This window comes from Priestia sp. 53B2 (genome assembly GCF_056099005.1).
On sequence record NZ_JBLZXA010000009.1, the window covers coordinates 171,363 to 372,892 of the forward strand.

Annotated in this window: 188 protein-coding genes, 4 tRNA genes, 1 rRNA gene and 2 pseudogenes (1 of these 195 only partly in view); 52 read left to right on the forward strand and 143 right to left on the reverse strand. The window is 38.2% G+C overall.

The features are described 5' to 3' along the window. The 3 genes from fliS (ACN6NE_RS10085) to ACN6NE_RS10095 form a co-directional block, all read right to left on the reverse strand. Positions 1-16 carry the 5' end (the start) of a flagellar export chaperone FliS gene (gene fliS, locus ACN6NE_RS10085; RefSeq protein ID WP_057239915.1) on the reverse strand. It extends 386 nt beyond the left edge of the window, so the window shows 16 of its 402 coding nt (coding positions 1-16); its start codon is at positions 14-16; its stop codon lies beyond the left edge, outside the window. 16 nt (positions 17-32) lie between these two features. Next, positions 33-1,823 (reverse strand): flagellar filament capping protein FliD, encoded by a 1,791-nt coding sequence (gene fliD, locus ACN6NE_RS10090; protein ID WP_474325286.1) that lies wholly within the window; start codon positions 1,821-1,823, stop codon positions 33-35. Between the two features lie 201 nt (positions 1,824-2,024). Further along, positions 2,025-2,705, reverse strand: a complete 681-nt coding sequence (locus tag ACN6NE_RS10095) for a hypothetical protein (protein ID WP_129705401.1) — start codon at positions 2,703-2,705, stop codon at positions 2,025-2,027. Positions 2,706-3,036: 331 nt separating this feature from the next. Between ACN6NE_RS10095 and ACN6NE_RS10100 the strand changes: the two genes are divergently transcribed. Beyond that, on the forward strand, positions 3,037-4,434 hold the full coding sequence (locus tag ACN6NE_RS10100) for an amino acid permease (protein ID WP_013059755.1): 1,398 nt from the start codon (positions 3,037-3,039) through the stop codon (positions 4,432-4,434). A 37-nt stretch (positions 4,435-4,471) separates the two neighbouring features. Here ACN6NE_RS10100 and ACN6NE_RS10105 read toward each other — a convergent pair whose 3' ends face one another. Then, a complete protein-coding gene (locus ACN6NE_RS10105; protein ID WP_474325287.1) occupies positions 4,472-6,184 on the reverse strand; it encodes a high affinity choline transporter 1 in 1,713 nt (570 codons plus the stop codon). Between the two features lie 629 nt (positions 6,185-6,813). On the opposite strand from ACN6NE_RS10105, the gene betB reads away from it, so the two are divergent. After that, positions 6,814-8,304, forward strand: coding sequence for a betaine-aldehyde dehydrogenase (gene betB, locus ACN6NE_RS10110; protein ID WP_474325288.1), 1,491 nt, complete (start codon positions 6,814-6,816; stop codon positions 8,302-8,304). A 21-nt stretch (positions 8,305-8,325) separates the two neighbouring features. Further along, positions 8,326-9,528 carry an iron-containing alcohol dehydrogenase gene (locus ACN6NE_RS10115; protein WP_129705407.1) on the forward strand — a complete coding sequence of 401 codons (1,203 nt, stop codon included), beginning with the start codon at positions 8,326-8,328 and terminating at the stop codon, positions 9,526-9,528. A 42-nt stretch (positions 9,529-9,570) separates the two neighbouring features. On the opposite strand, the gene cudC is transcribed toward ACN6NE_RS10115, so the two are convergent. The 15 genes from cudC to ACN6NE_RS10190 all read right to left on the reverse strand — a co-directional run bounded on the left by cudC (position 9,571) and on the right by ACN6NE_RS10190 (position 21,459). Continuing rightward, on the reverse strand, positions 9,571-10,125 hold the full coding sequence (gene cudC / locus ACN6NE_RS10120) for a choline uptake/conversion transcriptional regulator CudC (RefSeq protein WP_129705409.1): 555 nt from the start codon (positions 10,123-10,125) through the stop codon (positions 9,571-9,573). 228 nt (positions 10,126-10,353) lie between these two features. Then, a complete protein-coding gene (gene csrA, locus ACN6NE_RS10125) occupies positions 10,354-10,584 on the reverse strand; it encodes a carbon storage regulator CsrA (protein ID WP_129705411.1) in 231 nt (76 codons plus the stop codon). A gap of 24 nt (positions 10,585-10,608) precedes the next feature. Next, positions 10,609-11,031, reverse strand: a complete 423-nt coding sequence (gene fliW, locus ACN6NE_RS10130) for a flagellar assembly protein FliW (protein ID WP_045293745.1) — start codon at positions 11,029-11,031, stop codon at positions 10,609-10,611. 81 nt (positions 11,032-11,112) lie between these two features. Next, on the reverse strand, positions 11,113-11,994 hold the full coding sequence (gene flgL / locus ACN6NE_RS10135; RefSeq protein ID WP_129705413.1) for a flagellar hook-associated protein FlgL: 882 nt from the start codon (positions 11,992-11,994) through the stop codon (positions 11,113-11,115). A 2-nt stretch (positions 11,995-11,996) separates the two neighbouring features. Further along, positions 11,997-13,520: a flagellar hook-associated protein FlgK gene (gene flgK, locus ACN6NE_RS10140; RefSeq protein WP_474325289.1), complete on the reverse strand. Its 1,524-nt coding sequence runs from the start codon at positions 13,518-13,520 to the stop codon at positions 11,997-11,999. 18 nt (positions 13,521-13,538) lie between these two features. Continuing rightward, positions 13,539-14,006, reverse strand: a complete 468-nt coding sequence (locus tag ACN6NE_RS10145) for a flagellar protein FlgN (protein WP_129705417.1) — start codon at positions 14,004-14,006, stop codon at positions 13,539-13,541. A 15-nt stretch (positions 14,007-14,021) separates the two neighbouring features. After that, positions 14,022-14,276, reverse strand: coding sequence for a flagellar biosynthesis anti-sigma factor FlgM (gene flgM, locus ACN6NE_RS10150; protein ID WP_014457790.1), 255 nt, complete (start codon positions 14,274-14,276; stop codon positions 14,022-14,024). A 159-nt stretch (positions 14,277-14,435) separates the two neighbouring features. Beyond that, positions 14,436-14,849: a TIGR03826 family flagellar region protein gene (locus tag ACN6NE_RS10155; RefSeq protein WP_129705419.1), complete on the reverse strand. Its 414-nt coding sequence runs from the start codon at positions 14,847-14,849 to the stop codon at positions 14,436-14,438. A gap of 61 nt (positions 14,850-14,910) precedes the next feature. Continuing rightward, a complete protein-coding gene (locus ACN6NE_RS10160) occupies positions 14,911-15,408 on the reverse strand; it encodes a ComF family protein (protein ID WP_129705421.1) in 498 nt (165 codons plus the stop codon). Positions 15,409-15,599: 191 nt separating this feature from the next. Further along, positions 15,600-17,108, reverse strand: coding sequence for an ATP-dependent helicase ComFA (locus ACN6NE_RS10165; protein WP_129705423.1), 1,509 nt, complete (start codon positions 17,106-17,108; stop codon positions 15,600-15,602). 78 nt (positions 17,109-17,186) lie between these two features. Continuing rightward, complete coding sequence (locus ACN6NE_RS10170; RefSeq protein ID WP_129705425.1) at positions 17,187-18,032, reverse strand: DegV family protein; 846 nt, start codon at positions 18,030-18,032, stop codon at positions 17,187-17,189. Positions 18,033-18,138: 106 nt separating this feature from the next. Then, entirely contained in the window at positions 18,139-18,576 is a 438-nt protein-coding gene (locus ACN6NE_RS10175; protein WP_474325290.1) for a YaaR family protein, read from the reverse strand. A gap of 119 nt (positions 18,577-18,695) precedes the next feature. Continuing rightward, entirely contained in the window at positions 18,696-19,127 is a 432-nt protein-coding gene (gene fliS, locus ACN6NE_RS10180) for a flagellar export chaperone FliS (protein WP_129705598.1), read from the reverse strand. Positions 19,128-19,549: 422 nt separating this feature from the next. After that, positions 19,550-20,233, reverse strand: a complete 684-nt coding sequence (locus tag ACN6NE_RS10185) for a response regulator (protein ID WP_013059772.1) — start codon at positions 20,231-20,233, stop codon at positions 19,550-19,552. A 77-nt stretch (positions 20,234-20,310) separates the two neighbouring features. After that, complete coding sequence (locus tag ACN6NE_RS10190; protein WP_474325291.1) at positions 20,311-21,459, reverse strand: sensor histidine kinase; 1,149 nt, start codon at positions 21,457-21,459, stop codon at positions 20,311-20,313. 439 nt (positions 21,460-21,898) lie between these two features. Between ACN6NE_RS10190 and ACN6NE_RS10195 the strand changes: the two genes are divergently transcribed. Continuing rightward, a complete protein-coding gene (locus ACN6NE_RS10195) occupies positions 21,899-22,534 on the forward strand; it encodes a YigZ family protein (RefSeq protein ID WP_129705429.1) in 636 nt (211 codons plus the stop codon). A gap of 195 nt (positions 22,535-22,729) precedes the next feature. Further along, entirely contained in the window at positions 22,730-23,728 is a 999-nt protein-coding gene (locus ACN6NE_RS10200) for an LCP family protein (RefSeq protein WP_129705430.1), read from the forward strand. Positions 23,729-23,766: 38 nt separating this feature from the next. Here ACN6NE_RS10200 and ACN6NE_RS10205 read toward each other — a convergent pair whose 3' ends face one another. Continuing rightward, the gene (locus ACN6NE_RS10205; RefSeq protein ID WP_013059776.1) at positions 23,767-24,819 is read right to left on the reverse strand and encodes a glycosyltransferase family 4 protein; all 1,053 of its coding nucleotides are present in this window, start codon (positions 24,817-24,819) and stop codon (positions 23,767-23,769) included. Positions 24,820-25,448: 629 nt separating this feature from the next. On the opposite strand from ACN6NE_RS10205, the gene ACN6NE_RS10210 reads away from it, so the two are divergent. Together ACN6NE_RS10210 and ACN6NE_RS10215 are read left to right on the forward strand one after the other, a co-directional pair. Beyond that, entirely contained in the window at positions 25,449-25,982 is a 534-nt protein-coding gene (locus ACN6NE_RS10210) for an NfeD family membrane protein (RefSeq protein ID WP_129705432.1), read from the forward strand. A gap of 20 nt (positions 25,983-26,002) precedes the next feature. Continuing rightward, positions 26,003-27,532, forward strand: a complete 1,530-nt coding sequence (locus ACN6NE_RS10215; RefSeq protein ID WP_057244806.1) for a flotillin family protein — start codon at positions 26,003-26,005, stop codon at positions 27,530-27,532. Positions 27,533-27,568: 36 nt separating this feature from the next. Here the strand turns inward: ACN6NE_RS10215 and ACN6NE_RS10220 are convergent, their stop codons facing one another. From ACN6NE_RS10220 to galU, 3 genes are all read right to left on the reverse strand, one after another. Continuing rightward, the gene (locus ACN6NE_RS10220; RefSeq protein WP_129705434.1) at positions 27,569-28,276 is read right to left on the reverse strand and encodes a WecB/TagA/CpsF family glycosyltransferase; all 708 of its coding nucleotides are present in this window, start codon (positions 28,274-28,276) and stop codon (positions 27,569-27,571) included. Between the two features lie 66 nt (positions 28,277-28,342). Next, positions 28,343-29,626, reverse strand: coding sequence for a nucleotide sugar dehydrogenase (locus tag ACN6NE_RS10225; RefSeq protein WP_474325292.1), 1,284 nt, complete (start codon positions 29,624-29,626; stop codon positions 28,343-28,345). Between the two features lie 245 nt (positions 29,627-29,871). Further along, positions 29,872-30,756, reverse strand: coding sequence for a UTP--glucose-1-phosphate uridylyltransferase GalU (galU, locus tag ACN6NE_RS10230; RefSeq protein ID WP_129705437.1), 885 nt, complete (start codon positions 30,754-30,756; stop codon positions 29,872-29,874). Between the two features lie 241 nt (positions 30,757-30,997). Between galU and ACN6NE_RS10235 the strand changes: the two genes are divergently transcribed. The 3 genes from ACN6NE_RS10235 (at position 30,998) to ACN6NE_RS10245 (ending at position 36,527) form a co-directional block, all read left to right on the forward strand. Continuing rightward, entirely contained in the window at positions 30,998-32,560 is a 1,563-nt protein-coding gene (locus ACN6NE_RS10235) for a replication initiation protein (protein ID WP_474325293.1), read from the forward strand. Continuing rightward, positions 32,553-35,183, forward strand: a complete 2,631-nt coding sequence (locus ACN6NE_RS10240) for a DEAD/DEAH box helicase (RefSeq protein WP_474325294.1) — start codon at positions 32,553-32,555, stop codon at positions 35,181-35,183. Before ACN6NE_RS10235 ends, ACN6NE_RS10240 begins: the two co-directional genes overlap by 8 nt. Positions 35,184-35,480: 297 nt before the next feature. Continuing rightward, entirely contained in the window at positions 35,481-36,527 is a 1,047-nt protein-coding gene (locus ACN6NE_RS10245; RefSeq protein WP_129705443.1) for a C40 family peptidase, read from the forward strand. Positions 36,528-37,063: 536 nt separating this feature from the next. Here the strand turns inward: ACN6NE_RS10245 and ssb (ACN6NE_RS10250) are convergent. Continuing rightward, the gene (gene ssb, locus ACN6NE_RS10250) at positions 37,064-37,426 is read right to left on the reverse strand and encodes a single-stranded DNA-binding protein (RefSeq protein ID WP_129705445.1); all 363 of its coding nucleotides are present in this window, start codon (positions 37,424-37,426) and stop codon (positions 37,064-37,066) included. 96 nt (positions 37,427-37,522) lie between these two features. Here ssb (ACN6NE_RS10250) and ACN6NE_RS10255 point away from each other — a divergent pair, with 96 nt between their 5' ends. After that, complete coding sequence (locus ACN6NE_RS10255) at positions 37,523-37,960, forward strand: YwpF-like family protein (RefSeq protein ID WP_014457773.1); 438 nt, start codon at positions 37,523-37,525, stop codon at positions 37,958-37,960. Between the two features lie 26 nt (positions 37,961-37,986). Here ACN6NE_RS10255 and ACN6NE_RS10260 read toward each other — a convergent pair whose 3' ends face one another. Next, the gene (locus ACN6NE_RS10260; protein ID WP_029715128.1) at positions 37,987-38,166 is read right to left on the reverse strand and encodes a hypothetical protein; all 180 of its coding nucleotides are present in this window, start codon (positions 38,164-38,166) and stop codon (positions 37,987-37,989) included. A gap of 317 nt (positions 38,167-38,483) precedes the next feature. Here ACN6NE_RS10260 and ACN6NE_RS10265 point away from each other — a divergent pair, with 317 nt between their 5' ends. Then, positions 38,484-38,906 (forward strand): helix-turn-helix domain-containing protein, encoded by a 423-nt coding sequence (locus ACN6NE_RS10265; RefSeq protein ID WP_474325295.1) that lies wholly within the window; start codon positions 38,484-38,486, stop codon positions 38,904-38,906. Positions 38,907-38,934: 28 nt separating this feature from the next. Here the strand turns inward: ACN6NE_RS10265 and fabZ are convergent, their stop codons facing one another. The 40 genes from fabZ to ACN6NE_RS10465 form a co-directional block, all read right to left on the reverse strand. Continuing rightward, complete coding sequence (gene fabZ / locus ACN6NE_RS10270; protein WP_013059788.1) at positions 38,935-39,369, reverse strand: 3-hydroxyacyl-ACP dehydratase FabZ; 435 nt, start codon at positions 39,367-39,369, stop codon at positions 38,935-38,937. 83 nt (positions 39,370-39,452) lie between these two features. Next, the gene (locus tag ACN6NE_RS10275) at positions 39,453-40,274 is read right to left on the reverse strand and encodes a flagellar hook-basal body protein (protein ID WP_474325296.1); all 822 of its coding nucleotides are present in this window, start codon (positions 40,272-40,274) and stop codon (positions 39,453-39,455) included. 23 nt (positions 40,275-40,297) lie between these two features. Next, positions 40,298-41,122: a flagellar hook-basal body protein gene (locus tag ACN6NE_RS10280; protein WP_129705449.1), complete on the reverse strand. Its 825-nt coding sequence runs from the start codon at positions 41,120-41,122 to the stop codon at positions 40,298-40,300. Positions 41,123-41,236: 114 nt separating this feature from the next. Beyond that, positions 41,237-42,238 carry a rod shape-determining protein gene (gene mreB / locus ACN6NE_RS10285; protein WP_013059791.1) on the reverse strand — a complete coding sequence of 334 codons (1,002 nt, stop codon included), beginning with the start codon at positions 42,236-42,238 and terminating at the stop codon, positions 41,237-41,239. Between the two features lie 186 nt (positions 42,239-42,424). Next, complete coding sequence (gene spoIIID / locus ACN6NE_RS10290) at positions 42,425-42,688, reverse strand: sporulation transcriptional regulator SpoIIID (RefSeq protein WP_013059792.1); 264 nt, start codon at positions 42,686-42,688, stop codon at positions 42,425-42,427. 275 nt (positions 42,689-42,963) lie between these two features. Then, positions 42,964-43,794 (reverse strand): M23 family metallopeptidase, encoded by an 831-nt coding sequence (locus ACN6NE_RS10295; protein ID WP_129705451.1) that lies wholly within the window; start codon positions 43,792-43,794, stop codon positions 42,964-42,966. 162 nt (positions 43,795-43,956) lie between these two features. Next, a complete protein-coding gene (gene spoIID / locus ACN6NE_RS10300; RefSeq protein ID WP_129705453.1) occupies positions 43,957-44,979 on the reverse strand; it encodes a stage II sporulation protein D in 1,023 nt (340 codons plus the stop codon). 162 nt (positions 44,980-45,141) lie between these two features. Next, positions 45,142-46,446: a UDP-N-acetylglucosamine 1-carboxyvinyltransferase gene (gene murA, locus ACN6NE_RS10305; protein WP_013059795.1), complete on the reverse strand. Its 1,305-nt coding sequence runs from the start codon at positions 46,444-46,446 to the stop codon at positions 45,142-45,144. A 31-nt stretch (positions 46,447-46,477) separates the two neighbouring features. Continuing rightward, positions 46,478-47,218 (reverse strand): YwmB family TATA-box binding protein, encoded by a 741-nt coding sequence (locus ACN6NE_RS10310; protein WP_013059796.1) that lies wholly within the window; start codon positions 47,216-47,218, stop codon positions 46,478-46,480. Positions 47,219-47,378: 160 nt separating this feature from the next. After that, the gene (locus tag ACN6NE_RS10315; protein ID WP_013059797.1) at positions 47,379-47,615 is read right to left on the reverse strand and encodes a DUF1146 family protein; all 237 of its coding nucleotides are present in this window, start codon (positions 47,613-47,615) and stop codon (positions 47,379-47,381) included. 281 nt (positions 47,616-47,896) lie between these two features. Continuing rightward, positions 47,897-48,301: a F0F1 ATP synthase subunit epsilon gene (locus tag ACN6NE_RS10320; protein WP_028411988.1), complete on the reverse strand. Its 405-nt coding sequence runs from the start codon at positions 48,299-48,301 to the stop codon at positions 47,897-47,899. 26 nt (positions 48,302-48,327) lie between these two features. Beyond that, positions 48,328-49,749 (reverse strand): F0F1 ATP synthase subunit beta, encoded by a 1,422-nt coding sequence (gene atpD / locus ACN6NE_RS10325; RefSeq protein ID WP_013059799.1) that lies wholly within the window; start codon positions 49,747-49,749, stop codon positions 48,328-48,330. Positions 49,750-49,785: 36 nt separating this feature from the next. Beyond that, on the reverse strand, positions 49,786-50,643 hold the full coding sequence (locus tag ACN6NE_RS10330) for a F0F1 ATP synthase subunit gamma (protein ID WP_474325297.1): 858 nt from the start codon (positions 50,641-50,643) through the stop codon (positions 49,786-49,788). A gap of 105 nt (positions 50,644-50,748) precedes the next feature. Next, on the reverse strand, positions 50,749-52,257 hold the full coding sequence (gene atpA / locus ACN6NE_RS10335; protein WP_013085461.1) for a F0F1 ATP synthase subunit alpha: 1,509 nt from the start codon (positions 52,255-52,257) through the stop codon (positions 50,749-50,751). Between the two features lie 15 nt (positions 52,258-52,272). Next, positions 52,273-52,818 (reverse strand): F0F1 ATP synthase subunit delta, encoded by a 546-nt coding sequence (locus ACN6NE_RS10340; RefSeq protein WP_013085462.1) that lies wholly within the window; start codon positions 52,816-52,818, stop codon positions 52,273-52,275. Beyond that, positions 52,815-53,333, reverse strand: coding sequence for a F0F1 ATP synthase subunit B (locus ACN6NE_RS10345; RefSeq protein WP_013085463.1), 519 nt, complete (start codon positions 53,331-53,333; stop codon positions 52,815-52,817). The genes ACN6NE_RS10340 and ACN6NE_RS10345 overlap by 4 nt, the downstream gene beginning before the upstream one ends. A gap of 102 nt (positions 53,334-53,435) precedes the next feature. Then, positions 53,436-53,648 (reverse strand): F0F1 ATP synthase subunit C, encoded by a 213-nt coding sequence (gene atpE / locus ACN6NE_RS10350; RefSeq protein WP_013059804.1) that lies wholly within the window; start codon positions 53,646-53,648, stop codon positions 53,436-53,438. Between the two features lie 90 nt (positions 53,649-53,738). Next, positions 53,739-54,449 (reverse strand): F0F1 ATP synthase subunit A, encoded by a 711-nt coding sequence (gene atpB, locus ACN6NE_RS10355; protein WP_013059805.1) that lies wholly within the window; start codon positions 54,447-54,449, stop codon positions 53,739-53,741. 18 nt (positions 54,450-54,467) lie between these two features. Next, a complete protein-coding gene (locus ACN6NE_RS10360) occupies positions 54,468-54,839 on the reverse strand; it encodes an ATP synthase subunit I (protein WP_013059806.1) in 372 nt (123 codons plus the stop codon). 6 nt (positions 54,840-54,845) lie between these two features. Further along, positions 54,846-55,067, reverse strand: coding sequence for an AtpZ/AtpI family protein (locus ACN6NE_RS10365; protein ID WP_013085464.1), 222 nt, complete (start codon positions 55,065-55,067; stop codon positions 54,846-54,848). 297 nt (positions 55,068-55,364) lie between these two features. Continuing rightward, a complete protein-coding gene (locus ACN6NE_RS10370; protein ID WP_129705455.1) occupies positions 55,365-57,557 on the reverse strand; it encodes a S8 family serine peptidase in 2,193 nt (730 codons plus the stop codon). Positions 57,558-57,625: 68 nt separating this feature from the next. Further along, positions 57,626-58,777 (reverse strand): non-hydrolyzing UDP-N-acetylglucosamine 2-epimerase, encoded by a 1,152-nt coding sequence (wecB, locus tag ACN6NE_RS10375; RefSeq protein WP_474325298.1) that lies wholly within the window; start codon positions 58,775-58,777, stop codon positions 57,626-57,628. Between the two features lie 22 nt (positions 58,778-58,799). Beyond that, positions 58,800-59,429: a uracil phosphoribosyltransferase gene (gene upp / locus ACN6NE_RS10380; RefSeq protein ID WP_013059810.1), complete on the reverse strand. Its 630-nt coding sequence runs from the start codon at positions 59,427-59,429 to the stop codon at positions 58,800-58,802. A gap of 213 nt (positions 59,430-59,642) precedes the next feature. Beyond that, positions 59,643-60,887 carry a serine hydroxymethyltransferase gene (locus ACN6NE_RS10385; protein WP_129705459.1) on the reverse strand — a complete coding sequence of 415 codons (1,245 nt, stop codon included), beginning with the start codon at positions 60,885-60,887 and terminating at the stop codon, positions 59,643-59,645. 117 nt (positions 60,888-61,004) lie between these two features. After that, positions 61,005-61,556 (reverse strand): TIGR01440 family protein, encoded by a 552-nt coding sequence (locus ACN6NE_RS10390; RefSeq protein WP_438616516.1) that lies wholly within the window; start codon positions 61,554-61,556, stop codon positions 61,005-61,007. A 35-nt stretch (positions 61,557-61,591) separates the two neighbouring features. Beyond that, positions 61,592-62,053, reverse strand: a complete 462-nt coding sequence (gene rpiB / locus ACN6NE_RS10395; protein ID WP_025601414.1) for a ribose 5-phosphate isomerase B — start codon at positions 62,051-62,053, stop codon at positions 61,592-61,594. Positions 62,054-62,133: 80 nt separating this feature from the next. Then, positions 62,134-62,562, reverse strand: coding sequence for a low molecular weight protein arginine phosphatase (locus tag ACN6NE_RS10400; RefSeq protein WP_129705465.1), 429 nt, complete (start codon positions 62,560-62,562; stop codon positions 62,134-62,136). Positions 62,563-62,790: 228 nt separating this feature from the next. Next, on the reverse strand, positions 62,791-63,351 hold the full coding sequence (locus ACN6NE_RS10405) for a manganese efflux pump MntP (RefSeq protein WP_013059815.1): 561 nt from the start codon (positions 63,349-63,351) through the stop codon (positions 62,791-62,793). A gap of 67 nt (positions 63,352-63,418) precedes the next feature. Beyond that, positions 63,419-64,459, reverse strand: coding sequence for an L-threonylcarbamoyladenylate synthase (locus ACN6NE_RS10410; protein ID WP_474325299.1), 1,041 nt, complete (start codon positions 64,457-64,459; stop codon positions 63,419-63,421). Positions 64,460-64,651: 192 nt separating this feature from the next. Further along, positions 64,652-65,098 (reverse strand): GNAT family N-acetyltransferase, encoded by a 447-nt coding sequence (locus ACN6NE_RS10415; RefSeq protein ID WP_013059817.1) that lies wholly within the window; start codon positions 65,096-65,098, stop codon positions 64,652-64,654. A gap of 85 nt (positions 65,099-65,183) precedes the next feature. Continuing rightward, the gene (gene spoIIR, locus ACN6NE_RS10420) at positions 65,184-66,074 is read right to left on the reverse strand and encodes a stage II sporulation protein R (RefSeq protein ID WP_129705473.1); all 891 of its coding nucleotides are present in this window, start codon (positions 66,072-66,074) and stop codon (positions 65,184-65,186) included. 120 nt (positions 66,075-66,194) lie between these two features. Further along, positions 66,195-67,046 carry a peptide chain release factor N(5)-glutamine methyltransferase gene (gene prmC, locus ACN6NE_RS10425; protein WP_129705476.1) on the reverse strand — a complete coding sequence of 284 codons (852 nt, stop codon included), beginning with the start codon at positions 67,044-67,046 and terminating at the stop codon, positions 66,195-66,197. Further along, positions 67,046-68,113, reverse strand: coding sequence for a peptide chain release factor 1 (gene prfA / locus ACN6NE_RS10430; RefSeq protein ID WP_013059820.1), 1,068 nt, complete (start codon positions 68,111-68,113; stop codon positions 67,046-67,048). Before prfA ends, prmC begins: the two co-directional genes overlap by 1 nt. A 138-nt stretch (positions 68,114-68,251) precedes the next feature. Continuing rightward, a complete protein-coding gene (locus ACN6NE_RS10435; protein ID WP_153252841.1) occupies positions 68,252-68,866 on the reverse strand; it encodes a thymidine kinase in 615 nt (204 codons plus the stop codon). Between the two features lie 204 nt (positions 68,867-69,070). After that, positions 69,071-69,271 carry a 50S ribosomal protein L31 gene (gene rpmE, locus ACN6NE_RS10440; RefSeq protein WP_013085477.1) on the reverse strand — a complete coding sequence of 67 codons (201 nt, stop codon included), beginning with the start codon at positions 69,269-69,271 and terminating at the stop codon, positions 69,071-69,073. Positions 69,272-69,425: 154 nt separating this feature from the next. Then, a complete protein-coding gene (rho, locus tag ACN6NE_RS10445; protein ID WP_013059823.1) occupies positions 69,426-70,700 on the reverse strand; it encodes a transcription termination factor Rho in 1,275 nt (424 codons plus the stop codon). Between the two features lie 525 nt (positions 70,701-71,225). Further along, positions 71,226-72,512 carry a UDP-N-acetylglucosamine 1-carboxyvinyltransferase gene (locus tag ACN6NE_RS10450; protein ID WP_129705478.1) on the reverse strand — a complete coding sequence of 429 codons (1,287 nt, stop codon included), beginning with the start codon at positions 72,510-72,512 and terminating at the stop codon, positions 71,226-71,228. Positions 72,513-72,719: 207 nt separating this feature from the next. Continuing rightward, positions 72,720-73,364, reverse strand: a complete 645-nt coding sequence (gene fsa / locus ACN6NE_RS10455; protein ID WP_013059825.1) for a fructose-6-phosphate aldolase — start codon at positions 73,362-73,364, stop codon at positions 72,720-72,722. A gap of 137 nt (positions 73,365-73,501) precedes the next feature. Continuing rightward, positions 73,502-74,359, reverse strand: a complete 858-nt coding sequence (locus ACN6NE_RS10460) for a class II fructose-bisphosphate aldolase (protein WP_129705480.1) — start codon at positions 74,357-74,359, stop codon at positions 73,502-73,504. A 224-nt stretch (positions 74,360-74,583) separates the two neighbouring features. Then, positions 74,584-74,958: a response regulator gene (locus ACN6NE_RS10465; protein WP_087944205.1), complete on the reverse strand. Its 375-nt coding sequence runs from the start codon at positions 74,956-74,958 to the stop codon at positions 74,584-74,586. Positions 74,959-75,195: 237 nt separating this feature from the next. On the opposite strand from ACN6NE_RS10465, the gene ACN6NE_RS10470 reads away from it, so the two are divergent. Next, positions 75,196-75,726, forward strand: a complete 531-nt coding sequence (locus ACN6NE_RS10470) for a DUF2529 family protein (RefSeq protein WP_474325300.1) — start codon at positions 75,196-75,198, stop codon at positions 75,724-75,726. A 39-nt stretch (positions 75,727-75,765) separates the two neighbouring features. Here the strand turns inward: ACN6NE_RS10470 and ACN6NE_RS10475 are convergent, their stop codons facing one another. The 9 genes from ACN6NE_RS10475 to ACN6NE_RS10515 form a co-directional block, all read right to left on the reverse strand. Then, positions 75,766-77,373: a CTP synthase gene (locus ACN6NE_RS10475; protein WP_013059829.1), complete on the reverse strand. Its 1,608-nt coding sequence runs from the start codon at positions 77,371-77,373 to the stop codon at positions 75,766-75,768. A 320-nt stretch (positions 77,374-77,693) separates the two neighbouring features. Continuing rightward, on the reverse strand, positions 77,694-78,230 hold the full coding sequence (rpoE, locus tag ACN6NE_RS10480; protein WP_129705484.1) for a DNA-directed RNA polymerase subunit delta: 537 nt from the start codon (positions 78,228-78,230) through the stop codon (positions 77,694-77,696). A 350-nt stretch (positions 78,231-78,580) separates the two neighbouring features. Continuing rightward, the gene (gene icmF / locus ACN6NE_RS10485) at positions 78,581-81,823 is read right to left on the reverse strand and encodes a fused isobutyryl-CoA mutase/GTPase IcmF (protein WP_129705486.1); all 3,243 of its coding nucleotides are present in this window, start codon (positions 81,821-81,823) and stop codon (positions 78,581-78,583) included. Beyond that, entirely contained in the window at positions 81,820-82,464 is a 645-nt protein-coding gene (locus ACN6NE_RS10490; protein ID WP_014457745.1) for a TetR/AcrR family transcriptional regulator, read from the reverse strand. Before ACN6NE_RS10490 ends, icmF begins: the two co-directional genes overlap by 4 nt. 27 nt (positions 82,465-82,491) lie before the next feature. After that, positions 82,492-83,625, reverse strand: a complete 1,134-nt coding sequence (locus ACN6NE_RS10495; RefSeq protein WP_129705488.1) for an acyl-CoA dehydrogenase — start codon at positions 83,623-83,625, stop codon at positions 82,492-82,494. A gap of 11 nt (positions 83,626-83,636) precedes the next feature. Further along, a complete protein-coding gene (locus ACN6NE_RS10500; RefSeq protein ID WP_129705490.1) occupies positions 83,637-84,764 on the reverse strand; it encodes an acyl-CoA dehydrogenase in 1,128 nt (375 codons plus the stop codon). Positions 84,765-84,776: 12 nt separating this feature from the next. Further along, on the reverse strand, positions 84,777-85,631 hold the full coding sequence (locus tag ACN6NE_RS10505) for a 3-hydroxybutyryl-CoA dehydrogenase (RefSeq protein WP_129705492.1): 855 nt from the start codon (positions 85,629-85,631) through the stop codon (positions 84,777-84,779). A gap of 15 nt (positions 85,632-85,646) precedes the next feature. Beyond that, entirely contained in the window at positions 85,647-86,810 is a 1,164-nt protein-coding gene (locus ACN6NE_RS10510; protein WP_474325301.1) for an acetyl-CoA C-acetyltransferase, read from the reverse strand. 104 nt (positions 86,811-86,914) lie between these two features. Then, on the reverse strand, positions 86,915-89,026 hold the full coding sequence (locus ACN6NE_RS10515) for a (Fe-S)-binding protein (RefSeq protein ID WP_129705496.1): 2,112 nt from the start codon (positions 89,024-89,026) through the stop codon (positions 86,915-86,917). 195 nt (positions 89,027-89,221) lie between these two features. Between ACN6NE_RS10515 and cls the strand changes: the two genes are divergently transcribed. Both cls and uvsE read left to right on the forward strand, forming a co-directional pair. Further along, positions 89,222-90,418 carry a cardiolipin synthase gene (gene cls, locus ACN6NE_RS10520; protein ID WP_474325302.1) on the forward strand — a complete coding sequence of 399 codons (1,197 nt, stop codon included), beginning with the start codon at positions 89,222-89,224 and terminating at the stop codon, positions 90,416-90,418. Between the two features lie 24 nt (positions 90,419-90,442). Further along, the gene (gene uvsE, locus ACN6NE_RS10525) at positions 90,443-91,396 is read left to right on the forward strand and encodes a UV DNA damage repair endonuclease UvsE (protein ID WP_474325303.1); all 954 of its coding nucleotides are present in this window, start codon (positions 90,443-90,445) and stop codon (positions 91,394-91,396) included. 32 nt (positions 91,397-91,428) lie between these two features. On the opposite strand, the gene argS is transcribed toward uvsE, so the two are convergent. The 4 genes from argS to speE all read right to left on the reverse strand — a co-directional run bounded on the left by argS (position 91,429) and on the right by speE (position 95,505). Then, the gene (gene argS, locus ACN6NE_RS10530; RefSeq protein ID WP_014457737.1) at positions 91,429-93,099 is read right to left on the reverse strand and encodes an arginine--tRNA ligase; all 1,671 of its coding nucleotides are present in this window, start codon (positions 93,097-93,099) and stop codon (positions 91,429-91,431) included. Continuing rightward, complete coding sequence (locus ACN6NE_RS10535) at positions 93,096-93,536, reverse strand: YwiB family protein (protein WP_014457736.1); 441 nt, start codon at positions 93,534-93,536, stop codon at positions 93,096-93,098. The genes argS and ACN6NE_RS10535 overlap by 4 nt, the downstream gene beginning before the upstream one ends. A gap of 187 nt (positions 93,537-93,723) precedes the next feature. After that, complete coding sequence (speB, locus tag ACN6NE_RS10540) at positions 93,724-94,602, reverse strand: agmatinase (protein ID WP_129705502.1); 879 nt, start codon at positions 94,600-94,602, stop codon at positions 93,724-93,726. 75 nt (positions 94,603-94,677) lie between these two features. Beyond that, positions 94,678-95,505 carry a spermidine synthase gene (gene speE / locus ACN6NE_RS10545; RefSeq protein WP_013059843.1) on the reverse strand — a complete coding sequence of 276 codons (828 nt, stop codon included), beginning with the start codon at positions 95,503-95,505 and terminating at the stop codon, positions 94,678-94,680. Between the two features lie 266 nt (positions 95,506-95,771). Between speE and ACN6NE_RS10550 the strand changes: the two genes are divergently transcribed. After that, a complete protein-coding gene (locus ACN6NE_RS10550; RefSeq protein WP_474325304.1) occupies positions 95,772-97,838 on the forward strand; it encodes a transglycosylase domain-containing protein in 2,067 nt (688 codons plus the stop codon). 37 nt (positions 97,839-97,875) lie between these two features. On the opposite strand, the gene ACN6NE_RS10555 is transcribed toward ACN6NE_RS10550, so the two are convergent. Continuing rightward, entirely contained in the window at positions 97,876-98,388 is a 513-nt protein-coding gene (locus ACN6NE_RS10555) for a YwhD family protein (protein ID WP_129705505.1), read from the reverse strand. A gap of 19 nt (positions 98,389-98,407) precedes the next feature. Next, on the reverse strand, positions 98,408-99,052 hold the full coding sequence (locus tag ACN6NE_RS10560) for a site-2 protease family protein (protein ID WP_129705507.1): 645 nt from the start codon (positions 99,050-99,052) through the stop codon (positions 98,408-98,410). A 272-nt stretch (positions 99,053-99,324) separates the two neighbouring features. On the opposite strand from ACN6NE_RS10560, the gene ACN6NE_RS10565 reads away from it, so the two are divergent. Beyond that, positions 99,325-99,510 (forward strand): 2-hydroxymuconate tautomerase, encoded by a 186-nt coding sequence (locus ACN6NE_RS10565; protein ID WP_013059847.1) that lies wholly within the window; start codon positions 99,325-99,327, stop codon positions 99,508-99,510. Positions 99,511-99,556: 46 nt separating this feature from the next. Here ACN6NE_RS10565 and ACN6NE_RS10570 read toward each other — a convergent pair whose 3' ends face one another. From ACN6NE_RS10570 to ACN6NE_RS10580, 3 genes are all read right to left on the reverse strand, one after another. Next, the gene (locus ACN6NE_RS10570) at positions 99,557-100,066 is read right to left on the reverse strand and encodes a YwgA family protein (protein ID WP_013059848.1); all 510 of its coding nucleotides are present in this window, start codon (positions 100,064-100,066) and stop codon (positions 99,557-99,559) included. 23 nt (positions 100,067-100,089) lie between these two features. Continuing rightward, complete coding sequence (locus ACN6NE_RS10575) at positions 100,090-101,397, reverse strand: HD domain-containing protein (RefSeq protein WP_013059849.1); 1,308 nt, start codon at positions 101,395-101,397, stop codon at positions 100,090-100,092. 193 nt (positions 101,398-101,590) lie between these two features. Continuing rightward, entirely contained in the window at positions 101,591-101,815 is a 225-nt protein-coding gene (locus ACN6NE_RS10580; RefSeq protein ID WP_013059850.1) for a YuzB family protein, read from the reverse strand. A gap of 201 nt (positions 101,816-102,016) precedes the next feature. Between ACN6NE_RS10580 and ACN6NE_RS10585 the strand changes: the two genes are divergently transcribed. Together ACN6NE_RS10585 and lipL are read left to right on the forward strand one after the other, a co-directional pair. Beyond that, a complete protein-coding gene (locus ACN6NE_RS10585; RefSeq protein WP_129705510.1) occupies positions 102,017-102,691 on the forward strand; it encodes an RsfA family transcriptional regulator in 675 nt (224 codons plus the stop codon). Between the two features lie 128 nt (positions 102,692-102,819). Then, positions 102,820-103,671: an octanoyl-[GcvH]:protein N-octanoyltransferase gene (lipL, locus tag ACN6NE_RS10590; RefSeq protein WP_129705512.1), complete on the forward strand. Its 852-nt coding sequence runs from the start codon at positions 102,820-102,822 to the stop codon at positions 103,669-103,671. A gap of 31 nt (positions 103,672-103,702) precedes the next feature. Here lipL and pta read toward each other — a convergent pair whose 3' ends face one another. Continuing rightward, on the reverse strand, positions 103,703-104,674 hold the full coding sequence (gene pta / locus ACN6NE_RS10595; RefSeq protein ID WP_013059853.1) for a phosphate acetyltransferase: 972 nt from the start codon (positions 104,672-104,674) through the stop codon (positions 103,703-103,705). Positions 104,675-104,950: 276 nt separating this feature from the next. Between pta and hemQ the strand changes: the two genes are divergently transcribed. The 3 genes from hemQ to gerQ all read left to right on the forward strand — a co-directional run bounded on the left by hemQ (position 104,951) and on the right by gerQ (position 106,800). Then, complete coding sequence (gene hemQ / locus ACN6NE_RS10600; protein ID WP_071270019.1) at positions 104,951-105,694, forward strand: hydrogen peroxide-dependent heme synthase; 744 nt, start codon at positions 104,951-104,953, stop codon at positions 105,692-105,694. A gap of 177 nt (positions 105,695-105,871) precedes the next feature. Continuing rightward, positions 105,872-106,294, forward strand: coding sequence for a cell wall hydrolase (locus ACN6NE_RS10605; RefSeq protein WP_474325305.1), 423 nt, complete (start codon positions 105,872-105,874; stop codon positions 106,292-106,294). 26 nt (positions 106,295-106,320) lie between these two features. Further along, the gene (gene gerQ, locus ACN6NE_RS10610) at positions 106,321-106,800 is read left to right on the forward strand and encodes a spore coat protein GerQ (RefSeq protein ID WP_043977525.1); all 480 of its coding nucleotides are present in this window, start codon (positions 106,321-106,323) and stop codon (positions 106,798-106,800) included. Positions 106,801-106,824: 24 nt separating this feature from the next. Here the strand turns inward: gerQ and ACN6NE_RS10615 are convergent, their stop codons facing one another. The 3 genes from ACN6NE_RS10615 to ACN6NE_RS10625 all read right to left on the reverse strand — a co-directional run bounded on the left by ACN6NE_RS10615 (position 106,825) and on the right by ACN6NE_RS10625 (position 108,307). Then, the gene (locus tag ACN6NE_RS10615) at positions 106,825-107,196 is read right to left on the reverse strand and encodes a DUF423 domain-containing protein (protein WP_129705514.1); all 372 of its coding nucleotides are present in this window, start codon (positions 107,194-107,196) and stop codon (positions 106,825-106,827) included. A gap of 15 nt (positions 107,197-107,211) precedes the next feature. Beyond that, positions 107,212-107,517, reverse strand: a complete 306-nt coding sequence (locus ACN6NE_RS10620; RefSeq protein WP_474325306.1) for a YwdI family protein — start codon at positions 107,515-107,517, stop codon at positions 107,212-107,214. Between the two features lie 115 nt (positions 107,518-107,632). Then, entirely contained in the window at positions 107,633-108,307 is a 675-nt protein-coding gene (locus tag ACN6NE_RS10625) for a uracil-DNA glycosylase (RefSeq protein WP_129705518.1), read from the reverse strand. 177 nt (positions 108,308-108,484) lie between these two features. On the opposite strand from ACN6NE_RS10625, the gene ACN6NE_RS10630 reads away from it, so the two are divergent. After that, complete coding sequence (locus ACN6NE_RS10630) at positions 108,485-108,931, forward strand: staygreen family protein (RefSeq protein ID WP_025752460.1); 447 nt, start codon at positions 108,485-108,487, stop codon at positions 108,929-108,931. 305 nt (positions 108,932-109,236) lie between these two features. Next, positions 109,237-110,739 (forward strand): glucose-6-phosphate dehydrogenase, encoded by a 1,503-nt coding sequence (gene zwf / locus ACN6NE_RS10635; RefSeq protein WP_013059860.1) that lies wholly within the window; start codon positions 109,237-109,239, stop codon positions 110,737-110,739. Positions 110,740-110,781: 42 nt separating this feature from the next. On the opposite strand, the gene gndA is transcribed toward zwf, so the two are convergent. Continuing rightward, entirely contained in the window at positions 110,782-112,194 is a 1,413-nt protein-coding gene (gene gndA, locus ACN6NE_RS10640) for an NADP-dependent phosphogluconate dehydrogenase (RefSeq protein WP_013059861.1), read from the reverse strand. 396 nt (positions 112,195-112,590) lie between these two features. Between gndA and ACN6NE_RS10645 the strand changes: the two genes are divergently transcribed. Both ACN6NE_RS10645 and ald read left to right on the forward strand, forming a co-directional pair. Then, complete coding sequence (locus ACN6NE_RS10645) at positions 112,591-113,826, forward strand: PucR family transcriptional regulator (protein WP_028409727.1); 1,236 nt, start codon at positions 112,591-112,593, stop codon at positions 113,824-113,826. A gap of 251 nt (positions 113,827-114,077) precedes the next feature. Continuing rightward, positions 114,078-115,211 carry an alanine dehydrogenase gene (ald, locus tag ACN6NE_RS10650; protein ID WP_013059863.1) on the forward strand — a complete coding sequence of 378 codons (1,134 nt, stop codon included), beginning with the start codon at positions 114,078-114,080 and terminating at the stop codon, positions 115,209-115,211. 62 nt (positions 115,212-115,273) lie between these two features. On the opposite strand, the gene ACN6NE_RS10655 is transcribed toward ald, so the two are convergent. Further along, positions 115,274-115,963: a hypothetical protein gene (locus ACN6NE_RS10655; protein ID WP_240702564.1), complete on the reverse strand. Its 690-nt coding sequence runs from the start codon at positions 115,961-115,963 to the stop codon at positions 115,274-115,276. Between the two features lie 357 nt (positions 115,964-116,320). Between ACN6NE_RS10655 and pdxK the strand changes: the two genes are divergently transcribed. Continuing rightward, entirely contained in the window at positions 116,321-117,145 is an 825-nt protein-coding gene (gene pdxK, locus ACN6NE_RS10660) for a pyridoxine/pyridoxal/pyridoxamine kinase (RefSeq protein ID WP_474325307.1), read from the forward strand. A 33-nt stretch (positions 117,146-117,178) separates the two neighbouring features. Here the strand turns inward: pdxK and ACN6NE_RS10665 are convergent, their stop codons facing one another. Then, positions 117,179-118,048 (reverse strand): Cof-type HAD-IIB family hydrolase, encoded by an 870-nt coding sequence (locus ACN6NE_RS10665; protein ID WP_075421467.1) that lies wholly within the window; start codon positions 118,046-118,048, stop codon positions 117,179-117,181. Between the two features lie 88 nt (positions 118,049-118,136). After that, positions 118,137-118,844, reverse strand: coding sequence for a beta-phosphoglucomutase (gene pgmB / locus ACN6NE_RS10670; protein WP_129705526.1), 708 nt, complete (start codon positions 118,842-118,844; stop codon positions 118,137-118,139). 275 nt (positions 118,845-119,119) lie between these two features. Here pgmB and ACN6NE_RS10675 point away from each other — a divergent pair, with 275 nt between their 5' ends. The 9 genes from ACN6NE_RS10675 (at position 119,120) to ACN6NE_RS10715 (ending at position 129,190) form a co-directional block, all read left to right on the forward strand. Next, complete coding sequence (locus ACN6NE_RS10675; RefSeq protein WP_474325308.1) at positions 119,120-120,757, forward strand: PTS transporter subunit IIBC; 1,638 nt, start codon at positions 119,120-119,122, stop codon at positions 120,755-120,757. Positions 120,758-120,761: 4 nt separating this feature from the next. Next, complete coding sequence (locus ACN6NE_RS10680) at positions 120,762-121,547, forward strand: endonuclease/exonuclease/phosphatase family protein (protein WP_129705530.1); 786 nt, start codon at positions 120,762-120,764, stop codon at positions 121,545-121,547. A 291-nt stretch (positions 121,548-121,838) separates the two neighbouring features. Then, on the forward strand, positions 121,839-122,939 hold the full coding sequence (locus ACN6NE_RS10685) for a glycosyltransferase family 4 protein (protein ID WP_129705532.1): 1,101 nt from the start codon (positions 121,839-121,841) through the stop codon (positions 122,937-122,939). After that, entirely contained in the window at positions 122,936-123,874 is a 939-nt protein-coding gene (locus ACN6NE_RS10690; RefSeq protein ID WP_013059871.1) for a glycosyltransferase family 2 protein, read from the forward strand. Before ACN6NE_RS10685 ends, ACN6NE_RS10690 begins: the two co-directional genes overlap by 4 nt. A gap of 2 nt (positions 123,875-123,876) precedes the next feature. Further along, a complete protein-coding gene (locus ACN6NE_RS10695; protein ID WP_474325309.1) occupies positions 123,877-125,595 on the forward strand; it encodes a DUF6020 family protein in 1,719 nt (572 codons plus the stop codon). Next, positions 125,595-125,930: a DMT family transporter gene (locus tag ACN6NE_RS10700; RefSeq protein WP_252284511.1), complete on the forward strand. Its 336-nt coding sequence runs from the start codon at positions 125,595-125,597 to the stop codon at positions 125,928-125,930. The genes ACN6NE_RS10695 and ACN6NE_RS10700 overlap by 1 nt, the downstream gene beginning before the upstream one ends. Then, complete coding sequence (locus tag ACN6NE_RS10705; protein WP_016765961.1) at positions 125,923-126,255, forward strand: EamA family transporter; 333 nt, start codon at positions 125,923-125,925, stop codon at positions 126,253-126,255. The genes ACN6NE_RS10700 and ACN6NE_RS10705 overlap by 8 nt, the downstream gene beginning before the upstream one ends. A gap of 30 nt (positions 126,256-126,285) precedes the next feature. Then, the gene (murJ, locus tag ACN6NE_RS10710; RefSeq protein ID WP_057240054.1) at positions 126,286-127,788 is read left to right on the forward strand and encodes a murein biosynthesis integral membrane protein MurJ; all 1,503 of its coding nucleotides are present in this window, start codon (positions 126,286-126,288) and stop codon (positions 127,786-127,788) included. Positions 127,789-127,813: 25 nt separating this feature from the next. Then, entirely contained in the window at positions 127,814-129,190 is a 1,377-nt protein-coding gene (locus ACN6NE_RS10715; protein WP_474325310.1) for an O-antigen ligase family protein, read from the forward strand. Positions 129,191-129,218: 28 nt separating this feature from the next. On the opposite strand, the gene ACN6NE_RS10720 is transcribed toward ACN6NE_RS10715, so the two are convergent. The 9 genes from ACN6NE_RS10720 to ACN6NE_RS10760 form a co-directional block, all read right to left on the reverse strand. Continuing rightward, on the reverse strand, positions 129,219-131,018 hold the full coding sequence (locus ACN6NE_RS10720; RefSeq protein ID WP_474325311.1) for a cation:proton antiporter: 1,800 nt from the start codon (positions 131,016-131,018) through the stop codon (positions 129,219-129,221). Positions 131,019-131,244: 226 nt separating this feature from the next. After that, positions 131,245-132,993 carry a thiol reductant ABC exporter subunit CydC gene (gene cydC / locus ACN6NE_RS10725; protein ID WP_474325312.1) on the reverse strand — a complete coding sequence of 583 codons (1,749 nt, stop codon included), beginning with the start codon at positions 132,991-132,993 and terminating at the stop codon, positions 131,245-131,247. Continuing rightward, a complete protein-coding gene (gene cydD, locus ACN6NE_RS10730) occupies positions 132,990-134,702 on the reverse strand; it encodes a thiol reductant ABC exporter subunit CydD (protein WP_474325313.1) in 1,713 nt (570 codons plus the stop codon). The genes cydC and cydD overlap by 4 nt, the downstream gene beginning before the upstream one ends. Next, the gene (gene cydB, locus ACN6NE_RS10735; RefSeq protein ID WP_474325314.1) at positions 134,702-135,718 is read right to left on the reverse strand and encodes a cytochrome d ubiquinol oxidase subunit II; all 1,017 of its coding nucleotides are present in this window, start codon (positions 135,716-135,718) and stop codon (positions 134,702-134,704) included. Before cydB ends, cydD begins: the two co-directional genes overlap by 1 nt. Beyond that, complete coding sequence (locus ACN6NE_RS10740) at positions 135,705-137,111, reverse strand: cytochrome ubiquinol oxidase subunit I (protein ID WP_129705545.1); 1,407 nt, start codon at positions 137,109-137,111, stop codon at positions 135,705-135,707. Before ACN6NE_RS10740 ends, cydB begins: the two co-directional genes overlap by 14 nt. A 300-nt stretch (positions 137,112-137,411) precedes the next feature. Then, a complete protein-coding gene (locus tag ACN6NE_RS10745) occupies positions 137,412-137,867 on the reverse strand; it encodes a threonine/serine exporter family protein (protein WP_013059882.1) in 456 nt (151 codons plus the stop codon). A 14-nt stretch (positions 137,868-137,881) separates the two neighbouring features. Beyond that, positions 137,882-138,643, reverse strand: a complete 762-nt coding sequence (locus ACN6NE_RS10750; RefSeq protein WP_016765969.1) for a threonine/serine exporter family protein — start codon at positions 138,641-138,643, stop codon at positions 137,882-137,884. Positions 138,644-138,787: 144 nt separating this feature from the next. Beyond that, positions 138,788-139,798 (reverse strand): LacI family DNA-binding transcriptional regulator, encoded by a 1,011-nt coding sequence (locus tag ACN6NE_RS10755; protein WP_474325315.1) that lies wholly within the window; start codon positions 139,796-139,798, stop codon positions 138,788-138,790. A 95-nt stretch (positions 139,799-139,893) separates the two neighbouring features. Further along, entirely contained in the window at positions 139,894-140,670 is a 777-nt protein-coding gene (locus ACN6NE_RS10760) for an alpha/beta hydrolase (protein WP_474325316.1), read from the reverse strand. A gap of 189 nt (positions 140,671-140,859) precedes the next feature. Here ACN6NE_RS10760 and ACN6NE_RS10765 point away from each other — a divergent pair, with 189 nt between their 5' ends. After that, positions 140,860-142,245, forward strand: a complete 1,386-nt coding sequence (locus ACN6NE_RS10765) for a sugar porter family MFS transporter (protein WP_340442462.1) — start codon at positions 140,860-140,862, stop codon at positions 142,243-142,245. Between the two features lie 72 nt (positions 142,246-142,317). Here ACN6NE_RS10765 and ACN6NE_RS10770 read toward each other — a convergent pair whose 3' ends face one another. From ACN6NE_RS10770 to proB, 3 genes are all read right to left on the reverse strand, one after another. Further along, the gene (locus ACN6NE_RS10770) at positions 142,318-142,455 is read right to left on the reverse strand and encodes a hypothetical protein (RefSeq protein ID WP_216888842.1); all 138 of its coding nucleotides are present in this window, start codon (positions 142,453-142,455) and stop codon (positions 142,318-142,320) included. A gap of 129 nt (positions 142,456-142,584) precedes the next feature. Next, the gene (locus ACN6NE_RS10775) at positions 142,585-143,829 is read right to left on the reverse strand and encodes a glutamate-5-semialdehyde dehydrogenase (protein ID WP_474325317.1); all 1,245 of its coding nucleotides are present in this window, start codon (positions 143,827-143,829) and stop codon (positions 142,585-142,587) included. Then, a complete protein-coding gene (proB, locus tag ACN6NE_RS10780; protein ID WP_205654873.1) occupies positions 143,826-144,659 on the reverse strand; it encodes a glutamate 5-kinase in 834 nt (277 codons plus the stop codon). The genes ACN6NE_RS10775 and proB overlap by 4 nt, the downstream gene beginning before the upstream one ends. A 244-nt stretch (positions 144,660-144,903) precedes the next feature. Between proB and cstA the strand changes: the two genes are divergently transcribed. Both cstA and katA read left to right on the forward strand, forming a co-directional pair. Then, positions 144,904-146,712 (forward strand): carbon starvation protein CstA, encoded by a 1,809-nt coding sequence (cstA, locus tag ACN6NE_RS10785; protein WP_129705560.1) that lies wholly within the window; start codon positions 144,904-144,906, stop codon positions 146,710-146,712. A gap of 275 nt (positions 146,713-146,987) precedes the next feature. Beyond that, positions 146,988-148,448: a catalase KatA gene (gene katA / locus ACN6NE_RS10790; RefSeq protein WP_129705562.1), complete on the forward strand. Its 1,461-nt coding sequence runs from the start codon at positions 146,988-146,990 to the stop codon at positions 148,446-148,448. A gap of 326 nt (positions 148,449-148,774) precedes the next feature. On the opposite strand, the pseudogene ACN6NE_RS10795 reads toward katA, so the two are convergent. After that, positions 148,775-148,933: pseudogene (locus ACN6NE_RS10795) on the reverse strand (ATP-binding protein); the annotation flags it as partial. A 280-nt stretch (positions 148,934-149,213) separates the two neighbouring features. Here ACN6NE_RS10795 and ACN6NE_RS10800 point away from each other — a divergent pair. Beyond that, positions 149,214-150,665: an alpha-amylase gene (locus tag ACN6NE_RS10800; protein ID WP_129705564.1), complete on the forward strand. Its 1,452-nt coding sequence runs from the start codon at positions 149,214-149,216 to the stop codon at positions 150,663-150,665. 29 nt (positions 150,666-150,694) lie between these two features. Here ACN6NE_RS10800 and ACN6NE_RS10805 read toward each other — a convergent pair whose 3' ends face one another. From ACN6NE_RS10805 to ACN6NE_RS10815, 3 genes are all read right to left on the reverse strand, one after another. Beyond that, positions 150,695-152,128 (reverse strand): anion permease, encoded by a 1,434-nt coding sequence (locus ACN6NE_RS10805; protein ID WP_129705565.1) that lies wholly within the window; start codon positions 152,126-152,128, stop codon positions 150,695-150,697. 279 nt (positions 152,129-152,407) lie between these two features. After that, a complete protein-coding gene (locus tag ACN6NE_RS10810) occupies positions 152,408-153,607 on the reverse strand; it encodes a class I SAM-dependent rRNA methyltransferase (RefSeq protein ID WP_474325318.1) in 1,200 nt (399 codons plus the stop codon). Positions 153,608-153,799: 192 nt separating this feature from the next. Beyond that, the gene (locus ACN6NE_RS10815) at positions 153,800-154,837 is read right to left on the reverse strand and encodes a PepSY domain-containing protein (RefSeq protein WP_474325319.1); all 1,038 of its coding nucleotides are present in this window, start codon (positions 154,835-154,837) and stop codon (positions 153,800-153,802) included. A 233-nt stretch (positions 154,838-155,070) separates the two neighbouring features. Between ACN6NE_RS10815 and ACN6NE_RS10820 the strand changes: the two genes are divergently transcribed. Both ACN6NE_RS10820 and ACN6NE_RS10825 read left to right on the forward strand, forming a co-directional pair. Beyond that, complete coding sequence (locus ACN6NE_RS10820; RefSeq protein WP_057244909.1) at positions 155,071-155,754, forward strand: response regulator transcription factor; 684 nt, start codon at positions 155,071-155,073, stop codon at positions 155,752-155,754. Then, positions 155,751-157,196, forward strand: a complete 1,446-nt coding sequence (locus ACN6NE_RS10825) for a sensor histidine kinase (protein ID WP_129705568.1) — start codon at positions 155,751-155,753, stop codon at positions 157,194-157,196. Before ACN6NE_RS10820 ends, ACN6NE_RS10825 begins: the two co-directional genes overlap by 4 nt. A gap of 41 nt (positions 157,197-157,237) precedes the next feature. On the opposite strand, the gene ACN6NE_RS10830 is transcribed toward ACN6NE_RS10825, so the two are convergent. After that, a complete protein-coding gene (locus ACN6NE_RS10830; protein WP_474325320.1) occupies positions 157,238-158,080 on the reverse strand; it encodes a PepSY domain-containing protein in 843 nt (280 codons plus the stop codon). A 1,037-nt stretch (positions 158,081-159,117) separates the two neighbouring features. On the opposite strand from ACN6NE_RS10830, the pseudogene ACN6NE_RS10835 reads away from it, so the two are divergent. Next, a pseudogene (locus tag ACN6NE_RS10835) lies at positions 159,118-159,681 on the forward strand (alkaline phosphatase PhoX); the annotation flags it as partial. On the opposite strand, the gene ACN6NE_RS10840 reads toward ACN6NE_RS10835, so the two are convergent. Next, on the reverse strand, positions 159,569-160,372 hold the full coding sequence (locus ACN6NE_RS10840; protein WP_240702567.1) for a phospholipase D-like domain-containing protein: 804 nt from the start codon (positions 160,370-160,372) through the stop codon (positions 159,569-159,571). The pseudogene ACN6NE_RS10835 and the gene ACN6NE_RS10840 sit on opposite strands and share 113 nt — an antisense overlap. A gap of 297 nt (positions 160,373-160,669) precedes the next feature. On the opposite strand from ACN6NE_RS10840, the gene ACN6NE_RS10845 reads away from it, so the two are divergent. After that, positions 160,670-161,668 carry a tRNA dihydrouridine synthase gene (locus tag ACN6NE_RS10845; RefSeq protein WP_014457691.1) on the forward strand — a complete coding sequence of 333 codons (999 nt, stop codon included), beginning with the start codon at positions 160,670-160,672 and terminating at the stop codon, positions 161,666-161,668. A gap of 169 nt (positions 161,669-161,837) precedes the next feature. On the opposite strand, the gene rlmH is transcribed toward ACN6NE_RS10845, so the two are convergent. From rlmH to ACN6NE_RS10965, 24 genes are all read right to left on the reverse strand, one after another. Beyond that, positions 161,838-162,317 (reverse strand): 23S rRNA (pseudouridine(1915)-N(3))-methyltransferase RlmH, encoded by a 480-nt coding sequence (gene rlmH / locus ACN6NE_RS10850; RefSeq protein WP_129705572.1) that lies wholly within the window; start codon positions 162,315-162,317, stop codon positions 161,838-161,840. An 83-nt stretch (positions 162,318-162,400) separates the two neighbouring features. After that, a complete protein-coding gene (locus ACN6NE_RS10855; protein WP_129705574.1) occupies positions 162,401-162,559 on the reverse strand; it encodes a CxxH/CxxC protein in 159 nt (52 codons plus the stop codon). Between the two features lie 73 nt (positions 162,560-162,632). Continuing rightward, positions 162,633-163,865 carry a S1C family serine protease gene (locus ACN6NE_RS10860; RefSeq protein WP_129705576.1) on the reverse strand — a complete coding sequence of 411 codons (1,233 nt, stop codon included), beginning with the start codon at positions 163,863-163,865 and terminating at the stop codon, positions 162,633-162,635. A 57-nt stretch (positions 163,866-163,922) separates the two neighbouring features. Beyond that, positions 163,923-164,717: an MBL fold metallo-hydrolase gene (locus tag ACN6NE_RS10865; protein ID WP_014457688.1), complete on the reverse strand. Its 795-nt coding sequence runs from the start codon at positions 164,715-164,717 to the stop codon at positions 163,923-163,925. A gap of 18 nt (positions 164,718-164,735) precedes the next feature. Continuing rightward, on the reverse strand, positions 164,736-165,515 hold the full coding sequence (locus ACN6NE_RS10870; RefSeq protein ID WP_116074943.1) for a two-component system regulatory protein YycI: 780 nt from the start codon (positions 165,513-165,515) through the stop codon (positions 164,736-164,738). Next, positions 165,502-166,869 carry a YycH family regulatory protein gene (locus ACN6NE_RS10875; RefSeq protein WP_028409756.1) on the reverse strand — a complete coding sequence of 456 codons (1,368 nt, stop codon included), beginning with the start codon at positions 166,867-166,869 and terminating at the stop codon, positions 165,502-165,504. Before ACN6NE_RS10875 ends, ACN6NE_RS10870 begins: the two co-directional genes overlap by 14 nt. After that, positions 166,860-168,767 carry a cell wall metabolism sensor histidine kinase WalK gene (gene walK / locus ACN6NE_RS10880; protein ID WP_129705578.1) on the reverse strand — a complete coding sequence of 636 codons (1,908 nt, stop codon included), beginning with the start codon at positions 168,765-168,767 and terminating at the stop codon, positions 166,860-166,862. Before walK ends, ACN6NE_RS10875 begins: the two co-directional genes overlap by 10 nt. 6 nt (positions 168,768-168,773) lie before the next feature. Next, positions 168,774-169,481, reverse strand: a complete 708-nt coding sequence (gene yycF, locus ACN6NE_RS10885; protein ID WP_013085552.1) for a response regulator YycF — start codon at positions 169,479-169,481, stop codon at positions 168,774-168,776. A gap of 262 nt (positions 169,482-169,743) precedes the next feature. Further along, positions 169,744-169,816, reverse strand: a tRNA-Phe gene (locus ACN6NE_RS10890). Positions 169,817-169,820: 4 nt separating this feature from the next. Further along, positions 169,821-169,896 (reverse strand) — tRNA-Asp (locus ACN6NE_RS10895). A gap of 35 nt (positions 169,897-169,931) precedes the next feature. After that, a tRNA-Glu gene (locus tag ACN6NE_RS10900) sits at positions 169,932-170,003 on the reverse strand. A gap of 15 nt (positions 170,004-170,018) precedes the next feature. Further along, positions 170,019-170,091 (reverse strand) — tRNA-Lys (locus tag ACN6NE_RS10905). Between the two features lie 167 nt (positions 170,092-170,258). Further along, positions 170,259-171,545 carry an adenylosuccinate synthase gene (locus tag ACN6NE_RS10910; protein ID WP_129705580.1) on the reverse strand — a complete coding sequence of 429 codons (1,287 nt, stop codon included), beginning with the start codon at positions 171,543-171,545 and terminating at the stop codon, positions 170,259-170,261. Positions 171,546-171,732: 187 nt separating this feature from the next. Further along, positions 171,733-173,097 carry a replicative DNA helicase gene (gene dnaB, locus ACN6NE_RS10915; RefSeq protein WP_013059909.1) on the reverse strand — a complete coding sequence of 455 codons (1,365 nt, stop codon included), beginning with the start codon at positions 173,095-173,097 and terminating at the stop codon, positions 171,733-171,735. A 116-nt stretch (positions 173,098-173,213) separates the two neighbouring features. Continuing rightward, positions 173,214-173,663 carry a 50S ribosomal protein L9 gene (rplI, locus tag ACN6NE_RS10920; RefSeq protein ID WP_013059910.1) on the reverse strand — a complete coding sequence of 150 codons (450 nt, stop codon included), beginning with the start codon at positions 173,661-173,663 and terminating at the stop codon, positions 173,214-173,216. Then, entirely contained in the window at positions 173,660-175,633 is a 1,974-nt protein-coding gene (locus ACN6NE_RS10925) for a DHH family phosphoesterase (RefSeq protein ID WP_025752414.1), read from the reverse strand. The genes rplI and ACN6NE_RS10925 overlap by 4 nt, the downstream gene beginning before the upstream one ends. Positions 175,634-175,669: 36 nt before the next feature. Then, positions 175,670-176,614 carry a YybS family protein gene (locus tag ACN6NE_RS10930; RefSeq protein ID WP_129705582.1) on the reverse strand — a complete coding sequence of 315 codons (945 nt, stop codon included), beginning with the start codon at positions 176,612-176,614 and terminating at the stop codon, positions 175,670-175,672. Positions 176,615-176,752: 138 nt separating this feature from the next. Then, a complete protein-coding gene (gene rpsR, locus ACN6NE_RS10935) occupies positions 176,753-176,992 on the reverse strand; it encodes a 30S ribosomal protein S18 (protein ID WP_013059913.1) in 240 nt (79 codons plus the stop codon). Positions 176,993-177,058: 66 nt separating this feature from the next. Next, positions 177,059-177,559, reverse strand: coding sequence for a single-stranded DNA-binding protein (gene ssb, locus ACN6NE_RS10940; protein WP_013059914.1), 501 nt, complete (start codon positions 177,557-177,559; stop codon positions 177,059-177,061). A gap of 48 nt (positions 177,560-177,607) precedes the next feature. Further along, positions 177,608-177,895 carry a 30S ribosomal protein S6 gene (gene rpsF, locus ACN6NE_RS10945; RefSeq protein ID WP_013059915.1) on the reverse strand — a complete coding sequence of 96 codons (288 nt, stop codon included), beginning with the start codon at positions 177,893-177,895 and terminating at the stop codon, positions 177,608-177,610. A gap of 189 nt (positions 177,896-178,084) precedes the next feature. Further along, positions 178,085-179,185: a redox-regulated ATPase YchF gene (gene ychF / locus ACN6NE_RS10950; RefSeq protein ID WP_013059916.1), complete on the reverse strand. Its 1,101-nt coding sequence runs from the start codon at positions 179,183-179,185 to the stop codon at positions 178,085-178,087. Between the two features lie 170 nt (positions 179,186-179,355). After that, positions 179,356-179,553 (reverse strand): DUF951 domain-containing protein, encoded by a 198-nt coding sequence (locus ACN6NE_RS10955; protein ID WP_013059917.1) that lies wholly within the window; start codon positions 179,551-179,553, stop codon positions 179,356-179,358. Positions 179,554-179,567: 14 nt separating this feature from the next. Beyond that, the gene (locus tag ACN6NE_RS10960) at positions 179,568-180,461 is read right to left on the reverse strand and encodes a mechanosensitive ion channel family protein (RefSeq protein ID WP_057240096.1); all 894 of its coding nucleotides are present in this window, start codon (positions 180,459-180,461) and stop codon (positions 179,568-179,570) included. Between the two features lie 67 nt (positions 180,462-180,528). Next, on the reverse strand, positions 180,529-181,542 hold the full coding sequence (locus tag ACN6NE_RS10965; protein WP_129705584.1) for a YkvI family membrane protein: 1,014 nt from the start codon (positions 181,540-181,542) through the stop codon (positions 180,529-180,531). An 86-nt stretch (positions 181,543-181,628) separates the two neighbouring features. Here ACN6NE_RS10965 and yyaC point away from each other — a divergent pair, with 86 nt between their 5' ends. Then, positions 181,629-182,249, forward strand: a complete 621-nt coding sequence (gene yyaC, locus ACN6NE_RS10970; RefSeq protein WP_013059920.1) for a spore protease YyaC — start codon at positions 181,629-181,631, stop codon at positions 182,247-182,249. Positions 182,250-182,281: 32 nt separating this feature from the next. Here the strand turns inward: yyaC and ACN6NE_RS10975 are convergent, their stop codons facing one another. The 10 genes from ACN6NE_RS10975 to rpmH all read right to left on the reverse strand — a co-directional run bounded on the left by ACN6NE_RS10975 (position 182,282) and on the right by rpmH (position 191,494). Beyond that, positions 182,282-183,151 carry a ParB/RepB/Spo0J family partition protein gene (locus ACN6NE_RS10975; RefSeq protein ID WP_013059921.1) on the reverse strand — a complete coding sequence of 290 codons (870 nt, stop codon included), beginning with the start codon at positions 183,149-183,151 and terminating at the stop codon, positions 182,282-182,284. Beyond that, positions 183,123-183,905: a ParA family protein gene (locus tag ACN6NE_RS10980; protein ID WP_028409764.1), complete on the reverse strand. Its 783-nt coding sequence runs from the start codon at positions 183,903-183,905 to the stop codon at positions 183,123-183,125. Before ACN6NE_RS10980 ends, ACN6NE_RS10975 begins: the two co-directional genes overlap by 29 nt. Before the next feature lie 117 nt (positions 183,906-184,022). Next, the gene (gene noc, locus ACN6NE_RS10985; protein WP_013059923.1) at positions 184,023-184,898 is read right to left on the reverse strand and encodes a nucleoid occlusion protein; all 876 of its coding nucleotides are present in this window, start codon (positions 184,896-184,898) and stop codon (positions 184,023-184,025) included. A gap of 135 nt (positions 184,899-185,033) precedes the next feature. Beyond that, a complete protein-coding gene (gene rsmG, locus ACN6NE_RS10990; protein WP_129705586.1) occupies positions 185,034-185,750 on the reverse strand; it encodes a 16S rRNA (guanine(527)-N(7))-methyltransferase RsmG in 717 nt (238 codons plus the stop codon). A 30-nt stretch (positions 185,751-185,780) separates the two neighbouring features. Next, positions 185,781-187,670: a tRNA uridine-5-carboxymethylaminomethyl(34) synthesis enzyme MnmG gene (gene mnmG / locus ACN6NE_RS10995; RefSeq protein ID WP_129705588.1), complete on the reverse strand. Its 1,890-nt coding sequence runs from the start codon at positions 187,668-187,670 to the stop codon at positions 185,781-185,783. 22 nt (positions 187,671-187,692) lie between these two features. Continuing rightward, entirely contained in the window at positions 187,693-189,081 is a 1,389-nt protein-coding gene (mnmE, locus tag ACN6NE_RS11000; RefSeq protein WP_129705590.1) for a tRNA uridine-5-carboxymethylaminomethyl(34) synthesis GTPase MnmE, read from the reverse strand. Positions 189,082-189,389: 308 nt separating this feature from the next. After that, entirely contained in the window at positions 189,390-190,019 is a 630-nt protein-coding gene (jag, locus tag ACN6NE_RS11005) for an RNA-binding cell elongation regulator Jag/EloR (RefSeq protein ID WP_074681904.1), read from the reverse strand. Continuing rightward, positions 190,016-190,780: a YidC family membrane integrase SpoIIIJ gene (gene spoIIIJ / locus ACN6NE_RS11010; protein WP_013059928.1), complete on the reverse strand. Its 765-nt coding sequence runs from the start codon at positions 190,778-190,780 to the stop codon at positions 190,016-190,018. The genes jag and spoIIIJ overlap by 4 nt, the downstream gene beginning before the upstream one ends. A 115-nt stretch (positions 190,781-190,895) precedes the next feature. Further along, positions 190,896-191,249: a ribonuclease P protein component gene (gene rnpA, locus ACN6NE_RS11015; RefSeq protein WP_013059929.1), complete on the reverse strand. Its 354-nt coding sequence runs from the start codon at positions 191,247-191,249 to the stop codon at positions 190,896-190,898. A 110-nt stretch (positions 191,250-191,359) separates the two neighbouring features. Continuing rightward, a complete protein-coding gene (rpmH, locus tag ACN6NE_RS11020; RefSeq protein WP_013059930.1) occupies positions 191,360-191,494 on the reverse strand; it encodes a 50S ribosomal protein L34 in 135 nt (44 codons plus the stop codon). Between the two features lie 754 nt (positions 191,495-192,248). On the opposite strand from rpmH, the gene dnaA reads away from it, so the two are divergent. The 7 genes from dnaA to ACN6NE_RS11055 all read left to right on the forward strand — a co-directional run. Further along, on the forward strand, positions 192,249-193,592 hold the full coding sequence (gene dnaA / locus ACN6NE_RS11025) for a chromosomal replication initiator protein DnaA (RefSeq protein WP_014462075.1): 1,344 nt from the start codon (positions 192,249-192,251) through the stop codon (positions 193,590-193,592). Between the two features lie 186 nt (positions 193,593-193,778). Further along, on the forward strand, positions 193,779-194,915 hold the full coding sequence (dnaN, locus tag ACN6NE_RS11030) for a DNA polymerase III subunit beta (RefSeq protein ID WP_013054821.1): 1,137 nt from the start codon (positions 193,779-193,781) through the stop codon (positions 194,913-194,915). A gap of 100 nt (positions 194,916-195,015) precedes the next feature. Next, entirely contained in the window at positions 195,016-195,231 is a 216-nt protein-coding gene (yaaA, locus tag ACN6NE_RS11035) for a S4 domain-containing protein YaaA (protein ID WP_013054822.1), read from the forward strand. 14 nt (positions 195,232-195,245) lie between these two features. Further along, on the forward strand, positions 195,246-196,364 hold the full coding sequence (recF, locus tag ACN6NE_RS11040) for a DNA replication/repair protein RecF (protein WP_474325321.1): 1,119 nt from the start codon (positions 195,246-195,248) through the stop codon (positions 196,362-196,364). A 240-nt stretch (positions 196,365-196,604) separates the two neighbouring features. Continuing rightward, entirely contained in the window at positions 196,605-198,521 is a 1,917-nt protein-coding gene (gene gyrB, locus ACN6NE_RS11045) for a DNA topoisomerase (ATP-hydrolyzing) subunit B (RefSeq protein WP_074681908.1), read from the forward strand. 126 nt (positions 198,522-198,647) lie between these two features. Then, positions 198,648-201,158, forward strand: coding sequence for a DNA gyrase subunit A (gyrA, locus tag ACN6NE_RS11050; RefSeq protein ID WP_129705594.1), 2,511 nt, complete (start codon positions 198,648-198,650; stop codon positions 201,156-201,158). A gap of 263 nt (positions 201,159-201,421) precedes the next feature. Continuing rightward, positions 201,422-201,530 (forward strand): 16S ribosomal RNA (locus ACN6NE_RS11055); the annotation flags it as partial.

The following is a 201,530-nucleotide window of genomic DNA, read 5'->3' on the forward strand; positions in this document are numbered from 1 at the left end:
GATTATTTGCTGCCATAAACGTTCACTCCTTCTTAACTAAAATATTGCGATAACTGCACGCTTTGAGCATTTGCATTTTGAATGGCTTTTTCCATTGCTGTAAACTGACGATAATACCGGTCCTCTACTTGTGTGAGCCTGCTTTCAAAACTAGTGATTTGGCTATTTACGCTTTTTAAATTCCGCCCAAGCAAAAATTGTTCACTTGTCCATGTTGAACGGCCAGCGCGCTGCTCAATTTTGGATACGGTTTGAGTAATCGTATCTCGTAAACGTCGTACAATCCCTTTTTCACTTGTTGTACTTCCACTTTTCATAAATAAATCCATCACAGACTGCGGATCTTTTTCAATTGCTTCTTTTAATTTAGTTCCGTCGCCTTCTATGACTAGCTTGCCTCGATCGCTATAGTTTGCGCTAGTTGAAATACCAATGTCGGTTAGCTGCGAAAATGCTCCGCTCACTCCTGATACAGAGGCATACCAGTTAGAACGCATTTGGTTTAGCCCGCTTGATAAAATTGAGTCTCCTTTTAACAAACCGCTTTTCGCCTTTTCATCCCACTGCTCAGCTTGTTTATCCGTTAGTTTTTCTCTTTCTTCATCAGTCAAAGGCTGATAGTTCCGGTCTCTTTCTTCCGTAATCTTTCCATTAATTTTCTCAATCAGTTCATTGTATTTGGTCACAAAATCTTTAATGGTATCAAATACTTTCTGCGTATTATTGCTTACGTTAACGCGCACATCTCCTGTGAAATTATTTTGAGAGGTATAGGTAACGCCTCCCGTTGTAAATGTATTGGACTTACGAGTTGTTTCTAGACCGTTTAGCGTAAATTTTGCGTCTGTTCCTTTGGCATCACCGGCGAGTTGCAAAAAGTCCGTCAAAAATCCTCCTGAAAAAACCATATTTGAACCATCCGCACTATCAGCAGAAGATAAATTCCCCGTATCTTTACGAGTCATAACAACTTTATTCGTTCCTTCATCAAAAAAAGCTGAAATACCTGCTTTTGAATTGCTGATTTGTGTAAGAATGGTATTTAATGAGGTGGAACCGTCAAATTCAAATACGGTGCTGCCGTTTGGACCATCTCCTGTGGCTTTTCCATTGCTGTCGTAAGTTGTAATAGAAAAGTTCAGCACATTTTGCTGGTACGAGAACGCTTCAATTGTGCTGCCGCTTGTTAACGTGGTACCAAATGTCATTTCACCTGTGTCTGCGTTAATAAATACTTCATTAGAATCTATTGTTCCCGCCTCAGTTCCTATTCTCACGCTATAACTGTTAGTCACACCTCTGGTGGTAACAGAGATAGACTGCAGAGTATTCCCCTCAGAAAGAGATCCTTTGGCTAGTTTTACTGTACTAGTATCAGCACTTAACGCTATAGCAGCTTGATCAATTGTTTTGTTAGCCCACACTTCTGTTCCCATCGAATCCCGTTGAGACCATAAGCTTTTCGTCGGATCAATCTTAGAAGCAATACTGTTAGCGCTAATACTCTGCGCAGCAGTCGCCATTGTCACGTTTGAAAGTGTATAAGACGCGTTACCTGCTGAGGAAGTAGCTGCCGCTTTTACTTTCGTTTCATCTGCTGAAGATACCGTTTTAGACGAATAAGAAGACTGCAAGGTCATATTAAAAGCGAGATTATTAAATTCTGATAACAGCAAGTTCATAGAGCGATAATCATCTCGCTGCCACTCTAACGTTTGCTTTTGTTTTTTCATTTTATCAATAGGCATACGTTCAGCCTTCATTAAATCACTGACAATTTGATCAATATCCATTCCGCTTGCTAACCCACTTACTCTTACCACTTACCATCACCACCGTTTTTTATTCATCTATTCATCAACTGTTAGCCATAAAATATGAGTGTATTTTTTCGAATCTTCTTATTCGTTCATAGGTTCAACACTTCTCTATTTTGTATCGGTAAAACAAACATTTTTTTCATAGGTCAAATGGTGCAAGATAGAAAAAGCTCACTTATTTTTCTACAATAAGTGAGCTTTTTATTATTGGCCAAACAAGTTCAGTTTCTGGGATAAATTTCTTTGAATATCCTTAGGAATAAGATATGGTGCTAGATTTATAATATCTCGTAACGAATCAATGGTTACAGAGGCAGATAAATTTATATATTCATCCGTTGTATCTGCTTGCTCAAATGAAATGGAATCTGGCAAATTATTGAGCAGAGTAATTTCATTCATTTCTTTATCGACCGTGACATCAGCAGCCTTATCAATATTTAAGCGATCCCATACAAGAGACATCGGAATCGGCATTCTTCCTAAATGCACGCTATTCACCTTTAAAACAAGCTTTCCATTTTCGGCATTTGGTGTTACGTCAACTACAAACTGTGATTCCATAAAAGATACCACATGTTTATTAATATAAAATTTTATATGTTCCGGAAGCAACTCGGCTTCTGCTCCGTCAACCGTTTCATCATTTTCGTAAAGGTAGCTGCGCAAATAATCATTAACATCGCTCTCGCTTAATCGGTATCCTAAAATAGGAGAGCCTCCGTTCAGTTCTAGCGACGTCGCATGAGCGGACTTTTCTTGTGCCAGTAAAGATAATGAAGCAGTCTGATCAAGTTTTTCAATATTTCTGACTGGACTAACGAAAAAATACAACCCAACTAAAAGGATAATAAATAGAAAAATAACAGCTATAAATTTTCTCAAACACACGCACCCTCTCAAACATCATTCTTGGAATATAATACCGATTTTTCTTTTATCATACAAGATATATAAGATAGTTGTCGAAAACTTGTATAAAATGTACGTATATACCAGACATCCCAAATGGCGAATAAGTCTACGATGAATAAATCGAGTCTTTTTTGACTTAAAATGCGTCAATTTTAGTAACTTAAAGTCGATTTTTATAGGAATTTGATAATTGGCACACTTCTTGCTTATTATAAAGGTAAGGGGAGGAATTTCTATTTATATTTTCAGAATTTACTTTATTTTCTAATAGTCTTTCGATAATTTTAAAGGAGTGAATACGATGGGAAACAAAACAGAATCACACGGAAAGTTAAAGCAACGTCACGTTTCCATGATTTCCATTGCAGGTATTATCGGAGCCGGCTTGTTTGTAGGAAGCGGATCCGTTATTAACGCAACAGGCCCAGCAGCAGTAGTTTCATATGCAGCAGCCGGACTGCTAGTCGTTCTATTGATGCGTATGCTCGGTGAAATGGCTATGGTAAACCCAGATAAAGGCTCATTCGCAACATATGCTCAGCAAGGAATTGGCGCGTGGGCAGGTTATGCTGTTGGATGGCTTTACTGGTTTTTCTGGCTAATTGTAATTGCGATTGAAGCCACTGCAGGAGGAGCAATTGTTCATGAATGGCTCCCTTCCGTACCAATTTGGCTTTTAAGCTTAATCTTAACCTTTGCATTAACTTTAACAAACTTGTTCTCTGTCAAATCATTTGGAGAATTTGAATATTGGTTTGCTATGATTAAAATTGTGGCAATCGTTGCTTTTATGGGAATCGGTTTAGCTATTATTTTCGGATTGATCCCAGGTACATCTTCACCTGGTCTAGCTAATTTAACGGGCCACGGAGGCTTTATGCCAAAAGGTACGAACTCTATCTTTTTAGGAGTTATTACCGTTATTTTCTCTTATTTTGGAGCTGAAATTGCGGCTATTGCAGCTAGTGAATCAGAAAATCCAGCAAAAGCTATCACAACTGCTATTCGCAGTGTCGTATGGCGAATTTTAATTTTCTATATTGGTTCAGTTGCTATTTTAGTAACTCTTTTACCTTGGAACTCAGCTGATTTACTAAAAAGTCCATATGTAACAATGTTAGAAATGGTCAATATTCCAGCAGCTGCACAAATTATGAATTTAGTCGTATTAGTATCCGTTTTGTCTTGCTTGAACTCTGCTTTGTATACGAACTCACGAATGATTTTATCATTAGCTCAAAAAGGACAAGCTCCTCGCGCTTTAGCAAAAGTAAGCAAATCAGGCGTGCCGGCAAGAGCTGTATGGATTAGCACAGCTGCCGCATATGTATGTGCTATCTTTAGCTTCGTTTCGCCGGATAAACTCTTTTTATTCTTAGTTAATGCATCAGGAGCCATTGCTCTTATTGTGTACTTAGCTATCGCTATTTCTCATTTACGCCTGCGTAAGAAAATGAATCGAGCCAACCAGCCAATTAAAGGGATGAAAATGTGGTTGTTCCCGTATTTAACATACGTAACAATTGCTGTTATTACCGTGATCTTCTTATCAATGGCATTTATTGATTCGATGCGCTCACAGTTTTTCTTAACTCTTGGATTAACCGCTGTGGTTCTTCTTTCATACTCGTTCATCAAAAAAACAAACAACAAGCGACCTGACGATCAATTTTCCGAGTCAGAAAATATTGCAAAATAAAAAAGCCGCAGATGCGGCTTTTTTATTTTGCTTTTGATTATTTCTCAACCGATATGTCACGATGAAGATTTCGAAGCGGCTGAGGAGGGCAAATACGTCGCGTCGCGTAAGAAACGATAAAAATAGTTAACAACCCGCCTACCATCGCAAATGTACGAAACGGAAACATGACCACTCCGTCTTCAATCATCGGATACGGAAGCAGCGCTTTTAAATGAAGCAGCGGTTCTCCTCCACCTATTCGAAGAACAAGAGACACAATAAACCCAGCCGAAGATCCGTACCAGTTAGCTCCTTTAAAGAATAAAGCACAAACCAACTGCGGAAAAAGTATACAATACACTAGGTCCCCTGATAAATACCATAAAGAGTAGACACTCTCAGAGTTTAAAGCAATTAGAGTTGCTCCCGTTCCAATGATAATGATAGAACGTTTAATAACTTTATCTAACTGTGCCTGTGTCGCATTTGGTTTTATAATTGGACGATACACGTTCCAGGCTGCCATCCCCGAAGCTGAAAGCAACGAAGCCGCTACTGCAGCCATGACGGCAGCAGCTAGTCCTCCAAGCGCAATCGCTCCTACTAAATCAGGCGTTAGGTATTTAAATACATACGTTAAAATCATGGACGCGCTCTCAGGGCTTGACGCTCCAAATGAAGACCAGTCTGCACTATAACCTATCATTCCTATTAAAGTTGGAGGCAAGGCCGCTAATGCGCAAAAGATGCCGGCTGTAATAGATAGCCACATTGCTGCTTTTTCATTTTTAGCAGATAACACGCGCTGAAAATAGATTTGCCATGGAATACCACCAAAAATAAGTAAAAATGTGCTATCCCACCATTGCCAATATGTATTTCCCCATTTCGGATCTTCCCAGCCTTTTAATGGAGGAAATAAATGAAGAGAACCAGTCATGCCTTCTGAATACGTAGAAAAAACGGCTCCCACCCCTCCCGTATTCGAAAATGCAAAGGGAAGCACCAGAAATAGTCCTAAAAACATAATAGAAAGCTGTAAGATATCGGTATGTGCTACTGCCCACAGGCCGCCAATCACGGTGTATGCAATGGCAATAAGTGCGGAAAGAATGATGGAAATTGAAAAACTGAGGCCTAAAATCACACCGAATGTTGTTCCTAAAGCAGTTAAGATAGCTGCGCTCCAAAACAGCTCTCCCAGTATAGCTGGAAAATAAAGAACCGTAGCCATTTTCTTACCGAAACGAGATTCTAGAGGATCGAGCATTGTCATAAACTCAAACCTTCTCATCTTTCTAGCAAAAAAGATACCGCCTAAAATCAAGCTGATTGAATAACACCATGGCGCTTGAGTCCATGTCAGCCCTGAGGAATAAACGGTTTCGGCTGTTCCAGCAATATATCCTCCACCTACCCAAGTGGCGGTCATTGTGAACATTGAAATCCATAGAGGCATAGATCTTCCTGCAACAAGCATATCATCTGATTTTCCTTTTTTACTTGCAGCGGATCGAGCACCAATAAAATAAATAACACCATACATAATGAACATTAAAATGAGGCCTGGCCAATAGAGATCTGGATTATAGAGAGAATAGATAAATGCGACAACCATAAAGATGGAAAATCCTGTAATAGTTGTCCATAAGGGGGTTAGTAGACGGTTGTTCCTGTTTGATTTCCCTGAAAAGTCAGAAGTCTCATTCGACTTTTCAGGCCTGGCTTGTTGTGTGTCTGAACGAAATGGCTTTTTAGCATTTTGCATCGTCTCACATCCTTTAAATTGATAAAGAAATCTAAAGACATAATTGTCCTCTATTCCTTTTTCCTACCAGCATACAATTGAACCTAAAAATAGATTTTTTAGAATAAAATATAAATAGCTGGATTATAAATACCAATGCGAAGGGGAGAAATTACGTTTATATAATTATATTAAAATAATTTAAATCGACTTTTTTTATTATTTTGCTAAGAACTCATAATTATTTTCATCTTCCATCTAAACTCCTTTCTTAATTTCCACATTCAAAATCCTTTGTTTTTTAAGGTTTGTATGCAAGCAGATATAGTACTATGGTTAATATATCTGAATGTTTAGGATATTGTCAAAAAAGTTTGAGTGTTTTCATATAAAAAAAAGAATAATATTCTCATAGCTCGTACATAAAAAAACCTTTTGTATCAAGGGACATAGCAATCAGTGATTTTTTATCACTTTTTGTTAAATTTTTTCTTAATATCCGAATGATTAGTCTTTTACAGAGAAGATAATCTAATAAATTCAGAACATTTACATTTTTGGGATTTGACTAAATTAAATAACCGATGCTATAATTTGAATTGTTAAGAATGTTAAATATAAATTTAACAAATTCTATTATTTGGAGGTCGATGCTATTGGAACAAACACTTACGCTTGAAAAAATGCACATAAACGGCGAATGGGTTGAAGCACGCAGCGGCGAGAAAAGAGAGATTATAAATCCTTTTAATCAAGAGGTTATCGCTGTCGTTACAGAAGGAAATCGTGCTGATACTGTAGAAGCTATTGAAGCAGCTAGAAAAGCTTTTGATGCAGGTGAATGGTCTAAATTTACAGCGGCCCAAAGAGGTTCTTTACTATTTAAAGTAGCGGAAGAAATTCGTAATAATCGTGAAGAACTCGCTAAACTTGAAACCTTGAATACTGGAAAAACCCTCGTTGAAAGCCTGGCAGACATGGATGGGATTGCTGATGTCTTTCAATACTATGCTGGATTAGCAGATAAAGATGGTGGACAGATGATTGAGTCACCTAATCCCTATTCTGTTAGCCGCGTTGTCCGCGAACCTGTAGGTGTATGCAGCCAAATTACTCCTTGGAATTACCCTTTATTGCAAGCCTCTTGGAAATTGGCTCCGGCACTTGCTGCTGGGAATACAATTATTATTAAACCAAGCGAAATCACCCCTTTAACAACTATTCATATGATGAAAATTTTTGAAAGAGTTGGCTTTCCAGCAGGCGTCATTAACATTGTACTCGGCCCGGGTGCGACCGTTGGACAAGAAATGGCAGAAAGTCACTTAGTAGATTTAGTTTCCTTTACAGGTGGCGGTGTATCTGGACGTAAAGTCATGCAGGCTGCCGCAGGCAACTTTAAAAAAATCGCTCTTGAACTCGGCGGGAAAAATCCGAATATCGTCTTTGCTGACGCTGACTTTGACACTGCGGTTGACTATGCATTAAATGCGGTCTTCTTTCATGCCGGTCAAGTTTGTTCAGCTGGTGCGAGATTACTCGTTCAAGATGATATTCACGATAAATTTGTTTCAGCAGTTATTGAACAAGCCAAAAAAATTAAGCTAGGAGACGGCATGGATGAAGCCACTCAAATGGGACCCGTCATCTCAAAAGAACACCTAGCTAAAGTGGAACATTACATTGAGCTTGGCAAACAAGAAGGTGCTTCCCTTGTTTTAGGAGGCAAACGTCCAACTCAAGAGTCTTTACAGAAAGGTTTATTCATTGAACCAACTATTTTTACAGACTGTCATGGAGATATGAAAGTTGTCCAAGAAGAGTCATTTGGTCCAATTATGACCATTGAGCGCTTCAGCACCGAAGAAGAAGCGGTGGCACTTGCTAACGATACAATCTATGGATTAGCTGGAGCCGTTTGGACAAGTGATATGAATCGAGCTGAACGTGTAGTGAAAGCACTCCGTATGGGAACAACTTGGATTAACGATTATCATCCCTACTTCCCGCAGGCTCCTTGGGGAGGATATAAGCAATCTGGGATTGGAAGAGAGCTTAGCCACATTGGGCTAGAAGAATATACGGAAATTAAACATATTTATACGAATACAAATCCACAGCCAATGCGCTGGTTTCAATAAAATTCAAGGGGGAATGTAAAGATGTTTATGCGATTTGAAAGAATGGAACGTTTAAAAAGTTTTGAGATGCCAACGGTTGTAAAACATGGAATTGGTGCTGTTAAGCATACTGGAGAAGAAGTAAAAAACCTAGGTGTATCTAAGGTTTTATTAGTAACAGATCCTGGTGTAAAAAAAGTAGGCTTAGCAGACCCTGTAATCGCTAGTTTAAAAGAAGCGGACGTAGACGTTGTTCTATTTGACCAAGTAGAAGCCAACCCTTCTATTCACGTGGTAGCAGACGGCACAAAAATGTACAAAGAAAATGGATGCAACGGACTAGTAGCTGTTGGAGGCGGAAGCTCAATGGATACGGCAAAAGCTATTGGTGTAGAAGTAGCTCATAATGCTCCCGTCTTAGATTATGAAGCAGCTGAAGGAAAAAAACCTTTAACAAAACGTATCCCTTCTTTAACAACCATTCCTACAACTGCGGGTACAGGAAGTGAAGTCACACAATGGGCTGTCATTACGGATCCTGTTCGTGAGTTTAAGTTTAATACAGGCGGACCTTTAATTGCTGCCCACTTAACAATTATTGATCCAGAACTGCACGTATCTATGCCTTCACACATTACGGCCGGTACAGGAATTGATGCATTAGCTCATGCAATTGAATGTTATACATGTCATTTTGCACAACCAATGACAGACTCTGTTGCTTTGTTGGCTATTGAGTACGTTGGAAAATACTTACGCCGTGCAGTTGCAAATGGACAGGATATCGAAGCACGCTATGGAATGGCGCATGCAGCTATGCTTGCTGGCCTTTCATATGGAAGTGAATCTGCAGGAGCAGCTCACGCGATGGCTCAAACATTAGGAGGCATTTATCCAATTGCCCATGGCCCTTGCGTAGCAGCAATGCTAGGTCCTGTAATGGAATATAACTGGATGGGTGAGCCTGAAAAATTTGCGCGCATAGCTCAAGCTTTAGGAGTTAATACACACGAATTAACTCTTGAAGAAGCAGCTCAAGCAGCTGTTCGTGAAGTATATCAACTAGTTAAAGATGTACAAATCCCTTCTTTAGAAGAACAAGGTGTTCCAAAAGAAGCAGTTTCTCGCTTAGCTCAAGAAGCATTTAATGATCCACAAACGGTTGGTAACCCTCGTGATTTAACTGTAAAAAGTTACGAATGGATTTATAATCGCTGTTTTGAAGCTACACCATTAACCGTATAAAAATGATAAAAAGGCTGTTGATTTTTCAACAGCCTTTTTTATTTACTCTTTCGCTAATTCTTCATTTAAAATATCGATGATTCTTCGGTCGTCAAAAACTTTCACTACTTTTTTCAAGAAATGATAATAATGTTTGGACTCTATAATCTGCGCTAAATTACGCTTTGCTTTTAATGCGATCTCCTCAGGTACATCTTCATCATTTAAGAGAATCTGCAGCTTGTTTTCCGCTTCTTCGATTGCCTCTAAATTAACTGAAATTTCTCTTTGCCACTTCTTACAGAAAAATGAAAAAAAGGACTTAGAAAAATCTTTTTCTGCTTCATATAAGTCTTTTCGAACACCTTTTTTCCACACTTTGTGGACCATATCAATATTTTGCAGTGAACGAATGGATGTACTCATCGTTGGTTTACTCATACCCAATTCTTCACTCATTTGATCTAATGTAACAGGCTCATCCATAAAATAAAGCATGCCATACAGCCTTCCTACTGAAGGTGTGACCCCATATAAATCCATCGTATCAGCTAAAGCGCTGACAACCACATCTTCTGCTTCTTTTAATAAATCATGATACTCTTGAACATCACTCATTTACTCTTCTCCTCTTTTGTTAAATTTATTTGAATTATACTTAATAAATTTAATGATACACGATAAAAAGGAAAAAAACAGAAATTCAGTTTAATTTTTTTGATAAAAAAGAAGCCTTTCTCTTGAAGAGAAAGGCTTAAGACATAGTGGGGAATACTATATGTTTATCTTTCCCGATTTAGATATTATTTATACCGTATATTTTTGATGATTTTCAAACTGATCGTTTTATTTCTTTTTCGGTAATTGTTTCAGCATATCAATAGCATGTAATGTAATTTGAGAAGCACTTTTATTTTCATTACGTATTTCTTCATAAATCTCTTGTCTATGAATATCTAGAGACTTTGGAGCTTGAATTCCTAACTTTACTTGATCACCATTAACTGCAAGGACGGTCACTTCAATTTCATCACCTATTTTGATTGTTTCATTTAACTTTCGTGTTAAAACAAGCATGGACTCACTCCTTATCTATTCCTCTTACTCAAATAACCTGTGCTTCGTTTCGTAAGCTGTATTCATTAAAATCACTTGCTTAGCAAGCTGTTGCTTTGTATTAATAATAACAGGAGCCTGCAAATTAGCCGTTATCTTTTCCACAGAATCTGACATCGTAAGCAATACGTAAACAGCTGCATCTTCCGCTTGTTGTAATTGAAGCTTTTCGATTTCCTGAGGTTCTAGTTGAAAATCATAATCTAAAAAAAACTGAAATGGATCCGTGATAATAAAAGCTAATTCTTTGGTTTGAATAGACTGCAGAACTTGGAAAGCTTCGGCTTCTGGAAGTGGTAAAATAACAAATTCAGTTTCTTCCAAAAAACCTGGAATCCCTTGATTGAATGTCAGTGTTTGCTGATTATCTATTTCTATATCTCCATGATAGCTTGTTGAAATTTTCATTTCATCACACCTTTGCTAATTGATTTTTTCTTGTTATCTTTTTTCATTATAAAAAAGCTCCTTCTGTTTAGAAGGAACTTTTTAACGCAAGAAATCTAGCAGCGTAGGCTGAATAATTTGAGCCCCTACTCCCAAAGCAGCACGATGCACGCTTTCTTGTACGGTTAAATCCGTAATGACTTTTTCAATATCTGCATCTTCATTATTTGAAAGCATCTTAGTAGCCGTAATTTCCTGTGAATCAAGGCGGTTTTCGATCAGCTCAAGCCGATTGCTTCTTGCTCCCAATTCAGATCGCTCCGCTAATAGCGTAGACAGCTGCGTGTCTACCTGTGTAGAGAGATCTTTTAGTGAGTTTACATCGTTTTGTTCAAAAGCTGTTTGAACATTGTTCATTAAGTCGAATGCACCTTGTCCAAAAATGTTTTCAGGGTGAATATTGACTCTCAGCTGGATACCTTTTGAGACTTCAACTGAAAAAGGATCCAGGTTAATATTCGATTCTATCATACCGCTTGCATTCTCACTTATAGGCGCTGCTCCTACATTTACACCGTTAAAGATATAGTTTCCTGCCACCTGCGTATTGCCTACTTGCATATAATCCAGCTTTAACTGTTCAATTTCACGTGCAATTGCTTGGCGGTCATCACTTTCATTCGTACCGTTTAACCCTTGCACGACCAGCTCTTTAGTGCGCTGAAGAATGGAGTTGACTTGTTCAAGTCCGGATTCTGAACTATCAAACCAAGACTGAGCTTCTGTTAAATTACGTTTATATTGATTTACTTCAGAAAGATTAGAATGATAAGCCATTCCTTTAGTAGCCACTACCGGGTCATCTGAAGGACGAGTAATTTTCTTTCCCGTTGATAATTGGTTTTGAAGTGTTTCCAGCTTATTATAGCTATTGCTAATCTGTTTTAACGAATTAGCCGCTAACATTCCTTGTGTGACGCGCATCTTTACCTTCCTCCAGTTCCAAGACCGTTTACAATTTTATCAAGCATTTCATCAATCATAGTCACCATACGGGCACTAGCGTTATATGCATGCTGAAACTGAATCATATTGGTCATCTCTTCATCTAATGAAACTGCACTGGTAGACTGGCGCCTTTGCTCTACAGCTCCCTGAAGAGTTTCTGAATTACTTTTTAAGCGGTTGGCTTGTTGAGCATCTACTGACATTTGGCCAATAACAGATTGATAAAAGCCATCTAGGGAAACAGCTTGATTCCCGGAATTAATAAGCACCTGTTGACGAAATTGAGACAATAGCTGAGCATTTTGTCCATCTCCTTTGCGGCCAGTTCCATCATCCCCAGAGGAGGCCGAAGAAGCAGCAGCAATATTGTTTGTGTTTTGTCTAATTTTATCAGTAATAACAATTCCAGTTGCAGCTCCTTCTTTCTGAAAAATCTTATTAAAAAAGGACATACCAGTATCACCATCTAGCGTGACACCTTGTTGGTGCTTATCATTAAACCAATTTACAAATTCATATGCCATTTCATCTAAAACATCAATCATTGAAGCGTAAACACCTGTTTTATTACCACTATTATCTATATATCCAGAAGCCTCAATTAACCCTTTAAGTTTTCCTTGAGGAAATGACTCAGGGTTCCGTATCTCATCCCCTATATGAATTTCCGTCACATAGGAATCTTGATTTGTTTTCAAACTGATGGCATTTACTTGATGAGTTTTCCCATCTAAAAGAGTAATAGGCCCTTGAGACGTTTGAAGCTGAACCGTTACCACTCCTTCTGACGTTGCAGAAGCGTTCCCGCTGCTTTTTGTATACTCTAAAGAAACCGGCATAAATTTAGAAATCTCATCTAGCAGCCGATCTCTTTCATCATACAAATCATTAGGCAAATAGCCATTCGGTTCTACGTTTTGTATTTGTTGGTTCACATTACTTATTTGCTCTAACAAAGAATTCACTTGTGTTACCGCTACGTCACGCTCGTTTTGTAAATCACCTTGAACCGTTTTTAAAGAAGTAGATAAATAAGAGAAAGTATCGCCTACTGCTTCAGCTCGTTCAATCATAACAGACCTGGCTCCTGCTTCTGAAGGGTGTGAAGCTACATCTTGAATGGACTCAAAGAATTGATTAAAAACAGCTGAAAGTCCATCTTCAGTAGGTTCATTCATAATTTCCTCCATTTTTTCAAGAGCACCAGCGCGCGCATCCCAATACCCCACTTTAATGGTTTCATCTCGATACTGGGTATCTAAAAATGTATCACGTATTCTCTCTACCTTGCTGGCTTCTACTCCCATTCCTATTTGGCCCGCAGTTCCAGTCTGATTCATCCCTGGGGCTGGATAAGCTGGGAACGTTTCTAAACTTATTCGCTGACGCGTATAGCCCGGCGTATTTGCATTAGATACGTTATGGCCAATCGTGTAAAGAGCCGCTTGTTGGGCATCCATTCCTCGTTTAGCCACCTGCAAACCATGAAATGTTGAACTCATTCTGCTTTCCTCCGTTCTTTATGCCTTTGAATTAAAAATAGAGTTGGACTGAAACGATCTATTATTTGTTTTTGTGTAATTGAACGAATCCTCTCGTTTCGATGGAACAAGAAGGTCTAGTTCGGTATGAATCAGCTGCAAAGACTGTGTGAGCAGCTGATTGTTTAAGTCATTTGCATACTTTATATCTTGAATTATATCTATTAGCTGTTTTTGAAAGGATATCAAGATGGAGTACTCAGAGAATGAGCCTGCTATTTCTTCAATGGAGTGAGCAGCATGTCCGCTTTTTTCCATCGCTTCTATACGCTTTGTTTCCAGTGCAGAAATAGCAGCTATATGAGATTGCTCTTTTTGCAAAGAAGCCGTCAATGCCTTTACATCTTGTTTAATAATAAAATTCGTTTTCTCTTTAACAATAACAGACAAACTTTTGTGAAGCGTTACTTGTTTTTCTAGTATCGTTTGAATTTCTTGCCCATTCAATCAATGTCAGTCCTTTTATTTTTTATAGAAATCTACAATACTTTTAGCAATTTCTTTTCCGTTAATTTCGTATGTTCCGCTGTTAATTTGCTGTTTTAGTTTCTCCAATTTTTCAAGTCTTTCTGGAGATGGTTCATTTCCCTGAAGTTTCTTTGCCTCAGATGAAATATGAATCTGATCTTGTGGATTCTTTTTAGAGACCTGTTCTGTTTTTTCTGATTGTTTTTTGTACGGATTTATTCCAAATAAGTTCGATGGGTTAATCTTCATCTCTCTCACCTCTTTTTATATTTGTATCCGTTATCTCTATTCATTATATCGGAATTTCCACCTAAACCTTTAGCATCGGCAAAGAAGTTGAGACCATTTTCACAGTCCTCCTTAAACATAGGTCTATAGATAGAGAACCTGCAAACACTCAGCACAATTTTACTCTTTTTTCCTTTCGTTAGAACGATAGGTAGGACGCGTCGGCTCTTCATTTGAACGAATCATCTCACGATTATGCTTTTCTAACCCATGTTTAATTTCTTGAGAGCATGAATAGCAAAGTTTACCTTCTCGAATCTGAGCGTTGCATTGCATGCATGAATAGCTTATATTTGGAAAATTAGTTAGCACTAAACGACCTTGTCGAATAAATTGATGAATTAACGAATCTGAAACGCCCGTTTCTTTCATCACTTCGTAAGTCGTTGCTGTACGATTTGCTCTTTTCTTCAAGAATGAAGAAACACGTTGAAACAGAGCTTCTTCTTTGTCAAAACACGATTTACATATGTTTATTGATCCAATTTTTACAAATAAATGACCGCATTCCCTGCAATTATCTAACGTTCCCATATTCGAAACTCCTCATTTGTTTTTTATTTTACTATCGGTCAAAGTTTTAAATTATACATCTTCATGCACGAATTAGAGTGAGCGAATGAACTGAACGTGCACCAGCTTCCTGCAAGCAATTTGCCGCTTGGCGCACGGTTGCTCCTGTTGTATAAATGTCATCAATCAAGAGAAATTCTTGATTCGTAACCATTGAGGAATCGACTACTTTAAATTCCAGCCTTTCTGTCAGCCGACTTCGCCTATTTTTCTTTGATTGCTTTGTTCCTGAACAGCGAACAAGAGGCATTTCTATGTTGTCACTGATCAGTTCAGCTAGCGCTAAAGATTGGTTAAACCCTCTCTCGTATAATCTCTCGTCCGTTAAAGGTATAGGAACTAATATAGCTTTTGGATTACATTCTTTTTTATAGAACTTATACCACTGCTCCTTGAATGCTTGGATAATTTCATAATCTCCTTGAAATTTAAAACGTTCTATTATGCTTTGCATAAAATCATTGTACGTATAAAGAGAACGGTTAAAAAAAGAAGCATCATTCCATTTCTGACAGTCCATACATGTGTCTAGCTCATAATGAGAAGGAGCCAGGTCTGCAAGAGAACGGCCGCATCCCCTGCAAATGCTACTGGTGATGATGGGACATCTTTGCAAGCAAACAGTGCAAATCCTGTCCGTTGAAGAAGGTTTTAACAATGACCTCCAATCGAAAGAAGAGACAAGAGGTTCAAAACAAATCAGACATATTGTCATCGATCAACCAGCCCTTCCTTATAAGCTAGAGCATTCATATATTCAATATGCTCTTTTGCTTTTCGCATAGACAGAGACTGCCCATAATGAAAAAAGACCACGTCTCCCGTTGGAAATTGAGCACTCCTCCCTACTCTTCCTGAAATCTGAACAAGAGCACTTTCAGTAAAAATCGTTTCTTCTGCTCCCAATACTGCAACATCTATGTTGGGAACCGTTACGCCTCGCTCTAATATTGTTGTCGTTACTAAAATAACTAGCTGTCCTTCTCTAAATTTCATTACTTTTTCTTTTCGCTGGGAATCTTCGGCATGGACACCATCTACCTTTTCGGTTAGCTTTCGAATCATGTCTGTGATCGGAGCAATCCACTTAATTTGCGGGACGAAGATAAAGCATTGTTTCCCTTTATTTATTCTTTTTTTCAGCCATTTCTCAACATTAGCAGGCAAGGTATCTGTTTTCATTTTTTTCTTCCAATTGCCACACCATTCAAACCGAGGAACAGGAATAAGCATTCGGTGATAGCGGGCTGGAATTTTAACTACTTGTTTTTTCCCTTGCTCAACGTCTTTTTTTAATGATTCATTTGGAGTCGCTGTTAAATAAATCTTTGATGCAGCGTGTTTAGCTGCTTTTGCAACAGCATAGTGCAGCATAGGCTCCGTCGAATACGGGAATGCATCTACTTCGTCAATAATCAGCACATCGAATGCTTGATAATAATGCAGAAGTTGATGAGTGGTGGAAATAATAAGAGAGGATTCATGAAAACGGTCTTCGCTGCCTCCATACATAGCCAGCACAGACATATTCGGAAATGCCGATTGAATTCTTGGCTTTAACTCAATAACTACATCTGTTCTTGGAGTAGCAATACAGACTTTCTTTCCACTGTTCAACGCTGCTTCAATACCTTTAAATAAAATTTCCGTTTTTCCTGCTCCGCAAACAGCCCAAATTAACAGCTCTTCATCCTTTTTTATAGCTTGAATGAGTTCATTTGAAGCACGTTCTTGAGCTTTAGACAGCATTCCTTTCCAATTCATCACGCTGCTTTTTGGCAGGACACTACTTGCTGGTCCTTCCCAGTTTATAAAAGGTGTGCACTCACTTACTTTGCCCATTACAATACATGCTCGGCAATAGTAGCACTCCTGGTGACATCTACTGCATGGAAATGAAGCAAAATAAAAGGGGCTATCACTTCCACACCGGTTGCATTTATATCCGTTTTCTTTCTGGGTAAGTGCTTTTTGATAGGAAATATATCCGTTTAGATAATGTTCATGAATGAGAGATAAAGGATAGGGAGTCTGAGTTAGTAGAAGCTGCTTTCCGCTTAGAGAGCGCTGAAGATCTAAAGAGTAGGGGTATGAAGGATTTAAAGGTGGAGTTCTCCACGTATCGATTTTTGAGAGAGGAAAAGCAGCTGGGCTAGGTACTTGAACGGGATTTAGCAATTCTTGTTTAACAGTAAAAAGCATATCTTCATTCCTTTCCATGTTTATCGTACACATCTATATACGCAAAAAAAGGTGTTTTTTCCTGCAAAAAACCAAATCAAATGATTTGGTTTTCGATTACTTTTTATACCAGCCTATACCGATGGCACCTTCACCTAAATGCGTGCCGATGACAGCGCCAAAATAAGAAAGACTCCATTCAATATGAGGATATTCTTGTTCTAAGTCTCGTTGAATTTCTTTTGCTTCATTTTCACGATTAGAATGAATAACTACAGCTTTCATAGGTACATTTTCTTTTGCATCCTCATCAAGAAGCTCCGTGATTCGTTTTAACGCTCGCTTACGCGTACGAATTTTTTCAAACGGAACAATTTTTTTAGATTCAAAATGTAGCACTGGCTTTACTTGAAGCAGACTTCCGATAATAGCCTGAGCAGCATTTAGGCGACCTCCACGCTGCAAGTGAGATAAATCATCTACCATAAAATACGCACGCATTGATAGTTTCATCTCTTCAAAACGCGCAATGATTTCGTCAGGATGTTTATTTAATTTGACCATCTCGGCTCCTTCAATCGCATAAAAGCCTTGAACCATACAGCTGATTTCTGAATCAAATACGTGCACGTCAAAGTCTTCTACCATGCTACCTGCCGTCAAAGCACCCTGATACGTTCCACTAATTCCACTAGATAACGTAATAACGATAGCAGCATCGAATTGATCTCGTTTTAACTGTTCAAACAACTCTACAAATTCTCCGATAGCAGGCTGAGAAGTGGTTGGAAGATTTTTTGCTTCTTTAATTTTTTCAAAATATTGATCTGCAGTCATATCTACTTCTTCACGATATGTTTCTTCACCAAAAATAACGCTTAGCGGTACCATATGTATATGATAGTTTGATCGAATTTCCTCTGATATATAGGCGGTACTATCTGTAATAATTGCTGTTTTCATAAGATAGGGATCCATCCTTTGTTATATAAAATAATTTCACTCTATTCTACAACATTTAGGATTAAAATGCATGTAACGAGAGGTTTACCTATTAGTAAAAGCTCCCTCACGTATACATATTAATTAACAAACCTTGAATTTCTCCAACCCGCTTGAGTAAATTTAAACTGTCTTTTTCTTTTTGAAGGATATCATTTGTCAAGTCAACTAGTTTCGTATCCACTTCTTTCACTAACTTATATACTTTAGTCGTTCCTCTATGATTAAATCCTCTTTCTTCATGAAGTTCAAAACCATTTTTAACGACTTCGTTCATAAACTGCTTCACAAGCGTCTTGTATTTCCGCAAAGAATCAATAGTTTGACTTTTCACTAACTGCTCTCCCTGTTCTTCAATTTTATTTATCACTTGAGTTAAATGTTCATAGGTTAGTTCTTTTTGTTTCTTGGCCATTACTCCTGTAAATGAAACCGAACCACTTACTTCTTTTTCTCTAATGAGATTCATGGAAGAAGAAAGACTGTTAATTCGCTGTACCTCCACTATGTATCTCTCCTTTCTCTGTTAGTATACACTCCATTCAATTTAGACTTTTAGATGTGCTAGCTTGATTAGCTGAAAGTTTCGAGAGGCATCTGATGCGTGGATATGATGATTATCCTTTAGCTAACAGTGATACTTATGTGCTGTTCATAAGAAGACAGCTTGTTTTTTCGGAGCGAAGAGGTAACTTTAGGCGTCGCTTTTAACACTTCATTCCAAGCGTTAGAAAGCTTCTTCATCATTTGTTGAACTTCACATAAAATAAACGTATCTTTTTTAAAATTAGCCATAATTAATCGCTCAGACATATAGTTGTATAGGGTATCTAACTGCTCTGCAATGATACCTGCTTGATATGTTAAGCCAATTCCTAGCCGATATAAAATATCGTTGCACTGTTTAATTTTTTCATTCGCTATAAAATAATCACTGCGTTGTATTGCTATAACAGCGTCATCAATATTTTGAATAAATTTTTCATACATCATAGCTGTTAGCTCTTGCGGAGATTTATGATAGATTAATTCTTCCGTTATAAAATTCAGCTTCATCACCTTCTTGTCTTCTTTAAATCAGTTTTCTATTTATTTCACTAAAAGCTAACTTTTAAATTTTTAAAGGATACCAGTTGAGGTTTGAATAAATTCTTCTACGATCTCATATGTATCTGAGTATATTGAAGACTTTCCTTTACCAGAGTTTGCATCAACTTGATAGACATTGTTTTGAGGTATGGATGCTTTCGTCGAAAGTTGTAGGATCCTTAAGATTTCCTTTATGCTTAAGCAAAGTTGAAGGATGAGTAAATGCGCAAAGGTATCATCCTTTGCCTTCCTAAAAGATATTTTCTCCCCTTAACTTATCGGTTGTTTTCCTCTCTTATTAAATATGACTTTTTACCTACAATTTCAAAAAAAAGTTATAAAAAGAAAAAAAAGTCCGATATACCTAGTAGTATATCAGACTTTTGAACTTATCTTACTTCTACCCAACCGTTTTTGATTGCCACAACAACAGCTTGAGTACGATCATTTACATTCATTTTTTGCAAAATATTACTCACATGGTTTTTAACGGTTTTTTCACTAATATATAATGCTTCTCCGATTCCTCGGTTACTTTTACCATCAGCTAACAGTTGTAGCACTTCGCACTCACGACGTGTTAACAAATGTAGTGGACGGCGAATCTCAATTGGTTCGTGCGGATAAGAAGACGATTGTCCTTGAGCTGCTAGTCGACGGTACTCTTTTACTAAACTATGCGTTACCTTAGGGTGTAAATATGAACCACCTTCTGCAACTACTTTCACCGCCTCAATTAACGCATCCGCATCCATTTCTTTTAGCAGATAGCCTCGCGCACCTGTTTGTAAGGCATGAGTTACATATGTCTCATCATCATGGATAGATAAGATAATAACTTTAGCGTCCGGATTTACTTCTACAAGCTTTTTCGTAGCCTCTACACCATTTACAGCCGGCATGTTAATATCCATGATTACAACATCAGGCTGATGTTCTTCTACAAGGTCAATAACTTCGCTACCGTCGTCACCTTCTGCAACTACTTCAAAATCTTTTTCGAAATCTAAAATTCTTTTTACTCCTTCACGGAATAATTGGTGATCGTCGATTATGATAATTCTTGTCTGCATGTTTGATTCCTCCCCAAATCGAACAACAAATGTTTTACTCTATATTGACCCCTATTTATATACATATCTCTGCCTTTTTAAGCGGCTATAATCGGTACTTTAATCATAACAAGCGTGCCTTGGTTAATTTTCGAATGAACAGAAATAGTGCCATCTAACAAATCAACACGCTCTTTCATTCCTATTAAGCCGAACGAATTCTCTTTTTTCTCTTCTTGATTAAAACCGCAGCCGTCATCTTTGACAAGCAAAATAGCGTGTTCATTGTTGAACTCTATCTTCACTTGGATTTCCGTCGCGTCTGCATGTTTTAATGCGTTCGTTACAGCTTCTTGCACTAGACGAAACAGTGCTACTTCTAATTTTGAAGCAGTTCGCTTCTCTTGTCCAATGGAAATAAACGTAATCCGAGGCTTGCCTTCGTTATAATCTTCGATTGTATCAAGATATTTACGCAGCGTCGGCATTAGACCTAAGTCGTCAAGTGCCATCGGTCTTAAATCATATATAATTCGACGCACTTCGTATAGGGCAGAACGAACCATTTTTCGTAAATCTCGAATTTCTTCCATTGCTTCTTTTGCACTACGTTCCCGGTAAATTCGGTCAATTAATTCCGATCTCATCATAACATTTGCAAGCATTTGAGCTGGGCCGTCATGAATCTCTCTTGACAAACGTTTCCGTTCCTCTTCCTGAGCTTCAATAATCCGAAAGCCAAAATACTCTTTTTGAATAGCATCTTCTACTATTTCCCCTACTTGTTTTAAATCACTTGTTAAATAATTTAACACAACGGAAATTTGACCTACTAGGTGATCTGCACGTTTAATCGTTTCTTCCAATGTAAGCAAGCGTCTTTCTAGTTCATCTCGACGATTACGCAGCTGATATTCGCTTTGCTGATTCATCAGCAGCTTGGTTTGTAATTCGTGTGCTTTTTCATAAGCGTCTTTTACTTCAGGCTCTGAATAAATTTGAAAATGTCGGCTCACATCAGACAAACGCTTTCGAGCCAACCTTGCCTGAGTTTCCAATTTATCGCCTTGCTCTATCGTCTCAAGAACTTTTCCTTTTAACACTTCTAACTCTTCTTTAATTTGCTGATATTCTTGTCTGGCATCTTCAGAAAGGCGATAGACTTCATTTTTACTATCTCCCACTGTGCCAATAATCTTCTCGAAAATTTCATCAAGTGCCTTGCTTGTTAATTTATGTTTCGACATTTACTCACCCCAAACTATACTCACATTCGGAGAAATGTCTATACGTTCATGCTATATATAGTATTCGTATGACCTATCTGAATTGTGAGGATAAGATCCATATTTTCTCCCTATCTGACTTTTTATATCCAAAAAGTAACGGTTGTTTTTAGTACCCTCAAACTCGACATCAATCGACGCTTGACTCGCGTTATTTGAATAGATTACCATTTACGCTCACTCTTCAACAGTGACTAACTGCCTGTTTAAACCATTTCATTATTTAGCTATACAAGCCTGCACACTCTTTTATTATAACGTATATTCTTTATAGCTTGTTCAAGTGATGTTGAATTTGATTAATTGATGTCTTTTCATAAACATTTTATACTAATAGCAAGTAAACAGTACGTAAATACCCGTTTTTCTTCTATTTATAACGCTAAGGAGGATTTTTTGATTGTTATCACAATATTATACCGTAAAACAAGAAGGTTCACATGAAATCACTATTCAAAAATCTAGATTCATTTGTCATATGAAACGTGTAACAACTGAGGAAGAAGCTCAGCAATTTATCCAAGACATTAAAAAACAGCACTGGAATGCTACTCATAACTGTTCAGCTTACCTAATTGGAGAACGAGATCAATTTCAAAAAGCAAACGATGATGGAGAACCAAGTGGAACAGCAGGCGTACCAATGTTAGAAGTGCTTAAAAAAAGAGGCTTAAAAGATACGGTGGTCGTCGTTACGCGCTATTTCGGAGGCATTAAATTGGGCGCAGGTGGCTTGGTGCGCGCGTATGGAAAATCCGTTTCCGAAGCGTTAAATGAATTAGGTACAGTCAAACGAACTCTCATGGCGGTTATGCATACAACCGTCGACTATACATGGCTTGGAAAATTAGAAAATGAGCTTCGCAGTTCCATTTATCTATTAAAAGAAATCCACTACGCAGATATGGTAGAAATTGAAACATTTGTAGAGGAAGCTCAAACAGAAGCATTTACTGAATGGATGACCGAGCTAACAAACGGCCAAGCAGATATTCGAGCAGGTGAGACGACCTATTTAGAAGAAGATGTAGAATGAATTATTTACTCTTATTAAAAAACATTGTACAATTGATAGATAGCGCAACTATTCTGATGGTTGCGCTACTTGTCAATGAGTAAAAACCTCGTACAGATGCATAGCTTTGACGAGTTTGATTCATACATTCCAATTTATAACACATACTAAGTGTCACAATAAGTGTTCGAATATACGAATAAAAGGAGAAACCGTATGGCTCAATATAGACGTTTTCAAAAAAGAGTAAACAAACGGAAAAGAAAACGAAGGCTTTTTACATTTTTTCTGTTACCTATCCTTATTTTAGGGCTTTCTGCAACCGCTTATGGCTCTTATTTATTTGTTAAAGCTAAAACAGTAGCTTCTGATTCTTATGAAGGGCTCGGAGATCGCGATAATTCTCCTATGCGTGATCGTAAAATCGATCCCAAAAAAGATGATATATCCATTTTATTTATGGGCGTAGATGATAGTGAAACCAGGAAATTCGGAAAATCAGCCCGTACAGATGCTTTAATTTTGGCCACCTTTAACGAAACAAATAAAACCGTAAAGCTTGTAAGCATACCTCGAGATTCGCGGGTTTATATACCTGAAGTGAACAAAAAAGATAAAATTACTCATGCGCATGCTTACGGAGGTCCAAAAGCAACTGTAGAAACGGTAGAACAGCTGTTTAATGTCCCTGTTGATTACTATGTTAAAGTGAATTTTAAAGCTTTCACAGACATTGTAGACTCACTTGGGGGAATCGATTTTGATGTACCTTATGCGATGAGTGAAAAGGACTCAAAAGATCGTCATAATGCTATTGTCTTAAAACCAGGAAATCAACATTTAAATGGCGAAGAAGCGTTAGCAGTTGCTCGAACACGAAAACAAGACAACGATATTGAGCGAGGAAAAAGACAACAGCAGTTGATTGAAGCCATGATTAAAAAGGCTGCTTCCATTGGATCACTAAATAAATATGGCAATCTTATCGAAGCTGTTGGCGATAATATGAAAACGAATTTAATGTTCGGTGAAATGCTTTCGTTTTATGATTATGCTTCGAAAAAAGTAGACATCGAAACCATTAACTTAGACGGCAGCGATGAAAAAATTAACGGCGTTTACTACTTCAAATTAGATAATAATTCAGTAGAAAAAGTAAGTGAAAAGCTCCGCAAGCATTTAGGCATTGAATCAACTTCAGATACAACAGAATAATTAAAAAGACCTCTTGGATATCCAAGAGGTCTTTTTAATTAATTTTTCAAACGAAGCCCACGAACCATGTTGAGAATTGGCCTATATGTCTTATCAACTAGCCCTATCTTTTCAACGATAATTTCAATCGCTACAAGGAGGATAGCTAGTACAAGAAAAGACCCCCACATTGTTTGTACCTTTGAGAAGATAACTGCCGCTAAACCAAATATCGCACTCATTCCATAAATAATTAAAACCGTTTGTCTATGGCTGTACCCTAAGCGCAACAAGCAATGATGCAAATGAGATTTGTCAGGAGCCGATAGCGGTTGATTTTTTACGATTCGGCGAATAATAGCAAAGAACGTATCTGAAATTGGTACTCCTAAAATAATAACTGGAACAATGAAAGAAATAACCGCTACATTTTTAAATCCTAACAGAGACAATACAGAAATCATATAGCCTAAAAATAGTGCTCCTGTATCGCCCATGAAAATCTTAGCGGGGTGAAAGTTGTAAAACAAAAATCCGAGCGTACTTCCCAATACGATGAAACCCATGCTTGTCACAAACACATTGCCCATCATAATAGCCATACCCGAGATGGTAATCAATACAATAGAGGAAACGCCGGCAGCTAATCCATCCAATCCATCAATTAAATTAATAGCATTGGTAATTCCTACAATCCATAATACCGTAATTGGAATACTTAACATTCCGAATTCTAATTTTCCGCCAAACGGCAAGTTAATGAAGTCAATTTGGACTCCACCGTATACAACAACAATTAATGTCGCTACTAGCTGACCGCCTAATTTGATTTTAGCGGATAGCTCAATCATATCATCTAAGACACCGGTAATGATGATAATGATGCTTCCGATTAAAATCGGCAGCGCATATTTACTGTCAGGCTGTAAAACGAGGTATCCAATAAGAAAACTAAAAAATATCGCCAAACCTCCAAGGCGAGGCATAATTTTTTGATGAACTTTTCGTTGATTTGGTTTATCCGTTGCACCTATTTTAAACGCCAGCTTCTTAACCAGCGGAGTGATCAGAATAGATGTAATAAAACAAATAAACAAGGTCAAATATAGCATGGAGACCCTCCTCAGGTTTATGTTAACCAAAACCATAAAAAATGTATCCAACTTTATATAATTGGATAGTATTTCAAATTGTGTATAACAATAATTACTTACTTATCCCAAAATGGATTATATCACAATGATTCTACTACTTAAATAGAAATTTATTCTCAAAAATTAGCACATTTACAAACTATCAGTAGAAAAGAACTGTATTTTTTGGTGTATAAACAGCTGATTTACTTTATTCTTATGTGGTTATTTTATGTAGAACATTTTCTTTACTATACTTTATTAAAATATAAGCGAACTCCCCCCTTTTCGTCTAATTTATTCGTCATCTCTAACTCTTTTTCCTTTTTATTAAGCATATTTAAACCTTTATTTTTATTTCACATGGCCCCACTCATTATATGAACAAACTTTTGACCTATGCATGTCCACTACCTCAAACCACATTCACTGAATCGTTGTCCTTATCTTATATCAGTTAAAAGTTAAAATATAGTGAAATGGATAGAGATAAAATTAAACAAAAAAAGGAATTTTATCAAAAAAAATGAAACTTATTTCGATACGGTTCGTAATAAATAGTAGAAACAGCATCAATCATCTTACATAAAGGGGGTGTTGAATGAACTATGTTCGGTCTATCTGTTCAAACAGTGTATTTATATGGATTAATTATCTGCGGAAGTCTCACCTTCTTATACATTTTATTTAGCGATTTGTTAGATGGATTATCTGAAGCGATACCTTTTTTTAACCCCACTCTTCTTTTTTCTTTTTTAACATTCTTTAGTGCCAGTGGATATTTGTTCACCTATACGTCATTGCAAAATTATTGGATTATTTCGATTTCCGCTCTTATTGCCCTTCTACTTCTTATTTTGCTCAACGTTTTTGTATTGATTCCTTTATCATCGGCTGAAGAGTCTCTTGCTTTTACTGAAGATTCGTTAAAAGGAAGACTTGGTACCATTATTACTTCCGTTCCTGCAGATGGTTATGGAGAAGTATTTATCGAGGGGGTTAGCGGCACTATCTCCAAACCCGCTGCCAGCTTTAAAAACACTGCTATACCTTTAGGCAGCAAAGTTCTTGTTGTAGATATACAAAGGGGCAACGCACTCGTTGTGATTTATGAAGAAGTTATGACCAATCACTCATTATAAATAGTATTAGGGGGAGTTTTATGTTTTCAACACCTATATTAGTTGTCATTGGAATTGTTGTTTTTTTATTAATTGCGCTGATTGCCGTATTTATTACAAAATACCGTACCGCAGGTCCAGATGAAGCGTTAATTGTAACAGGAAGCTATTTGGGAAATAAAAACGTGCACGTCGATGAATCCGGAAACCGCATTAAAATTGTTCGCGGCGGTGGTACGTTTGTGCTGCCAGTTTTTCAGCAGGCTGAGCCTCTGAGCTTGCTGTCAAGCAAACTGGAAGTATCTACACCTGAAGTATATACAGAACAAGGTGTTCCTGTTATGGCTGATGGGGTATCAATCATTAAAATTGGAGGTTCTATTTCAGAAATTGCAACGGCCGCTGAGCAGTTTTTAGGCAAAGCAAAAGAAGATCGTGAAACCGAAGCTAGAGAAGTCTTAGAAGGTCACCTTCGCTCGATTCTTGGTTCTATGACGGTAGAAGAAATTTATAAAAACCGTGAAAAATTCTCTCAAGAAGTACAGCGCGTAGCTTCACAAGATCTGGCTAAAATGGGTTTAATTATTGTATCGTTTACAATTAAAGACGTTCGGGATAAGAACGGCTATCTAGAATCTCTAGGGAAACCTCGTATTGCTCAAGTGAAGCGAGATGCTGACATTGCAACAGCTGAAGCTGAAAAAGAAACAAGAATCAAGCGTGCTGAGGCTCATAAAGATGCCCAAAAAGCGGAGCTTGAGCGAAATACAGAAATCGCGGAAGCTGAAAAGATGAATCAGTTAAAAACCGCTGAATATCGTCGCGAACAAGATATTGCCAAAGCTCGTGCTGACCAAGCATATGATCTAGAAACGGCTCGCGCAAAACAAGATGTAACAGAACAAGAAATGCAAATCCGCATTATTGAACGTCAGAAACAAATTGAATTAGAAGAAAAAGAAATTCTTCGTCGTGAACGTCAATACGATTCTGAAGTAAAGAAGAAAGCAGATGCAGATCGTTACTCTGTTGAGCAATCCGCAGAAGCTGAAAAAGCAAAACAGCTTGCTGAAGCAGACGCCAACAAATATCGAATTGAAGCAATGGCTAAAGCTGAAGCTGAACGCGTTCGAATTGATGGTTTAGCAAAGGCTGAAGCTCAGCGTGCCCAAGGTGAATCTGAAGCTGAGATTATCCGCTTAAAAGGTTTAGCTGAAGCAGAAGCTAAACAAAAAGTAGCTGAAGCATTCGAGCAGTTCGGTCAAGCGGCTATTTTAGATATGATTATCAAGATGCTTCCTGAATATGCAAAACAAGTTGCAAGTCCTTTAGCAAATATCGACAAAATTACGGTTGTGGATACAGGAAGCAACGGTGAAAACAGCGGAGCTAATAAAGTGACTGGCTATGCAACAAATTTAATGTCTTCTCTTCAAGAATCGCTGAAAGCATCCTCAGGTATAGATGTGAAGGAATTGATTGAAAACTTTTCTGGAAAAGGAAATGTGCGACAAAGCTTGCACGAACTAACGGATGAAATCAAGCAACAAAACAAGAAAGAAGATATCTAAAAATAAAAAGCATGCGGATATAATCCGCATGCTTTTTTAACCTCTTAACACTCGAAGAAGAAACCTAGGTAATTCTAACTGACGCTTCCATCTCCATGGTTCTTTTAACAGTCGATAAAGCCACTCTAAACCAAACTTTTGAAAAACAGCAGGTGCTCGGTTCAATCGTCCTGAAATAACATCGAACGAGCCCCCTACGCCTTGATAAACAGAAGGATTAAGTTTCTCTTTATGAGCAATAATCCAATTTTCTTGGGCTGGACTGCCTAAAGCCACAAAAACAATTTCTGCTCCTGAATCATTAATCTTACGTTCAATGACTTCTTCATTTTTTTCGTAGCCATTTAATGTTCCAACAATTAAAATCCCTGGAAACATCTCTTCCAACTTAGCTTTGGCTTCATCTGCAATTCCAGGCTTGGCTCCGTATAAAAAAATTCTTTTACCGTTATTCGTTGCTTCTTTACACAGCTTCAGCATCATATCAATACCCGTTACACGCTCACGAATACGGCCCTTTTTGAGCTTTGAAGCTAAAATCACACCGATTCCATCTGGAATTTGATAAGTCGCTTGATTTAATAGTGACTTTAATTCCTGATCTTCTTGTGCTTTCATAATTTTTTCAGGGTTGATTGCTACAATAAATGATTTTCGGCCTTTATCTATATCCTGAAGTAACTTTGCCGCTAGCTCATCGTACGTGTCGCTACAAACGTCTATTCCTAAGATGTTTTCCTTCATTAAATCACCCGTATGTTGATTTTTTAGTTTTTTACAAACGAAAGACAGGCTGTTCAGCCCGTCTTTTTATAAAGTAGAAACTTTTGAATCACCAAGTAACACTACGTCAAAGCCTGCTGCTTTCCATTGATCACGCTGAATGCAGTTTTTCGTATCAAAAATAACTTTTGTACGCATGTGATTTTCAACAGCTGATGGAAGAAGCTCTTTGAACTCATTATGATCTGTTAAAATAAGAATCACATCCGCATGTGCAACAGCTTCATCCAAACTTTGCGTCTGACGTTCGATTTTATTCTCTTTGATATGAGGATCAAAGGCTGTGTAATCAACGCCCAGCTTTTCTAAATGATGAAGTACATCTGTTGATGGACTTTCACGCATATCGTCAATATTTCCTTTAAAAGCTAAACCTAAAACAGCTACACGTCCATGTTGAATGCCCTTTTCATCTAGTAGGCTTTTCGTTTTCAACGCTGTATATTCAGGCATTGAATCATTTGTATGACGAGAAAGAGAAATGATTTTTGCCAGTTCTGGCTGAAGCTCCGTTAAGAACCAAGGGTCAACAGCAATACAGTGGCCGCCTACACCAGGACCTGGTAAATGAATGTTTACACGTGGATGATAGTTCGCTAACTTAATCGCTTCCCACGCATTTACACCAATTTTTTCACTAATTTTTGCCAGCTCATTTGCAAACGCAATGTTTACATCACGATATGTGTTTTCGATTACTTTCACCATTTCAGCTGTTGTAGCATCCGTTACGTGAATATTTCCTTTTACAAATGTTTTATAAAGCTCAACAGTCAAACGACTAGACTCTTCGTTAATACCACCAACAATACGGTCATTATTTACTAGTTCCTCAAATACCTTTCCTGGAATAACGCGTTCAGGTGAATGAGAAACAAATAACTCACTGCCTAATTCTAAATCAGTTTCTTTTAGCACAGGTAGCATAACGTCTTCTACTGTACGCGGAGGAACTGTGGATTCTAAAATTACTAAATTTCCTTTACGAACGTAAGGAACAATCGATTTTGTCGCTTCCCGAACATAGTTCAAGTTTGCCGTTTTATCTTCATTAATTGGTGATGGTACAGCAATAATAAAAATATCCGCCTCTTCAGCTGTTGTGCCTACCGTGAAGTGTCCTTTGTCAACTGCTGATTCTAAACGTTCTTGTAAGCCGTTTTCTTCTATATGAAGTTGCTTATTTTTAATTAATTCTACTGCTTTTTCATTTACGTCGACACCATGTACATATAAGCCGTGATTGGCAAACATAACAGCTGTCGGTAAACCTATATATCCTAAACCAACTACACACAATTTCTTTGTCATTGCAGAAAATCTCCTTTATATGACATGCTTAATAAATAAAACCTATCTGATATTATATCGAAAAATGTCATTTCATGATAGCATTTATATAAAAACATGAAATAATTTCTTTTACTTATTATTATGTAACATTTTATGAGAATTCATCAATAAACGATATAACCATCTTTTGTGCAACGAGCTCTAACCCAAAAGAACTATTGAAAATCTCCTTGATTCCCAATAGTTCCCCTAGTAAATATATTTTACATATGCCCTTCTTTTTCGACAATTTCTCTAAAATAGCTCACTAACTCTTCTCGCAGCGGTTCTCTTTGCAGAGCTAAATCAATTGTTGCTTTAATAAATCCAAATTTATCTCCAACATCATAACGTTTTCCTTCGAAATAATAAGCAAGAACACGTTGGAATTCATTCAGACGTAAAATAGCATCTGTTAATTGAATTTCTCCTCCTGCGCCAATCTCTTCTCTGCTTAAGATATCAAAAATTTCCGGTGTTAAAATATAGCGCCCCATAATTGCATAGCCTGAAGGGGCCTCTTCTGGATTCGGTTTTTCAATGAGCGTTTCTACGTCTAATAATCCTTTTTCAAGAGGCTCTCCTTTAGGACCTACAATTCCGTACTTTGAAGTTTCTTTTCTAGGCACCTCCTGTACACCAACTACAGCGCATTCATATTTTTCGTATACGTCCATTAACTGTTTCAAACAAGGTGTTTCTGATTGAACTACATCATCGCCTAGCATAACAGCAAAAGGTTCATCTCCGATAAAACTTCTTGCACAGTGAATGGCATGACCTAATCCTTTAGGTTCCTTTTGACGAATGTAGTGAACATTAGCCAAATTCGAAATCCCCTGCACTTCTTCAAGCATGTCCCACTTTTCTTTTGCGGCCAATGTTTCTTCTAACTCATATGATTTATCAAAATGGTCTTCGATTGCTCTTTTTCCGCGACCGCTTACAATTAAAATATCTTCAATACCTGATGCTACTGCTTCTTCCACAATGTATTGAATCGTTGGTTTATCTACAATTGGCAGCATTTCTTTAGGCTGTGCTTTTGTAGCCGGCAAAAAGCGTGTCCCTAATCCAGCTGCTGGAATAATAGCTTTACGAATTTTCACTTACTTTTCCTCCTGTCAATGTCAATCGTGCTTATTGGTTATAGTATAGTAAGTCTGCGATTGAGTATGTACACAAAGTCATGTTGAGTCCATTTCTTTTTATAAAGAGTCATGTTGGATTCTGCTTTATCATAACAAAAGATTTTGTATAATTCTATTTTTATCCTTTATAATGAAAAGAAAATTAATCACTTATAAATATAATTTTATGCTCCACTTATGTATAGAAAGGAATGGGATTATGAGTTCGTTTTCAGATCACTTACAGCACCAATTTATACATCATTTCCCGTACAGTGATGCACGCTATCGTACGAATGCCCAAGCAGGACTAGACCTTTACCGTACCCATTCATTCTTCATTTTGCACAATGATGAACAGATATTAAACGTTAAAATCGATTCGTTTTATGTTGAACTAAACAAGCAGCTGCTCCCTGAAAGTACCTGTTCTTGTCAGCATAACGGATTTTGTGAACACTGCTTTGCAGCGTTTTTTTATATGTATTCATTAATAGAACCGCTTGCGCCCCTATTCAAAAAATGGCGAAACCATGAAAAAGCAGCTTTGACTATGCTATCTGCCAAACAAGTGTTAAAAAAGCCGAAGGCAACTTTTCAAGAGTGGAGACAAACTTTTGAGGAGCAGTATACGCTTTTTATGCAGGGGCGGAACGAAAATGACCGTTCCATTTATCATGAATATTATCAGTACTATTACCGTTCTTTAGTGAAAAAGGCTCCTGACCATCCATTGCTTTATGCTTTATTTTGTATGTATGGAGCGGTCCATACATTCTATAAACTATCAGCTCAATTACAGGCACATCAGCTTTCTACTAACATCGAGGAATCATTTGTATATAGTCACGTCTACAAAATAACAAATGAAATTTATACTACCGCTGATTCATTAAAGCAAACGAAATACGATGGAGATGCATTATCTATTATAAAGGACAGCATTCCATACATCCGAGAATTATTACATAAAGATATGCCTTTACAATATGAACGTATTGAGATTTATCGCGTTATTTGGCAAAAAGTCTTCACGTTAGAAAAGTGGCGAAAAACTGAGGAACGCGAATTAAAAGCCAAGCACGGTTCTTTTATAAACAATACAGCTCTTTCCTATCTTTTATTCCTTCAAGAAAAAGATGGCGAAGCAAAAGAACGTTTGAGCGATGAAACACTACAAATGATTCCCTATCTTATTCCTTGGTTAAATGATTTATTGCACGAAAAAGAAACTGACCGCTTTGCTCAGTGGGGCTCTTATATAATGGCCTATATAGGAGATTACGTACGCACCGTTCCGACTACTTATCAAGGAAGCCGAAACATGGTCTCCATGATTGTAAATTTATTTCAGCACTATAAAGACTTAACGAACGATCAAACTTTGTATACTGAAGCATTGCAAACATTACTTCCCTATAGTTTTATTGAATACAGTGATTTTCTATATGCTTCTGACCAATTGAAAAATTGGGTTGAATTACAGGTGCTTCTTCAATATGACAGCATCAAATATGACGAGCAAACGATAGAAGCCTTAAAACAAAAAGATGAAAAGCTGGTTATTCCTCTTTATCATCAAATGATTTCAAAGCTGATTTATGAAAAAAAGAAAAGCAGTTATCAAGAAGCCTATATCTACTTACAAGAATTAAAGAGACTTTATCTACAAATGAATCGCTCTCTACTATGGGAACATTATATAGAAGAATTAGCGATAAAAACGAAGAAACAGCGCGCGTTTCAACAACTATTAGAAAAAGGAGATTTACTGAATGTTTGATTTGTTTCATTTAACACTTGAAGTCGAACCTGTACACGGTGACTTTTTTCTCTACTGTGTATCACCTAGCGGCCAAATTTTGCTCCCTGATACATGGAAAGATGCGCTGTTTTTATGGCATGAACAGACCTATTACGGAAGCGAAGCTACACAGGTTGAGATTAATGGAAAAAAAGGAATTCTTCTTTCTGCATGGCAAATGTTCACTTTCATACAATTACCTATTCAACAGCATGTGTTGAAACCGGCTTTGTCCGCTTCAGCGGAAGCTTATCAGCAAATTGCAGTCGATATGACAAAGAGGATTATCCAAGGGAAATTTCATTCTCTTCCTTTTAAAAAACAAATGACTGGATCGCTTTCACAAGCTGATGAGCAAGAGTGGCGAGCACAAATTAAAGAGAGCCTATTAAAAAAAGAAGGAAAGGACTTTTTAATAAGCATAGAAGGCGAGAGCTATAATCCTCCCTTTGACCTTTCATTGCGTATTGTAGAGCCAACGACCGATGGAGATGTATGGACGGCTGAAACATTCGTGATTCCCCACGATGAAGCCAAAGAACCTTTTATACTGGGAAGAACGCTTCCTAAAGAGTGGAATCACTACGAATCATATATCGCTTACGAACACAAACGATGGAAAGCATTGGCTCCTACTTTATACCAAAAAGGAGCGTTTATTCAGTCTGTCCTAACAGATGAGGAAGTATGGGAATTTCTAACTCAAGATAGTGTAGCATTGATTAAACAAGGTGTCTCTATCCATTTGCCAAGCTGGTGGGAATCATTAAAAAAAGCCACCATAAAAGTATCTGGCGCTATAGAAAATACTTCATCTGCATTGTTTGGTAAACAAGCTATCAGCAGCTTCCGCTGGTCATTTTCTATTGGCGATCAAACTTTCTCAGAAGAAGAGTTTCGGAAATTAGTCGAACAAAAACGCCGATTATTATCTATTAACGGACAGTGGATTCAACTGGATTCTAGATTAATTAAACAAGCGCAGAAAATTGTTAAAGAAGCTAGTAAAAAAGGCGTCTCAATTCATGAAATTTTAAAAACGAAGCTAACCTACATGGCAGACAGTAAAACCGATGAAGAAGAGGTAAAAGTTGAGTTCCAACTCCCCGCTTCCTTTCAATCATTTATTACATCCTTAACGGATTTAGAACGGCTGCCGGAAGTGCTGCCTCCCTCTGAATTTAAAGGTGCATTAAGACCTTATCAGCAACAAGGTTTGAATTGGCTCATGTTTTTGAGAAAGTTTTACTTAGGAGGATGTCTAGCAGATGACATGGGGCTAGGTAAAACCATTCAATTAATTAGTTATTTAACAAATATTCATCAGTTACATAGCTCTCCTTCTCTTATCATTTGTCCAACTTCTTTAATTGGAAACTGGGAAAAAGAATTACAGAAATTTGCCCCTTCTCTTCGTGTTCATGTTCATTACGGGCCGAAAAGAACCAACGGAGACGCATTTGAGAAGATATGTGAAAGTATTGATGTTGTGATCACGACTTATCAAGTTGCTCTTTTGGATGTCGAATTGTTGAAAGGGTTTATGTGGAACAGCATTTCCTTAGACGAAGCACAACATGTTAAAAACCCGCAGACTAAACAGGCGAGAGCCATCCGTCAGCTGCAAGGAAGACACAAAATTGCACTTACTGGAACTCCAATTGAAAACCGTCTGCTGGAACTATGGTCATTATTTGAATTCATCAATCCTGGTTACTTAGGAACAATCAATTCATTTAAAAACCGATTTGTAGCAGGCATTGAAAAAGGCGAGAAACCTAAACGAACTGTTGAGCTTAAAGCACTCATTCAGCCTTTCTTATTGAGAAGAACAAAACAAGATAAAAACATCGCCCGCTCACTGCCTGATAAACAAGAACAAAAAGAATATATCCCGCTGACAGCGGAACAAGCTTCACTTTACCAGGAGCTAGTTCAAGGAATGCTTCAAGAAACAGAGGAAAAAACAGGATTTGAACGAAAAGGCATGATTTTGCAAACACTAAATAAGCTAAAATTATTATGCAATCATCCAGCTTTGTACTTAAAGGAAAGTGCAGCTAAACAAACGGTACGGCGATCTCATAAAAGTGAAAAAATTATTGAACTCGTAGAGAGCATTCGCACACAGCAAGAAAGCTGTTTAATCTTTACTCAGTATATTGAAACAGGACTCATGCTGCAAAGAACCTTAGAAAAAGAAATCAACGAGCCGGTTTTATTCCTTCACGGAAGTTTGTCAAAAGAACAAAGAGATGCAATGGTTGCTCAATTTCAAGCAAGAAAAAAAGCCATCTTTATCCTTTCTCTTCGCGCAGGTGGAACTGGATTGAATTTAACAGCTGCAAATCACGTTATTCATTTTGACCGATGGTGGAACCCAGCCGTTGAAAACCAAGCAACCGATCGCGCCCATCGAATTGGGCAGAATAAATTTGTTCATGTTCACAAGTTTATTACAAGAGGAACGATTGAAGAGAAAATTGATGAAGTGATCAATCAAAAACAACATCTAAACAATGAACTCATCCAAGGAGATCAATGGGTAACAGAACTTTCTAATAAAGAACTACAAGAGCTTCTTGCATACAGAAATGAATAAGGAAAATTATAAAATGTGTTACAACGTTACTAAAAAGAGGACTTTTTTACTTGTCCTCTTTTTTTATTAGATCATTCGACACAAAAAAATAAGTGCAAATCACTCTCCAGCTACTGATAAAGATACAAAAAGCGCAATAAATAGCGTTTTTTGAATAAAAAGGTATTTTTATAGCGAAAAAGCCCCTTTACTTTCTCTTTAAATTCCAGCATATTTATACATATAATATTTTTGTAATTTAATAGACATATTGGAAAAATAAATACGAAACATTTACATAATTAGGGGGATTTATTAATGAAAAAAAGGCAGCTCGCTTTATCTCTAGGCGCCATTGTTGGCGGGACATTCTTATATCAAGCTTCAGCTGAAGCATCTGCTTCAACTGTTCAAGTGAAAGCTGGAGATACACTTTGGTCATTATCTACCAAATACCATACAACAGTAGAAGCTTTAAAAAGCGTAAATAAGTTATCTTCAAATACAATTCACATAGGACAAACGTTATCGATTCCTTCTGCTTCAACCTCTCAACCATCTAATAAAGAAGAAAAGCCTTCAGCTCCTGCTACTGGTTCAACCTATAAAGTTCAAAGCGGCGATACCCTTTGGAAAGTTGCTACTCGTTTTAATATGAGCGTAGAAGAATTAAAACGTTTGAACGTTCTTTCTTCTAACATTATTTATATTAATCAAACGTTAAAAGTAAATGGAAGCAATAGCGCATCGACTCCAACTACGAGTAAACCAGCAGAAACTCCTTCTAAGGATGCAAACGGAACTTACAAAGTTCAGCGTGGAGATAGCCTATCTAAAATAGCTTCGACATTTCACATGAGCGTCAGTGAGCTAAAACAAATAAACGGATTAACGTCTAATACGATTTATGTAAATCAACAATTAAAGGTATCAAAAAGCAGCCAAACAACTACGCCAACAACAAAACCAAGTACATCCACACCTTCAACTTCTAACGGCACATTAAATGTATCGCAAATGATTTCAGATGCAAAACGTTATATAGGTGTTCCTTACAAATGGGGTGGCACAACTCCTTCTGGTTTTGACTGCAGCGGATTCATTTATTACATAACGAAACAACAAATTTCTACAACTCGCTATACGACGGCTGGTTATTGGAGTGTATCAACACCCGTCAGTAATCCACAGCCTGGAGACTTAGTGTTTTTTAATACATATTCTAGCGGTCCTACACATATGGGCATTTACCTTGGTAATCGTCAATTTATTCATGCTGGATCTTCTACGGGTGTAACCATTGCAAGCTTAGATAACAGCTACTGGAGCAAGCGCTACTTAGGTGCAAAAAGATTTTCTAAATAATTAATAGAAGCTGAAACAAAAGTATTTTAGTTGAAGGAAGATCCGAACGAGTTTGATTCTTGATGGAGAATCAAACTCGTTCGGATCTTTTCATTGGTAGGGTGGACGTAGGTTTCATATATGTAGGTGCTTCTAGCTGTTGAGTGGAGGGCAAAGCGAAGACTCCTGCGAGAAAAGAAGAATAGATGAGACCGCGCGCAAGTGACGAGGAGGCTCATCGGCCGTCCGCGGAAAGCGAAGCCTTGTACGGAAATCAACAGTGGTGTAACAAGTGATCCATACTAGCTCACCCCATTTGTTTGTCTTTAGATTGCATTAATTCAGTTATGTCTCAACCTCTTATATACAGAAAAAAACCGTTAAATGATTTAACGGCTGAAATAGAGGAATAGTTCGGGGATAGTGAATACTTTAATTTTCTCTCTTGAGAATATAGAAAGAGCCTTGCTCTTAAAGAGGATCTATCTTCTATTATGATAGATAAGAGGAATTAAAACCTTAGCTCAACTAATCACCCCCTTTCATACTAGATAACTTTATTCTTCTTGCTGATTTGAATCAAATGAAGAAGAACCGGATGGTTTTCCACTTAAAAACTTAACAGCATCAGCCACAACGTCGGTCATATATACTCGTTGCTGAAGGTTATTTTCAAATATGCGCGTTTGTATACGCCCTACCACACCTACAACCGCTCCTTTATCACAGTAAGCAGCCGTATTTTCTGCATTTTTTCTCCACAGAGTAATGTTGACAAAATCAGCATCATATTCACCCTCAACATTTCGAAACGTTCGATTAATTGCTAAAGTAATAGTAGATACTGCAATCCCTTCATGGGTATATCGAAGCTCAGGTTTTTTTATCAGTCTTCCTACAAGAACAATATGGTTAATCATAGTCTACCACTCCAACTGATTGAATAATGGGAATCTTTAAGCTCATTCATGTTATAATATGGATAACCTATTATTTACGTAAAGGAGGAAACATCAATGAAAACATTTAAACTTGTGTCATTTCAATTGGTTGATGATCAAGAAAAGCGTCAGTCTGTCTCACTAACTAATGGCCTTATTATTAATAAAGAAGACGGCGAAAATAACTGGATTTTAGAAGCAGTTATCGATAAGAAATGGTACGATGAATTTCATGTTTTGTTGAAAGATAAACAAAAAATGACGGTAGAAGCTAAAATTACGAAAGAAACAAATGATCCGGCTACCTTTATAGCTACCGTGGCTTCCATTACTTCAATTGGTGAAAATCGTATTAGTTTGTTGATGAAAGGTGTTTTAAAAGAACGGAGACTTCATTATGCTGAAATGCTCTTAGAGGATTTAATTAACCAAGGGTTATCAGGTCAAGATTTACTTCAACAGTTCAAACTGCAGCTTCGAAACAGACCGATAAAAAGTACATCTAAAAAATAAGTCAAGTCATCTCAAGGTGTCTGGATTTAAAAGAGAGGATTATTATTTGCGGTCTTTTTCGTTGGTCCATGAGAAGGGTAAAGAAAAGAGAACTCACTGGAGAGGTACCTTTCTTTTTTTCCTAAAAATAAATGAGCACAACTAGAACGTTTGAAGCGATTATCTCTTATGCGAGCGCCTTGCCTTTTTAAATAAAAATTTGTCATTTTTTCACTCCTTTTTCTTTGTAATTCGTATATTAATGCATTTTTCCCCGTTATTCAACCATTTTTTTCAATATACCGAACAAAAAATAGGATTTTTTTACTATAAAAACCTCTATTTTTGTTCTTTTTTTTATATCCATGCAGAAAAATGAATCTTTTTAGAGAAAAAAAAGAAATAAAAACAGGTTTTATTCCCTTTATTGCAGAAGGTAAAGTGTATATGTTTCATATTGTGCGAATTCAGCATGTTACAAAGAACATGAACTACATTCGAACAATAAGACATATACTTATCTTTACGAAATCAGGTGATGCATATGAAGGATTTTGGAGAAACAATTAAACATTTCAGACTAAAAGGAGGATTTTCACAAGAAGAATTAGCAAATCAGTTGAATGTTTCTCGTACAACTATTTCAAAATGGGAATGTTCGAAACAAACGCCTTCCATTTTTGATTTTCTATCTCTATGTAATTGTTTTCAAATTACGCTGGACCAACTTATTGAGCCTTCCTCTTATAAACAAGATCATTTACATGACTTCCAACTTCTTTACTTAACAAGAAAATGTGAATCGGATTCACACGACGAGACCATTTTAACCCTCATAGATAAACAGCCCTTATTGAAACATGTGCTCTTACAATTTTCATCTCTGTCGCCAACACTTCAAAAAGAGTTGCTAACGGATATTATACCTTTATTAAAGAAACTTTTTTCTGCTTTGCAGCGCCAATAAAAAAAGCTGCATCAGCAGCTCTTATGTACTATTCTTTTTTATCGCCTAAAGCAAACATAATATCTGTTTCGCAGACTAACTCTCCATCTACCGTTGCGATACCTTTTCCTTTGCCAATAGATCCACGCGCACGTACAATTTCAACCTCTAAACGCAGTTGATCACCAGGTCTTACTTGCTTTTTAAAACGGCAGTTGTCAATGCCTGCAAAAAATGCTAAACGTCCTTGATTTTCTTCTTTTTTTAGCATAGCTACTGCTCCTACCTGAGCCAAAGCTTCTACAATTAAAACCCCTGGCATCACAGGATAGTCAGGGAAATGCCCGTTAAAAAATTCTTCATTGGCAGATACGTTTTTTAAACCAACTGCTTTTTTTCCCTCTTCCACTTCTAAAATACGATCGACCAATAAAAATGGATATCGGTGTGGAATAATTTCTTTAATTTGTTCAATATCAAGCATAAATAAGTCTCCTTTCAAACCGCATGTAACATACGATACTATTATCAATATACAGAATGCTCAATTGAGAAGCAACTACTTGCTTAAGCTCTGATTCCATTAACCAAGCCCATCATTTGATCTGCAATTGAAATAGAGCGGGAATTAAATTGATACGCACGTTGAGCAATGGACATATCAGTGAGTTCTTTGCTCAAATCTACATTGGACTGTTCCAATTTCCCTTGCTCTACGCCTGCTGTTTCTCGAGCTTTTCCAGTCAAATCTGTAAACATATTCGGTTGGTTCATCCCTGCTGGAAAGGCAAATAGATTTTCTCCTTTAGCTTCTAGCACTTGCGGCTTTTGGACATTTGTTAACCCAAGTGTAAACTGGTTAACGCCCGTATTCGTAGTAACCGTTATCGTTCCACTTCCATCAATTTGTATATCTTTGAACGTGTTACTGAAAATAATAGCTTGACCATTTTCCCCCAGCACATCCTGACCAAAACCGTTTACTAATTTAACACTGTTCGGGCCTTCAGGGCTAAGATGAAAAGAACCATCTCGCGTATATTGTACAGGCTGTTGGGAATCGTTTACGGCAACTTGAAAATAAACGTTTGGATTTGATGCAGCTACATCTAATAGTTTATCTGTATTCTGAAAAGCACCCTGCGTCATATTCAAGCTCGTTTGATCTAAATAAGCGCCTGTGCCTTGCCGAATTCCGGCTGGCGTAAGTCGCTTTTCTGTTCCCTTATCTTCTTGATTGTTTACTTGTTGATACAGCATATCATTAAATGAAGCATCTCTCGCTTTATATCCTGTCGTATTTGTATTAGATAGATTATGACCAATGACATCAAGCTGCAGCTGCAGCTGTCCCATCGTATTGGCCGCTGTTATCATTGTACGGTTCATCCTTCTCATCTCCCCTGTTGCTTTTAGCGCACACGCCCAATTTCATTTGCCGCTTTATCCATGCTTCTATCGTAAGCTTGCATTATTTTTTGATTTGCCTCAAAAGCTCTGTAAGCCGTTAGTAAATCAGTCATACTTTGAGCAGCATCTACATTGGAACGTTCAACAAATCCTTGCTTTAACTGATAAGAAATGCCTGGGTTATTCCTTGCTGAAGGCAAGGGCTGATTGTTCAGCGTTTCATACAATCCATTCCCTGCCTTTTTAATCGTTTGTAAGTCACTAGCATAAGCAATATTGATTTGTGCAACCTGCTGATTATTTTCCGTTACGTTACCTTGTGAATCAACTGTAAAGTTTTCACTTTTTAGTTGAATTGGTTGATTATTTGTATTTAATATATAAGCTCCGGTAGACGTAGTTAAAAACCCTTCCTGATCTAATGTAAAATTACTGTTTCTTGTATATTGAGGCGTATTATCAGGGCTTTGTACCACAAAAAATAGTCCGCCCTCTTTTGTAGGCATATTTTGCTCCATCAATGCAATATCAGTTGATTGAGACGTTTGCTGAAGATCACCTTGTGTAAAATTTGGAACTGTTTCTTGCATATACACGCCCGTATTAATCGCACCTATGTCTTTTTTGTTCTGAACAGAGATGCTACGGTCAGTGGGTAAATCTTCAGATTCCATTCGCTGCAGCAACATATCAGGAAATGCCTTTAACGTACCTTGATCTGCTTTAAATCCTGGCGTATTAGCATTTGCTATGTTATTCGTTAATAAGTCAGTTTGACGCTGTTGAGACAGCATACCCGCTGCTGCCGTGTAAAACCCTTTAAACATACTTCATCCTCCTTACAAGTAAACGTTGTTCGTTATAGCCAGCTCACAGAGTATGATAGATAAAAGAAGAGACTCCTCTGTATGAAACGAGCCAATAGAGGAGTCTTCATTTATTTAAACAATATTGCGACGAGATAGTTTATCAATATTATCGAGCATAATACCTGTTCCAACAGCTACACAACCCATTGGATTTTCTGCAATTAGCACAGGCACCTTTAATTCTTCCGCTAACAGCTGATCCATACCGTGAAGCAATGCTCCACCGCCAGTTAAAATAACGCCTCTGTCTATAATATCGGCAGAAAGTTCGGGAGGTGTACGCTCTAATACACTTTTCGAAGCTTGTACAATGACGCTGACAGACTCTCTAAGTGCCTCCTCTACTTCTTCAGAATAAACAGTAACCGTACGAGGTAGGCCTGAAACCATGTCTCGCCCTCGAATGTCCAGCTCTTCATTACGAGCTTTAGGAAACACCGTACCAATTTTCACTTTAATTTCTTCTGCTGTACGCTCTCCAATTAAGAGCTTATATTTTTGCTTAATGTACTGCAAAATTTCGGCATCAAAACGATCACCAGCCATCTTAATAGAAGCTGCTGTTACGATATCGCCCATTGAAAGGACAGCCACATCGGTTGTACCTCCACCAATATCTACGACCATATTTCCGCTCGGCTGAAAGATATCCATTCCAGCGCCAATAGCCGCAACTTTTGGTTCTTCTTCCAAATAAATAGTTTTTCCACCGCTCTTTTCAGCAGCTTCGCGAATTGCTTTTTGTTCAACAGAGGTAATATTTGTTGGACAACAAATTAAAATGCGAGGCTTGGATAAAAAACCTTTTACATTTAATTTGTTAATAAAGTGTTTGAGCATAGACTCTGTAATTTCGAAGTCAGCGATAACACCATCTTTTAAGGGACGAATGGCAATAATATTACTGGGCGTTCTTCCTACCATACGCCTCGCTTCTTCCCCTACTGCTAGCACTCTATTTGTATTTTTATCAATCGCCACAACAGACGGTTCATTTAACACAATTCCTTTGCCTTTAACGTGAATTAAGACGTTAGCTGTACCTAAATCGATACCAATGTCTTTTGCTAACATACCTTAAATCCTCCTTCTATTTACATATCTTTGCATGATAACCATTCTTTTTTCCTAATTTACTATTTTATCACAATTTGTATATGTATGTTGTTATTAGCAAAAATATTTATTATATACCTATTTTATCCAAAAAATAAAATGCCCTATACTACCTCTATAAAAAAGGCAATATCGGGCATTTTGTCATTTTACAGTTTCTTCTTCCTTTTTGTACTTTAATTTTGTTGCTTCTCCTCCACGCAAATGCCGAATAGATTTATGATAATCAAGAATTTCTTTTACTTCATTTGCTAACTCAGGATTTATTTCCGGTAGACGCTCTGTTAAATCTTTATGGACAGTACTTTTCGAAACGCCAAATTCTTTCGCAATTACACGAACCGTTTTCTTTGTTTCTACAATATACTTTCCAATCTTGATAGTTCTCTCTTTGATGTAATCGTGCACACTACTCGCCCTCCCCAAATTGGATATGAGAAGTATCCAAGGGAATGTATATATTATCCCTTTTCTAACATTCTCTTTATAGGTTTGTAACAGTTTATTAGCTTGTGTGCAGATATATGCTAGAAAAGTCAGTAAGGACAAGTGATTTCTTATATTTTTTTGAAAATTTAGTGTTTTTTATTTACTTTTTTAACATAATGCATCTCATTTTAGAAAAATTCATAAAAAAAGAAGCTCGGTTTTATCCGGCTTCTTTTCGTATTTATGGTCTTGCATTATGCATTTGGTTTAGAAGTATCTGTTGAAGGTTGTTTTGAATCTTTATCTTCTTTAGTCTTTTCATCAGATGATTTTTCGCTATCCTTTGATTCTTCAGAAGAAGAGTCGTCTTTTGGTTCTGTCACTTCAGCTGCTTTGACTTCTTTGATAGAACTAACAGATTTTCCAAAATAACTGCTTGGATTAATTGCTACACCATCTTTACGAACTTCAAAGTGCACATGTGTTTTTGCTTCTTGGTTATATAAGCTTTTTCCAGCTTTTGCGATCGTTTGGCCTTGTTTAACAATATCTCCTACTTCTACATCAGCTTTCTCAAGAGATTGATACTGTGTTACTAAACCATCTTTGTGATCAATTTCTACTACATAACCTAGTAAAGGATCTTTTGTTGATTTTGTTACTGTGCCGCTAGCTGCTGCTACAACATCAAATGATTTATCTCCCTTAACAGCTAAGTCAACACCTGTGTTTGGATGATACGTATTGTTGTAGAAAACTAGTGCTTCTTCTTGTTGTTTTTCAGATGCTTGATCGTCGTAGAAAGGCTTTTTCACGATAGCTGATGCTTCACTAGCAACTGGCATTTTTAAATTTTCAAGCGAAGCATTTACCTCTACAGCGTCGTCTCGATAAGCCGTACCGTCTTGGCTATAGCCGCTTTTGTCTTCTTTGCTAATATCGTTTCCATTAGCTTGAAACCAAAGGACTGCTGTAAGAATAATTGCTGCACTCGCTAAATAGATAGCCGGGAACACCCAACGCTTTCTAACTAATTTTTGAACTTTCGATTTTGGAGAAGTACGTTTCTTTTCTTCCTCTCTCATATATCATCACCTCAGCAATCAGTCTGAACACAATTGAATGAATATATACACAGCGATAAAAAATTTTTTTCGATTATTTTTCAACAGATGAATCTAAAATATACATTTTATTTAAAAAAAGTGAAAACCATAAAAAAAGACCCTGCTATAAGGGTCTTTGAATTAGCGTTTAGCTGTCAATTGTGCAACAAACTGATCGTTAGGGGTAATCGCAACACCTGTATAATAATGAGTAACAATATCTTTATACGTTTTTCCTTCCAGTGCCATACCATTTGCTCCGTACTGACTCATCCCAATACCATGTCCATATCCTTTTGTGTTGATGATAATTTCATTACCTTTTTTTGTCCAATGAAAGTCGGCTGACGATAAACCCAGTTTTTCCCGAACATCTTTTCCCGACAGTTCTTTACCGTTTATCTTTACGTAATCTACGCGCTGCCCCGGCGTTCTAGAGACGATTTCACCTACTGATCCACTGTTTGTTAATTTCACTCCAAGCCTCTGTTCAAAGCTAGCAACAGACATTACTTTCTGATTTGTAAATTCAGGGGACTTTTTATCCCATGGACTAGCTACACTTTTTAGATAAGGAATAGAATTTTTCCAATACGCTTCTGAATTTTCAGTGTAACCATTGCTGGTAGAAAAGAACGTAGCATTAATTGGCTTATTTTTATACGTAAGAATTTGACCTTGGGTTTCCTTCACTGCTTCTTGAATTTTTTTGATTTTCCAATCATAGTCTTTGTTCCATCTGCTTCTTAGCTCATCTTTATTTAAATATACTTGGTACTCTACGGTATCAGTCACATCCGCTCCTTCGGGAAGATGACTACTTCCATTCATCATAGTTTGCACAATATAGGTTCTGGCTGCCAAACTTTGAGCCTTAAGTGCTTCAAGTTCAAAAGTAGCAGGCATTTCAGCTGCTACTACCCCTACAAGATAGTCTTCGAGCGGCAGTTTTTCTACTTTTTTCGTTTCCGTACGATAAACACTGACGTCAAGAGGAGACGCTGTCACTTTTTGTAGTTTTTCGGTTTTTGGGGTCTGTTTGACATTTTCATGTAGCTTTCCATCTGTCTTTTCAGTAAAAGGAACTACGAGAAGTGTTGGGATGAGTAACACAACGAAAAAAAAGATGACTCCTAGTACGACGATTGGCTTTGCTTGTTTCATGAACGCCTAGCCTCCATATCTATTATTTTGACAAGGAACACCTATATCCTTATATTCCATATGTATGGAGGTGGACAACCTTTTATGACAGCAAACCGGCCATAAGAGTCGTCCAACGACAAAAAAAGCATCTCGCTATGAGATGCTTTTTTTATGACATATTTACTTGACGTCTGAAGCCTGTTGAGTTTGTTCTACTTGCTTTGTTTCGTCATTTACACGTTCAATATCAGCGCCTAAAGCGGCTAATTTATTGTGGAAATTTACATAACCACGATCAAGGTGTTTTAATTCCGTTACACGCGTATAGCCGTCTGCTACAAGTCCTGCTAATGTTAACGCTGCTGCGGCACGAAGATCTGTTGCTGCTACTTCAGCGCCTTGTAGTTGAGAAGGTCCGTTAATAATAACAGAGCGCCCTTCAATTTTAATATCAGCGTTCATGCGGCGAAACTCTTCTACGTGCATAAAGCGGTTCTCAAAAACTGTTTCTGTAATCATACTTGTGCCTTCTGCTGCTAATAATAATGCCATCATTTGAGATTGCATATCCGTAGGGAACCCTGGATGAGGCATTGTTTTAATATCTACTGATTTTAGCTTTTCAGGTCCTACAACACGTAAGCCGTCGCCTTCTTCAGTAATTTCAACACCCATTTCTTCCATTTTAGCAACAAGTGAACTGATGTGCTCTGCTACTGCACCGCGTACAAGTACGTTTCCACCTGTAATAGCTGCTGCTACCATGAATGTTCCAGCTTCGATACGATCTGGAATAATTGCATGTTCTGCACCATATAATTTATTAACACCTTCAATACGGATCGTACCAGTTCCTGCACCGCGAACTTTAGCGCCCATTGCGTTTAAGAAGTTTGCTAAGTCGACAATCTCAGGTTCTTTTGCTACGTTTTCCATAATTGTAGTGCCTTCCGCTAATGCTGCTGCCATCATAATATTTTCTGTGGCGCCTACACTTGGGAAGTCTAAATAAATTTTAGCACCTTTTAGTCTTCCTTCAACTTTTGCATCAATAAAACCATTTCCTACTTGAACTTTAGCACCCATTGCTTCAAAGCCTTTAAGATGCTGATCAATCGGTCTTGATCCAATCGCACATCCGCCAGGTAAAGCTACACGAGCCTCACCTGTACGCGCCAATAAAGGACCCATTACAAGTACTGAAGCGCGCATTTTTCTTACATATTCAAAAGGTGCATCTGTTTTTAACTCTCTTGATGCATCTACAACTACACGATTCGTTTCAAAATCCACTTCTGCATTCAGATGTCTTAAAACTTCGCCAATCGTAAATACATCGGAGAGAGCTGGTACATCATTTAGAATTGTTTTTCCTTCACTAGCTAATAAGGTTGCAGTGATAATAGGTAAAACGGCGTTTTTTGCTCCTTCAACTTTAACTGTACCGCTTAATCTATTTCCACCGCGGACGATGATTTTTTCCAAGGTATTCCCCTCCGCGTCCATTTTCTCTATATTAATATTCAGACGTAATGATAGGTGTGCCAACAACTATGGTTGTTTGACCGCCCATTCTTGTCTTGCGTAATGCAATTTGTAAGTTCATTTCCTGCTTTTTCGTTTGAAGAGCTTCTTTCCACAGTCCAGTATATGCTGAAACAGAGGTAAATGACTCTTCCACTAGAGATTCCACTGGTTTAGCATTGAAAGCTCGTAATAGGTCTTGAATTTCAACAGACAAAACACTTTCCATCTTATCATTGATTTCCCCTGTTGCACAAGAGAAAATTATGGGTTCTGATAGGAAAATTTTTTCATAATTTGTCTGAAATACATTTTGAAAATGGGTCATATTTTTTTCTTTTAAACCTTGTCCCGTTACATGATACGATATGTACGCATTGCTGTGTTCATCGATCGCATAAGTTAACAGAATGACTTCGTTCACATCTTCACTTTTGCGTGTACCTATTGCTTTCCATAGGTCTCTTTCCCTCTTCACTTCCCATTTAAAACCTCTAAAATTACTTTTAATACTTTTAGCTTGTGAATAAAAGGTTTTTTGGTCAGTAACAGCTTTTACTTCTTCTCTTGCATACAACGATACTTCAGTTAACGAAACATGCTGCTTATTTAAGGTGTGAACAATCTTCTCAATAGTAGTTTCATTGTTTTGGGCATTGCTCACATAACTTCCATGATATACGAATAAACCAGTAATGAAAATAGCCAAAAAGACACTAATTTTTTTAAACATTTCGCCACTCCCTCTCCGTACTCATCAGTCTTTCCAGAAGGCGATGATACATACATGAAAAGGGTCGTCATATTTAGACATAGCGACATACATTAGCGTATAAATTCGTATATCTTCAATGAATGAACGTCTATTTTATCATAGACTCATAGCTTGCCAATCATTGAAAAAATGAGGGAATGCGCTGTGACCAAAATAAATAATCCAAAAAGAAATTACTTACTGTTGATGAAATCGTAATGGTCAATAAAATAAGCATTAATTTTGCTTGAAACACATGATTAGGTTTCATCAGCTTTTCAATTTGAAAGCCTTGCAAAGCATACCAAGTAATCACAATAAAAATCAAATGTGAAATCATGGTTAGTAACGTTTGCTGTTCAATTCCTCCAAACAATAAAAGCACTCCTTTTAAACACCATATGAAAAGAAGAGACGATCATCGTCTCTTCTTTTCATATTAAAGCACACTTATGCAAATTCGTAAACGGTAACATGAAAAACATTTATTTTATTCCCTATTTTAGGATTGTTTTCCATTATTGATCAAAATAAAGAAGATGGATGCGCTTAGTTAAATGGAATATGGAATATATAATCATAGATGAATGCTATTTGCTCTTCTCCTTTTGTATAATATAGCAAAAAAGCCCTCTCATTCGTTTGAGAGGGCTTTTTTTAGAACTTACGTTGACTAATATCTAAACGATTGACTGCCCGTTTTAAGGCGATTTCAGCACGTTTAACATCAACGTCGTCTTGTTTGCTATCAAGGCGCATTTCAGCGCGCTTTTTCGCTTCTTCTGCACGAGCTACGTCAATCGCTTCAGCTGTTTCAGCAGCCTGTGCAAGAATTGTTACTTTGTCAGGTCTTACTTCAAGAAATCCTCCGCTAACAGCCACAAGTTCTGTACTGCTTGCTTTCTTCAAGCGGACGGCTCCAATTTGTAAAGGAGCAACCATCGGAATATGTCCATGTAAAATACCAAGCTCACCGCTCTGTGCTCGGGTACTTACCATTTCCACTTCTGATTCGTAAACTGGGCCATCAGGAGTCACTACACTGACATGGATTGTCTTCATTTAAAAAACCTCCTATGTCCCTTAAATTAAACTTCTACTCCCATACGTTTCGCATTTTCGATAACTTCTTCAATGCGGCCAACTAAACGGAACGCATCTTCAGGTAAATGATCGTATTTACCTTCCAAGATCTCTTTAAATCCTTTAACAGTTTCTTTTACAGGAACATAAGAACCTTTTTGACCTGTAAATTGTTCTGCTACGTGGAAGTTTTGAGACAAGAAGAATTGAACGCGACGAGCACGTTGTACAACAAGTTTATCTTCATCAGATAACTCATCCATACCTAGGATTGCAATGATATCTTGTAACTCTTTATAACGCTGTAACGTTTGTTGAACTTGACGCGCAATTGCATAGTGCTCTTCTCCAACAATTTCAGGAGATAAAGCGCGAGATGTAGATGCTAATGGATCTACCGCAGGGTAAATACCCATCTCTGATAATTTACGCTCTAAGTTTGTTGTTGCATCTAAGTGAGCAAATGTTGTCGCTGGAGCTGGATCCGTATAGTCATCAGCTGGTACGTAAATCGCTTGAATCGATGTTACAGAACCTACGCTTGTTGACGTGATACGCTCTTGAAGCTGACCCATTTCTGTCGCTAACGTTGGCTGATAACCTACTGCTGATGGCATACGGCCAAGTAATGCTGATACTTCTGAACCCGCTTGTGTGAAACGGAAGATATTATCGATAAAGAATAATACGTCTTGACCTTGTTCGTCACGGAAGTATTCTGCCATTGTTAATCCTGTTAATGCAACACGTTGACGTGCACCAGGTGGCTCATTCATTTGTCCAAATACCATAGCCGTCTTCTTAATAACACCAGAATCTGTCATTTCATGGTATAAGTCATTACCTTCACGCGTACGCTCACCTACACCAGCGAATACCGAAATACCGCCGTGCTCTTGAGCAATGTTATTGATTAACTCTTGAATTAATACTGTTTTACCTACACCGGCACCACCGAATAGACCGATTTTTCCACCTTTAATGTAAGGAGCTAATAAGTCTACTACTTTAATACCTGTTTCAAGAATTTCAGCTTGTGTAGATAGATTTTCGAACTTTGGTGCTTGACGGTGGATTGGATCACGACGTGCACCTGCATCGATCGGGGCATCTAAGTCGATTTTTTCACCTAATACGTTAAATACACGACCTAACGTAACGTCACCAACTGGTACTGAGATTGCTGCACCTGTATCTTCTACTTCTAATCCACGAACTAAGCCGTCAGTGGATGACATTGCTACTGTACGAACTGTGTTATCACCTAAGTGAATCGCAACTTCTAATGTTAATTCGATTGCAACTTCACTTGCACTGCTCGGTTTATGTGAAATTTTAAGGGCGTTATAAATTGCCGGAAGGTGTCCGTTGTCAAACTTTACGTCTACAACTGGACCCATGATTTGAGTAACGCGTCCTTTTGTCATCGTGTTCCCTCCTAACTTGCTTTTCCATTAAACTTTCTATTCTAACGCTGCTGCTCCGCCAACAATTTCCGTAATTTCCTGGGTAATTGCCGCTTGACGTGCACGGTTATATGACAATGTAAGATTATTGATAAGATCTTTTGCGTTGTCTGTTGCACTTTTCATCGCTGTCATACGAGCAGCATGCTCACTTGCTTTTCCATCAAGCAGGCCGCCGTAAATTAAACTCTCTGCATACTGAGGAAGTAACACTTCTAAAATCTCTTCTTGTGATGGTTCAAATTCATAACCAACCAGTTTACCAGAAGGTTGAAAATCTGTTAGAGGCAATAGCTTCTTCTCCGTCACTTCTTGTGAAATCGTATTGATAAAGTGATTGTAGTATAAGTAAAGTTCATCAAACGTACCGTCTGCAAACATTTGAACTGTTTGTGAAGCGATTCCTTGAATGTCAGCAAAAGCTGGCTGATCTGCTAAGCCTGTGATTTCAAGCAAAACCGGAATACCGCGTTTTACGAAGAAATCTCTCCCTACTCGTCCAATTGCAATCACACCGTATTCATCAGGTGATTGATGGCGTTCTTCAATAGCTTGAGATACTTTTCGCAAAATATTACTGTTATATGCTCCTGCTAGACCGCGATCTGAAGTGATTACGATGTAACCAGTCTTCTTCACGCTGCGCGCAGTTAACATTGGATGTGAAGCGCCTCTGCTGCCTAGGGCTACGCTTGAGACTACCTCTTGAATTTTTTCCATGTATGGAACAAACGATTTTGCATTTTGTTCCGCTCTATTCAGCTTTGCAGCTGAAACCATTTCCATTGCTTTCGTAATCTGGCTCGTTTTTTTCGTCGATGTGATTCGAGTTTGTATATCACGTAATGATGCCAAAGGTTTCACCACCTTGTTTTAGAAGATCACGTGGTATGAAAGGTGAACAAATGTTCACCTTCACCTTATTGAAAGATTGTCTTAACATACCATGCTGACAATATATTATTCAGATGCAATAAATGTTTTCTTGAATTCTTCAAGTGCTGATTCGAATACGCCAGCTTCAGGAAGCCCACCAGTTGTACGGATTGATTCGAGTACTTCTTTACGGTTTGATTCTAACCATGTTAAGTACTCGTCTTCAAAGCGTGTAATATCTGATACTGGAACATCATCTAAGAAGCCTTTTGTTAATGCGTAAAGCACAGCTACTTGTTTTTCTACGCGAAGCGGTTTGTGTAAACCTTGTTTTAAGATTTCAACTGTACGCGCTCCTCGATTTAATTTTGCTTGAGTTGCTTGGTCAAGATCAGAACCGAACTGAGCAAACGATTCAAGCTCACGATAAGATGCAAGGTCTAGACGCAGTGTACCTGCTACCTTTTTCATCGCTTTAATTTGTGCAGATCCCCCTACACGTGATACAGAAAGACCAGCATTAATCGCAGGACGTACGCCTGAGAAGAATAGATCTGACTGTAAGAAAATTTGTCCGTCTGTAATCGAAATTACGTTCGTTGGGATATAAGCAGATACGTCTCCTGCTTGCGTTTCAATAAATGGAAGAGCTGTTAATGAACCTCCACCTTTTGCGTCCGATAACTTTGCCGCACGCTCTAATAAACGAGAGTGCAGGTAGAATACATCCCCTGGATACGCTTCACGACCTGGAGGACGGCGTAATAGTAATGAAAGTTCACGATAAGCTGATGCTTGTTTTGTTAAGTCATCATAAATAACAAGTACGTGCTTACCGTTATACATAAACTCTTCACCCATTGTTACCCCAGCGTATGGCGCTAAGAATAATAGTGGAGCTGGTTGTGAAGCTGATGCTGTTACAACGATTGTGTAATCTAGAGCACCGTGTTTACGTAATGTCTCTACTACGTTACGAACTGTTGATTCTTTTTGGCCAATCGCTACATAGATACATACCATATCTTGATCTTTTTGGTTTAAGATTGTATCGATTGCTACCGATGTTTTACCCGTTTGACGGTCGCCGATAATTAACTCACGCTGTCCACGACCGATCGGCACAAGTGCGTCAATCGCCTTGATACCTGTTTGAAGCGGCTCATGTACTGATTTACGATCCATAACGCCAGGTGCAGCACCTTCAATTGGACGTGTTTTTGTTGTTTCTACTGGGCCTAAGCCGTCTACTGGCTGACCTAATGAGTTAACAACACGACCGATTAACTGCTCCCCTACTGGAACTTCCATGATGCGTCCTGTACGGCGAACTTCGTCACCTTCACGAATTTCCGTATATGGTCCTAAAATAATGATACCTACATTGTTTTCTTCTAAGTTTTGTGCCATTCCCATGACACCATTTGAAAATTCAACCAGTTCTCCAGCCATGACATTGTCGAGGCCATGAGCACGTGCGATACCGTCCCCAACTTGGATAACAGTACCTACATCACTCACTTTAATCTCAGACTGATAGTTTTCAATTTGCTGCTTGATCAGCGCACTAATTTCTTCAGCTTTGATGCTCATGAATTTCACCCCTATCTACGATCTGTGTGCAAGAAGTCCTCGGTGGATCGTTTCTAATTTGCTGCTAATGCTGCCATCATAGATACGATTACCAATGCGAAGCTTCACGCCGCCGATTAGGCTTTTATCTACTATATTTGAAATATTTAACGTATGTTTTCCAACTTTAGAAGCAAATGATTGCGAGATTGCTCTTTTCTCATCTGCACTTAAAGGTTTGACAGAATAAACAGTTGCATCTGCCACGCCACGTACTTCGTTCGCTAGGAAACGATACTCTTGTACCATTTGGCTAACAATTTGAATGCGGTGACGCTCTAATAATAGAAGAACCGTATGTTGAACAGTTGGTGAAAGTTCAGCAAATGCCTCACTTACAAACTGTTTTTTTCGCTCAATTGTAATTTTTGGATGAGTTAATACATCCATTAATTCAGGTGTTTTAGCAAACACCTCTTCAACGATTTGTAGCTGGTCTTGCATTTCATCGATCATCTGTTTTTCTGTTGCTAATTGAAAAAGAGCTAGTGCATAGCGCTTGGCTACAGCTGGTTGACTCATCGTACATCCCCTACTTCTTGGATATATTCATGAATTAACTTCTCTTGATCTTGTTCAGAAAGTTCTTTTTCAATAACTTTCGACGCAATTAAAACAGATAATGAAGCAACTTGCTCACGTAACGCAGCAACTGCTTGATCTTTTTGCTGTTCGATTTCTTGTTTTGCTGCAGCTTTTAGACGCTCAGACTCTTCGCGTGCTGCCGCAATGATTTCTTCTTTTTTATCTTCTGCAGACTTTCTAGCGTTTTCCATCATTACTTGCACTTCTTGACGAGATTGCTTTAAGATTTCACGCTGCTCTTCAACAAGCTTCTTCGCTTCCTCATTTTGCTTTTCTGCTTCATCAATCTCACCGGCAATATGCTCTTCACGTTTTTTCATGATTCCCATTACAGGACCAAACGCGAATTTTTGAAGTAACGCAAGTAGGATAAGGAACATCACTAATTGGAAAAGAATATCTCCACCATTAATGCCTGCTGCTCCTAACACAAACATGTTCGACACGGCCATGTTCACTCCCTTCAGAGACTCCACATATATAATTTACTTATTAAAGACATAAAGTAATGGCGAAGGTTCTTTTGAATGATCTTCGCCACATGTAACACATTATTATTTACCTTGTACCATGAATGCAATAACTACGGCGATAATTGGAAGCGCCTCAACTAAGGCAACCCCAACGAACATCATTGAAGTTAATGTACCACGTGCTTCTGGTTGGCGAGCTGTGCCTTCAATCGTCTTAGAAACGATAAGACCGTTACCAATACCAGCACCTAGTGCCGCTAAACCAATCGCAATTGCAGATGCTATTAAACCCATTTTATAAAGTCCTCCCTTAATATATATGATTTTGTTTAACTAAGTTTTGTTTTGTCCAAATTGGGTATTACTTGAACAAAGCTTTATAAATTAATGGTCGCTACTCACTTTGTGAGATAAATAAACCATCGTTAACATTGTGAAAATGAAGGCCTGAATTGCGCCTACAAAAATACTGAATCCTTGCCATAAAAGCATTGGAATAGCAGCTCCAATTGTACCTAGGAAGCCTGTTGTTGCTAAACCAGCTAGTAAGCTTAACAAAATTTCCCCAGCATAAATATTACCGTAAAGACGAAGGCCAAGCGTTAACGTATTGGCAAACTCCTCGATAATCTTAAGCGGGAATAAAAATGCCATTGGCTTGAAGTAATCTTTCGTGTATGCAGAGAAACCACGCATTTTAATACCATAATAATGTGATAGTACAACTACCATAACGGCTAACGTCAGCGTAATTGCTGGATCAGCGGTTGGCGATTTCCACCATAAGTTATGGTCAATCACGATGGCAAATGGAAGACCCAACATATTTGACACAAAAATGTACATAAGTAAAGTTACACCTAGCGTCAAAAAGCGGCCACCTGTTTTCCAATCCATATTGCTATTAACGAGTCCTTTAACAAAATCTAAGACCCATTCAATAAAGTTTTGTGCACCGCTTGGCTTCATAGCAAGAGTACGAGTACATAAAACTGCAATTAAGAATACAATAACAGAAGCTACGGTAACCATAAGCAAGTTACTTTGACTAAAAGTAAGGCCTAGAAACTCTATAGTTGGTGATTCATGACCCAACTGTGTTCACCTCTCTTTCTATCTTCTACGCATATTTTGAACAACTAAATCTATGATAATGACAACATAATACGTCATTAATCCCACAACTACACTAATAATATGAAAGGTTTTTGGATAAGAGATGGTAATCACAACTGCGAGAGCAGCTGTTGCAAATCTTACAACAGTCCCAATTGAACGGGGCTTTTTCCCCTCATCCAACGCCTGTCCAAACTGCTCAAACTTTCTTACTAAGTTCCACAAATTATACAAACTCAGGGCGGTTCCTAAAATTAAACCTGCAAAAACAGCCTTATAACTTGTAAATCCCCAGCCGAGAACGTATAATGCTAACAAATACAATATGTATGAACGAAGTCTTGGAAAAACGTGCTGCAAATCCTGCATGAATTATTAATCTCCTGAAAAAAAATGGTGGACTGTCCGCAGCATCATAAAAACACCTGCTGCTAGCCCTGAAAGAAGGCCTAAAATCAAAAATAGTGGTTCGGTGTCAAGCCATTGATCAGCCCATCTTCCAGAGAATAAGCCAATTAAGACTGAACCTGCTAACTGTGATAGAATGATTGACACTAATGCCATCGCTTGCAAAGGATGACGGTTGCGATCTTTCATAAGCTCATACCCCTTTTGCAAAATTTTCTTTTTTCCGAATTCTCTATCGTTTTTATAGCTCAATATATGATAGAAAGGCAAAAAAAATTGCTAAAAAAGGTAAAAACAGCTAATAAAATACGCAGAAATATCAACGGTTTTCACAGGTTGAAAACCTTATCATTTATATTCCCTGTAAGCATACAATAGCGTATATTTAATGTCAATGTGTTTAAGCTAAAAACTTCACAATCTCTTCTTATTGTTCACATTTCTGCCACACATAAAACCTCTTCAAATGAAAACATTTAAAGAGGTTCATTCAATCGTTATTGTACTGTGTACAACCTGCTCTTGTCTATGCTTTTTCACAAATGCAAATATTTGGTACGACCCCGGTACAAGCGATTCATCAATCGTTATTTTTCGTTTTCTCATGCCTCTTTCTACATCAACGTCAACATCTAAATACGATATAAACTGTAAAGATTGCTTATCAAAAAGAGCAACGCCTAACTCATCTGCTCCTTCAGGCAAAAACAGTTCATAGCTATACGTATTTTTCTCTTTTTCCGCTGCTACTTGCAATCCCATGGCACGAGGATAATCTGGAATGCTAACCATGTACATATAAGGAAGCGAAAATGTTTCACGTGAATCATTTATTTCCAAATATCCGTCATATATACCTTTATTTTTAAAACGGGGCTGCACCGATAAAGTGACAGCTATTTCTTTTGTCTGGTGGGGCTGCACCGTGACGGGTAATGGAACATCCCAGTTTACGCCTTCATCCCTTTTCGGAACGTTTAAACGATACGTTTTTTCTTTATCAGACTGGTTATCAATTTTAAATGATAAGACTTTCTTTGATGGGCGCGTAAAAATACCGAAAGATAAAGAAGATGGATAAAATAAAGAGTCTGCTGTGACAGCTTTTGCTATTTGAATTCTTCCGGCTCCTTGTTCATATACGCGATACGTTTGACCATTTAGCTGCTGCATTACTTTACTTGTGTTCATCAATGAAGCTTTGACTTGTTCAGGAGACCAGTTCGGGTGAGCTTGTAAAATAAGAGCGCACGCTCCAGCTACATGGGGCGCAGCCATACTTGTTCCATGCATGCGTTCATATCCCCCAGGAACTGTACTATTAATGAAGTAACCAGGTGCGACGACGTCCGGCTTGATTCCCCAAGTAGTCGTTACAGGTCCTCTTGAACTGAAAGATGTGAGCAAGTCTTGCACCACTTGCTTGCCAGTGCGTAAGTATGGCTGTTGAGATTGAATGTGTTGATTAATGGTATCACCGCTTTTTTTACTTACCCATATCACTGGAATATTTACTGACTCTTGTAGTTTACCGATTATGCTTTTTTCAGTCGGGCTATATAAAATAACAGCTTTTGCTCCTGCCTGTTCAGCTTGTTTAATCTTTTTTTCAACCGCATTTCCTTCTGCTTTTAGCAAAATGACGTTACCCAACGCAGGCTTTTGCTCTTTGGAGTATTCTTCATTTATTACACGCAGCGTTTGATTAAACGTCCATGGCCGAGACCCTTCTACTGGCGCCATCATAATTTTTTCTTTGTTAAATCCGATTGTTAGAAATTGAACTGTTGTCGGGGAAACAGAAGCGCCAACGGAAATAGCTTTTCCCGCTGTACCTGGAGAGCCCACGGTCCATAAACCTGGACCTGAATTGCCGCTAGATGTGACCGTTACAATTCCTTTTTCAACAGCTCGATCTAACGCTAAGCTTGTTGGTAAATCAGGACCATTCACATCATTTCCTAATGACAAATTAATAATATCTACATCATCTTGAATTGCTTTTTCGATAGCTAGAATAACACTTTCAGATGTTCCAGCTCCACCAGGTCCAAGAGCTCGGTATGCGTAGATCTCCGCTTGAGGTGCTACACCTTTAATATTTCCATTTGCTGCAATAATACCAGCTACATGAGTGCCATGCAGAGTAGGCTCTCCTTGCTCCCGAATGGTTTCCATCGGCTCATAATCTTTATCTATTACATCATACCCTCCCCTGTAGGTTTGTTTTAAATCGGGATGAGAATAATCAACCCCCGTATCGATAACGCCTACTTTGATCCCTTTTCCTGTTAAGCGCTGATTATAAGTATCAAATAATCCTCTTACCTGTTCTGAGCCAATGAAGGTTACGCTATTTTCTTCTGCAACCTGGTAGTTTTTAATAGAATGTGAACTAATAATAGAAGGATTATGAGATAGTTTTTCCAAATCCGAGATGGAGCCGTTTAACGAAAGTCCTGTAAACACCGTGTGAAATTCGCTCTTAATCTTTATATTAGGATAACTTTTTTGTAGCTGACTTTTAAATTTTGCGAATTTTTCTTTTTCAATCATGACAATTATTGATTTTTCCTGATGATTCATTTCTTGTTTTATAGAAGGAAATGTGGGATTGAGCGACATTTGCCCTCCCCCGCTTCCCAATATAAAGCTAATCATTAACCATTTAATCCACATAAAAAAAACACCTCTCACACTATCGTGTCTCAAAGAGACACTTTTCATGTGAAAGGTGTTTAGAAATCTTACGAAAGCGGATTAAAAGCTTCCGGTCTGTTTTCACGACGGTTGAAATAGTAGCTAATAGCATCACAAATGCGTTTAGAAGCTAAGCCGTCTCCGTAAGGATTCGATGCTTGTGACATTTGCTTATATATGTCTTCATCTATTAACAGCTCTTTTGCTAGCGCATAAATCGTTTCTTCTTCCGTTCCTGCTAGTTTGAGCGTCCCTGCTTCAATTCCTTCAGGTCGCTCTGTTGTATCACGAAGTACCAATACAGGTACGCCTAATGAAGGAGCTTCTTCTTGAACACCGCCCGAATCTGTCAAAATAATATGAGCGCGCTCAGCGAAGTTATGGAAGTCAATTACATCTAACGGTTCAATTAAATGAATGCGTGGGTCATTTCCTAAGATATCGTTTGCTGTTTCTCTAACTACCGGATTCAAATGAACAGGATACACCACTTGCACATCTTCATGTTCATCCACAATACGTTTAACAGCACGGAACATGTTTTTCATTGGTTCGCCTAAATTTTCGCGGCGATGCGCCGTTAATAAAATAAGACGATCATCTCCCAATTTCGTTAACACTTCATGCTCATATGTCTCTTTTACTGTCGTTTTTAACGCATCGATAGCTGTGTTTCCAGTCACAAAGATTCGCTCTTCTTTTTTATTCTCCGCTTGCAAATTAGCTGCAGACTTATCGGTTGGAGCAAAGTGCAAATCAGCGAGAACGCCTGTAAGCTGTCGGTTCATTTCTTCCGGATATGGAGAATATTTATTCCATGTGCGCAAACCTGCTTCAACATGTCCCACCTGAATTTGATTATAAAAAGCTGCTAGTCCGGCAATAAACGTCGTAGTTGTATCGCCGTGTACAAGTACGATGTCCGGCTTTACTTTTTTCATTACGTCGTCCAAACCTTCTAATCCTCTGGTCGTTACGTCCATAAGGGTTTGGCGATCTTTCATAATGTTAAGATCATAGTCAGGCTGAATGTCAAAAATGCTCAATACTTGGTCTAACATTTCACGGTGCTGAGCCGTTACTGTAACAATTGCTTCGAACTCCTCCGGTCGCTTTTTAAGCTCTAGCACTAGAGGGGCCATTTTAATTGCTTCTGGTCTTGTCCCGAATATCGTCATTACTTTAATTGGCTGCTTCATGTTCATCACCCGAATCTACAAATTATTTTGTACCGAATAAACGATCCCCTGCATCACCTAAACCTGGAACAATATATCCATGGTCATTTAATTTTTCATCTAATGCCGCAATGTAAATATCTACGTCAGGGTGTGCTTCTTTTACGATTTCCACGCCTTCAGGAGCAGCAATTAAACACATAAATTTAATGTTTTTAGCGCCTCTTTTTTTAAGAGAGTTGATTGCTTCTACAGCTGACCCTCCTGTTGCAAGCATAGGATCTACTACAATAAAGTCACGCTCTTCTACATCATTAGGCAGCTTTACATAATATTCAACAGGCTGTAATGTTTCTGGATCACGATATAAGCCAACGTGTCCAACTTTAGCAGCTGGCATTAGTTTTAAAAATCCATCTACCATGCCGATACCAGCACGAAGAATTGGAACGATACCAAGCTTTTTCCCTGCAATAACTTTTGACTTTGTTTTGCAAACCGGTGTTTCAATTTCAACGTCTTCTAGCGGTAAATCACGTGTCGCTTCAAAAGCCATTAAGCTTGCCACTTCATCAACTAATTCACGAAACTCTTTCGTTCCCGTTTTTACATCGCGTATGTAAGTTAATTTATGTTGAATAAGCGGGTGATCAAATACGTATACTTTGCCCATTGATATCTCTCCTTATATATAAAGATGTACACATTAAAATACCATTCAACGAATTGAATGGTACGTACTAGTAAAAACATATCTCTTGCTAATTAAATTTATACATTGCATTCATTTTACAGAAAAAAGTTTTTGAGTTCAAGCATTATTCAAAAAATGATTGAATTGCTACCAATTTATCCATAAAAAAACAGGCACAAAGGCCTGTCTCTCTTAAAGTGATTTATACATTTCAAACTTGCTTGTTAAAGCTTCCACGCGTGTTTTAGCTTCAGCTAGCTTTTCTTCATCTTCAATATTTTTAAGCGTTAATCCGATGATAGAAGCAATTTCATCCATCTCTTCTAAGCCAAATCCGCGAGTTGTAACCGCAGCTGTACCAATACGGATACCGCTTGTTACAAATGGGCTTTGCTCATCGTAAGGAATTGTATTTTTGTTTGTTGTAATACCTACATCATCAAGTGCTTTTTCAGCTACTTTACCTGTTAAATTCATTGAGCTTACGTCGATTAACACAAGGTGATTGTCTGTTCCTTCAGATACAAGAGCAAATCCTTCTTTCTTTAATCCTTCTGCTAAACGATTAGCATTGTCGATGATATTTTGAGCATAGTGCTTAAATTCATCTTGTAATGCTTCACCAAATGCTACTGCTTTTGCAGCAATAACGTGCATCAATGGACCACCTTGAATACCAGGGAAGATTGACTTATCAATCTTTTTCGCAAATTCTTCTTTACATAAAATCATACCGCCGCGTGGTCCGCGCAGTGTTTTATGTGTTGTAGTTGTAACGAAATGAGCATGTGGCACAGGATTTTGATGAAGTCCTGCAGCTACTAGACCAGCAATGTGAGCCATGTCTACCATTAAATAAGCGCCTACTTCATCAGCGATTTCACGGAAACGCTTGAAGTCGATTGCGCGTGGATATGCGCTTGCACCAGCCACAATTAATTTTGGTTTATGTGTACGAGCTTTTTCTAATACATCATCGTAGTTAATAAGATGTGTTTCACGATCTACGCCATATTCGATGAAATTGTACTGAACACCACTAAAGTTAACAGGACTTCCGTGTGTTAAGTGACCGCCGTGCGATAAATTCATACCAAGTACTGTGTCTCCAGCCTCTAAAACAGTGAAGTATACAGCCATGTTTGCTTGTGCACCTGAGTGAGGTTGAACATTCACGTGCTCTGCTCCGAAAATTTCTTTTGCACGATCACGAGCTAAGTCTTCTACTACGTCTACGTGTTCACAACCGCCGTAGTAACGTTTAGCTGGATAGCCTTCAGCATATTTATTTGTTAAAACTGAACCTTGTGCTTCCATTACCGCTGTTGTTACAAAGTTTTCTGAAGCAATTAGCTCAATCTTAGTACGTTGTCTTTGTAATTCATCCTTGATCGCATTATAAACTGCTGGATCTTGTTGCATTAGTTGTTTCTCCATCAAAATCCTCTCCTCATTTCGTATTCACAATGTTCGTTATTTGTTGATTCAACTACATTGTAACATGATTTATTTAGAATAAAAAAGAAAAAATGTGTATTATTTTAATATATTTAATTACGAAAGTTCGTAAAACGCTCTCATTCCACCAATTAGTTTTGGACGCGTCTTTGCTAAAGTAACATGAGCGTGTCCAACTGCATTTAACGTACAACGAACGGGTACTGCGACATGCTTTAAATGCATACCAATGAATGTATCTCCAATATCAATACCGGCATCAGCTTTAATAAACTCTACCAAAACGGGATCTTTAAGCTGGCCATAGGCCTGTGTAGCCATCGCTCCGCCTGCTTTATGAATAGGCACAACACTAACGATTTCTAAACGCTCTTTGCGAGCTAATTCTCTTTCTACTACCAGTGCTCGATTGAGATGTTCACAGCATTGAAATGCTAAGTGGACACCCGTTTTTTTTCGAAAATCTGCTAGTGTATCAAAAATCATTTCTGCGACTTCCATTGCGCCTGCGGTTCCTATTTTTTCACCAATTACCTCGCTCGTACTGCATCCAATGACAAGTGTATGTTCTGAAGACAACTGCACTTGTGCTAAAAAATCAGATAAAACTGTTTCCAACTGCTCTTTCCATTTCGTAAGTTCAGACACGTTTTTCTTCCTTTCTTTCATTGAATACGTTCATATTATACAGTTACTGTTGCATCGCTTTGCTGCTCATACTGTTTAATTTTATTCACGCGATTTTCATGTCGGCCGCCTTCAAATTCTGTCATTAACCAAATTTTCGCAATTTCACGTGCAAGTCCCGGCCCAATGACACGTTCACCCATTGCCAAAATGTTGCTATCATTATGTTCTCTTGTCGCTTTTGCACTGAACGTATCATGCACTAGAGCGCAGCGAATTCCTTTTACTTTATTAGCTGCTATACTCATACCGATGCCTGTTCCACAAATAAGAATGCCTCGACTTACTTCTTGGCTCGCCACTTTTTGAGCAACGGGAAGTGCATAATCCGGATAGTCTACAGACGCTGTGCATTCACACCCTAAATCCACATATTCAATATTTAATTCTTCCATTAAAGAGATAATTTCCTGTCGCAAATTTATACCGCCGTGGTCAGATGCAATAGCTACTTTCATCTTTGTTTCCTCCTCATACATACCTTTGTCTTATATTAAATTTCTGTTCATTTTAAGCCAGCAAAAATTTATGGGACCTTTTATAATTTGTCGACTATTTTGTTAATCATACGCTCTAACTCTTCTAAAGTCTGTTCGTACGTCTGTAATGATCCGCCAAACGGATCAGATACTTCACCGTGCTCGTCGGCAAATTCTTTTAGCGTAAATAATTTATCACTTACGTACGGAGCTTGGTTCAAAATCAGCATTTTATGTTGCTCCGTCATCGTAAAAATATAAGTAGCCCACATCAATTGTTCTTCCGTTAATACTGCCGAAGCATGAGAACAAGCTATGCCTTTCTGGTGAAGGGCAACTTGTGCATGAACAGAAGCTTCACTTCCATTTGAAGCGAATACGCCTGCAGACTTCACGTTTATTCCATCTATCTCTTTAGCTTTGAGCAATGCTTCTGCCATAGGGCTGCGGCACGTGTTTCCTGTACATACAAATAAGATGTTTTTCAAGATACATCCTCCCTTGCTTTCACTATGTTCGACTATGTTGATATTCCACCCTATTGTATCTCTATTGCTTGCATAAATCCAGTTAGCTTTTCCGGGTATTTTTTATCCATTATCGCTTCATCCATCTCGAAAAAACGACTTCGCTTTCCTTCTTTTATCGCTACAATCCAAAAGAAGCAAAAAAAGACCATAACCTACATGGTCATGATCCTTTACCTATTTATATAGTTAAAAAGGTAGTAACAATTTGATTCCAAAAGCTAATAAAATGCTCCCGCCCAGTGCCTCACTATATGAACCAAGCCAGCCTTGTACTCTTCTGCCTAGCAGCAGTCCTAACCAAGTTAATAGCATACTCACTACGCCAAAAACAATAATGGTCAAAAACGTTCTTGCTCCAAAAATACCTAAGCTAAGTCCAACAGAAAAACTATCTAGACTCACGCTGAGCGCAAAAAATAACAGTCCAAAGCCAACTGGTTTGATAAACGGTGTATCGTCATGCTTAAAGGAGGAATAAATCATCTGCGCCCCAAGAATCAGCAATAAAATTCCACCGCCATAGGTAGCAAACATTCCAAGTTTATCAGACAAAAGTCTTCCAATAAACATGCCTAACAGCGGCATCCAAATATGAAATACACCGATAACAACACCAATGTAGAAAATTTGGCGAAAGCGTAAACGAATTAATCCCATTCCCAAACCAACTGAGAAAGCATCCATTCCTAAGGCAAACGCCATAATGACTAACGTGATCATTTCACTAATTAACTGAGATACATTCATCTTTACCCTCCTCGGACGTGCTCCTATTTCAAAATATGCACATTCGAAAAGGTTTAGAAGATGAATTTTATTGCTTAATCACGTGATGTCCTGCAGCTTTCATTAATCGGTTCATAACGGCATGACCGACTCCTTCTTCAGAAAAACTTTCACTAACGATAATATCTACGTCACACTCATTAAATGAACGAAGCGACTCGTATAAATGGCTAGCAACCGTCTCTAAATTTGAACGAGATCCACATGTGATAACCGCATCCGCTTTATACGCATCTTCATGTTCAGATGTCGTTAATATCCCCACTCGCTTACCCTGATCTTTATAGCGATCAATAATAGACTGGAGAAAATCTGAACTGCCGTCAACAATGACAAGCGGTGCATCAGGTGCGTAATGCGTGTATTTCATACCTGGAGATTTTGGCGCTTCTTTATCACTTAGTAACGCTCTATCTACTTTTACGGGACCAATGATATTTTCCAACTCTTTCTGAGTAATGCCGCCCGGCCGTAAAATGATAGGAATCTCTTCGGTACAGTCAAGGACAGTTGACTCTACTCCTACCCCTGTTGCTCCTCCATCTACAACTCCGCTAATACGCCCTTCTAAATCATTCATCACATGATGAGCTAGAGTGGGACTTGGCTTGCCGGAAAGGTTTGCACTAGGAGCTGCGATAGGCAAAGCCACTTTTTTTAATAATGCGAGGGCTACTGGATGTGAGGGCATTCTCACTGCAATGCTGTTTAAACCAGCCGTAACCTTATCTGAAACTCGATCTTTTTTGGGTACTATTACTGTAAGAGGACCCGGCCAAAAAGCATCGATCACTTTCTCTGCTTTTGAAGGAATTGACTCTACAAATGTATGAAGCTGCTCTTTATCTCCAATATGAACAATAAGAGGGTTATCACTAGGACGTCCTTTCGCTGCAAAAATTTTATCCACAGCTTTATCCGATGTTGCGTCTCCTCCTAATCCATACACCGTCTCTGTAGGAAAAGCAACCACTTCGTGATTGCGCAGCAAATCTGCTGCTTCTTCTATCTGTGGATAAATATCTTTTTCGTTCGTAAAATTATCCACAACCCATAACTTAGTTTCCATCTTCTTCAACTCCTTTTTCTTTCTATATCTAGTTTTTTTTTACTTTAAAAGTACAATATGTATCAAAGATAGTAAAATACATGCATTCATTATATCAACAAACAAGCTTTATCCACAAAATGTGGATAAAGCTTATGTTTTTGTGAATAACATTGTGGATACACCATTAAAATGATTTATCCACATTTTCTTTTAACTAGCTGCGTAAAACATCACATAGACATCCTGAGGGTTTGGTAACTTTTTTAAATAAGAATGTTCTTTTAACAACTCAGGCAGTGCACTGTAAGATGTTTGCTGAAAATTCATCATTTGAAAAAAATGTAGAGAAGATGCCTTATTTGTTAGTAAATATAGTTGCTTCACGCCATGCTTTTGAGCCAGCTGGACGATGCTTTTAAATAGCAGCAGAATATCAGATTGCATTAAAGAAGGAGACACGACAAGGGAGCGGAGAATTCCATCCACACCTTCTTTTTCAAACCCAACTGTTGCTAGCAGCTCGCCTTCTTCATTTTCCATTATGACAAATTGATGAATATGCTCTTCCACACCTGCTGTGCTGATGCCCGCTTTTTGTAAAAACTGCTGAATTCGAATATAATCATTTTCACTGGCAATTTTTAATTGTTCTCTCATTTTAATCACCTCAACTTGTTTTCTAGTAACAAATCTATGAGATGATTAAAAAAAGTAGAACTGAATTTTATTTTTAATGATTCTATTAATTAAATACTGACGATACCCATTCTACTACAAAAAACTTAACTTCTACAGAATCTTCTTTTGATTTAGAATCAGCTTTTTTCTTAGATGAAACAGACTTTTCAGCTTCTTTACTTTCCTTTTTTTCAGCCTTAGCACTTGTTTCTTCCTTTACTGTGCTTGTATCTTTTGCAATTGCTTCTTTAGAAGATACTGTTGGTTGAGAAGATTCCTCAGCTTTCTGCTCAATAGAATCCGATGTAATAGTTGCAGATTGAATTTCTGTTTTCACTGCGGGCTCTTTACTTTCAGCCGATTTGTCATCTGTTTTGTCTGCAGATTTTGATTCAGAAGCTGCTGGTTTCTCTTTTTCTTCCTTTGGCTCTTCTTCAGATGGCTCCGGCGCTTTTACCGCTTCACCGTTTGAGAAATCTAAGAAGCATAAAGGAGGAAATAGTACACACCACCAGTTTGCTCCCTCTCCTTTGCCAAGAGTAATAAGCACGGCTTCATACTCACCTGCTGGATATAAAAACTGACCGTACAACTTAGTAGGAAACTCTACTTTTCCGAATTTAACATGAACAGATTCATTTACGCCTTCTTCTTTTAGCACTTCTTTCGCAATTGTTTCAAGCGCCGGCAAATTTTCTTTAATTGTTTTTCGAGCTACAGTTACAGATGTTAAATCTTTTACCCATTCTGTGATTTGTTCGTTCACGCGGTCACGAATCAGACGTTTTACGTACTGGTCTTTTTCACCGTCGCTGTTTGCTAAAATGCGCAGTCGAATTGCCTCGTCTGGAATGACTGCAGGCTGATCTGCCTGCACTTGGTTATGTGTATATATAAGTTGAGCATTTGCTCCAATAATTAATAAAATAAAATAAATGATAGCATATTTCTTCATTTCGGCCACCGCCCTTTCATAGGAACAGTATGGCCGAAAGCAAGATATCTTAAACTAGTAATTTAGTAAAAAAATGCATGATTTTCAAAAATCAAAGGGAAAATCATTCCCTCTGATTTTTTAGTTCTCGCGAAGTTGTGCAAAAACCATTCGATCTTTTCCATTAATATCATATACACATTCTACAAAAGCTGGTGGAAACGTTTTTTGCAGCATCTCAGCTACATCTTTTGTCTGTCCGGCCCCGACTTCAAATCCAATAATACTATTTGACTTCGTCACATATGGCAACTCTTCCATGAAACGCCGATAAAAATCCAGGCCATCTTTTCCACCAAAAAGAGCTCGGTTTGGCTCATGATCTTTTACCACTGTGGACAACTCATCATCTGCTGGAATATAAGGCGGATTAGACACAATTACATCAAATTTCTGATTCGATAATAGAAATGGTTGTAATAGATCTCCCTGTATAAACGTGACAGCAGCGTCCAGGTTTTGAGCATTTTCTTTGGCTACGCTTAAAGATTCTATAGCTATATCTGTTGCTGTAACTTCCACTCTGTCAAGCTCCAAAGCTAAAGTGATAGCAATTGCCCCACTTCCCGTTCCAATATCTACAAGCTCAATAGGCTGGTGTTGAAATTCTTTTTTTATTCGAGAAATCATTCCGTATACCAGCTCTTCCGTTTCGGGTCTTGGAATTAATACATGTTCGTTTACAATAAATGAACGCCCGTAAAATTCTTCTGTCCCGATTAGATATTGTACAGGCATACCTGCTTTATGAGCATGGACATCTTGTTCAAATCTTTTTAGAATTTCTTCTTCTAGTTCTTCCTGCAGAGAACCTAGCAAATGAGTTCTCGTCATCTGTAAGTGATGGCGAAGCAAGAGTTCTCCCGCGTTTTCATCTCGCTTTGCCTCTTTCAAAAAAGAAGAAGCCCACTTAAGGGCTTCAAATACTTTCATTAGTTCGAATCTTCCATTCGGCGCGCTTGGTCTTCCATGACTAATGCATCGATAATTTCATCAAGCTTGCCTTCTAAGATTTGATCTAGCTTTTGAATCGTCAGACCAATACGGTGGTCCGTTACGCGATTTTGCGGGAAGTTATACGTACGGATACGCTCGGAGCGATCTCCTGATCCAACTGCTTGTTTGCGCGTTGCATCGTACTCTGCTTGTGCTTCTCGCTGGAACTTATCGTACACGCGAGCACGCAATACTTTCATTGCTTTTTCTTTATTTTTAATCTGAGACTTTTCATCTTGACATGATACCACTGTATTTGTTGGTAAATGCGTTAAACGAACGGCTGACATCGTCGTATTAACACTTTGGCCACCAGGTCCACTTGAAGCAAATGTATCTACACGGATGTCTTTTTCATGAATGTCCACTTCGACTTCTTCCGCTTCAGGAAGACATGCTACCGTTGCTGTAGATGTATGAATGCGACCGCCTGATTCTGTTTCAGGAACTCGTTGAACACGGTGTGCACCGTTTTCAAATTTCATCTTTGAGTACGCACCTTTACCGTTAATCATAAAGATAATTTCTTTATAACCGCCTACTCCAGTAGTCGTTGCTTCCATTACTTCTGTTTTCCAGCCTTGCGATTCAGCAAAGCGCGAATACATGCGGTACAAATTAGCTGCGAATAATGCTGCTTCATCTCCACCAGCCGCTCCACGAACCTCCATGATTACGTTTTTATCATCGTTTGGATCTTTTGGAATTAATAAAATACGTAGCTTTTCAACTAGCTCTTCTTGCTGCGTTTCTAACTCGGCAATTTCTTCTTTTACCATGTCACGCATATCTGCATCAAGCTTATCTTCAAGCATCGTTTTCGCTTCTGATAACTGCTCTTTTACATCCTTGTATTCCTGATAAGCGGCTACCGTTTGTTGTATATCTGATTGTTCCTTCGAATATTCTCTCAACTTAGAGGGGTTGTTTACGATCTCAGGGTCACTCAGAAGTTCGTTTAACTTCTCATAGCGCGCCTCTACCGCTTCTAAACGATCAAACACGTCATTCACCTCATTCTTTATCCATAACATTGTAATTATAGTATAGCTTTAAAATAGAGTCAAAACCTTGTTAATACACGTATATGAACAAAAAAACAGAACTGCGCGTTCTGTTTTTATCATCATAAAATTCTTGCTTTATTTTTCGACCATTTCGCTTGAGTCCACAGACACAGCTTGTCCTTTAGACTTTTGCACAACGTGGCAATGACGACATCTTGGTTCGTACGATTCAGACGCACCGACTAAAATAATAGGGTCGTCATAAGAAGCAGGCTCACCGTTAATCAAACGCTGCGTACGGCTCGCAGGAGAGCCACATGAAGCGCACACGGCCTGTAGCTTTGTTACCGACTCTGCAATAGCCATTAACTGCGGCATTTGTCCAAAAGGTTCACCTTTGAAGTCTTGATCTAACCCCGCTACAATCACACGAAAGCCTTGATCTGCTAAAGATTGAACAATTTCTAAAATATCTGTGTCAAAAAACTGTACTTCGTCTATCGCTACTACGTCTGTCTCTTCATTTACTCGCTTTAAAATATCGCGCGATGCCGAGATTGAATAAGCCATAACAGATGTACCATTATGTGAAACGACAGCTTCTTCGCTATATCGATTATCAATTGCAGGCTTGAATACTTGTGCTTTTTGTTTAGCAAACTGCGTACGGCGCACACGTCGAATCAACTCTTCTGATTTCCCTGAAAACATACTGCCACAAATTACTTCTATCCAACCGCTTTGTTTCATTACGTACACCACTGCGGGACTCTCCCTTCTTCTCGTTCCGTTTCTGAGCGAACCGCTACTAACTTAATCTACGTCTTCTATGTAGATCTTATTCCTATGATAAAGTACCCACTTTTTTATCAAGCAGACACTGTTTTTCTACTTTTATAAGCAAAAAAACAGGCAAGAAGTTAAGCTACTTGCCTGTTTGTTTCGACAATGTGATTATTTAAGACCGTATTTTTTGTTGAAGCGATCAACACGGCCACCAGCTTCAGCGAATTTTTGACGACCAGTGTAGAATGGGTGACATTCAGAACAAGTCTCAACGCGGATCTCTTCTTTTACAGAACCACTTTCAAATTCGTTTCCGCAAGTACATTTAACCATAACTGTTTTATAGTTTGGATGAATTCCTGTTTTCATTCGTTTCATCTCCTTCCGCCCTGAATCATTCTGAAACAGAGTTTATTGATAAAGATAGTGATGAAATAATAACTATTTCACTGTGTACTTTATCAACACACATGATGAAATTATAACAAGGGTTGTATGCTTTTGCAACCACATGTTTTATAACTTATCGTTTATTTGCTAGAAGCGTTTTTTTCTCTTCCGTTAACATCGAGAAGAACTCTTCATTTGTCTTTGTTTGACGTAAACGTTTTAAGAATTTTTCTGCAAAATCAGGAGCATCTGCCATTGATTTACGAATTGCCCACAAGTGGTCTAAATGCTCTTTTGGAATTAACAGCTCTTCTTTACGTGTGCCTGAGCGACGAATGTCAATCGCAGGGAAGATACGTTTTTCAGCTAGTGAACGATCTAGATGCAGTTCCATGTTACCTGTACCTTTAAATTCTTCATAAATAACATCATCCATACGGGAGCCTGTATCAATTAAGGCTGTTGCTAGAATGGTTAAGCTGCCTCCATCTTCAATGTTACGAGCAGCTCCAAAGAATCGTTTTGGACGGTGAAAAGCAGCCGGGTCAATACCCCCTGATAGTGTACGACCGCTCGGTGGAATAACTAAGTTATAAGCACGAGCAAGTCTTGTGATGCTATCCATCAAAATGACAACATCTTTTTTGTGTTCAACTAATCTCATCGCACGTTCAAGGACAAGTTCTGCTACTTTAATGTGGTTTTCTGGCACTTCGTCAAATGTAGAACTGACAACATCACCGTCAACCGAACGCTCAATGTCCGTCACTTCCTCAGGACGCTCATCGATAAGAAGGACAATCAATTCTGCATCAGGATGATTTGTTGTAATGCTATTGGCAATTTCTTTTAACAGCATCGTTTTACCTGCTTTTGGCGGAGCGACAATTAGTCCCCTTTGTCCAAATCCAATTGGTGAAATCAAGTCAATAATACGCGTAGAGAAACTTCTTGGCTGAGTTTCCAGCAGCATTTGCTCATTTGGATAAATTGGCGTTAGCGCTGGAAAATGCACGCGATCTTTTGACGTTTCCGGATCTTCTCCGTTTACTGCTTCTACGTGTAATAATCCGTAGTAGCGCTCATTTTCTTTTGGAGGACGAACTTTCCCCGATACCTTGTCTCCATTACGCAGATCGAAGCGACGAATTTGTGAAGCTGAGATATAAATATCTTCTGAACTCGGTGAATAGTTAATTGGTCGTAAGAAACCGAATCCTTCTGACTGAATAATTTCAAGAACGCCTTCCATAAATAAAAGCCCATCTTGTTCAGCTTGAGCCTTTAAAATAGCAAAGACAAGTTCTTTTTTCGTTAATTTACTATAGTACGAAACTTTATACTCACGAGCATGTTCATATAGCTCTTTTAATTTCATATTTTCTAAACTGGATAATGTTAAGTTCATTAGGACACCACGCTTTATAATGAATAATTTTTAACCGTTCCTCCCATATTAAATTCAAATATAAAATTGAGAGATGATATGGATGGAATAAATCTGTGAAAATGGAGAATATAACCTTTGAAGTATAATAAGTAGAATCAATTGATTAACTATACACTTTTAGAAGAATAATTCCGACATAAAACCATTTATATTATCTTGATAAATTTAACGTAGCAATTTATATTCTAACCTTTTTCTATCTTTTTAATCAATCTTTTTTTACTTTAGAAGATGAATAAAAAAAAGGAAATTTAATAGCTTACGAGAAGCGAGGAAAACCTTTTCATAATTTCACATTAAAGGAAATAAACTGGCCGTTAAAATAAGAAGTGAAATTTATCTTTTAGCTTCCCTTTTTATCTATTTACCCTATTCATAAATATATAAGCTACACAGACATAGAAGAACGTTCCTACGCCTGTGTAGCTTATTAAAAAGCTCATTTCTAGACTTTGGTTTCATGACTGTGGCACTGATTTGCCTCTATGAATTTTGAAATTGCTCAATTTCCTCTTGAGTCATCTCTTCACGCCAAATCATTGCCCCTAAATCCGATAGCTTGTCTACTAAATGACTGTAACCTCGGTCAATGTGCTCTAAACCCGTTACCTCTGTAATCCCTTTGGCCATTAAGCCAGCGGTTACGAGAGCTGCTCCTGCTCGTAAGTCCGACGCTTTCACACGCGCACCTTGTAAATGAATGGGACCATTGATAATAGCAGAACGTCCTTCTACCTTAACAGATGCATTCATTCGTCTCAGCTCATCAATATGCTTAAACCTTGCACCGTAAATTGTATCCGTCACAACGCTTGTACCAGACGCTCTTGTTAGAAGCGTCGTAAATGGCTGCTGTAGATCAGTTGGAAAACCTGGATATACTAGCGTCTTAATATCTACGGGCTTCAATAGCTGACGAGTCGCTACAAGAATCTGATCTGAGCTTGTTTCGATATGAATACCCATCTCACGCATTTTAGCCGTTAATGACTCCAAATGCTGAGGGATAACGTTGTCAACAACAACTTCTTTTCCCATACTCGCTCCCATGATCATATACGTGCCTGCTTCAATTCGGTCTGGAATGATGGAATGACGGCATCCTTTTAAGTGATCTACTCCATCAATTCGAATAACATCCGTACCTGCACCTTTAATACGGGCACCCATACTTGCCAGTAACGTAGCTACATCAATAATTTCAGGCTCTTTAGCAGCATTCTCAATAACGGTACGCCCTTTTGCTCTTACAGCAGCGAGCATAATATTGATTGTTGCTCCTACGCTGACAACGTCTAAATAAATTCGAGCCCCAATCAGTTCCTCAGCTCGAATGTAAATAGCTCCTTGCTCATTTGTTACTTTAGCGCCAAGAGCTTCAAAGCCTTTAATGTGCTGATCGATTGGTCTAGGACCAAGGTAACAGCCTCCTGGAAGCCCAACTACCGCTTTTTTAAAGCGTCCCAACATCGCCCCCATTAAATAATAAGAAGCGCGTAATTTTTTTACTTTTCCGTTCGGTAAAGGCATTGCAACCATTCCGGATGGATCTACTGTTAATTCGTCGTTATCAATGGTTACTTTCCCACCAATTTCTTCAACTAAATCCCCTAATAACTGCACGTCTGAAATATCGGGCAGACCTTCAATTGTAACAGGTGACTCGGCTAAAATTGTTGCTGGAATAAGCGCAACGGCACTATTTTTAGCACCACTGACGCGGACGGATCCACTTAAGGTAAAGCCACCTTGTATTTTTAACTTTTCCATTTATAGCTCCCTTCTAGTGAAAGAAAGTTTCTCACCTAGTAATTGAGGAAAATTTTGGTACAAAGAATACCTAAAAGAATGGTTATTTTTCCTATTACCTACTAGTGTACACGAAAATGAAAAAATCATGTATAGTTTCGACAAGATAAAAGAAAAATATGGCATTCACCTGTCAGGATGGTAAATGCCACACAAATTTATACATGTTTAGACATTTCGTTTTTCCCAATCTGCTAAAAATTGGTCGATTCCTGCATTTGTTAACGGATGTTTGAACAATTGCATTAAAACTTTGTAAGGAATTGTCGCAATATGTGCTCCATTTTTTGCAGCTTCTGTTACGTGCATCGGATGACGAATAGATGCTGCAATAATTTCTGATGGAATGTCATGAATCGCAAAAATATCTGCGATATCTGAGATTAAATCGAGGCCATTAAAACCAATATCATCTAATCTTCCTAAGAAAGGCGATACGTAAGTAGCACCTGCTCTTGCTGCCATTAACGCTTGGTTAGCTGAGAAAATAAGCGTAACGTTTGTCTTAATACCTAAACTAGTAAATTCTTTTACTGCTTTTAAGCCATCTGGAGTCATCGGTACCTTGATTGTAATATTCGGCGCAATCGCAGCAAGCTCTTTTCCTTCGCGAATCATGCCTTCTGCATCAAGCGCAATCACTTCTGCACTTACAGATCCTTCAACGAACTCTGTAATTTCACGAAGACGATCTTCAAACGTGATGTTCTCTTTAGCTACTAAACTAGGATTTGTTGTAACTCCCGCTAACAAACCTAATGAATGCGCTTCCTTAATTTCGTCTAAATTAGCCGTATCAATAAAAAACTTCATGAATGCCATCCCCCTGTGTTATGTATTCAGAATGATAAGAAAATTATAGTAAAAATAAAACCGCCTTACAATAAAAATAAGACGGTTTTATTTTTCAGACTCAACTAACTGCAAACAGGCAATCCGAAGATTTCAAATTATGCTTTGTTAGAAGAACCGAATTCACGCATTTTACCTTGAACCGTTTCTTTGATTGCTTCGCGAGCAGGTCCTAAGTATTTACGTGGATCATATTGTTCAGGTTGCGCAGCTAATACTTCACGAACAGCTTTAGCTGAAGCAATTTGGTTTTCAGTGTTTACGTTGATTTTAGCAGTACCTAAAGAAACTGATTTTTGGATATCTTTTGTTGGAATACCAGTTCCACCGTGTAAAACTAATGGTAAGCCTGTACGATCTCCGATTTCTTTCATTTCAGCAAAACCTAGGTTTGGTTCACCTTTGTATGGTCCGTGAACTGATCCTAATGCTGGAGCTAAGCAATCGATACCTGTACGTTTAACAAGTTCTTCACACTCGTTAGCATCTGCATAGATAACGCCCTCAGCAATAACGTCGTCTTCTTGTCCACCAACAGTTCCTAGTTCTGCTTCTACAGATACTCCGTGGAAGTGAGCTAGTTCAACTACTTTAGAAGTAATTGCAATGTTTTCTTCAAATGGATGGTGAGAAGCATCGATCATTACAGAAGTGAATCCAGCATGGATTGCTTTTGCACATGATTCAAAGCTTGAACCGTGGTCTAAGTGAATTGCAACTGGTACTTGAACGTCGTAATCTTCGATTAGAGCTTCAACCATTGCTACAACAGTTTTGAAACCGCCCATGTAGCGTGCTGCACCTTCAGATACACCAAGAATAACCGGAGAGTTTTCTTCTTTTGCTGCTTGAAGAATAGCTTGAGTAAACTCTAAGTTATTCAAGTTAAATTGACCTACTGCATAGCCTTGTTCTTTTGCTGTAATAAGCATTTCTTTCATTGATACTAAAGGCATATTGAAATCCTCCTTAAAATCAACCTTAGATTAGATGCTAACCAAAAGGCACACTCAAATAGTATGCTCTTGAATTGAGTGTTTCATGTAGAAACAACGCGCATCTTTACATAATAGATTGTCGAATTATGAATACAGTAATTAGGATACCAACTAACAATGAAAACAGCAACATTTTTAGGCTGATATTCAAAATTTGTTAGGATGAAAACCCTACCAAAACCTTAATTCGACTTTACTGGTATATATTCCCTAACAACTTTTCGGATTTCATCAATATCAAACGGTTTTGCAAAGTGTGTTAATGCTCCTAAATCTTTTGCTTCTTGAATCATATCCAATTCACCATAAGCGGTCATAATGATGACTTTAATCGTTTCATCGTGCTGCTTTAACCTTTTTAAAATTTCAATTCCATCCATTCCTGGAATTTTCATATCTAATAAGACAAGATCCGGTGCTTGCTCTTTTGTAATATCAATCGCCTGGAAGCCGTTCGCCGCTTGAAATGTCGTATAGCCTTCTTTTTGCAGCACTTCCGTTAATAAAATACGTATACCATACTGATCATCAACAATTAAAATTTTCTCTGCCAATATAATCCCACCTTTTATATTCCTCTTCTACAGACAAAACTAACATATGTATTTCGCCTTTAAAACAAAAATCCCTGCTAATTAGAGAAATTGTTACAAAACATAGCTTTTTTTGTCATCCATCCAACTTCATTGCACTTTACTTTCATTGTAGCTCATTTCAAGATAGAATACAGATAGCTTTTTTCGTTATAATGTGTAGATAGACGGCTTTAGCCGCTTAAATCGAAGGGAGATTCTATGCTTAAAATTTTCACAACTCAACTTTCAGGTTTTTTTAAACGAATTGAAGAACAAGAAGAATTCCAATTTGAAGATACCGCGCGTATTTTAGCACAGGCCTCTGTCGGAGAAGGATTTATCTATATTTATGGCGTAGAAGAAATGCACGCCATTACGCTTGAAGCACTAAGCAGTGCAGAACCTTTAAGTCAGGCAAAAGCTTTGCCTTTACATGAATTAGATCAGCTGACTAGCGTTGATCGCGTACTGCTTGTCTCTCGATTTTCAACAGATAATAAAGCAGTGGAAATAGCTGAACGTTTAAAGAAACAGGATATTCCATTTGTTAGCATTGCTGCTGTTCCTAAAGAGATAGCCGAACCTTCTTTAACATCACTCGCAGATGCTCATATTGATACAAAATTGTTAAAGCCGCTTATTCCTGGAGAAGACGGCTCAAGATTTGGTTTTCCAGCAATGATGGTCGCTTTATACGCGTACTACGGTTTAACTTTCACATTAAAAGAAATCGTAGAAGAATATGAATAAAAAACACGCTGTCTAAAGACAGCGTGTTTTTTATTTCACTTATTTGTTTTGGCTTGACTCCATTGATGCGCGAATAAATTCTCTGAACAATGGTTGCGGTCTTGTTGGACGAGAAGTAAACTCTGGGTGGAATTGTGAAGCCAAGAACCATGGGTGGTCTTTTAGCTCTACAATTTCAATTAAACGGCCGTCTGGGCTTGTACCAGAGAAGATAAAGCCTTTCTCTTCCATTTGTTGACGGTATTCGTTATTAAATTCATAACGGTGACGATGACGCTCATATACCACTTCATCTTGATATGCTTCATATGCAAGCGTATCTTCAGACAATTTACAAGGGTATAGTCCTAAACGCAGTGTACCGCCTAGGTCCTCTACGTCTTTTTGTTCTGGTAATAAGTCGATAATTGGATAATTTGTTTCAGGTGCAATTTCCGCTGAATGTGCGCCTTCTAAGCCTAATACATTACGCGCAAACTCAACTGATGCCAGCTGCATACCTAAGCAAATACCTAAGAATGGAACCTTTTGCTCACGTGCATATTGTGTTGCTACAATTTTACCTTCAATTCCACGATCACCAAATCCACCTGGAACTAAGATACCATCTACATCACCAAGTAAATCTTGAACATTTTCTTTTGTTACAAATTCAGAATTTACCCACTTGATGTTTACATCTGCATCGAATGCATATCCAGCATGTTTCATTGCTTCTACGACAGAAATATAAGCATCTTGAAGCTCTACATACTTACCAACCAATGCAATTTTTGTCGTATTTGAAAGTCCTTTTACTTTCTCAACCAGTGCTTTCCACTCAGTCATTTCTGCTTCTTTGCAATCTAATTTCAAGTGATCGCATGTGATTTGATCTAGGTGCTGCTCTTGTAGAGATAGTGGAATTTCATATAATGTTTCAGCATCTGCACACTCAATAACCGCTTTTGGATCAATGTCGCAGAATAAAGCTAGCTTGTCTTTCATATCTTCAGAAATTGGCATTTCCGTACGAACAACAATAACATTTGGCTGAATACCTAAGCTACGTAATTCTTTTACACTATGCTGTGTTGGTTTTGTTTTCATTTCACCAGCAGCTTTTAAATATGGCACAAGTGTACAGTGGATATACATAACGTTGTCACGGCCAATATCGCTTTTGATTTGACGAATAGCTTCTAGGAAAGGAAGTGATTCAATATCTCCTACCGTTCCGCCGATTTCAGTAATAACAACGTCCGCATTTGTTTCTTTACCTGCACGGAAAACGCGTTCTTTAATTTCATTTGTGATGTGCGGAATAACCTGAACTGTTCCGCCTAAATAATCACCGCGACGCTCTTTTTTCAATACTGTTGAATATACTTTACCTGTTGTTACGTTGCTGTAGCGATTTAAGTTGATATCGATAAAACGCTCATAGTGACCTAAGTCTAAGTCTGTTTCCGCGCCGTCATCCGTTACGAATACCTCACCGTGTTGGTATGGACTCATTGTTCCTGGGTCTACATTAATGTATGGATCAAACTTTTGAATCGTTACGTTCAACCCACGGTTTTTTAATAAACGGCCTAAAGAAGCTGCTGTAATCCCTTTTCCTAGAGATGATACAACACCGCCTGTTACGAAAATATACTTTGTCATCTATACTTCCCCCTCTAAATAATTTGAACTGTACAATATTAAAAGTTTTCACATAAACAATCACAATTCATTCATTGTGCATGCGAAATTATAAGAAACCTTATGAATGTGAAACGTTCAAGAACCAAAAGAAAGTTTCTATCAAGGATTTATAAGAACATATCGGGGTGTAAAACATGGATAGATAAAATAAAAAAATTGCTCCCAATACCAAAACTGGATTGGGAGCAATAGTCTATTTTAAATAAAAACTTTTTAAATGCTTGTTTAAAGAGCCCAAAAAAGATTCTACCTACTTCGCTTGAAAAAGTCAAGAAGGATTATTTTTCTTTTTCGTCCTCATAATCTTCTTCTTCGTCTTCATCATCATCGTCTAGATCATCTTCTAAATCATCAAAATCGTCTTCTGCAAGATCATCTTCATCTTCTTCTAGCTCGTCAATGTCTTCAAAATCTTCTTCTTCGTCTAGATCATCAACATCTTCATAATCCAAATCTTCTTCTAAATCATCAAAATCTTCAACTTCTTCAACAACAGCTTTTTTCGCTTTTTTCTTTTTAGGTTTTGCAACCGGAATAACTTCTTCTTCAGCTTGGTCAAAAGGATACCATCCACGAAGACCCCAGTGGTTGTCCCCTACTGTTAAAAAGCGACCATCAATATTAATATCTGTATAAAACTGAGCTAATCTCGTTTTTAATTCTTTATCTGACATTTCAGCTGCTGCTTTAATTTCAGCAATAATTTCTTGGAATGACATTGCTTGACGATCTGTTTTTTCTTCTAGAAGCGCATAAGCAATCTCAATCATCGACATTTCTTTTAAATCCGTTTTTGAGTACTGTGCTAAACTCAAATCTGGCACATCCTTTCTATGGCTATGTATATCGAAAATCTATTAAATCAATTCATCATATGTGTAAATGATGGAAACGAATAAATACATACCATTCATTATAAACAAATTCAATACATTTATGCTAGCCTCGTTTCTAAAATTCTCGAGAATTTCGCATAAAACAACGAAAAAATAGACATTTTATCACTATAATACATTCTACTTAATACGCCAACAGCATCCTTTAATCAAAAGGAATTCACCATCAGTTATTCTGACTCCGTTAGGGTTAGGTCTATAAAAGCCGAGATGACCAACAAAAGGTCATCTCGGCTTTTAATATATCACTATATACTAACGATACATTATTACATATTTCGGCGATATTGCCCACCGCATTCATATAAAGCTCGCGTAATTTCTCCTAAGCTGGCTACTTTAACGGTCTCCATTAACTCTTTGAAAATGTTCTCTCCTTCTGTTGCAGCTTTCTTTAACCTTTTCAGTGCATCTTCTCTTTTTTCTTCATGCTGCTGTTGAAACTTCTGAAGCTGATTAATTTGATGATTTTTTTCTTCTTTTGATGCGCGGGCTAACTGCATGTCATCAACTGAGGAATTTTCCTCTTCATTTGGATTAATATACGTATTTACTCCTATAATAGGTAAAGCTCCCGTATGTTTTTGCATCTCATATTCCATCGATTCATCTTGAATCTTACCTCGCTGATACTGCATTTCCATCGCACCTAAAACGCCGCCTCGATCATTTAAGCGTTGGAACTCAGCCAATACCGCTTCTTCTACCAAGTCTGTTAGTTCATCAATAATAAAAGAGCCCTGTAGTGGATTTTCATTTTTAGTTAATCCATGCTCTTTTGTAATGATTAATTGAATGGCCATCGCTCTTCGTACAGATTCCTCTGTCGGTGTTGTAATTGCTTCATCATACGCATTGGTATGAAGGGAGTTGCAGTTGTCATGAAGGGCCATTAAGGCTTGCAGCGTCGTACGTATATCATTAAAATTAATTTCCTGTGCATGAAGCGATCGGCCGGATGTTTGAATATGATACTTAAGCTTTTGACTGCGTTCATTCGCGCCGTATTTATCACGCATCACAATTGCCCAGATTCTTCTCGCTACACGTCCAATAACCGTGTATTCAGGGTCAAGTCCATTACTAAAGAAAAACGATAAATTAGGAGCAAAATCATCAATGTGCATGCCTCGACTCAAGTAATATTCCACGTACGTAAAGCCGTTGGCCAATGTAAAAGCTAGCTGAGAAATCGGGTTAGCCCCTGCTTCGGCTATATGATAGCCTGAAATAGACACAGAATAATAGTTGCGCACTTTCTCGTCAATAAAGTACTGCTGAATATCTCCCATCATTTTTAATGCAAATTCTGTGGAAAAAATACACGTATTTTGGCCTTGATCTTCTTTTAAAATATCCGCTTGAACGGTTCCTCTCACTTGTTTCAACGTACCCGATTTTACTTCCTTGTATTCCTCTTCTGTTAAAGGACGCTTCAGCTCATCTTCCTTCTTTTCCACCTGCTGACTGATAGCTGTATTCATAAACATAGCTAATAATATTGGAGCCGGCCCATTGATCGTCATCGAAACGGAAGTCGACGGATGGCAAAGATCAAATCCCTTATACAAGAGTTTCATATCATCAAGCGTACAGACATTTACGCCGCTTTCGCCAATTTTCCCGAAGATATCCGGCCTTGGGTCCGGATTTTCTCCATAAAGCGTTACAGAATCAAACGCTGTACTTAAACGCTTAGCCTCATCATCTTTTGACAAATAGTGAAAGCGGCGATTTGTTCGTTCTGGTGTTCCTTCGCCTGCGAATTGGCGCTTAGGATCTTCTCCTTTTCGTTTAAACGGAAAAACACCTGCTGTATAAGGAAACGCACCTGGCACATTTTCTTTATAAAGAAAACGAAGAACTTCCCCGTATTCTTCAACTTTTGGAAGGGCCACGCGCGGAATACGCAGTCCTGATAGGGTATCAACTTGCAGAGAGGTTTTAATTTCTTTATTTCTTATCTTTGTAATAAGTTCTTCTTGCCCATACTGACTTTTTAATTTAGGCCAGTTTTCCAGCTTTTCAATCGATTCAGCCGTTAGCTGTTTTTGATATTTCTCCTTTAGCTGAGTGAGCTCTTGCTTGGCCGTTTCTGTTTCCACTTCTTCCAGAGCACCCTCTAGCTGATAAAATTTACGCGCTGTTTGCACTTGAACATCCGTATTGCGGTGATAAGAGCGAACGCTGTTTACAATCTCCTGTAAATATTGCTGTTGATCATTAGGAATGATGGTATATTTCTTTTCACTTACGCGCTCTGATGATTTTTCTACGTGCCAAGACGTACGGCATGTTTGATGCAGATGATTTACAAGATCTTCAAATAAAATATTTGTTCCCCCGTCGTTGAACTGACTCGCAATTGTTCCGTAAATTGGCATCGTAGAGAGATTATTTTCAAACAGCTGATGATTACGCTGATATTGACGCTGCACTTGTTTTTTTGCGTCTTCGGAACCTTTTTTTTCAAATTTATTGATTACAATAAAGTCTGCGTAATCAATCATTTCAATCTTTTCTAACTGCGACGGCGCGCCAAATTCGCTTGTCATTACATAAAGAGAGACGTTTGCAATATCTTTAACTTGAGCATCAGCTTGCCCGATGCCGCTTGTTTCGACAATGATAATGTCGAAACCCGCTTTTTTCACGACGGCAATTCCATCTCGAATGGCCGCCGATAGCTCATGTCCAGATGAGCGTGTGGCCAAACTTCTCATATACACACGAGGAGACGCTGCGATGTTCATGCGAATTCGATCCCCAAGAAGCGCTCCTCCGGTTTTTTGTTTAGTTGGATCGACGGATAAAACAGCTACATGAATATCTGGAATATGTTCAATAAACCTTCTTACTAATTCATCCGTAAGCGAACTTTTCCCCGCTCCTCCTGTTCCTGTGATTCCAATAACCGGTATTTTTTGATCCGTCTCGCTTTCGATTACACTTTCTCGGATTTCTTCAAGAGCGGCTGCGTGCTCTTTTGTGTATTCATAGGCCTCATTTTCAGCGCATGTAATAAGCTGGGCAATTAAACGGTCATTAGCCGGCGTTAAGGTTCGATCCTTCGGCAGTGCAGGGGGATTTGTGTAGTAACAGTCATCGATCATGAATTGAATCATGCCTTCTAACCCCATTTTTCGTCCATCTTCCGGAGAAAAGATTTTAGAAATGCCGTAATCATGAAGCTCTTGAATCTCACTCGGAATAATTACCCCTCCTCCTCCGCCATAAATTTTAATATGAGAAGCCTGGTGTTCTTGGAGTAAATCGTACATATACTTAAAATATTCTACGTGGCCGCCTTGATAAGAAGAAATAGCAATCCCCTGAACATCCTCTTGTATGGAAGCGTTAACAATTTCTTCGACAGATCGGTTATGCCCCAGGTGAATGACTTCTACCCCCTTCGCTTGAAGAATTCGTCTCATAATATTAATGGACGCGTCGTGGCCGTCAAACAGGCTAGAAGCGGTTAAAAAACGAAGTGGTCTTTTGCTTGTATTCAAACTGTCTCCCCCTCACACAGTTGTTGAAATGAAAAATTTTTAAGTAAAAAATCTAACTGCATATTTGTATATTCTTCTAATGAATAATGCTTTTGCAGCCACCATCTGCGAAATGCCCACATCTGACCTTGAACAAATAAATGATGAGCAAACAGCGAAATTTCTTTATCCGTAAGTGCAAATTGATTGTTTTCTACGCAGCCTTCGATAATAACCTTAAACATTTCAACCATATCCAGCTCTTTTTTTAATACATATGGAAGCGCATCTTTAGACAGCGATTTCGCTTCTTGGTACATGACTAATACTTCATCTTGAAGCTCATCCACAACTTTAAAATAGTGCTGAATCGCTTGTTGAAGCTCAGCGATTGTATAACGATCCACTACCATCTCTTCTAATCGCTCTCTCACTTCATCATAAATATTGTCACATACAAGATATAAAACATCTTCTTTAGATTGAATATATTCGTAAAGCGTACCAATGCTGAACCCAGCGGCTTTGGCAATTTCCCTTGTTGTTGTTCGGTGAAAACCTTTTTCCTTAAATAGCGTGACGGCCCCTTTAATCATTTGATTACGACGCTCTACAATCAGCTTTTCATCTTTAATGGATGTGAGAACTTCTCTCTTTTTCATTTTTTCACCTCTCCTACAACAAGTGTTTTATTTAGCAAGATACCTAGAAATGACGAGACGCTGAATCTCTTGTGTGCCTTCATAAATTTGCGTGATTTTTGCATCTCTCATAAAACGTTCTACTGGATAATCTTTTGTATAACCGTATCCTCCAAATACTTGAACAGCTTCTGTCGCTACTTTCATTGCTGTATCCCCAGCATATAATTTTGACATGGCTGATTCTTTTCCATATGGCAGCCCTTGGGACTCCAGCCAAGCAGCTTGATAGGTTAACAATCTTGCAGCTTCTATACTCGTGGCCATGTCGGCTAGCTTAAAAGCAATTCCTTGCTGAGAAATAATTGGCTTACCAAATTGCTGACGTTCCTTGGCATAAGCTACGGCCGCATCTAATGCCCCTTGAGCAATTCCTACAGCCTGCGCTGCAATGCCATTTCGGCCGCCATCTAGTGTCATCATCGCAACTTTAAATCCTTCTCCTTCATTTCCCAGCAAATTTTCTTTTGGAACACGGCAGTCTTCGAAAATAATTTCTGTGGTAGGTGAAGACCGAATGCCCAGTTTCTTTTCTTTTTTACCAACTGAAAATCCCGGCATATCTTTTTCAATAATGAAAGCGCTCGTGCGTTTTTCATTGGGGTCGATGCGAGCAAATACGACGTAAATATCCGCTTCGCCGCCGTTTGTAATAAAGATTTTAGAACCATTTAAAATATAATCTTCTCCGTCCTTTACAGCGAGCGTTCTCATTCCTCCTGCATCTGATCCAGCACTCGGTTCGGTTAACCCATAAGCACCTATTTTCTCACCCGTTGCCATAGGTTTCAGGTATTTTTGTTTTTGTTCTTCTGTTCCGAATGTATAGATTGGCCAGCCGGCTAGAGAAGTATGAGCCGACAAAGTAACGCCTGTCGATGCACATACTCTAGACAGTTCTTCAACGGCAATGCAATAAGCTAGATAGTCACTGCCAATTCCTCCGTATTGCTCCGGCCATGGAATACCTGTTAATCCTAGATCAGCCATTTGCGTAAAGATTCCTCTGTCAAAACGTTCTTCTTCATCTCGTTGTGCAGCTGTCGGAGCCACTTCGTTTTTGGCAAAGTCCCGCACCATTTTTCGAATCATTTCGTGTTCTTCTGAAAGTTTAAAAAACATGATTATTCCCCCTATAATTGACTGCTAATGACGATGCGCTGAATTTCGCTTGTACCTTCGTAGATTTCGCATACTTTGGCATCGCGAAAATACCTCTCTACTGGATAATCTTTCATATAACCATAGCCTCCCAAAACTTGAATCGCATCGATTGCTACATTCATCGCTGTTTGGGAAGCAAATAATTTCGCCATTGAGGCTTCTTTTTTACAAGGAAGTTTTTGATCATATAAAAAAGCGGCTCTATACATTAAAAGCTTCGCTGATTCAACAGCCGTTTCCATATCAGCCAGCTTAAAGGCAATACCCTGCTGAGATAAAATCGGTTTTCCGAATTGATATCGTTCATTTGCATAGTTTTTAGCTGCTGTTAACGCACCTTCAGCAATTCCTACCGCCTGAGCAGCAATACCAATTCTTCCGGCATTTAAATTAGCCATCGCAATTCGAAAGCCTTCACCTTCTTCTCCGAGACGATTTTCTACAGGTACCTGCATATTTTCAAAGTGCAGTTGAACCGTTCGAGAACCGTGAAGACCCATCTTATGTTCATCTTTTCCTACTGAAAATCCCTCCATCGTCTTTTCAACGATAAAAGCGCTCATCCCTCTCGACCCGCGTTCGGGGTTCGTTTTAGCAAATACAATATACGTATCCGCTTCTCCGCCGTTTGTAATGAAAAGCTTTGAGCCATTTAAAAGATAGTGGTCTCCTTTTCGTTCTGCCTTTGTTTTTAAGCTTGCAGCATCAGACCCTGCACTAGGTTCTGTTAAACAAAAAGCACCTAAATATTCACCTGTCGCCAGTTTTTTTACATATTTTTGTTTTTGATCTTCCGTCCCAAATACGACAATAGGATTCGTACCTACAGAAGTATGAACAGACAAAATGACGCCGAGGGCTGGACTTACTTTTGATATTTCGTGGATGGCAATCATGTACGACACAAAGTCCAGTCCGCCCCCTCCGTATGCTTGAGGAACGGGAATGCCCATCAGGCCAAGATCAGCCATCTGCTTTAATAAACCTCGAGGAAATTCACCCTTTTCCATGTTTGGCACAGCCGCAGCGACCTCTTTTTCACTAAAATCAGCTACCATCTTTTTAATCATGTGTTGTTCAGACGTAAAAAAGATCATTTCGCCACTCCTTTATGTTTCGTACGTAAAAAATCCTTTTCCTGTTTTTCGACCAAGCCACCCTGCCTTTACATATTTCCTAAGCAATGGACAAGGACGATATTTGTCATCACCAAACCCTTTATGAAGCGTTTCCATAATAAATAAACATGTATCGAGGCCGATGAAATCTGCTAATGTCAAAGGTCCCATTGGATGGTTCATTCCTAGTTTCATCACTTGATCAATATCCTCTTCGTTTGCTACACCTTCATAGAGCGTAAACACGGCTTCGTTAATCATTGGCATTAAAATTCGATTTGAAACAAACCCTGGAAAATCATGAACTTCCACCGGGGTTTTATTTAATTTTTTCGTTGTTTCATAGACTGCTTGATACACTTCATCGGTAGTAGCCAGCCCTCTAATAATTTCAACGAGCTTCATCACCGGAACAGGATTCATAAAGTGCATGCCAATTACTTTTTCAGGCCGAGTGGTCACAGCTGCAATTTCAGTAATAGGAAGCGAAGACGTGTTGGTTGCTAAAATAGTATGACTGGGGGCTAACGAATCCAACTCCGCAAAAATGGCTTGCTTGACTTCCATCTTTTCCACAACCGCTTCGACAATTAAATCTGCTTTTTGTGCTGCTGTTATTTCATTTGCCAGGTGAAGGCGCTCCATAATTTCTTCATATTCCTTAGCTGAGAGAGAACCTTTTCCCACCTGCTTTTTCAGACGTTTATCAATACCTTCTATTCCTTTTTGTGTATTTCTTTGATCAACGTCATACAAAGAAACTTGATATCCGCTCGCAGCAAATACTTGCGCAATTCCTGCTCCCATCTGACCTGCTCCAATAACCATAACTGTTTCAATATTCAAGTTGGTATCCCCCTTTTATACTTCTACCATGATGGCATCACCTTGGCCGCCGCCGCTGCAAATAGAAGCAATGCCTAGTCCGCCGCCTCGTCGTCTTAATTCATGAATGAGCGTTACAACAATACGGGCGCCGCTTGCTCCAATCGGATGTCCAAGTGCTACAGCCCCGCCGTTCACATTTACTTTTTCAGCGGGAAGCCCTGCAATTTCCATACTCATCAACGCTACTGCTGAAAAAGCTTCATTGATTTCAAACAGCGCAATATCATCTACTGTCTTATTTGTTTTTTGCAGTAGCTTGTTAATAGCAAACCCAGGCGTTTTCGGAAATTCCCTTGGCTCCATCGCAAGAGAAGTATGGTTTACAATCGTAGCCAACGGCTCATAGCCATTTGCTTTTGCCACATCTTCATCCATTAGCATGAGGGCAGCTGCTCCGTCATTCACGCTAGGTGCATTTCCTGCTGTAATAGTTCCGCTGTAACCAAATACAGGCCGAAGAGACGAGAGTTTTTCTAACGACGTATCTTTTCTTGGTCCTTCATCTTTTTGAACCGTTATCGTTCCTTTTTTAGACGGAATATCAACTGAAATTCTTTCTGCAGTCCATCTCCCTTTCTCTTCTGACTCCACCGCTAATTGATGACTGCGAAGGGCCCATTCATCCTGCTTTTCTCGGGAAATATTCATTTCAGAAGCGATTTCATTTCCATACGTACCCATTTGAACTCCTGTAAAGCTGCATGTCAATCCGTCATGAACCATCAAATCCGTCACAACACTATCTCCCATACGGAATCCCCACCTTGCTTTTGGAAGAAGATACGGTGCGTTACTCATCGATTCCATTCCACCTGCAATGATTGTTTTTGCTTCTCCTAATCGAATCAGCTGATCAGCAGTTGTAATGCTGCGCATGCCCGATGCACAAACTTTATTAATGGTTTCCGTCTCTACTTGCCACGGTAAACCCGCATAATGCATGGCTTGCCTAGAAGGCAGTTGTCCTTGGCCCCCTTGCAGCACGCACCCCATAATAACGGAATCAATTTCTGTACGTCCCTTTGATGCTGCTTGAATCGCTTTCCCGCCTAGTTCTGCCGCTTTTAGTCCACTTACGCTGCCACCTAATTTTCCAAAAGGTGTTCGAACTGCACTCACAATAACTGTTTTCCCCACTATTGTTTCCTCCTCTTTTTCCTAATCTTTGTCCTTGCCGATTGAACGCTTGCTCAATTTCCTTTCTGTAAAAAGTAGAGATGAAGACCATCTCTACTTCTCCTTTACGAAACCTGTTCTTGCACGTCGCCACAAATTGACTTTTCAAGCAGTTCTGCTACGTCATACGTATGAACCTTTTCTTCTACTTCTTTTGCTTTTGTTCCGTCACTTAGCATCGTTAAGCAGTACGGGCAACCTGAACTGATAATGCTTGGGTTAACGGCCAAGGCTTGTTCCGTGCGCGCTACATTAATGCGCTGGCCGGTCGTTTCTTCCGTCCACATTAACCCTCCTCCTGCTCCACAGCACATACCATTTTCACGGTTGCGATCCATTTCAATCAAACTAACACCTGGAATCGCTTTCAAAATTTCTCTTGGTGGACTGTATACTTCGTTATATCTTCCTAAATAACAGGAATCATGGAAGGTAATTTTTTCATTAACCGCATGTTTTGGTGACAGCCTACCTTCTTTCACCAACATAGCTAATAGTTCTGTGTGATGATACACTTCTCCTTCAAAACCGAAATCTGGATATTCATTTTTGAAGATATTGTAAGCATGTGGATCAATCGTAACAATTTTTTTGATTTCATTTTTTTCAAATTCAGCGATATTTTTAGAAGCTAACTCTTGGAATAAAAATTCATTGCCCAACCTGCGCGGCGTATCACCAGAATTTTTTTCTTTATTTCCTAAAATCGCAAATGAAACACCCGCTTCATTGAGAAGCTTTGCAAACGATAGAGCGATTTTTTGGCTGCGGTTATCATAAGATCCCATCGAACCTACCCAGAACAAATACTCAAACGTTTCACCGGCTTTACTTACTTCTTTAACAGTCGGAATGTGAACATCTTCTCTTACATGTCGCCATTCTTCACGCTCTTTTCGGTTTAATCCCCAAGGGTTTCCTTGACGCTCAATATTCGTCATGGCACGCTGAGCATCCGCGTCCATTTTTCCTTCGGTTAATACTAAAAAACGTCGTAAATCTATGATCTTATCTACATGCTCGTTCATCACGGGACATTGATCTTCACAGTTTCGGCACGTTGTACATGCCCAAATTTCTTCTTCCGTAATGACATCTCCAATTAAAGCGGGATTATATTCCGCTGTTGCTGCGGCTTCTTCTCCGCCTTGACTGGCCGCCATCATCGCCAGTTGATTTCCTTTTGTTTTGGAGAATGCATACGTAGGAACCCAAGGAGCCTTAGATGTCACAACCGCTCCTTTTTCTGTTAAGTGATCGCGCATCTTTAAAATTAAATCCATTGGAGATAAAATTTTCCCTGTACCCGTTGCCGGACACATATTCGTACATCGACCGCATTCCACACAGGCATATAAATCAATAAGCTGATGCTGCGTGAATTCTTCAATCTTTCCAACCCCAAACGTCTCCTGGGTCTCGTCTTCAAAATCAATCTTTTCAAGCTTACCTGGTTTAGAAACACGGTTAAAAAATACATTAGCCGGTCCAGCCAATAAATGAGCATGTTTTGATTGAGGAACATATACTAAAAACGTCAATAACACGGCTAAGTGAATCCACCATGAAACATAAAAAATGGAGATAGCGGCAACGTCATTGATTCCCTTAAATAAGATGGCAATCGATGACGCAATTGGTTCTGTCCATGATGGTTCATGATTATGCCAGATGATTGACATACCGTTTCCAACAAGCACTGACAGCATAAGTGCTCCAATAAAAATCAGTACTAAACCAGATTTAAACCCTCTTTTTAAACGCACAAGCTTTTCTACGTAGCGGCGGTGAAAAGCCCAGACAACTGCTACTAAAATCAAAAACGTCACAATTTCTTGAAAAAATGTAAAGCCGGGATATAAAGGTCCAAGCGGCAAATGTTTACCTGGAAGCAAACCTTTTATAATGAAGTCTAACGCGCCGAACTGAACTAAAATAAACCCATAAAAAAACATGACGTGCATAATTCCACTTTTTTTATCTTTTAACAGCTTCTTTTGTCCAAACACGTTCACCCAAATTTTTTGCAGCCTTTCTTTTAACCGCTGATCAAATTCCACTTTTTTCCCTAATTGAATATACTCAATGCGTGTGCGAATTAAATATACAAACAAAGAAACAGCGTAAGCGGTTACAATAATAAAAAAGAGAAAATTCACCCACAGCAACCCTGTCATCTCATCCCCTCCTTGAATAATTTGTTGCCTTTCTTTCCTCCTGACGACTAAATTTTCTGATAATACACCTGTTTTCATTGTATATAATGAATGAGCATTCAGTCAATATCTTTTCGTTCTTTTGTTCATATTCTATTTAAACAAGGTGACACTAAGAACAACATAAAATGTATTTACATCGGGAAAAGAGGTGACATGATGAGCGGCATGGTTGTAATTTTACTCTTTATTATTTTTATTGCTTGGCTTGCAATTGACCTTGGCGTTGGAAAGAAAGTATTTTCTCAGGCTGAAAATACATTTCCAAAGCGCCGTGCTTCTCTTTTTTTGTTCGCAGACGGGAATGTCTTTTATAAAGATTTATTTCACGAAATAGAAAATGCCTCTTCATTTATCCATTTATCGTTTTACATCGTACAAAATGATGAAGTTAGCCAAGATTTTTTAGATTTACTAGTCCAAAAAGCACAGCAAAATATTGAAGTCAGGTTATTGGTAGACCGTGTAGGAAGCTATAAAATCAAGAAAAACAAAATTGCATTCTTAAAGAAACAAGGTGTTCATTTTGCTTACAGTCGAACGCTACGGTGGCCTTATTTGTTTTATACACTCAACGCACGTAATCACCGTAAAATGGCCGTTATTGATGGGAAAGTTGGCTACATTGGCGGTTTTAATATCGGAAGAGAATATTTAGGACTCGACGCCAAGCTTGGGGTATGGAAAGATTACCACCTGCGTATGGAAGGTGAAGGTATCCAAGATCTTCAAATGCAGCTGTTGAGCGATTGGTATGCCGCTACCGGCATAGACCTGCGTAAAGTGGAAAGATACTTTCCACCAACCTCTGAAGGAGACTATGTTATTCAGCTACAGTCGACTGAAGGTTTTTCACTTGAAGAAAGCTTTTTATCGATTATCAATCAAGCCAATAGGGAATTGTACATAGGTACTCCTTATTTTATTCCAAGTGAACCTTTGATGAATGCTTTACTGCAAGCCCGTGCACGGGGAGTACAAGTTCATATATTGATTCCAATGCGTGCAGATCAACCGCTTGTTCATCATGCTGCATTTGCCTATCTTCCTACATTACTTCGAGCAGGCTGCATGATTTATCAATATTATTACGGTTTTTACCACGCAAAAGTATTAATTGCAGACAATGTTATCTGCGATGTAGGAACGGCTAATTTTGATAAAAGAAGCTTGTTCTTAAACGCTGAAATAAACTGTTTAATCTACGATGCCACATACATTGAAGAGGTAAAGAACAGCTTTAAAGCTTGTATGGGGGAATGCCCGGTTTTGTCTTTAGAAGATGTCAAAAATCGAAAATGGAGTGAAAAACTAAAGCAAGGATTTGCAACCTTTATTTCTCCGTTACTTTAATGAACGAAAAGAGGAAAATTTATAATGAAAATTAGATTTGGCTATGTATCACATGCCCTGTCGCTTTGGGACTGCTCACCTGCGAAAACCCTCACGTTTACTAGATGGGAAAAAATGAAAAAAGACGAGAGGCTGGATAAGCTTCATTACGTCACAAAACAAAATTTGAATCATACTAAGCGCGCTTTACATTTTAATATTGCCCATGAAATTATGCTGTATCGATTATCATCTTCTCTTGTCCCTTTAGCTACTCATCCTGAAGTAGATTGGAATTACATTGATGTGTTCCAAGACGATTGGTCAGAGATAGGAGAATTGATTCGGAATCATCAGCTGCGCGTGAGTTTTCACCCCAATCAGTTCACATTATTTACAAGCGACAAAAAACGTATTACAGAAAATGCGGTAAAAGATATGGATTATCACTATAGAATGCTTGAAGCGATGGGAGTAGCCGATCAAGCTCTTATTAATATTCATGTAGGAGGAGCCTATGGCAATAAAGAAAAAGCGGTCGGTCGATTTCATGAAAACATTCAAACGCTGCCACCTGTAATTAAAAAGCGCATGACTCTTGAAAATGATGATAAAACATACACAACTGAAGAAACATTAGCTGTATGCGAAAAAGAGAAAGTCCCTCTCCTCTTTGATTATCACCACCACAAAGCAAATGAAGGAGAAGAACCTCTTGCATTATTGCTCCCTCGTATCTTTGACACGTGGAAACATATCGGCTTAAAACCAAAAATACATATCTCTTCTCCTAAATCTGAAAAAGAATTTAGAAGTCACTCTGATTATGTCTCAACTGATTTTATCGCACCTTTTTTGCAAATAGCTAAAGATATCGGAGAAGATTTTGACGTAATGATTGAAGCAAAGTTAAAAGATAAAGCACTGCTAAAATTAGTGGAAGATTTAGCATCAATGAGAGGAGTAAAGCGTACGGGAGGCGCCACGCTTGTTTTTTAAATAAAAAAAGAGCCAAGAGGCTCTTTTTTGTGTTACATTTTTTCAGGTGCTGAAACACCAATTAGTTTTAAGGAGTTTTGAAGCGTTACTTGAACAGCTTTCACTAGTTCAATACGCGCTTTACTTGTTTCTACATTATCGCTGTCTAATACTTTTTCTGCATTATAGAAGCTATGGAACGTAGAAGCAAGATCAAATACATAGTTCGTAATGCGGTGCGGAATACGTTTTGTTGCTGCTTCCGCTACGGCCTGAGGGAACTCTCCGATTTTCTTCAGCAGTTCCATTTCTTTTTCTGCACTAATTAATGAAAGGTCAGCGCCAGATGTTGATTGAATCCCCATCTCTTCACCTTGACGAAGAATACTGCAAATACGGGCATGAGCATATTGCGCGTAGTATACAGGATTTTCATTAGATTGAGAAACAGCTAAATCTAAATCAAAGTCTAAATGTGTATCCGCACTTCTCATCGCAAAGAAGTAGCGAGTTGCATCAAGGCCTACCTCTTCTACTAGATCACGCATTGTTACTGCTTTACCTGTACGTTTGCTCATCTTCATTTTTTCGCCATTTTGATATAGTTGAACCATTTGAATAATTTCTACTTCCAGCGTATCTTTTTCATAACCAAGCGCTTGAATCGCCGCTTTCATACGAGGAATATATCCATGGTGGTCGGCTCCCCAAATGTTAATTAGCTTATCAAATCCGCGTTGAATTTTGTCTTGGTGATACGCAATATCTGGTGTTAAGTACGTAAATGAACCGTCATTTTTAATTAACACACGGTCTTTATCATCACCAAATGTCGTAGAACGGAACCACGTAGCACCTTCTTCTTCATATACATGGCCTTGTTTTTTCAGCGTTTCAAGTGCAACTGAGATTTTATCATTTTTATAAAGAGACGTTTCAGAATACCATACGTCAAATTTCACACGGAACTGTTCAAGATCACGCTTTAATTTAGCTAACTCATAATCTAACCCGTATTGACGGAAGAATTCAAAACGCTCTTCTTCAGAGGCATTTACATACTTGTCTCCGTGCTCTTTTGCTAGCTCTTTTCCGATGTTTATAATGTCAGCACCATGATAGCCGTCTGCAGGCATTTCTTTCTCTAAACCAAGAGCCTGCATGTAGCGTGCTTCTACTGAATAAGCCAGGTTATTAATTTGGTTACCAGCATCATTGATATAGTATTCACGTGACACATCGTAACCTGCTTTTTCAAGAACATTACATAATGAGTCTCCAACTGCAGCACCGCGGGCATGTCCTAAATGTAAATCCCCTGTCGGATTAGCTGAAACAAACTCAACTTGTACTTTTTGTCCGTTCCCTACGTTTGTTTGACCGTACGCTTCACCAGCTTTTACAATCGTTGGGATAAGCTCTGTTAAATAAGAGTTATTCATATAAAAGTTGATGAATCCAGGGCCTGCAATGTCAATTTTCTCGATAGATGCTTTTGATTTATCGAAGTTTGCTACAAGCTCTTCAGCGATAACACGCGGTGCTTTTTTGGCAATACGAGCTAGCTGCATAGCCATATTGGTAGAATAATCACCATGTGTTTTATCTTTTGGGGTTTCTAATAGAACTTCTGGAAGTTCTGCTTTTTCAGCAAGTCCTGCTTTGACCACAGCATCTTGAATTTCAGCTTTTAATTTTTGCTGCACTTGTTCGACGATGTTCATTTTTTCTCCTCCTTGAATGTAATGGTTAATGCATATTTCCCGGTAGGCTGACCCTGTACTTCTAGATCATACGTTAAAAATAATCGACCCTTTTGAGTCATTTGTTTATATTCAATGTTATGAGCGAATGTTAGTAAATCCATACGCCCATAAGGGCTTATATAAGTTCCTTCGATCTGTACCTTTTTACGAAACGATTGCTTCATTTGAACAGCACCGGTTCGATTAATTGATACTTCATCTTCGCTAATTTTCACCATTGTTCTAATATCTCCGATTTCCTCTTGGCGCTCTGTGTATGTAAGATAAATTTTTGATCCTTTTTCATAATACATACCTTTTGCATTTACCGATGTTGTCTCTTTTCGGTGACCATCGCGGATATCCGTCACAATTTTAACTTCAATGGGTTTCTTGACTTCTGAAGCGTTACTCACAAAAGACACTTCCTTATTAAAATGAATACGTTATAACTTAAATAGTATAAACATTCTAAAGAAAGAATTCAATAATACTTCAAAGGAAATATGATAGATACGCCGAGAATTCACCTTTTTACAGTACGTGACGCATTCACATATTCCAAATAAAAAAGGCAGCCACAGCGGCCGCCTTTTACTTTATTTATTTCTTTTGTACCCAGCCTAAGATCATTTCGCGAATAAGCTTGCTTGCTGTATTAGCTGTTTGTTCAGACGGATCATAAATTGGAGCTACTTCTACTAAATCTCCTCCGACAATGCGAAGATCTGATTTAGCAATTGCGTGAATAGAAGCTAAAAGCTCTTTTGATGTGATACCGCCTGCATCTACTGTTCCTGTACCAGGAGCGTGCGCTGGATCTAATACATCGATATCAATTGTTACATAAACAGGACGACCTGCAAGTGTAGGTAGAATCTCTTTTAACGGCTCTAGAACTTCAAATTTTGAAATATGCATGCCGTTTTCTTTTGCCCATTGAAATTCTTCTCTCATTCCTGAACGAATACCAAATGAATAAACATTTTCCGGTCCGATTAGTTCTGCAACTTTACGAATCGGAGTGGAATGAGAAAGTGGTTCTCCTTCATACTCTTCACGAAGGTCTGTATGAGCATCCATATGGATAATGGCCAAATCCGGGTATTTTTTATACATAGCTTTCATAACAGGCCAAGAAACCAAATGCTCTCCGCCCATGCCTAATGGGAACTTGTCTGCTGCTAAAAGCTGGTCGATATACTCTTCAATCATATTTAAGCTGCGCTGAGGGTTCCCAAATGGAAGTGGAATATCTCCTGCATCAAAATATTTTACTTCCTCTAGCTCTCGATCTAAATACGGGCTGTATTCTTCTAATCCAATTGATACTTCACGAATACGAGTTGGGCCAAATCGTGAACCTGGACGATAGCTAACTGTCCAGTCCATTGGCATTCCGTAAAGAACCGCTTCACTTTCTTCAAAAACAGGGTGACTGCCGATAAATACATTACCTGAATAAGCTTCATCAAAACGCATATTTTGTTCCTCCTTCATTATTCATAGAAAAGATGCCAGCCTTAAACCTCTGGCATCTCACTTGTATGTGATAACTTATTTAATAAGATCTTGCACAAATTTAGGTAAAGCAAATGCGGCTTTGTGCAATTCTTTTGTGTAATACTTTGTATCAATATCGAAGAAACGATCTTCGCTTACTTCCAATGGATCATGTTTCTTTGAACCCATTGTAAATGTCCATAAACCGCTTGGGTACGTTGGAATATTTGCTACGTATAGACGTGTAATCGGGAAGATTTCTCTTACATCACGCTGAACATTTGAGATAAGCTCTGGCGTGAACCAAGGATTGTCCGATTGAGCAACAAAGATACCATCTTCTTTAAGTGCTTTTGAGATACCTGCATAGAATCCTTTTGTAAATAAATTCACAGCTGGACCTACTGGCTCTGTTGAATCCACTAAAATGACATCGTATTCGTTCTCGCTTTTAGCGATGTGCATAAATCCGTCATCTACTTGTACATCAACACGAGGATCTTCTAGTTTGCCCGCAATTGAAGGTAAGAATTTTTTTGAGTACTCAATAACTTTTCCATCGATATCAACTAACGTCGCTTTTTTTACGCTTGGGTGTTTTAAGATTTCACGGATTACGCCTCCATCTCCTCCACCTACAACTAGTACGTTTTCTGGATTTGGATGCGTAAATAACGGTACATGCGCAACCATTTCATGATAAACGAACTCATCTTTTTCTGTTGTCATTACCATACCGTCAAGTAGGAGCATGTTACCAAACTCTTCTGTTTCAACCATGTCTAATTTTTGAAACTCCGTTTGCTCTGTATGTAAAGTGCGATTAATTTTAGCTGTAATACCAAAGTTCTTTGTTTGCTTTTCTGTGAACCATAATTCCATTTCAAACTCTTCCCTTCTATTTTGAGAATTAACCTATGCATAGATTACCCTAACATAATTTATACAAACATGAAAAAAGTATAGATGAATTCAGCAAAAAAGCAAGTAAAATTTTTAGCAATGGAGGTTTAAAACCGCCTTTTCTATTTCATACTGATGATAGATACAAGCTTTAGAATCTACTTGCATCGCTCTTTTAATAGAATTTTGTTGTGTTGAAAACAACATGTACGGTGCATAGTGACACATATTGGTGGTGAATAGAAATGGAAACGGTATTAACCGAACATTTAAAAAAGGCAAGACGCATCTTCCGAATTCTTCTCGTCCTTGGTATATTAGCGGGGGCTTTATTATTGTTTGCCTACATAAGCATCTTTCTCTACGCCAAAATCGCTGGCCCCCCTCCGCTCAACGTTTCTCAAACAGCTGTTTTCTACTCAGCAAACGGTAAAGTTCTTGATGAAGTTCACAATGGACAAAAGCGCTACTGGGTTTCACTTAATCAAATTTCACCTTACGTAAAAGATGCGACTTTAGCCGTTGAAGATAAGCGCTTCCATGAGCATCACGGCTTTGATATGCATCGAATCGCCGGAGCAGTTGTAGCTGATATAAAAGCTATGGGAAAAGTACAGGGTGCGAGTACCATTACTCAGCAGTATGCACGAAACTTGTTTCTAGAGCACGACAAAACGTGGACTCGAAAGCTTCAAGAAGCTCTGTATACGATTCGGTTAGAAATGAATTATAGTAAAGACCAAATTCTAGAAGGCTACATGAATACGATTTACTACGGCCATGGAGCTTATGGAATTGAAGCGGCAGCTAGACTGTATTTTGATAAGCACGCCAAAAATTTGACGTTAAGTGAAGCGAGTATGTTAGCAGGTATTCCAAAAGGCCCTAGCTACTACTCTCCTCTTATTCATCAAGAAAATGCAAAAAAACGACAAAATATCATTTTATCTCTTATGAAAGAGGATGGAATTATTACAGCCAAGCAAGCAACAAAAGCGCTTGTAACACCTCTAGCATTTGCAAAGCCTGCCGAAAAAGATCCTAATAAAGAAGATGCTTCTTACTTTATGGATGCAGCTCTAGCAGAATTAAAGCAAGATTTAGGCATTGATGAAACCATGATTTACACAAATGGACTTCGCGTTTATACAACGCTGGATGAAAAGATGCAGCGAACGGCAGAAGAAAAAATGAAGGATGTTATCAGCAGCTCTTCAGACGTACAAAGTGCATTTGTTGCGATGAATCCTAAAAATGGACAAGTGAAAGCTCTTATTGGTGGAAGAGATTATGAAAAGAGCCCGTTTAATCGCGCGACCCAAGCAATAAGACAGCCTGGCTCAACGATGAAGCCATTTTTATACTATGCGGCGTTAAAAGATGGTTTTACTGAATCTACTCCAATGAAAAGTGAAGAAACGACGTTCAAATTGGAAGATGGCGTTTCGACATACACGCCTAGTAACTATCACAATTATTATGCGGATGCTCCTATTACAATGGCTCAAGCCATCGCACTTTCAGATAATATTTATGCCGTAAAAACGCATTTGTTTATTGGGGAAAACCGCTTGATTGAAACTGCTAAAACACTTGGAATATCATCACCTTTAAAGAAAGTTCCATCTTTAGCTCTTGGAACTTCGCCTGTCAAAGTTATCGATATGGTTAATGCGTACGGCATCTTTGCTAATGGCGGAAAAGAAATTCGTCCAACATTTATTAAACGAATTGAAACCCATGACGGAGAAGTTGTTTATCAAGCTGCTTCCGAACAGAAACAAGTCATTGATAAGCGCTATGCTTTTCTTACTACCCATTTAATGACAGGCATGTTTAATCAAAAGCTAAATGGCTATACAACCGTCACAGGAAAGCCTATTTCTAAATATGTATCTCGTCCTTACGCGGGAAAATCCGGCACAACCTCTACGGACAGCTGGATGATTGGCTACTCTCCTCAGCTCGTTTCAGGCGTTTGGGTTGGATATGATCAAGGAAGGACAATGGATGATGTAGCTGAAAAAGGATACGCAAAAAAAATGTGGGCATTATTTATGGAAGATGCTTTAAAAGGGAAGAAAAAAGAAAAGTTTAAAGCACCAAACGGATTAATGAGCGTAAACATTAATCCTCAAAATGGAAAGTTAGCATCCAAATCATGCCCTGTTCAATATAAAGCTTATTATTTAACTGGAACACAGCCAAAAACATATTGTACTGATCACATCGATCATGCAGCAAAAACGAAGAAAAAAGAGCGTGAAAAAGAAGATAAAAAGTTTCACTGGTTACCCAAATGGTTTGATTAAAAAAGCTTAAGGCTGAGGCCTTAAGCTTTTTTGAGCATTACGATGTTTGAAGCGCTTCTTTTAGGTCATCATTAGATAACGTCCAAATTTCTTCATTATGAGACTTCAAAAACTCACGAAGCAAATCCTTAGACTTGTTATCCATTTCTTCTACCATAATGCGTCGTTTTAAGGATTTATCCATTTTGTTGACATGTTCAGGAAGTGACTTATAGCCGCGGCGTATTTCACGATCAACGGTCATTTCACATGCTGTCATACCTGCGTAGTAAGGTCCTTCTTGCTTGCGATCAATCGTTACCCACACAAGCCAATATAACTTGCCGTTTGGCACCTCGTCTTTATTCGGTAAGAACTTAATTCCTTTTTCCACTACACTTCTTGCATGCATCGCACCGATATCTACAAATACTTCTTCGTCGCTCGGACAAACAAAAACGGGTGAAATGTTTTCTAAACTTAACGCTCCAACCCCGTAACCGCCGTGACCGTCGGTTGAATCGTCTTTTATGATATTAAATCCTATACTTTTCTTTTTTGGCTGAGTCATAGTAAGCCTCCTCTATTCATTAAATCAGTGGTGCTAATATCTGCTGAAAGATATTCATAACAAATGTTGCTGCTCCGTTTAGAAGCGGCCAGATCACAATTCGATCCAGAGGTGTAATCACAAGAATCAAAAATACAAAAATGCCCCAAGACTCATACTGCGTCATCTTGGCTCGCGTGGACGGCGGAACGAGGTCTTCAATCACGCGGTAGCCGTCTAAAGGCGGAAAAGGCAACAAGTTAAATACACCTAGGGTTAGGTTTATTTGAATAAATAATGTACCAAAACGATAAAGCGCATCGTTGTCCACTGCGGCGTTATTCATCAAATAGTAAATAAGTAAGCCGATAAATGCCAACACCAAGTTGCTAAACGGTCCCGCTATCGATACTAGAATACCAGCTAAACGAGGCTTTTTAAAGAAATAGCGATTAACAGGAACCGGCTTCGCCCACCCAAAACCTGCGATAATTAGCAAAAGCGTTCCAAATGGATCTAAATGAGCCAGCGGAGAAAGCGTTAGCCTTCCTTGCTTTTTAGCCGTGTGGTCTCCAAATAAATAAGCTACATACGCATGGGCAAACTCATGCAGCGTGAATGCAACAATAAGCGTCATTACCACGTAAGGAAGGTCTTGCAATGAAAAAGCTAAAAAATGTTCCACTCTTTATCTCCTTTATTTTAAAATAATTTCTACCTATCACATCTACTAGATGAATCTTTTTTGCGGTAAGAAGGATACAAGTTTTTTTTCAAATATGCCCTAAAAGTTCTCAAAAACCAGCGATGAGCTTCCTTTGGCCACACCTGATTTTACATCGATGTTATTATAAAAGTATACTACAGATTATGTCCTCCATCACTATCTCATCCTGTCATTTTATTCAGAAAACGGGTACACTAATCATATAATGATCAAAAAGGAGTGTACACATTATGCCAGTTGTAACTGTTAAAATGCTTGAGGGCCGTACAGATGATCAAAAAAGAGCTCTTGTTGAAAAAGTAACGGATGCTGTTGTGGAAACAACAGGTGCAGCACCTGAAAAAGTATCCATTATCATCGAAGAAATGTCTAAAAACCATTACGCTGTAGCGGGCAAGCGCATGAGCGATCAATAACGCCTACATAAAAAAGATGCCATAGGAGTGAACCTACGGCATTTTTTTAATGGACAGACAGCGTTGCCTGAAGTTTTTCAATATATTTGTATGCTTCTGAAATGTCTTCTTCTGTATAGTTTTGCTTACGCTTTAGCGTAAACACTTTTTCTTTTACTTCTTCTTTCGGTAAATTATCGAAATATAAAATCGTAGAGACAAGCTCCAAAAATTTCGAGCTTTGTTCGTTCATATCCTTCATACATTCCTGCAAGTGAGGAAGTTCTAAGTCATAGTGGCTTAGAAATCCTTCCCCCGCTTCTGTTAATACGTAGCGATACTGCATATACCCGCCTTTTTTCTCTTTAATTTCACTTAAAAAGCCTAAGTTACACAGCTCTTCAATTCGAAGCGTTAATTCCTCAGAATATGGTCCAAAAAAGTGAAAATTATACTTTTCATAAAAAGGAAACTTCAGCTTTTTCCCGATAAATATCATCTTTTGTAACTTTTTTCTGCCAACAACTTCTCCCGCCGCGGAAAATACTTTCACAATCTTTGCGTGATCGTTTAACACAGCCCCTTCAACTCCTATACTATTTAACTCTGATCTCCTTTTAGTAAGTTTATAATCTGATCTTTAACTTTTCGCTTAGACGACAATTGATCAATGAGATCTTGTGGAAAATATAATTTATGATCGGTTCTCTTTTTCCCTGAAATTGCTTCAACAATCTCCGACTGACGTGATAATTCACGCACTTCATTATTTGGCATCAACAGATGAATCGGCAAACGTTCTTCCTCTTCACCCGGTCGATAAAAATCGTATGGTAAGTCGCTTGAAGAATCGACGACTAAATAATAATCTGGGTTAATGCCCGCTTTTTTAAATAATGTTGTAAGCTCCATCCACATCTTCATTTGTGAATTCGGATTAAACTCAATGTATTTAAAAAGCTGACGATTCATAAACCTTCGGCATAGATCAGATAAAATTTCATCCTCTTCTTCTTCCCACGCTTGAAAATAAAATAAAATCACAGATTCATCTAATTTCAAATACTCTTTTAGCGATATTTCTTCTTCAAAAATCGAATAAAAATGAGTTGGCTCCTGCTTGAACTCATAGTAATGATGATGGAGCTCTTTTGCACGATGTAAAATTTTTGTCAAAATCACTTCAGCACTTCTCGTAACAGGATGAAAATACACTTGCCAGTACATTTGATAGCGGCTCATAATATAATCTTCAACCGCATGCATACCGCTGTGTTTAATCACGGCTTGGTCTTCCCGAGGGCGCATAACACGCAGAATTCGTTCCATATCAAAGTGACCATAGCTTACTCCTGTGTAATACGCATCACGCTGTAAATAATCCATGCGATCTGCATCAATTTGACTGGAAATCAAACTAACGACAAGCTTATTTTCATATGTTTTCGCGATTACTTCAGCCACTTTTTTAGGAAAATCCTTTCCTACTTTCGTTAACACTTGATTTACCTCTGTGTCACCTACGATAATGGCTTGTGTAAATTCTTCATGGTCTAAGTGGAAAACCTTCTCAAACGAATGTGAAAACGGACCGTGACCTAAATCGTGCAGTAAAGCAGCACAAAGACAAAGAAGACGCTCATCTTCATTCCATTCAGGACGTCCTTGAAAACCGTCATCAATAATACGGCGCACAATTTCATAAACACCTAAGGAATGACTAAAACGACTGTGCTCAGCCCCATGAAACGTTAAGTATGTCGTTCCTAGCTGTCTAATACGACGCAGCCTTTGAAATTCGGCTGTCCCAATTAGCTCCCAAATAACACGATCTCTTACATGGATATAGCGGTGAACAGGATCTTTAAATACTTTTTCTTCACTGAGTTTTTCATTAGGATATGTCATTTACATACCTCTCTATCTTCACTTTGTTGTTGCTATAATTTTTCGACACTCACTTCCTATTTTCCTATTCAGAATAAAAAATCACCTTGTCAAGCAACCAAGGTGATTTACCTAACAAACAAGGCGATTCTGTTTGTAAGAAGCTCGTTCGACAAATAAGTAGCAGAAAAGCAGCTATTTATTGTTTCACTATCTATTTTTTTACTTTTTTCTCAATCTTCTCGATTAATTCATCCTCTGTTGGCGCTGCTACAGGACGGTTGTTTACAAATGCAAATGACTTTTTACGTCCGGGTCCACAGTAAGACTGGCAGCCGATTTGTACTTCAGCTTGTTCATCTATTTTTTTAAGTCGAGGTAACAACGTTTTGACGTTTGTTGCCTGACAATCATCACAAATTCTAAATTCATTTGCCATGTTGACACAATCCTTTCAAAATTGGTTCATCATTTTGTCTAAGGGGTATTTTACCCCTATTTGAAGTCCGATGCAAGTTAAAGAAGGAAGCAAAATCTATCATACTCCTAGAAGAAATGGTATAAAGTATGGATTTTTTGTACATGATGATACTACAAAACATGATTACTATGAGTCATGGAAAATAGAGGAGTGAACAAAGTGAAAGATAGACAAGATGCTTGGACAGAAGAAAACGACTTATTATTAGCTGAAACAGTATTGCGCCATGTCCGCGAAGGAAGTACGCAGCTGAATGCGTTTGAAGAAGTTGGAGATGAATTAAATCGCACTTCAGCAGCATGTGGATTCAGATGGAATGCTGTGGTACGCCATCAGTACGAAAAAGCACTTCAGCTAGCCAAAAAACAGCGAAAACAGCGCATGCGTGCACTTGGACAAGAGCAAGGCAAAAAGAAATTATTATATACGCCACCAGCATCTGTAGAGCATGTGGAACAAATGATGTCTGCACCTACAGCAACATATAGCTTATCTGAAACACAAGTAGAAAAAAGCAGCAGCGAGGAGCTTTCAATGGCTGACGTTATTCGCTTTTTGCAAACAATGCCAAATCAAGCGAGCAATTTACAAGCATTGCAAAGCGAAAACAAACGCTTGATGCAAGAAAATACAGAATTAGCTAAGAAAAATACAGAGTTGGAAAAACAAATCAAACATCTCGAGGCAAATGCTACTACTATTCAAGAAGACTATGAAACATTAATGCAAATCATGAACCGTGCGCGAAAGTTAGCTCTATTCGATGAAGAAGAACGTTCTTCTACTACATTTAAAATGGATCGTAACGGAAATCTTGAGAAAGTGGCTGAATAAGCTACATGAACGAAGAAAGAGGGATGTCAAACTTGGCTCTTCTTTCTTCTTTTTCTATTTTACAGCCAATGACACAACGCCTTTATGCTATAATATGTTCGTTTACTGTTTATAAAGGGGTTTGAGATATGCAGCAGAATAGTTTAAAGCTTTTAGCACAGCCCGCTTGGCGTATTATTGATCAATCCAGTCTAGGTCCTCATTTTGATGCCCGTCATTCTTTTGCCATCGATGACACGCTTTGTACAACCGTTGGAAGAGGTGAATCTCCAGCTGTCATGCGCTCATGGGTGCATCACGATACGATTGTATTAGGCATCCAAGATACAAAGCTCCCTCATTTAGCTGAAGGTGCAGCTTATTTACATGAACAAGGATATAAAACAATCGTCCGCAATTCAGGCGGCCTCGCTGTCGTACTTGATCAAGATGTTCTAAACATTTCTTTAATTTTTCCTGATGCAGAAAAAGGAATTGATATTGATCGTGGATATGAAGCCATGTTTGATTTGATTAAGGTCATGTTTGCATCTTATGGGACAGCAATTGAAGCGAAGGAAATCGTAGGCTCTTATTGTCCCGGCAGCTTTGATTTAAGCATTCGCAATCAAAAGTTTGCAGGCATTTCACAACGACGCGTTCGCGGCGGAGTGGCTGTACAAATTTACTTATGCGTTAAAGGAAGCGGTTCTAAACGTGCTTCTCTCATTCAAGAGTTCTACAAAAAAGGGCTCCAAAACACGGAAACTAAATTTTCATACCCAGATATTGAGCCTCATACAATGGCTTCTCTATCTGAGCTATTACAGATTGATTTAACCGTTTCTGATGTCATGCTGCTTTTATTGCAAACACTGAATAGTATGAGCTCTTCTCTTGTAAATATGCCTTTAAATGCTACCGAACAAGAGCTGTTTGAGACGCAGCTGCAGCGCATGTATGACCGCAACGAAAAAGCATTGGGTTCATTAGCCGAATAAAAAAACTCCGCCCGAGGACGGAGTTTTTTTATTACAGTGCTTGAGCTGCTGTGATTAAAGCAAGCTTGTACACATCTTCTTCGTTACAACCGCGAGATAGATCGTTTACCGGTTTGTTTAGACCTTGTAAGATTGGACCTACTGCTTCGAAGTTTCCTAAGCGCTGTGCAATTTTGTAACCAATGTTACCTGCTTCAAGGCTTGGGAATACAAATACATTTGCATCTCCTTTGATCACTGAACCTGGTGCTTTCTTTTCAGCTACAGAAGGAACAAATGCTGCGTCGAATTGGAATTCGCCGTCTAATGTTACGCTTGGTGCTAATTCTTTTGCAATCTCTACAGCGTTTGCTACCTTTTCTGTTTCCGGAGATTTTGCTGATCCTTTTGTTGAGAAGCTTAGCATAGCAACACGAGGATCAATATCGAACATTTCAGCTGTACGAGCACTTTCGATAGCAATTTCAGCTAAATCTTGGCTATCAGGTGAAATATTGATTGCACAGTCAGCAAATACGTATTTTTGATCGCCACGAACCATGATAAATACGCCAGATGTTTTCTTAACACCTTGTCTTGTTTTGATAATTTGTAGAGCAGGTCGCACTGTGTCTGCTGTAGAATGAGCAGCTCCGCTTACAAGACCGTCCGCTTTGTTCATATGAACAAGCATTGTGCCAAAATAATTTTCATCTAATAAAATTTTGCGAGCATCTTCTTCTGTTGCCTTACCTTTACGACGCTCAACAAATGCTGCCACCATTTCATCAAATTCAGAGTAGCTTTGAGGATCTAAAACCTCAACACCGTCTAATTTTACGTTTAATTCTGCTGCTTTTGATGCTACAGCGTCTTTATTTCCAACAACGATAGGCTTTAAGATATTGTCGGCAGCTAAACGAGAAACAGCACCTAATACGCGCTCATCTAATCCCTCTGGGAATACGATTGATACATCGCTAGCTGATACTTTTTGTTTTAAACCTGTAAATAAATCACTCAAAGTAAATCCTCCTCGATATGTAAAAAACTTTTCTCATAATAGGATACTCCACTTTTTTTAAAAATCAAAGGCATGTCCTTCAAGAATCCATGGTTGCGAAAAAGTCTTTTAATTCTTAATTTTCCGCTAACACCTAAAATGAAACCTGTTTTTACTTTGCGACAATTGTTTAAAGTTTAGTCACAAAATCACAGGTTTTTCATTCCAGTTCTTCGGACAAACTATGATATAGTAGAATTGGAATTTATCATAATCGGACAATAGGAGTGAAACGAAATGGCAGAAGCAGCACAAACATTAGACGGTTGGTATGCACTTCATGATTTCCGTTCAATCGATTGGGGCGCTTGGAAGCAGTTATCAAGCGACGATCGCCAAGCGGCTATCCATGAATTTTTAGGGTTGATTGAGAAATGGAAAGGAACTGAAGCTGAGCAGCAAGGCAGTCATGCTTTATATACCATTGTCGGCCAAAAAGCAGACTTTATGCTAATGCTTGTTCGTCCTACTATGGAAGAACTAAATGAAATTGAAACAGAATTTAATAAAACAAAGCTTGCTGAGTTTACCATTCCTACTTATTCATACGTATCAGTAGTTGAATTAAGCAACTACTTACCTGCTGGGGAGGATCCTTATGAAAATCCTCAAATCCAAGCTAGACTATATCCAACTTTACCAAAAGCTAGTCATGTTTGCTTTTATCCAATGGATAAACGTCGTCAAGGAAATGACAATTGGTACATGCTTCCTATGGAAGAGCGACGCAGCTTAATGCGCAGTCATGGAATGATTGGACGTCAATACGCTGGAAAAGTAAAGCAAATCATTACGGGTTCTGTTGGTTTTGATGATTACGAGTGGGGCGTTACTCTTTTTGCAGATGACGTACTTCAATTTAAAAAATTAGTATACGAAATGCGTTTTGACGAAGTAAGTGCTCGCTACGGGGAATTTGGCAGCTTCTTTGTCGGAAATTTATTAAAAGAAGAAGCTATTGCACGCTTTTTACACGTTTAAACTAAGCCGCAAAAGCGCTCATCGCTTTTGTAACGCCTAGAGCAATGAATATCAATGAGCTTTATCTAAAAAACCTGTTTCCACTTGGAAACAGGTTTTTTATTTTCTAGCCATGGCATATTCGCACTTACAGGACCATATATATACAACAGTGTCACAAGTAAGCGAGGTGGGATAATGGCAGTCGTTGCACACAACGAAGAAGATGTTAAGCTCCTAGCCAGACTCATTCGAGCTGAAGCTGAAAGTGAAGGAAAACAAGGGATGTTACTGGTAGGAAATGTAGGCGTGAACCGCGCTAAAGCTCCCTGTTTAGATTTTAGAAATATAAGAACCACTCGTCAGATGGTGTTTCAAAACCCAGGCGGATTTGAAGCAACTCAAAAAGGTTACTTTTATCAGCGTGCCCGCCAGTCTGAAATTACACTTGCACGACGTGTATTAAGAGGGGAACGTTTTAACCCCGCGGAAAACTCACTGTGGTTTTTCAAGCCCAGCGGCGACTGTCCTGCTCAATGGTATAACCAAAATAACACAGGACGATTTAAATCTCACTGTTTCTTTGCACCAACTCAAGCTGATTGTCCAGGAGTTTACTAATTTCTTTTTGTTTGAAGGAGGTTCCTATGAAAAAACCAAAGTCTAATCAACCACAACAGCAATATATGCAAAATCCGTATATGAGTCCAAACTACCCTTATTATATGCCTCAGCCGCAGCAGCCCCAGCCAGGCGGCCAGCAGGTTCAAGGGCAAACCCAAGGGGGTCCGCCCCCTACCTCTTCTGGAGGCAGCGGTGCCCCTCAAGACCCGAATCAACTGCCCATTGAAGAATCATATATTGAAAATATTTTACGTTTAAATCGAGGAAAAATAGCGACTGTATATATGACGTTTGAAAATAACACGCAGTGGAACGCTAAAGTCTTTAGAGGGGAAATTGAAGCAGCCGGACGCGATCATATCATTTTAAGTGATCCACAAACTGGCACTCGTTATTTACTGCTTATGGTTTATCTCGATTACATCACTTTTGAGGGTCCAATCAAATATAATTATCCGTTTAGCGGTGGAGGCCAGCAGTTGAGCAATTATTCTCCGCGTTAAAAAAACCCCTTTTTAGGGGTTTTTTTATAGCCATTTTACAGCTGCAACAACAATTAAAATCCAAGCCACAATAAATGCAACTCCACCTAGCGGAGTAATCGCGCCGAGAACTTTAATACCGGACGTACTTAATACATAGAGACTGCCCGAAAACAGCACAATCCCCGCGAACATACTCCAGCCCGAAGCTGTTAACAAAGAAGATTGAGGAAATTTGCTTAATAGAAACGCAATGACAAACAGACCCATTGCATGGAACATTTGGTACTGCACTCCCGTTTTCCATACCTCTAAATATTTCTCTGAGATTTTCCCTTCTAACCCATGCGCTCCAAAAGCACCAAGAGCAACCGCTAACATTGCATTGATTGCACCGATTATTAAAAATAGTTTCATGTTTTTCTCCTCACTTTAGAAATCAAACAGACTATCGCCGTTTGCATCATCTGATTTCAATTTCGTTCCTTCAAAATTAGGTTTGGATGACTGAATAATCTGTTGCTGCATAATCTCAGGCGATTGCATAATTTCCGGTGAAGACATTACAACAGGTTTTGAAACCGAGACAGGTTTCGATACTGAAACCTCTCTATTTTGATCTAATGCAAGCTCACACAGTGCTTTTATGGCAACCAATTGATCTCGAACGTTCGCACTATTCGAATGGTGCTTTGCTTTTTGTACTTCTGCACTAATTTTATCAAGGAGCTGCGCCATTTTTATATCCATGTAGACACCTCATCTTACATTCAGTATGACTTTATACAGCTATTTTATCAAAAGATGAAATAGGAGGCTATGTCTGAAGCTAATCTTCATGAAATGCTCACTTTTACACATCGTCAATTTGCCAATCAATGGATTGACGTCCGTGTTGGAGCAAAAACTCATTTGCTCGTTGAAAGTGATTATTGCCAAAAAAGCCTCGATTAGCCGAAAATGGGCTAGGGTGAGGGCTTTCCAAAATTAAATGGTGCGAATGATGAATGAGCTCTTTTTTAGCTTGTGCATGCTTGCCCCACAGCAAAAACACAACTGGCTCCTCTTTTTGTGCCACTAATTCAATAATACGGTCCGTCAGCTGTTCCCACCCTTTTCCTTTGTGAGAGTTCGCTTCTCCTCTTCTAACCGTTAAAACAGTGTTAAGCAAAAGAACGCCTTGTTCTGCCCATTTGACTAAATAACCGTTATTCGGAATGTGATAATCCATTTCATTTTTCAGCTCTTTGTAAATATTCACTAAAGAAGGCGGTGTTTTTACTCCTGGTTGAACAGAGAAGCTCAGTCCATGCGCTTGATTTGGTCCATGATAAGGATCTTGTCCCAATATGACCACTTTTACATTTGTATAATCCGTATAGTGTAAAGCATTAAAAATATCATATTTATCAGGGTAAATGGTGTGGTGATTATATTCATCCACTAAAAATTCTCGAAGCTTTATGTAATAGTCTTTTTGAAATTCTTCTTCTAATAAAGAAGCCCAGTCATTTTTTAAAATACTCATTGCTTATCACCTCATAATAATCTTTTTTGTTATTTTATCGTAAACTCTGCCCCCTGCTCAAACGTTGCCTGCTTTAAATATGCTGAGAGCCTGGGCATATTTTAATATTGTCATGTTCAATGAAACTTTGTATACACTTATAAAGAGTGTATTTTTATATTAAAGGAGGGATTCCATATGATCATCAGCAATCCCCACCAAATAGATGTAACCTACAGCCTGGGTGTTACACCCGTTGAACCGATGATACCAAGAAAATACACCGTTTTCCCAGGTCAACACACTTCTGTTCCTTCCATTCAAATCGGCATTGAATTTGCCTACGATCATATGCAAAAAGAGCGGAACGAATATTTAGCATCCTTCGTCTTTGATAAAGGTTTTTATTCCCTTACTGTGTATTATTACATCGGTGCGCATACATCAACAGATGAAACCATTACACGCTACCTTCACTTTTTAGAACAGCTCCCTGTTATTCTATCGTCCATCTATCACGCTGATGCTTCTTTTTTCGAAAAACATCCACTTTTAATGCACTGTCCTATTTTTATCATCGCCGATAGCCCTGACTTGCCATTTTCAACAAAAAAATCTATCGGTTCTCTGTATCAATATAAATAAATGAGAAAAGCTACTGTTAAAATAACGGTAGCTTTTTCTCCGTATTCGAAACAAAATACTTTTAAACTTGTTAAAAACATGGAATAATAACTACAAATTGTTTTAATCTATTTGCGTTAACCCTTTAAAATCGTTACAATTTATTAGTAGTTCTATACATAAAGGAAAAGGTAAACAAGCAATCATTCGTTTGTTTATAAAGGCCGAGTTTAACGGGCAATGAATCCCCAGATTTCATTTAAGTGTTGTCTGTTAAAGCGGAAAAAAATTGAACGTAACTACGACAAAGTGAGGTCCTAGAAGTAATGACAAATGTACAACCAAAATCCATTATCGTAATTTTTGGCGCTACAGGTGATTTAGCAAAACGTAAGTTATTCCCCTCTATTTTCCGCTTATATAAAGCGAACAAACTATCGGAAGATTTCGCTGTTGTTGGTGTCGCAAGAAGACCTTGGACTAATGACGAATTACGCGAAAATGTAAAAAAATCAGTGAGCAGTTTCAAAAACAGTGACGCTGACATTGAAAAGTTTGCTTCACATTTTTATTACCAACCGTTTGACGTAACAGATGTCGCTTCTTATCAAGAATTAAAAAGCCTAACAGAAAGCCTTGATGAGCAATACAACGTGCCTGGAAATCGTATTTTCTATCTAGCAATGGCACCTGAATTTTTCGGAACAATTGCTTCGAATTTAAAAAATGAAGGTTTAACACAAACAGACGGTTGGAGTCGCCTAGTCATTGAAAAGCCGTTTGGCCATGATTATCCTTCTGCTAAAGAACTAAATGAACAAATTCGCCATGCATTTAAGGAAGATCAAATTTATCGTATCGATCACTACCTCGGTAAAGAAATGGTGCAAAATATCGAAGTTATCCGTTTTGCAAATGCTCTATTTGAACCGATGTGGAACAACCAATACATTTCAAACATCCAAATTACGTCTAGCGAGACGCTTGGTGTAGAAGACCGTGGCCGTTACTATGAATCTTCAGGTGCCCTTCGAGATATGGTACAAAACCATATGCTTCAAATGGTGGCATTGCTTGCAATGGAACCGCCAATTAAATTAACACCGGAAGAAATTCGCAGTGAAAAAGTAAAAGTATTGCGTGCTCTTCGCTCTTTATCAGTAGATGAAGTAGATGATTATTTTGTACGAGGCCAATACGGCAAAGGTGTACTTGAAGGAGAAGAAGTTATCGGCTATCGCGAAGGAAACTCGGTTGATCCTGAGTCTAATACCGCTACATTTGTATCTGGTAAGCTTATGATTGATAACTTCAGATGGGCTGGGGTACCAATTTATATCCGTACAGGTAAACGTATGAAAGAAAAAGCAACGACAATTGTTGTACAGTTCAAAGACTTACCAATGAACCTGTACTTCAATAAAGATAAAGAAATTCATCCAAACTTGCTTGTCATTCATATCCAACCGGAAGAAGGCATTACGCTTCACTTAAACGCGCGTAAAACGCCAGGTGCAACATCGTCCACACCAATTAACTTGAACTATTGCAATAACTGTGGAGATAAAATGAATACACCGGAAGCTTATGAGCGCCTTATTTATGATTGCATGCTTGGAGATGCAACGAACTTTACTCACTGGGATGAAGTAGCCCTTTCTTGGAAGTTTGTTGATACCATTTCAGAAGCATGGGAAAGCACAAAAGCACAAAACTTCCCGAACTACGAATCAGGTTCAATGGGACCAAAAGAATCAGACGCATTGCTTGCTGAAGATGGTTTTCACTGGTGGCCAGTCGGAGAAGACAACTTCTCACCTAAAGAGTAAATAAAAAAAGCAGCTGTAGTATACAGCTGCTTTTCTTGTTTTTTATTTTAACCACTCAGTATGGAATACGCCCTCTTTATCAACACGTTGATATGTGTGAGCTCCGAAGTAGTCACGTTGCGCTTGTAAAAGGTTCGCTGGTAACGTTTCTGTACGGTAGCTGTCATAGTAAGCTAATGCACTTGAGAAACTTGGTACAGGAATACCTTGTTTAACCGCAATTGAAATAACTTCACGAAGAGCCGACTGATAGCCTTCTACGATATCCTTGAAGTATGGGTCTAATAATAAGTTTGTTAAATCTGCATCGCGATCGTAAGCTTCTTTAATTTTTTGTAAGAATTGTGCACGGATGATACAACCACCACGGAAGATCATTGCAATATCACCGTACTGTAAATTCCAGTCATATTCTTCAGAAGCTGCTTTCATTTGAGCAAACCCTTGCGCATATGAACAAATTTTACTCATGTACAATGCTTTACGGATTGCTTCTACTAATTCGGTTTTATCACCTTCAAATGCAGCTGCATTTGGACCGCTCAATACTTTGCTTGCTTTTACACGTTCTTCTTTCATAGCTGAAATAAAGCGCGCAAATACAGATTCCGTAATGATTGGTAGTGGTACACCTAAATCAAGCGCACTTTGGCTTGTCCATTTACCTGTACCCTTTTGACCTGCAGTGTCTAAAATAACGTCTACAAGTGCTTTACCTGTTTCTTCATCTTTTTTCGTAAAGATATCAGCTGTGATTTCAATTAAGTAGCTATCTAGCTCGCCTTTATTCCATTCAGCAAATACTTCATGTAGTTCATCTGTTTCTAAACCTAATACGTTTTTCATAATGAAGTATGCTTCACAAATTAACTGCATATCGCCGTACTCGATGCCGTTATGAACCATTTTTACGTAGTGACCTGCACCATTTGGTCCAATGTATGTGCAGCAATCATCGCCTTCAACTTTTGCTGAAATAGCTGTTAAGATTGGTTTTACAAGTTCATATGCTTCTTTTTGTCCGCCAGGCATGATTGAAGGTCCTTTTAATGCGCCTTCTTCTCCGCCGGATACGCCTGTACCGATGAAATGGATACCTAATTCTTCTAGCTCTTTGTTACGACGAATTGTATCCTGGAAGAATGTATTTCCGCCATCGATTAAAATGTCGCCTTTTTCTAAGTATGGTTTTAACGAATCAATTGTTGCATCTGTAGCAGCACCAGCTTTAACCATTAATAAAATTTTACGCGGTTTTTCAAGAGAATTAATAAACTCTTCCACACTGTATGTACCTGCAAAATTTTTACCTTCTGCTTCTGTTTTTAGGAACTCTTCTGTCTTTTCAGGAGAGCGGTTATAAACTGAAACAGAATAGCCTCTGCTCTCAATGTTTAGCGCCAAGTTTTTCCCCATAACCGCTAAACCGATAACACCGATTTGTTGTTTTGCCATGTTAAATTCTTCCCTTCATGTGTAATATGAATTGGTCAACCTAATCGTAACTGAACATATCATAAAGAAAGTTACAGATTCAAGTTTGATATAACCATAATCATACGTTTTATTATACACATTTGAAAAGAATCATGCTCACCGAACATTGATTATTTTGAAGAAAATTTCGATAAAATAAGCGAAATGAACGCAGTTACTAATCATCCGTGCATTCTTAACTACCTTTAGACGCATTTTAACATTTTCTTAAACAATTACTTTTGTTAAAATATTAAGCAGTTAATCATTTCAATGAATTGATGATCAACACGGTTGTTACCGTTTTACTATATTTATTGCAGCTAAAAAAGCTGTACTAGTACTTATTTTGTTTTATGAAGAGGGATTTTATATATGACGAAACCAATCAAAGATCCGTTCAAGGAAAATTTTGATACGCTTGAAGAATTCGCTGATCGCATTAGCGAAGTATTGAACTGTCCTATTACCATTGAAGATGCTAATCATCGCTTATTAGCTTATAGCACCCATGACGAAAGAACGGACCAGGCGCGTATTGCCACGATTATTGGAAGAAGAGTTCCGGAAAAAGTCATCAACAACTTATGGAAAGAAGGCATTATTCCTAAACTGCTTGAGACAAATGAACCTGTGCGTGTGAAAAATATAAATGAAATTGGACTTGGAGATCGTATAGCTATTTCCATCTGGAAAAATGAAGAAGTTCTAGGATTCATCTGGGCTGTTGAAATTGAGAAAGCCTTAGGCGACGAAGAAGTAGAGCTATTAAAAAAAGCTGCGAATGTATTAAAAAATAAATTGCTACAGCTTCAAATTCGAAAGTATAAACGAGAGGAACGTTCACAGGAATTCTTCTGGAAATTATTAACTGGTCACATTAAGTCTCGCCAGGAAATTTCAGAAGCGTTTTATGAAGCTCAAATTACAGCTCCATCAACGTTTTCCATTGCTATCTTCCGCTTCCAAGAAGATATTACACCTGAAGCTGAACGTCAAATCTCGTATATGCTAAAAACGATGCATCGCTTGAAAATCGTTCTTTATACAATTGATTGCAATGACTTAATCTTACTGCTTTCTTTGGATGCGGTTGAAAACCCTCTTGATGAACAGCGAGATTTTGTAGACTATTTTAGAGGCAACATGTATGAACGCTTTGATGTTACTCAAATTAAAGCTAGCTGCAGCAGTATTTATTCATCGCACGATCATATCGAAAAAAGTTATAAAGAAGCCTTGAACGTATTAGATATGAAAAGTAAGTTTCCAGAAGAAACGAAAGAGATTATTAACTATCAGGAATTAGGTATTTATCAATTTCTTGATGTTATTTTAGAGAAGCGCGTGCAAGATCAATTTGAAAACCATTCTTTAAAGAAGCTAACTGATTACGATCTTCGTCATAATAGCAACTTGGTGGAGACTCTCGAAGTATTTTTAAATAATGATAATAACATTAACGAAGCAGCAAAAGAATTAAATGTGCATATGAATACACTTAGCTATCGATTAAAGCGAATTTCAGAGATTGGTGATATTAACTTAAAGGACGTTAATCAAAAAATGACTCTTTATATTGATATTAAGTTAATGAAATATAAAAAATAACAGATAATGTAACTTCTTTTAACATTGAACTATTCGTTTATTAGAAAATAAACGAATAGCTCTTTTTTTACTTTTTATTTCCTTATGATGTTAGATGAACTTACATGAAAATTAAAAATTCTGATAAGTAAGCGTTTACATTTGTGTGTTTAAACAAAAACCACTTCTTCAATTCTTCTTTCTAGACAAAGAAATTTCATAAAACTTTCTTTATACTGAAGGTACACAAACGACCAAGGGGGAAATTAATCATGATTATTGGCGTACCAAAAGAAATCAAAAACAACGAAAACCGAGTAGCGATTACACCAGCAGGCGTAGCATCATTTGTTGGTACAGGTCATCGTGTATTAATTGAAAATGAAGCGGGTATTGGAAGTAACTTCACAAACGAAGATTATGTAAAAGCTGGAGCTGAAATTGTTGAGACAGCAGCTGACGTTTGGGCACAAGCTGAAATGGTTATGAAAGTAAAAGAACCATTAGCTAGTGAATACGGCTATTTTAGACCAGGTCTTATCCTATTCACATACCTTCACTTAGCAGCTGAACCAGCACTAGCAAAAGCATTAAAAGATAGCGGCGTAACAGCCATTGCTTATGAAACAGTAGCAGTAAATCGTACATTGCCTCTATTAACACCTATGAGTGAAGTAGCAGGACGTATGGCTGCTCAAATCGGTGCACAATTCCTTCAAAAATCAAACGGTGGAAAAGGAATTTTATTAGCGGGTGTTCCTGGAGTTAGCCGCGGAAAAGTAACGATTATCGGCGGCGGCGGTGTTGGTACAAATGCTGCAAAAATCGCAATCGGCCTGGGTGCTGATGTAACAATTATTGATTTAAGTCCTGAACGCCTACGTCAATTAGACGATATCTTTGGCAACCAAATCAATACGCTAGTGTCAAATCCTTACAATATTGCGGATGCAGTAGCAGAGTCAGATTTAGTGATTGGCGCAGTATTAATCCCAGGTGCAAAAGCTCCAAAACTAGTAACAGAAGAAATGGTAAAAACAATGAAGCCAGGTTCTGTTATTGTTGACGTAGCAATCGACCAAGGTGGTATTGTTGAAACAATCGACCACATTACAACACACGATCAGCCGACTTATGAAAAGCACGGGGTTGTACACTATGCAGTTGCAAACATGCCGGGAGCAGTTCCTCGCACATCAACAATTGCTTTAACAAACGTAACCGTACCTTACGCACTTCAAATTGCTTCTAAAGGTGTTCACAAAGCAATCGCTCAAAACGAAGCGTTAAAATTAGGAGTGAACGTTGCAAACGGAGCCATTACGTACGAAGCAGTTGCACATGATTTAGGTTATGATTATGTATCAGTAGACGTAGCTCTTGAAAAAGAATTAGCTTCTATCTAATAAATAGTGAAAAACGTCCTTAACCCGCTGTTAAGGGCGTTTTTAATTTGCATGAACAACAATTAGCTATAAAAAACACGACTATTTAAAGCTTTGTGTATCTGTTCACTGGTAATCTCCGGTACTATTGGCCAGAATTCAGGAGTAGGAAACATAAGGTTACTAGGCGTTCTATTATGATTTCCATCTAGTTCATGAAAAGGTTCTGGATCATCCGTCTCGTTAAAACGATTCGTAATAAACATAAAATGACCCAATTCATGTGCGAGAAGATACTCATCTGTACTTGCATTTGTCATAATAATAAGCGGAAAAGAATTATAAGTTACAGCGAGAGTAGATGAATAATCAGAATTAACAGGCCCAAATCTATTTCCATTCATGTAAAATACATACACATCAGCATTTTGACAAACTTTTCGGCCAGTTTTAAGCATTGCTTGTACCATTGTAAGATGACTAAGCCCTCCAATTGGAAAATTTTCCGCATTACTAACAATACCACTGATGTTTTCAAAAAAAACAACTGAACGTGTAATAGTAAATGTAACACCTTGGATTAATCGGTTTTTCTCATATTGTTTCCATATTTTATTAGCAGCTGCTATGTCTCTTTTTACACGATTGGGAACTATAGACTGATTATCTTTGGAGTTTCTATCAACTTTAGCTCCTGGTAATACAATTATACAAACATTTAAAGTGCCCGCCTTAACAGTTCTGAAGTGATCGTTTGTTAAATTTGAATTCATATAATAATCTTTATGGTTTTTTTTGCGAGGTTGTGATTTATTGAAAGAATACGAATCGTCTTTATAACTGTTATGATTAGAATGTTTTTTTATGTGAATCACCCTTTCTTAAGTTTCTCTTTATTTTATTCATAAAAAGAAAGAGTGCTTGTACCATAAGGTAAAAGAGGCTAAGACAAAAGTATACACTTAGGATTCATACAGTTTTTAGAAATTGAATATCTACATTAAAAGCGATAAAATAGAAGAAAAAGTGAATGGAAGAAATTTATCTAAAACACATTGGGCAACTAAAAACCAACCGGTGGAAGTTTTACTCTATTTTCTCTATGAACTTAAAATACGGGAGGATTTTTTATGACAATGAATAAAGCATTAACCATTGCGGGTTCTGACAGCAGCGGCGGAGCTGGCATTCAAGCGGATTTAAAAACATTCCAAGAACTGGGTGTTTACGGAATGACAGCTTTAACAACAATTGTAACAATGGATCCCGATAACAGCTGGTCTCATAACGTATTTCCGCAAGAAGTTTCAACTGTTGAACAGCAGTTGAAAACAATTGTAAAAGGCGTAGGCGTACAAGCTCTAAAAACAGGTATGCTTGGCTCAGTGGAAATTATTGAACTAGCCGCAAAAACAATTGAAGAATATGGTTTAAAAAATGTCGTAGTAGATCCTGTGATGGTATGTAAAGGAGAGGACGAAGCGCTTCACCCGGAAACAACTGTCAGCTTGCGTGATGTACTAGTTCCAAAAGCAACGGTCGTAACGCCTAACTTATTTGAAGCTAGTCAATTAAGCGGACTTGGTCCTATCAAAACGGTGGATAAAATGAAAGAAGCAGCCGTTAAAATTTTTGACCTTGGTGCCGAATATGTATTGATTAAAGGCGGAAATAAATTGGCGCATGAAAAAGCAATCGATTTGCTTTATGATGGAAAGACGTTTGAGATCTTAGAGTCTGAACGTATTGAAACGACATTTACGCACGGTGCTGGATGCACATACTCAGCTGCGATTGCTGCTGAATTGGCAAAAGGCAGTGACGTCAAACAAGCTATTTATACAGCAAAAGAATTTATTACAGAAGCAATTCGTCATTCATTTGCTTTAAATCAATATGTTGGACCAACAAACCACGGTGCATACCGTCGTAACAAGGAGAAAGTAACAAACTAAAAAGCATGCCTTTAGGCATGCTTTTTAGTTTGCTTATTGTTTAACTGTTTCAAGCGCATTTAAAATAGCTTGAGCTACGCCGTGCTCGTCATTTGTTCCTGTTACGATATGGGCAAACTCTTTAATTTCTTGAGGGGCATTCCCCATCGCTACAGCACGTCCAACTCGCTGAAACATCGATACGTCGTTATAATTGTCTCCAATGGCCATCGTTTCTTCTAAAGAAATATGGCGTTCTTGAACAAATGATGTAACTGCAATTCCTTTTTGAGCATTTTCATCATTTATTTCAATATTTTCTTTACCAGATGCACTGACTGCAATCGAATCTAACTTCACAAGTTCTATTTTTGCCTGTTCTAACTTTTCTTCGTCAAAAGAGAAAGCAAGCAGCTTATAAATGTCCTTGTTTGGATCTTGAAACAACGCTTCATACTCTTCAATAAGCTTTACTCTGCCGCTATTGAAACGCTCTTTTGCCGCTTCTAACGATTTTTCATAATTATCTTTTAAGCTAGCGCTTAAATAAATATCCATTAATACCGACAAAGCTTTTTCATAGTCATTTGAATACGTACCTTCACTTGTATAGACTTCAAAGTACAACTGAAACTTCTTAAAAATATTTTCTACTTCGCGAATAGATTCCATCGTCATGCCTACTGAATATTGTTTTTCCCCTTGTGGATTCCGAAGCTCTGCTCCGTTTGCACAAATTAAATATGTATGAAGTCCTGCTTCTTCTAAAACATAACGGGCCTCTTCATAAGAACGTCCCGTAGCAACAACAACTTCCACCCCTGCTTTTTGAGCTGTCTTAATCGCTTGGGCATTTTCTTTACTTACAACTTGTTCACTATTTACTAAAGTTCCATCCATATCGATCGCAATACATTTAATCATGATGTACCCCTTCCTATGTATCTTTGCTCTCTTATTTTATTCTAGCATATGTTTTTTTAGGCTTTGCTACTTGCATGTAAAAGATTTACTAATTTTTTGTATACGCGCTGTTATAATCTGTTCCTTTTCTTGCTTTTTCGAAAACCTCTTTGATCGTCTTTAAATGCAAATCAGCTGTTGAATATACGTGAAAATTTACATCCTCTTCCTTCAGATGCTTACCAACGCCGATAGAAACCATATCTGTTTGATTAATAGCTTTTACACCGGCCTCTCCATCTTCTATGGCCACACATGCATAGGGTTTTACTTGTAATTGATCGGCAGCTGTCAAAAATATTTCTGGATCTGGTTTTCCCTTCTTTATTTTTCTTACATCCACAATGCAATCAAAAAAAGAACGTATTCCTAGCGAATCTATTACAGTATTTGCATTTGAACTAGAAGAAGCAATTCCCATTTTAATGCCTTGCTTTTTGCAATCCTCTAACAACAATTGTATTCCTGGAAGTAGATGATCCTTTGTCATTTTCCTTATTAATGTTTGATAATGCTTATTCTTTTCATCAGCAAGCTGTTCTTTTTTTTCCACTGTGAGACGCACGTTGCCTTGTGCAGCAATGAGCTCTACAGTTTTCACTCGGCTGATCCCCTGCAGCTGCTGATTCAGTTCTTCAGAAAATGAAACGTTAAGTTGATCTGCTACTTTTTTATTTGCTCTATAATATAAATGTACCGTATCTGCAATAACACCGTCTAAATCAAAAATAATCGCTTGTAGCCCTTCTTTTTTCATATTATCCTCCTCTGCACTTGTCTTTATGCCATTACTTGAATGCTTTGATTACATTCCATCGTGTTAAAATACCGTTGATATTGTTCACTTTATCATAAAAATTTTTTCATCATTTATAACTCATGAATAAATTTTTCAAAAAAAGAGAAATTACAGTATTGCATTATGAAAGCCCTTTTATTACAATAAGGCTATGCAAACGGTTGCACTATCTTTGAAATATAGTTTATCAAAAAATAAAATGAAAACCCATACATAGGGGAAGGGGAAAAACTATGAAGAAGTTCTTTTCATTTGATTTTTGGCAGAAATTTGGTAAGGCTTTATTAGTAGTAGTAGCGGTTATGCCCGCAGCTGGTATTATGATTTCACTTGGAAAACTAGTTGCAATGACTGGGGGAGACATCACTGCTGTACAAACAATTGCACGCGTGATGGAAGACATAGGCTGGGGTATCATTACAAATCTTCACATTTTGTTCGCTGTTGCCATCGGGGGCTCTTGGGCAAAAGAACGTGCTGGAGGTGCATTTGCTGCACTCATCGCATTCATTCTTATTAATCGAATTACAGGAGCCATTTTCGGAGTTCAAGCAGAAATGCTCTCAGATTCAAAAGCAACGGTTCAATCACTGTTTGGACAAGAATTAGTTGTAAAAGACTACTTCACATCTATTTTAGGATCTCCCGCTCTTAACATGGGAGTGTTCGTAGGAATTATCGCTGGGTTTTTAGGCGCGAATTTATTCAATAAATATTACAACTATGATAAATTGCCTGAAGCCCTTTCGTTTTTTAACGGCAAGCGCTTCGTACCATTTGTGGTCATCGGTGGTTCATTTGTAACGGCACTGCTTTTATCCATTGTATGGCCGTTCATCCAAGGTTCACTAAACAGCTTCGGACAGTGGATTGCAACATCTAGAGACACGGCTCCTATTCTAGCACCATTTATTTTCGGAGCATTAGAGCGTCTGCTTCTTCCATTTGGTCTTCATCATATGCTGACAGTTCCTATGAACTACACGGAGCTAGGCGGAACGTACAAAATTTTAACAGGTTCTGGAGCAGGTTCGACTGTTGCTGGTCAAGACCCTTTATGGCTTGCTTGGATTGCAGATTTAAATAATTTCCGTGCTGCAGGAGATATGGAAAGCTACAAGCAGCTATTACATGACGTTACACCTGCACGCTTTAAAGTAGGACAGATGATTTTATCTTGTGCGTCGCTAATTGGAATCGCTTTAGCAATGTATCGTAACGTAGATCCTGACAAACGTTCGAAATATCGTTCAATGTTCTTTTCAGCTGGGCTGGCTGTTTTCTTAACAGGCGTAACAGAACCGATTGAATTTATGTTCATGTTCACGGCACCTCTTCTATACGTCGTATACGCCATTATGACGGGACTGGCTTTTGCCATTGTTGATATTGTTCATGTTCGCGTACACTCATTTGGCGTAATTGAACTATTAACACGTACACCAATGATTATCAAAGCTGGACTATGGGCTGACTTAATGAACTTTGTCATCGCCTGCCTTGTATTCTTTGGCTTAAATTTTGGAGTGGCAAACTTCTTAATCAAACGTTTTAACTTCCCAACGCCGGGACGTAACGGAAACTATATCGATGAAGAAACAACTGCAACAAGCAGCAAGCAGGTGAAAAATGATTCGCTTGCCCCAGTCATTATTGGACTGCTTGGCGGAGAAAACAATATTGAAGACGTTGATGCTTGTATGACTCGCTTACGTGTAACGGTAAAAGATATACATGCCGTTGCAGGAGAAAGTGAGTGGAAACAAAACGGAGCCCTTGGTTTAATCTTGAAAGATAAAGGGGTACAAGCTATTTATGGACCTAAAGCGGATGTTTTGAAATCCGACATTCAAGATTTGTTAGGAGCTTAACATAATGAAGCTATTAACGTTAAATTGCCACTCTTGGCAAGAGGAAAATCAGCTAGACAAGTTATCTTGTCTAGCTGAAGTAATTAAAAAAGAAAAATATGATGTCATTTCTTTACAGGAAGTAAGCCAAAAAGTAGACGCACCTTATGTATATGACTACATTCGTAGCGATAATTACGCTTGGCTTTTAGCAAAAGAACTGGGTAAGCAAGGTGAAGACTATCAATTGGTATGGGATTTATCTCATATAGGCTATGAAGTGTATGAAGAAGGAATTGCCATTTTAACGAAACACCCGATTATTGAAGAGCATTCATTTTTTGTTTCACAAACGTCAAATATTGACTATTGGAAAACGAGAAGAATTGTTGGAGCAACAATCGAATATGAAAAAGAACTCCTTACGTTTTATTCTTGTCATCTTGGCTGGTGGGATGACGAGGAAGAGCCGTTCAAGCAGCAAGTTGATACGCTGCTAGCTCATGTACACAAAGATAACCCATTTTTCCTACTCGGAGACTTTAATAATGACGCTCATAGACGAAATGAAGGTTACGACTACCTGTTGAGCCAAGGCCTCTATGATACGTATACTCTATCGAACAAAAAAGACAGCGGTATTACAGTTAAAGGTAACATTGCTGGATGGGATGATAATGAACGGGCACTGCGCCTTGATCTAATTCTATCGAGTCATGCGCAGGATATTCAGTCATCAACTGTGGTTTTTAACGGCATACATTATCCCGTTGTTTCCGACCATTTTGGGGTCAGCGTTGAAGTGAAATAAGTGACATAAAGCGAACGAATAGCGTTCGCTTTTTTTCGTGTGATTATGATGATGTGAAAATCATCTTCTTTACTGCTTTATCTATCGTTTTAGAAGTGTCCGATAAACTTTCGCATTTTAAAAAGTAGGTGTGCTATAATATTGTGATGTTGGCGATATGCAACCCATTTTTGCATGTTTATCAATAAAATCACTCAACTTAATAGTAAGATGATACATGTAAGCTCTATTTAAATGAACACCCGTTGTCATTATCATAAACTAATAAAGAAAAATAGGTGTGAAATAATCATGAAAATTTTGTTGATTTCAAATATGTATCCTTCTGAACAATTCCCGAGCTATGGTGTATTTGTTCAAAACACTGAAAAAATTTTAGTTCAACATGGTATTCAAGTTGATAAAATTGTCATGCAAAAAAAGACAAACAAATTAAGCAAGCTTTTTAGCTATGCTTCTCATTATGCTAATGTCGTCTTGACGGGCTTGACAAAAAACTACGACTACCTTTACGTACATTATGCATCTCATAATGCTCTTCCGCTGCTGATTCTTAAAAAGCTAAAGAAGAATGTGAAGATTGTGACAAACGTGCATGGTTCAGACGTTGTACCTGAAGTACCTTCACAGGAAAAGTATCAGCCTAGAGTAAATGACTTATTGCAACATTCCACTAAAATTATTACTCCTTCTCCTTATTATAAAGGGCTCGTTGAAGAGAAATATAAGGTTTATAACCCAATTTATATTTTTCCAAGCGGAGGAGTGAATAAAGATCTGTTTCACCCTTATGCAGATAAAAGCAAAGCTTATCAAGAACTAAACTTGGACCCTACTATCCGTTATCTTGGATGTGTAAGCCGCATTGATGTGGGTAAAGGATGGGAATACTACCTGCAAGCAATTGCAAAAGCTGAACAACAAATGCCCACTTCTTACAAATACCTATACGTTGGAAGCGGAAAAGACGAAGCTGCATTTAAGGAAATGATCAAGACTCTGGGCCTAGAGGAAAAAGTCATCCATTTCCCTCTCCTTCCTCAGTCCTCTCTTGCTTACGTATATAATGCGATTGAAGCATTCGTGTTTCCGACCGTAAGAAAAGGAGAAAGTTTGGGCTTAGTCGGCCTCGAAGCTATGGCTTGCGGAGCACCCGTAATTGGGAGTCAGATTGGTGGTCTAAAAGATTACATTATAGACGGAAAGAATGGTCTATTCTTTGAGCCTAAAAATGTAGACGAACTAGCTTCACAGCTACAGGCTTATATTAATCTTCCTGAAGATGTGAAACAGCAAATGTCTCAACAGGCGTTACAAACAGCAAACCGCTACACAGTAGATGTAATTGCTGAACAACTACCAACAATTTTTTTTGATGAGGTGGAAAAATGAAAGTCGCAGTTTTAATTCCTTGTTATAACGAGGAAGTAACAATTGGAAAAGTAATTGACGATTTCAAACGCGAACTGCCTAGTGCAGATATTTATGTGTACGATAACAATTCAAAAGATCGCACAAGTGAAATTGCACTTGAACACGGGGCAATCGTCAAAAAAGAATTCAAGCAAGGAAAAGGAAACGTTGTACGTTCGATGTTTCAAGAAATTGATGCAGATTGTTATGTCATGGTAGATGGGGATGATACGTATCCTGCAGAATTTGTTCATCAATTAATTGAGCCTATTAGAAATCGAGAAGCTAACATGGTCATTGGAGATCGTTTATCAAACGGAACGTATCTCGAAGAAAACAAACGTGCTTTCCATAATTTTGGTAACAACTTAGTACGTTCTTTAATTAACGGCCTGTACAAAAGTAACATTAAAGATATCATGACAGGTTATCGTGCGTACGATAAATTATTTGTAAAATCAATACCTGTGATGAGCCCGGGATTTGAAATTGAAACAGAAATGAGTCTTCACGCGTTAGATAAACGCTTCCGCCTAAAAGAAATCGCGATCGATTATCGCGATCGACCTGAAGGCAGCGAATCGAAACTTAATACGTTCTCTGATGGATTTAAAGTGTTACGAATGATTTTTACGTTATTTAAAGAGTACAAGCCGCTTCAGTTCTTCTCCATTTGGACAGTGTTATTTATTGTCGCAGGATTAGCTGTTGGTGCTCCGGTACTTTATGAATTTTTTGATACAGGCTTTATTACCAAAGTACCTTCATCTATCTTAGCAACTGGATTGATGGTGTTAGGTGTTTTATCTTTCGTCTGTGGATTAATTCTAGATACAATCGCTTCATTAAATCGCAAGCAATATGAATTAGAACTAAATAAAAAAATTGAACAGATTGAACAAGTAGGAGAATAACAATGATGAAGAATAAAAAAAGTATTTTGCTGCTTACAGTAACAGCTTTAATTATTCTTATCGGTTTAAGTATTGGTAATCCAGACGGTGTTCATTATCTTTCCCTTTTTGCTGCACTTGTATTTACCATCATAAGCTCTATTTTTATTTATAAAAATAGAGCTTATGCTTCATTTAAACCGCTAGAATGGCTATTGCTGATTGTTTTTTCGTTTATCGTACAGTTTTCGCTTTTAGATAACTTACATATGACAAGCTCAACTATTTTCTTACTCGTTTTGTATGCCATCAGCCGTACCTTATTGGCAATGCTGCTGACGGCCGCTGTACTCAGCGCTATCAAACAGATAAACGATTTTCACTATAAATTTGCACACCCAAAGCGTTACCTAGGAATTGTTACGATTCTTATTTTAGCTGTTAGTCTATATTACTGGTTCGCCTTTTTCCCAGCGGCCATGACTCCCGATTCATTAGCACAGTGGAGACAGGCACATAACGGAGAATTTAACGATTGGCACCCTATTATGATTACGTGGCTGATTATGCTGCTGACAAAAATATGGGATAACCCAGGAATTGTAGCATTCACGCAAATTGTTGTTGTAGTAAGCATATACGCCTATACGTTTGACTTTTTCATTAAACGCAAAGCACATCCTGTTATGATTGGACTTTTAACAGCTATTATTGTCATTATTCCAAGCTTTTTAATCTTTTCAATTATTATTTGGAAAGATATTTTATACAGTGCTTTTCTGTTGTTTTTTACGGTGAATATTGCAAAAATCTATTTGTCAAAAGGTGCTTGGATTAAAAGTAAAGCAGGCTTTTTCTTACTTTTACTTTCCGCATTTGGAGTAGCTTTCTTTAGACATAATGGTTTTCCTGTATTTGTTTTGACTTTCCTTTTAATGATCGTCTTATTCAGAAAAAATTGGAAACCTCTTGTCACGATTTTCTTAGTCGTCTTTATTTTACAAAAGATTGTTACAGGCCCTGTGTTCACGTGGCTTGATGTACAGCCTTCGGATCCAAATGAGGCTTTGTCTATCCCAACTCAACAAATTGCAAACATCATTTCAAATGATGGGGAGATGTCAAAAGAAGAGCGCGAATATTTTAATAAAGTGCTTCCTATTGAATTGTGGAAAGAAAAGTACAATCCATATAAAAGCGATCCTATTAAATTCACTTGGAAATACTACGACCGCGAGTTTATTTTTAATGATCTAGGTCTTTATTTTAAAAATTATGCTAGCATTGTCATCAAAAATCCTTATCTAGCAACGGAGGGCTTTCTCAAACAAACGGCTTTAGTATGGCAAATCAATCCTTTTAAAGATGGCTACACAGATACGTATGTAACCAACATTTATTACGGCAATGATTTAGGTCTTAAAAATAAAGTAATCGAGCCGTTTATTACGCATACTGCCAATGCTTACTTAGCTATTTTTAAGCACCCTGTTTTTACATTCTTATGGAAACCAGCTTTTTATCACTGTGTCATTTTATTATTTTCATTAATGCTAGTGATTCGAAGAGGATTTACGTCACTTATTATCGTCATTCCTTGGGCTCTTAACACGCTTTCTGTTCTTGCGGCATTGCCGGCTCAAGATTTTCGATATTTATTAGCAAGCGTATTTGTGTCTTTCTTCTTTATTGGTCTTCCTTTTATCCGATTTGATCAGAACGAAAGGGGTGTGACCTCCTGATGGAGAGCAATTACAACAAAAAGCTAGGAATCACACTCATTATCGTGGCTTCCCTGTTTACAGCTGTTGGACAACTTTTTTGGAAGTTGTCCGAAGCTTCATTTAACTTAAATTTAATTATTGGTTTTTTTCTTTATGGATTAGGAGCGGTTTTTATGATTGCCGCTTTTAAATTTGAAAGAGTTTCCTTGCTTCATCCATTTTTAAGCCTAGGATACGTAATCAGCATTGCTAATGGTTTCTTTCTATTAAATGAAACCATTAGCCCTATGAAGCTGGTCGGTACTCTTATTATTATCGTAGGTGTAATTTTAGTAGGTGGCCAAGATGAATAGTATCCCGCTTTTACTTATTATGACCCTTTTAGGTTCAGTTGGAGCTGTCTTTTTCAAGTATATTTCTACGTATTTAAATGAAAAAAAGATAAAGCTAGCGCTTATTTGCTTTGTGGGTGGCGGCCTTTTTTACGGGGCGGCAGCTCTGCTTAATGTGTATGTTTTAACGCTGTTACCTTACTCTATTGTATTTCCGCTCACGTCTATTACGTATATTTGGACATTAACATTCGGTTACTTTTTAATTAAAGAAAAAGTTACAACAAAACAAGTTATCGGCTGTATTCTTCTAATTGTCGGATGCTTCTTTATTGCTAATAGTTGATGAGATAACTTGAAAAGGTAGGAGTTTCGCATGAAAAACTTAAAATTCGCGAGCATTTTACTGCTCATATCAACATTATTTTTGAAATTTTCTAGTATGATTCGTGATTTAGTTATTGCTAACTATTTCGGTACAAGTTATATCGTCGATTCATACAACGCAGCAATGATCATTCCAAACGCTTTTATTTTATTTATGTTAACGGGGATGAAGGATGCGTTTATTCCTAGTTATTTACGTTATGAAAAAGAAAATAAAGGAAAGGTTCATTTGACTAATATTGTTAAATCAACCTTTCTTATTTGTTTCATTATTTCGGTTCTCGGATCAATTGCCGCTTTCTTTTACTTTCCCGCTTCGTATTCTAATTTTTCCAAAGCAGCAATTGAACTAGGAATTTATACGGGCGTTATGTACTTCTTGTCTCTTTCACTAGTTGGAGTGAATGCCGTATACGAAGGGGTATTTGATGCACGAAGTCAATATTCTTTCTCCGTGTTTTCTCAAACGGTTGTGGTACTATTTACGATTTTAAGTACAATCCTATTACACTCAATTATGGGCGGCTATGCAATTGCTCTTGGCTATTTTGTAGGAACAATTGCTTCTTTCTTAATTAAAGTTGTCTATTTTAAACCGCAGCATCTGCTGTTATGGAAGCAAAAAATTGACCGTGATGAAGTGGTGGCTTTTTATAAAGTATTTATCCCTGTTGGTGTGACCATTATGGTCGGTCAAATTAATTTAACTGTAAACTTCTTCTTTGCTGGCTCCTTTGGTGAAGGTGTTATTTCATACTTAAATTACGCCTTCAGACTTGTAAGTATTCCCCAGGCAATATTCGGGGTTACGGTCGCAACCATTATTTATCCGCTGATTGCAAGAGCCATTTCTGAAAAAGATGAAGAACGTTTTAAATCGGGAATTGAAAAAGGGATTACGTTTATGCTGATGCTGCTAATTCCAACGATTGTCATTATGATTTTTTATATGAAAGACATTGTAATGATTGCTTATCAGCGCGGTGCATTTGACGCACATTCAACGTTAAAAACAACGGATGTATCTTATTATTACCTAGGTTCGGTGTTTTTCTATTCGCTGCAAGCTGTTCTTGCAAAAGGATTTTATTCTCTTCAAAAAGGTTATCTTATTATGAGAGCAGGCTTATTATCCATTGTGTTAAATATCATCTTTAACATGATTTTCACTAAATTTATGGGATACCAAGGGTTAGCACTTTCCATGTCAGTGGTTGCCTTTTTCTATACAGCCATCGTATTCGTTATGCTGGCAAAACAAATCAATCACTTCCATTACGGATATCTAGTGAAAGAAACAGGAAAAATTCTTTTAGCTTCCGTACCTGTTGCTATCGTCATGTTCTTCTTAAAGGACATCGCATTTTTGAATTCATTACATGTTATCTTACGATTTGGTATTGTCTGTATTGCAGGTGGTTTAGTATACTTAATGTCGACGCTATTATGCAGAGTAGAAGGTGTTATGCTTTTAGTTAAAAGAAAACGTTAATTCACGTAAAACAGGAGAGTACTATATGAAGAACACATACTGGTTATTTTTTCTGTTCGTTGGTTTTATTTCAATTCAGCCAATTATTGATATGCTAACGACGTACATGGTTTTGAACATGGATAGTGGTCTCTCAATTGGGGTTGTTATTCGCTTTCTATATATGATTTTTGCAGGTGTCCTACTTTTAGTGTTTGCCAAACAATCAAAATGGGCTAGATATTCGATTATCTACCTTATTGTTTTTGCACTCTTTCTTGGACTCAATATCTACTTAAATCATCAATGGAAAGATCCTTATTATATTGGGCAAGAAATTAAATTTTTCAATAAAGTTGTTTATATGAACGTTACATTACTTGGAATGATTGTGATGTTTTCACATTATCGATCTTCCGTGGATGTAAAAAGAGTACTGAGCAAAAACTTATTGACTGCTTCACTCATCATCAGTATTGTTTTTATCGGTACAATGCTAACAGGTACAGCACTAGAGAGTTATCAGTATAATAAAATCGGATTCAAAGGCTGGTTTTATGCAGCGAATGAGCTAGGAGCAACCATTGCTATTTTGCTTCCTCTCACACTGCTTTTAGCTTTAGATAAAGTACGTTCGTTTTCAAAAGCTTATTACTGGATTCCTTTTATCTTGTTAGCCGTTTCGTCCATCATGCTTGGAACGAAAGTAGGCTTAGGTGCCGTTATTCTTTCTTTAGTTGTAGCAACAGTTGTCTTATTTGCAAAATTATTTACGAATAAACGCAGCTTAATTAAAGCCAACTTAGTCATTTCAATTCTGCTTTTAATTGTAACCGGAGCAACCACTCCTATTTCTCCAGCTTATAAAAACACATATACGCACATCGATATGTTAGAGGCTAAAAAAGAGAAAACAAAGCAAGAAAAGCCGGAAAAGAAAGAAAAAGAAAAGCCAGCTAAAAAGAAAAAACAAAAGGAATCAAATTTAGATGACAAAGATATTCAAAATCTGATTCTAAGCAGCCGTGAGCAATTTTTAGCTCATCATAAGGAAGAGTATGCAAAAGCACCTATTGCAAGAAAAATGATAGGTATGGGCTTTTCTGGTGACTATACCAAACAGCTTCCGCCAAAGATGATTGAAATGGATTTTTATGATCTGTTTTTCTCTTTAGGTATCATCGGATTTTTACTATGGGTTCTTCCACTTCTAGTAGTTGGTTTAACCGTATTGGTTCGATTATTTAAAGACCCATCACAGCTTCTTGATGAAAGCTTTATGATGTATATTACAGCAATTGTATTAGCTCTTGGAATTGCTTTTGTAGCTGGGCATGTCTTCACCGCACCAGCCGTTACTATCTATTTTGCAGCAGCTGCTGCTTATCTGTTCGTCATTCATTTCAAACAAAGACAAGCATAAAAAAACAGGCCATTGAAGGCCTGTTTTTTTATCTTTTTAATGACTGAAGGCTTAACACCGTATCACCCGCATTAACGTTTATTTCTTGATCATGAGCAAAAAAACTCAATGCCTTTCCTTGCTTGCTCACTGCTAGTAAAAGAGAATCATCGCTTTTCTCCTCAAGATATGTTTCATACGTATATTCATCCGTAATTTTTGTATTGTAAATCGTATATCCATGCTCCATTTTATGATGCAGAAACTCCCACGTAATTCCTTTCTTAAAGAGCATGCGTCCTCTTACCGTGTGCATAATTTCATCGACATCTTCTCTTGAATCTTCTTGGTCACGAATACTTAATTGAAAAACATTGTTCCGTCCCATATCTTGAAGAAAAGCAGTACAAACAAGTGCATTATATGCATCTAACTCAGTTGCAGCAATCACGTATTCATAAGGAGTTAAATCTAGATGATATTCCGTTTGCTCAGCTAGAACTTCTCCGTGATATACATCTACTTCCGCTCTGCGCGCAACTTTTAACCGCTCCCACGAAGAATCAGCAACTAACACTGGATAGCCCAGCTGTTTTAAATTGGAAGCAAAGGCAACCGTAAAATCATTGCTTCCTACAAGCAAAATACCAGGTTCTTCTCCAATTGATAAATCAAGCTTCTTAGCTAGCCATGAAAGGGAAAAACCGTGTGCACAAACCGTAGCAAATACTAAAGCAAATGTCAGCGTTGTTAGGATGGAAGCATCTTTAAATCCTTCATCGATTAGTACTTTCGCAAAGTAACTTGAGACCGTTAACGCCACAATGCCGCGCGGGGCAATCCAGCCAATCAGTATTTTTTCTTTTATCGATAAATCTGTCCCTACCGTTGATAAAAAGATGGAGACAGGTCTGACAATAAACAGCATAAGTAAAACAAACAAAATAATATTCCAATGAAAAATTTCAGTAATGGTCTTCATCGTCAGTCCAGCCGTTAACATGATAAAAATAGTAGAAGTCAATAGAACCGAAATGTTCTCTTTAAAATGTCGCATATCACTAATAGATGAAATATGCATATTAGCAAGCGTAATCCCCATCGCTGTTACTGCTAGAAGACCTGTTTCATGCTTAATTTCATCAGCTATCGTAAAGCAGGCAATAACGACAATAAATACGACTGGAGATTTTAAATACTCTGGAATATGACCCTTTTGAAACATCCATCCTATTCCGCGGCCAAGAAGCCACCCTATTAAAACAGCAATAATAGAGGCTATGAAGAAAAAGAGAATTTTTTTTCCACTCACTTCTCTCAGCACTAAAAATTGAACAATTTCAAACGAAAAAACGGCCAGCAGTGCACCAAAGGGATCAACAATAATACCTTCCCATTTTAAAATCGCTGCTGGTTTTGGTTTTAATTTAGCTTGTCGTAAAAGAGGTAGAATCACGGTTGGACCCGTCACAATAAAAAGCCCTCCGATAACAATTGCCACCGCCCATGATAAATCTGCTATATAATGAGCAGCTAAAGAGCCTAAAACCCAAGCTAGCATGGCTCCGAGCGTCACAATGCGAAACACGGGCTTTTCGATTCCCCTTACCTCTCTCATGTCTAAATTCAAGCTGCCTTCAAATAAAATAACAGCTACAGCAATCGATACAAAAGGATCAAAAAGCTGAGCAAATTGTGCTTTAGGATCAATTAAACCTAAAATAGGGCCTGTTAGTAGTCCGATAATTGACATCACGACAATTGCTGGTAACTTAAATCTCCAAGCCAGCCACTGAGATAGAACTCCTAGTCCCACTACAAGCGTGATATGTATAAGCATAGGTTCCATTGTATCTTCCTTCTCTCGTTCGCATAATGTGTATATATTTTCCCTAAAATAAACCGATGTTATACAGGAAGAAACAAACACTACCTTGTTTTACCACTTTTTCAAAAATGCTAAACGCATACTCTTTTCTTTGAATCCAAGCTGTTTTCTTTCATTCGACACATATTTTACTCGTGTTTGTCGAATTTCACTTTATTATCAAATAATAAAAAGCCTTTAGCTTCTGCTAAAGGCTTTTTGCCGGATGATCCAATTCATATAGCTTTTGATAGTGACTGTTCGTCGCAAGTAATTCATCATGCGTTCCTCGAATGGCTATCTTACCATCCTGCAAAAATAAGATTTCATCCATTTTTTCCATCCCAACTAAATTGTGCGTAACCCAAATTAAGGTTTTGTCTTGAAGAGTTTCAAAGATAGTGGATAACAGACGCTTTTCAGTCATAGCATCCAACCCTGCAGTTGGCTCATCTAGCATAACAATTGGCGTATGCTGAAGCAAAACACGTGCTAACGCAATCCGCTGACGTTCCCCTCCCGAGAAGCGCTGACCTGTTTCTAGCATCGGCGTTTGATATCCTTGGTGCAAACCTTCCACAAGGGAGTGCATATTCACTTGCTTCATGGCCTCAATTACTTCTTCTTTTGTGGCCTCTTCATTAGCTAGTAATAAATTGTTGGCTACGCTTGTATTAAATAAATAAGGATTTTGATTTAATACAGAGATGAGTTTTGGTACGTCTTCACGAACCTCAGCAACAGACTGACCGTTTAGCTGAACTGTACCTTCTGTAGGTACTAAGGAGCCTTGCAGCAACTTTAATAGAGTCGATTTTCCAGCTCCACTCTTGCCAAGAATCGCAATTTTTTTCCCTTGCTCGACTTGAAATGAAAGATCATGAATTACTGACTCCTCCTCATTACTATAGCGAAAGCTTACATGCTCAACTTTTAATCTAACCGAATTCCATGAACCTTTATAAGGTAGAGAACGAGTATGTTTTTTCTTTTCGTTCACATCTTCCCAGTTCTTTTCCATTGCCTGTACTTTATTTAATGATTCTTCAAACTGAGGAATCTTTTCTACTGCATTGGATACTGGCAGCAGGGCTTCAGATAAAGGAAATACTACTAAAATAAAAGCAACAATAAACACACCTGCAAGCTCTTTATCTGCAAAAAGAGAAGCCCCAAACCAAATCATTGTGACAATTAAACCTGCTACAATAAGTTGTCCAAACAATTCTCGGTAATACGTCCATAGTTTAAGCTTACGATCCATGCCGTCTAACTCATTTTCTGTTTTGTTATACGAACGAAAAAATGACTGCTGCTGACCGCTTAACACCCAATCAGCCACTCCTAAAAAGCCATCTGTGACCTTGGCATATAACTGTGCTTTGCTTAATTTATATCTCTGATTGGCTGCCTTCATATGCCAAAGGGAAAAAAGCGGCATCACTACTACTAATAAAAATAAATAGATAGCAATCAAACATGCAAACTTTAGGCTAAAGAACCCTAAAGCTACAATCGAAATAACGTATAAAATAACAGCTGAAATTGTTGGAAGAATGGTACGCAAGAACAAGTCTTGTAAACTTTCAATATCTTCCGCAAGAACTCCTAAAACATCTCCTGTTTGATAGCGAGATGTAGCAATTAACGGTTCAATCAAATAATAAAGACGCGTCCGCATTTTAGCTAAAATACGAAGAATAAAATCGTGACTGACAAGACGCTCCGCATAACGGAAAGCTGCTCGGCTTAAGCCAAATGTACGCACAAGTACAATTGGAACATACACCAATAAAATCGTTTCTGGCTGTAAGGAAGAAGCTGAAATCAAATAACCTGACGTGAACATTAGCGCGCAAGCAGAACCAATCGTTAACAAGCTTAGTAATAAGATAGAAAAGATACGATATTTATATGTTTTAAAGTAGGGCCATATCCAACTTTTATATTTCATCATATCTCCTCCTCTTCATGTAAAAATTGATAGTAAGCTCCTTTTTTTTGAATCAGTTCTTGATGATTACCGATTTCTGCAACCTTTCCGTCCTCTATTACAACAATGAGATCCATGTCTTTCATCCAATGCAGACGGTGCGTAGCTAAAATAAATAACTTCTCTTGGAACATTGTTAAAATATCTTGCTTTAATTCATATTCCGTTTCAATATCGACTTGTGCCGTTGGTTCATCAAGCATAATAATAGGACGGTCGCTTAGAAATGCCCTTGCTAGAGCAATTCTTTGAGCTTGGCCGCCGCTAAGCTGCCGTCCCCCATCTCCTATCATTTCATTTTCCTTCTTAGGCATCTGTTGAACCGTTGATAAAAGTCCTGCTTTCGTTAAAGCATCTTCATAATCATATGAGCCGCCTCTATCTTGATAAAATTCAATATTTTCTTTTACTGTTCCATTAAAAATAAATGGGTGCTGACGGATATACGTAATCTGCTTTTGCCAAGCATCTGAGCGTAAATCAATTGGCACGCCGTTTACTTCAGCAGAGCCTTCTGTAGATTGTACAAAGCCACTTAGTATATCAATAAGTGTCGATTTTCCAGCTCCGCTTTTTCCGATGATTCCAATTTTCTGTATTCCTTTAACATGCAGTGACACCTCTTCAAGAGAAGGTGGCTGCTCTTTGTCATATTTTACAGTGATATAACGTAATTGAAGTTCACTGCTTTTAGTCCAACTAGGAACATCTTCTTTTTTAGCCGGCGGTTTTTCAGCCTGCTTCACAATCTTAAGTAATGCATCTCCGGATTCTTTTCCGTCTAATGTTGCATGGTAATCGTTTCCGACTTCTCGTATCGGCAGGAAATATTCAGGCGCCAGCAATAAAATCATAAGTGCAGGCTCTAATGTCATAGACCCGTTTACCAGCCGCAAACCAAGCATAACAGCCACGATGGCTACAGATAACATCGTAAAGAAATCTAGAGCAAACGTAGATAAAAAAGCAATTCGGAGCGTTCCCATGGTCGCTTTTCGATAACGGTCACTGACTCTTTCAATCGTTTCAGCATGTTCCTTACTTTTCCCGAGAAATGTTAAAGTTTCTAACCCTCGAAGCGAATCTACAAAGTGGTTGGACAACACGTGATATGTCTCCCATTGGCTATCTATTTTTTTTTGTGCAGCCAATCCAAGCAAAATCATAAATAAAATTAAAATTGGCATGGTCACAAGTAAAATAATGCCTGAAAGCCGATCATGGTACCAGACGAAAGCAAGCACTAGCCAAGGCGTAACGCTAATGGCGGCCAGTTTAGGCAAAAACAGCTCGAGATAAGCGCGAAGTTTCTGTAGGCCTGTGGTGATGAGCGTCACCAAGTTTCCTGTTCCTTCATCTTTGGTAAAACGCGGTCCTAATGAAAAAATGCTTTGCATGACTATCAAACGAAGTTCCTGAGTCGTTTTGACTCCAAATTGATATGCTGTTTTTTTTACTATAAAACCTACGATATGACGAATCATAAAGGCAGACAAAAACAATCCGATTGCTTTTGTCTGCGAAGTTAAACTTTCACCATGAAAAAGAGCGGTAATTACTTCGGCGAGCCACTTAGCTTGAAAAATAATGGCTACACTTTGAATAGTAATGAGCCCTATTAACATGGCAAGAACCATTTTTATTCCGTTGTAAACCATTAAATTTCTACCCATTAATACTCCATATGCTCCTTATGATCTACACGTTTTCTGAAAACGTAGTAGCTCCAAATTTGATAACCTAACACAAAAGGCAGTAATGCAATAGCAGCGTAAGACATAATTTTTAAGGAATAATTCCCTGATGCTGCATTATGAATCGTTAAACTATAGCTTTCATTGATTGAACTAACCAAAACGGTTGGAAACAACCCTGCAAATATAGAGGAAATTGATAAAATCAAAATTAAGCCAGACATAGCAAATGCCCATCCGTCTTTTTTTCGTGTAAGGAAAAATCCTGCTAGTAAATACACGAAAATACCGATGAAAAATGTATATAGCATCAAGCGGCTATGATTACTGAATAAATCTGTTTCAAAAAACGTCATGCCTGAAAAGATAAGAAGCAGCAAGGCATTCACAGGCAAAAGCTTCATAGCGACCTTCCGTGAACGATCTCTAATATCGTCCATCGTACGGATCGTCGCAAAAATAAGTCCGTGCCATAAGCAAAGCATTGTTAACGTAATGCCGCCTGTTATGGTATATAGATTAACAATATCCGAAAAGCCGGCATTCATTTGCATGTTGCGCTCAACAGGCAGTCCTTTCATTAACGCTGAAAATAAGACACCAAAAATGAGCGGTGGAAAAAGACTTCCAAAGAAGATAACCCAATCCCACGCATTTTTCCACGCTTGTTTTTCAACTTTCCCTCGAAATTCAAATGCTACACCGCGGCCAATCAGCGACAGCAACAGAAGAACAAAAAGAACATATGACCCGCTTAATAGCGTTGCATACCAGTTTGGAAAAGCGGCAAACATAGCACCGATTGCTGAAATTAGCCAAACTTCATTTGCATCCCAAAAAGGACCGATTGTATTAATGAAAGCTCGTCGCTCTAAGTCGTTTCTTCCTAAAAAACGAGACACCATTCCAATCCCAAAATCAAAGCCTTCTAAAAAGATAAAACCAACAAACAGAATGGATACTAGTAAATACCAGAATTCATTAAGAGAAAACATTGTATCCCTCCTTTGTAAACGGATCAGTTGATACTACTTTTGTATGTGCTTCGTGATCGTGATCCGGACCTTTTTTAATTTCTTTAACGAACAAGAACACCATAATCACAGCTAAAATTAAATAAAAGAACGAAAACGAGATAATAGAAAACAGCAATTCACCTGCTGTTACACCAGGAGACACGGCATCTTCCGTTTTCATATAGCCAAATACAACCCAGGGCTGACGGCCAATCTCTGTCATAATCCAACCTGCTGAGCTTCCAAGGAACGGAAAGGCAATGGCAATCGTCATAATACGTAAAAATAGTTTGCTCTCTTGAAGTTTTTTACGAGAAAGCAAGTACGTGCCCCAAATGCCTAATGCACATAATACGCCACCTAGACCAGCCATAATGCGGAAACTCCAAAATGTTGTCCGAACGGGTGGAATATAATTTCCTGCTCCATATTTCGCCGTATACTGCTCCTGCAGCTCGTTCATCCCAGGAACGGAACCTGAAAATTTCCCGTATGATAAGAAGCTTAATAAATAAGGTATTTTGATTTCGCCCGTATTTTTCTTTTCATCGGGGTGAATATTTGCTGTTACCGTCCAAGCGCCTGGACTTCCGCTGTTTTCCCATAATCCTTCACTTGCGGCCATTTTCATCGGCTGTGTTTTAACTAAGTATCCGGCCTGTTCATGACCAGATAACGCAATTCCCACACCTGAAACTAACCCTACAATAATGGCAACTTGAAATGATTTTTTGGCAAAAGCCAAATGTTTTTTCTTCAAGAGCATAATGGCACTGACACCCGTGATAAAAAAGGCGCCTGTTGCAAACGAACCTAAAATGGTATGAGGGAATTCAACCCACAGCTGACCATTTGTTAACAATTTAAAGAAGTCATTCATTTCTAAACGGCCATTATTCAGCTCCATTCCAACCGGATGCTGCATAAAAGAATTAGCCGTTAAAATAAAGAACGCTGAAAAAATAGTACCTAGACTAACAAGCCAAATACATAGACAGTGCAGCCATTTAGGCAAACGATCCCACCCGAAAATCCACAGTCCGAGGAAAGTGGACTCCATAAAAAATGCTAGCAGTGCTTCAATAGCAAGCGGCGCACCGAATACATCTCCTACAAACCGTGAGTACTCTGACCAGTTCATGCCAAACTGAAATTCTTGTAAAATACCTGTTACGACGCCGACAGCAAAGTTAATCAGGAATAAGTGCCCCCAAAACTTTGCCATCTTTTTATACTGTTCACCTTTTTTTACTACGTACATCGTTTCCATGATCGCTACTAAAAAGACAAGACCTATAGATAGCGGTACAAAGATAAAATGAAACAGCGTCGTTGATGCAAATTGAATACGTGATAGTATAACTGTATCCATCTTCTTTCTCCTTTCATATATAAGAACATTCATCATTTCCATACATACTTTGCTCATTTCTGAGCATCTTTTACTTACATTGTGAAACATTGAGCATAATAATTCGAGAAATATGCTCAATGTTTCACATACATATGTAATATCTCTCTTTCTATTTACATAGTATAGTCTATTTTTTTAGCTGTGCACGTACATTTTTTGAACGTTTTTAGACTAAAACGTGACTTTCTTGTGACAAAAAAGTGAAGGATCTCTTTATTTTTTCATAAAAAAAGCACGCTCTAATTTGAGCTTGCTTCTCTATGGTCGATATTTTGCTTTGGCATTTAATTTAGACTGACGAATGATTTGGTTGATGACTTCAGAAAACACAATACCAATGGCAATTGAACCTGAAATCATAAAGGCTTTTGCTGCAAGACTAATCGCTTCATTATAGTTATTTTCTACAAAGTTACGCATGGCATCGTATGCTGTTCCTCCCGGAACTAGCGGAATAATACCTGCTACGGTGAAAATAATGATCGGCGTTCGATAAATTTTTGCGTAAATTTGACTAATAATAGCAATAAAGAAGGCCGATGCAACTGTGCTTGGAATTTCATCTACGCCATAGAACGTTAGCAAATAGTAAATGAGCCAGCCAATCATTCCGACAAAGCCACTTTTTAATAATGATTCACGTGGAACATTAAAGATGATCCCAAATGCTGCTGAAGCAATAAAACTTGTAATTATCTGCTCTACGATATGCATATGATGCCTCCCTTCTATAGAAGTGTAAATACAATGGCAATACCTGCACCGATAGCGAATGCCGTCAGAAACGCTTCTGCTCCTTTTGATAATCCAGACAGTAAATGTCCCGCCATTAAATCTCGCACTGCATTGGTAATGGATAAGCCAGGAACGAGTGGCATAACGGACCCAATAATAATTTTATCAATTTGCGTGCCTACTCCTGAAGCGACTAAAAGAGCTGATAAAAGTCCAATAACTAACGAAGCGGTAAACTCAGCAAAAAAGCGAATCGGAATAAGACGGTGGAAATACACCACGGTTAAAAATCCGAGACCTCCTGAAAACATAGCTGGAATAAAGTCCGTCCATAAACCTTGAAACATGATTAAAAAGCATCCGCTAGAAATGGATGCAGCTGCAAGTTGAACCCATAGTGGAAAAGCTACGTTTGTTGCTTCAATTTCTTGTAGCATTTCATACGCTTCCTCCAAGGAGATGTTTCCTTGACTGATTGTTCTTGAGACGCTATTTACCATGGTTACTTTTTTTAAATCTGTCGTTCGTTCGGAAATACGAATTAACTTCGTTTTCGTCGGTTCTTTCGTTTCAAGTGAAAACATAATCCCTGTTGGCGTCACATAGCTGTGGGATTTTTTTATACCGTAAGACGCTGCAATCCGCATCATTGTGTCCTCTACTCGATACGTTTCTGCCCCGCTTTCTAACATAATTTTACCTGCTAGTAAGCTAACGTCCATAATTTCATATTTATCTAATTTTTGTTGTGTCATCAAATCGCTCCAAACATATTAAAGCTTGGTTTTTTCCCCTACAGCATACAGTGTATAAGAAAGAGGGAAGTGGACGCAATGGTTAATGTAAAAAAGTGTGGACTTTTTGTCTCACACTTTCAGGAATAGTATATACATTCCTTATCAATTCATACGTTTTGTGGTCTCACGCTCTACTAATATAGGTGCCATTTTATACTGTATCTGATCTATTTCTTGCTGATCCTGAATTTGCTGAAGTAAGAGGTTTACTGCTTTTTCAGCCATTTTTCCCATCGGTTGACGGATAGTTGTTAGTGGAGGATGCGCTTCACTAGCTTCAGTAATATCATCAAACCCTATAACAGACAAATCTGATGGAACGTGAAGCCCATTTTGCCACGCACAGTGTATCACTTTCAGGGCGATGTAATCCGTAGCACAAATAAGCGCAGTTGGAGGCTCTGGATGATGAGCTAGCTCATTTATAAACTGATATAGTTCATCTGAGTTATTCATATCTTCTTTCACAAACTTTGCGTTTGCTGACGGTACATACTGATAAAAAAGAGACAGACGGTGCTCGACTTCGCTTACAGCTTTTCCAACGAACCCTATATTCTTATGACCAAGGTCCGTTAAGTGAGCAACAGCTAATTGCATTCCCACCGCATCATCTACATGTACAATCGGCCAAAGTGCAGAAGAGGCGTCTCCTGTAAGAGAAACGTAAGGCGTTTGATATTGTTTTAATACATCTACAAACGGATGCTGAGCAGCTACATAGTCTAATAAAATGACCCCATCAAACCAATGGTTCATCATAACATTTAATTGACGCTCAGCCGTTGTTTCTTCGTAATCCGTGTGTCCAATAAGAACGTCCATCCCTCGACTTTGGACTTGTTGCTGTACCTTTTTTAATAGTTCAATTAGAAACGGATCTTTTAAATCTCTAATTAATATCCCGATAATCCCTGTTTTTTGGGCCCGAAGAGCTGCCGCAAATGGATTCGTCTGATACCCCAAATGAGCTGCTGCTTTTAGCACTTTTTGTTTAGTTGTTTCACTAATTTTAATTTTACCTTCTTTATTATTGAAGATTCTTGATACCGTAGCTAATGAAACACCCGCTTCTTTTGCTACTTCTGTAATCGTGACTTTTTTTCTCCCCATTCGTACCGACTCCCATTTCCTTTTAGTCTATCGACCAAGTAAACATTTTTCTTTATTATATTACTAGAAGCCGGCACCACTGAAAACTACCTTCCCTACTTTTCACTAAACAGCCACTTTAACACATCTTGAATTTTTTGATCCCAATATGCCCAGTCGTGACTTCCTTTTCCTTCTTCATATGTAAAACAAATAGGCTCTTGCTTACAACGCTCGGAAAAACGTTTATTTTCCTGATATAAAAAATCTTCCGTTCCACAGCATTGATAAATACACGGAGTCACTTCTCCATAGCGCCGGCGATTTTCAAGCAGCCAGAAAAGATCATCCTCAGGTCTAATAACAGGGGGCATGCCAAAAATCAAAGGATAATCTAAGAACTGAACTTCTCCTCGCCCTTCAAGCCCTTCAACGTCCATCACTCCTGATAAACTGGCAGCTGCAGAAAATTGATGTGGTTTGCGAAACGCCCATTTTAACGCGCCGTACCCTCCCATAGAAAGGCCAGCTACAAAATTATCTTCTCTTTTTTCCGATAACGGAAAGAATGATCTAGCCAAGTGAGGAAGTTCTTCTGTTACAAACGTCCAATACTTCTTTCCATAAGCCATATCTCTATAAAAGCTGCGATCTACATTTGGCATTACAACTGCAAGTCCTAATTCTGATGCGTAGCGTTCAATCGAAGTTCTTCTCATCCATATCGTATGATCATCAGAAAGACCGTGTAATAAATAGAGCGTAGGGTGTTTCTCACTTCTTGTATTGGTTTGTAAACCAATTTGAGATTTTGTTTGCTGCGGTATCAAAACGTTCATTGAAGTACTTATTTGCAATACTTCTGAAAAAAAATCACATTGCATAAACGCCATATTTCTCTTCCCCCTATTTTTTCTTCCCTATTGGTTGATAACAAAACGTACATAATTCATATAAAAGTTGAAAAATAGTTTGATTATTTACAATTTTTAGTTTAACATAATAACATCTTTTATGAAAACGTTTTACGTATAACGTTTTTTTAATTGAAATAGTGACGGTGATTCAAAGGAGGAATTTATATGGGGATAGTAAAAGTAACTTCTGACGAGTATAAGGAGCAAAAAGGAAATCTATTTTTCGTGATTTTCATTTCATGTGCAGCTGCTTTTGGAGGGTTGCTTTACGGCTATGACACAGCCGTCATTTCAGGAGCTATTGGGTTGATGAAAGTACATTTTAATCTTAGTCCAACGATGGTAGGTTTTGTTGTATCTAGTCTGCTGCTCGGTGGTGCCGTTGGGGTACTTGCTTCGGGAAAACTGAGTGATCGATTCGGTAGAAAAAGCATCTTACTTTTAGCAGCTTCTTTATTTGTCGTATCCGCAATTATGCAAGCGCTATCTTCATCCATCTCTTTTGTGATTATTTCTCGAATTATTGGAGGACTAGGCATTGGTATGGCTTCTGTTCTTTCTATTACCTATATTTCTGAAATAGCCCCTCCGCACATGCGTGGCCGCTTAGGCTCTCTATACCAATTTGCTGTTGCCGTTGGGATTGTTTCTGTCTATTTTGTAAATGACTACATTTTATCTATTGGGGAAGACGCTTGGCAGAATTCCACGGGATGGCGCTACATTATCGGTGCTTCTGGTATTCCAGCTCTTTTATTTCTTCTTATTCTTTCTCCTGTTCCTGAAAGTCCGAGGTGGCTGGTAAAAGCAAACCGCACTTTAGAAGCTATGGACATTTTAATTAAAATCAATGGTACACACATTGCACGCCAAGAGCTGTATCATATTGAGCAATCGTTAAAAGAAAATCAACCAGCTTCTCTTTCGCTTTTTAAAGAGGCCTGTCTTCGAAAAGCGCTGCTTATTGGTATTCTACTTGCAGCCTTTCAACAGCTTGTCGGAATTAATGCCATTATTTATTACGCCCCGCAAGTTTTTGAAGCAGCTGGAGCTAGAGGAGATTTATCGCTCCTTGTTACGTCTATGATTGGTGTGGCTGCCTTTTTAGGCGTTCTTTGTTCCATGTGGCTTATCGACCGGATTGGCCGCAAAGCTTTATTGCTTATTGGCACAGCTGGTATGGCCGTTACGCAGCTTCTCGTTTCCTTTGGGTTTCATTTTCAAGGTACTGAAGGGTTGACTACTAGTTTACTTATTGTTTTTTATTTATTTCTTTTTAATATTTCTATGGGACCGGTTGTATGGGTTGTGATTTCTGAAATTTTTCCTAATCACGCGAGAGGCTATGCAATGTCTATTTCTACGTTTTTCTTGTGGGTAGCTAATTGGTTTGTATCTCAGTTTTTCCCTATCCTTTGGAACAAAGCTGGAGGATCTTTTACATTTTTATTCTTTATGGTTATGTGTCTCGCTTCATTTTTGTTTATATGGAAGTGGGTTCCGGAAACAAAAGGAAAGTCACTTGAAGAAATTGAACATATGTGGAAGTAAAAGAAGAGGTTGGGATATAACCAAATGAATCCAATCTAAAGACGAACAAATGGGATACATGAGCTAAACGGCTTATGACACCGTAGTTGATTTCCGTGCAAGACTTCGCTTTCCGCGGGCGGCCGCTGAGCCTCCTCGTCGCTTGCGCTCCTGCGGGGTCTCATCTGTTCCGCTTTTCCCGCAGGATCCTTCGTCTCGCTCTCCAATCAACTACTAGAAGAATCTAAACAAATGAAAACTATGTTCATCCTAACAAAAAAACGAACCACTAATCAAAAATTTTGATCAATGGTTCGTTTTTACTTTGTCTAAAATATTTTCGTCCCAGCCTCTTCTTTTTTATCGAATTTGTCCATCTCCGTAAATAATATATTTTAGCGTTGTTAATTCTTTTAATCCCATCGGTCCACGCGCATGAAGCTTTTGTGTACTAATTCCGATTTCTGCCCCGAAACCAAACTCTTCTCCGTCTGTAAACCTCGTTGAAGCATTCACATAAACAGCGGCTGAATTAACACGCTGTAAAAAACGCTGAGCATGGGCATAATTTGTTGTGACAATCGCTTCAGAATGATGTGAACTATGAACATTAATATGGGAAATCGCTTCATCGATATCATCTACGATTTTAACCGCCATGATGAAATCCAAGTATTCTTTCTTCCAATCCTCATCCCCTGCGGGAACAAGATCTGGAACGATTGTTACCGCACGTTCATCACCGCGTACTTCTACATCTTTCTCTCGTAGCGCTTGAACAATAATCGGCAAAAATTCATGAGCCGCTCGTTTATGGATAATCAGCTTTTCGGCTGAGTTACACACCGCTGGACGAGATGTTTTTGCATTAATAACAATATCAGTAGCCATGTCACGGTCATATTCTTCATCAACATAAATGTGACAGTTCCCCGTTCCTGTCTCGATAACGGGAACCGTTGCATTTCTCACTACTGCTTCAATTAAACCAGCACCGCCTCGAGGAATTAATACATCGATATATTCATTTAGTTTCATTAATTCCAGTGCTGTTTCTCTCGACGTATCTTCAATAAGCTGTACGCTATGCTCAGGCAATCCTGCACTTGCCGCAGCTTGAGATAATACAGAAACAATCGCTTGATTCGAATAAAACGCCTCGCTGCCTCCGCGCAAAATAACTGCATTTCCTGCTTTTAAGCATAACCCTGCCGCATCGCATGTAACATTTGGACGGGCTTCATAAATAATCCCTATTACACCAATAGGTACACGCTGCTGCCCAATTTGTAAGCCATTTGGCCGTTTGGCCATAGACAGCACTTCTCCTACTGGATCCGCAAGCGCAGCTACTTGGCGCAGGCCGTCTGCCATTCCATGAATCCGTTCTTCATTTAAAGATAGACGATCTAACATTGCTTTTGACGTGCCTTTTTGAACAGCTTTTTCTATGTCTAATTCATTTGCTTTTAAAATTGCTTCTTGCTGATCTAATAAAGCAGCCGCCATTTTATAAAGCGCTTGCTGTTTTTGTTCGCTCGTTACATTTCCTAAGAAATAAGAGGCTTCTTTTGCCTGCTTTCCTTTAAGCTGCAATTCACTCATTTCATTACCCCTTCAGCTTGTTTTAAGAATAACGTTCCAATTTCTTGGCCTTCAATAATATCTCGCAATATACTTGGCTCTTTACCATTTGCTAAGATTAAGCTCACGCCTGCATTTGTAGCTGTTTTAGCAGCGGTAAGCTTTGTGACCATTCCGCCTGTTCCAACATCAGTTCCGCTATCTCCAGCAAAATTCTCAAGTTCCGGTGTAATGCCGTCTATTACTTTCATTAATTTAGAGTTAGGGTTTTTTGTGGGATCTGAATCAAAGAAACCGTCAATATCAGATAAAATAACGAGTAAATCTGCGTGAATCAAAACCGAAACAATGGCAGATAAATTATCATTATCTCCAAAACGCACGATGTTTTCAATCTCATCAATTGCAACTGTATCGTTTTCATTCACAATAGGAATCACTTTGTCTTCAATTAATTTTTCAAACGTGTTCACAACGTTATTGCGCACATGTTCATCTTCGATTACATCTTTCGTTAACAGTACTTGACCAACAATGTGACTGTACTCACCAAAGAACTTGCTATAGATATGCATAAGCTCACATTGCCCGACAGAGGCTGCTGCTTGTTTTTCTCGAATAGAAGTTGGCTTTTCTTTTAACTTTAGTTTTTTCACTCCCACTTGAACGGCACCTGATGTAACAAGCACAACTTCTTTTCCTGCATTCATTAAATCAGATAAAACACGCGCTAGTTTTTCAATGCGTGCTAAGTTAATATCTCCATTATCATAGGTCAACGTAGATGTCCCTACTTTGACTACAATACGCTTGCTATTTTGTAACTCTTGACGATAGTTCACTCTTTTCATCTCCCTAACTAAAAACACCTAAATGCGTACTAATTTTTTTAAAAATTATAGCAGAGATTATGCGAAAAGTCTTATAGTTTTTCAAAGGGAATTTGAACTTTCTAATTTTTAAAATAATTAAGGGAAAAACTGGTGATAAAAGCGCTTTCTTCTTTTATAATGAAAGTTGTAAGGGGAACACACAATTACATAACGTTGTGTATTAGTACAAACATCAGACAACTAAGGGATAGGGGGATTTTTAATGAATGCGGTTACGATTGTTATTGGATCTATCTGTATTTTAATGATTGCGTATCGGCTTTATGGAACATTCATGGCTGTTAAGGTCTTGAAACTAAACGATGCGCAAAAAACGCCAGCACATGAGCTTGAAGATGGAAAAGATTATGTGCCAACCAACCGATGGGTAACATTTGGTCATCACTTTGCAGCTATTGCAGCTGCAGGTCCGCTTGTTGGACCTATTTTAGCAGCTCAGTTTGGCTATTTGCCCGGACTGCTGTGGCTTTTAATCGGAGCTGTAATCGGAGGAGCCGTTCACGATGCAGTTGTGTTATTTGCATCTATGCGCCAAAAAGGCCAGTCGCTTTCAGAAGTGGCTAAAAAAGAGCTAGGGCCCGTCGCTGGTTTTTGTACAGGTTTAGCTATGCTTTTTATCATTACCATCACAATGGCCGGTTTATCTATGGTCGTGCTACACGCACTTGAGAAAAATCCTTGGGGTACATTCGCTGTTGGAATTACGATTCCGATCGCAATGGGGGTAGGTATTTACCACAAAAAAACCGGTAATTTAAAAGCGGCTTCTACCGTCGGCTTCATTTTAATTTTAATCGCCGTATTTAGCGGTCCTTATATTCAAGGAACAGCTTTAGGAGATTTTTTAACGCTAGATATTAAAACACTTTCAATTATTCTGCCCATTTATGCATTTTTCGCAGCAGCCTTGCCCGTTTGGCTGCTTTTAGCACCTCGAGATTATTTAAGCAGCTTTATGAAAATTGGTGTTTTTATCGCGCTGATTGTAGGCGTGTTTTTCGTAAATCCAGCAATTCCATTTCCTGCAGTTACTGAATTTATTCACGGAGGCGGCCCTATTTTAGCAGGACCTGTGTGGCCGTTCATTTCCATTACAATCGCCTGCGGTGCTATTTCCGGCTTCCATGCATTTGTTGGTTCAGGGACAACCCCTAAGATGCTCGACCGTTGGAGTGACATTAAAGTTGTAGGCTTCGGGGCGATGTTAGTCGAATGCTTGGTAGGAATTATGGCATTAATTGCCGCAACAGCTTTACATCCTGGAGACTATTTTGCAATCAACTCTACACCTGAAGTGTTTAAAACGCTCGGTATGAACGTGACAGCTCTTCCTCAGCTTAGCCAAGAGATTGGTCTAAACTTAGAAGGCCGTACAGGGGGCGCTGTTACACTGGCTGTAGGAATGACGTATATCTTCACGGAAATTCCTTGGTTCAGCCACCTATCTTCTTATTTTTTCCAATTCGTCATTATGTTTGAAGCAGTGTTTATTTTAACTGCTATCGACGCTGGCACACGCGTTTCCCGCTATTTAATTCAAGACTTTTTCGGTGAATTTTATAAGCCTTTGAAGCGAGTAGACTGGCTTCCCGGGTCCATTTTTGCAAGCGCCCTAGCCTGTTTTATGTGGGGTTACTTATTATTCTCAGGAGATATTGGCTCCGTTTGGGCGCTGTTCGGCGTATCGAATCAGTTAATGGCCTCTATTGGTTTAATTATTGGAGCAACCGTCATTCTTAGAATTGCAGATAAACGTTCCTATATGCTTACTTGCCTTATTCCATTAGCCTACCTTTACGTAACGGTTAACTATGCGGGTTATTGGATGGTTAAGAATGTGTATTTAAATGAAGCCGCGGCAGGTTACAGCATATTAAATGCGACTCTTTCAATCATCATGCTTATACTCGGTCTCATTATTATGATTGCTGCGATTCAAAAATGGACGCAGCTTTGGCGCACGCCTCAGGCTGCGCTGGCAGCGAAAGCAAACTTAACACAAAATATATAAAACGAACACGCTTGCTTATATAAGCAAGCGTGTTTTTGATATGGTAATAGCTGGTCAAAATAATTGCACACCAGGCATTTTTATTATTAAACTAAATATACTATACAGAAAATTTTTTAAATAGTTCGTACACTTCACATGCTATGTACCCCATTGACTACATCTCAAAATTAACACTTCAAATTATAATTATTATAATTTAGTATTGATTTTTTATTTAAAAATGTTATTATTATTTCTAACATAATAAAATTCAAATAAGAGGTGGTTCTAAGATGACAACAAATAAGAATAACCTAACGACTAGTTGGGGAGCTCCGGTTGGAGATAATCAAAATTCAATGACCGCTGGTTCACGCGGCCCTACTTTAATTCAAGATGTTCACCTTTTAGAGAAATTAGCCCATTTTAACCGAGAGCGTGTTCCTGAACGCGTTGTACACGCAAAAGGCGCCGGTGCCCACGGCTATTTTGAAGTGACAAACGATGTTTCAACCTATACAAAAGCAGCTTTCCTTTCTGAAGTAGGAAAACGAACGCCTCTATTTGTTCGCTTTTCAACAGTAGCTGGTGAAAACGGCTCAGCAGATACTGTTCGTGATCCTCGCGGATTTGCTGTTAAGTTTTATACAGAAGAAGGAAACTACGACTTAGTCGGAAATAATACACCTGTATTTTTCATCCGAGATGCGATTAAATTCCCTGACTTTATTCATACACAAAAACGCGATCCACGCACCCATTTGAAAAACCCGACGGCCGTTTGGGATTTCTGGTCTTTATCTCCTGAATCTTTGCATCAAGTTTCTATTTTAATGTCTGACCGCGGTATCCCGGCAACTTTACGCCATATGCATGGATTTGGCAGTCACACATTTAAATGGGTGAATGCCGAAGGAGATGGCGTTTGGGTAAAATATCACTTTAAAACAGAGCAAGGCGTAAAAAATCTGTCTCCAGACGTAGCCGCAAAGCTAGCTGGTGAAAATCCAGATTATCATACTGAAGATTTATTTAATGCCATTGAAAAAGGCGATTTCCCTTCATGGAAGCTGTACGTTCAGATTATGCCATTAGAAGACGCTGATACGTATCGCTTTGATCCGTTTGACGTAACAAAGGTTTGGTCACAAAAAGACTATCCGTTAATTGAAGTAGGTCGCATGGTCTTGGACCGCAATCCAGAAAATTATTTTGCCGAAGTGGAGCAAGCTACATTCTCACCTGGAACGCTTGTGCCGGGAATTGACGTATCACCTGATAAAATGCTGCAAGGTCGACTATTCGCATATAGCGATGCACATCGCTACCGCGTGGGCGCTAATCATCAAGCGCTACCGATTAATCGCCCGCGCAATGAAGTAAATAACTATCAGCGTGACGGTCAAATGCGCTTTGACGATAACGGCGGCCGCTCTGTTTACTATGAGCCAAACAGCTTTGGCGGCCCGACAGAATCTCATGAAAACAAACAAGCAGCATACCCTGTTTCAGGCGTTGCCGATAGTGTCGCATATGATCATAACGATCATTACACGCAAGCAGGCGATTTATACCGTCTTCTAAGCGAAGACGAGCGTACACGACTAGTTGCAAACATCGTTGAAGCTATGAAGCCTGTAGAAAAAGAAGAAATTAAACTGCGCCAAATTCAGCACTTCTACAAAGCGGATCCAGAGTACGGAAAACGCATTGCAGACGGTTTAGGATTGTCTGTTCCGCAGCAAGTAAAATAAATTTATCAGTTTGCCAAATGAAAAAATATAGATATTTTTCTCATTAGACATTCTCTTTTATTCTCAATTAGTTTAACATTTTATCACTAAATAAGTATCCATAAAATATGGATACTTATTTAAATTCTTGTGAAAAGAGGAAGGGATGAAGAAATGATTGGACAAGAAATAAGATGTAATCAGTGTCATAGAGAAATAAAGGTACTAAAGCACAGTACGCTTTGCGGTTGCGGAATAAAATTAAGAACGCTAAAAAAAGAGAAGCAGCCAGCATAATGAGGTTGCTTCTCTTTTTTTACTAGATATGCTGTTTATATTCACTCACATTAAAGAGTAATCGTTACTTTAAATAAATCTCCGTCAATTTCAATTTTCAGTTCTCCTCCGTGCAAATCAACAATTGATTTAGCAATAGCTAACCCAAGTCCGCAGCCATCGGTTTGTCTTGAGGTGTCCCCTCTTTTAAATCGTTCAAACAGCTCAGCACCTACAACTAAAACCACATATTCGTTCATTGATTTCTAACACTCCTTTCAAAAGTATATCATGGGTCATTTCGTCTATGGGTTTTACTGTAAACTGCATTTTTTAAGAAAAAAGAAGAAAACATTTTAAGATTTTCTTAAGCTTCATATATTGAAAAAGGTTTAAGGAATAGGGATAACAGGAACGTTAAAAGAAAAAATATAATCAATTCCTCATTTGATTCTAAAGAACTATCCGTGAGCGATTATATCTTTTTATTTAAAAGGAGGATGATTTAACTTGGAACGGAATCATACAATTATGCAATTTTTCGAATGGCATGTGCCAGCTGATGGCGAGCATTGGCAACGCCTCAAAGAGCTCGCTCCTCAACTAAAAGAACAAGGAATTGATTCCGTGTGGATTCCCCCGGTTACAAAAGGTGTTTCATCAGAGGATAATGGCTACGGCGTTTACGACTTATACGATCTTGGCGAATTTGATCAAAAAGGAACCGTTCGTACAAAGTATGGAACCAAGCAAGAGCTGCATGAAGCGATTGATGCCTGTCATAATCATGGAATTAATGTCTATGTGGATATTGTGATGAATCATAAAGCTGCAGCAGATGAAAAAGAAACGTTCCACGTTATTGAAGTAGATCCCATGAACCGAACAGAAGAGATTTCTGAACCTTTCGAAATCGAAGGGTGGACAAAGTTTACGTTTGAAGGGCGCGGCGATCAATATTCTTCTTTCAAATGGAACTTTAATCATTTTAACGGCACTGATTACGATGATAAAAATGGAAAAGAAGGCGTTTTTCGTATTGCCGGGGAAAACAAAAGCTGGAACGAAAATGTCGATCAAGAGTTTGGCAACTACGATTATTTAATGTTTGCGAATATTGATTACGATCACCCTGAAGTTCGAGAAGAAATGATCAAATGGGGAAAATGGTTAGCAGACACCCTGCAGTGCGACGGTTATCGATTAGACGCCATTAAACATATTAACCACGATTTTATTAAAGAGTTTGCCCACGAATTGTCCTCTTCTCAAGAAAAGCCATTTTATTTTGTGGGAGAGTTTTGGAATCCAGAGTTAACAGCCTGTCAGGAATTCCTAGACGTGATTGATTATCAAATCGATTTGTTTGACGTATCGCTGCACTATAAACTGCATGAAGCCTCTCAGCAAGGAAGAGATTTTGATTTAACCACGATTTTTGATGATACATTGGTCAAGACTCACCCTTTGAATGTTGTCACATTTGTAGATAACCATGACTCTCAGCCAAATGAATCTTTAGAATCTTGGGTAGAAGATTGGTTCAAACAAAGTGCTTACGCTCTAATTTTACTTCGTGAAGATGGCTATCCTTGTGTGTTTTACGGAGACTATTTTGGGATAGGCGGAGAGCACCCAATTGAAGGAAAACAAAAAGATATTTCCGCTCTCTTGCATGCACGTTATGACAAAGCATACGGGCAGCAAGACGATTATTTTGATCACCCGAATACCATTGGATGGGTAAGGCATGGTGTAGAGGAATTTGAGAAGTCTGGATGCGCTGTGGTGATGTCAAACGGCGAAGATGGCGAAAAGAGAATGTTCGTGGGCGAACACCGAAGCGGACAAACATGGATTGACTTCACAAATAACCGCGAAGATCAAGTTGTGATTGAAGAAGACGGCTACGGACAGTTCCCTGTAAATGGCGGCTCTGTATCCGTTTGGGCTGAAGCATAAAAAAACAGTGGCCTGCGCCACTGTTTTTTTTACCATAGACCTAGCAGTTTCCACCACAAGCCGCCAATTCCAATCCAAATGATAATATGAATAATTGAAATTAAAAACCCGAGCGACCACCACTTTTGCTGCGTTACATATCCACTACCGAAGAACACCGGCGCCGGTCCACTGCCGTAGTGAGTTAAACAGCCAAATAAATTGCTAAAGAACGCTAAAATTAATGCTGACAGTAACGGAGGCGCACCAGCGGCCACGATGACAGATAAAAACGCTGCGTACATAGCGCTGACGTGAGCCGTGTTGCTTGCAAAAAAGTAGTGAGAATAAAAATACGCAACAGCTAGTACAATCAACGCCGTCATCCAAGACATATGACTAACAGTGCCTTTCATCAAATCACTGAACCAAGGAATCATGCCTAGATCATTTAAGAAGGTTGCCATCATAACTAAAACAGCAAACCAGACTAATGTATCCCATGCTCCCTGTTCTTTTTTGATGTCCGACCAGCTTAATACTTGCGTTAAAAGCAGCGTACATAGACCAATAAAAGCAGTTGTTGTTGCATTAATATTTAAATTAGCTCCAAAAATCCACAGCACAAGAAGAAGTAAAAATACGCCAATCATGTACCATTCTTCTTTCTTTAGTGGACCCATTTCACTTAATTTTTTCACTGCAATTTCAGGTGCTTCCGGTGTCTCTTTTAATTCTGGCGGATACAGCTTATAAATAACAAGCGGAATAACAATTAAACTAATAATTCCAGGTACAATTGCAGCCGCTGCCCAGCCAACCCATGAAATAGTCTTGCCTGTAATTTGTTCCGTCATTTTAACAGCAAGAGGATTGGCCGCCATTGCTGTTACAAACATAGCGGATGTGATCATATCTCCTTGAAACGATACTTTTGTTAAGAAAGCACCGACTCTGCGCTCCGTACCGTCTCCAGTTCTCGATCCATATGTTTCAGATAAAGAACGAATAATTGGAAGAATAATTCCTCCAGCTCGTGCTGTATTAGACGGCATTGCAGGTGATAAAAGCAAGTCACTTACGATAAGAGAATACGATAATCCCAGCGTCTTTTTACCGAACAAACGAACAAAGATATAGGCAACCCTTGTTCCTAGACCAGTCTTAATAAAACCTCTAGAAATAAAGAATGCAATAACGATTAACCAAATCGTCGTATTTTGAAAACCGCTGAGCGATTGTTCAAGTGTTAATGTATTAGTTAATACAATAATGGTCAAAGATAAAATAGCTACACTGCCTAATGGCAATGGTTTAATGATAAGCCCTACGATAGTAGCCACAAAAATAGCGAATAAGTGCCAAGCCTTCACATCAAGTCCGGACGGAGGTGTAATAAACCATAAAACAAGTCCGATTGTCAGACAAATTAATAAAGGAATAAATTTCACTTCGCCGGCAGGCTTTTTTGTTGTTTCAGCCATAATCTTTCTCCTTTCATGTTTTTAAATAATAGTAGTAGTATGCTCTTTCCACTTCGTACCCAATACGTATCCCATTTAAAATAAAACAATTGTAAAAATACGTTTCGTAAGGATGATATTGTAAAATTGTGAAGTGTTGAGCATAATTCCTTTATTATTTTATCATATATATTGACAATATTTATCTCTTGCCTTCATTTTGTTCCCTTCAAAATAGCTTGTAAGCGTTATTTTATTAAAAACAAATAAACTGCATGAGTTCATCATGCAGCCTTGCATTTAGCGATTTATTTTTTGAATAAACACGACTTTTAAATAATTACCTGACTTAAATTCTTTTATTGTTTTAAAATCAGCTGGAAGAGCGAACTGCTCCATCATTTTGTACCGTTCCCCTTTTTCATTAAAAGCTTTTTCAATAAACGAATGGAATTTTTTCATATCAAAATTGCTTGCATTCGTAGATGCCACAATGACACCGTTCGGCTTGGTAAGCGCAATGGCTTCTTTTAATAAATCTTTGTAGTCTTTTGCCGCGCTGAACGTATGCTTTTTCGACTTAGCAAAGCTTGGCGGATCTAGCACCACAAGATCGAAAGTCATGTTCTTCTTGACCGCATATTTAAAATACTTGAAAACATCTTCTACAATAATGTCCTGTGCTTCGTGATCAATTCCATTTATACTAAATTGCTCAATTGTTTTTGCCAAGCTGCGATTGGCTAAATCGACACTTGTTGTTTTCACAGCTCCTCCAAGAGCAGCCGCCACTGAAAATGCGCCTGTATACGAAAACATATTTAGCACGGTCTTTCCTTTTGCATATTTATCTCGAATCGTTTTACGGACGTCTCGCTGATCTAAAAAGACTCCCACCATCGCTCCGTCATTTAAGTAAACGGCAAAACGAACACCATTTTCTTTGACAATTAAAGGGAATTCACCTTTATCCCCTGCTACAAAATCATCTTCTTCAATGTACTTTCCTTTGACATTAAAACGTTTTTTCTGGTACAGTCCTTTAAAGTTAGGCGCAGACTTTAAGGCTTCAATGACGTATTCTTTAAATTGATAAATTCCTTCACTATACCAACTCATGACGTAATATCCGTCATAATAATCAATAATCAAGCCGCCGATTCCGTCACCTTCACTATTAAATACGCGAAAAGCAGTTGTGTCTTCAGACGCATAAAAATCATGACGAGATGAAATAGCTCGCTGAATTTTTCGTGCAAAAAACGCCGCGTCAATTTGCTCACTTTTCTTCTTCGTAAGAATCCATCCGTAGCCTTTGTTTTGTTTTCCATAATAGCCTTTGGCTAAAAATTGATTCTTCGGAGTGACTAAGTTAATAATAACCCCTTCTTCTTGCAGTTTATGACCATCAACAAGCGCATCTTTTTCAATGAGTGGATAACCCTTGTTCACTTTTTTAATAAAAGCTTCTTTGGCTATAACTTGTACTTCTTTTCTCATGTGTACACCCTATCTATTTAATTTATTTCATTCTAGTTCTATCCATTTTACAACAATAATCTACATTTATCTTAACATAGATAAACAGCCCCGTTTCTAGTTATAAATAGAAAAGCAGAGGATGCCTTGAAGCACCCTCTGCTTGATATGAATGAAAAATGAAATGTATGTTTTATGTTTTAAGATAAAAAATTATGAGCACTCTTGTCCCGTATAAGCATCGAACTTAAGCGTCTGCTGCTTGCTTCCGCTCACTAAGGTTACTACGTATACAGTTATTGAGTTTTCTGTTATAAGCTCAATATGCTTTACTTTTCCTTCTTGATGTTTTAAAGCAAGAACTTTTACAGTGTTCTCCGTTAACGGCTGAAGCTTATCTTGTTTTACATGTGTGATTTCACCTGAAACCGCATCGATTGTAACTGTGTATTCCGTATTATCTTTGATTATTTTTACTGTGAAAATCGCTGCGTTTTGATCATATTCTACCATTCTCACCTTACCTGCATATGTAGCCAATGCAAGATCTTTTGCATCTTGCCTCGTTAATAGCTTCACTGCTTGCTGAGAAGTATTAACTACTTTTCCTGTGAAAGCATCTAACGTTACTGTATATTGAGTGCTATCTTTAAGAATCACTGCAATATACTGACTAGCGGATTCTTTAAACTCTAGACTATATACGTAACCACTATATTGTTTAACAATTGCTTCTTTTATTTTTTGCTCTGACATTAGCTGCAGCTCTTTTTTATTCTCATGAATGACTTTTCCGGTTAGACCGTCCATGGTTAACGTATATTCTAATTTGCCATTTACTACGGTTAACGTATATTCACGCGTTTCTTTGTTAAATGTAATAGATTGAATAACGCCTTTATACTGCTTAGAAACAGATTCTTTCACTTGATTTTGTGTCCATAACTTCACTTCTTGTTTGTTTACTACTTTTCCAGTACTTGCATTTACTTCTACGATTCTTTGCTCCAGGTTATTCGTTACAATTGTAATTACATACACACTTGATTCCTGCTTAAATTCCGTAGATGTGACCGTCCCTTCGCAATCTTGCAGAGCAATACCTTTTGCCTGAGCTTGCGAGATACTCAAATGTTCAGTTGTTTCTGCTTTCACTGTCTTCATTTCTGCAGCGTGACTCGTCGTAATAGAGCTAAATGCAATTGCAGTTCCTAAAGCAGATGTAGACAATACTTTTGCCCATTTAATCATCCTTAAATTTCCTCCTCTTTCACCATTAGACTTTCCGTCTAATTTATGGTGTTTTATCTAGTACGCCGTTCATTATGCAAAAGATTTCTGAGAATAAGACGAATAGAAGCTTAAAGTTAGCTGAAGATATAAGAATAGCTACTATTTTTCAGCTTGCTTTCAGCTATTATTCAGTGCTGTTTCAGATAAAAAAGCATAATAGAAAGTAGAGGAGCAAAGGAGTTTTCACCATGATGGAACAACTAAAAGGAATTAAAGTCTTGCTTATAGATGACGAACCAACTATTTTACAGTTTTTATCTTTAGGTTTAACGAATGAAGGATTTGATATCAAAGCTGCCCAAGACGGAATTGAAGGAATTAATATAGCCAAAGAATTCAAGCCTCATATCGCTATTGTAGATGTTATGCTTCCAGGCATGGATGGATTTGAAGTATGCCGCTTGTTGAAGAAAATGGGGAATATAGCTGTCATCATGCTAACAGCAAAAGATCAAGTAGACGACCGGGTAAAAGGGCTGACTATTGGAGCAGATGATTATATGGTCAAACCTTTCAGTTTTGAAGAACTTCTTGCGCGCATTCAAGCTAGAATCCGCAATCAATTTCCCAACTTATTAGACGAAGTATCAATCGGTCCATTTAAAATTGATGACCGCCGCAAAGAAATTAAATACCTTAATCACATACTTGATTTATCCCCTACTGAATATGCACTCTTAAAATTCTTGGTTATTAATCACGGTCTCGTACTAAGTAAATCCACCATTTTAGATCGAGTGTGGGGATATGATTTTGGAGGAGAAGAAAACATTGTAGAAGTATACATTCGATCACTGAGAGAAAAATTACAGGACCATAGCCGAACCGTTATTCGAACGCTTCGCGGTGTAGGGTATCGGATTGATATTTCATGAAGTACAAACGGTTCTTTCCGCTGAACTCTCTTCGCCTTCAGCTCTTATTCAGAAGTTTGCTTGTTATTTTGAGTTTACTGATACTGATAGGCTTGTTTCAATACGTGTTCATGAAGCAATTTATTTACACGAATAAAATTAGAAGCATCAAAGACCAAATTCACTTGATTCCCGATGATGTCTGGAAGCATGATATTGAAACAAGCCAGAATGTAAAAAGATCAAAACCCATGGTTTATTTCCCGGGTGTTAATATTACCTTTATCAATCAAAAAAGCACATTTTTACGGCTGGCTAAGGATCCACATCATTCTTACTTTCCTAAGCTTTCTGCATCTACATACAAACAAGTAATGAAAAACATCAAACAGCCGGACAACATGATGAGCCTCATAAAAAAAATCGATGGTCATCAAGAGCAAGTCATTGTTTTAAAACCTATTGTCTTTGACGGAGAAATCCAGGGAGTTATTCAAATCAATACTCCAACAGAATCACTAAGAGACCTATTAATCAGACAAATGATGATCTTTTTAATGCTTTCACTTACTGCAATGACCATTGCTTTTTTTGTTTTTTCTTCTGTTTTAAAGCAGACGTTAATCCCTTTGTTTACTATTACTAAAAAAGTGGAGCATATTAATGCAGGAAGCTTACATGACCGCTTGCCTGTTAATCAAGGACAAATCGAAATGGATCGCCTTTCTCTTTCTATTAACGAAATGCTTGAGCGTCTTGAAGAAGCATTTAAAGCTGAAACAGAGGCCAAAGAACAAATGCGGCGCTTTGTGGCGGATGCTTCTCATGAACTGCGAACGCCGCTTACATCCATTCATGGCTTTTTAGAAGTTTTACTAAGAGGGGCTAGCAGTAATCCAGAACAATTAAACGACGCATTAAAAAGCATGTATGGGGAGTCCAAAAGACTGCGCAAACTGATTCAGGATCTTCTGCTTCTTGCTCAGCTTGATCAACTTCCGCCCTTTCAAAAAGAGTGCTGTTTTGTAGATGAATTGATTTTAGATATGAAGCCTCAATTAATGCTATTGGCCGGGAACAGAAAAGTTTTATTCGACTTCCCAAGCCCTTTACCATCAGACATTAACAAAGATCAATTTAAACAAGTTGTTTTAAACTTATTTTCCAACGCAGTACAGCATACAAATCCAACTACAGGAGTTATTCAAGTGATAGGAAAAGTAAACGAGAAAGAACTTTCATTAACAATACAAGATAACGGTCACGGCATTCCTCAAGAACACCTTGCTCATTTATTTGAGCGATTTTACAAGGCTGATGCTTCACGCTCTCGAGCATACGGAGGAGCAGGTTTAGGTTTAGCCATCAGCGCATCTATTATAGGGCTGCACGGGGGGAAAATACGTGTAAAAAGCAAATTGAATGTAGGAACTGCTTTTGAAATTGTATTACCCTTAACGTAAAAAAAGACGATTGCTGTAAAGCAATCGTCTTTTTTATCAAATCAGCATACTTTCCCTGTTTGAGGGCTTATTTTTACAGTATGTTTTACATTGTCTGTTCCTTTGATCACAAACGTGTATGCTTGTTCACTGAACGAAACAGATTGAACCGTTCCTTTGTGCTGTTGAAGAGCAGCTTGTTTAGCTTGTTCTTGTGTAAACTTTACCGCTTCGACTTTGATTACTTTTCCAGTTTCAGCGTTTACTTTCACATGGTGATCTTTGTTGTCTTTTCCGTGGATCAAAAATGTGTATACATCATTTGCATATGAACTTGATTGAATCGTTCCGCTGCAATTTTTTAATGCAATCGTTTGAATCTGTGCTTTTGTAAATGCAGCGCTTTGAATTTGAATCACTTTTCCACTTTGTGCATTCACTTTCACGTGGTGATCACGGCTATCTTTTCCGTGAATTAAGAACGTATATACTCCATCGTTGAAGCCTACCGACTTAACCGTTCCTCCACAGTTTTTCAACGCTACTGCTTGTGCCTCGCTTCGAGAAAAAGATAGTTTTTCAACCTTTACCACTTTTCCGCTGTGTGCATTTACTTTCACATGATGGTCTTGATTATCTTGTCCGTGAATTAAAAATGTATAGGCGTTATTTTCAAAAGAAACTGATTGAACCGTTCCTCCGCAGTTCTTTAAGGCAATTGCTTTTGCTTGAGCTTGCGTATATGTCGCCGTTTCGGTATGAGCCGACGCTTTTGTTGAAGTAATGTGCTGGCCGTCTGAAGCAAATGCGCTTGTCATTGAACCAAGAGCGATAGCTGTTCCAATTGTGGCACCTCCCACGGCTTTTGCTACTACTGCTTTTCCTGCTAATACTTTTCCAATCATGATTATACCTCCGCGTAATTTCCAATGTATTTACAGCACAAGCTAAAGTTTTTAGCAGCGGTCATTTATCAAAATAGCGCTATTGGAGTAACGTTTTTTTCTGCTAAAATACCTTTCACTTTTGCTGTACGAGCCAAAGCGCTTCTTGTCGCCTTTAGCTATGTGTTTATTGTAAGAGCGGAACATGAATTCACTGTGAAGCCCAGCTGAATGCTATCTGAACAAATTCTGAAAGATAGCTGAATAACTTCTAGTTAAACTTGTCATATAAATGTTCAACGTTCTTAACAACAGCTCAACAAATCCAGCGCTTCTCTTTATATTTCCTCAACAATCAAATGATTTAATAAGTGTATGAATACAATTTGGAGGTTATCAACCATGAAAAAATGAGTATCTCTTGGACTATCTCTCACTCTCTTAGCTTCTAGCGCCGCTTCTGCTTTTGCAGCAGAGCATCATCCAGTTCAACATCCAAAACAAATCAAAAGCGTCGAGTTTCAGCCAATGAAAGTACCTACTACGATTGAAAATATGATTAAAACGTATACAGAGGCATCTGTCAAAGTAACATATAAAGATGGAAGCGTTGAAGAAACGCCGCTTAACTATAACCAGCTCTTTCTTTCAAAAGATAAAATTGTCGATAATAAAGGGGAATTAATCGCCGCAGGTACACCGATCGATGCAAACGGGGATCCAATTATTGACCGAAGCGTTCCTGATAAGCCCTCACCGTACGTATCAGACGCACCGGATTCAAACAGCTTTATCACCATCAACGGTAAGTCTTATATTATTTCACATTATGAATATGAATCTGTTAATAATGCTGGAAAAGAGATTTCCGGTCTTCCTGCTTCAATGACGCTTACACAAGTTGACCGAGATGATAAAACAGGAAAACTAACCGTCAACCATGCTAAAAAAATTGATTTTTCCAATATAAATGGTTTATGGACGCCGTGTAATGCTCTACAACGGATTGGGGTACTCACCTTGGTTCAGAAGAATACGAGCCTGATGCACGTGCTTTTGAAGACCCTTCATCTAGCTCGTATAAAGACGTCACGAACTTCGCTAAGCTTTATTTCGGTGACACATCAAAAGCAAATCCATACTACTACGGCTGGATTCCAGAAATTTCAGTGGATGAAAGCGGCAATGCGTCCGTCGTAAAACATTACAGCACAGGTTGTTTTTTACACGAAATGATGCAGGTACTTCCAGATAATAAAACTGCTCTTTTTGGAGACGATGGATCTAATACCATGATGTTTATGTATGTAGCAGATAAGGAGAAAGACTTCTCAGCAGGAACGCTTTATGCGGCAAAATTCAAACAAACGAGTACGAACAATGGAGGTAAAGGCGACCTTCAGTGGATTAAGCTTGGCCATGCAACAGACAATGAAGTGAAAACATTAATCGACAAAGGCACAAAATTTAGTGATATTTTTGAAACAGCTGACCAGCCTACAAAAGGATTTAAAGCTGTGAAAACCGCTGCAAGTAAAAAAGTTGAATATTTAAAAGTAAAGCCTGGCACGGAAAAAGCATCAACACCGAATTCACTGATGGAATGTCGACATCTTCATTAAAAATATCAACAGAAAAAATCACTTCTAGTTCATCGTTATCGTTTTCTAAACGCTTAATACATGCTTGGCGATGGGGAATCGAGTGATCACCGTGTAAAACCTCACTTTTATAGCCTCGCTTATTAAATTCTTCTTCCATATACTCTGCATGCTCAACACTTGCACAGAATCCGAGCGTTTTGCGCTTTAGACCGTCATGACTGTAAAACTCACTCGTCGCATCATCACTGATCTCCCACAAATACTCATATTCCTTGAGTACGTCTTGAACAAAGCGTGACTCACCCTTTGACACAACTTCCATATTCCACTCAATATTGCTTTTTAAAGCGCTTTGCGTTATATTCGCCGAACCTATAATCACTTTATAATCATTTTCATACTCAAAAATATAAACCTTTGTATGAAACCCCTTCTCTTCGACTTCACTAAACACTTTAAGGTCAATATGATTAAAGTTCTTAATTTTCTCTAATGCCTTTACTTCTGTAAAGTTCAAATAAGTCGACTTGATAATACGCCCTTTCACGCCCCGACTAGCTGCTTCCTTCAAAGGATCTAAAAGAAGCTGAAGCCCGCTAAAATTAATAAAAGCCACGCTAAAATAAAAGCTTTTACATTCCTTTAAAGACGTCACAATCTCATGCAAGAGACTGGTGTTTTTTGAATTGACTAGTAACCGATTATTCACTGACTCCACCTTTTTCCATTAAACTGTTAGTTTTAGTTTAGAGGTTCGGAAAGAAGGGATCAATAGGGTTGGTTAATTAAAAAATGTCAAAGTTAGACTTAGAGGTCTTTTTAATACTTTTTATTTATGGTATGGTTTTCCGTCAAAACAAAATGTCTCGTTCCCTTGCACTTTTCGTTCCATACCATTAAAGTATATATTGGTTGAAGTTTATACTGGCATTCAACCTGATAAAAGAAATTACACTTTTTAATTTTGGGAATATGTTTTCCCTAAAAGAAAGGGTTTAGATATAAGATGAAAGATAATTTTTGGCATGAGTTGCCGCGTCCGTTTTTTATTTTGGCACCGATGGAAGCTGTGACGGATGTCGTTTTTCGCCATGTTGTGACCGAAGCAGCACGACCTGACGTATTTTTTACAGAGTTTACAAATACGGAAAGCTACTGCCATCCGAAAGGAAAAGATAGCGTAAAAGGACGTTTGACGTTTACAGATGATGAACAGCCAATCGTTGCGCACATTTGGGGAGACAAGCCTGAATACTTCCGTCAAATGAGTATCGGCATGGCCGAAATGGGATTTCGCGGCATTGATATTAATATGGGCTGTCCTGTGCAGAACGTTGCAGGAAACGGAAAAGGTTCTGGTCTGATTCGCCGTCCAGATACTGCGGCTGAGATTATCCAGGCAGCCAAAGCTGGAGGGCTTCCAGTAAGCGTAAAGACTCGTCTTGGCTATACGCAAGTTGACGAGTGGTACGACTGGCTTAAGCACATTTTAGAACAGGATATCGTGAACCTTTCTATTCACCTTCGTACGAAAAAAGAAATGAGCGATGTTGACGCGCACTGGGAGTTAATTCCGGAGATCAAGAAGCTTCGTGACGAAATTGCGCCTCATACGCTACTAACAATTAACGGTGATATTCCTGACCGCCAGAAAGGTCTTGAACTTGCTGAAAAGTACGGTGTTGATGGAATCATGATTGGACGCGGAATTTTCCATAATCCGTTTGCGTTTGAAAAAGAAAAGAAAGAGCACACAAGCGAAGAGCTATTAGAACTTCTTCGCCTGCAGCTAGATCTTCATGACAAGTATTCTGAAGAATTAGAGCCGCGCCCTTTCAAACCGCTTCGACGCTTTTTCAAAATTTATGTTCGCGGATTCCGCGGTGCAAGTGAATTAAGAAATCTACTCATGAGCACGGAAACGACTGACGAAGTGCGTGCTTTGCTTGATGAGTTTAAAGACAGAGCTGGAGTGAAAGAAGACGAAGGTTTTTCCGTTTCTTAAATAAGATCTCGTTTGCTTAAACTCAATTGTTCTAACATTTTATCGGAGAGAAGAACCTCTTGTTCTTTTTTATAGACGTGTGCTATTTATCCACATATGATAAAAGCTGAGGCAGAAGGTTTTACATTTCCTTCTGCCTCAGCTTTTAATGAAAAAATATCCACACGTTCTATTTATGATAAGGTTCATTTCGAATAATACGAAAAGCTCGGTAAATCTGTTCTACTAATACTAGGCGCATAAGCTGATGAGGAAACGTCATCTTTGAAAAAGAAAGGGCAGCGTTTGAGCGTTTCATTACTTCGCTGCTTAAACCAAGCGACCCACCAATGACAAATGCTATTTTGCTTTTTCCGTAGGTAGCTAATGAATCAATTTCTTTTGCGAGTTCTTCGGAAGATTTTTGCTTTCCGTTAATAGCTAATGCGATAACGTGAGTATCGTCTGAGATTTTCGCTAAGATGCGCTCTCCTTCTTTTTGTTTCACCTGTTCCATTTCAGATTCACTTAAGTTTTCTGGCGCTTTTTCATCTGCAAGCTCAATAATTTCTAATTTTGCATAGCTTGATAAACGCTTTAAATATTCTTGAATACCTTGTTTTAAGTATTTTTCTTTTAGCTTCCCAATGGTTATAATAGAGATATTCACAGGCTATTCTCCTCTCCTTTATCTCTTATCCACAGATATTATCCACATATCCACATGCTATATCCACATTTTGTATAAGAATATTAGTTTCCTACTACATATACAGCTTCATTGTCACAATATTCACAGCTTTTTTCGCCAGTGGAATTTTCTATTTTTTCAAAAACCGGCGCTAGCTCAATCTCATCTACCATTACATCCAGCGCTAGTTCTGTATGTTCTAAACAGCAATATATCTTCATGTATTTATCTTCCTTTCTCTATTCTTTTCATTAAAAAACCACAGGAGTTTATCCCCTGTGGATAACTTTTCTTTCACTTCATTTGACGCGTTAATTTTACTTCTGTGGATTTCTTTTTGCCATTGCGATAGAACGTTACGTTCATTTTATCGCCAATTTCTTTTTCAATGTAGAGGTGTTTGCGAAGTGTCGCAATGTCCCTTACTTTGCTGTGATCTAACTCAACAATCACATCGTATTCCTTTAATCCGGCTTTAGCGGCTGGCGAACCTGGCTCGACTTTTAGAACAGCGACTCCGTTTACTACATCATGCGGTAACTTAAGGGTTTCTTTTAAATGATACCCTGATACCTCACTTAATGATAGTGTACTAACTCCAAGATACGGACGTCTGACTTCACCATATCGTTCTAAGTCATTAATAATGGGTCTAGCCATGTTGATTGGAATCGCAAGACCAATGCCTTCTACTGCTTCTTGGGCAATTTTCATGGAATTAATACCGATTAATTCACCATCAATATTAACAAGAGCACCCCCGCTATTACCAGGGTTAATGGCGGCATCTGTTTGAATAACTTCTGATTGCCAATCAGGGTTTCCATCGCCATTCAAATCTTGAGGAATGACACGGTTAACCCCTGAGACAACTCCTTGTGTAACAGAGCCAGAAAATTGAAGGCCTAGCGGGTTTCCGATAGCAATCACTGGTTCACCAGCTTTAAGCTTATCAGAATTTCCGAAGGTAGCCACTTTTGTCACGTGGCCTGCATCAATTTCAAGAACTGCTAGGTCCATTAAATCATCGCTGCCAAGAATTTTAGCCGATACCCTTGTACCGTTACTGAAGCTCACTTCAATTTCGTTAGCGCCTTTAATGACATGATAGTTTGTCACTATATAAGCTTTATTGCCTTGCTTTTTGTAAATAACACCTGAGCCCGTCCCAGCATCAGTTCGTTCATCATTCCAAAAGCTTTCAGAGTTCTGAATGTTTACAACTCCTACAACTGCTGCATTGGCTTCAGAAACAGCTTTTGTGACGGCCGTAGTAACGTCAAGAGATACTGACTTTTGAATGGTAGATCCTGTTTGTTCATCTCTATTTTCATCCGTCATCCATCCATCTGGCAAAATCCCGTTTCTCACCAAGGCTGGCATAAGAAGCAGTACAATAAGTGCACCTATAATTGCTCCAATCAGAGCAGAAGCGAAATATCCTCTGCGGCGTTTAGGCGGCCGACTATTTGGCTCTTGGCCTTCATCATAATGTTCCACACTATCACCGAACCCTTCATTTATCATCGTGAATGTCTGCATTCACGTACTAAATGAAGTTATTTTTCGCTTCCTTTCTAGAGACTATACATAAACAATATCAGTTGGTCTTTTTGGATCTGTATCACATAGGAGAATATTGTCCTCTACATTGATGTCTTTTTGTTGTAACACTTGCGCAACAGACATGCGGGCAATTTCCTTCATGTTATTGTCTTGACTCAAATGCGCTAAGTAAATGCGTTTGGTTTGATCTCCAATCACATCTGCCATTGCAAGAGCCGCATCTTCATTTGATACATGTCCCACGTCGCTTAGAATTCGTCTTTTAATGCTCCAAGGGTAGCGCCCCATTCTCAGCATTTCAACGTCATGATTGCTTTCAAATACGTACATATCGCTATTTTTAATCGTACCTTTCATGCGGTCACTTACATAGCCGGTATCCGTAATAAGGGTTAATTTTTTAGATCCTTGATGAAATACATAAAACATAGGCTCTGCAGCATCATGCGAAACGCCAAAAGACTCCACTTCCAATTGACCAAACGATTTCGTTTGGCCAATTTCAAAGTGAAACTTCTGTTCCGTATCAATGTTGCCGATTAAGCCATCCATTGCGTTCCACGTTTTTTCATTTGCGAAAATAGGGAGCTTATATTTACGTGCCAGAACACCTAGTCCTTTAATATGGTCACTATGTTCATGAGTCACTAAAATTCCTGATAAATCCGGGATATTGCGATTTACTTGTTGAAATAGAGCTTCCATTTGTTTTCCGCTCAGCCCTGCATCAACTAGTAAGGAATGTTCTCCATCACTTACTAAAATCGCATTTCCTGTGCTTCCACTCGCTAGCACGCTGAAATGCAGGCTCATTTATCTCACTCCAAATACTTATTTATTTCCTTTTTTAATAATCTGCCCTTCAAAGGCATTTACAAAATAACTCGTATCTCCATTTACAACAATGTGCCAAGTTGGTGCTAAAACTTGAGAATTTAATAACGGCAGATCAAACGTATAGTATCCAAACTCTACGTCTGTCACTTTATCTTTCTTTTTCAATTCATCCTTCAAAAACAAATTTTCTAATGCTTTTAAAGGAGACAAAACATCCTGCTCATCATCCAACGTTTTCACAGAACCTAGCATCGTTTGTTCATATGAAACAATTTCACCTTTATCATTTAAATGAGCAATAATCATGCCATTTTCATTGTCATAGATTTTGTGCTTCTTATATTGTTGAAAGAATGTAACTGTTTTTTTCTCTTTATTAACATTCCATAGCTCATAATCTTCACCCGAGAGCACATATCGTTTTAGAAATTGACTTAGCTTTGCTTTTGTATTTTTTTCAGGCACTGAAAAAGGTTTGTCTAATACGCTTCGAATTGTTTTTTCCTCAAGCAGCGCTGCTTTTTGTTCTTTAAGCTTTTTTAAATCTTCATCTTTAAACAGTTTGCTTTTGGCATTTAACGACGAAGCTTCCTTCACATCTGTAGGTAAATGTTTATATTCAATGCCTTCACTCGTTAATTGTTCTTCAACGCTCGACTCTACAAATAGAGAGTACTGATCTTCTTGGTGAGTTTTAAAAATCTGATAGCCTAAGTAAATATTAAGAATCAAGAAAGTGAAAATAAAGATGGTTTTTGTTCTATTCCAATCCATCGTTATCGCCTCCTTCGGTCGGCGGTGCAATTCGATACCATTTGCTATTATAATAATAGAACCAAGAAGGAACGAGTTTGACAGAATTAGAATTAAACTCAACCGTCTTTTCACCGGTTTTCGGCTGCTGTGACACTTCTTCTAGCTGATAGCCTATTGAAATATCTTTTAACAGATTCGGGTCAAAGTTTTGGTGTTTTTCAATTAATTGAATCACCTTTTGAGATGACTGCAGCTTTTCTACACTCGAATCCTGTACTCTTACAAAACGATAAAGAGGACGACGGTAATTTAAAATCTCCGCATTTCCCCATCTCTGATATATTTCAGTCATTCCCTGATTGCTGTAAACTGGATAGTTATCTTTATAATAACGATAGCTAATTTCTTTTGTAATACGATTCCAGCTGTTGAACCTGTAATTAGATTCCGTCCAGCCGCCGTGGTCATTAACGAAGCTAAAGCTGCGATTTATTAAATTATAATCTTCCATTACTTCGGTTGTGGAATTTACAAGATTCACATATTCCATCACGTCTGTCTTCGTATTAACATTAATCACTTTTGTACCTTCGGTGTAGACATCTCGGTTTGTAGACGTTTCCTTCCGTGCATAGTCTGGGTTGTTAAAAAGCGCTTCTTTATATTTTTCAATATCTAAATGCCTCATGCTCGTATAGTAGACTTCACTATTCATCGTGATATTATTTTCCGGAAGGAAGATATACCGATTTTTGTTTTCTTTATATACAAAGCTCGGGGCATACGTACGTTTCATTTTATCTTCTAATTCTTTGATATCATCTTTGGCCAAATTCTTAACTGTAACCGAATAAATCTTTTTTTGCTCATAATTCACAAGATACACGCTCACGAAAAAGGAAGGTGTACGCTTAATTTTAATGAGTACACGGTCAAATGTTTGATTAGGCAAAGACGTTTGAGAAAATGAAAAAAGCTGTTGAAATGTTTTCAAAGGTAGCGCGTCTGGATACAACACTTCAATAGAATTACTTCCATGGACATAATTTAAAAATCCATCAGGAGAAATAGCATCCGAAACGTCCGTCACATTCGAAAATTTCCACTTTTTCATTTCATTTACCCATTTGTTTACATCATCTTCGTCGTGAGACATGTAGTGATTATCGTTTCGATGATAGAGAACTTCTGTTGGAAGAATATGATCTTCTATTTTACTTTTTGAACTCACTTCAACTTCCTGCAAATGTTGATTTTTTGAAATGACCTTATAAGAAGGCTGATACGTCCATATATGATACGTCATAATTAAACTGGAAGCGACGAGAACAACTAAGATAGCCGTTTTGATATGTTCATATCTCATTCCCATTCGTCATCATTCTCACTTTCAATCGGAAGAGTAAAGTAAATCGTTGTTCCTTTTCCTTCCTGACTATCTGCCCAAATACGTCCATCATGTGCTTCAATAATTTCCTTGGCAATAGCAAGCCCTAATCCTGTTCCACCTAATTTACGCGTTCGTGCTTTATCTACACGATAGAAGCGTTCGAAAATTTTAGCTAAATTTGATTTTGGAATTCCCATACCTTGGTCTTTAATGCTCACAACAATTTCATGCGTATGCTGAGCAATTGAAAATGTAATGGTTCCGCCTTCAGGCGAATATTTTATTGCATTGGAAATAATGTTATCTAATACTTGTGTAATTTTATCTTGATCGATAGCGACATAGATTGCTTCATTTGGCAAGTCGCGCACGAACGAAATACCTTGTTCAATTGTCATTTCAAAGCGATCAATGATGTAATGATAGAACTTCACAAAATTGATTGGGTCACGACTAAATCGGTAGTCTTGGCTATCTAGCTTAGATAATTGAAGCAAGTCGTTAACGAGACGAATCATTCGTTCTGTTTCCGTTTGCGTTACATTTAAAAATGTTGGAGCTAATTCCTTATCTTTCCACGCTCCTTCTGCAAGCGCATCTAAATAACTGCGCATCGTTGTTAACGGCGTACGCAATTCATGTGAAACATTCGCTACAAATTCTCGGCGATCTTGATCAATTTTCTCCTGCTCTGTAATATCATGCAAGACAATGATAATCCCATTAATAAAACCGGTCTCTTTTTGAATAGCGGAAATGGTAGCTCTTAAAATAAAGGGATCCGATTTTGTACTAAAGTCCAAAATTAATGACTCTTGATTAGCGAGCAAGCTTTCAAACGTATGCGTTTCTTCAAGATCTAATAGGGAAACAACTGGATCAGACAAAACCGTTTCACGTGAAACATTTAGCATAGCTGCAGCTGGATCATTAATTAAAATTACTCTTCCCTTTCGATCCGTGGCAATAACGCCGTCCGTCATGTGAGCTAATACCGAACTAAGCTTACGGCGCTCCCCTTCTGTAGTTGCCTGTGCTTCTTGAAGCTTTCTTGTTAAGTTGTTGAATGTGAGAGCTAGCTGACCAATTTCATCATACCCGTATACCTTAGCTTTTCTCGTAAAATTCCCTTTGGCCATCTCAAGTGCTTGTTTTCTCATTTCAGACATTGGACGAGTAATCGTCTGAGCTAAAAACACGCCTAAAATAGCTGTAATAAAAAGAGCAATCACCGTACCTGCCTTAAAGATCTGATTGATATTACTCATTTGATCGTAAACAGGCTCCATGGAAGCTGTTAAGTAAATAGCACCTAAGATTTCTTCGCTAGACTGAACTTTTCCATTTTTATTAGTTGAATTTGATTGACTGGCACCTACTTTATCCTGTAAACGAATAGGCTGTATCATAACTCTGATTCGCTGTCCGCTTTGATCAACAAATACATTATCAGAGTTCGTTCCTGCTAACAACGCATTTGTAATCGCTAAATCATTAGTTTTTTTACCTATGATCTGTTGAGGATTTGAGTTCGATGTAGCAATGATTCTTCTATTTTGGTCAATGACTCTTACTTCAGAGATGTCATTCATATCATTTGAAGCTAAATTGGGTCTTGAAGCAAAATCTCGTAAAATAGTCTTTAAGTCTTCCTCAAGAGTAGGTGAATCATCATCGCGATTTTTCACCATTTCTTGTCCAATATTATACGTCAGCAAGTCTGTCCGCTCTTGAAGAGACGTTCGAAAGTTGTTAACTAATTCTTTTTCTAATTGTCGTGCAAAATAGACCCCAATAATTTGCATCGCAATTAAAATGAGCAGCACATAAATCAATACAAACTTTAAATGAATAGATTGCAGGAGCCTTACTTTCTTCATCTAAAATTACTCCTGCTCTGGGCTGCGTAAATAATAGCCTACTCCACGTCTTGTTACAATCCACATTGGATGGCTTGGATTATCTTCAATTTTTTCACGTAATCTTCGAACTGTTACATCTACCGTACGCACATCACCAAAGTAGTCATAACCCCATACTGTTTGAAGCAAGTGTTCACGCGTCATGACTTGTCCAATGTGCTTCGCTAAATAATGCAGCAGCTCAAATTCACGGTGAGTCAGTTCAATCGTTTCCCCGCGCTTAGACACGATATAAGCATCTGGGTGAATAACAAGTGCTCCAATCGTAATTTCATTCGTTTCGCTTTCTTCTGTTGGAACAGCTACTTGCTGATGTCTACGTAAATTAGCTTTTACACGTGCTAATAATTCACGCGTACTGAACGGCTTAGTTACATAATCATCTGCACCTAATTCTAGACCTAAAACTTTGTCAATTTCAGAATCTTTTGCTGTTAACATGATAATTGGCATATCATATTTTTTGCGCACTTCTCGGCAAACTTCCATTCCATCTTTTTGAGGAAGCATAATATCTAATAAAATCATTTCAGGCTGTACTTCTTCCACTTTTTCAAGTGCTTCTACGCCATCATAAGCACAAAATACTTCGTAACCTTCTTTTTGCAAATTGAACTTTAAAATATCTGCAATCGGCTTTTCGTCATCTACGACTAAAATACGTTTATCCATGATCATCGTTCTCCTTTATTAGTTGAAGCAAAATATAAAAGATAGTATTCATACTGTTTGAATACCGTAGTTTTATTATACTTGATAACCCTTGAAACGTCACAAGTTCATCCTCTACTATACATGAAGATATATGATTTTCAACCATCTCTAAATACAAAAGTAATATATTACCACAAAAGAGATACAAAGCAAATAACGTTTTCTTTTAAATGTAAATAAAAGAAAAAAGCATGACTTTAAATAAAGTCATGCTTTTTGATGGCTCGGGACGGAATCGAACCGCCGACACAAGGATTTTCAGTCCTTTGCTCTACCAACTGAGCTACCGAGCCAAAATGGCGGTCCCGACGGGAATCGAACCCGCGATCTCCTGCGTGACAGGCAGGCATGTTAACCGCTACACCACGGGACCTCAGTCTATATGCTATGTATTAAAAATATTAAAAATGACCCGTACGGGATTCGAACCCGTGTTACCGCCGTGAAAGGGCGGTGTCTTAACCGCTTGACCAACGGGCCACGTTGTAACAAAAGTGAGCCATGAAGGACTCGAACCTTCGACCCTCTGATTAAAAGTCAGATGCTCTACCAACTGAGCTAATGGCTCATGTTATATCTCTTAGCGACGCTTATTATAATAACATGATATTTCATATGAATGCAATAGTTTTTTAAAACTTTCTTTTTATTATTGAGCTTTTTTAAAAAATCTTGTTAACAAAGCACCAATTATAAATAAAAAAGGTTAGCTCACGAGGAGCTAACCTTTTTTATTTAGCTATATACACCACGTAATACATTTGTTTGTGTACGATCTGGACCTACAGAGAAAATAGATAAAGGAATACCTGTTAATTGAGACACGCGCTCTAAGTAGTGGCGAGCGTTATCAGGTAACTCATCTAATGTTTTCACACCCGTAATATCTTCTGTCCAACCTGGAAGCTCTTCATATACAGGTTCGCATTTTGCAAGTGTTTTTAAGCTAGCAGGGAATTCTTCCATGATTTCCCCTTTATAACGGTAAGCTACACAAATCTTTAATGTCTCAATTCCCGTTAATACATCAATTGAGTTTAAAGATAAATCTGTGATTCCACTAACGCGACGAGCATGACGTACAACTACACTGTCGAACCAACCTACACGGCGAGGACGACCAGTTGTTGTACCATATTCACGTCCTACTTCACGGATTTGATCACCGATTTCGTTTGTTAATTCAGTTGGGAAAGGACCGTCACCAACACGAGTTGTATACGCTTTTGATACACCTACAACATGTTTGATTTTAGATGGACCTACACCAGAGCCAATTGTTACTCCACCCGCTACTGGGTTTGAAGATGTAACAAATGGATATGTTCCTTGGTCGATATCTAACATAACACCTTGTGCGCCTTCAAATAGTACACGACGTCCTTCGTCTAACGCATCATTTAATACTACTGATGTATCAACAACATATTTTGCAACTTGTTGACCATACTCATAGTACTCATCTAAAATTTCTTCTAATGTAAAGCCTTCTACTTCATACATTTTTTCAAGAAGGCGGTTCTTTTCAGCTAAGTTTTGTGTTAATTTTGCTTCAAATACTTCACGGTCTAGTAAATCGGCAATTCGAATACCAACACGTGCTGCTTTATCCATATAAGCTGGTCCAATACCTTTTTTCGTTGTACCAATCTTATTTTCACCTTTGCGTTCTTCTTCAACTTCATCTAATTTTAAATGATATGGAAGAATCACATGAGCTCGGTTACTAATACGTAAGTTTTCTGTTGTTACACCGCGATCATGTAAGTATTTTAATTCTTGAACAAGCGCTTTTGGATCGACAACCATACCGTTTCCAATTACACATGTTTTGTCATTATAAAAAATACCTGAAGGAATTAAATGTAACTTATAAGTTTCACCATTAAACTTAATTGTGTGACCTGCATTGTTCCCACCTTGGTAACGTGCAATCACTTCTGCATTTTCTGATAGGAAGTCTGTAATCTTCCCTTTTCCTTCATCTCCCCATTGTGTTCCTACTACAACGACTGAAGACATATCTTAAGCACCTCCGCTTAGTAAGCAACAGCTCACTACGACATAATTTAACCATGGATAAGTGTATCAATTTATCACGCTAAAGTCAATTAAATCCGAACGATTTAACAAAAGTTATTGCAAATATATCGTATTTTGCGGAACGAATGCGATAACAATAAAATAAAACCTCTCATACTGAGAGGTTTTATGCACCAGGCGGCACTCCTGCGTCATCAAAGCGCCGCTCGAGATTAACGAATTTATTGTACTCTTTTACAAAGGCAAGCTGTACGGTTCCAACTGGACCGTTACGCTGCTTGGCTATAATAATCTCGATAATATTTTGATTTTCTGTATCTTTTTCGTAATAGTCTTCACGATATAAGAAAGCTACAATATCGGCATCCTGCTCAATACTTCCGGATTCACGGATATCAGACATCATTGGCCGCTTATCTTGTCTTTGCTCTACTCCACGGGAAAGCTGTGATAAGGCGATAACAGGAACTTCTAATTCACGAGCTAAAGCTTTTAACGCACGAGAAATTTCAGATACTTCCTGCTGTCGGTTTTCTCCGCTTCGTCCATTTCCTTGAATGAGCTGTAAGTAGTCAATTAAAATCATCCCAAGCCCGCCTTCTTGTTTCAAGCGACGACACTTAGAACGAATTTCACCTACACGAATACCCGGTGTATCATCAATATAAATCCCTGCATTGGACAAAGATCCCATTGCCATAGTGAGCTTTCCCCAGTCATCAGCTGTAAGCGAACCTGTACGCAGCCTTTGTGCATCAATATTTCCTTCCGCACACAGCATCCTCATAACAAGCTGCTGAGCACCCATCTCTAAACTGAAGATGGCTACGTTCTCATCCGTTTTCGTTGCAACGTTTTGCGCAATATTTAAGGCAAAAGCCGTTTTACCTACAGATGGTCGAGCCGCTACAATGATTAAATCATTTCGCTGGAACCCTGCCGTCATTCTATCTAAATCACTAAACCCAGTTGGGATACCTGTAATGTCACCTTTTCGATTGTGAAGAACTTCGATATCATCGTACGTTTGTACAAGTACATCTTTGATATTTTGAAACACACCGCTGTTTTTACGCTGTGCTACTTCTAAAATGTTTTTTTCCGCTTCATTTAATAAAACTTCCACTTCGTCTTCCCTTGCATATCCTTCTGAAGCAATATGCGTTGCAGTACGAATTAAACGGCGTAAAATCGACTTTTCTTCTACGATTTTACCGTAATACTCTACGTTTGCAGCCGTTGGAACAGAGTTAGCTAAATCACTTAAATACGATACGCCGCCAACTTCTTCTAGGATTTTTTGGTCAGCTAATTCAGACGTTACCGTTACCAAATCAACCGGTTCACCTTGGTCAGAAAGTTTCAGCATACATGTAAAGATTTTCTGGTGCGATGCCCGGTAAAAATCTTCAGGTATTAGCAGTTCAGATGCTAAGGTTAAAGAAGAAGGCTCTAAGAAAATGGCCCCTAATAGCGCTTGCTCTGCTTCAATATTCTGAGGCGGAAGACGATCAGCAAAAAGATCACTCATATTTCTATGCCCCTCTTATATTCTTTCAGTATTTTCTTTCATCATAAATGTTGGCGCGAACAAATACAAGTCCGCGCCAACCCTTTATATTATTTACTTATTTCTCAATCTTACGTTTATTTTTGTTCAGTCACGTGTACCTTTACCGTAGCCGTTACTTCCGGATGTAATTTAACCGGTACATTTGTGTAGCCTAATGCGCGAATTGCATCATTTAATTCAATTTTACGCTTATCTACTTTAATTTTGTGCTTTTTCTTTAATTCTTCAGCAATTTGTTTGCTTGTGATAGAACCGAATAAACGGCCGCCTTCACCAGATTTTGCTGTTAATTCAACTGTTAGTTCTTCAAGAGTTGCTTTTAACTCTTTGTTTGCTTGAAGTTCTGCAGCTGCATCTTTTTGCTCTCTATTTTTTTGTGCTTCTAATACTTTCACATTACCGCCTGTAGCTTCAACAGCATAACCATTTTTTAACAAGAAGTTATGTGCATAACCGTCTGAAACATTTTTCACTTCACCTTTTTTGCCTTTTCCTTTTACATCTTTTAAGAAAATTACTTTCATGATTTTTTACCTCCATCTAAGTACTCATCAATTGCTTGTTTAAGCCGTTCTTCAGCTTCATCCAAACTAATGTCTTGAAGCTGAGTAGCAGCATTCGTTAAATGGCCTCCGCCTTGGAGACTTTCCATAATAACTTGTACATTGATATCTCCAAGCGATCTAGCACTAATGCCAATTAGATTATCCCGTCGCTTAGAAATAACAAACGAAGCAACCACTCCGCTGATTGAAAGCAGCGTATCTGCAGCCTGCGCAATTAACACTTGATCATACATTTTGTTTGGTTCAGCTCGTGAAATGGCAATACCTGCTGTATAAATCTCTGCATGTTCAATAAAGCGTGCTCGCTGTACATATTGCGTGATATCTTCTTTTAAAAACTTTTGAACAAGAACCGTATCTGCGCCTTGAGAACGTAAAAAGGACGCTGCATCAAACGTACGAGATCCCGTGCGTAATGTAAAGCTTTTTGTATCGACAATAATACCGGCTAAAAGTGCTGTTGCTTCTAGCATATCAATTTTAAATCGTTTTGGCTGGTATTCAAGAAGCTCAGTAACGAGTTCTGCTGTCGAGGAAGCATATGGCTCCATATAGACAAGAAGAGGATCTTCGATAAAGTCTTCTCCTCGTCTATGATGATCAATGACCACGACATTTTCAATACGATTTAATAACCTTTCTTCAATAACGAGCGACGGCTTATGCGTATCTACTACTACTAAAAGAGTATCATCACTAACAAGATTTAAGGCTTCTTCAGGCGTAATAAATCGTTCCCACAAGCCTTCTTTCTTTTTAATCTCTTCTAGCATTCGCTGAACACCTGTATCAATATGATCAGGATCTAATACGATAAAACCGTCTTTCTGATTGACTTGCGCTACTTTTAATATCCCAATAGCAGCTCCTACAGCATCCATATCCGGATACTTATGACCCATGATAATCACTTTTCCACTTTCTGTAATGAGCTCTTTTAACGCGTGAGAAATAACTCTTGCACGCACGCGCGTCCGTTTTTCCATTGGGTTTGTCTTGCCCCCAAAGAATTTTACTTTTCCATTCGGCTGTTTAATCGCTACTTGATCTCCACCTCGACCTAAGGCCAAATCCAAACTAGATTGAGCTAAAGCACCCAGCTCAGGTAAATCAGCAGCACCAGCTCCGATACCAATGCTCAATGTAAGCGGTATATTTTGTTTAGACGTCTCTTCTCGAACTTGGTCTAAGATAGAAAATTTGCTTCGCTCTAAATGAATTAAGATTTGTTCATTCATAATCGCAATAAATTTCTCGGAAGACGTACGTTTAATAAAAATACCGTATTCTTGAGCCCAACTATTTAACATAGAGGTTACTTGGCTATTCAAGTTACTTTTAACTTGATCATCCATTCCTTGCGTTAGTTCATCATAATTATCTAAAAAGATAATACCTAAACTTGTTCGTTCTTCTTCATACAATTTTTCGATTTCTATTTGCTCTGTAATATCAAAGAAGTACAGTAAGCGCTCGTCTCGTTTAATCACCACTTTAAATTTCCGATCATGCAACGTGACAACTTCTGTTTCCACTTCTTGTTTGATCAGTGGAATAATACTTTCGGCTACATCGTATAATGATCTTCCCACTAGTGTGTCTTCACCGAGACAAGATGCTAGAAAAGGATTGGTCCATTCAATTTGATATTCATCATTAAACAGCATAATCCCAATCGGCATTTCCATTAATGCCTCTTCGCCTACTTTTTTCAGCCGATGAGACAGCATTGAAATATAGGTTTCAAACTCATCGGACAGCATTCGCTCCATTCTCATGTATAGAAAAAGACAGGCTAATAGTAATATAAAGCCTATCATTCCTATGATCCAATTATGATAGGTCACGATACCTACTAAAATCAGAGCTATACTATACAATGAGTAAAATGGATAGCGAATGACGTTCTTTTTTGTAAAGACAGGCATCCATTTCAGCTCCTACTTTTTTAAGTTCCACAATATCTACTTTTTTGTGTCTAATTGTTTTCTTAAATTAAATCCTAAATCAATTATACCTAAGATGCGCACAATTTGAAGGATAATCGGAATAATTAATGCTAAAATTGTTACAACAATTGGAATTGCTTTGGCATACCCTTTTTGATGTGAGAAATAGAAAATAAAAGAGATCCCTTGTAACACTACTAGCATTTGCAGTCCCATCACGATGTTGATAATAGCTACGTACATAAATGTACCTTGTTCAATATTAAAAGATGGGAAGGATAAAATTAATGCAATCAAATAATACCATAGAATACTTTTAGGAAGTTTAAATTCACGAAAAGGCGGGAATGCTTGCACCTCATAACCTGTTCTTTTAAGAATAGGCGTAGCAATAAGCTGAGAGAAAAAGGCCAGAATAACTCCGCCCATAACAATTAATAGAGGCAACAGATTTTTAAACATATCAAATGCATCTCTCATTTGGTCAATTTGAGATTCCTTAACGTCTTGTCCTAAACTTTTCATCATTTCAATACTTTGATTAATCGATTGATCTAAAGCATTATTTATTTGCTCCATTAGATTAACATTAAAAACGATATTTGCTCCTACGAACAATAAAAGTAAACCTAAACTAAATGCAACCGTGCCGCCTAGTAAAATGGTATACCTTTTTTGTTTTTGTCGGTAAAGCATTCCTATTGCTAATCCACCAATACCAAATACAAATGTAAAAGGAAGAGTCAACACATTTCCAAATAACAAAGTCAATAACAACCCTACTACTAAAAATAATGTTGCCTTTTTCCATCCATGACGAACGGTATACACAATAAATGGAACAGCTAGCGCTAGTTGAAAAATGGTTCCCACAACAGGTATGTATAGTGAAAAAAGCAACAGCGCCACAAACAGCGCTAAAAGAGCTGCTCCTTCTGTAATATATCGAATTCCTTTCACAACTTCACCTCGTTGATATAGACTATTATTTATTTTATCGATTCAATTCATAAGAAGCAACTATTTGGCAAAAGAGCACCTATGTAATGTAAAAAGAGGCAGTAAGGGAATCCTTACTGCCTCTTTTTATACCGTTCATTATTCACCAGAAACATATGGTAATAATGCCATTTGACGAGCGCGTTTGATAGCGATCGTTAATTTACGTTGGTATTTAGCGCTTGTTCCAGTTACACGACGAGGTAAAATTTTACCACGCTCTGAAACGAATTTTTTAAGCATATCTACATCTTTGTAATCGATGTGAGTGATGCCGTTTGCTGTGAAGAAACAAACTTTACGACGTCTGTTGCGTCCACCTTTACGTCCACCTGCCATTTTGATACGCCTCCTTCCGCTTAAAAGTTTCTATAAAATTTTATACTCCGGATAATCTACTGCGAATTAAAACGGTAAATCGTCATCTGAAATGTCAATTGTCTCGCCATTATTTGCAAATGGATCATCATCAACGCGAGTATAACCTTGATTACCTGAGTTACGGTTCTGATTATCTCCAAATGGAGAGCCTTGTCCAGATCCTCCAGTGTTAGCAAAGTTACTGCGTTGCGTATCCCCACCGCCACTTTTCGGCTCTAAAAATTGCACACTTTCCGCTACAACTTCCGTTACGTATACGCGACGACCGTCTTGTCCTTCGTAACTGCGAGATTGTAGTCGACCATCAACACCAGCTAAACTTCCTTTTTTAAGGAAATTGGCTGCATTTTCAGCCTGACGACGCCATACAACACAGTTGATGAAGTCAGCTTCACGTTCACCTTGCTGATTTGTAAATGTGCGGTTTACCGCTAAAGTGAATGTTGCAACCGCTGCTCCACTCGGGGTATAACGTAATTCAGGATCTTTGGTTAAGCGTCCTACGAGAATTACGCGATTCATCATCAGAACCACTCCTTAAGGAAATAAAACCCAATTTATTTAAACGTTTAATTATGCTTCTTGTTTAACAACGATATGACGGATAATGTCTTCGTTGATTTTCGCAAGACGATCAAATTCAGAAACTGCTTCTGAAGTAGCCGCCACGTCAAGAATCATGTAGTAACCGTCACGGAAATCATTGATTTCGTATGCTAAACGACGTTTACCCCATTCTTTAACATTTGCGATTTCAGCACCATTATCAGTTAATACGCCGTTAAAGCGCTCAACTAATGCTTTCTTTGCTTCGTCATCAATGCTTGGACGGATGATGTACATTACTTCATACTTTCTCATCACTGTCACCTCCTTTTGGTCTAACGGCCCGAAACGGGCAAGGAGCAATAAAATATTACTCACGAATTAAAATTATAGCACACTACCATAGGCAAAGCAATACGCATTGCGGGCTGTTTCGTAAATATATGCTAATATTTTCGCCAACGACAAAAGCCGAAAGAAGATATCTTCTTTCGGCTTTTAATCTTATACGTTAAAGCGGAAATGCATAACGTCTCCGTCTTTTACGATGTATTCTTTTCCTTCTAAACGTACTTTTCCAGCTTCACGAGCTGCTCCCATTGTTTTGGCAGCTAATAAATCCTCATATGACACCGTTTCTGCGCGAATAAATCCGCGTTCAAAATCTGTATGAATAATACCTGCACACTCAGGAGCTTTCATACCTTGTGTAAACGTCCATGCGCGTACTTCTTGCTCACCAGCTGTAAAGTACGTAGCTAATCCAAGTAAGTCGTACGCTGCACGTACAAGCTGATCTAGACCTGACTGTTCAATGCCTAGTTCTTCAAGGAACATTGCTTTTTCTTCTCCTTCAAGCTCAGCAATTTCAGATTCAATGCGTGCGCAAACAACAATCACTTCTGCACCTTCACTTGCCGCATACTCGCGCACTTTTGCTACATATTCGTTAGCAGATGCATCGGCTACTTCATCTTCAGAAACGTTTGCTACATAAAGAATAGGTTTGATTGTTAGCAAATGAAATTGTTTTACTAGTTTCATTTGTTCTTCTGTAAATGATACAGCACGAGCTGGCTGATCACTTTCAAATGCATTCTTTAGTTTCTCTAGAATTTCGTATTCATACATTGCTTCTTTATCTTTTTGTTTAGCCATTTTTTGAACACGGCCAATACGCTTCTCTACCGTTTCTAAATCTGCTAAAATCAACTCTAAATTAATTGTTTCAATATCTGAAATAGGATCTACTTTTCCTGAAACGTGCGTGATGTTTTCATCTTCAAAACAACGCACAACGTGACAAATTGCATCTACTTCTCGAATATGAGATAAGAATTTATTTCCCAGTCCTTCACCTTTACTAGCACCCTTTACGATTCCAGCGATATCTGTGAATTCAAATGCTGTTGGAATTGTTTTTTTAGGTTTTACAAGCTCTGTAAGTTTTTGAAGACGATGATCAGGTACTTCTACAATACCTACGTTAGGATCAATCGTACAGAAAGGATAGTTCGCAGATTCTGCGCCCGCTTGTGTAATTGCATTAAATAATGTTGATTTTCCAACGTTAGGAAGACCAACAATTCCAGCTGTTAAAGCCATATATTTATTCACTCCTCTTTATATATCCGAAACAAGTTAACCTGTCACAATTATAGTGAGTCAACTTTTGAAATACAAGTTTGATAAAGAACCTTTAACCGCATGGCGTTCAGGTACCTCATTTTGTCCCACCTTACAGTATAAGGCATAAACATAGAAAATGCATGAGGTTATTCCTCATGCTTTACAAGAATTTTTTTCATTTTACGTGCAAAATCACGTCTTGGAATCATTACGCTGTGGCCGCAGCCTTCACATTTGATACGGATATCCATTCCCATTCGAATGATTTTCCATTCATTTGTACCGCAAGGATGAGGTTTTTTCATTTCCACAACGTCATTTAAACCAAATTCTTTTTCCGTCATCAGCTCTCTCCTCCTTATTTCCCTTTCAACGTCGACGAATGCTGTGCTTCTTCTGTACGATTATACATAACCATACGAGGAAATGGAACTTCAATGCCATGTTCATTTAGCCTTGTACGCACTTCTTTACGAATCATACGAGAAATATGGAAATGTCTCATTGGTTTTACTTCGCTTGTAATCCTCATTGTGACTTCAGTTGCATGGATATTTTGAACCCCCAGCAATTCAGGCGTTTTAACCATATCTTCATAGCGGCTTGGCAATTCTTCTAAGAGCTCTAAAATCACTTGTTCTGCTTTTTGTATGTTTTCTTCATAAGAAATGCTTACATCAACGAAAGCTACGCTGTTATGTAACGAAAAATTAGTGACCTCCACAATACTGCCATTGGGCAAGATATTAATCTCGCCTGTCCAACTCTTAATCTTTGTTGTTCGCAGACCAATTTCTTCTACAGTTCCCTCAAATGTTCCTACTCGAACATAATCGCCAACGGAAAACTGATCTTCAAAGATAATAAAAAATCCCGTGATGATGTCTTTCACTAAGTTTTGAGCACCAAACCCTACCGCGAGCCCTACGATTCCAGCCCCCGCTAGCAATCCTCGAACGTCTACTGATAATGTTTCTAAAATCATAACTCCCGCAACGAAATAAATAGCATAAGAAAAAACGTTCTGAAGCAAACGGACCATCGTAGCTTCTCGTCGCTCAGAAATACGCAGAGGGCTATTTGTGCGAACCTCTACAAATTTATTTAACGCTTGCTTTCCAATTCGAATTAAAAACATGGAAATAAGCAGAATCAACAGAATTTTTATGAAGCCTTCTCCAATATGTGCCCACGTTTCTTCTTGAAAAAATGGCTCAAATACGTTCTTAAAAACTGACGTCAACGAATTCATACTACATGTAGCTCCTATCGTAACATACTCTACGTACGAGAAAGTTTTAATCTATTGTAGCAAGTTTCTACGAACTTTTGTAGCGATTTCGAAATGGATATAATAGAACGGCTGTTACTAAAAATAAATTGACGATTCCATACATTGGATACAAAACGGCAATCAAAGTAGAAAAACCTAACTTTGTAAAGGGAATCATTAAAAGTAGCCAGCAGGCTGCCAATTTCCAAAGAGATTTCACCTTTTCAGTATGAAAACGCGCGGTCAGTCCTAAGATTCCCGATACGGCTGTTGTATAAATTGCAATGAGCAAAACAATGCTCATTAAAAACAGCATCGTATAAGGAAAGTCTTTAAGAATAGCGAATAATGGAATTTCATAAGAGGAAAGAAGGCCTGAAACTTGAATAAGCGATTCATTATAAATAAAGGAGAGCCCCCCTAATAAAAAACCACTGCCAACACTTGCAATATAAATCTCTTTTTTGCTTTTAATTTCCTTTCCAATTGTAGATAATACCGCAACAAGAGGAAGAATATTTAAAGCCGTAAAGGTAAAAGCAGCAGGCCAATTATGCTGAAGATGCCAATCAGTTACTCCAGGATGACGTAAAACAAATGTAAGAAGTACGCCAGCTAGTCCAATCATTAAAATTGGCATAACGAAAGAATTGATAGAAAGAAGCCCATTTAATCCTCTTGAAAAAACAAAGACGATAAACGCACTAAGAGCGCCAATTCCCCACCAGTAAGGAACATGCCACATTTCCAATGTCGCCCCGCCGCCCGCGATCATAATCACCGTTGTCGTAAACAAATAAAAAACGATTAAAACATCGTAGGCTGCAGCCCATCTCTTTCCTATTAATTCAATTAGCACTGGGTAAAATTGATTGGTTCGGTAACGATAGCTGATTTGCATAATCACATTGCAAGAAATCGCAAAAATAATAGAAAATAGAAAAATAGCAAGTCCGCTTTCTTCCCCAAAAAACTGCCATAGCTCTCTCCCTGAAGCATACCCGGCGCCTATCATGGTTCCCATAATTAAGAATATCCATTTACATCCTGCTCTCCACATCGATTTTCCCCCAATCCATGAAATATATGTATAGAATCTTCAAAATCTTCGTATACTGTTACTATTATGTATAAGGAGTGGACCCTATGAATTTAAAATCTCCCTTCTTTGAGAAGACACAACATTCAACCCGCGTATTTCATGATGAAGAATCTGCTACAAAGAAGCTGAGTACACAGTTACTATCTTTACTTCCAGCACAGAAAGACAGACCAATTGTTTTTGTATGTATTGGAACGGACCGTTCAACTGGGGACTCATTGGGTCCATTAGTCGGAACGAAACTGAATGAAAAAAAGGTTTCATCTTTTCACATTTTTGGAACGTTAGAAGAGCCTGTTCATGCTGTTAATTTGAAAGAAACGTTAAAACATATTCAAAAGCTTTTCCCGAATCCTTTTATTATTGGAATTGATGCTTGTTTAGGTCGTATGAAAAGCGTAGGCTCTGCATCACTTGGAATAGGACCCGTTAAACCAGGAGCAGGAGTTAATAAAGAATTGCCGCCAGTCGGGGATATTCATATAACAGGGGTTGTCAACGTGAGCGGATTTATGGAATTTTTCGTCTTGCAAAATACGAGGCTTCACCTCGTTATGTGCATTGCCGATTTAATTGCGAAAAGTATTGAGACTGCGCACAACGAACGAGAGAAAGAGTTTAATAATTCTTCGGTTTACCAACCTGTAAGACATTATAAACAATAAAAAAGGTTGTCCTAAAACTAGGACAACCTTTTTTATACAGAAGATTTGTTAGTCTGAGAAAGATCGTTAAATAATTCAAGAAGACGGTTTAAATCTTCTTTAGAGAAAAATTCGATTTCAATTTTTCCTTTTTTCTTGCTTTGTGTAATGTGAACGGAGGTACCAAAACGCTCACGAAGCTGTGTTTCACTTTGTTTTATAAATAAATCTTTATCTTTTTTAGTTTTTGATGTTTCACGTGGAACGGCTTTATTTAAGTGGGCAATATAAGCCTCTAGCTGTCTGACATTCAATTGTTCCTTGCGTATTTTTTCAACGACTTTAGGTAGAAGAGCTTTATTTTTCAAACCGACTAGCGTACGCCCGTGGCCCATAGACAATTCATTAGTAGAAATGAGGGTTTGAATTTCCTCAGGCAGTTGCAAGAGGCGAACATAGTTCGCAATATGAGGTCGGCTTTTTCCCAGTCGTGTAGCAAGTTGCTCCTGTGTCATATCGAGCTTATCCATAAGCAATTGATAAGCGGTTGCTTCTTCAATTGGCGTCAAATCCTCACGCTGTAAATTCTCTAACAAAGCTAGTTCCATCATTTGCTTCTCTGAAAAGTCTTTTATAATGACAGGAACAGTAGCAAGGTCGGCTTCTTTAGCAGCTCTAAATCGTCTTTCACCCGCTAAGATTTCATAGCCTTTAATGCTTTTGCGAGCTACAATAGGCTGTAAGATGCCATGATGTAAAATGGATTGCTTTAACTCATTAATTGCTTCTTTATTAAACGTTTTACGTGGTTGATAGGGGTTGGGTCTGAGTTCGTGAATAGCAACTTCCTGAATTGAATCATCAGCCTGTGCATCTAAGCCTGAAAATAAGGCATTAATTCCTTTCCCTAATCCTTTCGCCATTATAAATCACTTCCTTTGCAAGTTCCGTATAAACTGCGGCCCCTCTAGATCTTGCATCATATAAGATAATTGGTTCACCATGACTAGGTGCTTCGCTCAAACGAACATTTCGAGGAATAATCGTTTGATAAACACGATCCTGAAAGTACTTCTTCACTTCTGCTGTTACCTGCAGTCCTAAATTTGTGCGTGCGTCAAGCATAGTCAGCAATACACCTTCGATACGCAGTTGATTATTCAAATGTTTTTGGACTAATCTAACGGTATTTAGCAATTGACTTAACCCTTCAAGCGCATAATATTCACACTGTACAGGTATTAAAACAGAATCAGCTGCCGTTAACGCATTTAATGTCAGTAAACCAAGAGAAGGGGGACAATCAATAATAACATAATCAAAGTGATCTTTCACCGTTTCTAAAGCTCTCTTAAGTCGAACTTCACGTGAAATAGTCGACACTAATTCAATTTCTGCACCAGCTAATTGAATGGTCGCGGGAATAATTGATAAATTTTCGACGGCTGTTGAACGAACAACGTTTTTGGCTTCCATATCTTCCACGATTACATTATAAATACATTCATCTACATCTGCTTTATCTATGCCAACTCCACTCGTAGCGTTACCCTGGGGATCTCCGTCTACAAGTAGAACCTTTTTTCCTTGTTCAGCTAAACAAGCTCCTAAATTAACAGCGGTTGTGGTTTTTCCAACTCCGCCTTTTTGATTCGCAACTGCCACAATTTTCCCCATGTTGTCACCTACTTTCATTTCCATCCCATTTGTCCAGACAGTTTAATTGTTCATTGAATTTTCTGACGAAAAACTTTGATAAAAAAGCCTCATCAAAAAAAGATGAGGGCTATTTCTTTATTTTTTCGGAATCTTAATAGTAAACTGAAAATATTCATCAAACTCTTCTTCTTCCGTGTTTAATGAAATACCGCTGTCACTAACCATTGTCAAGGATTGACGAATTGTATTCATTGCGATACGCGTATCTTTACTAAACGCTTTTCTTTTTGCTTTTGGCTTTTTAACCTGCGTTTCTAACAATTTAACTACTCGATCTTCCGTTTGTTTTACATTTAATTGTTTTTCAATAATCTCAGCTAATACTTGAAGTTGTTTTTCTTGATTTTTGAGGGGAATGAGCGCTCTTGCATGTCGCTCTGTAATCAATTTTTGTTTGATTGCTTCTTGTATTTCAACAGGAAGCTTTAACAAACGAAGCTTGTTTGCAATTGTGGATTGGCCTTTTCCTAAACGTTGAGCTAATGCCTCTTGGGTAAGATTATGTAACTCAATTAACTTTGCGTAGGCTAGTGCTTCTTCGACAGCCGTTAGCTCTTCACGTTGTAAGTTTTCTATTAAAGCCACAGAGGCCGTTTCTGTATCGTTAAAATGTTTCACAATTGCAGGAACCGTATCCCATCCTAAGCTTTGTACAGCTCTCCACCGGCGTTCTCCAGCAATTAATTCGTATTCTTCGCCCTCAGTCGGTCGAACCACAATAGGTTGAATAATACCGTGTGTATGAATAGTAAGAGCTAGCTCTTCAATTTTTGCTTCATTAAACACAGTACGCGGCTGATAACGATTCGGAATAATACTTGAAACCCTAATTTGTTTTACTTCATCTCTTAAAACTTTTTCGACATTTTCATCTTGGACAGTTTCAATCTCTACATGAATATCCTCATCTTTTTCTTTTAAATTAAAGAAACGTGAAAAAGCAGATTTCATAGTCCCACACCACCTTCAGGAAAATCCCGCCTTAAACTAATTCGATGTTTTTTAATCATATCCTGCTTTCTAAACAGAAAATATAGAGAAGAAAATGTTTCATATGAAACATTCTCTTCTCTATCTATTTAATGCCTACTCTAGTGGAAGCTTAACTGGGGTACCAGGTTTTCTAGGATATTTTTTAGGCGTTTTCTTTATTTTGTCTATTAAAATAATGTAACGTTCACTTTGCTCCAAAGGCAATTGGAAATGTTCAATCGACTTTACTTTTCCACCTAATACTTGGAATGATTTTTCTCCATTTTTTAATTCCTCAGGGGCAGAAGCACCTTTCATTGCTAAAAAGCGTCCTTGTTCTTTAACAAGCGGTAAGCAAAATTCATTAAGAACCGAGATACGTGCCACGGCTCTTGCCGTTACAAGATCGAATGACTCGCGACTCGTTTCTTTTTTACCAAATGTTTCAGCTCGATCATGACATAGTGTGACATTGTCTAGTTCAAGCTCATTTACAAGATGCGTTAAAAACGTAATACGCTTTTGTAACGAATCAACGATTGTTACATGCAAATGCGGGAAACAAATTTTGATCGGAATACTTGGAAATCCTGCTCCTGCACCTACATCACACATGGATTCAATTTCTGTAAAGTCTTGAAAAAAAGCAGCTGAAATAGAATCGTAAAAATGCTTTTCATACACTTCACCGTGATCAGTGATAGCAGTTAAATTCATTTTTTCATTCCATTCCACTAAAACTTGATAATACTTTTCAAATTGATTCAGCTGTTTAGAAGAAAGAGAAATTCCCTTTTCCTCTAATAGCTGTTGAAACTGTTGAATATTCATTGAGTTTCCCTTTCTTCGCGCCTAAGAGTTTTAATCATTTGATACTTTGGCGATGCGCCCTTGTTCAATATAAACAAGCAAGATTGAAATATCAGCTGGGTTGACTCCAGAAATACGTGAAGCTTGCGCTACCGTTAGTGGACGCACTTGGTTTAATTTTTGACGTGCTTCTGTAGCTAAACCGTTAATTGCATCATAATCGATATAATCAGGAATCTTTTTGTTTTCTAACTTCTTCAAGCGTTCAACTTGCTGAAGTGATTTCTGAATATATCCTTCGTATTTCACCTGAATTTCTACTTGTTCAGCTACTTCAGAATCTACCGTTTCATCAGCTGGTGCTAATTGATGAATATGAGTATATGTCATTTCAGGGCGGCGAAGTAAATCTGTCGCACGAATGCCATCTTTTAATTCGCTGCCACCAGCTTCTTTAATCAGTTGTTGAACAGCTTCATTCGGCTTAATAATAAAGGAGAAAAGACGTTTCTTCTCTTGCTCGATTTCCGCTTTCTTCTGTTCAAATTTAGCATAGCGCTCATCGCTGATTAATCCTAGTTCACGACCAATTTCAGTGAGACGTAAATCAGCGTTATCATGACGAAGCAATAAACGATATTCTGCACGAGACGTTAGCAGACGATACGGTTCATTTGTTCCTTTTGTTACTAAATCATCCACCAATACACCAATGTAAGCATCAGAACGTCCTAAGATGACTTCTTCTTGTTCCAGCGCTCTTCTTCCCGCGTTAATTCCAGCAAGAAGACCTTGGCCTGCAGCTTCTTCATAACCAGATGTTCCGTTAATTTGTCCAGCCGTATAAAGATTTTTAATTTTCTTCGTTTCAAGCGTTGGCCATAACTGAGTCGGAACAATTGCATCATATTCAATAGCATAGCCCGCACGCATCATTTGGACTTTTTCAAGACCAGGAATTGTCGCAAGCATTTGACGCTGTACGTGCTCAGGAAGGCTTGTTGATAGTCCTTGAACATATACTTCTTGCGTATTTCGTCCTTCTGGCTCTAAGAAAATTTGGTGGCGCGGTTTATCATTAAAGCGCACAACCTTATCTTCAATAGATGGACAGTAGCGTGGTCCAGTACCTTTGATCATCCCAGAATACATAGGAGATAAGTGGAGGTTGTCATCAATAATTTGATGAGTTTGTTCACTTGTATATGTTAACCAGCAAGGCAGTTGATCTGTAATGTACTGTGTTGTTTCGTATGAGAAAGCACGAGGCACATCATCCCCAGGCTGAATCTCCGTTTTGCTATAATCAATAGTTGAGCTATTAACACGAGGTGGAGTTCCTGTTTTAAAACGGACCATGTCCAGTCCTAACTCCTCTAAGTGTTCAGAAAGCTTAATAGCCGGTTGTTGATTATTAGGACCGCTTGAATATTTTAGTTCACCTAAAATAATTTCCCCGCGTAAGAATGTCCCTGTCGTAATAACAACTGTTTTAGCTTTATACACAGCTCCCGTTTGAGTGACAACGCCCGTACATACACCGTCTTCTACGATTAACTGTTCTACCATGCCTTGCATAAGCGTTAGATTTTCTTCATTTTCTAACGTTTTTTTCATTTCATGCTGATAAGCAAATTTATCTGCTTGAGCTCTAAGCGCTCGAACAGCCGGACCTTTTCCTGTGTTTAACATTCTCATTTGAATATGAGTTTTATCGATATTTCTACCCATTTCTCCGCCAAGAGCATCAATTTCACGTACGACAATACCTTTTGCAGGACCTCCTACAGAAGGGTTGCAGGGCATAAACGCCACCATGTCTAAGTTGATGGTCAACGTTAACGTTTTAGCACCCATACGCGCAGAAGCAAGTGCCGCTTCACAACCTGCATGGCCTGCTCCAATGACAATAACATCATATTGTCCACCTTCATATTGCATAATAGTAGCCTCCTTTAATAATCTATTTTCCTAAACAGAATTGAGAGAACAACTGATCAATTAAGCTTTCGTGAACAGCATCACCAATAATTTCACCTAATAGTTCCCACGTTCTTGTTAAATCAATCTGGACAATATCGATTGGAATACCACTTTCAATGCCTGTGATAGCCTCATCGATAGCTCCTCTTGCTTGCGTTAAAAGCGCAATATGTCTTGTATTAGATAAATATGTTAAATCTTGAGATTCAATTGTTCCTCCAAAGAAAAGAGCTGCGATTGCTTCTTCAAGCTGATCTACTCCTTGTTCTTGAAGAAGCGAAGTCGTCACTATTGGATGATCACCAGCAAATTGCTGCACTTCCTCTAGATTAATTTTTTGCTCAAGATCTGTTTTATTCACAATCACGATAACGTCCATGCCTTTTACAGCTTCAAATAGCTTTTTATCTTCGTCCGTTAGTTCTTCATTAAAATTCAACACAAGCAAAATTAAATCTGCTTCTTTCAAATACTGACGGGAGCGTTCCACACCAATTCGTTCTACAATATCTTCTGTTTCACGAATTCCAGCTGTATCAACTAATCGCAGAGGAACTCCTCGCACATTGACGTACTCTTCGATTACATCTCGCGTCGTTCCAGGAATGTCTGTGACAATGGCCTTTGCATCTTGCACTAAACTATTTAGAAGAGAAGATTTCCCTACATTAGGACGTCCAATAATAACCGTAGCCAATCCTTCTCTTAAAATTTTCCCTTGATGAGAGGTTTGAAGAAGCTTATCAATTTCTTGGCGTACATTTGAAGCTTTTTCGATCAATACTTGGTGAGTCATTTCCTCTACATCGTCATATTCTGGGTAGTCAATGTTTACTTCTACATGGGCAAGTGTTTCGAGAATTTCCTGCCGTAAATGACGTACTAGCTTGGATAAACGCCCTTCCATTTGGCCAATCGCCATATTCATCGCTTTATCTGTTTTGGCACGAATTAAATCCATTACAGCTTCTGCTTGCGATAAGTCTACTCGACCATTTAAAAATGCTCGTTTTGTAAACTCACCCGGCTCAGCTAAACGGGCACCATTTGCAATAACTAACTGCAGCACACGATTAACGGATACAATTCCTCCGTGACAGTTAATTTCAATAATGTCTTCTCTAGTAAATGTCTTGGGACCTTTCATAATAGAAAGCATCACTTCTTCAACGACTTGCTCTGTCTTGGGATCTACGATATGACCGTAGTGAATGGTATGAGAAGCTACGTCTGTTAATCGTTTGTTCGAAACGCTTTTAAAGATACGATCTGCAATCGTAATTGCTTCTTCACCACTCAGGCGGACGATGGCAATAGCTCCTTCTCCCATTGGTGTAGAAATGGCTGCAATTGTATCAAAATCTAGCACCAACTTCACCTCATTTCATTTTATAAACCTTTTATTTTAAACGATGTTATATACTATCATCGTTAACAATTTTCCACGAACAAAAACATCTATTTTAAGGCCCGTGATTTGTATGAACCAAATAAATAGAATACCACAATTCACCGATTTGGAACATCTCTAACGTTCTTCTGTTATGCACAGCAAGAAAAACAGGCAGTATGTACTATTTTAACTTATCCACATGTGAATAACAACGTATGTATCTTGATTTTTTTGAGCGCTAGACCGGTAAAAATAAGCACATAAAAAAGCACTAGCTTATTTTGCTAGTGCTTTTTGGCAACTGGCTGAACCAAAATACTTCTTTTGGGTTCTTTTCCAACGGATTGTGTCTCAACTAAAGAATTTTTAGCTAACGCTTGGTGAATCATTTTTCTTTCATGAGAAGGCATTGGTTCTAGTTGAACAGATCGATTCGTTTTGATCGCCTGATTAGCTATTTTTAATGCCAGTTTTTCGACCATTTCTTTTCGTTTTTCTCGGTAGCCTTCTGGATTTAATACAACATTTAAAAATTGCTGACTGTATCGATTAGCTACCAATTGTGTGAGAAGCTGGAGCGCATTGAGGGTTTGTCCATGTTTTCCAATCAGCATTCCCGCTGAATCGCTACTAATCTCAATTATGCAATTTCTCGAGGTTTTTTTGACGTTCGTATGAATCGAAATCCCCATTTCACGGCTAACATTTGTAATAAAATGAACCGCTTCCTCTACAGGGTCAACTATTTTTGTAACTTTTACAACTGCGGGTTTTCCCTTAAAGATTCCTAAAAATCCTTTTTTGCCTGGTTCAATTATTTCTACATTTGTTTGATTTCGCTCTACTTCTAAAGCATCTAATGCTTCTTGAACAGCAGCTTCAATCGTCTGGGCCGTAATTGTGATTTCGTTCATTTTTTAACCCCTTCAATATTCGCTTGTTTTAAGTCTGGCCCTTTAATGAAGTAGGTTTGAATAATCATAAATAGATTTCCCACTACCCAATAAAGAGATAAGGCGGCTGGAAAATTGATTGCAAAAACGACAATCATGATCGGCATAACCCAAAGCATCATAGCCATTTGAGGATTTTGATTTGCATTTCCGGCCATCATCATCTTTTGCTGAATAAACGTTGTGATTCCTGCGACAACTGGTAAGATAAATAGCGGGTCACGCGCACCTAAATCAAACCATAAAAAGCTGTTGTTTGCGATTTCTGACGTTCGTGTAATCGCATGGAAAATCCCAATAAGAATTGGCATTTGAATTAGAATTGGGAAGCACCCAGCTAAAGGATTTACTCCGTAAGTTTGGAATAATGCCATCGTTTCTTTCTGCAATTGCTGCTGCGTCTGGGCATCTTTTGAACTGTACTTCTCCTTTAACTTCTGCATTTCGGGCTGAAGCGTCTGCATTGCTTTCGTGTTTCTCATCTGTTTAATCATAAGCGGTAGAATAAGTAAGCGAATCAGGATTGTGACAACGATGATCGCAACTCCATAGCTTTTAAATACCTCCGCCAGATACGTAATGACTAATGACAGCGGATACACAACATACTCATTCCAAAAACCTTTACTATCATCTGTAATAGGTTGGTTAATTTCCGTACAACCCGCTAAAACAGTTAATAGAAAGATAAGCGTTATCCCTAAAAACAACTTCTTCTTCACCTGTTTTTCCTCCTTCTACATGTTCACCTTTCAATTCTGAAAGTGCGTCAAAATCCATTATATAAGGATGCGGTAGAAAAACAACAGCTATTAAAGGCTTTTCTTCTATTGTTTATTAATCGTTTTGTCTATGTGTAAGTAATTTGCCACGCTTAAAGACATGCTGCAAGCTGCTTTTAATTTCTTCATAGCTCATTGTTGCAGCAGGCTGCCTTGCAATTACAATATAATCTTTGTCTTGCTTCAAATACGGTGTGAATTCAAACATAATTTGTTTAGCAAGGCGCTTAACTCGATTACGAGTCACGGCATTTCCAATCTTTTTGCCCACGGAGAATCCTACGCGGAAATGTTCTTGATCCGGTTTGTCTAGAACATACAAGACAAATTGGCGATTCGCTACGGACTTGCCCTTTTTAAAAACTGTTTGAAATTCATCATTCTTTTTTATACGATATCTTTTTTTCATTTTTAACAACTCCTGCCCTTTTTCAGGTCATGCTTTTATGTAGTCCCTACAGGAACAGAGGTGATTTTAGCCTTATAAAGCGAAAAAAGACCACTGGCGTCAGTGGTCTATTATGCTGATAATACTTTTCTTCCTTTACGACGACGACGAGCTAAAACTTTACGTCCATTCGCTGAGCTCATACGAGCGCGGAAACCGTGTACTTTACTGTGCTTACGTTTGTTTGGTTGGTAAGTTCTTTTCATCTATAAACACCTCCTCGAGGAATAACTGAAAAAGACAGTCCTTGCAATTATAATGAAAAGACTAAGAAGATGTCAATGTTATTTAAAAAATAATATTTTCAATCTCTTGGTTTCATTATCTGTTTTACTCAATCTTCTTCATTCTAATATCTTTATAACCCAATTGTCTATACCTAATCAATAAAATTCATTGATTTATTAAAGAAAAAATTTTTCCTTTTCATCTCTTTTTCTTTCTCTAACAGCTGCGATCGCATCCTTACTGAACAAAACTACAACAATACAGGTTATAAAAAGCCTCTTTTTTATTCAAATTCTTCTCTTAAACCTTTGTGGATAAGTTTTTTCGACATTTTTCTACTTTTCCATTTTTTATCGACAACTCATGCACACTATCTTGTGTTGTGGAAAACTTTTCTCCACAAGGTGTAGTGATTGTGGATAAGTTTCGAAAATTCATTGCATCATGCCGAATTCTTTGATATTATATTTTTGTTTTCACTCTTAATTACTTTTCCACAGTTGGTTTTTATCCACAAACTGTGGACAACTTGTGGACATCATTTCCACTATCACTGTATAAAGTTATCCACACCATGTGGAATCTGTCGAATAGTCGGCTTTCTTCTATAATATATATTTACCCACATAATAGCAATTGTATAAATATAAATTTTTTATGCATAAGGTTTTGTACAGGTTGTACAAGAGTTGTACAAAGTGCATAAAAGCTAGAAAAAGGAGGGATTGCTCGTTGGAAAACATTCATGATTTATGGAATAGAGCTTTAGATCAAATTGAAAAAAAATTAAGCAAACCTAGTTTTGAAACCTGGCTCAAATCGACAAAAGCTCATGCTTTACAAGGAGACACGCTCATTATTACTGCTCCTAATGATTTTGCACGGGACTGGTTAGAATCTAGGTATTCTAATTTAATTGCTGAAACACTTTACGATCTTACGGGGGAAGAGTTAGATGTGAAATTTATTATTCCTCCTAACCAGGCCGAGGAAGAATTCGATATTCAAACTCCTAAAAAGAAAGTCAATAAAGACGACGGAGCAGAATTTCCTCAAAGCATGCTAAATTCGAAGTATACCTTTGATACATTTGTTATCGGATCTGGAAATCGGTTTGCGCATGCAGCTTCTTTAGCAGTAGCAGAAGCGCCGGCTAAAGCGTATAATCCGCTTTTTATTTACGGGGGAGTAGGATTAGGCAAAACACACTTAATGCACGCAATAGGCCACTATGTGTTAGATCATAATCCTGCCGCTAAAGTCGTATACTTATCATCTGAAAAATTCACAAATGAGTTTATTAACTCTATTCGTGATAATAAAGCAGTAGAATTCCGCAACAAATACCGTAATGTAGATGTTTTACTGATTGATGATATTCAATTCTTAGCAGGTAAAGAGCAGACACAAGAAGAATTTTTCCATACGTTTAATACGCTTCACGAAGAAAGCAAGCAGATTGTCATCTCAAGTGATCGACCGCCGAAAGAAATTCCTACACTTGAAGACCGACTTCGCTCTCGCTTTGAATGGGGCCTTATTACAGACATCACACCACCAGATTTGGAAACACGAATTGCTATTTTGCGTAAAAAAGCAAAAGCGGACGGCTTAGTTATTCCAAATGAAGTTATGCTTTATATCGCCAATCAGATTGATTCCAATATCAGAGAATTAGAAGGAGCACTTATTCGTGTAGTAGCTTATTCTTCACTAATTAATAAAGATATAAACGCTGATTTAGCAGCAGAAGCATTAAAAGATATCATTCCTAGTTCAAAACCTAGGGTTATTACAATTCAAGACATCCAACAGATTGTTGGACAAGAATTTAATATAAAATTAGATGATTTCAAAGCGAAGAAACGTACAAAGTCAGTAGCGTTTCCTAGACAAATTGCCATGTACCTTTCTCGCGAACTAACGGATTTTTCGCTGCCTAAAATTGGAGAAGAGTTTGGCGGGCGAGACCATACTACCGTCATCCATGCGCATGAAAAAATCTCAAAACTTGTTCAAACAGATACTGACCTACAAAAACAAATTAAAGAAATAAGTGAATCACTAAAAATATAGGCTTTTTTTACTTGTATTTTGTGTATAAGTAAGTTAGGATTGTACACAGTCTGTCCACATGTGGATGGGCTGTGTTCTCGCGTTTTTGGGGGTTATCCACATTTCCACAGCCCCTATTACTACTACTATCTTAAAATATAATAAATAATAAGCTTTTAAACCTACTTTTAAGGAGGATTAATTATTATGAAATTCATCATACAGAAAGACTATCTAGTTCAAAGCGTTCAAGATGTTATGAAAGCTGTATCTTCTAGAACAACAATTCCAATTTTAACGGGGATTAAAATTGTAGCGACTGAAGAAGGTGTTACCTTAACCGGAAGTGATTCCGATATCTCAATTGAATCGTTTATTCCAAACGAAGAAGAAGGAAAAGAGATTGTTGATATCCAAAAACCAGGAAGCGTTGTTCTCCCAGCTCGTTTCTTTAGTGAAATCGTCAAAAAGCTTCCTAAAGACATTGTAGAATTAGACGTCCAAAGTCACTTTTTAACAATCATTCGTTCAGGAAAAGCTGAATTTAACTTAAATGGTTTAGATGCAGAAGAGTATCCTCATTTGCCACAGATCGAAGAAAACAACATGTTTAGATTACCGACAGACTTATTAAAAAACATGATTCGACAAACTGTCTTTGCAGTGTCCACCTCAGAAACACGACCTATCTTGACAGGTGTAAACTGGAAAGTCGATGGCAAAGAATTAACGTGTATTGCCACTGACAGTCACCGTCTAGCTTTGAGAAAAGCGACCATTGAAACTGGAAATGAAGCAACGTATAATGTGGTTATTCCAGGTAAAAGTTTAAGTGAATTCAGTAAGATCCTTGATGATTCTCATGAATTAGTAGACATTGTTATTACGGAAAATCAAGTATTATTCAAAACAAAACATTTACTATTTTTCTCAAGATTATTGGACGGAAATTATCCTGATACATCAAGATTGATTCCAGCCGATAGTAAAACGGATGTTATATTGAACGTAAAAGAATTCTTACAATCGATTGACCGCGCTTCTTTATTAGCTCGTGAAGGAAGAAACAACGTAGTAAAACTATCTACGCTGGATGAAGGAATTGTTGAAATTTCTTCTAACTCTCCTGAAATCGGAAAAGTAATTGAAGAGGTACAAAGTCAGTCTATCTCGGGAGAAGAATTAAAAATTTCTTTTAGCGCAAAATATATGTTAGACGCATTAAAAGCGCTCGAAGGAACAGATATCAAAATTAACTTCACTGGTGCGATGCGTCCATTTGTCATTCGAACATTAGAGGATGATTCAATGCTGCAGCTGATTTTACCAGTACGAACATATTAAATCTCAGAAAGCTACTAGCATGCCGTACTAGTAGCTTTCTTTTCTCAAGGAGAATTATTTAGTAAAATAGAGATACATCATTAGAAAGTGAGAGAGTCGCATGAAAACAGAGGTTAAAATTTCAACTGAATACATTACGCTTGGCCAGTTTTTAAAACTAGCAGACGTCATTCAAACAGGTGGAATGGTAAAATGGTTTTTAAGTGAGCACGAAGTATATGTAAACGGGGAGCTAGAAGAGCGCCGCGGACGCAAATTATATGCAAATGACGAAGTCGATATACCGGCTGCAGGATCATTTGTTGTTATTACTTAAAGTTGGTGAAACGTTTGTATATTAAAGAAATTACTTTAACAAATTACCGAAACTATACGAAGACAACGATTCCTTTTGAAAATAAAGTAAACGTCATTTTGGGTGAAAACGCACAGGGTAAAACAAACGTGATGGAATCGATCTTCGTATTATCTATGGCTAAATCTCATCGTACATCCAACGATAAAGAATTAATTAAATGGGACTGTGAGTATGCAAAGCTATCGGGCATTGTAGAAAAGCATAGAGGGCCTGTTACACTAGATTTAGTCATCTCAGCAAAAGGGAAAAAAGCAAAATATAATCACATTGAGCAGAAAAAACTCAGTCAATATATAGGATCAATTAACACTGTCATGTTTGCTCCGGAGGATTTGAACCTAGTTAAAGGGAGTCCGCAAGTAAGGCGCAAATTTATCGATATGGAAATTGGTCAAGTTTCGCCTGTTTACATGCATGATTTAAGCAGGTATCAAAAGATTTTGCAGCAAAGAAATCAATATTTGAAGCAGCTGCAGACAAAAAAACAGACGGATCTTTCACTTTTAGACGTACTTACGTTACAGTTAAGTGAAATGGCGGCGAAAATATTAAAAAAACGTTTTGAGTTTTTACAGTTACTCCAACAGTGGGCAGAGCCTATTCATAAAGGGATCAGTCGAGACTTGGAAACATTAAAAATTGAGTATAAGAATTCAATTGATGTATCAGAAGATGCAGATTTGTCGAAAATGTTAGAAGCATATCATCAAAAGTTTGATAAAATAAAAAGTAGAGAAATTGATAGAGGTGTCACCTTAGCAGGACCACACCGTGATGATCTTCTTTTCTACGTTAATGAAAAAGACGTTCAAACATTTGGTTCACAAGGGCAACAGCGGACGACTGCTTTATCGTTAAAGCTTGCTGAAATTGAGTTAATTCATCAAGAAGTAGGTGAATATCCAATCTTGCTTTTAGACGACGTATTGTCTGAATTAGATGATTTTCGTCAATCACACTTGCTAAATACCATTCAAGGAAAAGTTCAGACGTTTGTAACGACAACGAGCATTGAAGGAATTCATCACGAGACCTTAGAAAAAGCCGCTACATATCACGTAGAAGCTGGCCGAATTCAAAAGGTCAAATAGCAATTGATCTGTTTAAAAACTTTTCGTAAGGCAATCTAACTGAAATATGATATCATTATAGTTTTAAGTCTATATATTTCAACTCGTACCCTCGATTATGAAAATTTTGTGCATAAGTAAACAAATTGCAAATACATTAAAGGCTCCGTATTATTTCCACATAATATTCGAAAAACATAATACAAAATGATAAATACAGCAGTTTGCTGTTAAAAAAAAGTGTAGGTGATACATTTGACGATGGAACAAAAAGAAGTACAAGCATATGAAGCTGATCAGATACAAGTATTAGAAGGATTAGAAGCTGTTCGTAAACGTCCGGGGATGTATATCGGATCGACGAGTGCAAAGGGTTTACATCATCTTGTATGGGAAATTGTAGATAATAGTATTGATGAAGCGCTGGCCGGCTATTGCGATGAAATTAATGTTATTATCGAAAAGGACAATAGTATTACAGTCAAAGACAACGGTCGTGGAATTCCGGTTGGTATTCAAGAAAAAATGGGCAGACCTGCCGTTGAAGTTATCTTAACGGTTCTTCATGCCGGAGGTAAATTTGGCGGCGGCGGCTATAAAGTATCTGGTGGATTACACGGTGTAGGTGCCTCAGTTGTTAATGCACTTTCTACCTCTTTGGAAGTGCACGTACATCGTGACGGTAAAGTTCACTATCAAAAATATGAACGAGGTGTACCTGCTGCTGACTTGAAAGTAGTTGGAGAAACAGATAAAACAGGTACTGTTATTCAATTCCATCCAGACGGTGAAATTTTTACAGAAACGCTTGAATACGATTTTGATACGTTAGCTAATCGTCTGCGTGAGTTAGCTTTCTTAAATCGCGGCATTAAAATTACGATTGAAGACAAACGTGAAGAAGATAAAAGACGTGAATATCACTATGAAGGCGGAATTAAGTCTTACGTTGAACACTTAAATCGTTCGAAAGAAGTGATTCACGAAGAGCCGATCTATATTGAAGGTAATCGAGACAACATTTCTGTAGAAATTGCTATTCAATATAACGATAGCTATACAAGTAATTTATATTCTTTTGCAAACAACATTCACACATATGAAGGTGGAACGCACGAAGCAGGATTTAAAACAGCGTTAACACGTGTAATTAACGACTATGCACGTAAAAACAACGTATTTAAAGACAGTGACGCCAATCTAACGGGTGAAGATGTTCGTGAAGGAATTACAGCTATCATCTCTATTAAGCACCCAGATCCGCAGTTCGAAGGACAAACAAAAACAAAGCTGGGAAATAGTGAAGCAAGAACAATTACTGACTCTGTGTTTGCAGAACACTTAGAAACTTACTTGCTAGAGAACCCTATTGTGGCGAAAAAGGTAATTGAAAAAGGTTTAATGGCTGCAAGAGCAAGAATGGCAGCTAAAAAAGCTCGTGAGCTTACAAGACGTAAAAGCGCGCTTGAAATTTCAAACTTACCGGGTAAATTAGCAGATTGTTCATCCAAAGATCCTTCTATTAGCGAACTCTATGTAGTAGAGGGTGACTCTGCCGGAGGTTCAGCTAAGCAGGGAAGAAGCCGTCATTTCCAAGCTATTTTGCCTTTACGTGGTAAAATTATCAACGTAGAGAAAGCACGTTTAGATAAGATTTTATCTAATAACGAAATTCGTACAATCATTACCGCTCTAGGAACGGGTATTGGTGACGATTTTGATATTTCGAAAGCCCGCTATCATAAAATTGTGATTATGACAGATGCAGACGTAGACGGTGCGCATATTCGTACGCTTCTTCTAACGTTCTTCTATCGCTATATGAGACAGATTATTGAGCATGGATATGTGTACATTGCCCAGCCGCCTCTTTACAAAGTTTCACAAGGTAAAAAAGTGGAGTACGCGTACAACGATCGTCAATTAGAAGAGGTATTAGCTTCTTTCCCTGAAGGCGCAAAACCAAATCTTCAGCGTTACAAAGGTTTAGGAGAGATGAATCCTGAACAATTATGGGAAACAACAATGGATCCAGAGTTCCGTACCCTTCTTCAGGTGAACCTGCAAGATGCAATTGAAGCTGATGAGACATTTGAAATTTTAATGGGCGACAAAGTAGAACCACGCCGTAATTTCATTGAAGAAAATGCTCAGTACGTAAAAAATCTCGATATTTAAATGAACGGTAATACCCTTTATATTTTTTATAAAGGGTATATAAACGTCAGGATAGAGATAGGTTCTATCCTGCGTTTACATATATATGAATTACTATACTGAACTTCGCGAAGGAGGTTCTTATCGATGTCAGATAAACCAAACTCTCAAATAAGAGAAGTAAATATTAGTCAAGAAATGCGCGCATCCTTTTTAGATTATGCAATGAGCGTAATTGTATCGCGTGCTTTACCAGATGTAAGAGACGGACTTAAGCCTGTGCACCGTCGTATTTTATATGCAATGAATGATTTAGGTATGGGATCGGATAAGCCATATAAAAAATCAGCTCGTATCGTAGGAGAAGTAATTGGTAAGTATCACCCACACGGTGACTCAGCTGTATATGAAACAATGGTTCGTATGGCACAAGATTTTAGCTATCGTTATATGCTAATTGACGGTCATGGAAACTTTGGATCTGTTGATGGAGATGCAGCAGCAGCTATGCGTTATACAGAAGCAAGAATGTCAAAAGTTTCGATGGAACTGTTACGTGACATCAATAAAGATACAATTGATTACCAAGATAACTATGACGGTTCTGAACGTGAACCAATGGTATTACCTGCTAGATTTCCTAATTTACTTGTAAACGGTTCAGCCGGAATTGCGGTAGGTATGGCGACAAATATTCCACCGCATCAGTTAGGGGAAGTCATTGACGGCGTTTTAGCGGTAAGTCAAGACCCTGATATCACAATTGCAGAGTTAATGGAGATTATTCCAGGACCGGATTTCCCAACTGCAGGACAAATTCTTGGCCGCAGCGGAATTCGTAAAGCTTATGAAACTGGAAAAGGTTCTATTATTGTTCGCGCAAAAGTAGAAATTGAAGAACAAAGCAATGGTAAACAAACTATTATTGTTCATGAACTACCATACCAAGTAAATAAAGCAAAGCTCATTGAAAAAATTGCCGAGCTAGCTCGTGATAAGAAGATTGATGGGATTACGGATTTACGAGATGAGTCTGACCGTTCGGGTATGCGTATTGTTATTGAAGTAAGACGTGATGCAAATGCAAATGTTTTATTAAACAACTTATATAAGCAGACATCTCTTCAAACAAGTTTTGGTATTAATACCCTTGCATTAGTAGATGGACAGCCAAAAGTATTGAACTTGAAGCAATGTCTACAGTACTACTTAGACCATCAGGTAGTGGTTATTCGTCGTCGTACTGAATTTGAACTTCGAAAAGCAGAAGCACGTGCGCATATTTTAGAAGGTTTAAAGATTGCTCTTGATAATTTAGATGCTGTTATTGCTTTAATTAGAGGTTCTCAAACAACAGATATTGCACGTGAAGGATTAATGACGCAGTTTTCGTTATCTGAAAAACAAGCGCAAGCTATTTTGGATATGCGCCTACAGCGTTTAACAGGATTAGAGCGGGAGAAGATTGAAGCGGAATATCAATCTTTATTAGCGCTAATTGCTGAATTAAAAGCTATTTTAGCAGATGAAGAAAAAGTATTAGAAATTATTAGAGAAGAACTAATAGAAGTAAAAGAAAGATTCAATGACGGACGTCGAACAGAAATCGTAAGCGGAGGAGCTGAAATTATCGAAGACGAGGATCTGATTCCTCGCCAAGATATTGTTATTAGCTTAACGCACAACGGCTATATTAAACGTTTGCCTGTTTCTACGTATAAGAGTCAGCGAAGAGGCGGACGAGGTATTCAAGGAATGAATACAAACGAAGATGATTTCGTTGAACATCTTCTAACAACATCTACTCATGATACGATTCTCTTCTTTACAAATAAGGGAAAAGTCTATCGGACAAAAGGATACGAAATTCCAGAGTACGGAAGAACGGCTAAAGGGATACCTATTATTAACTTGTTAGAAGTAGACAAAGGTGAGTGGGTAAATGCCATCATTCGCGTCGATGAATTTGTAGACGATTGGTATCTATTCTTTACTACAAAACAAGGAATTTCTAAGCGTACACCTTTATCTTCTTTTGAGAACATTCGAAATAGCGGACTTATCGCCTTGAATTTAAGAGAAGAAGATGAATTGATTTCTGTTAAATTGACAGATGGTAAGCGCGATATGGTTATTGGAACGAAGAAGGGTATGTTAATTCGTTTTAATGAAAATGATGTTCGTTCAATGGGACGTACAGCTACTGGAGTTAAAGGGATCACTCTCGATTCAGAAGATGAAGTAATCGGTATGGAGATTCTCGAAGAACAATCAGATGTCTTGATCATTACGAAAAATGGTTACGGAAAACGTACGCCGATTGAAGAATATCGTGTACAAACAAGAGGCGGTAAAGGTTTAAGAACATGTAATATCACTGATAAAAATGGTGATGTTGTCGCACTGAAATGCGTATCTCAAGAAGAAGATATTATGCTTATCACAGTAAGCGGCGTTCTTATCCGTGTTTCTGTTTCAGATATTTCACAAATGGGCCGTAACACACAAGGTGTCAAAGTCATCCGTTTAGGAGACGAAGAGTTTGTTTCAACGGTTGCAAAAGTACAAACTTCAGAAGATGAAGACGAAGTATTAGATGAATTAGATGAACATGAAGAGACAGATATAATAATTGAAGCTGAAGAAACGGAAGAGTAAAAAAAAGCCCCTGAAAAAGCAGGGGCTTTTTTTATGTAAAAAAACCTTGCCATAGGCTTTTCATTTTGGTAATATATAAAAAGTCAGCAAAACATATATGAGGTTTTTAATAGTTTTAAAAAAGTTATATAAAAGTGTTGACAACGATCCTTATAAAGTGTTATTATATAGGAGTCGCTTTAAGACAAGAGTTCTTTGAAAACTGAACGAAATAGTAAACGTCAACGTTAATTTTTATTTTTTAAATGAGCAAGTCAAACATTTCTTCGGAGAGTTTGATCCTGGCTCAGGATGAACGCTGGCGGCGTGCCTAATACATGCAAGTCGAGCGAACTGATTAGAAGCTTGCTTCTATGACGTTAGCGGCGGACG

Bases quoted from the DNA above. Each gene is read 5' to 3' on its own strand.
- fliS (WP_129705598.1), bottom strand. From the start codon at position 19,127: ATGAAGCTGAATTTTATAACGGAAGAATTAATCTATCATAAATCTCCG.
- ACN6NE_RS10695 (WP_474325309.1), top strand. From the start codon at position 123,877: ATGATGAAGAATAAAAAAAGTATTTTGCTGCTTACAGTAACAGCTTTA.
- ACN6NE_RS10260 (WP_029715128.1), bottom strand. From the start codon at position 38,166: ATGACAAATTTTTATTTAAAAAGGCAAGGCGCTCGCATAAGAGATAAT.
- ACN6NE_RS10820 (WP_057244909.1), top strand. From the start codon at position 155,071: ATGGAACAACTAAAAGGAATTAAAGTCTTGCTTATAGATGACGAACCA.
- ACN6NE_RS10815 (WP_474325319.1), bottom strand. From the start codon at position 154,837: ATGATTAAATGGGCAAAAGTATTGTCTACATCTGCTTTAGGAACTGCA.
- ACN6NE_RS10155 (WP_129705419.1), bottom strand. From the start codon at position 14,849: ATGGGAACGTTAGATAATTGCAGGGAATGCGGTCATTTATTTGTAAAA.
- rpsR (WP_013059913.1), bottom strand. From the start codon at position 176,992: ATGGCAGGTGGACGTAAAGGTGGACGCAACAGACGTCGTAAAGTTTGT.
- ACN6NE_RS10185 (WP_013059772.1), bottom strand. From the start codon at position 20,233: ATGCAGACAAGAATTATCATAATCGACGATCACCAATTATTCCGTGAA.
- ACN6NE_RS10865 (WP_014457688.1), bottom strand. From the start codon at position 164,717: ATGAGCCTGCATTTCAGCGTGCTAGCGAGTGGAAGCACAGGAAATGCG.
- ACN6NE_RS10810 (WP_474325318.1), bottom strand. From the start codon at position 153,607: ATGAGAAAAGAAGTACAAGTTATAGCCAAAGAAGCTTTTATTAAAAAA.
- flgK (WP_474325289.1), bottom strand. From the start codon at position 13,520: ATGAGTTCAACATTTCATGGTTTGCAGGTGGCTAAACGAGGAATGGAT.
- ACN6NE_RS10245 (WP_129705443.1), top strand. From the start codon at position 35,481: ATGAAAAAAAGGCAGCTCGCTTTATCTCTAGGCGCCATTGTTGGCGGG.
- noc (WP_013059923.1), bottom strand. From the start codon at position 184,898: ATGAAATCTGCTTTTTCACGTTTCTTTAATTTAAAAGAAAAAGATGAG.
- ACN6NE_RS10550 (WP_474325304.1), top strand. From the start codon at position 95,772: ATGGAAACGGTATTAACCGAACATTTAAAAAAGGCAAGACGCATCTTC.
- ACN6NE_RS10740 (WP_129705545.1), bottom strand. From the start codon at position 137,111: ATGGATACAGTTATACTATCACGTATTCAATTTGCATCAACGACGCTG.
- speE (WP_013059843.1), bottom strand. From the start codon at position 95,505: ATGGAATTATGGTTCACAGAAAAGCAAACAAAGAACTTTGGTATTACA.
- ACN6NE_RS10105 (WP_474325287.1), bottom strand. From the start codon at position 6,184: ATGCAAAATGCTAAAAAGCCATTTCGTTCAGACACACAACAAGCCAGG.
- ACN6NE_RS10665 (WP_075421467.1), bottom strand. From the start codon at position 118,048: ATGATTAAATGTATTGCGATCGATATGGATGGAACTTTAGTAAATAGT.
- jag (WP_074681904.1), bottom strand. From the start codon at position 190,019: ATGAACGAAATCACAATTACGGCCCAGACGATTGAAGCTGCTGTTCAA.
- ACN6NE_RS10310 (WP_013059796.1), bottom strand. From the start codon at position 47,218: ATGTTTAAAAAAATTAGTGTCTTTTTGGCTATTTTCATTACTGGTTTA.
- ACN6NE_RS10625 (WP_129705518.1), bottom strand. From the start codon at position 108,307: ATGAGTATTTTAAAAAATGACTGGGCTTCTTTATTAGAAGAAGAATTT.
- ACN6NE_RS10680 (WP_129705530.1), top strand. From the start codon at position 120,762: ATGAAGCTATTAACGTTAAATTGCCACTCTTGGCAAGAGGAAAATCAG.
- ACN6NE_RS10965 (WP_129705584.1), bottom strand. From the start codon at position 181,542: ATGTGGAGAGCAGGATGTAAATGGATATTCTTAATTATGGGAACCATG.
- ACN6NE_RS10765 (WP_340442462.1), top strand. From the start codon at position 140,860: ATGGGGATAGTAAAAGTAACTTCTGACGAGTATAAGGAGCAAAAAGGA.
- cls (WP_474325302.1), top strand. From the start codon at position 89,222: ATGATGAGCGGCATGGTTGTAATTTTACTCTTTATTATTTTTATTGCT.
- gyrA (WP_129705594.1), top strand. From the start codon at position 198,648: ATGTCAGATAAACCAAACTCTCAAATAAGAGAAGTAAATATTAGTCAA.
- ACN6NE_RS10495 (WP_129705488.1), bottom strand. From the start codon at position 83,625: ATGTTTTTTAAACTTTCAGAAGAACACGAAATGATTCGAAAAATGGTG.
- atpE (WP_013059804.1), bottom strand. From the start codon at position 53,648: ATGGGTTTAATAGCATCTGCAATTGCGATTGGTTTAGCGGCACTAGGT.
- lipL (WP_129705512.1), top strand. From the start codon at position 102,820: ATGCAGCAGAATAGTTTAAAGCTTTTAGCACAGCCCGCTTGGCGTATT.
- ACN6NE_RS10685 (WP_129705532.1), top strand. From the start codon at position 121,839: ATGAAAATTTTGTTGATTTCAAATATGTATCCTTCTGAACAATTCCCG.
- gndA (WP_013059861.1), bottom strand. From the start codon at position 112,194: ATGGCAAAACAACAAATCGGTGTTATCGGTTTAGCGGTTATGGGGAAA.
- ACN6NE_RS10460 (WP_129705480.1), bottom strand. From the start codon at position 74,359: ATGCCTTTAGTATCAATGAAAGAAATGCTTATTACAGCAAAAGAACAA.
- rnpA (WP_013059929.1), bottom strand. From the start codon at position 191,249: ATGAAAAAAAGATATCGTATAAAAAAGAATGATGAATTTCAAACAGTT.
- rsmG (WP_129705586.1), bottom strand. From the start codon at position 185,750: ATGAATATTCAACAGTTTCAACAGCTATTAGAGGAAAAGGGAATTTCT.
- ACN6NE_RS10160 (WP_129705421.1), bottom strand. From the start codon at position 15,408: ATGGACTGTCAGAAATGGAATGATGCTTCTTTTTTTAACCGTTCTCTT.
- ACN6NE_RS10210 (WP_129705432.1), top strand. From the start codon at position 25,449: ATGTTCGGTCTATCTGTTCAAACAGTGTATTTATATGGATTAATTATC.
- flgM (WP_014457790.1), bottom strand. From the start codon at position 14,276: ATGAAGATTAACCCATCGAACTTATTTGGAATAAATCCGTACAAAAAA.
- ACN6NE_RS10235 (WP_474325293.1), top strand. From the start codon at position 30,998: ATGAGTTCGTTTTCAGATCACTTACAGCACCAATTTATACATCATTTC.
- spoIIR (WP_129705473.1), bottom strand. From the start codon at position 66,074: ATGAAGAAATATGCTATCATTTATTTTATTTTATTAATTATTGGAGCA.
- pdxK (WP_474325307.1), top strand. From the start codon at position 116,321: ATGACAATGAATAAAGCATTAACCATTGCGGGTTCTGACAGCAGCGGC.
- ACN6NE_RS10115 (WP_129705407.1), top strand. From the start codon at position 8,326: ATGTTTATGCGATTTGAAAGAATGGAACGTTTAAAAAGTTTTGAGATG.
- ACN6NE_RS10575 (WP_013059849.1), bottom strand. From the start codon at position 101,397: ATGACATATCCTAATGAAAAACTCAGTGAAGAAAAAGTATTTAAAGAT.
- ACN6NE_RS10320 (WP_028411988.1), bottom strand. From the start codon at position 48,301: ATGAAGACAATCCATGTCAGTGTAGTGACTCCTGATGGCCCAGTTTAC.
- rpsF (WP_013059915.1), bottom strand. From the start codon at position 177,895: ATGAGAAAGTATGAAGTAATGTACATCATCCGTCCAAGCATTGATGAC.
- ACN6NE_RS10370 (WP_129705455.1), bottom strand. From the start codon at position 57,557: ATGTGGATTAAATGGTTAATGATTAGCTTTATATTGGGAAGCGGGGGA.
- walK (WP_129705578.1), bottom strand. From the start codon at position 168,767: ATGAAGAAAGTAAGGCTCCTGCAATCTATTCATTTAAAGTTTGTATTG.
- ssb (WP_129705445.1), bottom strand. From the start codon at position 37,426: ATGATTAACCATATTGTTCTTGTAGGAAGACTGATAAAAAAACCTGAG.
- hemQ (WP_071270019.1), top strand. From the start codon at position 104,951: ATGGCAGAAGCAGCACAAACATTAGACGGTTGGTATGCACTTCATGAT.
- ACN6NE_RS10675 (WP_474325308.1), top strand. From the start codon at position 119,120: ATGAAGAAGTTCTTTTCATTTGATTTTTGGCAGAAATTTGGTAAGGCT.
- fsa (WP_013059825.1), bottom strand. From the start codon at position 73,364: ATGAAGTTTTTTATTGATACGGCTAATTTAGACGAAATTAAGGAAGCG.
- rplI (WP_013059910.1), bottom strand. From the start codon at position 173,663: ATGAAAGTAATTTTCTTAAAAGATGTAAAAGGAAAAGGCAAAAAAGGT.
- ACN6NE_RS10565 (WP_013059847.1), top strand. From the start codon at position 99,325: ATGCCAGTTGTAACTGTTAAAATGCTTGAGGGCCGTACAGATGATCAA.
- ACN6NE_RS10295 (WP_129705451.1), bottom strand. From the start codon at position 43,794: ATGAGAGAGGAAGAAAAGAAACGTACTTCTCCAAAATCGAAAGTTCAA.
- ACN6NE_RS10385 (WP_129705459.1), bottom strand. From the start codon at position 60,887: ATGGAGAAACAACTAATGCAACAAGATCCAGCAGTTTATAATGCGATC.
- ACN6NE_RS10435 (WP_153252841.1), bottom strand. From the start codon at position 68,866: ATGAAACAAAGCGGTTGGATAGAAGTAATTTGTGGCAGTATGTTTTCA.
- speB (WP_129705502.1), bottom strand. From the start codon at position 94,602: ATGCGTTTTGATGAAGCTTATTCAGGTAATGTATTTATCGGCAGTCAC.
- rpiB (WP_025601414.1), bottom strand. From the start codon at position 62,053: ATGAAAGTAGCTATTGCATCTGACCACGGCGGTATAAATTTGCGACAG.
- flgL (WP_129705413.1), bottom strand. From the start codon at position 11,994: ATGCGCGTCACACAAGGAATGTTAGCGGCTAATTCGTTAAAACAGATT.
- cudC (WP_129705409.1), bottom strand. From the start codon at position 10,125: ATGAGTGATGTTCAAGAGTATCATGATTTATTAAAAGAAGCAGAAGAT.
- ACN6NE_RS10875 (WP_028409756.1), bottom strand. From the start codon at position 166,869: ATGGGAATGAGATATGAACATATCAAAACGGCTATCTTAGTTGTTCTC.
- cstA (WP_129705560.1), top strand. From the start codon at position 144,904: ATGAATGCGGTTACGATTGTTATTGGATCTATCTGTATTTTAATGATT.
- yyaC (WP_013059920.1), top strand. From the start codon at position 181,629: ATGAATTTAAAATCTCCCTTCTTTGAGAAGACACAACATTCAACCCGC.
- ACN6NE_RS10240 (WP_474325294.1), top strand. From the start codon at position 32,553: ATGTTTGATTTGTTTCATTTAACACTTGAAGTCGAACCTGTACACGGT.
- ACN6NE_RS10775 (WP_474325317.1), bottom strand. From the start codon at position 143,829: ATGAGTGAATTGCAGCTTAAAGGAAAGCAGGCAAAAGAAGCCTCTTAT.
- ychF (WP_013059916.1), bottom strand. From the start codon at position 179,185: ATGGCTTTAACAGCTGGAATTGTTGGTCTTCCTAACGTTGGAAAATCA.
- argS (WP_014457737.1), bottom strand. From the start codon at position 93,099: ATGAACATCGTCGAACAAGTGCAGCAAAAATTAAAAGCTGAAATTCAA.
- ACN6NE_RS10100 (WP_013059755.1), top strand. From the start codon at position 3,037: ATGGGAAACAAAACAGAATCACACGGAAAGTTAAAGCAACGTCACGTT.
- atpD (WP_013059799.1), bottom strand. From the start codon at position 49,749: ATGACAAAAGGACGCGTTACTCAAATCATGGGTCCAGTTGTAGACGTA.
- ACN6NE_RS10870 (WP_116074943.1), bottom strand. From the start codon at position 165,515: ATGGATTGGAATAGAACAAAAACCATCTTTATTTTCACTTTCTTGATT.
- ACN6NE_RS10605 (WP_474325305.1), top strand. From the start codon at position 105,872: ATGGCAGTCGTTGCACACAACGAAGAAGATGTTAAGCTCCTAGCCAGA.
- ACN6NE_RS10910 (WP_129705580.1), bottom strand. From the start codon at position 171,545: ATGTCTTCAGTCGTTGTAGTAGGAACACAATGGGGAGATGAAGGAAAA.
- mnmG (WP_129705588.1), bottom strand. From the start codon at position 187,670: ATGCAATATGAAGGTGGACAATATGATGTTATTGTCATTGGAGCAGGC.
- cydD (WP_474325313.1), bottom strand. From the start codon at position 134,702: ATGGGTAGAAATTTAATGGTTTACAACGGAATAAAAATGGTTCTTGCC.
- ACN6NE_RS10340 (WP_013085462.1), bottom strand. From the start codon at position 52,818: ATGAGTCAACCAGCTGTAGCCAAGCGCTATGCACTAGCTCTTTTTCAA.
- ACN6NE_RS10615 (WP_129705514.1), bottom strand. From the start codon at position 107,196: ATGAAACTATTTTTAATAATCGGTGCAATCAATGCAATGTTAGCGGTT.
- ACN6NE_RS10845 (WP_014457691.1), top strand. From the start codon at position 160,670: ATGAAAGATAATTTTTGGCATGAGTTGCCGCGTCCGTTTTTTATTTTG.
- ACN6NE_RS10750 (WP_016765969.1), bottom strand. From the start codon at position 138,643: ATGACACAACAAAAATTAGATAAATATGAAATTATGGACGTTAGCTTA.
- prmC (WP_129705476.1), bottom strand. From the start codon at position 67,046: ATGAAAGTATTTGAAGCCCTTAAGTGGGCTTCTTCTTTTTTGAAAGAG.
- upp (WP_013059810.1), bottom strand. From the start codon at position 59,429: ATGGGCAAAGTATACGTATTTGATCACCCGCTTATTCAACATAAATTA.
- pgmB (WP_129705526.1), bottom strand. From the start codon at position 118,844: ATGAAAAAAGAAGGGCTACAAGCGATTATTTTTGATTTAGACGGTGTT.
- ACN6NE_RS10515 (WP_129705496.1), bottom strand. From the start codon at position 89,026: ATGACAGGGTTGCTGTGGGTGAATTTTCTCTTTTTTATTATTGTAACC.
- ACN6NE_RS10215 (WP_057244806.1), top strand. From the start codon at position 26,003: ATGTTTTCAACACCTATATTAGTTGTCATTGGAATTGTTGTTTTTTTA.
- ACN6NE_RS10255 (WP_014457773.1), top strand. From the start codon at position 37,523: ATGAAAACATTTAAACTTGTGTCATTTCAATTGGTTGATGATCAAGAA.
- betB (WP_474325288.1), top strand. From the start codon at position 6,814: ATGCTATTGGAACAAACACTTACGCTTGAAAAAATGCACATAAACGGC.
- uvsE (WP_474325303.1), top strand. From the start codon at position 90,443: ATGAAAATTAGATTTGGCTATGTATCACATGCCCTGTCGCTTTGGGAC.
- ssb (WP_013059914.1), bottom strand. From the start codon at position 177,559: ATGATGAATCGCGTAATTCTCGTAGGACGCTTAACCAAAGATCCTGAA.
- ACN6NE_RS10805 (WP_129705565.1), bottom strand. From the start codon at position 152,128: ATGGCTGAAACAACAAAAAAGCCTGCCGGCGAAGTGAAATTTATTCCT.
- ACN6NE_RS10925 (WP_025752414.1), bottom strand. From the start codon at position 175,633: ATGCCTGTCTTTACAAAAAAGAACGTCATTCGCTATCCATTTTACTCA.
- ACN6NE_RS10365 (WP_013085464.1), bottom strand. From the start codon at position 55,067: ATGAAAGATCGCAACCGTCATCCTTTGCAAGCGATGGCATTAGTGTCA.
- rho (WP_013059823.1), bottom strand. From the start codon at position 70,700: ATGAACTTAACATTATCCAGTTTAGAAAATATGAAATTAAAAGAGCTA.
- ACN6NE_RS10645 (WP_028409727.1), top strand. From the start codon at position 112,591: ATGACGAAACCAATCAAAGATCCGTTCAAGGAAAATTTTGATACGCTT.
- ACN6NE_RS10360 (WP_013059806.1), bottom strand. From the start codon at position 54,839: ATGCAGGATTTGCAGCACGTTTTTCCAAGACTTCGTTCATACATATTG.
- ACN6NE_RS10265 (WP_474325295.1), top strand. From the start codon at position 38,484: ATGAAGGATTTTGGAGAAACAATTAAACATTTCAGACTAAAAGGAGGA.
- ACN6NE_RS10475 (WP_013059829.1), bottom strand. From the start codon at position 77,373: ATGACAAAGTATATTTTCGTAACAGGCGGTGTTGTATCATCTCTAGGA.
- fabZ (WP_013059788.1), bottom strand. From the start codon at position 39,369: ATGCTTGATATTGAACAAATTAAAGAAATTATTCCACACCGATATCCA.
- ACN6NE_RS10200 (WP_129705430.1), top strand. From the start codon at position 22,730: ATGGCTCAATATAGACGTTTTCAAAAAAGAGTAAACAAACGGAAAAGA.
- ACN6NE_RS10700 (WP_252284511.1), top strand. From the start codon at position 125,595: ATGGAGAGCAATTACAACAAAAAGCTAGGAATCACACTCATTATCGTG.
- ACN6NE_RS10975 (WP_013059921.1), bottom strand. From the start codon at position 183,151: ATGGCGAAAGGATTAGGGAAAGGAATTAATGCCTTATTTTCAGGCTTA.
- ACN6NE_RS10825 (WP_129705568.1), top strand. From the start codon at position 155,751: ATGAAGTACAAACGGTTCTTTCCGCTGAACTCTCTTCGCCTTCAGCTC.
- fliW (WP_045293745.1), bottom strand. From the start codon at position 11,031: ATGAAAATTTCAACAAGCTATCATGGAGATATAGAAATAGATAATCAG.
- ACN6NE_RS10405 (WP_013059815.1), bottom strand. From the start codon at position 63,351: ATGAATGTATCTCAGTTAATTAGTGAAATGATCACGTTAGTCATTATG.
- ACN6NE_RS10555 (WP_129705505.1), bottom strand. From the start codon at position 98,388: ATGACTCAGCCAAAAAAGAAAAGTATAGGATTTAATATCATAAAAGAC.
- ACN6NE_RS10170 (WP_129705425.1), bottom strand. From the start codon at position 18,032: ATGAAAACAGCAATTATTACAGATAGTACCGCCTATATATCAGAGGAA.
- ACN6NE_RS10980 (WP_028409764.1), bottom strand. From the start codon at position 183,905: ATGGGGAAAATTGTGGCAGTTGCGAATCAAAAAGGCGGAGTTGGAAAA.
- mreB (WP_013059791.1), bottom strand. From the start codon at position 42,238: ATGTTAGCAAAAGACATTGGTATCGATTTAGGTACAGCTAACGTCTTA.
- wecB (WP_474325298.1), bottom strand. From the start codon at position 58,777: ATGAAGCAGCCAATTAAAGTAATGACGATATTCGGGACAAGACCAGAA.
- dnaN (WP_013054821.1), top strand. From the start codon at position 193,779: ATGAAATTCATCATACAGAAAGACTATCTAGTTCAAAGCGTTCAAGAT.
- ACN6NE_RS10345 (WP_013085463.1), bottom strand. From the start codon at position 53,333: ATGGCCGTGTCGAACATGTTTGTGTTAGGAGCAGCAGGCATTAATGGT.
- ACN6NE_RS10410 (WP_474325299.1), bottom strand. From the start codon at position 64,459: ATGGAAACTAAGTTATGGGTTGTGGATAATTTTACGAACGAAAAAGAT.
- ald (WP_013059863.1), top strand. From the start codon at position 114,078: ATGATTATTGGCGTACCAAAAGAAATCAAAAACAACGAAAACCGAGTA.
- yaaA (WP_013054822.1), top strand. From the start codon at position 195,016: ATGAAAACAGAGGTTAAAATTTCAACTGAATACATTACGCTTGGCCAG.
- csrA (WP_129705411.1), bottom strand. From the start codon at position 10,584: ATGCTTGTTTTAACACGAAAGTTAAATGAAACAATCAAAATAGGTGAT.
- cydB (WP_474325314.1), bottom strand. From the start codon at position 135,718: ATGTTTTCTCTTAATGAATTCTGGTATTTACTAGTATCCATTCTGTTT.
- atpA (WP_013085461.1), bottom strand. From the start codon at position 52,257: ATGAGCATCAAAGCTGAAGAAATTAGTGCGCTGATCAAGCAGCAAATT.
- zwf (WP_013059860.1), top strand. From the start codon at position 109,237: ATGACAAATGTACAACCAAAATCCATTATCGTAATTTTTGGCGCTACA.
- cydC (WP_474325312.1), bottom strand. From the start codon at position 132,993: ATGATGAAATATAAAAGTTGGATATGGCCCTACTTTAAAACATATAAA.
- ACN6NE_RS10855 (WP_129705574.1), bottom strand. From the start codon at position 162,559: ATGAAGATATATTGCTGTTTAGAACATACAGAACTAGCGCTGGATGTA.
- ACN6NE_RS10165 (WP_129705423.1), bottom strand. From the start codon at position 17,108: ATGGAAAGGAATGAAGATATGCTTTTTACTGTTAAACAAGAATTGCTA.
- rpmH (WP_013059930.1), bottom strand. From the start codon at position 191,494: ATGAAAAGAACTTACCAACCAAACAAACGTAAGCACAGTAAAGTACAC.
- ACN6NE_RS10760 (WP_474325316.1), bottom strand. From the start codon at position 140,670: ATGGCGTTTATGCAATGTGATTTTTTTTCAGAAGTATTGCAAATAAGT.
- ACN6NE_RS10755 (WP_474325315.1), bottom strand. From the start codon at position 139,798: ATGGGGAGAAAAAAAGTCACGATTACAGAAGTAGCAAAAGAAGCGGGT.
- ACN6NE_RS10720 (WP_474325311.1), bottom strand. From the start codon at position 131,018: ATGGAACCTATGCTTATACATATCACGCTTGTAGTGGGACTAGGAGTT.
- ACN6NE_RS10190 (WP_474325291.1), bottom strand. From the start codon at position 21,459: ATGTCGAAACATAAATTAACAAGCAAGGCACTTGATGAAATTTTCGAG.
- dnaB (WP_013059909.1), bottom strand. From the start codon at position 173,097: ATGAGTGATCTTTTTGCTGATCGTCTTCCGCCTCAGAATATTGAAGCA.
- ACN6NE_RS10580 (WP_013059850.1), bottom strand. From the start codon at position 101,815: ATGGCAAATGAATTTAGAATTTGTGATGATTGTCAGGCAACAAACGTC.
- proB (WP_205654873.1), bottom strand. From the start codon at position 144,659: ATGAAAAGAGTGAACTATCGTCAAGAGTTACAAAATAGCAAGCGTATT.
- ACN6NE_RS10960 (WP_057240096.1), bottom strand. From the start codon at position 180,461: ATGAATTCGTTGACGTCAGTTTTTAAGAACGTATTTGAGCCATTTTTT.
- ACN6NE_RS10620 (WP_474325306.1), bottom strand. From the start codon at position 107,517: ATGGCGCAGCTCCTTGATAAAATTAGTGCAGAAGTACAAAAAGCAAAG.
- ACN6NE_RS10220 (WP_129705434.1), bottom strand. From the start codon at position 28,276: ATGAAGGAAAACATCTTAGGAATAGACGTTTGTAGCGACACGTACGAT.
- ACN6NE_RS10415 (WP_013059817.1), bottom strand. From the start codon at position 65,098: ATGAGAGAACAATTAAAAATTGCCAGTGAAAATGATTATATTCGAATT.
- ACN6NE_RS10690 (WP_013059871.1), top strand. From the start codon at position 122,936: ATGAAAGTCGCAGTTTTAATTCCTTGTTATAACGAGGAAGTAACAATT.
- gerQ (WP_043977525.1), top strand. From the start codon at position 106,321: ATGAAAAAACCAAAGTCTAATCAACCACAACAGCAATATATGCAAAAT.
- ACN6NE_RS10205 (WP_013059776.1), bottom strand. From the start codon at position 24,819: ATGCTATATTTGACCTTGTTTATTTGTTTTATTACATCTATTCTGATC.
- ACN6NE_RS10830 (WP_474325320.1), bottom strand. From the start codon at position 158,080: ATGATTGGAAAAGTATTAGCAGGAAAAGCAGTAGTAGCAAAAGCCGTG.
- ACN6NE_RS10860 (WP_129705576.1), bottom strand. From the start codon at position 163,865: ATGATAAATGAAGGGTTCGGTGATAGTGTGGAACATTATGATGAAGGC.
- ACN6NE_RS10630 (WP_025752460.1), top strand. From the start codon at position 108,485: ATGATCATCAGCAATCCCCACCAAATAGATGTAACCTACAGCCTGGGT.
- ACN6NE_RS10225 (WP_474325292.1), bottom strand. From the start codon at position 29,626: ATGACAAAGAAATTGTGTGTAGTTGGTTTAGGATATATAGGTTTACCG.
- yycF (WP_013085552.1), bottom strand. From the start codon at position 169,481: ATGGATAAACGTATTTTAGTCGTAGATGACGAAAAGCCGATTGCAGAT.
- ACN6NE_RS10655 (WP_240702564.1), bottom strand. From the start codon at position 115,963: ATGAATTCAAATTTAACAAACGATCACTTCAGAACTGTTAAGGCGGGC.
- ACN6NE_RS10450 (WP_129705478.1), bottom strand. From the start codon at position 72,512: ATGGAAAAGTTAAAAATACAAGGTGGCTTTACCTTAAGTGGATCCGTC.
- ACN6NE_RS10490 (WP_014457745.1), bottom strand. From the start codon at position 82,464: ATGAAAAAGAGAGAAGTTCTCACATCCATTAAAGATGAAAAGCTGATT.
- ACN6NE_RS10745 (WP_013059882.1), bottom strand. From the start codon at position 137,867: ATGCATATCGTAGAGCAGATAATTACAAGTTTTATTGCTTCAGCAGCA.
- gyrB (WP_074681908.1), top strand. From the start codon at position 196,605: ATGGAACAAAAAGAAGTACAAGCATATGAAGCTGATCAGATACAAGTA.
- rpmE (WP_013085477.1), bottom strand. From the start codon at position 69,271: ATGAAAACAGGAATTCATCCAAACTATAAAACAGTTATGGTTAAATGT.
- ACN6NE_RS10470 (WP_474325300.1), top strand. From the start codon at position 75,196: ATGCTTAAAATTTTCACAACTCAACTTTCAGGTTTTTTTAAACGAATT.
- murJ (WP_057240054.1), top strand. From the start codon at position 126,286: ATGAAAAACTTAAAATTCGCGAGCATTTTACTGCTCATATCAACATTA.
- spoIID (WP_129705453.1), bottom strand. From the start codon at position 44,979: ATGAAACAAGCAAAGCCAATCGTCGTACTAGGAGTCATCTTTTTTTTC.
- ACN6NE_RS10955 (WP_013059917.1), bottom strand. From the start codon at position 179,553: ATGACGGAAAAAGAATTTGGTTTAAATGACGTTGTGGAAATGAAAAAA.
- ACN6NE_RS10705 (WP_016765961.1), top strand. From the start codon at position 125,923: ATGAATAGTATCCCGCTTTTACTTATTATGACCCTTTTAGGTTCAGTT.
- ACN6NE_RS10500 (WP_129705490.1), bottom strand. From the start codon at position 84,764: ATGATCTTTTTTACGTCTGAACAACACATGATTAAAAAGATGGTAGCT.
- ACN6NE_RS10275 (WP_474325296.1), bottom strand. From the start codon at position 40,274: ATGAACCGTACAATGATAACAGCGGCCAATACGATGGGACAGCTGCAG.
- ACN6NE_RS10715 (WP_474325310.1), top strand. From the start codon at position 127,814: ATGAAGAACACATACTGGTTATTTTTTCTGTTCGTTGGTTTTATTTCA.
- katA (WP_129705562.1), top strand. From the start codon at position 146,988: ATGACAACAAATAAGAATAACCTAACGACTAGTTGGGGAGCTCCGGTT.
- ACN6NE_RS10280 (WP_129705449.1), bottom strand. From the start codon at position 41,122: ATGTTTAAAGGGTTTTACACGGCAGCAGCGGGTATGCTGTCTCAACAG.